Source organism: Anaerocolumna sp. AGMB13020 (assembly GCF_033100115.1).
Lineage (GTDB): Bacteria > Bacillota > Clostridia > Lachnospirales > Lachnospiraceae > Anaerocolumna.
The window spans coordinates 5,561,371-5,792,056 of sequence record NZ_CP136910.1; the positions used below are offsets into that span (position 1 = coordinate 5,561,371).

Annotated in this window: 194 protein-coding genes, 1 tRNA gene, 1 pseudogene, 1 riboswitch and 1 other annotated feature (2 of these 198 running past the window's edge); of the genes and pseudogenes, 157 read left to right on the forward strand and 39 right to left on the reverse strand. The window is 38.5% G+C overall.

Going from position 1 to position 230,686, the window contains the following annotated elements; translation table 11 throughout:
* Nucleotides 1-653, reverse strand: the 5' end (the start) of a protein-coding gene (locus R2R35_RS23415) for an ABC-F family ATP-binding cassette domain-containing protein (RefSeq protein ID WP_317732260.1). Its footprint begins 901 nt before the window's first position; the window shows 653 of its 1,554 coding nt (coding positions 1-653); its start codon is at nt 651-653; its stop codon lies off the left edge, out of view.
* 367 nt (nt 654-1,020) lie between these two features.
* On the opposite strand from R2R35_RS23415, the gene R2R35_RS23420 reads away from it, so the two are divergent.
* The gene (locus R2R35_RS23420; protein ID WP_317732261.1) at nt 1,021-1,680 is read left to right on the forward strand and encodes an HD domain-containing protein; all 660 of its coding nucleotides are present in this window, start codon (nt 1,021-1,023) and stop codon (nt 1,678-1,680) included.
* Nucleotides 1,681-1,695: 15 nt separating this feature from the next.
* Complete coding sequence (locus tag R2R35_RS23425; protein ID WP_317732262.1) at nt 1,696-2,202, forward strand: CYTH domain-containing protein; 507 nt, start codon at nt 1,696-1,698, stop codon at nt 2,200-2,202.
* 82 nt (nt 2,203-2,284) lie between these two features.
* Here R2R35_RS23425 and R2R35_RS23430 read toward each other — a convergent pair whose 3' ends face one another.
* Both R2R35_RS23430 and R2R35_RS23435 read right to left on the reverse strand, forming a co-directional pair.
* Nucleotides 2,285-4,510 carry a sensor histidine kinase gene (locus tag R2R35_RS23430; protein WP_317732263.1) on the reverse strand — a complete coding sequence of 742 codons (2,226 nt, stop codon included), beginning with the start codon at nt 4,508-4,510 and terminating at the stop codon, nt 2,285-2,287.
* 28 nt (nt 4,511-4,538) lie between these two features.
* Complete coding sequence (locus tag R2R35_RS23435) at nt 4,539-5,234, reverse strand: response regulator transcription factor (protein WP_317732264.1); 696 nt, start codon at nt 5,232-5,234, stop codon at nt 4,539-4,541.
* 736 nt (nt 5,235-5,970) lie between these two features.
* On the opposite strand from R2R35_RS23435, the gene R2R35_RS23440 reads away from it, so the two are divergent.
* The 3 genes from R2R35_RS23440 (at nt 5,971) to R2R35_RS23450 (ending at nt 10,168) form a co-directional block, all read left to right on the forward strand.
* Nucleotides 5,971-6,870: a sulfide/dihydroorotate dehydrogenase-like FAD/NAD-binding protein gene (locus tag R2R35_RS23440; RefSeq protein ID WP_317732265.1), complete on the forward strand. Its 900-nt coding sequence runs from the start codon at nt 5,971-5,973 to the stop codon at nt 6,868-6,870.
* A gap of 10 nt (nt 6,871-6,880) precedes the next feature.
* Complete coding sequence (gltA, locus tag R2R35_RS23445) at nt 6,881-8,266, forward strand: NADPH-dependent glutamate synthase (protein ID WP_317732266.1); 1,386 nt, start codon at nt 6,881-6,883, stop codon at nt 8,264-8,266.
* A gap of 321 nt (nt 8,267-8,587) precedes the next feature.
* Nucleotides 8,588-10,168: a putative bifunctional diguanylate cyclase/phosphodiesterase gene (locus tag R2R35_RS23450; RefSeq protein ID WP_317732267.1), complete on the forward strand. Its 1,581-nt coding sequence runs from the start codon at nt 8,588-8,590 to the stop codon at nt 10,166-10,168.
* A 133-nt stretch (nt 10,169-10,301) separates the two neighbouring features.
* Here R2R35_RS23450 and R2R35_RS23455 read toward each other — a convergent pair whose 3' ends face one another.
* The gene (locus tag R2R35_RS23455) at nt 10,302-11,876 is read right to left on the reverse strand and encodes a putative ABC exporter domain-containing protein (protein ID WP_317732268.1); all 1,575 of its coding nucleotides are present in this window, start codon (nt 11,874-11,876) and stop codon (nt 10,302-10,304) included.
* Between the two features lie 25 nt (nt 11,877-11,901).
* Entirely contained in the window at nt 11,902-12,597 is a 696-nt protein-coding gene (locus tag R2R35_RS23460) for an ABC transporter ATP-binding protein (RefSeq protein ID WP_317732269.1), read from the reverse strand.
* A gap of 725 nt (nt 12,598-13,322) precedes the next feature.
* Here R2R35_RS23460 and R2R35_RS23465 point away from each other — a divergent pair.
* The 7 genes from R2R35_RS23465 (at nt 13,323) to R2R35_RS23495 (ending at nt 19,089) form a co-directional block, all read left to right on the forward strand.
* Complete coding sequence (locus tag R2R35_RS23465) at nt 13,323-14,087, forward strand: lysoplasmalogenase family protein (protein ID WP_317732270.1); 765 nt, start codon at nt 13,323-13,325, stop codon at nt 14,085-14,087.
* A 422-nt stretch (nt 14,088-14,509) separates the two neighbouring features.
* Complete coding sequence (locus R2R35_RS23470) at nt 14,510-15,406, forward strand: DUF5688 family protein (RefSeq protein WP_317732271.1); 897 nt, start codon at nt 14,510-14,512, stop codon at nt 15,404-15,406.
* Between the two features lie 122 nt (nt 15,407-15,528).
* Nucleotides 15,529-16,239, forward strand: a complete 711-nt coding sequence (locus R2R35_RS23475; RefSeq protein WP_317732272.1) for a DUF421 domain-containing protein — start codon at nt 15,529-15,531, stop codon at nt 16,237-16,239.
* A 265-nt stretch (nt 16,240-16,504) separates the two neighbouring features.
* Nucleotides 16,505-17,086 carry a thymidine kinase gene (locus R2R35_RS23480; protein WP_317732273.1) on the forward strand — a complete coding sequence of 194 codons (582 nt, stop codon included), beginning with the start codon at nt 16,505-16,507 and terminating at the stop codon, nt 17,084-17,086.
* A gap of 249 nt (nt 17,087-17,335) precedes the next feature.
* Nucleotides 17,336-17,599, forward strand: coding sequence for a phage holin family protein (locus R2R35_RS23485; RefSeq protein WP_317732274.1), 264 nt, complete (start codon nt 17,336-17,338; stop codon nt 17,597-17,599).
* Nucleotides 17,599-18,225 (forward strand): peptidoglycan recognition protein family protein, encoded by a 627-nt coding sequence (locus tag R2R35_RS23490; RefSeq protein WP_317732275.1) that lies wholly within the window; start codon nt 17,599-17,601, stop codon nt 18,223-18,225. Before R2R35_RS23485 ends, R2R35_RS23490 begins: the two co-directional genes overlap by 1 nt.
* A gap of 396 nt (nt 18,226-18,621) precedes the next feature.
* On the forward strand, nt 18,622-19,089 hold the full coding sequence (locus R2R35_RS23495; RefSeq protein ID WP_317732276.1) for a hypothetical protein: 468 nt from the start codon (nt 18,622-18,624) through the stop codon (nt 19,087-19,089).
* Nucleotides 19,090-19,179: 90 nt separating this feature from the next.
* On the opposite strand, the gene R2R35_RS23500 is transcribed toward R2R35_RS23495, so the two are convergent.
* A tRNA-Arg gene (locus tag R2R35_RS23500) sits at nt 19,180-19,252 on the reverse strand.
* A 216-nt stretch (nt 19,253-19,468) separates the two neighbouring features.
* On the opposite strand from R2R35_RS23500, the gene R2R35_RS23505 reads away from it, so the two are divergent.
* The 3 genes and pseudogenes from R2R35_RS23505 (at nt 19,469) to ligA (ending at nt 24,254) form a co-directional block, all read left to right on the forward strand.
* Entirely contained in the window at nt 19,469-20,272 is an 804-nt protein-coding gene (locus R2R35_RS23505; RefSeq protein WP_317732277.1) for a hypothetical protein, read from the forward strand.
* A gap of 229 nt (nt 20,273-20,501) precedes the next feature.
* Nucleotides 20,502-21,260: pseudogene (locus R2R35_RS24790) on the forward strand (pseudouridine synthase); the annotation flags it as partial.
* Between the two features lie 1,035 nt (nt 21,261-22,295).
* A complete protein-coding gene (gene ligA, locus R2R35_RS23515) occupies nt 22,296-24,254 on the forward strand; it encodes an NAD-dependent DNA ligase LigA (protein ID WP_317734851.1) in 1,959 nt (652 codons plus the stop codon).
* Between the two features lie 68 nt (nt 24,255-24,322).
* Here the strand turns inward: ligA and R2R35_RS23520 are convergent, their stop codons facing one another.
* Together R2R35_RS23520 and R2R35_RS23525 are read right to left on the reverse strand one after the other, a co-directional pair.
* Nucleotides 24,323-25,228, reverse strand: a complete 906-nt coding sequence (locus tag R2R35_RS23520) for an IS3 family transposase (protein ID WP_317731047.1) — start codon at nt 25,226-25,228, stop codon at nt 24,323-24,325.
* Nucleotides 25,225-25,524 carry a transposase gene (locus R2R35_RS23525; RefSeq protein ID WP_317731048.1) on the reverse strand — a complete coding sequence of 100 codons (300 nt, stop codon included), beginning with the start codon at nt 25,522-25,524 and terminating at the stop codon, nt 25,225-25,227. Before R2R35_RS23525 ends, R2R35_RS23520 begins: the two co-directional genes overlap by 4 nt.
* Before the next feature lie 678 nt (nt 25,525-26,202).
* Here R2R35_RS23525 and R2R35_RS23530 point away from each other — a divergent pair.
* From R2R35_RS23530 to R2R35_RS23635, 22 genes are all read left to right on the forward strand, one after another.
* Nucleotides 26,203-27,471: an MFS transporter gene (locus R2R35_RS23530; protein WP_317732278.1), complete on the forward strand. Its 1,269-nt coding sequence runs from the start codon at nt 26,203-26,205 to the stop codon at nt 27,469-27,471.
* 726 nt (nt 27,472-28,197) lie between these two features.
* Nucleotides 28,198-29,130 (forward strand): homoserine O-acetyltransferase MetA, encoded by a 933-nt coding sequence (metA, locus tag R2R35_RS23535; protein WP_317732279.1) that lies wholly within the window; start codon nt 28,198-28,200, stop codon nt 29,128-29,130.
* A 116-nt stretch (nt 29,131-29,246) separates the two neighbouring features.
* Entirely contained in the window at nt 29,247-29,783 is a 537-nt protein-coding gene (locus R2R35_RS23540) for a nucleoside triphosphate pyrophosphohydrolase (RefSeq protein ID WP_317732280.1), read from the forward strand.
* A 252-nt stretch (nt 29,784-30,035) separates the two neighbouring features.
* Nucleotides 30,036-31,334, forward strand: a complete 1,299-nt coding sequence (locus tag R2R35_RS23545) for a methyl-accepting chemotaxis protein (protein ID WP_317732281.1) — start codon at nt 30,036-30,038, stop codon at nt 31,332-31,334.
* 50 nt (nt 31,335-31,384) lie between these two features.
* On the forward strand, nt 31,385-32,101 hold the full coding sequence (locus R2R35_RS23550) for a hypothetical protein (protein WP_317732282.1): 717 nt from the start codon (nt 31,385-31,387) through the stop codon (nt 32,099-32,101).
* Between the two features lie 13 nt (nt 32,102-32,114).
* Nucleotides 32,115-32,786, forward strand: coding sequence for a response regulator transcription factor (locus R2R35_RS23555; RefSeq protein ID WP_317732283.1), 672 nt, complete (start codon nt 32,115-32,117; stop codon nt 32,784-32,786).
* A 122-nt stretch (nt 32,787-32,908) separates the two neighbouring features.
* The gene (locus R2R35_RS23560) at nt 32,909-33,895 is read left to right on the forward strand and encodes a HAMP domain-containing sensor histidine kinase (protein WP_317732284.1); all 987 of its coding nucleotides are present in this window, start codon (nt 32,909-32,911) and stop codon (nt 33,893-33,895) included.
* Nucleotides 33,892-34,461 (forward strand): hypothetical protein, encoded by a 570-nt coding sequence (locus R2R35_RS23565; protein ID WP_317732285.1) that lies wholly within the window; start codon nt 33,892-33,894, stop codon nt 34,459-34,461. The genes R2R35_RS23560 and R2R35_RS23565 overlap by 4 nt, the downstream gene beginning before the upstream one ends.
* Nucleotides 34,462-34,766: 305 nt before the next feature.
* The gene (locus R2R35_RS23570; RefSeq protein ID WP_317732286.1) at nt 34,767-34,937 is read left to right on the forward strand and encodes a hypothetical protein; all 171 of its coding nucleotides are present in this window, start codon (nt 34,767-34,769) and stop codon (nt 34,935-34,937) included.
* A gap of 182 nt (nt 34,938-35,119) precedes the next feature.
* Complete coding sequence (locus R2R35_RS23575) at nt 35,120-35,920, forward strand: SDR family NAD(P)-dependent oxidoreductase (RefSeq protein ID WP_317732287.1); 801 nt, start codon at nt 35,120-35,122, stop codon at nt 35,918-35,920.
* Nucleotides 35,921-35,989: 69 nt separating this feature from the next.
* Nucleotides 35,990-36,814, forward strand: a complete 825-nt coding sequence (locus tag R2R35_RS23580) for an SDR family oxidoreductase (RefSeq protein WP_317732288.1) — start codon at nt 35,990-35,992, stop codon at nt 36,812-36,814.
* Between the two features lie 736 nt (nt 36,815-37,550).
* A complete protein-coding gene (locus tag R2R35_RS23585) occupies nt 37,551-38,765 on the forward strand; it encodes an SPFH domain-containing protein (protein ID WP_317732289.1) in 1,215 nt (404 codons plus the stop codon).
* Between the two features lie 99 nt (nt 38,766-38,864).
* A complete protein-coding gene (locus R2R35_RS23590) occupies nt 38,865-39,560 on the forward strand; it encodes a hypothetical protein (protein WP_317732290.1) in 696 nt (231 codons plus the stop codon).
* Nucleotides 39,561-39,575: 15 nt separating this feature from the next.
* On the forward strand, nt 39,576-41,648 hold the full coding sequence (locus R2R35_RS23595) for a hypothetical protein (protein ID WP_317732291.1): 2,073 nt from the start codon (nt 39,576-39,578) through the stop codon (nt 41,646-41,648).
* Between the two features lie 89 nt (nt 41,649-41,737).
* A complete protein-coding gene (locus R2R35_RS23600) occupies nt 41,738-43,486 on the forward strand; it encodes a hypothetical protein (protein ID WP_317732292.1) in 1,749 nt (582 codons plus the stop codon).
* Between the two features lie 16 nt (nt 43,487-43,502).
* Nucleotides 43,503-45,101 (forward strand): hypothetical protein, encoded by a 1,599-nt coding sequence (locus R2R35_RS23605; protein ID WP_317732293.1) that lies wholly within the window; start codon nt 43,503-43,505, stop codon nt 45,099-45,101.
* Nucleotides 45,102-45,120: 19 nt separating this feature from the next.
* Complete coding sequence (locus R2R35_RS23610) at nt 45,121-45,303, forward strand: hypothetical protein (RefSeq protein ID WP_317732294.1); 183 nt, start codon at nt 45,121-45,123, stop codon at nt 45,301-45,303.
* Nucleotides 45,303-45,824, forward strand: coding sequence for a hypothetical protein (locus tag R2R35_RS23615; protein ID WP_317732295.1), 522 nt, complete (start codon nt 45,303-45,305; stop codon nt 45,822-45,824). The genes R2R35_RS23610 and R2R35_RS23615 overlap by 1 nt, the downstream gene beginning before the upstream one ends.
* A gap of 92 nt (nt 45,825-45,916) precedes the next feature.
* The gene (locus R2R35_RS23620; protein ID WP_317732296.1) at nt 45,917-47,452 is read left to right on the forward strand and encodes an AAA family ATPase; all 1,536 of its coding nucleotides are present in this window, start codon (nt 45,917-45,919) and stop codon (nt 47,450-47,452) included.
* Nucleotides 47,449-49,158, forward strand: coding sequence for a hypothetical protein (locus R2R35_RS23625; protein ID WP_317732297.1), 1,710 nt, complete (start codon nt 47,449-47,451; stop codon nt 49,156-49,158). Before R2R35_RS23620 ends, R2R35_RS23625 begins: the two co-directional genes overlap by 4 nt.
* 233 nt (nt 49,159-49,391) lie before the next feature.
* A complete protein-coding gene (locus R2R35_RS23630; RefSeq protein WP_317734853.1) occupies nt 49,392-50,324 on the forward strand; it encodes a GGDEF domain-containing protein in 933 nt (310 codons plus the stop codon).
* Nucleotides 50,325-50,365: 41 nt separating this feature from the next.
* Nucleotides 50,366-50,627, forward strand: a binding site (T-box leader).
* Nucleotides 50,628-50,691: 64 nt separating this feature from the next.
* Nucleotides 50,692-52,461, forward strand: a complete 1,770-nt coding sequence (locus R2R35_RS23635; protein WP_317732298.1) for an alanine--tRNA ligase — start codon at nt 50,692-50,694, stop codon at nt 52,459-52,461.
* A 57-nt stretch (nt 52,462-52,518) separates the two neighbouring features.
* Here R2R35_RS23635 and R2R35_RS23640 read toward each other — a convergent pair whose 3' ends face one another.
* From R2R35_RS23640 to R2R35_RS23655, 4 genes are all read right to left on the reverse strand, one after another.
* Nucleotides 52,519-53,205: an ABC transporter ATP-binding protein gene (locus R2R35_RS23640; RefSeq protein ID WP_317732299.1), complete on the reverse strand. Its 687-nt coding sequence runs from the start codon at nt 53,203-53,205 to the stop codon at nt 52,519-52,521.
* Nucleotides 53,206-53,222: 17 nt separating this feature from the next.
* Nucleotides 53,223-55,706 (reverse strand): ABC transporter permease, encoded by a 2,484-nt coding sequence (locus tag R2R35_RS23645; protein WP_317732300.1) that lies wholly within the window; start codon nt 55,704-55,706, stop codon nt 53,223-53,225.
* Between the two features lie 326 nt (nt 55,707-56,032).
* The gene (locus R2R35_RS23650; protein ID WP_317732301.1) at nt 56,033-57,445 is read right to left on the reverse strand and encodes a sensor histidine kinase; all 1,413 of its coding nucleotides are present in this window, start codon (nt 57,443-57,445) and stop codon (nt 56,033-56,035) included.
* Entirely contained in the window at nt 57,446-58,150 is a 705-nt protein-coding gene (locus tag R2R35_RS23655) for a response regulator transcription factor (RefSeq protein ID WP_442872306.1), read from the reverse strand. It lies immediately after the preceding gene.
* A 291-nt stretch (nt 58,151-58,441) separates the two neighbouring features.
* Here R2R35_RS23655 and R2R35_RS23660 point away from each other — a divergent pair, with 291 nt between their 5' ends.
* From R2R35_RS23660 to R2R35_RS23670, 3 genes are all read left to right on the forward strand, one after another.
* Complete coding sequence (locus tag R2R35_RS23660) at nt 58,442-59,362, forward strand: phosphotransferase enzyme family protein (RefSeq protein WP_317732302.1); 921 nt, start codon at nt 58,442-58,444, stop codon at nt 59,360-59,362.
* Nucleotides 59,363-59,397: 35 nt separating this feature from the next.
* Nucleotides 59,398-60,033, forward strand: coding sequence for a GyrI-like domain-containing protein (locus R2R35_RS23665; RefSeq protein WP_317732303.1), 636 nt, complete (start codon nt 59,398-59,400; stop codon nt 60,031-60,033).
* Between the two features lie 269 nt (nt 60,034-60,302).
* Nucleotides 60,303-60,388, forward strand: a riboswitch (cyclic di-GMP riboswitch).
* A 217-nt stretch (nt 60,389-60,605) separates the two neighbouring features.
* Nucleotides 60,606-62,117, forward strand: coding sequence for a sensor domain-containing diguanylate cyclase (locus R2R35_RS23670; RefSeq protein WP_317732304.1), 1,512 nt, complete (start codon nt 60,606-60,608; stop codon nt 62,115-62,117).
* A 95-nt stretch (nt 62,118-62,212) separates the two neighbouring features.
* Here the strand turns inward: R2R35_RS23670 and R2R35_RS23675 are convergent, their stop codons facing one another.
* Nucleotides 62,213-63,775, reverse strand: a complete 1,563-nt coding sequence (locus R2R35_RS23675; RefSeq protein WP_317732305.1) for a putative polysaccharide biosynthesis protein — start codon at nt 63,773-63,775, stop codon at nt 62,213-62,215.
* 177 nt (nt 63,776-63,952) lie between these two features.
* On the opposite strand from R2R35_RS23675, the gene R2R35_RS23680 reads away from it, so the two are divergent.
* The 4 genes from R2R35_RS23680 (at nt 63,953) to mnmA (ending at nt 67,287) form a co-directional block, all read left to right on the forward strand.
* Nucleotides 63,953-64,432: an RrF2 family transcriptional regulator gene (locus R2R35_RS23680; RefSeq protein WP_317732306.1), complete on the forward strand. Its 480-nt coding sequence runs from the start codon at nt 63,953-63,955 to the stop codon at nt 64,430-64,432.
* A 24-nt stretch (nt 64,433-64,456) separates the two neighbouring features.
* Entirely contained in the window at nt 64,457-65,641 is a 1,185-nt protein-coding gene (nifS, locus tag R2R35_RS23685) for a cysteine desulfurase NifS (RefSeq protein WP_317732307.1), read from the forward strand.
* A 115-nt stretch (nt 65,642-65,756) separates the two neighbouring features.
* Complete coding sequence (nifU, locus tag R2R35_RS23690) at nt 65,757-66,194, forward strand: Fe-S cluster assembly scaffold protein NifU (RefSeq protein ID WP_317732308.1); 438 nt, start codon at nt 65,757-65,759, stop codon at nt 66,192-66,194.
* Between the two features lie 10 nt (nt 66,195-66,204).
* On the forward strand, nt 66,205-67,287 hold the full coding sequence (gene mnmA / locus R2R35_RS23695) for a tRNA 2-thiouridine(34) synthase MnmA (protein ID WP_317732309.1): 1,083 nt from the start codon (nt 66,205-66,207) through the stop codon (nt 67,285-67,287).
* Nucleotides 67,288-67,371: 84 nt separating this feature from the next.
* Here mnmA and R2R35_RS23700 read toward each other — a convergent pair whose 3' ends face one another.
* Nucleotides 67,372-68,184 (reverse strand): histidinol-phosphatase HisJ family protein, encoded by an 813-nt coding sequence (locus tag R2R35_RS23700; RefSeq protein WP_317732310.1) that lies wholly within the window; start codon nt 68,182-68,184, stop codon nt 67,372-67,374.
* A gap of 33 nt (nt 68,185-68,217) precedes the next feature.
* Nucleotides 68,218-69,987 (reverse strand): Rqc2 family fibronectin-binding protein, encoded by a 1,770-nt coding sequence (locus R2R35_RS23705; protein WP_317732311.1) that lies wholly within the window; start codon nt 69,985-69,987, stop codon nt 68,218-68,220.
* Nucleotides 69,988-70,259: 272 nt separating this feature from the next.
* Between R2R35_RS23705 and R2R35_RS23710 the strand changes: the two genes are divergently transcribed.
* Together R2R35_RS23710 and R2R35_RS23715 are read left to right on the forward strand one after the other, a co-directional pair.
* Entirely contained in the window at nt 70,260-70,736 is a 477-nt protein-coding gene (locus tag R2R35_RS23710) for an RNA polymerase sigma factor (protein ID WP_317732312.1), read from the forward strand.
* Nucleotides 70,733-71,062 carry a zf-HC2 domain-containing protein gene (locus tag R2R35_RS23715; protein ID WP_317732313.1) on the forward strand — a complete coding sequence of 110 codons (330 nt, stop codon included), beginning with the start codon at nt 70,733-70,735 and terminating at the stop codon, nt 71,060-71,062. The genes R2R35_RS23710 and R2R35_RS23715 overlap by 4 nt, the downstream gene beginning before the upstream one ends.
* A 73-nt stretch (nt 71,063-71,135) precedes the next feature.
* Here R2R35_RS23715 and R2R35_RS23720 read toward each other — a convergent pair whose 3' ends face one another.
* Complete coding sequence (locus R2R35_RS23720; RefSeq protein WP_317732314.1) at nt 71,136-72,047, reverse strand: helix-turn-helix transcriptional regulator; 912 nt, start codon at nt 72,045-72,047, stop codon at nt 71,136-71,138.
* A 153-nt stretch (nt 72,048-72,200) separates the two neighbouring features.
* Here R2R35_RS23720 and R2R35_RS23725 point away from each other — a divergent pair, with 153 nt between their 5' ends.
* The 16 genes from R2R35_RS23725 to R2R35_RS23800 all read left to right on the forward strand — a co-directional run bounded on the left by R2R35_RS23725 (nt 72,201) and on the right by R2R35_RS23800 (nt 88,679).
* Nucleotides 72,201-72,596, forward strand: a complete 396-nt coding sequence (locus tag R2R35_RS23725; protein WP_317732315.1) for a VOC family protein — start codon at nt 72,201-72,203, stop codon at nt 72,594-72,596.
* A gap of 48 nt (nt 72,597-72,644) precedes the next feature.
* Nucleotides 72,645-73,550, forward strand: a complete 906-nt coding sequence (locus R2R35_RS23730) for a helix-turn-helix transcriptional regulator (protein WP_317732316.1) — start codon at nt 72,645-72,647, stop codon at nt 73,548-73,550.
* Between the two features lie 100 nt (nt 73,551-73,650).
* Nucleotides 73,651-74,523: a Type 1 glutamine amidotransferase-like domain-containing protein gene (locus R2R35_RS23735; RefSeq protein ID WP_317732317.1), complete on the forward strand. Its 873-nt coding sequence runs from the start codon at nt 73,651-73,653 to the stop codon at nt 74,521-74,523.
* Nucleotides 74,524-74,642: 119 nt separating this feature from the next.
* Complete coding sequence (locus R2R35_RS23740) at nt 74,643-75,791, forward strand: exonuclease SbcCD subunit D (RefSeq protein ID WP_317734855.1); 1,149 nt, start codon at nt 74,643-74,645, stop codon at nt 75,789-75,791.
* 111 nt (nt 75,792-75,902) lie between these two features.
* A complete protein-coding gene (locus tag R2R35_RS23745) occupies nt 75,903-79,055 on the forward strand; it encodes an SMC family ATPase (RefSeq protein ID WP_317732318.1) in 3,153 nt (1,050 codons plus the stop codon).
* Nucleotides 79,056-79,113: 58 nt separating this feature from the next.
* Nucleotides 79,114-80,004, forward strand: a complete 891-nt coding sequence (locus R2R35_RS23750; RefSeq protein WP_317732319.1) for a metallophosphoesterase — start codon at nt 79,114-79,116, stop codon at nt 80,002-80,004.
* Nucleotides 80,005-80,018: 14 nt separating this feature from the next.
* The gene (locus R2R35_RS23755) at nt 80,019-80,786 is read left to right on the forward strand and encodes a GNAT family N-acetyltransferase (protein WP_317732320.1); all 768 of its coding nucleotides are present in this window, start codon (nt 80,019-80,021) and stop codon (nt 80,784-80,786) included.
* A 228-nt stretch (nt 80,787-81,014) separates the two neighbouring features.
* Nucleotides 81,015-81,626, forward strand: coding sequence for a hypothetical protein (locus R2R35_RS23760; RefSeq protein ID WP_317732321.1), 612 nt, complete (start codon nt 81,015-81,017; stop codon nt 81,624-81,626).
* A 38-nt stretch (nt 81,627-81,664) separates the two neighbouring features.
* A complete protein-coding gene (locus R2R35_RS23765; protein WP_317732322.1) occupies nt 81,665-83,362 on the forward strand; it encodes a GMC family oxidoreductase N-terminal domain-containing protein in 1,698 nt (565 codons plus the stop codon).
* Nucleotides 83,363-83,653: 291 nt separating this feature from the next.
* Nucleotides 83,654-84,022, forward strand: a complete 369-nt coding sequence (locus tag R2R35_RS23770; RefSeq protein WP_317732323.1) for an ACT domain-containing protein — start codon at nt 83,654-83,656, stop codon at nt 84,020-84,022.
* Between the two features lie 67 nt (nt 84,023-84,089).
* Complete coding sequence (locus R2R35_RS23775; protein WP_317732324.1) at nt 84,090-84,653, forward strand: DUF1697 domain-containing protein; 564 nt, start codon at nt 84,090-84,092, stop codon at nt 84,651-84,653.
* 65 nt (nt 84,654-84,718) lie between these two features.
* Nucleotides 84,719-85,450, forward strand: coding sequence for a CPBP family intramembrane glutamic endopeptidase (locus tag R2R35_RS23780; RefSeq protein ID WP_317732325.1), 732 nt, complete (start codon nt 84,719-84,721; stop codon nt 85,448-85,450).
* Nucleotides 85,451-85,568: 118 nt separating this feature from the next.
* Complete coding sequence (locus R2R35_RS23785) at nt 85,569-85,736, forward strand: hypothetical protein (RefSeq protein WP_317732326.1); 168 nt, start codon at nt 85,569-85,571, stop codon at nt 85,734-85,736.
* Between the two features lie 16 nt (nt 85,737-85,752).
* A complete protein-coding gene (locus R2R35_RS23790) occupies nt 85,753-86,859 on the forward strand; it encodes a hypothetical protein (RefSeq protein WP_317732327.1) in 1,107 nt (368 codons plus the stop codon).
* Nucleotides 86,860-87,014: 155 nt separating this feature from the next.
* On the forward strand, nt 87,015-87,812 hold the full coding sequence (locus R2R35_RS23795; RefSeq protein ID WP_317732328.1) for a helix-turn-helix domain-containing protein: 798 nt from the start codon (nt 87,015-87,017) through the stop codon (nt 87,810-87,812).
* Between the two features lie 342 nt (nt 87,813-88,154).
* Complete coding sequence (locus tag R2R35_RS23800) at nt 88,155-88,679, forward strand: cysteine hydrolase family protein (protein ID WP_317732329.1); 525 nt, start codon at nt 88,155-88,157, stop codon at nt 88,677-88,679.
* Nucleotides 88,680-88,682: 3 nt separating this feature from the next.
* Here R2R35_RS23800 and R2R35_RS23805 read toward each other — a convergent pair whose 3' ends face one another.
* On the reverse strand, nt 88,683-89,369 hold the full coding sequence (locus R2R35_RS23805) for a YjjG family noncanonical pyrimidine nucleotidase (protein WP_317732330.1): 687 nt from the start codon (nt 89,367-89,369) through the stop codon (nt 88,683-88,685).
* A 404-nt stretch (nt 89,370-89,773) separates the two neighbouring features.
* Here R2R35_RS23805 and R2R35_RS23810 point away from each other — a divergent pair, with 404 nt between their 5' ends.
* Together R2R35_RS23810 and R2R35_RS23815 are read left to right on the forward strand one after the other, a co-directional pair.
* Nucleotides 89,774-90,733 (forward strand): Gfo/Idh/MocA family protein, encoded by a 960-nt coding sequence (locus tag R2R35_RS23810; protein ID WP_317732331.1) that lies wholly within the window; start codon nt 89,774-89,776, stop codon nt 90,731-90,733.
* Nucleotides 90,734-90,745: 12 nt separating this feature from the next.
* Complete coding sequence (locus R2R35_RS23815; protein WP_317732332.1) at nt 90,746-91,555, forward strand: aminoglycoside phosphotransferase family protein; 810 nt, start codon at nt 90,746-90,748, stop codon at nt 91,553-91,555.
* A 204-nt stretch (nt 91,556-91,759) separates the two neighbouring features.
* Here R2R35_RS23815 and R2R35_RS23820 read toward each other — a convergent pair whose 3' ends face one another.
* Both R2R35_RS23820 and R2R35_RS23825 read right to left on the reverse strand, forming a co-directional pair.
* Complete coding sequence (locus tag R2R35_RS23820) at nt 91,760-92,506, reverse strand: EFR1 family ferrodoxin (protein ID WP_317732333.1); 747 nt, start codon at nt 92,504-92,506, stop codon at nt 91,760-91,762.
* A gap of 124 nt (nt 92,507-92,630) precedes the next feature.
* Nucleotides 92,631-93,263: a GNAT family N-acetyltransferase gene (locus tag R2R35_RS23825; RefSeq protein WP_317732334.1), complete on the reverse strand. Its 633-nt coding sequence runs from the start codon at nt 93,261-93,263 to the stop codon at nt 92,631-92,633.
* Between the two features lie 141 nt (nt 93,264-93,404).
* On the opposite strand from R2R35_RS23825, the gene R2R35_RS23830 reads away from it, so the two are divergent.
* Complete coding sequence (locus R2R35_RS23830; protein WP_317732335.1) at nt 93,405-93,947, forward strand: TetR/AcrR family transcriptional regulator; 543 nt, start codon at nt 93,405-93,407, stop codon at nt 93,945-93,947.
* A gap of 252 nt (nt 93,948-94,199) precedes the next feature.
* Here R2R35_RS23830 and R2R35_RS23835 read toward each other — a convergent pair whose 3' ends face one another.
* Together R2R35_RS23835 and R2R35_RS23840 are read right to left on the reverse strand one after the other, a co-directional pair.
* The gene (locus R2R35_RS23835; protein ID WP_317732336.1) at nt 94,200-94,433 is read right to left on the reverse strand and encodes a helix-turn-helix domain-containing protein; all 234 of its coding nucleotides are present in this window, start codon (nt 94,431-94,433) and stop codon (nt 94,200-94,202) included.
* A gap of 41 nt (nt 94,434-94,474) precedes the next feature.
* On the reverse strand, nt 94,475-94,954 hold the full coding sequence (locus R2R35_RS23840) for a DUF2975 domain-containing protein (RefSeq protein WP_317732337.1): 480 nt from the start codon (nt 94,952-94,954) through the stop codon (nt 94,475-94,477).
* Between the two features lie 453 nt (nt 94,955-95,407).
* Here R2R35_RS23840 and R2R35_RS23845 point away from each other — a divergent pair, with 453 nt between their 5' ends.
* The 15 genes from R2R35_RS23845 (at nt 95,408) to R2R35_RS23915 (ending at nt 111,589) form a co-directional block, all read left to right on the forward strand.
* Nucleotides 95,408-96,427: a class I SAM-dependent methyltransferase gene (locus R2R35_RS23845; RefSeq protein ID WP_317732338.1), complete on the forward strand. Its 1,020-nt coding sequence runs from the start codon at nt 95,408-95,410 to the stop codon at nt 96,425-96,427.
* The gene (locus R2R35_RS23850) at nt 96,428-96,880 is read left to right on the forward strand and encodes a MarR family transcriptional regulator (RefSeq protein ID WP_317732339.1); all 453 of its coding nucleotides are present in this window, start codon (nt 96,428-96,430) and stop codon (nt 96,878-96,880) included.
* Nucleotides 96,881-97,037: 157 nt separating this feature from the next.
* Nucleotides 97,038-98,114: a saccharopine dehydrogenase family protein gene (locus R2R35_RS23855; RefSeq protein ID WP_317732340.1), complete on the forward strand. Its 1,077-nt coding sequence runs from the start codon at nt 97,038-97,040 to the stop codon at nt 98,112-98,114.
* A 288-nt stretch (nt 98,115-98,402) separates the two neighbouring features.
* Complete coding sequence (locus R2R35_RS23860; RefSeq protein ID WP_317732341.1) at nt 98,403-98,624, forward strand: hypothetical protein; 222 nt, start codon at nt 98,403-98,405, stop codon at nt 98,622-98,624.
* Nucleotides 98,625-98,642: 18 nt separating this feature from the next.
* Complete coding sequence (locus R2R35_RS23865; protein ID WP_317732342.1) at nt 98,643-99,416, forward strand: InlB B-repeat-containing protein; 774 nt, start codon at nt 98,643-98,645, stop codon at nt 99,414-99,416.
* A 101-nt stretch (nt 99,417-99,517) separates the two neighbouring features.
* A complete protein-coding gene (locus tag R2R35_RS23870) occupies nt 99,518-99,997 on the forward strand; it encodes a GyrI-like domain-containing protein (RefSeq protein ID WP_317732343.1) in 480 nt (159 codons plus the stop codon).
* A gap of 9 nt (nt 99,998-100,006) precedes the next feature.
* Entirely contained in the window at nt 100,007-100,987 is a 981-nt protein-coding gene (locus tag R2R35_RS23875; RefSeq protein ID WP_317732344.1) for a helix-turn-helix transcriptional regulator, read from the forward strand.
* A gap of 125 nt (nt 100,988-101,112) precedes the next feature.
* Entirely contained in the window at nt 101,113-102,477 is a 1,365-nt protein-coding gene (locus tag R2R35_RS23880) for an MATE family efflux transporter (RefSeq protein ID WP_317732345.1), read from the forward strand.
* Between the two features lie 108 nt (nt 102,478-102,585).
* Nucleotides 102,586-103,263: a DUF5680 domain-containing protein gene (locus R2R35_RS23885; RefSeq protein WP_317732346.1), complete on the forward strand. Its 678-nt coding sequence runs from the start codon at nt 102,586-102,588 to the stop codon at nt 103,261-103,263.
* Nucleotides 103,264-103,519: 256 nt separating this feature from the next.
* On the forward strand, nt 103,520-104,509 hold the full coding sequence (locus R2R35_RS23890; protein WP_317732347.1) for a leucine-rich repeat domain-containing protein: 990 nt from the start codon (nt 103,520-103,522) through the stop codon (nt 104,507-104,509).
* Nucleotides 104,510-104,522: 13 nt separating this feature from the next.
* The gene (locus R2R35_RS23895; protein WP_317732348.1) at nt 104,523-105,833 is read left to right on the forward strand and encodes a vWA domain-containing protein; all 1,311 of its coding nucleotides are present in this window, start codon (nt 104,523-104,525) and stop codon (nt 105,831-105,833) included.
* Between the two features lie 29 nt (nt 105,834-105,862).
* Complete coding sequence (locus R2R35_RS23900; protein ID WP_317734857.1) at nt 105,863-107,362, forward strand: ATP-binding protein; 1,500 nt, start codon at nt 105,863-105,865, stop codon at nt 107,360-107,362.
* A gap of 130 nt (nt 107,363-107,492) precedes the next feature.
* Entirely contained in the window at nt 107,493-110,195 is a 2,703-nt protein-coding gene (locus R2R35_RS23905) for an EAL domain-containing protein (protein WP_317732349.1), read from the forward strand.
* 313 nt (nt 110,196-110,508) lie between these two features.
* A complete protein-coding gene (locus tag R2R35_RS23910) occupies nt 110,509-110,991 on the forward strand; it encodes an RNA polymerase sigma factor (RefSeq protein WP_317732350.1) in 483 nt (160 codons plus the stop codon).
* The gene (locus tag R2R35_RS23915) at nt 110,981-111,589 is read left to right on the forward strand and encodes a hypothetical protein (RefSeq protein WP_317732351.1); all 609 of its coding nucleotides are present in this window, start codon (nt 110,981-110,983) and stop codon (nt 111,587-111,589) included. Before R2R35_RS23910 ends, R2R35_RS23915 begins: the two co-directional genes overlap by 11 nt.
* Before the next feature lie 231 nt (nt 111,590-111,820).
* Here R2R35_RS23915 and R2R35_RS23920 read toward each other — a convergent pair whose 3' ends face one another.
* Complete coding sequence (locus R2R35_RS23920; RefSeq protein WP_317732352.1) at nt 111,821-112,801, reverse strand: DUF5692 family protein; 981 nt, start codon at nt 112,799-112,801, stop codon at nt 111,821-111,823.
* A 201-nt stretch (nt 112,802-113,002) separates the two neighbouring features.
* On the opposite strand from R2R35_RS23920, the gene R2R35_RS23925 reads away from it, so the two are divergent.
* Nucleotides 113,003-114,868 (forward strand): helix-turn-helix domain-containing protein, encoded by a 1,866-nt coding sequence (locus R2R35_RS23925; protein WP_317732353.1) that lies wholly within the window; start codon nt 113,003-113,005, stop codon nt 114,866-114,868.
* A gap of 456 nt (nt 114,869-115,324) precedes the next feature.
* On the opposite strand, the gene R2R35_RS23930 is transcribed toward R2R35_RS23925, so the two are convergent.
* On the reverse strand, nt 115,325-115,864 hold the full coding sequence (locus tag R2R35_RS23930; RefSeq protein ID WP_317732354.1) for a glutathione peroxidase: 540 nt from the start codon (nt 115,862-115,864) through the stop codon (nt 115,325-115,327).
* Between the two features lie 285 nt (nt 115,865-116,149).
* On the opposite strand from R2R35_RS23930, the gene R2R35_RS23935 reads away from it, so the two are divergent.
* From R2R35_RS23935 to rpsO, 3 genes are all read left to right on the forward strand, one after another.
* Nucleotides 116,150-116,827: a Crp/Fnr family transcriptional regulator gene (locus R2R35_RS23935; protein ID WP_317732355.1), complete on the forward strand. Its 678-nt coding sequence runs from the start codon at nt 116,150-116,152 to the stop codon at nt 116,825-116,827.
* Nucleotides 116,828-117,032: 205 nt separating this feature from the next.
* On the forward strand, nt 117,033-118,571 hold the full coding sequence (locus tag R2R35_RS23940) for a SulP family inorganic anion transporter (RefSeq protein ID WP_442872260.1): 1,539 nt from the start codon (nt 117,033-117,035) through the stop codon (nt 118,569-118,571).
* Nucleotides 118,572-118,812: 241 nt separating this feature from the next.
* The gene (rpsO, locus tag R2R35_RS23945; protein ID WP_033166492.1) at nt 118,813-119,079 is read left to right on the forward strand and encodes a 30S ribosomal protein S15; all 267 of its coding nucleotides are present in this window, start codon (nt 118,813-118,815) and stop codon (nt 119,077-119,079) included.
* A gap of 13 nt (nt 119,080-119,092) precedes the next feature.
* Here the strand turns inward: rpsO and R2R35_RS23950 are convergent, their stop codons facing one another.
* Both R2R35_RS23950 and R2R35_RS23955 read right to left on the reverse strand, forming a co-directional pair.
* On the reverse strand, nt 119,093-120,019 hold the full coding sequence (locus R2R35_RS23950) for a DMT family transporter (RefSeq protein ID WP_317732357.1): 927 nt from the start codon (nt 120,017-120,019) through the stop codon (nt 119,093-119,095).
* A 36-nt stretch (nt 120,020-120,055) separates the two neighbouring features.
* Nucleotides 120,056-120,943, reverse strand: a complete 888-nt coding sequence (locus tag R2R35_RS23955; protein ID WP_317732358.1) for a LysR family transcriptional regulator — start codon at nt 120,941-120,943, stop codon at nt 120,056-120,058.
* Between the two features lie 207 nt (nt 120,944-121,150).
* Here R2R35_RS23955 and R2R35_RS23960 point away from each other — a divergent pair, with 207 nt between their 5' ends.
* The 5 genes from R2R35_RS23960 to R2R35_RS23980 all read left to right on the forward strand — a co-directional run bounded on the left by R2R35_RS23960 (nt 121,151) and on the right by R2R35_RS23980 (nt 127,050).
* Nucleotides 121,151-122,134, forward strand: a complete 984-nt coding sequence (locus R2R35_RS23960) for an NAD(P)-dependent oxidoreductase (RefSeq protein WP_317732359.1) — start codon at nt 121,151-121,153, stop codon at nt 122,132-122,134.
* Between the two features lie 24 nt (nt 122,135-122,158).
* Nucleotides 122,159-123,358, forward strand: coding sequence for a pyridoxal phosphate-dependent aminotransferase (locus tag R2R35_RS23965; RefSeq protein ID WP_317732360.1), 1,200 nt, complete (start codon nt 122,159-122,161; stop codon nt 123,356-123,358).
* 360 nt (nt 123,359-123,718) lie between these two features.
* Nucleotides 123,719-125,080 carry an aldehyde dehydrogenase gene (locus tag R2R35_RS23970; protein ID WP_317732361.1) on the forward strand — a complete coding sequence of 454 codons (1,362 nt, stop codon included), beginning with the start codon at nt 123,719-123,721 and terminating at the stop codon, nt 125,078-125,080.
* 451 nt (nt 125,081-125,531) lie between these two features.
* Complete coding sequence (locus R2R35_RS23975; RefSeq protein WP_317732362.1) at nt 125,532-126,158, forward strand: DsbA family oxidoreductase; 627 nt, start codon at nt 125,532-125,534, stop codon at nt 126,156-126,158.
* A gap of 49 nt (nt 126,159-126,207) precedes the next feature.
* The gene (locus R2R35_RS23980; RefSeq protein WP_317732363.1) at nt 126,208-127,050 is read left to right on the forward strand and encodes a pirin family protein; all 843 of its coding nucleotides are present in this window, start codon (nt 126,208-126,210) and stop codon (nt 127,048-127,050) included.
* 136 nt (nt 127,051-127,186) lie between these two features.
* On the opposite strand, the gene R2R35_RS23985 is transcribed toward R2R35_RS23980, so the two are convergent.
* From R2R35_RS23985 to R2R35_RS23995, 3 genes are all read right to left on the reverse strand, one after another.
* Nucleotides 127,187-128,833: a putative polysaccharide biosynthesis protein gene (locus R2R35_RS23985; RefSeq protein ID WP_317732364.1), complete on the reverse strand. Its 1,647-nt coding sequence runs from the start codon at nt 128,831-128,833 to the stop codon at nt 127,187-127,189.
* An 88-nt stretch (nt 128,834-128,921) separates the two neighbouring features.
* On the reverse strand, nt 128,922-129,716 hold the full coding sequence (locus tag R2R35_RS23990) for a helix-turn-helix transcriptional regulator (RefSeq protein WP_317732365.1): 795 nt from the start codon (nt 129,714-129,716) through the stop codon (nt 128,922-128,924).
* A 164-nt stretch (nt 129,717-129,880) separates the two neighbouring features.
* Nucleotides 129,881-131,278: an NAD(P)/FAD-dependent oxidoreductase gene (locus tag R2R35_RS23995; RefSeq protein WP_033166480.1), complete on the reverse strand. Its 1,398-nt coding sequence runs from the start codon at nt 131,276-131,278 to the stop codon at nt 129,881-129,883.
* Nucleotides 131,279-131,619: 341 nt separating this feature from the next.
* Here R2R35_RS23995 and R2R35_RS24000 point away from each other — a divergent pair, with 341 nt between their 5' ends.
* The 34 genes from R2R35_RS24000 (at nt 131,620) to R2R35_RS24165 (ending at nt 172,406) form a co-directional block, all read left to right on the forward strand.
* A complete protein-coding gene (locus tag R2R35_RS24000) occupies nt 131,620-133,707 on the forward strand; it encodes a polyribonucleotide nucleotidyltransferase (protein ID WP_317732366.1) in 2,088 nt (695 codons plus the stop codon).
* Nucleotides 133,708-133,960: 253 nt separating this feature from the next.
* The gene (locus tag R2R35_RS24005; protein ID WP_317732367.1) at nt 133,961-134,974 is read left to right on the forward strand and encodes a helix-turn-helix transcriptional regulator; all 1,014 of its coding nucleotides are present in this window, start codon (nt 133,961-133,963) and stop codon (nt 134,972-134,974) included.
* A gap of 566 nt (nt 134,975-135,540) precedes the next feature.
* A complete protein-coding gene (modA, locus tag R2R35_RS24010; protein WP_317732368.1) occupies nt 135,541-136,419 on the forward strand; it encodes a molybdate ABC transporter substrate-binding protein in 879 nt (292 codons plus the stop codon).
* A 157-nt stretch (nt 136,420-136,576) separates the two neighbouring features.
* Entirely contained in the window at nt 136,577-137,266 is a 690-nt protein-coding gene (gene modB / locus R2R35_RS24015; RefSeq protein WP_317732369.1) for a molybdate ABC transporter permease subunit, read from the forward strand.
* Nucleotides 137,267-137,270: 4 nt separating this feature from the next.
* Complete coding sequence (locus tag R2R35_RS24020) at nt 137,271-138,308, forward strand: sulfate/molybdate ABC transporter ATP-binding protein (RefSeq protein WP_317732370.1); 1,038 nt, start codon at nt 137,271-137,273, stop codon at nt 138,306-138,308.
* Nucleotides 138,309-138,502: 194 nt separating this feature from the next.
* The gene (locus R2R35_RS24025; RefSeq protein WP_317732371.1) at nt 138,503-139,588 is read left to right on the forward strand and encodes a radical SAM protein; all 1,086 of its coding nucleotides are present in this window, start codon (nt 138,503-138,505) and stop codon (nt 139,586-139,588) included.
* Nucleotides 139,589-139,679: 91 nt separating this feature from the next.
* Nucleotides 139,680-140,873 carry a winged helix-turn-helix domain-containing protein gene (locus R2R35_RS24030; protein ID WP_317732372.1) on the forward strand — a complete coding sequence of 398 codons (1,194 nt, stop codon included), beginning with the start codon at nt 139,680-139,682 and terminating at the stop codon, nt 140,871-140,873.
* Nucleotides 140,874-140,999: 126 nt separating this feature from the next.
* Nucleotides 141,000-142,256, forward strand: coding sequence for a M16 family metallopeptidase (locus tag R2R35_RS24035; RefSeq protein WP_317732373.1), 1,257 nt, complete (start codon nt 141,000-141,002; stop codon nt 142,254-142,256).
* Nucleotides 142,257-142,438: 182 nt separating this feature from the next.
* The gene (locus tag R2R35_RS24040) at nt 142,439-143,809 is read left to right on the forward strand and encodes a sn-glycerol-1-phosphate dehydrogenase (protein WP_317732374.1); all 1,371 of its coding nucleotides are present in this window, start codon (nt 142,439-142,441) and stop codon (nt 143,807-143,809) included.
* Nucleotides 143,810-144,039: 230 nt separating this feature from the next.
* Nucleotides 144,040-144,756, forward strand: coding sequence for a ClpP family protease (locus R2R35_RS24045; protein WP_317732375.1), 717 nt, complete (start codon nt 144,040-144,042; stop codon nt 144,754-144,756).
* Entirely contained in the window at nt 144,753-145,016 is a 264-nt protein-coding gene (locus R2R35_RS24050) for a YlzJ-like family protein (RefSeq protein WP_317732376.1), read from the forward strand. Before R2R35_RS24045 ends, R2R35_RS24050 begins: the two co-directional genes overlap by 4 nt.
* A 160-nt stretch (nt 145,017-145,176) precedes the next feature.
* Nucleotides 145,177-147,969: a DNA translocase FtsK gene (locus R2R35_RS24055; protein WP_317732377.1), complete on the forward strand. Its 2,793-nt coding sequence runs from the start codon at nt 145,177-145,179 to the stop codon at nt 147,967-147,969.
* Nucleotides 147,950-148,870, forward strand: coding sequence for an ATP-grasp domain-containing protein (locus tag R2R35_RS24060; RefSeq protein WP_317732378.1), 921 nt, complete (start codon nt 147,950-147,952; stop codon nt 148,868-148,870). The genes R2R35_RS24055 and R2R35_RS24060 overlap by 20 nt, the downstream gene beginning before the upstream one ends.
* Before the next feature lie 42 nt (nt 148,871-148,912).
* Nucleotides 148,913-149,812, forward strand: a complete 900-nt coding sequence (locus R2R35_RS24065) for an ATP-grasp domain-containing protein (RefSeq protein ID WP_317732379.1) — start codon at nt 148,913-148,915, stop codon at nt 149,810-149,812.
* Between the two features lie 513 nt (nt 149,813-150,325).
* Complete coding sequence (locus R2R35_RS24070) at nt 150,326-150,631, forward strand: hypothetical protein (protein ID WP_317732380.1); 306 nt, start codon at nt 150,326-150,328, stop codon at nt 150,629-150,631.
* 79 nt (nt 150,632-150,710) lie between these two features.
* The gene (gene aspS / locus R2R35_RS24075) at nt 150,711-152,027 is read left to right on the forward strand and encodes an aspartate--tRNA(Asn) ligase (RefSeq protein ID WP_317732381.1); all 1,317 of its coding nucleotides are present in this window, start codon (nt 150,711-150,713) and stop codon (nt 152,025-152,027) included.
* A 490-nt stretch (nt 152,028-152,517) separates the two neighbouring features.
* Nucleotides 152,518-153,624, forward strand: coding sequence for a U32 family peptidase (locus R2R35_RS24080; protein ID WP_317732382.1), 1,107 nt, complete (start codon nt 152,518-152,520; stop codon nt 153,622-153,624).
* Nucleotides 153,625-153,641: 17 nt separating this feature from the next.
* Nucleotides 153,642-155,879 (forward strand): excinuclease ABC subunit UvrA, encoded by a 2,238-nt coding sequence (locus tag R2R35_RS24085; RefSeq protein ID WP_317732383.1) that lies wholly within the window; start codon nt 153,642-153,644, stop codon nt 155,877-155,879.
* Nucleotides 155,880-155,909: 30 nt separating this feature from the next.
* A complete protein-coding gene (locus R2R35_RS24090) occupies nt 155,910-157,367 on the forward strand; it encodes an ATP-grasp domain-containing protein (RefSeq protein WP_317732384.1) in 1,458 nt (485 codons plus the stop codon).
* A 151-nt stretch (nt 157,368-157,518) separates the two neighbouring features.
* The gene (locus R2R35_RS24095; protein WP_317732385.1) at nt 157,519-158,781 is read left to right on the forward strand and encodes an MFS transporter; all 1,263 of its coding nucleotides are present in this window, start codon (nt 157,519-157,521) and stop codon (nt 158,779-158,781) included.
* Between the two features lie 137 nt (nt 158,782-158,918).
* Nucleotides 158,919-160,049 carry a radical SAM protein gene (locus tag R2R35_RS24100; RefSeq protein WP_317732386.1) on the forward strand — a complete coding sequence of 377 codons (1,131 nt, stop codon included), beginning with the start codon at nt 158,919-158,921 and terminating at the stop codon, nt 160,047-160,049.
* Between the two features lie 26 nt (nt 160,050-160,075).
* A complete protein-coding gene (locus R2R35_RS24105; RefSeq protein WP_317732387.1) occupies nt 160,076-160,993 on the forward strand; it encodes a radical SAM protein in 918 nt (305 codons plus the stop codon).
* Between the two features lie 4 nt (nt 160,994-160,997).
* A complete protein-coding gene (locus R2R35_RS24110) occupies nt 160,998-161,894 on the forward strand; it encodes a pyridoxal-phosphate dependent enzyme (protein WP_317732388.1) in 897 nt (298 codons plus the stop codon).
* Between the two features lie 68 nt (nt 161,895-161,962).
* Nucleotides 161,963-163,096 (forward strand): radical SAM protein, encoded by a 1,134-nt coding sequence (locus R2R35_RS24115; RefSeq protein ID WP_317732389.1) that lies wholly within the window; start codon nt 161,963-161,965, stop codon nt 163,094-163,096.
* Nucleotides 163,090-163,818 carry a class I SAM-dependent methyltransferase gene (locus tag R2R35_RS24120; RefSeq protein WP_317732390.1) on the forward strand — a complete coding sequence of 243 codons (729 nt, stop codon included), beginning with the start codon at nt 163,090-163,092 and terminating at the stop codon, nt 163,816-163,818. The genes R2R35_RS24115 and R2R35_RS24120 overlap by 7 nt, the downstream gene beginning before the upstream one ends.
* Before the next feature lie 12 nt (nt 163,819-163,830).
* Nucleotides 163,831-164,691 carry a hypothetical protein gene (locus R2R35_RS24125; RefSeq protein WP_317732391.1) on the forward strand — a complete coding sequence of 287 codons (861 nt, stop codon included), beginning with the start codon at nt 163,831-163,833 and terminating at the stop codon, nt 164,689-164,691.
* A complete protein-coding gene (locus R2R35_RS24130; RefSeq protein ID WP_317732392.1) occupies nt 164,692-165,879 on the forward strand; it encodes an alanine racemase in 1,188 nt (395 codons plus the stop codon). It begins immediately after the preceding gene.
* Nucleotides 165,880-165,936: 57 nt separating this feature from the next.
* Entirely contained in the window at nt 165,937-166,215 is a 279-nt protein-coding gene (locus R2R35_RS24135; RefSeq protein WP_317732393.1) for an acyl carrier protein, read from the forward strand.
* A complete protein-coding gene (locus R2R35_RS24140) occupies nt 166,196-167,326 on the forward strand; it encodes a hypothetical protein (protein ID WP_317732394.1) in 1,131 nt (376 codons plus the stop codon). The genes R2R35_RS24135 and R2R35_RS24140 overlap by 20 nt, the downstream gene beginning before the upstream one ends.
* 84 nt (nt 167,327-167,410) lie before the next feature.
* Entirely contained in the window at nt 167,411-168,247 is an 837-nt protein-coding gene (locus R2R35_RS24145; protein ID WP_317732395.1) for a hypothetical protein, read from the forward strand.
* Nucleotides 168,248-168,251: 4 nt separating this feature from the next.
* Complete coding sequence (gene nadE / locus R2R35_RS24150; protein ID WP_317732396.1) at nt 168,252-169,109, forward strand: NAD(+) synthase; 858 nt, start codon at nt 168,252-168,254, stop codon at nt 169,107-169,109.
* A gap of 11 nt (nt 169,110-169,120) precedes the next feature.
* Nucleotides 169,121-170,605: a class I adenylate-forming enzyme family protein gene (locus R2R35_RS24155; protein WP_317732397.1), complete on the forward strand. Its 1,485-nt coding sequence runs from the start codon at nt 169,121-169,123 to the stop codon at nt 170,603-170,605.
* 74 nt (nt 170,606-170,679) lie between these two features.
* Entirely contained in the window at nt 170,680-171,528 is an 849-nt protein-coding gene (locus R2R35_RS24160; RefSeq protein ID WP_317732398.1) for a hypothetical protein, read from the forward strand.
* 11 nt (nt 171,529-171,539) lie between these two features.
* Nucleotides 171,540-172,406, forward strand: a complete 867-nt coding sequence (locus R2R35_RS24165; RefSeq protein WP_317732399.1) for a 3-oxoacyl-[acyl-carrier-protein] synthase III C-terminal domain-containing protein — start codon at nt 171,540-171,542, stop codon at nt 172,404-172,406.
* Between the two features lie 35 nt (nt 172,407-172,441).
* Here the strand turns inward: R2R35_RS24165 and R2R35_RS24170 are convergent, their stop codons facing one another.
* Complete coding sequence (locus R2R35_RS24170) at nt 172,442-173,107, reverse strand: HAD family hydrolase (protein WP_317732400.1); 666 nt, start codon at nt 173,105-173,107, stop codon at nt 172,442-172,444.
* A 312-nt stretch (nt 173,108-173,419) separates the two neighbouring features.
* On the opposite strand from R2R35_RS24170, the gene R2R35_RS24175 reads away from it, so the two are divergent.
* Nucleotides 173,420-175,090: a formate--tetrahydrofolate ligase gene (locus R2R35_RS24175; protein ID WP_317732401.1), complete on the forward strand. Its 1,671-nt coding sequence runs from the start codon at nt 173,420-173,422 to the stop codon at nt 175,088-175,090.
* 279 nt (nt 175,091-175,369) lie between these two features.
* Here R2R35_RS24175 and R2R35_RS24180 read toward each other — a convergent pair whose 3' ends face one another.
* Both R2R35_RS24180 and R2R35_RS24185 read right to left on the reverse strand, forming a co-directional pair.
* Nucleotides 175,370-176,035: an SdpI family protein gene (locus R2R35_RS24180; RefSeq protein ID WP_317732402.1), complete on the reverse strand. Its 666-nt coding sequence runs from the start codon at nt 176,033-176,035 to the stop codon at nt 175,370-175,372.
* Between the two features lie 90 nt (nt 176,036-176,125).
* Entirely contained in the window at nt 176,126-176,389 is a 264-nt protein-coding gene (locus tag R2R35_RS24185; protein ID WP_317732403.1) for an autorepressor SdpR family transcription factor, read from the reverse strand.
* 320 nt (nt 176,390-176,709) lie between these two features.
* On the opposite strand from R2R35_RS24185, the gene R2R35_RS24190 reads away from it, so the two are divergent.
* Both R2R35_RS24190 and R2R35_RS24195 read left to right on the forward strand, forming a co-directional pair.
* Entirely contained in the window at nt 176,710-177,297 is a 588-nt protein-coding gene (locus R2R35_RS24190) for a superoxide dismutase (protein WP_317732404.1), read from the forward strand.
* 83 nt (nt 177,298-177,380) lie between these two features.
* On the forward strand, nt 177,381-177,995 hold the full coding sequence (locus tag R2R35_RS24195) for a DUF3137 domain-containing protein (protein ID WP_317732405.1): 615 nt from the start codon (nt 177,381-177,383) through the stop codon (nt 177,993-177,995).
* 18 nt (nt 177,996-178,013) lie between these two features.
* On the opposite strand, the gene R2R35_RS24200 is transcribed toward R2R35_RS24195, so the two are convergent.
* Nucleotides 178,014-179,726, reverse strand: coding sequence for a GMC family oxidoreductase (locus R2R35_RS24200; RefSeq protein WP_317732406.1), 1,713 nt, complete (start codon nt 179,724-179,726; stop codon nt 178,014-178,016).
* Nucleotides 179,727-180,213: 487 nt separating this feature from the next.
* Here R2R35_RS24200 and R2R35_RS24205 point away from each other — a divergent pair, with 487 nt between their 5' ends.
* The 7 genes from R2R35_RS24205 (at nt 180,214) to R2R35_RS24235 (ending at nt 187,799) form a co-directional block, all read left to right on the forward strand.
* A complete protein-coding gene (locus R2R35_RS24205; protein WP_317732407.1) occupies nt 180,214-180,393 on the forward strand; it encodes a hypothetical protein in 180 nt (59 codons plus the stop codon).
* A 108-nt stretch (nt 180,394-180,501) separates the two neighbouring features.
* Nucleotides 180,502-181,410 carry an NrtR DNA-binding winged helix domain-containing protein gene (locus R2R35_RS24210; RefSeq protein ID WP_317732408.1) on the forward strand — a complete coding sequence of 303 codons (909 nt, stop codon included), beginning with the start codon at nt 180,502-180,504 and terminating at the stop codon, nt 181,408-181,410.
* A 42-nt stretch (nt 181,411-181,452) separates the two neighbouring features.
* Nucleotides 181,453-182,139, forward strand: coding sequence for a cysteine hydrolase family protein (locus R2R35_RS24215; protein ID WP_317732409.1), 687 nt, complete (start codon nt 181,453-181,455; stop codon nt 182,137-182,139).
* Between the two features lie 77 nt (nt 182,140-182,216).
* Nucleotides 182,217-184,301, forward strand: a complete 2,085-nt coding sequence (locus R2R35_RS24220) for a class I SAM-dependent methyltransferase (protein WP_317732410.1) — start codon at nt 182,217-182,219, stop codon at nt 184,299-184,301.
* Between the two features lie 146 nt (nt 184,302-184,447).
* Nucleotides 184,448-186,754, forward strand: a complete 2,307-nt coding sequence (recQ, locus tag R2R35_RS24225) for a DNA helicase RecQ (RefSeq protein WP_317732411.1) — start codon at nt 184,448-184,450, stop codon at nt 186,752-186,754.
* A gap of 4 nt (nt 186,755-186,758) precedes the next feature.
* Complete coding sequence (locus tag R2R35_RS24230) at nt 186,759-187,280, forward strand: GNAT family N-acetyltransferase (protein ID WP_317734858.1); 522 nt, start codon at nt 186,759-186,761, stop codon at nt 187,278-187,280.
* Between the two features lie 42 nt (nt 187,281-187,322).
* On the forward strand, nt 187,323-187,799 hold the full coding sequence (locus R2R35_RS24235; protein WP_317732412.1) for a GNAT family N-acetyltransferase: 477 nt from the start codon (nt 187,323-187,325) through the stop codon (nt 187,797-187,799).
* 138 nt (nt 187,800-187,937) lie between these two features.
* On the opposite strand, the gene R2R35_RS24240 is transcribed toward R2R35_RS24235, so the two are convergent.
* The 3 genes from R2R35_RS24240 to R2R35_RS24250 form a co-directional block, all read right to left on the reverse strand.
* Entirely contained in the window at nt 187,938-188,363 is a 426-nt protein-coding gene (locus tag R2R35_RS24240) for an aspartate carbamoyltransferase regulatory subunit (protein ID WP_317732413.1), read from the reverse strand.
* The gene (gene pyrB / locus R2R35_RS24245) at nt 188,363-189,277 is read right to left on the reverse strand and encodes an aspartate carbamoyltransferase (protein WP_317732414.1); all 915 of its coding nucleotides are present in this window, start codon (nt 189,275-189,277) and stop codon (nt 188,363-188,365) included. Before pyrB ends, R2R35_RS24240 begins: the two co-directional genes overlap by 1 nt.
* A gap of 295 nt (nt 189,278-189,572) precedes the next feature.
* The gene (locus tag R2R35_RS24250) at nt 189,573-190,379 is read right to left on the reverse strand and encodes an MBL fold metallo-hydrolase (protein WP_317732415.1); all 807 of its coding nucleotides are present in this window, start codon (nt 190,377-190,379) and stop codon (nt 189,573-189,575) included.
* 716 nt (nt 190,380-191,095) lie between these two features.
* Here R2R35_RS24250 and R2R35_RS24255 point away from each other — a divergent pair.
* From R2R35_RS24255 to R2R35_RS24330, 16 genes are all read left to right on the forward strand, one after another.
* Complete coding sequence (locus R2R35_RS24255) at nt 191,096-193,174, forward strand: immunoglobulin-like domain-containing protein (RefSeq protein ID WP_317732416.1); 2,079 nt, start codon at nt 191,096-191,098, stop codon at nt 193,172-193,174.
* 268 nt (nt 193,175-193,442) lie between these two features.
* Nucleotides 193,443-196,352: an extracellular solute-binding protein gene (locus R2R35_RS24260; RefSeq protein ID WP_317732417.1), complete on the forward strand. Its 2,910-nt coding sequence runs from the start codon at nt 193,443-193,445 to the stop codon at nt 196,350-196,352.
* 56 nt (nt 196,353-196,408) lie between these two features.
* Nucleotides 196,409-197,311, forward strand: a complete 903-nt coding sequence (locus tag R2R35_RS24265) for a carbohydrate ABC transporter permease (protein WP_317732418.1) — start codon at nt 196,409-196,411, stop codon at nt 197,309-197,311.
* A gap of 36 nt (nt 197,312-197,347) precedes the next feature.
* Complete coding sequence (locus R2R35_RS24270) at nt 197,348-198,238, forward strand: carbohydrate ABC transporter permease (protein ID WP_317732419.1); 891 nt, start codon at nt 197,348-197,350, stop codon at nt 198,236-198,238.
* Nucleotides 198,239-198,252: 14 nt separating this feature from the next.
* Nucleotides 198,253-199,722, forward strand: coding sequence for a hypothetical protein (locus R2R35_RS24275; RefSeq protein ID WP_317732420.1), 1,470 nt, complete (start codon nt 198,253-198,255; stop codon nt 199,720-199,722).
* Nucleotides 199,719-200,354 carry a Yip1 family protein gene (locus R2R35_RS24280; protein WP_317732421.1) on the forward strand — a complete coding sequence of 212 codons (636 nt, stop codon included), beginning with the start codon at nt 199,719-199,721 and terminating at the stop codon, nt 200,352-200,354. The genes R2R35_RS24275 and R2R35_RS24280 overlap by 4 nt, the downstream gene beginning before the upstream one ends.
* Nucleotides 200,355-200,586: 232 nt before the next feature.
* Nucleotides 200,587-203,235 (forward strand): DUF5696 domain-containing protein, encoded by a 2,649-nt coding sequence (locus tag R2R35_RS24285; RefSeq protein ID WP_317732422.1) that lies wholly within the window; start codon nt 200,587-200,589, stop codon nt 203,233-203,235.
* An 11-nt stretch (nt 203,236-203,246) separates the two neighbouring features.
* A complete protein-coding gene (locus tag R2R35_RS24290) occupies nt 203,247-204,152 on the forward strand; it encodes a carbohydrate ABC transporter permease (RefSeq protein WP_317732423.1) in 906 nt (301 codons plus the stop codon).
* Nucleotides 204,142-205,143, forward strand: coding sequence for a carbohydrate ABC transporter permease (locus R2R35_RS24295; RefSeq protein ID WP_033166443.1), 1,002 nt, complete (start codon nt 204,142-204,144; stop codon nt 205,141-205,143). The genes R2R35_RS24290 and R2R35_RS24295 overlap by 11 nt, the downstream gene beginning before the upstream one ends.
* Before the next feature lie 62 nt (nt 205,144-205,205).
* Complete coding sequence (locus tag R2R35_RS24300; RefSeq protein ID WP_317732424.1) at nt 205,206-206,756, forward strand: glycoside hydrolase family 30 protein; 1,551 nt, start codon at nt 205,206-205,208, stop codon at nt 206,754-206,756.
* A gap of 23 nt (nt 206,757-206,779) precedes the next feature.
* Complete coding sequence (locus tag R2R35_RS24305) at nt 206,780-207,811, forward strand: LacI family DNA-binding transcriptional regulator (RefSeq protein ID WP_317732425.1); 1,032 nt, start codon at nt 206,780-206,782, stop codon at nt 207,809-207,811.
* A gap of 180 nt (nt 207,812-207,991) precedes the next feature.
* Nucleotides 207,992-209,743, forward strand: a complete 1,752-nt coding sequence (locus R2R35_RS24310; RefSeq protein ID WP_317732426.1) for a glycoside hydrolase family 35 protein — start codon at nt 207,992-207,994, stop codon at nt 209,741-209,743.
* Nucleotides 209,744-210,097: 354 nt separating this feature from the next.
* Nucleotides 210,098-210,670, forward strand: a complete 573-nt coding sequence (locus R2R35_RS24315) for a hypothetical protein (RefSeq protein WP_317732427.1) — start codon at nt 210,098-210,100, stop codon at nt 210,668-210,670.
* A gap of 101 nt (nt 210,671-210,771) precedes the next feature.
* Entirely contained in the window at nt 210,772-211,938 is a 1,167-nt protein-coding gene (locus R2R35_RS24320) for a PQQ-dependent sugar dehydrogenase (RefSeq protein WP_317732428.1), read from the forward strand.
* A 169-nt stretch (nt 211,939-212,107) separates the two neighbouring features.
* Nucleotides 212,108-212,428: a DUF3892 domain-containing protein gene (locus tag R2R35_RS24325; RefSeq protein ID WP_317732429.1), complete on the forward strand. Its 321-nt coding sequence runs from the start codon at nt 212,108-212,110 to the stop codon at nt 212,426-212,428.
* A 139-nt stretch (nt 212,429-212,567) separates the two neighbouring features.
* Nucleotides 212,568-212,756, forward strand: a complete 189-nt coding sequence (locus R2R35_RS24330) for a ferredoxin (protein ID WP_317732430.1) — start codon at nt 212,568-212,570, stop codon at nt 212,754-212,756.
* A 115-nt stretch (nt 212,757-212,871) separates the two neighbouring features.
* Here the strand turns inward: R2R35_RS24330 and R2R35_RS24335 are convergent, their stop codons facing one another.
* From R2R35_RS24335 to R2R35_RS24345, 3 genes are all read right to left on the reverse strand, one after another.
* On the reverse strand, nt 212,872-214,059 hold the full coding sequence (locus R2R35_RS24335; RefSeq protein WP_317732431.1) for a YibE/F family protein: 1,188 nt from the start codon (nt 214,057-214,059) through the stop codon (nt 212,872-212,874).
* A gap of 468 nt (nt 214,060-214,527) precedes the next feature.
* Nucleotides 214,528-216,066 carry an alkaline phosphatase gene (locus tag R2R35_RS24340; protein ID WP_317732432.1) on the reverse strand — a complete coding sequence of 513 codons (1,539 nt, stop codon included), beginning with the start codon at nt 216,064-216,066 and terminating at the stop codon, nt 214,528-214,530.
* A 420-nt stretch (nt 216,067-216,486) separates the two neighbouring features.
* Nucleotides 216,487-217,491 (reverse strand): LacI family DNA-binding transcriptional regulator, encoded by a 1,005-nt coding sequence (locus R2R35_RS24345; RefSeq protein ID WP_317732433.1) that lies wholly within the window; start codon nt 217,489-217,491, stop codon nt 216,487-216,489.
* Nucleotides 217,492-217,791: 300 nt separating this feature from the next.
* On the opposite strand from R2R35_RS24345, the gene R2R35_RS24350 reads away from it, so the two are divergent.
* The gene (locus R2R35_RS24350; RefSeq protein ID WP_317732434.1) at nt 217,792-219,252 is read left to right on the forward strand and encodes a tagaturonate reductase; all 1,461 of its coding nucleotides are present in this window, start codon (nt 217,792-217,794) and stop codon (nt 219,250-219,252) included.
* Between the two features lie 214 nt (nt 219,253-219,466).
* Here R2R35_RS24350 and uxaC read toward each other — a convergent pair whose 3' ends face one another.
* On the reverse strand, nt 219,467-220,867 hold the full coding sequence (gene uxaC, locus R2R35_RS24355; RefSeq protein WP_317732435.1) for a glucuronate isomerase: 1,401 nt from the start codon (nt 220,865-220,867) through the stop codon (nt 219,467-219,469).
* Between the two features lie 383 nt (nt 220,868-221,250).
* Between uxaC and R2R35_RS24360 the strand changes: the two genes are divergently transcribed.
* The 7 genes from R2R35_RS24360 to R2R35_RS24390 form a co-directional block, all read left to right on the forward strand.
* Nucleotides 221,251-222,732, forward strand: coding sequence for a UxaA family hydrolase (locus R2R35_RS24360; RefSeq protein WP_317732436.1), 1,482 nt, complete (start codon nt 221,251-221,253; stop codon nt 222,730-222,732).
* Between the two features lie 199 nt (nt 222,733-222,931).
* Nucleotides 222,932-223,954 (forward strand): sugar kinase, encoded by a 1,023-nt coding sequence (locus R2R35_RS24365; RefSeq protein WP_317732437.1) that lies wholly within the window; start codon nt 222,932-222,934, stop codon nt 223,952-223,954.
* Between the two features lie 15 nt (nt 223,955-223,969).
* Nucleotides 223,970-224,863, forward strand: coding sequence for a sugar phosphate isomerase/epimerase family protein (locus tag R2R35_RS24370; RefSeq protein WP_317732438.1), 894 nt, complete (start codon nt 223,970-223,972; stop codon nt 224,861-224,863).
* Between the two features lie 1,256 nt (nt 224,864-226,119).
* Nucleotides 226,120-228,411 carry a hydratase gene (locus R2R35_RS24375; protein WP_317732439.1) on the forward strand — a complete coding sequence of 764 codons (2,292 nt, stop codon included), beginning with the start codon at nt 226,120-226,122 and terminating at the stop codon, nt 228,409-228,411.
* A 284-nt stretch (nt 228,412-228,695) separates the two neighbouring features.
* On the forward strand, nt 228,696-229,535 hold the full coding sequence (gene folD, locus R2R35_RS24380; protein WP_317732440.1) for a bifunctional methylenetetrahydrofolate dehydrogenase/methenyltetrahydrofolate cyclohydrolase FolD: 840 nt from the start codon (nt 228,696-228,698) through the stop codon (nt 229,533-229,535).
* A 46-nt stretch (nt 229,536-229,581) separates the two neighbouring features.
* Nucleotides 229,582-230,223 (forward strand): hypothetical protein, encoded by a 642-nt coding sequence (locus R2R35_RS24385; protein WP_317732441.1) that lies wholly within the window; start codon nt 229,582-229,584, stop codon nt 230,221-230,223.
* A gap of 161 nt (nt 230,224-230,384) precedes the next feature.
* On the forward strand, nt 230,385-230,686 hold the beginning of the coding sequence (locus R2R35_RS24390) for a tetratricopeptide repeat protein (RefSeq protein ID WP_317732442.1). Its footprint extends 400 nt past the window's final position; the window shows 302 of its 702 coding nt (coding positions 1-302); the start codon lies at nt 230,385-230,387; the stop codon falls past the right edge of the window.

The following is a 230,686-nucleotide window of genomic DNA, read 5'->3' on the forward strand; positions in this document are numbered from 1 at the left end:
TCATGAGAGATAAGGATAAAGGCATTATCATACTCATTTAAGTAACGCTTCAGCCATTCAATATGCACGGTATCCAGGTAGTTGGTAGGCTCGTCCAATAAGAGAATATCCGGTTTCTCTAATAACAGCTTACCCAATAACACCTTAGTTCTCTGACCACCGCTTAATTCGGTTACATCTTTATCAAGGCCGATTGCATCAAGACCAAGTGCACGGCCAATTTCTTCTACCTTGGAATCTATAATATAGAAATTATTATTGTCAAGGGTTTCCTGTATGGTACCAAATTCCTCCATAATATTCATAAGGCTGTCCGAATCCGCATCAGCCATTAAATTACATAGATCATTCATTTTCTTCTCTAATTCGAAGAGATAGGAAAATGCAGATTTTAAGACTCCTCGGATGGTCATGCCTTTGTCCAGAACGGAATGCTGATCAAGATACCCCACTCTGACATTTTTGGCCCACTGAATATTGCCTTCATCCGGCATAAGTTTTCCGGTAACAATGTTCATGAAGGTAGATTTTCCTTCCCCATTGGCACCAACCAACCCGATATGTTCCCCTTTTAACAGGCGGAAAGATACATTATTAAATATGGCCCTGTCACCAAATCCGTGAGTAAGATTCTCAACATTTAAAATACTCATAAGTACTCCTCGCGATAATAAATTATTTATCAATCATTCAGTTAAGATTTTGTGCAATCTCAACTAAAAGTCACTTAATAAATTATACATATTTTTTTTGCATTTTCAAGTAAAATAATAAATGCAGAACTGGTAAATTCTTTTCAAGATGGATATTATCTGATACAATATGGAAGTAGGGTGATCAGGTGATGTAAGGTGATAAAATTTACATTTGCTTTACCAAACTTAAGTATGACAGTGTTACAATGGAGTTATCCTTTTAAATTGATATTATCAGTGATTATATCGCTACAGTTGGGTGTATTGTATATTTTCATACTGGAAGGATATTATATAGTTGGATAACAGGAGGCAATAGAATAGAGTGATAACTTATCGTGAAATTAAGAAAATACCTCAAATCAGAACATATATTCAGAAAGCGGATGAAGCCTTAGGGGCTCTGGGATACACAGAGCATAGCTTTGCCCATGTGGGGATAGTAGCTGAAAAAGCGAAATATATTCTATCAACTTTAGGATATCCGGAGAGAACCATTGAACTGGCTCAGATAGCAGCTTATATGCATGATATCGGTAATGTGGTAAACCGGGTAGACCATGCTCAGAGCGGAGCAGTTATGGCCTTTCGTATTCTGGACAGACAGGGTGTGGAGGCAGAAGATATCGCAGTGATAATCTCAGCCATTGGCAACCACGATGAAAGTACTGCCTTTCCCGTTAATGAGGTGGCGGCGGCCCTGATACTTGCGGATAAGACAGATGTGCGTTACACCAGAGTCAGAAACCGTGATCTTGCAAGCTTTGATATTCATGACAGAGTTAATTATGCGGTTAAGGAAGCAGAAACGGTAATAAATGAGGATAAGACCAAGCTTACCCTGAACCTGACCATTGATACAGAGTTTTCTTCTGTAATGGATTATTTTGAAATATTCTTAGATCGTATGGTACTGTGTAAAAAAGCTGCACAAAAACTAAACCTAAGATTCCAGCTTATTATAAATGGACAAAAGATACTGTAACCTGGAAGGAGCTTAATGGAAACGGAGAGAAAATTTTTATTGAACAAATTACCGGAAGACTTATACTATTTTCCGGTTAAAAATATTGAACAGGGATATCTGTGTACCAATCCGGTAATCCGAATTCGCAGAAGCAACGAGGATTATTATATGACTTACAAATCACGGCTGAATGTAACGAAAGAAGATAGCGTTGCATTGGTATGTGAAGAAGTTGAGCTTCCTCTGACAAAAGAGGCATATTATCATTTGAGAGAGAAAACGGATTTAAGGCTTATAACCAAGAAACGGTACTTGATTCCACTGGAAGCAGGACTTACCTGTGAGCTTGACATATTCGAAGGGGAGTTAGAAGGCTTAATCTTTGCTGAAGTAGAATTTAAATCTGAAAAAGAAGCGGGAAAATTCAAACTGCCGGATTGGTTTGGCAAGGAAGTTACTTTTGATGACAGATATAAGAATAATGTATTAGCATTGACAAAAGATTTGTCAGAACTTAATCTTGAGGTATTAAATACTTGAGCTAAGTGATATTGTGAGATAAACAGGAAGTCATCCTGAGGACAAAGGGATAAGAAGTTTCGCAAATAAAAGAAAGTGACTCTTAAGGTAAGATGTCACTTTCTTTTGTTATTCTGGTCTCACTGGTATAGCGGTCCTGCTTTTTAAAACGAAGGACTGCATTAAACAGGTCCCCATCCAACTCTATGTCAAAGGTTCCTTCCTGAATGGCTGCAAGACTCTTGGAAATGGATAATCCAAGACCGCTGCCTTCTGTATTTCTGGAAGAATCTCCTCTGACAAAACGCTCCATTAGTTCTTCTGAGCTGATGTTTAATTTGGCGGCGGAAATATTCTTCACCGATACAACAGCCATGTCATCTTCGGTAAAGATGTTAATATAAGCTCTCGTTCCACTTAAAGCATATTTGACTACATTGGAAAAAATGTTTTCTATAATACGATAGGTACTTCTTCCATCCGCCATGATATAGATGGGTTCCTGGGTTACGGTGAGGACAGGCTCAATATTATGGTCGGAGAATTTATCTTCAAATTCACCCAATGACTGACGGACAAGTTCAACAAAATTTAAGCATTCCAGGTTCAATACCAGTACGCCGGAGGAGGCTTTGGAGGCTTCCACCAGATCTTCAATAAGAGTCTTTAAACGCCAGGTCTTACCGGATAATACTTCCAGGTATCCTGCTGCAGTTTCATTTTGCAGATTTTCTTTTTTTAAGAGATCTACATAATTTATAATGGAAGTAAGAGGTGTTTTAATATCATGGGAAACATTTGCAATAAGTTCTGTTTTAAGTCTTTCGCTCTTAACCTTTTCCTCTACGGCAGCTGAAAAGCCTTCGCTGATATTATTAATATCGATAGCAAGAGAGAGTGAAGGTTCATGCATCTTGTCCACAGGTATTTTGTGCTTTAGATTACCATCTGCCAGCTTCTTTGTCTCGCGGCTGATTATCTTAAAATCAATTACCTGCTTCATCAGGCCATAGAAGAGGAATAAATAACCGAAGATGCTGACTGTCAGGAAAAGCGGTACTGGCCAAGGGGTCAGCTTATATCTGTAAATAATAAAACCTGTTACTTCCAGCGTGATAAAAAATAGAATCAAAGCGGCAAACCGGAAGGTAATACTTCTGCCGGCTATAAATTCCCGAATAAAATAACGCAGCTTCATACCAAAGAGGTTAAGATAAGAATTGGTAAAAAATACATTCTTTTTGAATCTTCGAACCAGACTCAGGAAGCCAAATAAACTAAAAGGATAAAGAATCGTATAACCAATTCCAAGCAGTATGGAATAGTCAAGACCAAAATCGTGCAGCAGATAGCGGCATAATTTAATATCCAGGAAATAGAGCAGAGTTATACCACTGACAATAAGTAGCAGTCCGGTCTCGGTCCTAACACGGTCAAAGCCTATAAGTGTAACCTGATCGGATTTATTTGAATGTCCGGCAAAAAAGACAATTAAAATAAAAAAGACCAGAAGCAATGCAAAGGATATGGGAACGGGATGCAGCGAATTCGTATAATTTCGATAAAGGGTATTAAAATGATGGTACATCGTACCGAATTCATCCGCTTTGTTTGGAAAGTTATTAACAATGGTTGTACAAATAATATATTCGCCCCGATTGGTTTCTGTTTCGTCCTCGCTGTTTATGACAACCCCCCGGATGTAGTCCATTACCCAGGTTAAATTTTCATCATTTAAAGACTGATAATTACGGTTTACATTGGTGGCATATTTTTCTGTTTCTGTATTAATGATCAGGTAGGCATTGTTTGTCTTTTTTACATGCTCCAGATATTCCTTCTGGGTCATTTTATCCTTACCTTCTTCATTGGTCTTATAAACTTTGTTTTCCAGCGCTGCAGAAGTATAAACGGCTCCAGTCTTTACGTTTTTTACATAATACAGAAAATTACTGTTGGTTTGATTGAGTATGGCATTATAATAATCGAACTGTTCCTGTTCGCTTTTATTGTTCGTATTCTTCTTTTTCGATTTTGGATTGACCACTTCTTTTTCAAAAAGAGAGGAGATATCTGTTGAAGATGGATCAAACCCAATACTTCCGGAGTAGCCCTTTTCTCTGTAGTCAACATATACGGCAACCCGCTCTACATATTTCAGATATTTGTTCTGGAATTCAGAAGTCTCTTTAAAGTCAGAAGTATTTGTAGTATAGGAATCAAGATATTTAAAAATATGATAAGTCCCAATGGTCAGGGTAAGACCGGACAGAAACAGGACGATATGTATCAATATTTTTATATACATTGAACCTTTAATTCTATTCATAAAGTACCGCAGCCTTTCTAAAATAAGATTAGTATTTCTCTACCTTGTATCCGATACCCCAGGCTACCTTTAAGTATTTGGGTTCCTTTGGATTGATTTCAATCTTTTCCCTGATATGGCGTATATGCACAGCCACGATGTTATCCGCACCATAAGAAGGCTCATTCCATATGATTTCGTAGATTTCATTGATAGAGAAAACTCTCCCTTTATTCTTAACCAGGAGTTTTAACAGGTTATATTCTATCGGAGTAAGCTTGATCAGCTCTCCGTCGACATAGACTTCCTTTCTGTCATCATTTACTACCAGACCGCCGGAGGAATAGATATTCTGTTCCTCTGATACGATGCTGCCAAGCTTTGTGTATCTTCGCAGGGCAGATTTCACCCTGGCTATAAGCTCAAGTGGATTAAATGGTTTGGTGATATAGTCATCGGCACCGACATTTAGACCTAACACCTTATCACTGTCTTCGGATTTGGCAGTTAGTAATATAATAGGGAGAGTGCTGTTATTTTCCCGTAATTTCATCGTAACCCGGATACCGTCCATCTCAGGCATCATGATATCCAGAAGAACCAGGTGGATTTCTGAGGCTTCTATCGTTTCCAAGGCCTGAATTCCGTTATAAGCTTTTATAATATTATAGCCTTCAGCACTAAGATAGATCTGTATGGCATCAACAATTTCTTTATCATCATCACAAACTAAAATGTTATACATATAAGCTCCCATCTGTGCGCACGAACGCACTTAAATATCAAGATATTGAAAAAGCGTTATTTATAGAGTATCAAACAGTGCGCTTCACACACCTCCAAATGAAATACTGTAGTAACGCTTTTCTTTCATAATAACTTTTCGCAGCCTGCGACTGTTTTTAGAACAGCTGGCTGTTTTCCCCGATTTTTATTATACCTTATTTTGTGTAAAACATCTAGTATTTATAATTTGAGATAAAGAATAACCCTTATATTCACATTAAATTTAGAAATTAATAGAATGATTGTTAGGAGGATAAAACTTTGATTGATAAAAATATAACGATTAGTTTGTGACTAATAGGAAAATTGTATAATATAACGACAAAATAACTGAGAGATTTTCAAAATTATATAAAAATGACCATTTGACTGCAATTAAAGGAAAGGGGTGGATTTTTTTGAGCAGATAATCTATAATGTATTTTACTAGAGCAAACTGCTGTGTAGAGATTGATAATTATTTAACATAGGATGTTATGTTAAATGTATATGTTTAACGAAATATAAAGATTGCAACTATATCAATTAATCTAAATTTTCTTTGTGAGGTTTAGCTGTACATATTGTATTGACTATGGCAAAGAGATATTTTGTTTAATACTTTATAGCAAGTTAACGTATTACGTTCTCATAGCGGATGAAATAAAAATGCAGGAATTTTCTTGTACGGAGAAGCTCAGTAGGAGGAATAGGTAATGTACAAAATATTGAAAAAGGAAACCCTGGCACCGAATATTTACTTAATGGATATAGAGGCGAAAAGAGTTGCGAAATCTTGTTATCCAGGGCAGTTTGTAATTGTTAAGATGGATGAGAAGGGTGAACGTATTCCTTTGACCATATGCGACTATGATCGTGAAATTGGAAGCGTTACCATTGTATTTCAGGCTTTAGGTTCTTCAACCAAGCGTATGGCTGAGTATGAAGTAGGGGATGAGTTCAGGGATTTTGCAGGTCCTTTGGGAAGAAAATCCGAACTGATCGACGAACCCGAAGCTGAACTTCGTAAGAAAAGCATTCTTTTTGTTGCAGGTGGTGTTGGTACAGCCCCTGTTTATCCTCAGGTTAAATGGATGAAAGAACAGGGATATGATGTAGACTGCGTTATCGGAGCCAGAAACAAAGACCTTATAATTCTGGAAGATGAGATGAAGAAAGTTGCAAAGAATGTTTATGTGACAACCGATGACGGCTCCTACGGTTTTAAAGGAAATGTCAATGACTGTATAAAAGACCTTGTGAATAATCAGGGTAAACACTATGATCTGGTTATTGCTATCGGACCTGTAATCATGATGAAATTTGTCTGTATACTGACCAAAGAGATTGGTATTCCTACTATTGTAAGTATGAATCCCATAATGGTAGACGGAACCGGTATGTGTGGTGCCTGCAGACTGACTGTTGGTGGCAAGGTTAAATTTGCCTGTGTAGATGGACCTGAATTTGATGGACATCTAGTGGATTTTGATGAATCCATGAAGAGACAGCAGATGTATAAGACTGTGGAAGGCAGAGCTATCTTAAAGGAAAAAGAAGGAGCAACCCACAAAGGGGGCGGCTGTGGCTGCAGTGATGACCCCGCAGACAGATAGGAGCTAAAAGATGGACGTATTGAAGAAGACACCTGTAAGAGAGCAGGATGCCAAAGAAAGAGCACATAACTTCAAAGAAGTTTGTTTAGGATATAACGATGCTGAGGCGAAAGAAGAAGCCCTCAGATGTTTAAAATGCAAAAATGCCAAATGTATTGGTGGATGTCCTGTGAGTATTGATATTCCGGGCTTTATTAACCAGGTTGAGAAAGGCAATGTAGAGGAAGCTTACAAAGTTATAAGCAATTATTCTGCTCTGCCTGCTGTCTGTGGACGTGTATGTCCTCAGGAATCCCAATGTGAAGAAAGATGCATCAGAGGTATTAAAGGAGAACCCATCTCCATTGGTAAATTAGAGCGTTATGTAGCTGACTGGGCAAGAGAAAAGGGAATCAAACCTGAAATGCCTACAGAGCAGAAGAATAAAAAAGTGGCGGTAATCGGCTCCGGACCTGCCGGATTAACCTGTGCAGGGGATCTTGCCAAAGCAGGTTATGACGTAACTATCTTTGAAGCACTTCATGAAGCTGGTGGTGTATTGGTTTATGGTATTCCTGAATTCCGTTTGCCAAAAGAGACAGTTGTTAAGAGCGAAATTGAAAATGTCAAAGCACTTGGTGTTAAGATTGAAACCAATGTAGTTATCGGAAAATCTACCACTATCGACGAATTGATGGAAGAGGAAGGCTTTGAGGCTGTATTTATCGGATCAGGAGCAGGGCTTCCAAAATTCATGGGAATTCCTGGTGAGAATGCAAATGGCGTATTTTCTGCCAATGAATACCTCACCAGAAACAATCTTATGAAGGCTTTTGAGGCCGGATATGATACACCTATTGCTGCAGGTCAGAGAGTGGCAGTAGTGGGCGGCGGAAATGTAGCAATGGATGCTGCCAGAACAGCATTAAGACTTGGAGCAGAGGTTTATATTATCTATAGAAGAAGTGAAGAAGAACTCCCTGCCAGAGTAGAAGAAGTACATCATGCCAAGGAAGAAGGTATTATCTTTAAATTCCTTACGAATCCTACAGAAATCCTTGTGGATGAAAATGGCTGGGTCAAGGGAATGAAGTGTGAAGAAATGGAGCTTTTAGAGCCGGATGCATCTGGCAGAAGAAGACCTGTACCCAAAAAGGATTCTGAATTTGAGCTGCCGGTAGATACCGTAATCATGTCCCTGGGCACAAGTCCTAATCCTTTGATTTCATCAACAACAGAAGGCCTTGACCTGAATAAATATAATTGTATCGTAGCAGATGAAGAAACCGGAAAGACAACAAAAGAAGGTGTATTTGCTGGTGGAGATGCAGTTATTGGTGCGGCAACGGTTATTCTTGCCATGGGTGCCGGTAAGAAAGCGGCAAAAGCAATGGATGAATATTTAAGTAATAAATAGTAATAACAGTATAGAACCGAGGTTCTGAAAAATGTCAACATTTTTTAGAACCTTTTCTGTTTTAAACTTAGAGGAAAGAAGTGTTGCAATTTACTGTGTTGATTTATCTTTATATGTTCAGTCGTTATTATGCTGTAAGCTTTCAGAGTTTCTGATGCAAAAATGTCCGGACAGTCCGATAAGCTTAAAATTAGGCCTTGATTGATTGTGCAAACTGTGCAAAAAGTAAAAAAAGATTGCTATAAGAGCTGTTTGTTGGTATAATATGTTGTAAAACAGGCTCAATATAGAAGGAGAGCCCAAGAAAATTGGGGTACAAGAATGTTAATTGATATGATTAGTCTCGAGATACAGGGAGGGGAGAAAGTATATGTATTACCTTACATAACAGGTAATATGATATTTATTTCAACTGGTGTATGTGTACTTCTCCTAATCGTATTTGCAATCATCCATAATAGAAAGAGTAAAGCTTTCAAAACACTGGACGGACAGAAGAAGTATTTGGAAGAAGAATTTGGTACTCTCGAAATTTCCTTTGAAGAAGCCGTTAATAACAAGAACCAATTGCAGACCAAAAACGAAGAACTAAGAAAAAATAATGAAAAACTCAAGAAATTAGCCTATTCAGATTTACTGACCCAGCTGCCGAACCGTTATGCACTTACGGAACTTTTAGATAATGTTATGTTAACACTGAGAAATGAAGAAGTGGTAGCATTAATGTATATCGATGTGGATGATTTCAAGCAGATTACCGATAATCTCGGACATTCCTATGGGGATGAGCTCTTAATAGACATAACCCACAGGCTCAAACAGTCCATCGATGAGAACGATTTTCTGGCGAGACTTGGAAGTGATGAATTTATCATACTGTCACAAAATTTTACAGATATCGGTGAATACGAAGATAAACTAAAGAAGATTCTTAAAGTATTTGAATACCCCTTTGTATTATCCTTAAAAGAATATTTTGTTACTGTTAGTATCGGTATTGCAATGGCGCCAAAAGATGGAAAGACCACCCAGGTGCTGCTTAAAAATGCCGATTCTGCCATGTATTCAGCAAAAGTTACCGGTAAGAACACCTTTGCATATTTTAAGCCTGCTATGAATGAGAGGCTAATGGAGAAAATACAAAATCAATCGGAATTGAGACGCGCTATAGAAAAACGTGAATTTATCGTATACTATCAGCCTCAGATTGACCTTAACACAGACAAGGTAACTGGTTTTGAAGCATTGGTAAGATGGGATCATTCTGAAAAGGGAATATTAAAACCCTCTGAATTCATATCCCTATCAGAAGAAACAGGTCTGATTGTACCAATTGGTATTATTGTTATGGAAGAAGCTTTAAAACAGTTAAAGGAATGGCAGGATAAAGGTTATAACGATTTGACCATGAGTATTAATGTGTCTGTCAGACAGTTAAAGGATAATGATTTCTATTCCAAAGTAAAAGAAGTGATTGAGCAGACTGGAGTAAATCCTGCAAATGTTGAACTGGAAATTACCGAATCAGTTGCTCTGCAGGAAAGTGAACATGCAAAATCAGTTATTGAAGCCTTAAGTGAACTGGGTATTTCCTTTGCGCTGGATGACTTTGGTACCGGATATTCCTCCATGAATTATCTAAAGCTGTATCCCATCAGCAGCATAAAGATGGATAAGAGCTTTTTGGACACCCTCTTTACCGATGAATTTAATAAGAGTATTATAGAGTCAACCATAGCACTGGTACAAAGTATGAATCTTACAGTTACAGCTGAAGGTCTGGAGAGCAGTGAACAGGAGGAATTCCTAAAAAGTGCAAGATGTAACAGGGCTCAGGGATTCTTATACAGCGAAGCTTTGCCAGTGAATCAAGCTGAAGCGTTTCTTATTAGCAATAAATAAAGCAACAATAAACATGCTCCACTTCATGATATATATTTGAAAACCCAAATATATGCCATGAAGTGGAGCATGTATTGTTTTCATGTTGAAGTTTACTGATCTCTATTGATAAAATCCAGATCTCTTATTATTATCAATTCTTCTTTTGCATGGTAGGCATATCGGAAGCATGGAGTACCCCCCGGCTGAAAAAGAAAAATAGTGCTGCAAGAATAATTTCCCATAAACTTAACAGAATAAGTCCAATACCTAAGGCGTTTACCGTGTATGCAATTACGAAAGCAATAAATCCAGGTACCATTGTAAACATAATAAAGAAAAGATAGATAAACAATAAAAGTCCCTGGCTAATAATATTCTGAAAGATTCGCTGAGAAAACATATTGGCAGCAATCAGGTAAATTGAAAAACAGCTGCGTGCTATGGCACATAGCAAAGCAATTACAGGATTCCAGTTTGTAAAAATAAGTGCAGGCAGAAACATAAGGAAACTCTCTAGTATATGTTTTAATATGATTTCACCGTTACTCCAGATAATTTTACGAAAGGAGGATTCCGGTATTAAGTAGATGTAGTGAGTGTAGAGTTCCTTTAAACCCCGACCGGTACCGATGAGAAAACATTGCAGATAAAAGGAAACCGCCAAAATGATCAGCATGGTCATGCTTTCTTTGTTAAAATAGGCAGCTATATTTGCACCTGCGATCATAAATAATGAACTGCCATCCAATAAAGAAAGTCGATTATTTCTCGAGGACTCTAAAAGATGCTTATATAATATTGCCTGTGCACCAAAACCGGCAAGACGTTTATTTCCCTTATTAATTTTCTTTGGAGTCTTTCCAACAGCGTTGATGTTGCCTTCTGTAAGTGCTCTTTTCTTCTCAAAGGAGGTTTCGGTAGCCACTAATACATCCTCATAATAATCGGAATTATATAAGATAATTACAGCTATAAAAAAGATACCAAGAAGCAAAGTGAGTAAGAGATTAAAACCTGCACCTGCCATATTCCCTGCCAGATAGGTACGAAGGCTTTCTGTAATCCAGCCCACTATTGGAAGCAGCTTTAAACTACCTTTCTCAATAATATAAAAGAGAGTTTCTTTATAATCCCCTAATTCTAAATATTTTCTAATGTATTCAACAGCCAATACTGCTATCGGTAATATTGCTATAATTTTAACTATCTTTTTACGACGTTCTTGCTGATTCGTTATCATGTATATTGCCAGAGACATAAATTCACAGATTAAAAGTGCCAATACATATGCAACAAAGAAAAGGAACAAATGGATTGTATTCAGACCTAAGGAGGCAAAGGTAGTACCTTGCAGCAGTAAGAATAATCCTCCTATAAGACTTTTTCCAGCCTGTGATAATATACCGTAACCAAGGATTTGCTTTGGATTAACAGGTGCACCAAAGAGCAGATTTACATCACTCATTTCAAAGAAACTGCTGCCAGAGGATAATCCCTTTGAAATACCTCCAAAGTAGAAAAACATCAGATAAACGGTAAAAAATACAAGCAACCACTGGGGTTTGGCTTCTGTTGGAAGTGCAGGAGTGGTTAAAACGGTAAGCACTATGGAATACCCAAAGAACAGGAGAATAAAAAGGTATAAGATAACCATAGATGGTTTCCGTAGCATATTTTTAAATTTATTTTTTAAAGTTCTTGTTATTAAAAAAATTATACTGTTCACAATTACTCCTATCTGTGTTCTTAATTTATTTGCCTTCGGTTATGGAAAAGAACAAGGCTTCCAGACTGCTCTGACTGTCCAGATCTTTTCGTCTTTTGCTCTCCATGATCCTTCCATCTTTCATGATATGTGTTGTATCCCAAGTCTCTTCCATGCTGTCAATCATATGTGTGCTTATGATAATGGAATTCCCTTCGGCCTTCAATTCAGTAATAATTGATTTTAATTCTCTTATAGCATGTGGGTCTAACCCAACAAATGGTTCATCAAAAACAATTGCCTTGGGATTGGGTAGGAGAGCACAGCAGATACTGACCTTTTGCTGCATTCCTTTTGACAGTTCCTGTCCTAATTTGGTACGTTTATCTGCCAGCTCAAAACGAGTTAAGAGTTCTTCTGCATAGTCCTCCCAATTTTTTAGGCGATATGCCCTGGCTATGAATTGAAGATGTTCCTCAACGGTAAGCATCGGGTACATAGCCGGAAGTTCCGGTACATAACCTAATTCTCTTTTCGCTTCTATACTATGGTTGTCATAACCATTAATCATAATAGTACCATCGAAACGCAAGAGTCCACAGATACTCTTTATCAAGGTAGATTTACCGGCGCCGTTGGCACCGAGCAGCACAGTGATCTCTCTATCACCGGCTTCCAGGCTGATATCATTGCTGGCAATGGTTTTACCATATTTTTTTGTTACATTTTTAACCTGTATCATAATGCCTCCTAAATAGATAGAATTTATGTAGTTTGTTTGTCTCATGCAATAAGGAGAATGGCTGATAGTCATATGGGAATATTATACATGAAAAGGTACACAAAGTATAGAGTGAGTTAAGTTAAATCCATTCTTCCTTTAAGGATAAATTTATCCATTGCTGTTGGATAAACCTATTCTTTCCTCAAGAATAAATGTATTCATTGCTGTTAGATAAAATCATTCTGCCCTCGAGAATAAATGTATTCTTTGCTATTGGATCAGCGTATTCTTTCCTTTAGAGGGATAGATTTTTAGCTTAGTACCTCCTTTATTCCTCTATCCTAGAAGTACTTGTAAAAATGTCACATCCAATTTTGAGCTTCTTTTTTCAACACTCCATCCGCATTATAACAGTTCTTTTGTATTACCTGTCTATTGTTTATTTAAATAAATTTTATTCTATCTAGTAATAACTTAAATATGTGGTGTACAATACTTCCATATCAGTTATAATCAAGAATGAATGAGTGTAATATGAAAGGGAGTAAGACAGATCCTTGCAATAGGGGTATTATTGAGATTAATTCTATTGCATTCTGTAAATTAATGTAATTGTTCTTTGGGAATGAAGCATATACGATAAAATTGGAAGTGCAACAAATTACGTATTATTTAGAAAATGAATTATGAATTAAAATCAAGAGGATACTACGATAGACTTAATAGTTAAAAGAGGAAGAACAATGAGTAATAAGAAATCGATGCTATTATATTTGACATTTTTTTATGTACTAACAGAGTTAACTATCTATGTAAGTTTTATGACAGGAGATATAAACGGCTCTTTAAAGATTACTACGATTACTTGGCTAAAATACAGTTCAGTGCTGTTGTGTTTATTATATTCAGTAATTGTTTTTATACTGCTTCAAGAAAAAGATACACTAATCCTTGCTGCTGCTCTGTTTTTCACCGGCTTATCAGATTATTTTTTACTTTTTACTAACAGTTTTACGTTTGGCATGCTTTCATTTTCAATAGTGCAGCTTATCTATCTCCTAAGACTGTGGTATTTGGATAGAGGGGCAGTTTTAATCTATCGATCTTTATTAAATTTATTACTGTGGGCAGGGGCTTTAACTATATTAAAGCTATTAGGTATTATGAATGAGAATACAGAATTATCTGATAAGCTGCTGCTTTATGTGGCAAGTTTTTATTTTGTTACCATACTTCACAATGTTATAAGGTCCTTTATTCATATGAACAAATGCAAAAGTTCAAAATCAATTATCTTCTCACTGGGAATGTTTTTATTTATTTTTTGCGATATTAATGTAGGTATCTATAATCTGGAAGGTTTTATTGCCATAGATCAGGAAATTTTTCATAAACTATATCAATTCGCAGAAGTAGCTATGTGGATGTTTTATTTGCCGGCACAGGTCTGTATTGCTTTAAGCGGCAGTATTGAAAGCGTGAGTAAAGTAAATCTGACGAAAAAGTGAGAGGAATTTTGTGAAGAATTATTTCCATGATTTTCTTGAACAGTTTCTGGTTATCTGTTATCATACTTAATAAGTCAAGTTTAACTATCTGGGAGTAATCTTTTTATCTATAGTTATCATCCTGTAAGTATCATCCTATTAAATAACTCAATGAAATCATCAAATGTTAAATCATGAAACGTAATATAATTAATTAAAAGTAAACGAAATCATCAAACTTAAAATTATCAAAAGGAATAAACACAAAAGCAATGTAATTTCAGTAATTTGCTAAATCAGTCTAAAAACTTCTCATTACTTCTAATGCTATCACATTTCATTTCCGCAATACCCAGACAATACTGACCTATAATGCAAGAAACGGCTCAGGAAAGTTCAGCTTCCTTTGCTGTTTATTAATAAAACAAATAAAGGAGAGTTATATGCCGAGAAATCTGAAAAAGTTAGATTTCAGTTCATTTGCAGTACAACTGAAAGAACTTGTAAGCTCACAGCTAGGTGAAGAATTTGAATTATATCTTCACACTGTTACCAAAAATAATGGAGGTTCAAGAGAAGGTATTGTAGTCAGGAAAAAGGAGGAACGGGTAACGCATAGCATTTACCTGGAGAGGTATTACAAGAAATACATAAAAAACATGGAACTTGAGACGATTGCAGTGGAGTTTATACAGGCTTACAGGCAAGCTGCCCAGAATAATCTGCCGGAGGCGGAAATGCTGGAGGATTTTGATAAGATTAGAGATAATATATTCTTCCGGTTGGTCAACTATCAGAAAAATGAGATTATATTAAGTGATATACCCTTTCTGCCCTTTCTGGATCTGACTATTACTTTCCATTGCCTGGTTCAGAATAAAATGGATTATATCAGTTCGTTAAGGATAACAAATCATCATCTGGAACTTTGGGGGATTAATATTAAAAAACTGACAGAGGTTGCCAAAGATAATACTCCTCGGATTTTTCCTGCATCCATCAGAACAATGGAGGAAATTTTTCGTGGTTTTTCCTTGGCAACGGAGGAGGATGTAAATCCTATGTATGTCGTTTCGAATAACACTGGTATCAATGGGGCCAGCTGCTTGCTGTACAAAGATGTAATTTCTGTTTTGGCAGGAGAACTGAACAGCAATCTCTTTATCCTTCCAAGCAGTATTCATGAAATCATAGTTATGAAAGATGACGGATTTATTGGGAAAGAGGAACTTGCACAAATGGTTAAAGAGGTGAATCTAACACAGGTGGCGGAAGAAGATTTCTTGTCTGACAGCGTTTATTATTATTCGGCTGACGAGCAGAGGATCATAAAAGCATAAGTTTTATATTTGAAATAACTTCAATGTGAAAATTGTAGTGAAATTTTCATAATTCCCATATATTTGTGCATCCTAAGTTTATTGAGAATATAAGTGTTTTATTCCTAAGGAGGAGCAAATAGATGGACTTAATAAAAATAGCAGTATTATCTTTAAGTTCTGCTGCGGTACTTTTTATACTAACGAAACTTATGGGTGACAGGGAAATGTCCGAGTTGAGTATGTTTGATTATATAACCAGTATAACGATAGGTTCCATTGCAGCAGAAATGGCAACATCCCTGGAGGATGACTTTAGAAGACCGTTATTAGCAATGGTTATCTATGGAGCAGTATGTTTTGTTATATCCTTATTAACCTGTAAATCGATTACTCTGCGAAGGTTTTTTGAAGGGCATTCTCTGATAATGTATCAGAACGGGAAGCTCTATAATAAAAATATGCTGAAAGCAAAAATTGACGTGGATGAATTTCTGGCCATGTGCCGGGTTAACGGTTATTTCGACCTGAGTGAAATTCATACTGCAATACTGGAGTCAAATGGTAAGTTAAGTATACTTCCTATGGCAAAGAATAAACCTGTAACTGCCGAAGACCTAAATCTTAATCCGGAACAGAGTTTTCCTATGTCGAATGTAATAATAGACGGAAAAATACTAAAAAACAATCTGCAATGGGCAGGGAAAAACGAAATCTGGCTGGAGAAACAACTTAGCGCCCAGGGGATTAAGGACATCAAAGAGGTAATGCTTGCAACCTGTGACAGCTCGGACAGCCAGCTAAATATTTATGTCAAGCTGCCGGTTGTTTCTAAAAATGATATGTTCCAATAGCTGTATCGTATAGAATAAATCGTATCTCCAGCCATTATTAAGTGCTTGGAGATACTTTTTTTCGAAAACTAAATATGTATGGCGAAAGTAATTATAGTAATGAAGCTAAAAGACACTTGCTTTAATACCTTTAGGCTTGTTCAAAATTCAAAGAGAGTCTGACCAGTTTACTTGAAATATAAAAAAAGAACATATATAATGGGTGAAAGGTTTTATATTACATAGTGCTTAATTTATAAAAGAGCTGGAAAAAGCAGGAGGAATGATGTCAAAGTTATATTTTAAATACGGATGTATGAACAGTAGTAAATCTGCTAATTTATTAATGATCAAACATAATTATGAGGAACAGGGATTCCGTGTATTACTTCTAAAACCTCAAGTTGATGATAGAGATGGCCAGGATATTATTAAATCAAGAGTTGGCATTCAAAGCAAATGTATAACTCTTGGAAGCGAAAGTTCCGTATATTCCTGCTACGACCCGGACAAAATTGACGTGGTCATGGTTGATGAAGCACAGTTCTTAAGTGAAGAACAGGTTAATGAGCTCTATCAGATTTCTTTTCGAATCCCGGTTATGTGTTTTGGACTATTAATCGACTTTACCCAGCATTTATTTCCGGGCAGCAAACGTCTGGTAGAACTTTCAGAGAGCATACAAGAGATTAAGACGGTATGTAAATGCGGAAAAAAAGCCACCATCAATGCACGGTTTGATCAGAGCGGCAGAGTAATGACCAAAGGAGAACAGATAGATATCGGAGGTAATGAAAAATACAGAGCATTATGTAAAGAATGTTATGCGAGATTAGTAAAGGAAGCTGAAAAAGCTGGTAAATCATAAAATAAATTTTTGTTAAGTTCTAAAAAGTAATAATGATTCGATATCAGAATGCAGTAGTAAAAAGAGGAGGGAAACTCCTCTTTTTATTTTGCAATAAAAGTAAATATATGGTAATATGGAGTTAAGATACTACAAGCTGTCTATATAGTTTAATAGTATAGGGATTCGGCATATGAAACAGGAACGGACAATAGCACATCGTTATGAGGAACTTGAGGAATTGCCAACAAGAAAAGGAGAGGACGGATTATGGGAGATTTATTGCAGTATGTAGTAGTATTAGTAATGGCAATTTGCCTGGCAGTAGGTTATATCATTAAACATAGCCTGGATTTTATTCCAAACAAATACATACCTCTTATAATGGCTGTATTGGGTGTTACTTTGAATGTCTGGGTTAATGGCTGGGAGTTTACCCCTGAAATCCTTTTGGGAGGATTGGCCAGTGGCTTGGCAAGCACCGGCGCATTTGAAGCTGTCAGGAATCTTACCGAGAAAGAAGCTGATAAATAGTGGATATCATCCAAAAATACATGACCAGGAACCGATGTTATTCATCACCTGTAACCATTACTGTTAAAAAGCTGGTGCTGCATTCCCTGGGCGTAGCACAGCCTGATTCAAATGTTATCTTTAATAAAATGAACACTAACAGCGCTATGGTATCGGTTCATGGTTTTATTGAAGCTGACCGAATTGTTCAGACATTACCCTGGAACTATAAGGGATGGCATGTCGGGTCAGGATTAAAAGGCACTTACAATAATTGCACGATTGGTATAGAACTGTGTGAACCAAAGGGGCACACATATAATGGCGGAACAATGGTCAATTATGATGTGAACGCCAATAAAGCGTATTTTACCAAGGTATATAACAATGCGGTACAGTTATTTGCCATGTTAAGCAAGGAGCTGGAACTTGATCCTATAAAAGATATCCTTTGTCATTGTGAGGTATATTCTCTTGGTTATGGATCAAATCATGCCGATGTTATGCAATGGTTTCCCAGGCACAAGAAAAGCATGGATACCTTCAGAGCGGATGTCAGTAAAGAAATAAATTATATTGTTCCGGCAGTAAAGAAAAAGATATCATCTGTAAAAGAGACAGAAATAATAGAGAAGCAGCTTACATAAAGTAACTTAAAGGACACTCATTCTTCCAGACGGAATGGGTGTCTTTTTCCTTGATTTTAAACTAATTCATTGCAAATTTACTTTATGAAGGATAGGATAGCATTAAGGCTATTATTAATAAGAATAATTTAAATATAATGAAAATGGTCAGAGAGAAAAAGTTGAATATAAAGGTGTGTGTGCATGGATAAAATTAATTCGAGGTAACTAATTACCAGTGAAGACGAAAAGCTGTGGTCTGAGTCACCTCGAAACAGTCAAGCTGTAAAAAAATAGATACAAATCCATAGTGCTTAATAATTATAACGGAGTAATAGAATTACCCCAACAAAAGGTTGGGAGAAAGGAATAATCCAATAACCTCATAAAGAGGATAATTGGATTATACGTATTAGAATGAATATAAAAAATAAAGGAACTTATTATTCGAACGACCAATTAAGCAATATTATAAAAAGAATGGCTTTAAAAGCATTACCAAGGGAGTTAATAATTTGTGAAAATAGAAAAGACATATTACATTATATAAGAAGATTTCATGCTGCTGACAGGTGCAGTATACTCCTCGATATAACAATATGGTGTGGCAAGGTGGAAGGAATATATCTTGAAAGATCAGGAATTATAATGATTTTTGTATTTAGCCAAACGGATGATGGAATGGATTATCAGAGTAAACAGCTGTATTCATTACACTCATTGGCCCATGAAATGAGACATGTCTGGCAGCAAAGAAATAATTTCACAAAAGATGTTGAAAAAGATGCTGACCACTTTGCAACAAAATTTATTAATACGAATAGTGAGTATATATCAAAAATTATGAACTGGGAGGAGGAATGGGAAGTAGAGGAGGAAGAGTAGGAGCGGATTAATCAAGTAATAGGAGAATGAGAAATAAGAATAAACTTTAAGGCAATTAAGGATTTGAACTCAAAAAAAGGCAACAAAAAATGCACCTAAAGGGACTCGAACCCCCGACACGAAGCTTCGGAAGCTTCTGCTCTATCCACTGAGCTATAGATGCATAACCATATTTTACAATAAATATTGTATAAGAGCAAGCAATTTTTTAAATTTTTTGAAAAATTGAGAAAATGCTAAATTATACCATCAAATGTTACGTAATTATTAAATATGTTACAAAAGATGAAATTAAAGTATTGCAATTTTCTTAAATGTCTGCTATTATGGTACTTAGTTAATTAGTACTATTGATTGGTTCACTTTAAAGGAGATTATAATGAAACTTCGATATAAAAAGATTATAGCCATGGTAACTGTATGTACAATGGGCATTGGAATGATAACATTTTCAATCACAAGACAGGAACAGGATAAATCTACCGGCGTAGAAAATAAAATAGAAAGTCTTACAGCAGATAAATTGGAAGCTGCTAATGTTGCAGACAGCACTTCTGCTGATATATCAGCGAAAGCAGCAGTTTCCGCAGCTTCACTACTTCCCGGTGAAGATCTTTCACCTACTCCTGCTGTAACAGATAATTCTGAGGCAGAGTCTGACGTATTATTTGTGGCTAACAATCCTCTTGAGAAAAGTACGAACAAAGAGCTCAATACATTAATTAAAAAATATCTGAATGCAAAATTAGGCGGCAAAGTTGAAGATTTTAAAGATCTGGTAGATAATACTGACTTAATAGATATTAAGGATATTAACAGAAAAGCAAAGTATATTGATAAATATGAAAATATTGAATCTTATATCAAGACAGGACCTGAGGAAGGTTCCTATGCAGTGTATGTTTATTATGATTTGAAATTCTCTGGAATCGATACTGCAGCACCTGGAATGATTGAATACTATGTTAAGACCAATGACGATGGTAAATTGTATATAAACCTCAGCAAGAATAGTGCTGAAACAACGGAATATCTTAAGACTTTAAGAGAAGCACAGGATGTAGCAGAGATGATTGATACTGTTGATACTAAATTTGAGAAGGTTCGTAAAAAAGATGAATCTTTAGCAGCCTTTTATACGAAACTTGAAGATTCCGCTAAGAATGTATCCTCTAATGAATAAATAAAAGTATCAATAAAGACACTAAATATTTTTAAGAAAACAATATTAATTATAATGACTGATAACAGTGAAGATTGCGTAAATGCAAGACATTTATGGCTTCGCTGTTATTTTTATGTGCTTGTACTTTTTTCCATGTACTGATATAATAAATTAGCATATTTCCATCATAATAATGGAAGAAAAAGAGCATGTATAAATAATAATATAAGATTAGTTAGGAGCCACAATGGCAAAAAGAACAAAAAAATTACTACAGACGGAAGAGTATTCCGATAGCACAGATAGTATCAGATTAAATCGGTTCCTAAGTGACTCAGGAGCCTGTTCAAGACGAGAGGCGGACAGACTTATTGAAGAAGGCCATGTGACGGTGGATGGAGTTAAGGCCGAGTTAGGTATGAAAATAACGAAAGATCAAACAATATCTCTTCATGGGAAGCCTGTTAAAAGAGAAGAAAAATTAGTTCTGATTGCTTTGAATAAACCAAGAGGAATTGTATGCACGACTGACAGGCGTGAAAAAGATAATGTCATAGATTTTCTGAAATTTGATAAAAGAATATATCCCATCGGAAGACTGGATAAAGACTCAGAAGGACTGCTGTTGCTTACAAACGACGGTAGCATCGTTAACAAAATTCTACGAGGCGGTAATAATCATGAGAAGGAGTATGTAGTAACAGTTGATAAACCTTTGACAGCGGATTTTTTAAAGCAAATGGCAGAAGGAGTACCGATTCTGGATACGGTAACCAGGCCTTGTGTCATTAAAGCGCTGGATAAATATACCTTTCAGATTATTTTAACCCAGGGCTTAAACCGCCAGATAAGACGTATGTGTGAATATTTAGGCTTTAGAGTTCAGACACTGAAAAGAATTCGCGTTATGAATATACATTTAGGATACCTCCAAACAGGCGGATACCGTAATGTAACAGAAAAGGAAATTACTGGTCTTACAGAAGCTATCAGGGATTCTGTTAATACAGCAGAATCAAATTACGATAGTGCAAAAGAAGCCAGAAATGAACGGAATAACGTTGCTGGAACAGTAATGAAAAACGATACCAGAAAAGACACGAAAGATAATAAAGACTATAAATCGGGTAACAAAACGAGTACGAAAGAAAGCAATAAATCAGAATATAAGAGACGTGCAGATAAGGAACTGAAGAAAACTGATAAAAAGAAAGACAGTAAAGGACTTCGAAAAGAAGATAATAAAGCTTCAGAAAATAAAAATTTCAGAAAAGAAGAAAATAAAGATTACAGAAGAGTAGAAAACAAAAACTTTGGAAAAGAAGAAAATAAAGATCACAGAAGAAGAGTAGAAATCAAAAACTTTGGAAAAGAAGAAAATAAAGATTACAGAAGAGAAAGCAAAAACTTTAGAAAAGAAAAAAATAAAGATTACAGAAGAGAAAGCAAAAACTTTGGAAAAGAAGAAAATAAAGATTACAGAAGAGAAAGCAAAAACTTTGGAATAGAAGAAAGTAAAGATTACAGAAGAGTAGAAAGCAAAAACTTCGGAAAAGAAGAAAATAAAAATTCCAGAAAAAATGAAAACAAGGACTATAAAAAAGCAGATACGAAAGAATATAAAAAGGAATACAAAAAAGATTATAAGAAAGAATTTGGTAAGGAGCCTCATAAGGATTTCACTTCAGATGATAAGAAGGATTACAACGTAAACCACAAGGGTGAAAAGAAGGGTGAGGGCAAAAAAGTTTATCAGAAGGACAACTATAAAGAAAGGGTAAATACTAGTAACCCTACTAAAAACTCATTTTCCTCCGCTTCTAAAAACGGTAAATCAACAAAACAATCTGGTTCTAACAAGTCTATGGGACAGAAGAGCATCGCATCAGAATATTCCTATCCGAAGGCTGTAGCAAGGAATCACTACGAAAAAGCAACGGAACGAAAAAACGGCTCCTCAGGTAGAAGAGGAAGCTATAACAAAGGGCGATAATAATTAGTCTGTATAACGAAATGTAGTCGGAAGGGCATATATATGAGTATGAAAGAAAAACTGGACAGGCAAAAGGAATTGGTTGTCCTGCTTAACGAAGCCGGAAGGGTATATGAGCAGGAAGACCGCGAAATCATGAGTAATTACGAATATGATAAGCTCTATAATGAGTTGCTTGAACTGGAACAGGAAACACAGACAATACTATCAAACAGCCCGACAATCAAAGTTGGGTATGAGGTATTAAGCGAGCTGCCTAAGATAAGGCATGAATCCCAAATGCTATCCCTTGACAAGACCAAGGAAACGGATACCTTAAAAGCTTGGCTTGGGAATCAGAAGGGTTTATTATCATGGAAAATGGATGGACTGACCATTGTGCTTACCTACAGAGAAGGTAAGCTTTTTCAGGCAGTTACCAGGGGGAACGGTGAAATTGGAGAGGTTGTCACCAATAATGCCAAAGTCTTTAAGAATTTACCTCACTCTATTCCTTACACAGGTGAATTGGTATTAAGAGGTGAGGCAGTTATACGTTATTCCGATTTTGAGAAAGTAAACGCACAAATACCGGAAGCGGAAGCGAAGTATAAAAATCCAAGAAATCTTTGCAGTGGTAGTGTCAGACAATTAAATAATGAGATAACAGCCAAACGCAATGTCCGTTATTATGGCTTTTCTCTGGTAAAGGCAGAGGATACTAATTTGTACGAAAATTCCAGGGAAAAACAGATGCAATGGCTGCAAAGTCTGGGTTTTGATATTGTTGAGAGTAAGATGGTAACAGCAGAGAATCTGGAAGAAACGGTAGCTTGGTTTTCAGCACAGATTCCCACGATGGATGTTCCTTCGGATGGGCTGGTATTGACATTTGACGATATAGCTTATGGATATTCCTTAGGTGCTACCTCCAAATTTCCCAGGGACTCCATTGCGTTTAAATGGAGAGACGAGATCAGAGAGACTATTCTTCGGGAGATAGAATGGAGTGCATCAAGAACAGGTTTAATTAACCCAATTGCAGTATTTGACCCGGTAGAACTGGAAGGAACAACTGTAAGCCGAGCAAGTCTCCATAACATCAGTATTATGGAAGGACTTAAACTTGGACTTGGTGATACCATAAAAGTATATAAAGCCAATATGATAATTCCCCAGGTGGCAGAGAATGTAACCCAGAGCGGAAACGTGATAGTACCGGATAAATGTCCGGTATGCGGAGAAGAAACCAGAATCAGAGAAGAAAATGATGTAAAGGTACTTTTTTGCAGCAATGAGGATTGCCTGGCCAAAAAGATCAAATCGCTCACCCACTTCGTAAGCCGGGATGCCATGAATATTGAAGGACTTTCAGAAGCAACCATTGAAAAGTTCTTGAATACCGGTATCATTCATGAAGTTGTTGACCTTTTCCATTTGGAGCAGCACAAAGACATTATAACGGAGATGGAAGGTTTTGGAATAAAATCCTATCAGAACTTATTAAACTCCATAGATAAAGCACGGAATACAACAGTTCCTAGATTCCTGTATAGTCTTGGAATACCAGGAATCGGACTATCAACTGCCAAGCTTATTTGCCGTGAGTACCAGTTTGATTTTGCCGCTATACAGGCAGCAGATACGGAAAGACTGACAGAAATAAACGGAGTTGGCGGAGTAATTGCCACCGCTTTCGTAGAATTTATGAGAAAAGAAAGCAATGCTCATATGATTGAGGATATATTAAAAGAGATAACCTTTGAAATTCAGGAAACGGAAAACACGCATTCTGTCTTCACAGGTAAGACCTTTGTAATAACGGGTTCACTGGAACAGTTCGAAAATCGTAATGCCTTAAAAGATTTTCTGGAGGAACGAGGGGCTAAAGTTACAGGCTCCGTAACCGCTAAGACGGATTATCTTATAAATAATGATAATCTCTCTAATTCTTCTAAGAATAAAAAAGCGAAAGAGCTTGAAATTCCGGTTATAACGGAAGCGGATTTAATGAAGATGGTAGAGTAGGAGTATCTTTACCTAACTTTGGTCCTATGTCAAGATTTAGTACAAATTAAAATGAGAAGTTCTGCATGTTAAGCAGCAGGCAGAGACTTAGCCCTCTCATACAGTTTTTCATATTCGTCTGGAGACAAATAATCACAATAGCTGTGTATTCTGACGGTGTTATAAAAGGCTTCAATATATTCAAAAACAAGCTTATATGCATGGTTGTAGTTATGAATACTAAACCGGTTCAACCATTCTCGTTTGATGAGAGAATGGAAAGATTCAATACAGGCATTGTCGTAAGGATAGCCAGTATGAGAATAACTTCGTTGCATATTTACAGTGGCTTCTCGCCAGGCATTAGAAACATACTGGCTACCACGGTCTGAGTGTATAATCAAAGGAAAATCGGTGTCTCGACAAGCTTTTGCTTTATTGATTGTTTCGATAACGGAACACACTTCCATAGTATCAGAAAGAGTCCAGGCAATAATCTTTCTCGCAAATAAGTCCATAACGCAGTTGAGATAGACAAATCCGTCCTGTGTCCAAATGTAAGTGATATCGGTACACCAGACAGCATTAGGGCGTTCTGGATTAAACTGTTCATCAAGAATGTTGTGAAGTTCATCACTGAAATCAGAGTCTCTGGTTGTAGTGGTCCAAGGTCTAATCCACTGAGCTTTGATACCCATTTCACGCATGTATTTACCTACTGTGCGCTGGGCAATGGTTTCCCCAGATTTGCGAAGTTCCTTGGTGATTTTAGGAGCGCCGTAATTCTGTTTTGAACTATCATAAATCTTCTGGATTTCCTTTTTGACAGCCTCTTTACGTTGCTTGGTGGAAGAGACTTTTCGGTTCAGAAAAGCATGATATCCAGAGCGAGACACGCCTAAAAATTTCAGCATTCCGGAAGTAGAGACTCGGCGTTTTGTGACTTTAGATGCCTCTACCTTGGCAGAAACTTCGGTATAGATAGCTTCTGTCAATCTTTCCCCAGAATGCCGATGGCTTTTTTTAACACATCAAGTGCATCCTGAGCGTCACGGAGCTCACGTTTGAGACGAGCGATTTCCTTTTGTTCATCTGATTCGTAGTTACCGGAACCTCTAACGGGAATGTCACCATCATGGTCACGGAACTGAGCCTCCCATTTGGCTAAGGTACTTATACCAATTCCGAGATTCTTGGCACATTCAACCTGTGTAAGATCAGGATGTTCCTTGCGATAGTTGATAGCATCCAACTTGAACTGCTTAGTGTGTTGTTTTGATTTTCTTGGCATAATGAGTTCCTCCTCTTGTTATTATACATTATTTCAAGGGATTGTCTCATTTTGTTTTGTACTAATTAGATGCTAACATCACTTTAGTTTGATTAGAATACAAACTATTAGTTTGTAGCGAAATGTATTTGGAAGAGATATAAAAGTTTAATAAATACAAAACTGGTGACACTTCAAAGTGATTTGCTGGTTTTGTATTTTTTTATTGACAAACATACGTTCTTTGTGTATTCTGTTACTACATTAATATATTGTAGTTTTATTAGAACTTTCACTGTGTTAATGCTAAGACTAGAGATATATGAAGCTAAAGATTTATATTTAGAACGAGAGATATTTGGAATTAAAAATATTGGGAATTAAAATATTGGGAATTAAAGATATATGAATCTAAGGATATTTAGAGCTAGAGATATTTGGAACTAAAGATATAGAATCTAAAGTTATATAAACCTAAAGACATTTGGAACTAAGAATATCAAACCTAATGATTTCTTGATGTAAAGATATTTGAACTAGAGATAATTATAATTAAAGATGTCAAACCTAATGATATTTTAAAGTTGATGCGAATCTTGTTTAGTCTCATAATATTCAATTTATTTAAGCAAACTTACCCAAGAGACTAGACGCAATATGAATAAATAATAGAAAGGAATGCTTCTGCGAGGACAATTAATGGAAAATACCTGGAAAAGAAATGTTTCAATATTTTTGGCTAGCCAGACGTTATCCCTATTTGGTTCTTCCCTGGTACAATATGCGATAACCTGGTACATTACGCTAAATACCAAATCTGGAATAATGATGACCATATCTATTATTTGCGGTTTTCTCCCCACCTTTTTTCTATCGCCCTTTACCGGAGTATGGGCCGATCGTTATAACCGAAAAATACTGATTATGCTTTCTGACAGTCTTATTGCAGTATCCACTCTGATATTGGCTGTTGTGTTTTTGATGGGATATGATGCCTTTTGGATGATATTTTTAGTATCAGCAATCAGAGCGGTGGGGTCAGGCATTCAGGCACCGGCAATCAATGCTTATTTGCCCCAGTTAGTACCGGAGGATAAGTTACAGAAGGTAAATGCTACAAATGGAACCATTCAGTCAATGATAATGCTGATTTCTCCTATGTTGAGCGGAGCTTTGTTAAATGAGGCTGGAATTACACCTATCTTCTTTATTGATGTAATTACTGCTGCACTTGCTGTTACAATATTGCTGTTATTTTTAAAGGTACCTTATAAGAAGGGAGCAAGGGAACTACAAAAGGTCTCTTATAAAGAAGACATGCTTCTGGGACTCAAATATGTAAGAAAACATGAGTTTGTAAGGGAATTCTTTGTGTTCAGCGGATTTTTTATGTTCCTGGCAGCTCCGGTTGCTTTTTTAACGCCATTACAGGTTACCAGAAATTTCGGTGAGGAAGTATGGAGGCTTACAGGGATTGAAATGACCTTCTCTATTGGGATGATGGCAGGAGGAATATTAATGACTCAATGGGAGGGATTTAAGAATAAAATATATACAATGACCTTATCCAGTGTGGTAATGGGAATATGTACGTTTGCCTTTGGGTTTGTAAATGTTTTCTGGATATATCTGTTCCTGATGGGGGTGTTTGGTTTTGTGATGCCTTTTTTCAATACAGTTTCTACTGTAATGCTGCAGGTTAATGTGGAAGAAGAGTACCTGGGAAGAGTATTTGGAGTTTTCGGCATGATCAGTAGTGCTTTAATGCCGCTTAGTATGCTGATATTCGGCCCTTTGGCAGATGCAATTGCCCTGGAAGGAATATTAATAGCTACCGGATTACTCTTATGCCTGGAAGGGGTTATGTTATCCACCAGGAAAGCTTTACTAAAGGTGGGGGCACCGAAGGAAAGAAGGAAAGAAGCACCTGTTGAAGGAGCAAGGGAAGAGCTGAAAGAAGAGTTTTGAGGAGTGATCAAAGAGTTGTAGAGTAGAATTAAGGTCAATTTAATATATGGATAAGAAAAAATACGGTAATTGCCATGTGTATAATAAAAGATTGTATGAACAGAGGTTATACATCATAGGCTATATATGATATAATATAATACACTGTATGAAATCATATATAAAAATTTGATAATTTGATATTGATTAACTGAACTTATAGAAATCAGTGCCCTTAATATAAATTTAGTGTTACACTTGGTATAAATTTAGAATATTGACTTTATAGTAATAATATAGTATATTAAGTTAAAATAATAAAGGCTGTGAAAAGAAAAGTAAGCAATGGATAAAGATACAGAGAGCTTTATATGGTGAGAATAAGCACAGAATACATTGCCCAAAATGGTCTTGGAGCCGCGTACCGACTACAGTATTTGTATAGGCTACGATGGGAGTGCCCATTACAGCACCAGAGTATCGACAAGTTTCCGTACTCGCTAAGGTCTATATTGTGAGATATAGATAAATTAAGGTGGTAACACGAAGCATATGCTGTCGTCCTTGAAATTATAAGTAAGGGAGGGGAGCTTTTTTTGTGTCCTTAGGCAGGAGCAGCAAGGAATATAATTAGGAATTTAGTAAATATAGAAATATAAAATTGAATAATATCTAGCAGAACCAAACTGCTTACGTAACCCAATAGTGACCGTAACGAAGTTAAAAGAAAGAGGAGTAGGTGATAACATGCCAATTAAGGTTCAGAGTGAACTACCGGCTAAAAAAGTGCTGCAAGATGAAAATATATTTATTATGGATGAGGGAAGAGCTGTACATCAGGATATTCGTCCTTTACGTATAGCGATATTGAATCTCATGCCCTTAAAGGAAGATACAGAGGTTCAAATTTTAAGAAGTCTGTCCAACACACCTCTTCAGGTGGATATCACTTTTTTATCAACAGGAACTTATGTTGGTAAAAATACCGCATCCAGCCATCTGGATCAATTCTATCTTACTTTTGATGATATCAAGCATTTGAAATTTGATGGACTGATTATAACAGGAGCACCAGTTGAGCAGATGAAATTCGAGGAGGTTACTTATTGGGAGGAGCTTAAGACTATAATGGAATGGTCAAAGACAAATGTGACTTCTACCTTTCACATCTGTTGGGGAGCCCAGGCTGGTCTTTATTATCATTATGGGATACCTAAGATTTCATTGGAGGAAAAGCTTTTCGGTGTCTATAAGCATCATGTCTTAAATCGTAAAATACCTTTAATTAGAGGCTTTGATGACGTATTTTATGCACCACACTCCAGATATACAACTGTCTCTAAAGAAGAGATACTCAAGAAGCCGGAACTAACTGTATTGGCAGAATCCAAGGAAGCCGGAGTGTTTATTGTGATTGCAAAGGACGGAAGACAGGTGTTTGTAACCGGCCACCCTGAATATGACCGGACTACTCTTGATAAAGAGTACAAAAGAGATGTCGATAAAGGTCTGGATATTGATTTGCCGGAGAATTATTACACAGATGGGTTGACGTATGTAAGGCCAGAACTCACCTGGAGATCTCATGCCAATGCTTTGTATACGAATTGGTTGAATTATTATGTTTATCAGGTAACGCCTTATGATTTGGATGAGATGCCGTTTGTTTACGAGATTTAGTGAGGGCTGCAGAAAGATTATTAGTTTTGATTTTCAAAATATGTACTTTGGATGAATTCGAATCAAAAGGTTTAAAACGGGTGGAATGGGGACACCAGGAAGGGAGGTGCATACACTTGAAAAAATACAATAAACTAGTAAGAGATAGAATTCCTGAAATGATTGAAAAGGATGGACACAAAGCTAAATTTAAGACACTTTCTGATAAAGCTTATCTCACAGCTCTTGATAAAAAGCTCTTGGAAGAAGTGAAAGAGTATCAGGAAGATAAGAGTATTGAGGAAATGGCAGATGTGCTGGAAGTGTTATATACTATTTGTAATACCCGTGGATATACAATCGATGAGTTAGAAGTAAAACGTCAGGAGAAATATATAGCGCGAGGTGGCTTTGAAAAGAAATTGTTTTTGGAGTATGTGGAGGATGACAAAGCTAATCAGATAGAAACGGTATCAGATATGAAAGCTATTAAGAAGTGGAGGGAGATACCAGAAGATTGGAAGAAGATACTTTTGAACAATGTGTTTTGCAGTAATTGCAAGTTAACATCTATTGTGGATTATGCAGTTGTAAATGATACACATGGCATTGTACTTCAAGGGAAGTGTGCTAAGTGCGGCAACTCTGTTGCCAGATATGTGGAAGATTATTGATTTTTTAGATGAACATAAATCTAACAAATGTGAAGCGGGAAATATCACAATAGTAGGACTACAAGGTCACGGTAAAACCAACCGTGACCTTATTTTTATGTCTGAAATCTGTACAAAGCTATTGAAACTATAATCATTTGAAATAGACACATTAACAATTTAGAAACAATTTAGAAACACAATACAAATATCCAGGGATTAAACTTATCTAACAAATAATTACTGAACCAAAGAGAAAGGAGCTTTTCATTTATGAAAATAGAAAAGCAGCAGAATAAAAAGAAAATCAAAAGAGTAGAAAAAAGTATCAGAAGTCAAATAATCGCAACAGGACTCTGCCCATTAGTAATGATGTCTACATCCATTTCAATATTGTCCCTCAGGGGAGTTGACCCAATGCTCGTATCCAATACCATTGCCTTTGTGCTCCTGATTGGAATTGTTCAGCTGCTCTATGTTGCACACAGTATCGTGAAACCTATCCGTATTGCGGAGGAATGTATTATGCAGGTAGCTGAAGGCAGACTGGATTTTGATATTGATGATAAAATGAGAAAACGCCGGGATGAGATCGGCTCAATGGCTGAATCCCTGATGGGTTTAAGAGATAAATTAAAGGGTACTATGACTGATATTCAGGAAGTATCCCATAAACTGTTAAGCTCCGAGGAGGTTATGGAAAGAATGGTGGTAGAAGCCAATTCAGTAACTGGTCAAATTGAAACGGCAGTAGAAATGATTTCCAAGGATGCAAAAAATCAAAATATTGATATGAAGGAAGCCTCTGAGCATATCGAAAGAATTGGACTTATGATAAGTAATATCGTGAGCAGTGTGGAGCTTTTGGAGGAGACCTCAGCTAAAATGAAAGAGGATGGAAATAAATCCAGCGAAATCATGGAGGATCTTGATAAATCCAATCAAAGAACCAATAATGCAATTGAGAGGATAAACCAGCAAGTGCATTTAACCTATACCGCTTCTGTGCGAATCAATGATGTCATTCAGATGATAACTTCCATAGCCAAACAGACGGTTCTGCTTGCCCTAAACGCCAGCATAGAAGCAGCCAGAGCAGGAGAACATGGCAAAGGATTTTCTGTAGTTGCTGAAGAAATCAGCCTATTGGCTAATCAATCAAGTGCCTCTGCTAAGGAAATCGACGCTATCATAAGAGACCTCTCAACAGAATCCGGTAAAATGTTAGTTATTATGAAGGAGGTGTTGACAGATGTTGATAAACAGAAAGTAAAACTGCTTGAGACTCAGGGCCATTTTATGAAAGTGAATGCTGGAATTGGAGTCAACCTACAGGGAATTCTGGAAATCAAAACACAAACACAAATTTGTGATGCGGCAAAAGACAAGATAACAGAAGCCATTGAAGCCTTGCGAATGATATCCGAGGTAAGCGTTTATTCTACCAATGAGACCAAAGCATCGGTTACCGGTTTAAATCAGAATATAGGTGAAATTGCTGTTTCCGCTTCTCAACTTAAGGATTATGCGGAAACTTTGAATAACCAGATAAGATATTTTTCAGTTGAATAAAATAGAAGGCCTTTGCCTGTTTTTATGATATTATATATACGGAGCGTACCATGAAGGATAAAAAGAAATTAAATCTAATCCAATATGTCAAAGAGACAAATGTTTTCTTCAAAACCCAGTACGGAAGCAACATAAGCCGTTCCCTGCATTTAACTGGTGCAGCCATAACTGTCAGTTTTTTTATTGTGGCAGGCAAACTGTTTATGGGAATATTGTCCTTGTCTTTTTTTGCTTGTGCAAATGCATTTTATTCAATTGGAATGATTGTTGCAAAAAGTATAGCCTTAACCGGAATCAGAAAAGCCAGTGATATAAATAAACAATATCAGTACTTTATTTACTCCAGCACGGTACTTATATGTTCAAGCCTACTTTATATCCTGTATTCTGTTCGGTTGTTTTATAGCCCGATGACAGCCTCCTACCACATGATTGCTGCTTTGGGAATCGCTGCAGTTACTTTTACAGAAGTTGGACTGAACATTCGAGGAGTAATAGTAACCAGGTATAATAATACTCTACTTTTACATGCAATTAAAATGATAAATCTATCTGCTTCATTCATAGCATTGGTATTAACGCAGACTGCTTTATTATCTTTCACTGGTAATGAAGCAGATCCTGTAGAAATCTCAAATGCCAATGGCTTAATCGGAATTCTAATGGGTACAGTAGCAGCTTTCATTGGTTTTTCTATGTTATACAGGGTGAGAATGCTAAAAAATAAAGAAATAGAAAGTGCAAAGAATAACAGCTTGCATCTTTAAAAGGAGGAAAGTTATGATTAATATATTGGTGGTAGAAGATGATGCAGAATTAAACAGAATTGTATGTACGTATCTAAACGACAGTGGTTTTCAGGCAAAAGGCTGCTTGAATGCCAACACGGCTTATGAAGAAATGTATAATACTATATATGAACTAATCGTGTCTGATATTATGATGCCGGAAATAGACGGGTTTGAGTTTGCAAGAACTGTACGTCGGGTTAACCAAACAATACCCATATTATTTATGTCTGCCAAAGACGATCTTCCTTCTAAACAAAAGGGTTTTCAGCTTGGAATAGATGACTATATGGTCAAGCCTATTGTACTGGACGAGCTGGTGCTGCGATTAAGAGCACTTCTTCGCAGGGCAAATATTGAAATGGAGAGAAGATTAATCATTGGAAATCTGATCTTGGATGCAGATGCTGTAACGGCAACCATAGGAGAGGAAGAAGTTACAGTTACTACCAGAGAATTCAATATCTTATATAAGCTGCTGTCCTATCCCAAGAAGACCTTTTCAAGAGCACAGCTAATGGATGAATTCTGGGGAATCGATACAGATACAAGCCTTAGGGCAGTGGACGTTTATGTGACCAAACTAAGGGATAAGTTCTCCACTTGCGATGGGTTTAAAATTGTGACAGTCCGGGGGATTGGCTACAAGGCGGTGTTATCATGAACCAGGAAAGCAGGCCTGTTCGTAAAAGAAGGAATTTCTTAAATGTTTTATTTGTATTTTTTCCCACACTGTTATTTTTTTATTTAATAACAACGGCACAGTTTTTTATCTTGGGAGAGTATTTGGATTATCAGAATATCTCAGCGATTCATAGGGTGCTAATAATTGGTTTTTGGTTTCTTTGTGCATCGGTCTTTACCTATCTGACTCTGAGGCAGATCAACTATCGTTATGAGAAACCCATGAAGGCCTTTGCCAAAGCGACCAATCAGGTGGCAAACGGGGATTTTTCAGTATATGTACCGCCGCTGCATACAGCAGATAAGATGGATTATCTGGATTATATGTTTCTTGACTTTAATAAAATGGTAGAAGAGCTTGGAAGTATCGAGACCCTGAAAACTGATTTTATCTCAAATGTTTCCCACGAGATAAAGACGCCAATTGCTGTTATACAGAATTACGCGGAGCTCCTTCAAAAAGAATCGGCTTCAGAGGTACAGTGCTTAGAGTATGCCAAATCAATAGAAGAAGCGGCAAAACGATTGTCAAATCTGATAACAAACATCTTAAAACTTAATAAGCTTGAAAATCAAAAGATAAAACCAGAGGTCTTTGAATATGATATATGCAGACAATTGAGTGAGTCTGTAATACAATTTGTTGAGGTGTTGGAACAGAAGAACATTGAATTTGATGCGGACTTAGAAGACCGGGCGATTATCCTTGCCGATGAAACACTGCTGGAATTAGTATGGAATAATCTTTTGTCTAATGCTATTAAATTTACGGAACCGGGAGGTGCAATTTCCTTGAAGCAGAGCTCTTTAGAGGACAGTATTCTTGTAACAGTAACGGATACCGGATGTGGTATGAATGAAGACAGCATGAAACATATATTTGATAAATTCTATCAGGGGGATACATCACACTCCAAAGAAGGAAATGGTCTGGGGCTCGCATTAACCTTACGTGTGCTGCAATTACATGAAGGTACGATTAAGGTTAACAGTATCCCCGGTAGAGGAACCTCCTTTACGGTTACCTTGCCAGTGTTTCTTTCGGATAAGGTGGAAGAAGAAAGCTTACAGGAGGATATCTACCTATGACCGAGATTGTAAAAAGCAACCATGCCTTTATAGGCTATGAATATAAGGAAGTTATAACAAATGCAGATAAGGTATCCTTTCTCATTGATATTTATGAAAATTTTGGTTGGATAGTGGATAAGAATGTAACACATACGCTTACAATGAGAACCACAAATCACCATTCAAATATTGTTCTGCGGTTAAAGAGAGACCGTAAGATAATAAATAAGATGGAACTAACCAGGTTGCAGCGTAACTTTGAATTTTGCATGAAGGATATTGAGCAGCTGGAAAATTCCATAACCTCCAAAGCAACCATGTATGCATTGATTGTAGCTTTTATCGGTACAGCTTTTATGGCAGGTTCCGTATTTGCCGTTACAGCCGATCCACCAAGAATTGTGTTGTGCGTTTTTCTTGCGGTACCTGCATTTGCAGGCTGGATATTACCTTATTTCATATATAAAAAAGTGAAAAGAGAACGGGCAGAAAAAGTTAATCCCCTCATCGAAGAAACGAAAGATCAAATCTATGAGATATGTGAGAAAGGCAATAAACTGTTACATGACTGGAATAAAAAATAGTGAAAGTAACAATGAAAGCAACAATAAAAGCAACAATAAAGGCAATAATAAAAGCAACAATAAAAGCAAAAGGACATATAACCTGATAGCAACGGTTATATGTCCTTTTTAATACGAGTAAATGAATATCGGTAGTAGAGGGTGTATAGGGTAGGATGGCCTGTTTCATATAAAGTCTTGTAGGTGGAGCGCTGGAGTAATTAATATTATTCAAACAAAACAGAAGCAAAACAGAAACAATACTTTGATATACTTTAGCATCATCAGGAAGCATTACAAAATATGAGAAGTAAGGAGGTATTATTATGGCAAAAGCTAAGCTGATTCAAGTGAACAAGAGAATTGAAGAAAATGTAATTTACGGATACAAAAAGATAGAATGCGGTGTTGTCGAAGGTTATAAAAAAATTGAACAGGGTATAGTCGGCGGTTTTCATAAAATGTCTGATAACTTCGTGGATAACTATCTTACATAAGAGGATGAATCTGTTGAGGAGGCAATAAAGAGCGACTTAAGGAAGAACAGGCTCTCCGCGAGGACATGAAAAGGCATGAAAGGAATCAAAAAAGCAGTAGTAACAAAATGCTTGAGGAAATTAATAAAAATATAGTTATAAAAAAATATTAATCAGAAAAAAGTTTAAGGAGGAGAATGAGTATGAGAACACAAGGAAAAAGCATTGTAGTAACCGGTGGAGGCAATGGAGTAGGAAGGGAATTGGTATTGCAGCTTCTTAAGAAGGGGGCAGTTGTTTATGCCGTTGATATAAATGAGGTGGCTCTAAAGGAGACCGTTAAGCTCGCGGGGGGTGAGGGTAAAAGATTATTTACTTATGTGGTTGATATATCTGATAAAGCAGCAGTTTTTGCATTTGCTGAAAATGTAATAAAAGACCATGGTAAGGTAGATGGAATTATTAACAATGCAGGAATAATTCAACCCTTTGTCTACTTAAATGAATTGGAAATGGACCGTATTGAAAGGGTCCTGAATATAAATTTTTATGGAACCCTTTACATGGTAAAAGCTTTTTTACCCCACTTGCTAAAGCGCCCTGAAGCACATATAGTTAATGTATCCAGTATGGGAGGCTTCCTGCCGGTACCGGGTCAAAGCATATATGGTGCATCAAAAGCTGCTGTAAAGCTTCTGACAGAAGGGTTATCCTCCGAGCTGGTTGATACTGAGGTTAAAGTTTCCGTTGTCATACCCGGTGGTATTGCTACTGATATCAAAAAGAATTCTAATATATCCTATAAAGTGTCAGGCGAAAGCAGTAAATCTAAGATGGTTTTATCACCGGCAAAGGCAGCTGAACTTATCATTAGGGCTATGGAGAAGCAAAAGCTTCGTACCTATATCGGTAAAGACTGCAAAGTAATGAATGGGTTATATAAATTGAGTTCCTCTCTGGCTATGAAAATGATAAACAAAGTTATGAGTGCCAGTGAACATTAATCCTGGTGAATAAAAGGATTCGTTTCATTTATACATTTTATTGCTCATGGTAGCTGAAGGAGAGGAAGAATGAAGAATATTTGTGTTATAACTGGCGGTGGCAGCGGAATGGGGCTTGCTGCCGCCAAGTTAATGGGAAAAGATTATTATGTAATAATTAGCGGAAGAAATGGAAAGAAATTAGAAAGTGCAGTACATGAGCTTACGGAGGAAGGAATAGAAGCAGAAGCTTTTGTCTGTGATGTAGCAGACATTCATAGCGTTGAGAAGTTAGCCTGTCATGCAAAGGGAAAAGGAGAGGTTACAGCTGTTATCCATGCAGCAGGAATGTCTCCTCATATGGGGGAGGCGAAACAGATAATGGAGGTAAATGCACTGGGAACCATTAATATAAATAATGCTTTCCATAAAGTAATGAAACAAGGCGCCTGTCTTATTGATGTTTCCTCCATGTCAGCCTATCTGACACCCAAAATTATCATGCCTGTAGGCTTGTACAAATACAGTGTGAAGAATCCTGTTCTGTTTATGAAAAAGATTATGAAATGGGTAAATTTATTTCCAAAGAAGGTTAGAGCTGGTGTTTCCTATGGAATATCCAAACATTTTGTCATCTGGTTTGCAAAGCAAGACGCTGCAAGATTTGGAAAGAAAGGAGCAAGAGTCTTATCGGTATCTCCAGGGAATTTTGAGACTCCCATGGGGGAACTGGAAAAAGATGAGGCTGATACATATACAAAGTACTGTGCCATTAAACGAATCGGACAACCGGTTGAAATAGCCAGTCTCTTTCAATATTGTGTCAGCCCGGAGGCAGGTTATCTGACCGGTATTGATATTCTTTGTGATGGCGGACTGGTTGCCTCTGGAGTCAATCCGCTCAGGAAAAGCTGAAAGCATTTTTTTAAAAGAGTTTTATAATATTCTTATAAGGTTGTAATACAAAGAAGTGTTAATGAAAGAAATTTTCACCATACTCCATACAACCATGAAAGACAAGTTGCCGATTTGGTATGCAGAAGTTGTACAGATATTGTATGCTTTTGTACACAATAATGGAAACTTGTCTTTTGTGCAGTTTACGACTAGGATGTCATAAGGTTTCAATTGGTTTTTTATGATCCACAATAGCTGCCTGTTTAAATAACGAGATAAAAAAATGTCAATTACATTTGCAATTACTCGAAAAAATGGGTATAATTAACTAATAAAATGAATTTCCTAAAATTATGTAAATTTGCTATAAACAGGATTAGAAAAGAATTAAAGCTATTGGAATCCTGTCATTACTATAGTAACATTTGTGTCGTTATATCCAACATTTACATACAAAAAGAGCTATATCATTAGAAAGGAGAATCTTTAATGTACTTCTTTCCTTTCTTTTGTGACTTTTTATGAATGAGAACTGACCATATAAGTGATACGTAAATATGTGTTGAATGCTGAGAATTTGACTGCTACAGAGCACAGAAGTATATGGTTTAGGCGTATTTAAGAAGTCTCAGAAATTGTTAGTGGCTGGAGAAGCCGCAAAGGTTAAAAAAGTGTATAAAATTCACTCAGTAAAAAGGTGTCATCGCTGCACATACAAACTAGATATACGCACAGCGTAGAAAAGGGGAAGAATATGAATATTTCACAGGTTTTACAATTTGGCGGTAAAATAGATGATTTGGTCTGGAAGCATCCAATTGAGGATTTTAATACTTCTTCACAGCTGGTTGTAGAGGAGACACACGAAGCGCTGCTGGTCATGAACGGCAATGCCTGTGATCTCTTTGGACCGGGTAAACATACCCTTACTACACCAAATATTCCCTTGGTACAAAAGCTTATTAATATTCCTACCGGTGATGAGTCTTCTTTTCCCTGTAAGGTATTTTTTATAAACAAAATCCATCAGATGGATATGACCTGGGGAATACCTGGAGAGATTACCCTGAACGACCCCGTTTATGATATCTTTCTCCATGTTGGCTTATGTGGTAACTTAAATTTTGTTATAAAGGACAGTCGTAAATTTATGCTGAAAATAGTGGGATTTCGCAGTGTTTTTGAACCGCAGGAACTGGTAGCGAAGTTTCGTGGAATTATCAAACAATACGTAAAGTCTATTATTTCTAAGATAATGAATGTGGGTAAGATAAGTTTTTTTGATATGAATGAGAATCTCTTTGAGATTTCTGATGTTGTGAGGGAGCAGCTTGTACCTATTTTTGAGGATTATGGTGTTGAAATGCTTCTATTTAATATTGAGACTATTACTGTACCCGATGAGGATTACGAAGCGGTAAAGAAAGCAAAGGAACTGAGATCTTCCCGTATTATACAGGGCTATACCTGGCAGGAAGAAAGACAGATGAACATAGCCGAGAAATTTGCCGGCAATGAAGGAACTATGGGGGGGATAGGCGGAGCGCTTGGAGGATTTCTGGCTGGAGGAGCCTTTGGCGGAAATATTGCCGAGCTTGCAAGGACTGCACTCAATCCAGATGTTATATCAAAGGAGAGGCCTCCGATAGACTTGCGAAATATTGAATCACCCCTGCAGGATAAGGTCGGAAGAGCATTTGATGTAAAGGAATTCGCTGAAGGTCTGCATAAACAGAATGAGGATTCTGGGGTCAGTGCCCCTTCGCAGGGAGCCAATAAGGATATAGGCGAGCAGGTAACGAAAGTCGATACTACTGCTAAATTCTGTACAGGCTGTGGTAACCAGGTATCAGCAGATATGCTTTTTTGTCCGAAGTGTGGGACAAAGCAGTCAAAAGTCTGCGCTAATTGTCAGACACCACTTATGCCGGAAGCCATATTCTGTCATCAATGTGGAACAAAATGCTAAGGACTGTAGGAAGAAATGTTAATAAGCAGTAAAAGATTTTATATGCAAAATGGTGTCTGTGACTGAGGTTCTCAGGCAATAAGAAAGGTATGGTTTAATATGAGCAATAATAAAAAAAATGCAGTAATGCTTACCCTGGTGTATTTAGTTATTTTTATAGCTTATAATCTTTTGGTTTTTCTCGTATTTAATAAGTTTACAGCAGTTTTCTGGATTAGTTATGGTTTCATGTTAACAGCCTATTTGGTTCATATAGGTTGTGCTGTAGTTGCAACGCAGAATACCAGCATCAGACTTCTGTTCTTTGGAATTCCTTTATTGTCTTTGTCTATATTTTTTACAGGTGCTGAATTCTTCTGCAGTTTTGTGTTTATGCTGTTTCAGAGTGTAATAGCTGTTAAATTGGCAATCTTGCTCCAGGGACTGTTACTATGCCTTTTTATTGTAGTAGGTGTGATTGCTGTTGCTACGAAAGATGCAGTGGAGCAGATAGACAGTAACATCAAGCAAAATGTTAGCTTTATTAAAGGTCTTCTGGTAGATGTGGAATTATTACTGGAACAGGGTTCCGCTACGGATATCATGATGGAACTTAAGAAATTGTCGGAAACTATTAAATATTCGGATCCCATGACGGATAAGGCGGTTGCTGTTCAGGAACAGATGATCATGCAGGATATGATCCAGCTAAAAAGAGCCTTTGATGATAATGATACAGTGATGGTGAAGGATTTTTGTGGCAGAATCAATCTCTTATTTATAGAGAGAAATAAAAAACTAATGATATTGAAATAAAGAGGTAGTTAGAAAATGGCTGTTAATTTTGTTGCTAGAAAGTGTGCCTGCGGAGGAAAGCTTGAATTTGACCCCTCTAAGAAGATATGGATCTGTATGTATTGCGGTACTGTAATAGAAAGGGAAGCAACTTTTGATAAGGTATCGATAGATGGGATAGAGGGAATCAATGATGTCGTAAGGCAGACACTACTGGATGTTGCCTATAAGAGGATGGAAAGTGCTCAGGAGAATCTTGAGGATTGTGAACGAAAGAATCATCAGCATATCGGAACGCTTTTAGCAACTTTAAGCGTATCTATGGCAAAGATAACTCTGGCAAAGGATCAGAATGAAGCCAGAAATATAATGGAAATAATTAAATACAATGCCAAAAGACTGAAAGAAGAATTTCCGGTAATTAATGTAGAAGAAATTAATCTTTATGAATCTTTTGGAAATACCGCTTCTGATATTTATGCCAACCTTGCATTGGTATTTGATACCCTAAAGGATACAGGCAGACTGGATTACATAACTTCAAAAATGAAAGCAGGCGAGGTTTTCTCAGTAGATGCTAATCGTAATCTGCTTCGTTTAGCAATCAAACAGGGAAAACTGCAGGTGGCTGAGGAAATACTAAATAACATCAATAATATTGACAGAGAAACAGCATTAGAGGACATTCTTAACGGTTACCCGGATAATGAAAAGAAGAGAGGTATCCTTGTCAAACTTATCCGTCAAGGTTCTATCAAGATAAATGCGAAGGTAATGGAAGATTATTTCATAAACAGTGGTGATAGCGTCAATACAAAGAATACAGTGCTGGAAGAAATAGCAGAATATAAAAAGAATGTAATTCAGAAAAATACCACCAGTCAGAATAATCTTGCGGTACAGGAGGTTGCTGACATAATGGGACTCAGGATAAAGATACAGGCTGTAGTATCCGGTATCTGCCGTTATGCTGTGAATCATGACGAAGCAAAGAAAACCTTCGATCTCCTTTGTAAAGAGGAGCTTAGGGATATTGAACTGGAAGAATTAATGGACTATGCTTTAAAAGCCGGTCAAAAATATGAGATAGCACTTGCTTGTTTGGAGGCTTTGCAGGAGAATGACTGTTATATAAAAATAAATGCAAAAGTTATTGTTGATTTTTTAAGCCGAAAAGAGTATGGCAATAAAGAAACAGCAGCAATACTTAAGAAACTGCTTCTCTTTGAATTGGATAATAGAAATCTGGACAGTGTCATAAACTGCTATCTGTGCGAACTTCAGGATAATGGTGATAGACGAAAGGAGATACTTTCTGTGTTGCTTTCACAAAATGCACCTATATCAATCGGTACAATTGAGAATTATACACTTCGAACAGTTATCGATGGAAGGGATAAAACAGAGGTGTTGAAGCAGATCTTTCATACAGGTTTTAATAAAACTTATGTCAGTGACTTGCTTTCCCAATATATGTTGTCGTCAGCAGATCAACCCGGTGTAAGAGAGGCAGTTATAAATCTTCTGCTGTCTGAAGGTTTTGTGACAGATTCCAAGGTTTTGAACCAATACATATCTTCTGAAACGGATACCTTAACAGAGAAGGAAGATAGGATAAAGAAATTAATTGATAAAGGAACACAGGTGCGTAATGATAGCCTGGATACCTATTTGATATCCTTAAAAACAGAGTGTGATTATTCACCAGAGCTTTTTAAATTGTTGGCGAAGAGTAGTTATAAGATTAGTGAAAATGCTTTTGTAAACTATCTCCTTCTGGTAAAAGAGGTTGATAAAGTAAATAATTGCAAAGAACTGTTTGAGGATGCATCTTTTGACTTTCATACAGCCTTCACTGAAACCCTTCACCTGGGAAGCAGAGTAGAAGCTAATCTGTTTCAAATCTATCTTTTAACTTCTGTTGATTCATATGAAACAGCCAAAGCGATAGCAGGCATCTTCAATGAGAAGAAGGTCAAGCTGAATAATGAGATAAGAGTAAATGGTATGACTATGAAATTTAAGAAATATCTGGGGGAAAATAAAAACAGACTTTCATCCTTAACCTTGCAGCTGGCAGATGAATACCGAATGTTTTCATTCTTTTAACAGATAATGTTAAACCCACCTTTATCAATTCGCAAAATATTTGTGAAGACAGAGGAGCTATATAGAAAAGTGGCAAGGAGGCAGGCGTTATGACGGAAGAAGAAGCAAGAGCCCAGCTGGAAGAAGCAGAAAGACTAAGAGAACAGATAAACAGCCTGATAAATCGGATAAGCAGATTAACGAAAGAGAATAGCGAACTGCGGATAGAGCTTGATTCTCTGATGAGAAATATATCCATTCTGGCATCAAATGCCAAAACAATGGACAGTGAAGTATTTGCGTTAATGTCTTACGTTTCGGATAAAGTCAACCAGGCAGACACTGGTACTTATGAATTATCTGCGCTAATAGAAGAATTGTCTTCTTCGTATTTTACTTTTAAGAACCTGAGTACAGCGTCTAAAAATGTATCACATTATACAGATGAGTACTATACAAAATTTTCGTTCTTTCATGATCTCAGGCGAATAGCTTTGGGATATGTAGTCGGACTGGATGCCCATATCTGTTCCGATGAAAACATGAGAAAAAAAGTTGAAAAAATATATCTTCAGAATACAGACTATTGGCTGGCATATGGAATTATGGCGGTAATGCTTTGGGCTTCCGATGAGGAAGAAGCCGCCAGCAGAGCGGTTACCAAAGCGATGTCCATGGATTTTCTGAGTACATCACTTTTTTTCCTGCTGATAAATCTTCGTTTTACCAGAACGGAAGCAGCGAAGAAATGGTACTTATGCTATTTAAGCCGAGTGGACAAGAACAACCTTGGACCAGAATGGCAATACATATTGCAGGCTTACTTAAAGGGAGCTTTCGGAGGAGATACGGAGTTTAGTAATCATATACGGGAATATTTTATTGATATGATTCAAAGTCTGGAAAGCATGAACCCTGAATATAAAAACCAGGTAACAGCTAAAACCAGAGAGTATGCTGAAATTTATTTACATATCACAGATCAGGAATATGAACATCTTCGCCGCTATTGCAAAGATTACGACCAAATGAAGAAACTTTTATCAGACGCAGAGAAGAATGGTGTTCTTGCAACCAGATATAAAAATTTGCTGGAGGGGGAGAAGAAAGAGAACCAGGATCTTTTTCAGAGAATAGAAGATATACTCTATTCCTTAATTAATTCCTATGATCAGGAAGAATTTATCGTAATCAAAAATCTCAGATACAATGAGATGATTGTCCGTGCAAAAGGTGATATTGGATTAGCACAGCAGTTCTTTCATGCCTCCTTCGAGAAAGAACCGGATAGGACTTCCTTTGACAAGCTGCTTTTTGACTGGGCGTTTACGGAGGATGAACGAATCGATATCAGTGTACGTAAATTTGCGTTCAGCCATTTAAAGAAATGGATTTGTGCAGGATTTGAGGCTTTTGCCAAAGAATACCGGCAAAAAGAAAAAGAGAACTATATCTTTACAATTGATGGCTGGGAAGGCATATACGACGAAGACTCTTACGAGGAAGCTAAGGTCTCTCTTTCAAAGCATTATTACAAGAACAGGTTTAAGGATACTATTTCAGATAACTATATTAAAGTTTTTTCCGGTATGTGCCTGGCATCCCTACTGATTATACTGATAATGTTTTTCTTCTTTCAAAAGATAGCGTTGGTAATAGGGATACTTCTTGGTATTGTTGGTGGCTTTCTCTTATGGCGAAGAATCGTGGATATGATGGGTATCCTGAAGGCAAGAAGGGATAAGGGCTGTAAATTCCTAAACAGTGCCATGGAGGAATTGCGTCAATGGAGAAAAGATTATAAACAAGCCGATGAAAAGGCGGCTGACCTGATACAGGTATTTGAAGAATTCAACTAGAAGGGGAGGCGGTACCATGAGTTCCAATAATGCGGTTAATACTTTAAATGAAACGATTAACTCATTTAAGTCCAGAGTAGATGTTAAGATTGAGTCTGTAAATACATCAACCTCCAGTCTAAGAGCTACCACCAATAAAATTTACGACAGTATCAGTAAGTTCAAGATTGATATGATACAAAATGAAGAAAAACAGATAGCCCACGAGAACATGCTTCGAATCGATCAGGTACTCAAGGAACAATTCGGTGATTACGAGGCCATTCGAAAGACGGTAATGGGAGTTGTGAAGGACTTTGATATTAATCTGGTAAGAAACAGCACCATACAGGAGTTATCGGAAGAACTATGGATTACCAGCTCCCGTTATTGGCTGTCCTATGCATTAATTGCCATTACTGCCTGGGTTAACGATTATCCGGAGGTTGCAAGTAATGCTATTTCAGAAGGAGTTCGAAAGGATAGAATAAAGAGTACGCTCTTCTTCTGCCTAATGAATTTGAGATTTGCCCGAAGTGAGGTAGCAAGTAAATGGTTCTATGAATACATGAAAACAGTTGACCCTGCCTCTTTGCAGCAGGAGGCGGCAGTCGTTCTCCAGGCTTATTTAAATGGTATCTTCGGTACTGATAAAGAACTTGAAAATGAAGTGAATAAGGTAATACAGAACTGGGTAAATCAGTTGGATGCCAACGAAGAAATATCCGCAACTCTCACAGAGACCTATCTGACCTATATCAGAAATCTTCCGAGTAAGGAGTACTGTGATTATCCTTCACTTAAGCAGTTCTGCTATAATGTTTCAGAGGTGGAAGCTTCTTACATGAACGGAGGAAAATACAATGAGCTTATAGAGCTTGTCAAATCCCTGGATGTTGAGCTTTCAGAACAGACGAAAGATAATTATAATAACCGGATAGATAGTATTCTGGTGAATCTTATTACCAATTATGACAAAGAAGAATTGGAGTTAAAGAATCAGCAGATATATTTTAAGATGATTATCGATAATGACGGTAAGGTTGAGTCGGCAGAACAGCAATATGAAGTATTTCAAGGTATTCAGGCAGAAGGTTTCAATGTGGGAAATCAAATGGTCAAATGGGTTGTCTTTGATGATAATTCCCAGACCGATGTTCATGTCAGAAAATTTGGACTTCAAAATACCAGGAAATGGTTTAAGGAAGCAATTGAGAACTGGAGCTTATCAATAAATCAGGCAATACCTCTTGATTTTAGGCTGCACATTGATACCTGGTCAGGAATTACAAACGGAGAAGACCAGGCAGACCAGACAGAACAGATGAAGAGTTTTTATAACAACAATAAATTCCAGATAATGTATGTTAACACCTATAATATAGCTGCTGTGATTGCCGTAATCCTAACAATCGGACTTGCCTTTCTAACACCTTTTTCGTTAATCGGTACAGTGCTTGCACTCGGATTTCTAGTATTCAGAGTATTAATAGCAAGAAAAACGTATCCCAAGCGGGTAAATGCGGCTCTTAATAATCTAAATAATTGCATGAACGAATTAGCAGATTTCAAACAGTTTATAAAAGAAAGCAGAAACAATAAGGAAAAGCTTATCAGTGAACTGGAGTATTTATAAGAGGAAAGGATGAGATATTATGGAGAATGACAATAATATGGAAAATAATATGGAATTAGATGACTTATTGGAACAGAGAATAATGGAGAATTTCTCTCAGGGAAAATCAGAAACAGCGAAGGTTTCCAATGAAAAGTTAAAAGAGATGAATAAGAAACTCCCCGCCTGGAGTTTAGAGCCTACTTTTAGCTTTCTGAAATAATGCAGGCGGTAATAGGTAGTACATATTCAGATTGGCTGCAAATAGCCAGTGAAGTGAAGGCAAATGGCTTAAATGATAGAAGTTATAATAAATTAAAAGCTGCCGCTCCTTTGGAGCTGTCCATGGAATGGAGTGAGCAGCTTTTTATTCAGACAGGGAATTTGCTACGGCAAGTGTTGGAAAAAAGCTTTTGTGAACTGGAGAGGAAACTGAATCAGGTAATTCAATATGGTGATGCCGAATTTGCAGACAGAGAACTAAAGAACTTTCATAAGAAATTAAAGCAATGCTTTTTTTATAAGGATTATCCATGTCTACCAGGAAATATGAAGAAGAGATTAAGCAGGGATATATGTGAAAATGTCAGAGTATATGAAGTCGGAATAACAAAGTATCTGAAAAATGCTGCAATGGATTATCCGGGACATTTTACAGAGGACATTTTGTATCTTTTTCAGAAACGAAGTTTTTATGGTTATGTGAGAGAGTTGATGAAAAATTCGTTAGATGATATTACATAGTTTTGATATAAAAAGTAATTTAACTTTGTTTCACACACTGATTTGTAGCAGTGCAACATCTGCAAGCAGATGAGCATGCAATGGGAGTTAGTATGAGCAATTACAAGGAAGTAAAACAGGAATTATTACATTATATCATGGCCAGAACACCCTTAGTAATCATTAATACTACGGAAAGAGAACGTGCCGAGAAGATGTTAAGAGAACTTGCGGCTGAGAAACAGTTGGATTTACTTTATTACACTGATGCCAAGCAGTTAAAGAATTTAAATAGTGCAGGGGGAGCCTATGATACCCAGGAGGATCCTCTGGGCTATTTCCTGGGAACCTTTAAGAAGCAGCGTCACTGTACCATAGCGCTGGGTGATGTAAAGAGGATATCCGATGATAATGTATATTCCAGGGAATTATTGAACATACTATATATGGCGAAGGAAACTGCAGGGGTATTCATACTTATAACACCTGATACAGTATGGACCAGACTGTTGCAGTTTGGGATGATTACTACCCTTGATCTTCCGGATCTGCAGGAAAGAACCTACCAGCTGGAAGAATTTATACATACATACAGAGGAAGGTTTATGATTAACCTGGACAACCAGGATATTGCAAGAATGGCTGTACTGCTTCGTGGCTTTTCAGAAATACAGATTGATAATATTCTTTCTGCTGAGATAATCGGCAGCAATGGTTTGGACAAATCAAGAATTTATGGACTTACAGAACAGAAACAACGGTTGTATGCCAGAAGTGCCAGTGTTCAATATATCAATGACAGTCGTAAATATAGAGTTGCCGGTATGGGGAATCTAAAAGCCTGGCTGGCTGAAAAGAGAAAAGTATTTTTTATGCCGGAGGAAGTTCTTTATAAGTACGATCTGGTACCTCCCAAAGGAATCTTACTGGTAGGCGTACCTGGCTGCGGTAAATCTCTGTCTGCCAAATTGATTTCACAGGAGTGGGAACTTCCGTTATTCAGACTGGATGTTGGGGCAATTTTTGATAAATGGGTGGGCGAGAGTGAGAAAAAGATGAGAGAAGCTCTGCAATATATTGAAAATGTTTCTCCTTGTGTTTTATGGATCGATGAAATAGAAAAAGTACTTGCTACTTCGGACTCCGGAAACGAAACCGGTAAGAGGGTGTTGGGAGACTTTCTCTTTTGGCTTCAGGAAGCTAACAGCAAAGTGTTTATGGTAGCAACTGCAAATGATGTAAAAGCGCTTCCTTACGAATTGTATCGAAAGGGACGCTTTTCTGAAATCTTTTTTGTAGGACTGCCAAACGAAGAAGAACGTAAAGAAGTGATTCTTCATTATATGGAACGAACTATGAAGCTGGTACCAAAGGAACAGGAGCTTGACGAACTGGTGAGAAAAACGGACAGGTATTCCTATTCAGATATTGAAAATGCAATTAAGGATGTGGCACAGAAGTTGCTTATAAACGGGTACATCCCAGGTGTTACTCCGTTAAACAGTGAAATTATTAAGAAGGAACTTCTCTCCTCCGTTTCTAAGATAATACCAATATCCAGAACGAATGCAGAACTGGTAGAGGACATCTGCAAATGGGGTGAGGAAAAGGCTATCAACGTAACAAAACAGCAGGAGGCGGTAAGGTGAGCAATTGGGAATTAAAGAGCCGGGTCAGCAGTCTGAGGGCAGAGCTGGCAGGAATTGAACTTCAGAACCAGGCAATTCGCAATGAAATTGCAGGAGTGGTTAGTGATATTGTTCGTAATAACTCAGTATTACTCAATTACAATGACAAGATCCGAAATTCACTGGATACTGCTGCCACAACGTTAAATGAATCCATTAGCAAAGCACTGGATTCCTTTGAAGTGCAAGGAGAAATTGACCATATCTATTCACAATATAAGCGTATTGAATTGGCGAATAAAAAGATTCGGGCACTGAATAACAGGAAGTATTATGAGTTTAACAATTACCGGACGGTCAGGAAACTGGTACAGGGAATAATGGATAACTTAAATCTAAATATGGTAAGTGATGAGGTTATCTATAAATCCATTGAAAAACAGCATTTAAAAACACCGGATTACTGGTTGACCTGTGCTTTATTAAGTATTATGGCCTGGAACAATGATGATAAGCTGTTGGCAGATAAGGCAATTGAGAGAGCTGTAGGTCTGGATAAGAAGAACAGCAGTATCTTTTATATGATATTTAACATTAGAATGGGACGAGAAGAAGCTGCTGCAAAATGGTTTATGCTGTATCAGCAGTGTGATCTGACAGGAAGTGACGAAAGTACTTTTCTGATGCTATTTTCCCTGATCAGTAAAACCTTAACCTTAAATGTAGATGAAAAAACAGCCGGAGAGGTGAAGGACTTCATCAACCGTATGATGTTAAAGAATGCGGAAAGAGAAGGCTATAAAGAAGAGGAAATTATTGGACGGATACAACAGAATCTGCTGCGGTTAAAAACGTCTGAAAGTTATGACTTTCCTGGCCTTGGCAAATACTGCAAAGAATATGAGCAATTACTTGATATGCTCAACCTGGCACATAATAATTATCATATACTGGAAATGATATATAGAATCAAGAATGTGCCGATAGATGAAAAGAATAGATATCTTAGTGATTTCATGGATGAATTGCTTCGTAAACCAATTCCCAGTGAACAGGAAACCTATGATGAAATAGAGTATAATGAATTAATCATCCGTTACAATGGTGATGTGGATAAGGCCAAAGCAGACATTAATGAAAAAAAGAAAAAGTCAAGGCAGGAGTTCAATCTTATGCTCAGTCTGATTTCCTGGATCTATGACTTTTCTCTTGATAAGGTAAACGGTCAGATGCGTCTTAATATGTTTACGCTAATCAAAGGACTACAGGAGAAGGCAGTAAATAAGTATTTCAGTTATTACCGGTCTCTGCATAAGAAAGTTCTGCCAGTTGAATTAAATGATTATAAAGCAGATGTAGATTTTACAGAAAGCGCAGCGGAACTTGAAAAAATAAATACTTATTACGAGAATCAGATTGAAGTAAGATTAAAAGAAATAAAAAATATTTATGCTTATGTAGCCCTTGGAGTAGGTGCTGCTAATTTGGTTGCCGCATATTTTCTGCACCCGCTGATAGCAATAGCAGGTATTGGTTTTGGAATTTATGGTGTGGACATGATATTTATCAATAAACGCATAAAAAATAACATCATTCTGGAATTACAGGGTGCAAAACGTGTGACTCAGGAGTTGTTTCAGAAGCTGTTTGGGGAATATTCACAACTTGATGAAACCTATAAAGAAATGGATTTGGTATCAACAAAAATTCTGGAGGAACTTTATTAAAAGATATGCGATGTCCAATTCTGTAAAACCTGGAAAATAGCGTAAATTAAGAAGATTAGGCTTGTTTTATGCAATATAATGTAGTATAAATATTGTAATGGTAGTTGGACAAGTAAGAATGAGCTTAACTTGGCTTGACTGAAGAACCAATCTTAATGACAACTGTTATTAGGGTTGGTTTTTGCTATTCAGACAGCTCTATCATGAGGGAAAGAAAGAGACCGAGGTGTTTGATGAAGGAAATTCTTGATGAAATTATTGAAAGACTATCGATTTTTCATGATATGTATACGTTTATCAGGATAATAGACCCTATTAATAAGAAATCTTATGTGAAACAGAAAGAAGAAGCTGAATATCAGTTTGTGGAAGGGCACTGTTATGATTTCTGGAAGAAGGGAAGACAGTGTGCCAACTGTTTGTCCAGGAGAACGTTAAAGACGAATAAATACGCTTTTAAGCTAGAGATGAAGGAGGAAAGGCTGTTTCTTATACAGACTTATCCTGTTGAGCTTAATAACAATCATTATATTATAGAGATGCTAAAGGATGTTACGGATCAGGGAATGTTTATTAATGAGAAAGCTGATGAGTATCAGGAATTATCGGGGTATATTAAAAATCTGAATTCAAAAATCATTGAAGATCAGGTGACCGAAATTTATAACAGAAGATTTTTGGAGGAACAACTTCCTATTGATTTAGAAAGAGCAAAAGCTAATGCTGATTCGCTGGCGGTTATAATCGTAGATGTGGACAGATTTAAGCAGATAAATGACACCCAGGGACATCCTGCCGGTGACAGCATCTTAAAACAACTTTCCTCTATCTTTAAGGATTCCATAAGAGCCTCTTCGGACTGGATAGCAAGGTATGGAGGGGATGAATTTATTATACTTTTATATCATGTAACAGAAGACCAGGTGATTAAGATAACGGAGGAATTCAGAAGGCAGGTTGAAGAAGCGGAATTTTATTACGAGGATAAGGAACTGCATTTTACCTGTAGTTTCGGTGTCTGTCTTGTAAATGGCGGTGATTATGACTATAACAGAATTATAGGTATAGCAGATGAAAGCCTTTATGAAGCAAAACGAAATGGAAAAAATAAAGTTGTTATCAGAACAGACAATGGAGTTCCTAATGATACGGTAAATTTTATTTGACAGTTTATCTGAAGTATGGTAACATACTTTCAACTTAAAAACAAAAGGCTGAGAAGAGAAATAGTATATTTCATTTATGTTTCAGAGAGAGGATGGTTGGTGTGAATCCTTACAGACATGAGGTAGAAGCAGTCTCGGAGCTGTGAACCGAAGGGATTATGATTAATCCGCAGTAGACTTCAACGGAATTCCACCGTTATAAGGAAAAAGTATCGGATGACGATTATTCCATATCCCGTACTGATGAGTGCAGAATAACCCTGAATTTAGGTGGTAACACGGACTGAATAGTTCGCCCTAAGCTGATTTTTATCAGCTTGGGGCTTTTTTTGTTTTTAAGGATTAAATCAAAGAAAGGAGATACGCTATGACTGCAAGTGAATTACGAAGACTGTATGTCAGATTTTTTGAGGAAAGGGGGCATAAGGAGATCGCGTCAGCTTCACTTTTGCCGGATAACGATCCTACCGTGTTATTTACCACAGCGGGAATGCATCCTTTGGTACCTTACCTTTTAGGAGAAAAACACCCGGAGGGTAAAAGGCTTGTTAATGTACAGAAATGTGTGAGAACCGGAGATATTGACGAGGTGGGAGATGCTACTCATCTGACATTTTTTGAGATGCTTGGTAACTGGTCCCTTGGAGATTATAGGAAAGAGGAATCCATCTCTATGAGCTATGATTTTCTTACTGACATACTTCATATACCATCAGACAGACTGGCTGTTACCGTTTATGAAGGGGATGAACAGGTGCCAAAAGACCAGGAAGCTGCAAGTATTTGGGTCAGAAAAGGACTTAGGAAAGAGCAGATATTCTACTATGGCAGAGAAGAGAATTGGTGGGGACCGGTTGGTGAGACGGGACCTTGCGGACCGGATACGGAAATCTTTTATGATATGGGAGTGCCTGCCTGCTCCTCTTCCTGCGGACCCAGCTGTTCCTGCGGAAAATATGTGGAGATCTGGAATAATGTGTTTATGCAGTACAATAAGAAAGCAGATGGAACTTATGAGGAATTACAGCAGAAAAATGTAGATACAGGTATGGGTTTTGAAAGAGTGCTCACAGTGCTTAATGGCTGCAGTCAGGTCTATGAGACAGAGCTTTTTATACCGGTAATATCCAAATTAAATGAGATTCTGCAGCAGGAGAAAGGAGAGTTATCCGACCGAAATCTGAAAATTGTCTGTGAGCATATACGTGCCGTAACTTTTATATTAGGAGATCCAAGGAAAATAAAGCCCTCTAATACAGAACAAGGTTACATTGTAAGAAGGCTTATAAGAAGGATTATAAGATTGTTAAAACAGGCGAAGGTAGAAAGGAATATACTGAAGGACCTGGCACAGATAATCATAGACCAATACGGTGATGTTTATGGAGAACTGGAGCGAAACAAATTGTTTATCCTGGAACAGCTTGAGAGAGAGTACGATATCTTTCATAAGACCCTGGATTCTGGATTAAAGATGGCTGAAAAATATTTCGAGGAATTAGCAGATAAGAAAGTATTAAGCGGTGAGCTGGCATTTCGTTTATATGATACCTTTGGATTTCCCATAGAGTTTACAGCAGAACTTGCCAAGGAAAAAGGGGTTATGGTTGATATGGAATCTTTTCAAGAGAAATTCCAGAAACACCAGGAAAAATCAAGACAAGGAGCTGCAGGAAGATTCAAAGGAGGGTTGTCTGAACAAAGCGAAGTAACTGCCAGACTGCATACGGCAACTCATTTATTATACGGCGCGTTGCGTAGGGTTCTTGGAAGTGAGGTAACAAGCAGAGGCAGTAATATCACTGATAAAAGATTAAGGTTTGACTTTTCCTTCCATCGAAAACTCACAGGAGAGGAGCTGAGAGCAATAACAGAGGTTGTAAATGAAGCAATATTAAGGGATATTCCTGTAAATTGTGTGGAGATGCCTCTAAAGGAAGCTTTTCAGGAGGGAGCAATAGGATTATTCGAAAATAAATATGGTGAAACGGTAAAAGTATATACCATACCGGACTATTCAAAGGAAATATGTGGAGGACCCCATGCTGGCAGGACTTCTGAGCTTAAAGCATTTCGTATCATAAAGGAAGAATCTTCTTCGTCAGGTGTTCGAAGAATAAAAGCAGTTATCGGGTAATAACTTCAACTCCCCTCCAAAGGTGTAAGCTTAGAGGGGAGTTGTTCATGAAATAAATTACTCAATTACCCCATCCCGGACTGTGATGATGCGGCCGCTGCTTTGGGCAGCCTCCGGCGAATGTGTTACCATGAGGATGGTCTGTCCGCTTTCACGGTTGATACTGCGTAACAAATGCATAATTTCCGCCCCGGTTTTACTGTCCAGATTTCCTGTGGGTTCATCTGCGAATAGAATCTCAGGTTCTCCAATCAATGCACGGGCGATTGCCACACGCTGCTGCTGTCCCCCTGACAATTCCCGCGGAGTATGCTTGCGCCTGTCAGATAAACCTACTACTTCCAGGATGTAATTTAACTGTTTCTTATAATCTCTCATTTTCTTACCGTCGAGTAGCAAAGGAAGCATGATATTTTCTTCAACATTCAGATTGGGAATAAGATTATAGAATTGAAATACAAACCCTATTTTTTGACGGCGTAACCTGCTCATACTTTCATCTTTTAAGTTGGATATATCTGCTCCATTCAGATAAACACCGCCTCCGGTGGGGGTATCTAATCCACCGAGGATATAAAGCAAAGTACTTTTTCCGGAGCCGGAGGGTCCCATGATAGACACAAATTCTCCTTGCATGACCTGTAAGGATACATCCTCCAATACCTTTGTGGTGGTATTACCAATCCTGAAATTTTTAACAATATGTTTGCCTTCTACGGCAATAGTGCCAACATATGATTTCATCAGTTATTTCTCCTTCTCTATGCATCAAATTTAATTTCTTCTATCAGATTCATACGGCGGGTTTTAAAAATTGGAACAACAGAACCTAACAGGGTAATCAGTATTCCTGCTGCGCCGGACAGTAGAAATATTTTTATACTAAGTTTTGGCACCATTGAGATTTTGGGTCCGGCAACCAGAAAAATCGTTTTAATTTCCAGGTATGAGACAAATAAGGCTATTACTGCACCGATTAGTCCCGAAGAAAAACCCTCAATCAATGTCATTTTTACATTCTGGCGATTGCTTAATCCAACAGCTTTATACATGGCGATTGCTCGGCGTTTTTGCATATAATTAATCAGTAGATTATTGATAACACCTACTGTTGCCAATAGCAAAATAAAGTAGGTCATACTATGCATGGGCTGTAAAAAAGCGCCAACAGTGGAAAGGGCATCTGTGTTAAATTCCTCCACTGTGCGGCTCCAATTCCATCTGTCACCAAATAAATCACGGATCTGTACCATGATTGCATCCGGGTCAGCGGCAGTATAGCCTAAGAAACCATAGGTGGTCCTATTGAAATCAGACATTGCATATGCAGAAGGAATGATTGCTTCTACGTCTGTTGCCCTTGATTTGAAACTGCCGACAATAACATAAGGGGCAGTTTCAGCGCTTTTTGAAAGGGTAAGTGTATCTCCAACAGAAAAGCCTGTTCTTTCCAGACAGCTTTCGCTTAATATTAACGACCGCTTCTTCTGAAAGGCAGAAACAGACTGTTCCTGCATACTGCTTTTCGTATAGTTGAGTGCCAGCAATGAGTTATACCATTCCAGATTGTCTGTTGCTTCCAGCCGTGAAAATGTAACACCATTCCCTTTAACCTCATTTTTAAACACAAAAAGTGGCAGTACCTTTTGAATTCCATCCATGCTTTTAACCTGTTCTACAAAATTCATATCCATTTCTCCGTCAGCAAAGCCTTGTAATTCTGCACCATTGAATACGTCACTGATATAGGTGGTAACAAAACTACCTACGGTGCTGATTGCTATGACTGCTGAAATGCTGATAAAAAGTAATGTAATGTTCTGGGTAATATTTTTATTATCCTGTATATTCCGGGCGGCGAGTCTGCCTTCATTTTTAAATAGAAGGCCATATAAGAATTCCAGCCCTTTAGAAATTAGATTGGTTATGAGAGGGATGACTAGTATTGTGGAGAATAGCAGTCCCAACAAGGATAAACCACCTGCCAGATACAACATCTTGCCTGAAACCATCTTCGGAAGAATGATAGAAAACAGAAACAGGACAAGACCGGTTCCAAGGATAAAGTTGTGCGGAATATGTTTTTCCTCTACAGTTCCAAGCAAGACATCCTTAATTGGCAGACGGCTTGCCCGCCGTACCGGAAGCCACGCACTTAACAGAGAGGCCACAACAGCTACCGCTACAGAAATCAGGATACTTAAAGGTGAAATAACAACAGGAATTTTGATGCCTTGTGACATCGTCTGTCCCATACCCTGTAAAATCAACTTCAACACAAAAACACCTGCCGGAATACCAATTAAACCGCCTATGCTGCCATATAGCAGGCTTTCCAGAATAAGAATACGGGTAACTGTTGTTTTTGTCGCTCCAATGCTGCGAAAGGTACCGATTACTGGTAAACGGTCTAAGGTAATCACCTTGTAACTACTATAAATAATAAAGACGCTGATTGTCAGGGAAAAAAAGCTGATAAGGAAGAAGGGCATGGATTTTTGCCTTGCATCGGCTGTAATTTGTACTTCATTAACAATTTGGGTTACCTGATAATCGCCTTCAGGAAGTGACTTCTTCAGCTCATTTATCAAAAGGCTTGTTGAAACCTCTTTGGCAGGGCTTACTAAAATTTCACTGTACCTCTCCGTTTGCTTTAAAAGTTTGGACAAAGTAGGCAGGGGTATGAGGGCTGTTGCACCTCTTGTATGCCTTAAAAAGACAGTATCATAAGCTGCAATTTCTGCAACCTTAAGACTGACAGGGATTCCACCTATTTGCAAAGTAATGGTATCGCCTTGTTCAATTCCATATTTTGAAGTAAATCTTTCCGGCAGAATGACTTTATTACCAGTGAAGTCATGGATTTCACCGCCATTTAACAAACGAGGTTTGTTGATTTGATTAAGCTGGGAGAGGTCGGCAGCTATCAGATCAACCGTTTCATAATATCCGTTTTCATGATATAAGGAACGCTCTGAGAGTACACCGACACATTCTCCGATAGACGGTATATCGGGTATTATACTGATATCAAGGATGCTCTTATTACCCGCTGCAGTAATAGAAACCGTAGCTTTTCCGGCCATACCCTGTGCCATTTTACGTTGTGCATTTTCGTAGGAGGAACTAATGGAAAAAGATACAAACAGCAATGTGGTGGAAAGGACTATCGATAGCAGCATTACGACTGTCCTAGGTTTATGTTCTTTTAGATTTGTTAAAATATATTTTATTATTATTTTCAAAAAACACCTGCTTTCTGGTGGAGACTGTTTAGGCTAAGCCTTCTCCAATTTTTTGATATATGGTATTTGTTATGAAATGAATATGTTTTTTTATTCTCACCTCCAGACATAGAACCAAGAGCCTGCCTTGTCAGATTCCAGAGCTGTGTCATGCTGCTACGAAAGTGACAATCCTCCTGTGGTATGTCATGTGATTAACGCCTGGCAGGGACTTTTTATGAAATAGAACACACTTTCTTCGTAATACATAAAAAAGGTTGGCAGTTATCATAATTACATGATATACTGTCAACCTTAATCTTTTTTTCAGGCAACCTTAATTAACCTTAATTTAACGAGAAGTGTATTGAGAAGTTGGTCCCAACACCCGGTATGCTGGATACGGAAATTGTACCTCCGTGAAGCTCGACGATGCTTTTGGTAATGGCAAGTCCCAAACCTGTTCCTTCCGGCTTATGCTCTGTATTGGTTCCGCGATAATAACGCTGGAAGAGTAAAGCGGTTTCTTCCCCGGTCATACCCTTACCATTGTCAGACACATCAATCTGAATTGAGGTATCGGAAACCAAAACCAACAAGAGAATCTCGGTATTTTCATCACCATGAACAAATGCATTGATGATTAAATTATGAAATGCTCTTGACAAAAGCATATGGTCAAAAGAATATATAATCTTATCTGCGGCAGTCTGAAAATGAATAGTACGGTTTTCAAATTCTGGATTGTTTAAAATATCTATGACCAATTCTTTTAAAAAGCGAATTAAATTATCTTCCTGCCGATTCAGAGGAAGCATGTCATTTTCCAATTGATAGGTCAATTTCAAATCGTTAATCAGAGCTTCCATATAGGCAGCATTTTTTAATATAACCCGTGCATACCGTTCAAGCTGTTCCTTTGTTTTGGTATCATTGTCCTGTAGTATTTCAGCATAACCTTTAATAGGAGATAGTGGTGTTTTTAGATCATGGGTAATATTTGTAATCCATTCTTCGCGGATTTTTTCTGTCTGCTCCCGAAGTCGGTCACTTGCTTTAATTTCTTTATCCAAAGTGTCAAGGCTGTTATAGAGGTCTCTAAAAGCACCGCCTATCGGAAGTGGATGATAGCTTCGTGCTGCGATTTCTCTGATGGACCCTGTCAAGCGGGTCATGGTTTGCACTGTCCAGAATCCATAAGCAATTCCTGATAACAGAACAACGGTAAATAGTATTCCCACAATGAGCAGGACGATTGTTTTCCCGCCGGTAAATTTCTCTCCGTTTAAATGCATGGTTACTTTTGTGATTTTCATAGGGAAATGGAGAATGTAAAAATAGTCATTCATCAGATGGTTAATCGTACCGATAAAGGAAGTGGTTTCGCTGCCTTTTATTTGTCCTGTTTGGGAAAGATACAAGAGCTCGGCGTTGGAATAACTATCCTCAGCCTGTTCAGGCTTTTGATAATTAAAAATCTCAACACCCGAAGGTGCTAAAATCTGCAGGCCAATGTCGTTTTCATATAATAGTTCAATTCCGCTTTGCTTGACCTTAGCGGTATCATCCACAAAAATTATTTGTGACCGGAAATCTTCTGTAAAGGATATCGGCCAATCACTTTTTACAATGGAACCTTTTGATGTTTTTGTGGTAACCAATGAATAAAAAAGAACAATGGCTGTGATAAGCACCCCAAGCAGGGATAAGAAGAAAATAAGGTAAATATGATAAATTGTGCGGTATCCGGATTTTCTCATCTATTCGATCCTTTTCTTCAGCTTATAACCCAATCCTTTTATCGTAACAAGCTGTTGCGGGTTTGAAGGAGCATCTTCAATCTTTTCACGTATATGTCGGATATGAACCATTATGGTATTGTCACAAATGCTGCTGCATTCCCCCCAGACCTGTTCATACAAGCGTTCTTTACTGATGACTTTATCTGTATTTTCCATCAAATAAGCTAATAGCAAATATTCACGTCCAGTCAGACTAATTTCCAGTCCCTCCTTATATACCCTGCAGCTTTCCCTGTCAAGAGAAAGAGGGCCGACCGTCAGGATTTCACGGCCTATAATACTGGGTATAGTATGGTACTGTTGGCGGCGTAGCTGTGCTTTGATACGAAAAACAACTTCCCTGGGGCTGAAGGGTTTGGTTATGTAATCATCACCACCACAGGAAAGACCGAGAATTTTATCAATATCATCATTTTTAGAAGATAGAAACAGGATGGAGCAATAGGAAAATTCTCTGATTTTTTTGCATACCTCCAAGCCATCAAGGTCTGGGAGCATTATATCCAATACTACAGCGTCAGGTTGGAATTCCCGGCAAACCTGTAATGCCTCTAACCCCGTAGCTGCTGTCTGTATATTTGTAAAACCATCTCGCTGTAATACTTCCTGTATTAGCTCGACAATGTCCTTATCATCATCTACCAATAAAATTTTACTATTTATTCTTATCACCTGCCTTCTGTTTTTCTTTTCTTTATCGTTGCGGAATATTTCTTAGGGTAGCAGCTCATAAACAGTAAAGAAAAATATGGATATTTATGTGGTTAAAACAATTATATACGGTCATACCTATAATATCAATAAAGATGACCTCTGTACCTTAAGTATTTTTTGAATTATTGATTAGCAATTTATTTGTCTGTCTTGTGATAAAATATGATTATGGAGAGAAAGAGATCATAAATTGGCTCAACCTCTCTGTGATGTAAAGAAAAGAAAGGGCAGGTAAGTTAAATGACAAATCTAAAAATAAAAGAACTATTAAAAAATTGGAATATCGAAGGAAATCTCACTTGGATAAACAACAATTCCTGGGATGTTTCAGATAGCTACATCATCAAGTGCTATAATAAGCAGGAAGAATTAGAACGTAGTATTGTGTTGCTGGGAGCTTTAAAAGAGCATGGAATGCCTGTAGCGGAAATAGTTCCTCTAAAAGAAGGGGAGAACTATCTGGAGAGAGAGGGCGTATATTATCTGTTGACACGGAAGTTGCCGGGCAGCAGCATTGTAAACTTAAGGGAAGAGCCTGAGCAGATATATGGCCGGATGGGTAAAGTAATAGGAAAGCTTCATATTGCTCTGAGGGAATTGGAAGCGTTTCTGGATTTTTGGGATAACAGCCTTCTATTTGAGATGAAAGGTTGGATACCGGAAACCTTAAGGAAAGCTGACTGGAAATATATTGGAAGTGAAGCTTATGAGGAAACAGTCAATAACTTGGGGGCCATTTATGAGGAGTTGCCAAGGCAGCTCATCCACAGGGATGTACATTTTGGGAACTTCTTGTTTGAACAGGGTGAATTTACCGGTTATATAGATTTTGACCTGAGCCAGAAGAATATCCGTATATTTGATATCGCATATTTTCTTTTGGGACTTCTCTGTGATGAAAATCATTACGGAGCAGATAGAGAAAAGTGGTTTGATCTGGTTGCATGGGTAATAAGAGGGTATGAAGAGTCAATACCTTTAGAAGAAGTAGAAAAGACGTACCTTAATACCGTTATGGAAAGTATTGAGCTTTTATTTACAGCTTACTTTCTTTCTGTAAAGGAGGACAGACTGGCAGAGGATTCAGTTCAGCTTTTTTATTTTATAAAGAGAAACGCCAATAAAATAAGAGAGAAAGCTCTTGACTCTGACATTATGTAAGGATTTATAATGAAACAAAAACGAGGTGTTGCTGTATGGCATTTGATTACAAAAAAGAATATAAAGAATTTTATCTGCCCTCTAAGAAACCGGAAATCGTTGAAGTTCCACCTATGAACTTTCTTGCAGTCAGAGGAAGCGGTGATCCCAATGCTGAAGAAGGAGAGTATAAGAGAGCTATCAATCTTTTATATGGAATTGCTTATACCTTAAAAATGAGTTATAAGACAAGCTATAAAATTCAGGGTTTTTTTGAATATGTGGTACCGCCTCTGGAGGGATTTTGGTGGCTGGAAGGCATAAAGGGAATGGACTATACCCAAAAAGATAGATTTCACTGGATATCAATTGTTCGTCTTCCGGAGTTTATTGGAAAAGAGGATTTTGAATGGGCATTAAAGGAAGCGTCAAGAAAGAAGAAAGAGGATTTCTCTAAAGTCGAGTTCCTGCAGTATGACGAGGGTTTATGTGTACAATGTATGCATGTGGGGCCATTTGATGAGGAACCGGCAACGGTTGAAGTGATGGATGAATTCATTAAGGCTGAAGGCTATCTGAATGATATAACGGATACAAGGTATCATCATGAGATTTACTTAAGTGATTTTCGCAAATGTTCTCCTGAGAAACGAAAAACAGTCATTCGTCATCCGATCAAAAAGGACCGGTAAAAGACCGTTCTGGGATAAAAGACCCGTCGATTTTGTAGAAAAACTTTCTAAAAAGTCGAAAAAGTTCATAATTCAATTGCTCAATACGCTGGTCTTACGGAAAATATTGACTTTTTAAGAAAATACTGAGTCATTTAGAAGAAATTGTATCCTTCCGTTTGGCTAAACTTTTGTTTGCTATTAATTATATAATAACAGCAGAATTATGGTGTATTTTGGTATATAATTTGAATTGCAAAAATATGTGAAATATAGTACAATTAGCCTATATTTTATAAGGGCAAACTTATCGAAAGATAGGGACGCAAAGCTTAGGGTCTAAATCTGTTAGCAGATATGACAGCCAGTTGCACTAAATATGATATTTTGCGGTCTAAGCTCGTTATAAATACGGGCTTTTTTTGCGTTTAAAGTATTGCATAGGTGGTTTTTGTGATTTTACAAAGATAAAATATGCCTTGATCTGCAAGGAAATTCCGTTTTTAGATGCTGACTTAGGGGAAGCAATTTAAGAAATGGTGCTTGCTAAAAAGAAACGGGTTTCATTTCGCTCATAACGGAGGTATAGAAGTATGAAAAATCTGAATAGTGATAATGTACTCCAAAAAGGGATACCCAAATTAAGCAATACGGTAGGGATATCACTTGGGATAGCATTATTGTCTGGGCTTGTTATGGCATTAATTATTGCTGTAAAAGATATGGAGGAGCTGTATGCCTCTTTAAAGGCGTCAGGGCTTTTATTTCTTTACTTTCTGTTATTGTTCTCCCTTGTTGTAAGCTTTGCGGGCAGTCTTATCTGCTATGGCAGAATCAAGCAATCCACTGCGGAGATTGCACATATAACCAATAGTGTCCATGCAGGCTTTATTAATTTTGTTCTGGAGCCGGGTTATCAGATTACCTATGCCAATTCCAAGTTCTATCAAATAATCGGCTATCAGAAGACAGAAGTAGTAAAAAAATATAACAATTGTTTTATGAGTTTTGTACAGGAAGAAGATCAGCAAAAGATTACTGAACTAATAGACAAATTCTTTCATGGTTCCTATATTCAAACGGAAATAAGAATGTTCACAGCAAAAAGAAATATCATAAATGTTCTTCTAAATGGAAATTTCATATTGGATAAAGACGGGAATAAGACCCTTTCAGCTGTTTTTGTTGACGTAACCGGATTAAAGGAGATGCAGAACAAACTTCTGATGGAAGAGGAAAGATATCGTATTGCGGCAGAAATATCCAATGATATATTGTTCGAATACAAAGTGGACAAGGACCTTATGGTATTTGCGGATAAATATAAAGAGGTTTACGGAAGGAATCCTGTAATCGAGAACTTTACACAGGTTGATATTTATAAGTCAGAGATGGTTCATCCTGAGGATTACCAGGATCTAAAAATGTTTGCCCGTCTATTGCCCAGCGGTAAGGAGATGATGGAGGCAGAATTTCGGATCAAGAATGCCGGCAATGAATACATATGGTGCCATATCCGAGGCAAGACCATTTATGGTGACAAGAAAGAAGCAGTCAGTGTTATTGGTAAGGTGGTAAATATCGATCTGCATAAAAAAGAGCTTCAAAAGCTTGAATATAAAGCCAAACGAGATCTGCTTACCGGTGTGTACAATAAAATTACGACAAAAGAAATGATTGAGGATTTTCTGAAAAGAAAAAACAATCAAAACCACATACTCATGATGATAGACATTGATGACTTTAAGCATGTAAATGACAATTACGGTCATTTGGCTGGAGACAATATTCTGGTATTTCTGATTGATAAGATCAAGAGGATATTTGCCGGAGATATTATCGGGCGAATAGGTGGAGATGAATTCCTGGTCTTCATAGGAAATATATCGAATAAGGATAGTGTAATTGTTAAAGCAAAGAATCTGCTGCAAGCCCTCAGTTCGGTATATGTGGTAGATGGGCAGGAGGTCACGGTTTCCGGAAGCATCGGAATATCTATGTATCCGGAAGATGGCACCACTTATACAGAGTTGATCCATTGTGCTGATAAAGCTCTATATACCGTAAAGGATGAGGGCAAGGGCAGTTATAAGTTATTCAGATAACAGAGGTTATCTTATAACGGATGTCATTCAGTTTATGGATGTATCATCTGGCTAACAGATGTCATTTACAAATCCTATCGCTATTTATGTAATGGTTATTGAAAATCTTCTGATTTGATAACATTCGCAAGATACATAAGAAGCAGGCTGGCGCAGGTCATTAGGATACATAAGAGCAGTACGGACTTAAGACTTTGACTTGCGGTTGGTAAGCGCAGATAGAACTGATAGGTCAGATAGCTGCACAAAGCAATAATTATACCGGGTTTTGCAATAACATCCGTTGCCTGAAAAGGAGGACGGATGTATTTTATTACAAGAAAGGTTCCAATAAGAGTCATGACCAGCTGGCTTATAAGCAGACTGATAAGATATCCATTGATACCCTGAACAGGTACTGCGAATATTATTATGATTATCCGAACCACCAGTCCAATGACAGAGCCGGCAAAGGTAAGGCTTACCCGTCCGAGTCCGTTGATGATGCTGGTAAGCGTGGTCGCTATATATAGGAAGGGACACAGCCAGGCAAGAATTACAAGAAAATTACCCGCTGTTGTGTTGTGATAAACCAAAGTCCCTAACTCTTTGCCGAATGTAATGAATACGGCGGTACTCATAATGCCGATCAGCAGGCTGTATTTGATGGTGATGGAAGAGGTTCTTTTAATAAGGGAATCATTACCGGAGGACTGAGCTTCTGATATAGTCGGCAACAGCAATACCGATAAGGAGTTGGTAATGGCTGAGGGAAAAAGAATAAAGGGGACAGACATTCCGTTTAAAATTCCAAAGATACTTAAGGCTTCTTCGTTGCTTAATCCATATTTTTTCAACATGGAGGGAATCAAGATTGCTTCAATGCTATGGAGAATACTTAAAAGAAGCCGGTTGGCAGTCAGAGGGACGCTCATTTTAACAAGACTGGTGGTAAGTCCATCTCCTTTTGTCTTCATGTAATCATTTCCGCCTTTGGCCATCTCTTCAAAAGAGGAGGATAGATGCCTTAAATTTCTTGAAGTCTTGCCAAGGAACATAGAGCCTACATTATAGAGCTGTGAAGCAATTTCACCGAATACGATTCCAAGAACCGCAAGGTCACAGGTTACCTTAAGATCACCACCTCCGGCTGATGCAGCGATGAAGTATACAGCACATACTCTGACAAGCTGCTCTAGCAGTTGTGTGACGGCCGGTATTGCTGCTTTTTTCAGTCCGTAATAATACCCATTGATACAAGAGGTTATAGCGCAGAAAGGAAAGCTGATAGCCAGGATTCGAAGTGAAGAGGCAGTGCTTTCTTCTCTTAGAATATGTATTGCCAGAAAAGATGCATAGCGATATGTCAAAAAGGAAAGGATAAGTGCCAGACCAACGGATAACAATCCGCCTCTTCGCAGTATTTTCATAATTCCTGGGTATCTTTGCTTACCAAGTTCATTGGCAACCAGAGTAGATATGGCAGTCTGAATTCCGGAAGCAAATATTGTGAAGCATATACCATAAATAGGGAAAACCAGCTGGTATACTCCAAGTGCTTCGGCACCCATGGCGTTGGACAGAAAAATACGGTAGAAAAACCCCACAATTCGGGTTAGAAAGCTGGCAAAAGTAAGAACAAGGGTACCTTTAATCAGACTACTTTTGTTTTTTGTCATAAATGAATAACCTTTAACTTGTTTAATTCATATTAATATATTCAGTAATACAGGCAGAAAGAATAGAAAATAGAATATTGACTTTTGCTATCTCCAATGCTATGATATTTTTAATGTACACTATTTTACTCGGAAATAAAATAGTAGGGATTTGGCTGTTAATAGAGAGGTGGTTCAATGAAATTATCTACGAAAGGAAGATATGGGCTGAGAGCGGTGGTGGACCTGGCTCTGAATGGAGAAAAAGAAGCAGTTGCTTTAAGCTCCGTTGCGGAAAGACAGGGTATCTCCATCAGTTATCTGGAGCAGTTGATTGCCAAGCTGAAAAAGGCGGGTATCGTCAACAGTATCCGTGGTGCCCAGGGTGGCTATATTCTTGCTAAAAAACCGGAGGAAATCTCGGTAGGAGATATTCTGAGAGCTTTGGAAGGCGACTTAAATCCTGTGGATTGTGCAGAGCTGGAAGGCAGTAATAACTCCTGTGTCGGAGCAAATTTATGTGTAACAAAATACGTCTGGATGCGTATTAGTGATAGTATAAACAATACGGTGGATACTATGCTCCTCTCTGAATTAATCAATGAGGGCAGGCGTATAGCGGATGACACAGCTATAGAAGGCAAGGAACCACGTATAAAGCCTACATGCGGGCAATAATGATGTCAATAGGAGAAAAATCAGATGGAAAAAAAGATTTATTTGGATAATGCAGCGACAACGAAAACTCGTCCTGCTGTAGTAGAGGCTATGTTGCCCTATTTTACGGAGTATTTCGGTAATCCTTCCAGTGTTTATGAATTTGCTACACAGAACAAAAAAGCTGTGGATGAAGCAAGGACTATCATATCAAATGCTCTTAATGCGGAAAGCAATGAAATATACTTTACTGCCGGTGGAACGGAAGCCGACAACTGGGCTATTAAAGCGACTGCAGAAGCTTATGGTGATAAGGGAAATCATATCATAACTTCTAAAATAGAACATCATGCAATCCTTCACACCTGTGAAGCCCTTGAAAAGAAGGGATTTGAAGTGACTTATCTGGATGTTGATGAAGATGGTGTCATTAAGCTGGAGGAACTCAAAAAAGCAATCAGACCAACAACCATATTGATATCAATTATGGCTGCTAATAATGAAATTGGAACAATACAGCCCATAAAGGAAATCGGTGAAATTGCAAAAGCAAACAATGTCCTTTTCCATACAGATGCAGTGCAGGCTTTCGGACAATTGAAGCTGGATGTGAAAGACTTAAATATCGATATGCTCAGCGCCAGCGGACATAAATTGAACGGACCGAAGGGAATTGGCTTCTTATATATAAAGAAAGGTCTGAAACTAAGATCTTTTGTTCACGGTGGTGCTCAGGAAAGGCAAAGACGTGCAGGAACTGAAAATGTACCTGGTATCGTAGGTTTTGGTAAAGCAGTGGAAATTGCCATGAATACATTAGAAGAGCGTCAGAAGAAAGAAATTGAATTAAGGGATTATCTGATTGGAAGAGTATTAAAGGAGGTGCCTTATGTAAGACTTAACGGACATAAGACAAACAGACTTCCCAACAATGCAAATTTTGCCTTCCAGTTTATCGAGGGAGAATCTCTCCTGATCATGCTTGATATGCAGAATATTTGTGCTTCCAGCGGTTCTGCCTGTACCTCTGGTTCACTGGATCCTTCCCATGTTCTATTGGCTATCGGGCTGCCTCATGAAATTGCCCATGGTTCCTTACGTCTCACGCTTTGTGAAGAGAATACAACAGAAGAGATGGATTATGTAGTTGACACAATTAAGGAAATTGTAGCTAAGCTGCGTTCGATGTCACCGTTGTATGAGGATTTTCTTAAAAGTATGGCAAGATAAGTAATCAATAAGGAATGCTGATAAATAAGTATAACAATAGAAAATGATGATAAAAGAATTCCTGGATGACATATAATAACAACAATAGAGAAACAGGAAATAACGGAGGATTAAAATGTATAGTGAAAAAGTTATGGATCATTTCACCAATCCCAGAAATGTCGGAGAAATTGACAATGCAAGCGGAGTAGGTACCGTAGGAAATGCAAAGTGCGGAGATATTATGCGCATCTATCTGGATATTGACGAAAATAAAATTATTCAGGATGTTAAGTTCAAGACATTTGGATGCGGTGCTGCGGTTGCTACCAGCAGCATGGCAACAGAGCTGGTTAAAGGAAAAGATATTCAGGAAGCACTAAAGATAACAAATAAAGCGGTTATGGATGCGCTTGACGGGCTTCCGCCGGTTAAGGTTCACTGTTCACTGTTAGCAGAAGAGGCTATTCATGCAGCTCTTTGGGACTATGCAGAGAAGAACGGCATTGTGATAGAAGGTCTGGAAAAACCGAAATCCGATATCAGTGAAGAGGAACACACGGAAGAGTACTAGGAGGTTTATTTTGGACAAGAAAAAAGTAGTAGTCGGGATGTCCGGAGGAGTAGATTCCTCTGTAGCTGCTTATCTGCTTAAAGAAGCCGGCTATGATGTAATCGGTGTTACCATGCAGATATGGCAGGATGAAGATATCTCAGCTCAGGAAGAAAGCGGTGGCTGTTGTGGCTTAAGTGCCGTTGATGACGCAAGAAGAGTAGCCTTTGCTTTGGATATTCCCTACTATGTCATGAATTTTAAAAATGAGTTTAAATGCGCTGTCATGGATTATTTTGTAAAGGAGTACAAGGAAGGAAATACACCCAATCCTTGTATCGCCTGTAATCGCTATGTGAAGTGGGAGTCACTTTTAAAAAGATCCCTTGATATCGGTGCAGACTATATCGCAACGGGGCATTATGCCAAAGTAGTTCAGTTAGAAAACGGCAGATATACCTTGTGTAAATCCGTTACTGCGGAAAAAGACCAGACTTACGCTTTATATAATCTGACGCAGCATCAATTATCCCACACCCTGATGCCGGTGGGGAATTTCCATAAAGACGAGATTCGGGAGATGGCTAAGAAGATTAATTTACGGATAGCTTCAAAGCCTGACAGTCAGGAAATCTGCTTTATACCAGATAAGGACTATGCTAAATTTATCGAGGAATACACAGGAGAAGATTCAAAGCCCGGTAATTTTGTTACGACTGACGGTAAGGTTATCGGAGAACATAAAGGTATCATCCATTATACCATTGGACAGAGAAAAGGCTTAAACCTTGCCCTTGGCTACCCGGTATTTGTTGTGGATATACGTCCACAAAGCAACGAGGTGGTTATTGGAACAGGGGAGGAAGTATTTTCTGAAAAGCTCTACGCAAACAATCTGAACTTTATGTCCATAGAGGATCTGACTGATGAGATGGAAGTAGATGTAAAGATACGATACAATCATAAAGGTACCAGAGCAACCATACGAAAAACCGGTGAAGATCAGGTGGAATGTGTATTTGCTGAACCGCAAAGAGCAATAACACCCGGACAAGCTGTGGTGTTTTATGAGGGAGACTATGTTCTTGGCGGTGGAACCATTATCAGAGCATAAAATACGGGTATGATACTGTTTGTATCATACCCTGTTTTATTGTGTCCTTAATTTAATTGTAAGATAATGGTGATTTACCATAGTTTATTTTCCAAGTGGCAGCAGTATTGGCTTTTGTTCTTCAAATACAGAATAATAACGGAAGCCTAACTCCAACAGAAGTTCCTCCGCTTTGTTAAAGTCATATGCAAGATGCTCAGGTTTATGAGCATCGGAACCTATGGTAATTAATTCTCCCCCAAGTTCCTTATATCTCTTTATGATATCAGTATGTGGATGAGGGACAGTTAACTGGTATTTGAAACCGGAGGTATTTATCTCGATACCTTTACCGCTTTCGATTATAGTCCTTAGCATTGTATCTATCGTATCGGAATATTTCTTATAGGTGAAACCTTCGTTGGTACCGGGAGCATAGCGTATCATATAATCCAGATGACCGTTAATGAGAAAACCTTTATAATTTTTTAGATTTTCAGTTATCTCCTCGAAATACAATCTGATTCCTTCTTCTTTTTTGTGAGTCTCCCAATAAACAGGAAGGTAAGGATCAACTTTTTGGACCAGATGGGTAGAACCAATAATAAAATCAAAAGGGTGGCTGTCTATTAGTTTTTGATAATCTTCACCCACATGGGGTTGCAGCCCAAGTTCAATTCCTTTTAGAATCTTTATTTTCCCCTGGTATTGTTCCTGTAATTCACAGAGCTTTCGAAAGTAGCTGACAGGTTCAAAGACAAAGGTATAGGTTGAGGTCATGGGGAAATCATAGTCCATATGGTCTGTGAAACATATTCTCTCCAGGCCAAGTTCAATTGCTCTATCAATCATGGATTCCATAGGTGCTTCGGAATCACTGGAAAAATCCGAATGAACGTGGTAGTCTGCTCTAATCATAAGATGCCTCCTTAATTGCGATAGGTTGTTCCTTTAATCCAATTCTTTTAATCCGTCGATACCAGGAGTTACTACCATGGAATAATTCGTATAATAAACGACGAATCCCGGTTTGGCGCCTCCCGGTTTCTTGACATTTTTCTTCTCGGTGTAATCTATTTCCACTTTGTCATTGTCCCTGCCTTTGGAATAATAGGCGGCAAGTCTTGCAGCCTCTTCATAAGTACGGTCAGGAAGCTCAGCACCGCCGGTCTTTACAACCACATGGGAGCCGGGGATTTTCTTGGAATGGAACCACCAGTCGCCGCCAGTTGCAAACTTGAAAGTGAGTTCATCATTCTGGTAATTATTTTTTCCTACATACATATGAAATCCGTCAGAAGAAACATAATGAAAAGGTTTGCTGTTAACTTTTTTAGCGGCTTTCACTCTGCCTCCGTTTTTACTGCCGGGAGCTTTCACAAATTTACGCTTCATATACCCGAATTCTACGAGCTCTTCTTTCAGAGCGGCCAGATCATCTTCTGCAAGTGCTATATCAAGAGAAGTTTTTATAGAGTCCAAATGTTCTAAGTCAGATTTGGTTTCCTCCAGCAACGTTGTAAGAGCATCATAGGTTCTTTTCAGCTTGTTATATTTTTCAAAATATTTTTTTGCATTTTCTGTGGTTGTTAGCGTATCGTCCAGAGGAATAGTAATCTCTTCATTGGTATAGTAATTCAATGCCTGAAAGGATTTGGAGCCTGGTTCTACCTGATAACCATAGGTATTGATCAGCTCGCCGTAAATGCGGTATTTATCTCTTTTATCCGTATCCTTTAGCTGTTTTAACTGTAAATCATATTTTTTAGCGGTACGCTCCATGGCATTTGATATGATTTTTCGAAGATCCGTAGATTTCTGCCGGATGCGGGATACGGTATTCTTAGAGGAATAAAAATGCTCTAATACCTTTGAGATAGAAGTCTCCTCCAGGGTTTCAAGGTCTTTATAACAGCTAAGTAAAAAGCAGGAGAATTCTACTGGCTCTTTGTCTTTGTATACAATGTTTGGAGCAAAGTTTTCTTCCTTCAGGTCCTCTATCAGACGTTCAAAATTCTTATAAAGATGCAAGCCGGCTTCCTCTGATAAGGTGTTTGCCGGCGGTGCAGAATCTAATGAAGCACGATGAATCAGTTCAGCGGCCATTAAGGGGCTGAAACCTGTAAGTTCTGTATAGATAGCTTTCTCCAGGGGCAGGGGTTTGGATAAAACATTTGCTTTCCAGTCTTCATAATTAATTTCCTTTGGCTCAAGCTTATCACCAGTCCTGGGTACCACATAGGGTCTTCCGGGAAGAACCTCTCTTACAGAACTAACCATATGAGAAATACGTTTAATACTGTCTACTATGATATCTTCCGCATCGCAAAAGATGATATTGCTGTGCTTGCCCATAATCTCAATAATAAGGTGTTTAACACATAAATCACCCAGTTCGTTTAAATGCTCGATCTTAATACGAATGATACGTTCCAGTCCCGGCTGTGTAATATCCAGTATCCTAGCACTATTTAAGTGTTTTCTTAAAAGCATGCAAAAGCCAGGTGCTACCATGGGATTTTGCTTTGACTCCTCTGTCAGATATACCAAAGGGAGGCTTGCATTGGCAGATAGATACAGTTTGTAATTATCTTTTTGTTTTTTTATAGTTAATACCAGTTCGTCTTTTTCCGGTTGAGATATCTTGCTGATTCTGCCGTCAATCAGCTTCTCTTTTAATTCGGAAACAACGCTGGCAATGACGAATCCGTCCAGAGCCATTCTTTTTCTCCTTCAAATGTAACCTTATTTAGATAAATGCTGCTCTTAAATTCAGGGTTTCTTAAACGCTGATTTAATTTAATTAGCAGTTTGATACATAGAGTATACCATTTGATGGAACGTCATGCAACAGGATGAGGCCTGTTTTACGCTATTTTTCCCTTTGGGTTGACGTAAGAAAGGAAAAACCTTACAATGTTTATGCAATTATTTCTTTTCATATCATGAAACACTTTTGAATATACAGAGTCTTATATACAGGAGGTGAGAAAGTGACAGACTTCGGAGAAATATATAGAGTATACTTTTCTGATGTATACAAATATGTACTGGCGATAAGCAGAAATGAAGCAATTGCTGAAGAAGTTACGCAAGAGACATTTTTTAAGGCAATGAGGAATATTGATAAGTTCAACGGCAGCTGTAAATTATCTGTTTGGTTATGTCAGATAGCGAAAAATACTTATTTTACCCTGTCTCAGAAGCAGAAGCGCTTTACCCATGACTCAACGGAAGAAGCTTATGAGGCTGAATTTGATATAGAAGCAGCATATCTGGATAAAGAAGCAGCAAAGCAGCTCCACGTGTTACTACATAATCTTAACGAACCACAGAAAGAGGTCTTTACCTTGCGGGTATTGGGTGAATTGTCCTTTGCTCAGATCGGAGAGCTCTTCGGAAAGACGGACAGTTGGGCAAGGTTGATCTTCTACAGAGCGAAGAAGCAATTACAGGAGGCGATGAAATGAAAATAGCGTGTGAAATAATAAGAGACTTATTGCCGTTGTACCATGACGGCGTCTGCAGCATGGAAAGCAGAGAGTTAGTAGAAGAACATCTAACGGAGTGCGGAAGCTGCAGCGGTGAACTTTTAGCCATGGATACGGTACTGCCCGTTAGCAATGAAGAAAGTCAGTGGGATGATGCCAAGTCTGTAATTCAATTATCAAAGAAATGGAAAAAGGGAATGCTAAGATCAGTGCTTAAGGGAATGCTGAGTACTGCCATCGCTTTTGCAGTTCTTATCATAATTCTCTATCTATTTATAGATATAAAAATAGTCGTAAGGCCTTGAGAACTTTTGTACAATCCTTAAAATTTTTTTATGTTTTGAAAGATAACTTGAGAATAGCGGAAACGATATGTCGCTATTTATAAAGTTCTATAATTTCATAGGCCTTTTTTAGCAGCTCCATTTTTATTTCTTCCGGTTCCAGCACCTGTACCTTGTTGCCAAAACCCAACAGAAGAGAAAACCACATACGTTCAAAGGGCACATGAAGTTTTAATATGATATCACCATTATCCAGTTCAGTAATCTCACCGTTTTTAAAGTATTCCTGCACCTGCATTACGATTTCTTTCCTGCAGAGCAGACGAACAGTATGATAGACTCTTTTATCTGATTCCAGTGTAGCTTTTAAAAGCTTCGATACCTCCGTATGATTTATGGTGAAGGAATTGGGAACAGATTCCAGTTCTATTATTCTTGCTAATTTAAATAACCGGTAATCTGCTCTGGTCCTGCAATAAGCAAATAAATACCAGGAATACCACTGATAGGTTAGAGCCAGGGGTTCAACAATTCTCTCTGTTTCGGTCTGGGATGAATCAATATAGCGGATAGTCAACGGAACCCTATCGGTAATTGCTCTGTCAAAGGAGTATAAGTAATCATCTGTATGTAAGCCTTCCCTGGAGGAGGATAAATTAAGAAAGATATGCTGTTTTCTATCCGGCAGCAGAGTAAGAGATTTCTCCAGAGTTGTACGAACGCTGTTATCTTTAAAAGCAGTAGTATATCCTTCCAGTGCAGTGATTATATTTATGAAATCCTCCGGAGCCGCAAGCTGCTTAGCCAGCCTGAAACCGTCTGTTATTTCATAACCTCCGTTAATACCATAGGTGGAAATGATTGGTATCCCTGCCTGGTTAAGGATCTCTATGTCTCGCTGAATTGTTCGTTTTGACACTTCGAAGCGTTCAGCCAGTGCAGCTGCGCTTACAATTTCACGATTAAGCAGATAGGTGGTTAAGGCAATCAGTCTGTCAGTTTTCATTCGTTCCTCTTTCTTGTTCGGTTTATTTGTTTTCTTAGAAATATTATAGGTAAAATTTCTGATTCAGGCAAATAGTATTTGAATATGACAATATGGTGTCTGGTATCATATATTATAATAAACAAAGATTACATATTCAGAAGGAGGTCATGAATGGAAAAGAAAACAGATACACCAAAGCTTAAGCTGTCATCTATCGTATTGGATACCAAGGATATGGAAGGTCTGGAGAATTTCTACATACGGTTGCTGGGATGGGAAAAGGTATTTGTCCAGGAAGGGATATTTAGTGTTATACGTTCAAAAGAAGGTGGTGTGGAAATAGCATTCCAGTATAATGAAGAGTATGTCCCGCCTGTATGGCCGGAAGAACCGGGGAAACAACAGCAAATGGTACATATGGATTTTGCTGTAGGCGGAAAGGATAAACTGGAGACGGCAGTAAAGTACGCAGTCTCCTGTGGTGCTGTCTTAGCCAAAGATCAATGGTCTGATCAATGGGCAGTTCTGATGGATCCGGCAGGACATCCGTTTTGTTTTGTGGTATAATAAGGCGTAAATAGAAACTGTTCTTTTAAGGAGTGAGAAAAAGGGGTTATGAAGATTGACCGATTGCTTGGAATATTAACGATACTTCTGCAGAATGAACGTGTAAATGCACCATATCTGGCGGCAAGATTCGAGGTATCCCGCCGGACCATTGGAAGAGATGTAGATGCTCTATGCCAGGCAGGGATTCCCATTGTCACAAGGCAGGGGGAAGGGGGCGGCATATCCATCGCAGAGGGTTATAAGCTGGACAAGAGCATACTCACAACAGAGGAGCTATCTGGAATCATTGCTGCCTTAAAGGGAATTGGAACGGTAACCGATACTTCGCAGATAGAAAGGACCCTGGATAAGTTTTCTGCCTCTAAGGATGCGGTGGTTTCTCTGCAAGAACCTATAGTTATCGATCTTGCATCACATTACAGAGGTTCCTTAAGTCCGAAGATTAAAATGGTGAAGGAAGCGGTAATAAATCATCAGCTGATAGAATTTGATTATTATTATGAAAAGGGACTGAGCCATCGTCGTATTGAGCCTTACTTTGTCATATTTCACTGGTCTGCATGGTATGTATTTGGATATTGTACTATCAGAGAAGACTGGAGGCTTTTTAAGCTGGCAAGGTTATGGGAACTCCAGATACTGCCGGAGACTTATGTCCAGCGGGAAATACCGGAGAATAAAAGGAATCTCAATGCTGTCTTTATTGATGATAATATCCTGAAAGCTCTCTTTGACGCCTCTGTCAGGTATCAGTTAATCGACGATTATGGTCTGGATTGTTATACCGAGACGAAGGAGGGAAAGTTGCTCCTCGAAGTAGGATATACCAACAAAGAGTATATTCTAAAATGGCTCCTAGGGTTTGGAGATAAAGTAAAGGTATTAGAGCCGTTGGTATTGGCAGAAGAATTAAAAGCAATTGCACTTGAAATATATCATAATTATTCTTGAACAGGACATTAGGATGTCCTGTTCTTTTTGCTACAATGTTTTGGAACAAGAAAGAAATACATAATTTATGCATGATATAGCATGCAGACAGGAGAAGAATATGATTGATTCAAGATGCGGACTACATTGTAACAGTTGCCAATGGAAGGAATCCCACGGATGCGGAGGATGTATTGAAACCATGGGGAATCCTTTTCACGGAGAATGTCACATAGCCCAGTGCTGTCAGGGAAAAGGCCATACTCATTGCGGAGAGTGCGACATCATTCCCTGCAGTAGATTATACCAGTATTCATACGCGGATAAAGAACACGGAGACAATCCGGAGGGAGAAAGGGTGAAAATCTGCCGTAGTCGGGTTATGGAAGAAGGAAAGAAAATTTATCAGAAGATTTTACTGACCTCTGCCGGCTTTGAGGATATTCAAGGTAAACAAAAGCCTAATATAACTGAATATTTTCTCAGGCTGTTGGAGAAGGCTGTAGAAGAAGCAAAAGTACTCTTTATACCAGCAGCGGCGATTGATGAAGAAGAACTTATAATGGCTGACAGGTGTTACCAGGAATTGCTGCATATAGGGATATTACCGGAAAATATTCAGACCTATAATTTAGAATATAAGATTACAACCGAAGCAGCAATGTCCTATGATGTAGTCTTTTTTACAGGAGGTAATACCAGGCATCTGCTGGAACTATTAATAAGCAGCGGATTCTTTTCTACTGTTAAGAAACTGGCCTATGGTAATAAACTCTTTGTAGGTGTCAGCGCAGGGAGCCTGATTGCAACGCCCAATATTGCGCATTCGAAGGAAGAGGAAACGCAAGGGTTGTGTCTTATTCAGGCTTACATAAGTGTGCATTGCACAGATGACAGCAGGCAGAGGAAAGACCTGCCGCTGCCCCATATCTGTCTGAAGGATAATCAGGCAATCCTTGTCACTGGTAATGAATACCGGATAATTGAGGATTAGTCCCTTATTCTGTAAGAATCTGCTTCTTGTAATGAACAACTTATGCGTTTATAATATAATATACAAACTTTTCCGGCCATCGTATTGATGCTGGAATTAAACCATAAGAGCAAGGAGTGATGGATGTGAAACTGCTCCATATAGCCGATTTGCATATCGGCAAACGAGTAAACGAATTTAGTATGTTAGAAGATCAGAAATACATATTGGATCAGATAATAAAGATAACCCTGGAGGAAAATACGCAGGGGGTGCTGATAGCCGGTGATATATATGATAAGAGCATGCCCTCCGCTGAAGCTGTTGAACTCCTGGATAATTTCCTGACAGAACTTAATAAAGCCGGACAGGCAGTCTTTTTAATAAGCGGAAACCATGATTCTCCTGAACGAATAGGCTTTGGAAGCCGTATAATGGAAAAGAACAATCTTTACATAACAGGTGTCTATGATGGAAAACCGGGAAGAATTGCCTTAACCGATGAGCATGGGACTCTGAATATATATATGCTGCCCTTTATCAAACCGGCAATGCTCAGACCTTACCATGAAACAGCACCGGAATCATATGAAGAGGCGGTAAAGATGGCCTTATCAGATTATCCGCTGAATACAGAAGAGAGAAATATTCTGATTGCACATCAGTTCGTGATTAATGGATTGCAGGAACCGGAACGCAGTGATTCGGAAAACATCTCAGTAGGCGGTGTGGACCAGGTGGATATTTCCACATTTGAAAATTTTGATTATGTCGCACTGGGGCATCTGCACAGGGCACAGAAAGTGGGGAGGGATACCATACGTTATGCAGGATCGCCACTAAAATATTCCTTCTCGGAAGCAAGATATGTAAAAACACTATATATACTGGAATTTGGAGCGAAGGGTGATATTCGCATTCAATCGAAACCACTTTACCCTCTGCATGACCTTCGTGAAATTAAAGGTCCCTTGAAAGAACTTCTTCTCATTGGGAAAGAAGATACAGAAGGAGCGGAGGATTACCTGCATGTTACCCTGACCGATGAAGAAGAAATATACGATGCCATCGGTCAGCTGCGTCAGGTTTATCCCAACTTAATGCTTCTGGATTTTGAAAACAGCAGAAGCGGACAGACTGTACATGGTTTTACGGCAGCTTCTCTTGAAGGAACAAGGAAAAATCCGATAGAATTGTTTGATGAGTTTTATCAAATGCAGAATAGTACCGAGCTTTCCTCTGAGCAGAAGGAAATACTAGCAGCTATTATGGGTGAAGTTATAAATTAATATATTGTGTGGCTCCCTGTCTTTCGTAAAACGATGGCGGGAGCTCCATGCCAGCAAGTATCTAACTTTTTTAATATTAAGCGTGTGAAAACACGCAGATCGGGGTCAGACATGAAACCATTAAAGATAGAAATGAGTGCCTTTGGCCCTTATGCAGATAAAGTGGAACTTAACCTTACACAACTTGGAAGTCAGGGTATTTTTCTGATAACCGGAGATACAGGAGCAGGAAAAACGACCATTTTTGATGCCATTGCTTTTGCACTCTTTGGCGAAGCCAGTGGTTCTATACGAACAGTTGATACCATGCGAAGTGATTTTGCGCAGCCTGCTGTAAAAACTTATGTATCACTTAATTTTGTGCATAAAGGCAAAGAGTATTCTCTCCAGAGAAATCCAAGATATGAAAGACCGAAGAAAAACGGTGAAGGTATCACCACAGAGTTTGCTGATGCTGTATTGACATTGCCAGGTGGCGATGTGGTAACGGGGTATAAAGAAGTAACCGGTAAAGTCTCTGAGTTGTTGGGTATAAATTATAGACAGTATAAGCAGATCGCAATGATTGCCCAGGGAGAATTTCTGCAGTTACTTTTAGCAGACAGCAAGGAGCGGGGAGAAATCTTCCGACGGGTATTCAATACCGAGTTGTATCAATCTATACAGCGTTTACTAAAGGACAGGGAGAGAGAAGCTAGAAATAAATGCAGCAGTATAGAACAGAGTATCCTGCAGTATATAAGCGGAATCATTCTGTCTGAAAGTGAAGACGGAAAGACTCTTTCTGTTCTGAAAGAAAAGGCCTCCATACATAACGCTGCAGAAATCAGGAGTGAACTGGAAGCACTTATTACAATAGAACAAAAAGAACTTGCTTCCTTACAGCAAGATATCAAAGAACTGCAAAGCCATCAGGCGGAACAGATTAAACTAATCACAGAAGCGTCTCACAGCAATCAGCTATTTAGGGAACTGGAAGAAACAAGTGCCAAAAAAGCACAATTACAAAAAGAGCTACCACTACAAATAGAAAGAAAGTCAAACCTTCAACAGGCTGAAAAGGCTCTTTATACAATCTATCCCTTTGAAAGCAATTACCAAAAGGAAAAAGATGCTATTGGAAAGCTTACAGAGAATATAGCAAAGCTGGAGCGTGAATTGGCAGATAAAATGAAAGCGCTGACCTCGGCAGAAGAGGTGTATATTTTTGAGAGAGGGAAAGAAGCTGAAAAGGAAGAACTGGTATCCGCTATCGACCACTTGAAAAAAATGCTTCCTCAATATGATTTGGCAGAAAACCTTATCCAAGTGATACAAGCTTTAACCCTTGTAAATGATAAGATAATAAGTGAAAACAAATCCATAGAAGAGAAACAGCAAAAGCTTAAAGAGCAAATAAATTCATTGACAGAGGAATTATATTCTCTGGAAGATGTTGAGGTCAGATTAGCAGTCTGTAAGCAGAAACTAAAAAATACAGAAGCTGAAATGCATGGTCTTCTTACTGTTCAAAAGTCCCTAGAAAACATTGCGAACCAGAACCAGCTGCTCTTAAACCTTCAGGAGACCTTTCGGAAAGCGGATACGGAATATAGGGCAGCGTACGAGCTCTTTACGGAAAAAGAAAGAGCCTTCTTTCGTGAACAGGCAGGAATCCTTGCAAAAGACCTGGTGGAAGGAACCCCCTGCCCGGTGTGCGGTTCATTAAATCATCCAAGGCAGGCAGAAATGGCGGAAGACGCCCCTAGCGAGAAAGAATTGAAGGAACTTCGGGTGAAGTGTGAAGCGGCCAGGAAGAATATGGAGGCAATGAGTCAGTCAGCGGCAGCCAAACAGACAGAAGTAAGACTTGCAATAGAGCAGTTCCTTGGGGAAGCAAAGAAATACTTTGAAGATATATCAGAATTCTTTTATACCAGCGATATCAGTGCAGTCAATCATAGGATCGGTGAGACGCTTGATAAACAGCGACTGGAATTAAATGTTACAAATTTGGAATACCAGACGCTAGAAAATCAAATTCTAAGAAAAACAGCCTGTAAGGACATGCTTCGCCAGGCAGAAAAGACATTGGAAGAAAATGAGCAGACCCTAAAAGAAAATGTCCAGTCGTACAGTAATAATCTTTCAGTGCTTTCTTCAAAAAACGGAGAATATAATGCCTTAAAGTCAACCCTGGAATATTCTGATAAAGAGAAAGCAGAAACTGCGTTACTGCTATGGTTGGAAAAACTCCGACTGTTAAAAGAAGCCTATAAAAAAGCGGAAGAGTCTTACCATTTACTACAAAAGGAAACAGAAGGCCTTCATACACTCGAAAAAGAAATGAATGCAAGACTGAGTGAAGGAACAGAGGCTTTACGGATAGCCAAGAAGGCACTTAAGGAGAAACTGGCAGACTGTGAGTTTAGAGATTTGGAGGACTACAGGACTAATCTCATGACAGAAGTGCAGATAAAGGAGTTAAAGAACCATGTGGAAGAGTATCAGGATAGAATAAAGAACACGGAACAAGACATTGAAAGATTACTTCGGGAAACAGAAGGAAAGCAAATAACTGATATAACACATTTGGAAGAAGGAAAAGCTGATATCGAAAACAGAATAGCGGAGAAGGAAATGGCTATACAAGATATTATTTCAAGGCTTGGCAGTAATATAAATACAGAAAAAGCACTTCTGAAAGCCATAAATGAGTCTGAAGCTCTTCAAAAGGAATATCTGCAGCTATCCCTTCTGTCCAGGACTGCCAACGGTGAACTTGCAGGAAAGCAGAAGCTGGCATTTGAGCAGTATATTCAGGCTACTTACTTTCATCAGATATTACTGGAAGCAAATAAACGTCTTAAGATCATGACCAATGGACGGTATGAGCTGCTGCGCAGGGAGGAACCTCTTGATCTGCGTTCTCAGACTGGTCTTGAGATAAATGTGCTGGACTATTATACCGGCAGAACAAGGTCTGTTAAATCCCTTTCCGGAGGAGAAGCCTTTAAGGCTTCCCTGAGTCTGGCTTTAGGGCTGTCTGACGTGATACAAGGTCATGCGGGAGGAGTGGAAATAGATACATTGTTTATTGATGAAGGTTTTGGTGCGCTGGATGGAGAATCCCTTGATCATGCTTTGCAAACACTGACTGGATTAACAAAAGGCGACCGCCTGGTAGGAATTATATCCCATGTCAGCGAATTAAAGGAGCGGATAGACAGACAGATAATCATACAAAAGAGCAGTGTTGGCAGCAGTATTCGATTGGCTGTATAACCGCAGTTGTGCCTGAAAATAAAAGGTAACAGTAAACCAGAAGGAGAGGTGCAGAGGGATGGTAAACAGGAAAATATTCAGGAAGTATAGAGTATTACTGGTAGTAACACTTCTGCTCTTATGCTTCGGGCTGTATTGGGGAGATAATGCTATAAAGACCGACTATATAAGCATTTCTTCAAATAAATTACCAGAAGCTTTTGAGGGCTTTCGGATACTTCAAATATCTGATCTGCATAACAAAGAGTTCGGTGAAAGTCAGTCTGTGCTGTTAAGGAAAATAGAAAAAGCGCAACCGGACATTATTGTTGTTACTGGGGATTTAATTGACAGCCGCCGGACAAATGTTGGTAAAGCTATGGATTTTATCAGAGGAGCAGTAAAACTTGCACCTGTATATTATGTAACCGGTAACCACGAAGGATTGTCCGGGGAATATCCTGACCTTGAGCAGCAGCTGATCCAAGCAGGTGTCATACTGCTTAAGAATAAGTTGATCGAGCTTAACTATAAGGGAGCAACAATTAATCTGGCAGGTATCAATGATCCCGTATATGAAATGATGACCGGAGATTATCAAGGGCTATCAGAAAAGTTAATTCTTGAAGATTTACTGGAGGGTATCAAGGAAGACAGACTAGACAGATATACGGTTCTTCTTTCACATAGACCAGAGTTTATAAATACCTATACGCTATATGGGATAGACCTGGTATTTTCGGGTCATGCCCATGGGGGACAGTTCAGGCTGCCCTTTATAGGAGGACTTATTGCGCCTGGGCAGGGATTGTTCCCTAAGTATACAAGTGGAAAATACAATAGAAAGAACACAACTGAAATTGTAAGCAGAGGATTGGGCAATAGTATCATCCCTCTCAGGGTCTTTAACAGACCGCAGATCATTGTCTGTACTCTCTACAGTGGAAGTTCTGATACAATAGAAAGGTAAGGAAAAGAGTCCCAATGACAAATCAGGAAATACTTAGAATAGCTATGGAGCAGTCTGCAATAGATGCTAATTGCTCACCGGCGGATTTTACACTAAAAGAGAATATAATAGTCTACTCACAGAATAATTCAGCTGCCAGAAAATATTTAAAACTTCCGCTTTATTGTAATTTAATATCTTATGGCAATAACATTGTAGCCTCCATAAACAAAGAAATTGAGGCGGTTGTACAGGCATATATAGAAAAGTATCCCACGGAACACTGTTTCGAAACACCCAATATGCATGTTTTAAACGATGAACTCCAGAAAAGGGATATGAGAATCTGTCATATGGCAGAGTATTTTCTCCCAGATCTTAAGGTACTGAAAATCCTATCTTGTAAGTATCCTGTAAAGGTATTGACAGGAGAGGATTTTACAGACCTGTATAAAGAAGAATGGAGCAATGCTTTGTGTGAGGCCAGAAAAACGCTGGATGTATTAGGAGTTGCGGCTTATGATGGTGATAAAATTATTGGACTGGCAGGCTGCTCGGCAGATTGCGATAGGATGTGGCAGATTGGAATTGATGTATTGCCGGAATACAGAAGGCAGGGAATAGCAGCGGCTCTTACCAGTCGTCTGGCAGTGGAAGTATTAGAACGTGGTAAGGTACCTTTTTATTGTGCGGCCTGGAGTAACATAAGGTCAGTTCGAAATGCTATAAAGAGTGGTTTTCGACCTGCCTGGGTTGAGATGACAGCAAAGAGTACAGGACAGGTTGCCGAGATGAACAGATGATTCCAACCTAAATTTTGGTCTGAAGTTTACTGGCTTTAGAAAGGCACATATCTCGATACGAAATCAGGATTATGAAACTTAGCCGATAGAAGGAAGAAAATACTATACTATGATTGATAAAGTCCCCTGACCATACCTGTTCAGTGGACTTTATTATTTTATTTGTAATAATCATAATATTAAAAAATATAATAATAACAATATAGGTAAAGTTAGGAGCTTGATGCTTTGTACTGGACATTTTATGATCAGAATCAAATGATTGATGATAAAAACCTTGACACCGTTATTATGACGATGCAGGCCTTGGTTGATGTCATTATACCTCGTTCACCGGAACTTGCCAGAGAGTTTGGCATAATTCAATATTATGGTGGTTTGGATGAATATGTTGATGAATACATGGTTTTGACCCTTCAGAATCAGTATTTTCCACTGGCAGCTTTTGTGGTGGACATACTGGATACGGTAGCTTACCTTAGAGAAACGGAAGAAGACAGAGATTACCAGCAGTCGCATCGTTTCTTTGAAGCATCGGAGGAACTGCGCCTGGAAGCCCTTGGATTTATTCGGGAGTATGCCAAGGAATCTGAAAATATCCCACCTATTCTGGCAGATAGTGCGGATATGCTCATGAATATATATAGTATGCTGATACGATTTCCTATGATGGGGTTTTATTCAGAGTGGTCAGGATATGGGAGCACCAGGCTTTACCCGCCGTCGGAGAGGGTGCTTCAATACCGTCCCGTTAGCTGGGAGCAGATTGATTACCCAGGACCTTCCAATGGGTACCATGCATTAAGGTCCTCTGAAAGTATTTATTTCAATATAGAATAATAAGTGATTGAATAAAAAAACTTTAAGGAGATATATGGATGGATGCAGATGTTATAATAATTGGCTCCGGAGGAGGAGGAGGGGTTGTTGCCAAAGAACTGGGGGAAAAGGGATTAAAAGTCCTGGCGCTGGATGCAGGACCCTGGTATGGTAACACGAACTGGCCTGAACCAAATACCGAAAGAGGAGCCGTCAGCAGTTCTTCTTATGAGGATTTAAGCATTGAGCTGCTGCGAAAGGATTTTACTTTACTGGAAGATGATATGAATGATTATGTAACGGGAAAATTCAGGTGGGGTCCTGCTGACAGAGAGAAGCCGCCATGGTTTCGTAAAATCATACAGGGAGGTTATATCTGGCAGAATGCAGGAATTGGAGGCAGTACTCTGCATTACTACGCCAACTGCCCCAGGGCTTACCCTCAATCCGTAAATAATATCTGGCCTATTTCTTATGATGAATTAGTACCTTATTATGAGAAAGTAGAGGCTGCCTTGCCCGTAGGTATCGGCGCCATGACAGCGAAAGAAGAATTATTTCTTTACTGTTTTAAAAATGCAGGCTACAAGCCTATTACCACACAGAATATATCAGAACCGGGATATCGCCTCCAGCCCAATGCGATTTTATCCCCTAATCCCAGAATAAATGATCCAGAATTTGATTTCGTGAATAATCAAAGTGTAGGCTGTACTTTAAAAGGACATTGTGTAAATGGATGTGCCACTGGGCCTTCTGTAGACAGTGTTGCAAAGCGCTCTACGCTGGTTAGTTATGTACCTCGGGCATTACGTTCTGGAAATGTTGAAATCCGTCCGAATACCTTTGTTACGCGGATTCTTACAGAACAGGGGCCAGAGGGCTTACAGGCTATGGGCGTTAAGTTTCGAGACACCTGGACAGGTGAAACCGGAGAGCTTACTGCAAAAGTAGTTATAATGAGTGCTGGTGGCATTGAAACACCCCGTCTTTGGCTGAATTCTGAGCTTCCTGAGAATCCTTGGGTGGGGCGCGGTTTAATTAACCACTGGTTTGACAGTGTATCCGGCATATTTGAAGAAGAAACCTTAATGAATATTCTTGGTGTCTCAGATATTAAACCATTTGTTGGGCAGAACGCTGCTGCACGATTTGATTATCCCGGATACGGTGTAATAGAGGTCTATGGCACAAGTCCCGGGCTTTATGCCTCCATGGTCTATGGCAGCAGTAATCAAGGTTTTCAAGGGCAGAACCTTAGAAGCGAAGAGGTGCCGTGGGATTATGAAGGAAATATTATTGGGGAACAGTTAAAAACATTTATGAGAGAATATAATAGGACGATTAGTATGTTAATATTTACAGACGATGAAGTCAGACAGAGTAACAGTGTAACACTGGATCCTTTTCTAAAGGATGAGAATGGGTATATTCCTGTTGTCAATTACTCACCCAGTGCCACAGATGCCATGAAGCGTAATACACTAGCAAAAATCGCAGCGGACATCCTAAGAAAAGCCGGAGCTAGAACAGTAATTCGTTCTAACTGGTCTCCTGGAGTCTTTCTTCATATTATAAGTACCATGAGAATCGGATATGTAACAGATACCAATTGCGAAGCAAAACAGGTAAATCGATTATACATAGCAGACAACAGTGTACTATTTAACGGTCTTGGTGGTCCCAATCCAACCTTGACCAATCAGGCAATGGCAACCCGGACGGCAGAAAAGATTGCGGAAAAATACTTCAGCTGATATTTAATTATATTCCAGAAAGGTTAGAGGGCAATTACCAAGGCTTTCTAACCTTTTTGTACTTTGCTTTTGACAGGTAAAGGGAAAGAGGAACAAAGCATATCTATACAACCCATGGACTATAAATCCAACAGCCAAGTATTCTGGGACAAGTAATTTACGAATTATTCCTATAAGATGACCAGAGAGATAGATCTTAATATGTTAGGAGTCATAGTAAGGGTTTAGTAGTTGCTTTATAGGAACTTAGTTGTTAAAATATAGAAAAGTGCATTGGAAAGGATAAGCTTTATGGATATCAAAGTATTAAGCCATAAATTCACTGTTTGTAAGGTATCAGATATATCTATGATTCATTTCACTGATGAATTTTTATTTATTGGGAAGACAGATGAGGAATTATCACTGGTCTGTACAACGGAGCATGCACCGGAGAGCACCATGGAGCGGGAAGATGGTTGGAAGGGGTTCCGTATTGAGGGAGTATTAGACTTCTCGCTGGTAGGTATTCTCAGTCAGATATCTGGACTTTTAGCAGGAAATGATATTGGAATATTTGCTGTGTCAACCTATAATACGGATTATATTCTAACCAAAGAAGAGAATTTTGACAGTGCCTTAAAAGTACTGAAGGATGCTGGATACCACATGGTTTTTTAAGACGTATCCTAAGTTTTTGATATTGGGAAAGCTTGTTTATCAATAGTTAAGAGGAAGAGGACATGAGATGGAGAACAGGTACTGTGCTTTTTTAAGAGGAGTTAATGTGAGAGGGACGGCTATGAAGATGGACAAGCTGGCAGTTTCTTTTTCTGAAATGGGTTTTGATAATATCAAAACCATACAAGCTTCCGGAAACGTCTTATTTAACAATAATCATAATATAAACCAAGAAGAATTAAAGGATATGATTGAAGAGGAATTAAGCAGGTATTTTGACTATGAGGCCAATGTATTCATAAGAAATAAAGGAGAAATTGAAGAAATCCTGACAGCCTGCAGTAAAATACCCACACCGGAGGAATGTCATCACTATATACTGCTATGTGACTACAAGGAGTATATGGAAGAGATTCAGGATATTTTTAAGAGATTATCGCCAACCTTACCGGAGCAATTCCATACCCTTTCATCAGAGGGAAAAGCCTTGCCGGAAGCAATCTGGATAGTACCGAAAGGCTCAACCTTATCCTCTGAATTTGGAGCAAAGGTTCTTGGCAGTAAGAAATATAAAAGTATATTTACTTCACGAAATAAAAACACTCTGGAGAAAGTCTACAAATCGCTGTGATACCACTACTGAGAAATAAATGACAATACAATAAATTGACAAAAGTAGTTGAAGAGGGAGGAATAATGAAAAAATCAAAGATATTAAGTGCCAGTGAAGAATATGTACAGCACACTATGAAATATGGAAGAACAGATGCACTGCTTGCATGTAGTATTTTTGTTGTTATGCTATTATTATTTGGCTTAATGGGGAAGGTTTTTGTTTATGTGGATAATAATTTTAGACTTACAGAAACATATATTTTTTATATTACCGGGATTATTTCATTATTTTTGATAGCTCTTGTATTTTTGCTTTGTTTCATACGTAAGCAGAAATTTACCACAATAGGATTTGATAAGACCCATGCTATAAAGTCTTTGAGTATGGGCATTTTGTTATTTATAATAGTCATTGTATTAAGGGGTATTATCCCTGTTATTTCTGGTTCAAGAATCCAAACGGATATTGGACAAATTGCTATGAGAACGATTTACTATTTCGTTTTTGTGGCATTAATGGAAGAAATCATTGTCAGGGGTTATATCGGTACCAGATTGTATGGTTATTTAAGGAATAAGGGGTTATCTATTCTCATAGTTGGCCTGATGTTTTCTTTTGAACATATACCATTTCAATTAATGATTACACAGATGAATTTGTTAGAATACATAATTATGAATTGGTACGATTTGCTTCGAGTTACTATATTTCATTTTTGGTTTCAATGGTTATATTCAAAGTATAATAGTATTATTGCTCCAACAATTTTTCATTTTATCTGGGATTTTATTCAGTGGTTTGTTATTGCTTGAAAGCATGATATTATCATAGCAGAAAAGAATGTTTGAGTGAAAGGAGCAATACAGAAAGCCTGGAAGCTGCTGTCAGGAAAGCAATGGTTGTATAAAGAGCAACGGGAGGTATTTATATATGCATTTTATTGAGACAAAACCCCAGGACAGCCCGGAGGCTATGGAATTGTTGGAGGAACTGTCACTGGCTTTGAAGAACATTACCGGTGCCAGTGGTCAGAACTCCTTTTCTTTTGAGGATATGGAGGAAGCACTGCCTGTACCAATTAAATTAAAGACAGTCTGAGCAGAAAGGATGAGCTATGAAATACTGGATCAGCCATTGGGCAGCAATAAGACAGTTGGAACTAATCCGCTTTCCCGAGGATTTTATCGTACATTCTGACTTTCTTAAGTCAATGGAGAAAAAAGAGTTACAGGCAGCTTTTCGGGAGATATGGAACATGTTCAGTAGTATTTATGAGGATATTAAAAATTACCCTGAGGACTACAGCCTTCCATTATATGAGATAGAGAAGTATCGCTTTTATGACAGCCATGAAAGAAGAGCCAGGGAAGAAGTCTATATCCCCTTACAATTTCTCTGCCATCTTTTATCAGCCGGCAGACTGAGCAAAAACACACTGGAAGTACAAATGCAGGATTTACCTGCACTTAGTACAGGGAAAAGATATAAAGTAATTATTGAGAAGTTAAAAGACTTTGGTTTTGTAATGGATAGTAAATCCAACCTAACAGACCAACAGATGACGATAGCTTACCCGGATAATGTAAATTGCCTATTTTTACTTAAAATGATGGCAGATAAGGTTGTATCAGCAGATAAGGTTGCATCAGCAGATCAAACTGTAAAGGCAGATGAAAAACGAAGAATGCCATATAGCAAGGATTTTTATCAATGCCATTACAGACTTTTGGAAGAAGCGGAGGATACTATTTGCTTTGGCAGAGGAATTGAAGCGGTAGCCGATACTTTTCATTCGGAAACAGAAAGGCAGTTTGCTGTGGAATTTCATAAAGCATTAAAGCAATCCGGGTATGAAGAAAAACTATGCGGAGGCTGGGAAGGACCTGCCATGGATTATGGGAAGAAGAAAGGCAACAGCCTCTTTCGTATTTCTTCCCATGAAACCAGGCTGATCTTATATCTTCGTATACGAAATGCAAAATCCTGTATTACTTACCTGGAACATTGTACGGAAAAAGTGAGGGATATCTTCAGGTATAGTGATAAAGGCTGTTCGAATCGGACGAATGGAACTTGTAACAAAGCAGTTGTGTATGAATTCGAGGGAGAGAATTGTTGGCGTTGTGGTTGCTGTAATCCGGCATTTTATTTTGAAAAACCGGAGGTCAGGGATATTCCTCATTATTTGAAACTGGTGGAGCTTGGGGAATCCAAAATCTAAAAACAGCTTATAAAGGCAGCTATACTTTTTTCATTCGGTAAGACGGCTGTTAGGAGCCTTTCAGTGAATAAACGATTACTATCTTATGCAGAATTATACACAATCTGTACAGCAGAAAATATCCATTATTCTATAATATAATCAGGAGGTGCGAAATGGATTGGCAGAAAGGTATGAGTCAGGCGATTGATTATATTGAAAGAAATATAATGGAGGAGGTGGATTATAAAGAGGCGGCCAGATATACCGGATGTTCCGTTTGGGAATTTCAACGTATATTTTCCTTCCTCACACATCTATCACTGGGGGAATATATTCGGGGCAGGAGGTTATCATTAGCTGCAGCAGAACTTCAGACAGAGGAAACAAAGATTATCGACATTGCCTTGAAATATGGTTATGAATCCCATGCGGCTTTTTCCAGAGCATTTGCAAGATTTTATGGGATTACCCCTTCAGAAGCCAGAAATACAGACGTTATACTGAAAGCTTATCCTCAGCTTAACTTCCAAATAATTATGAATGAGAGGATTGAAGAGATGAAGAAGTATAGCAGCCGAGGTTATGTGGTAAGAGAAAATGGTCCCGTATATTTTACGGAAGATATGGACAAAACCATTAAATGGTTTGAGGAAGTTTTGGGATGGTACGGAGATGTTGCAGCAAGGAACAGTGAGGGAGCCGGCGAATACGGTTGCGTATTCGATTATCCAGGTGAAGTAGCCGTAACGCATATTGTTCCTTTTAGAGGCTTTCATCTTTTTAAGGGAGAGGCGATAAAAGGAGTAGCAGGTTTCCTAATGGTAGAAGGCTTGAATTCTTTGCATGCTCTCGTTAAGAAAAACGGCTGGGAGCAGATTTCTGATATTTCAGAACAGCCCTGGGGGAGCAAAGAATGCAGTATAACTACAATAGACGGAAGTGTCTTGCGTTTTTTTGAGACTTATAAGTAATAATGTAAGGTAAATTAAGTTTATTTAATTGGACATTACCTCCTGTTTATACTACAATAACTCACATATCGCAGGCTGCCCTGTGATATTGTTCTTATAAGAAGAGAAATTTTTTTATTCCAGCCTGCTAAAATAGGGATGAAAATATAATTCTATAAGGATGATCAAAAAGCGATGTTTTATAAAAGCAATGTTTCATAAAAACAGTGCAGTAAATAAGCAAGTATAGTAAAGACAGCATAGTTAAAAGCAGCGTAGTAAAAAAACAGTGTAGTAAAAAACCAGCATAAACATTATAACAGGGTAGTAAAAACAGGGCAGAAAAACAGGAGGAAAAATTATATGGACAAGGCAGTATTATTAGTAGTGGACATTCAAACAGTTATTATGGAGGAACATCCATATAATGAAGTGCATTTTCTTGAAGGTGTAAAGAAAATGATTTCTTATGCCAGAGCGAAAGAGATGGAAGTGATCTATGTCAGACACAACGACGGACCCGGAAGCAGCATGGAGTATGGCAGCAGAGGGTGGCAGATATATAGCGAGATTGCACCCTTAGAAACAGACAGAATCTTTGAGAAAAGGTATAACAGTGCTTTCCGGCAAACCGGCTTGAAGGAATATCTTGACAGTAAAGGTATTAAAAAGATCTACCTTGTGGGCCTTCAAACCGAGTATTGTATTGATGCAACCTGTAAATCTGCCTTTGAACAGGAATATGAAGTAATTATACCGGAGGGTACGAATTCAACCGTTGATAATCAGTTTATGACCGGAAAGCAAGTGTATGAATATATTAATTTTGCCTTATGGAATAACAGATTTGCTAAAGTAATACCTCTTGAGGAAGTATTAAACCAGTAAGAATCAGGCACCGACAATATCCAATAACTCATATAAATTTTTTATGCTATAGGTACTTATGATATCTGCTGAAGGTGCGGCAGAGTTTCTGTTGAGCCAGCAGGTATCTATACCGGCAAGATTGCCTCCTTTTATATCGCTGCTTAAGGAATCGCCAATTATTAAAGTACTTTCAGCATCAAAGTCTTTTACATGAGATTTTACATAATCAAAGAATTCTGCAGCCGGTTTCTGGTATCCTATGGCCTGAGAAGTAAATATATCCTCAAAATAAGAGTATAAACCGGATTGTTTTAAGCGCTTTATCTGAGTTTCTGTTACTCCGTTTGTCACGATAAACATACGGAAGGAACCTGATAAGCGCTTTATTAACTCTGCCGCTCCTTCCAACATTTCATGACCGTTTCCTAACCGTTCCCGGTAGTTTTGCTCCCAGAGCCTTCCATCAGCCTCTTTGCCAAGTGAGAGTAAGGCCTTTGAAAATCTGGTATTTAATACTTCCTCTAACGGAATCTCACCCTTTTCATAAGCAGCCCAAAGGTCTTTATTAACTCTTGAATAGGTATCAAAGACTTCCTTTGTAAAGGTGATACCGCTTTCTTCAAAGAGATGCTTTAAGGCATATTGTTCATTGGCAGCGAAGTCCAATAGAGTATCATCCAGATCAAAGAGTAAAATCTTATAGTTCATAGTAAGCTCCTTATACTATCAGTTGATTTAAAACACATATAACTATAATATCAATTAAAGTATTTGTCAACGAAAGGGGAATAAAGGCATGAGATTCGCATCCTGCCATGCTGAAGTCTAAAGTAATGGGAAGAGTGTAAAGTTAAAAGAGTGGAAGTGAGAGAACTGATAACAGAATAGGGAAAATAAGAGTGTGCATAAAAGATGCAATATTGGAACTCTGATGATGCAAAATTAAGAGTGATTGACAAATGTTCTCACATTCAATACAATGAAAGTGAGAACATTTTCTATTTTAATTAATTTAGGATAGGAATCTATCTTTAACGATATCTTTCTAATGATGTGGCTGGAAAAACGGTCTTTCGAAACCATGAAAGGACTAATAGAACGGAGAATACAATATGACAGTGAGATTTGGTATTATTGGGCTTGGCGGTATTGCAAGCAGATTTGCAGGTGTTTTAAAAAATGCAGAGGGTACAAGCCTTGCAGCAGTTGCTTCAAGAGATATGGAAAGGTCTGAAGCATTTGCGAAGGAATATAATGCTGGAAGAGCATATGATAATTATGATGCATTATTACAGGATGATGAAGTCGATATCGTTTATGTGGCATTAACCCATAACTTTCATTATGATATTATAAAAAAATGCATACTTCAGGGAAAGGCTGTGCTTTGTGAAAAACCTTTTGTTACCACTCAAAGGGATGCAGATGAATTGATTGAGCTGGCAAAAGAGAAAAATGTTCTTTTAATGGAAGCTATGTGGAGCAGATGTATCCCTGCTTTTAGAAAAGCAAGGGAATGGGTTGCAGGGGGGCTTATCGGTAAACCACAGCTTGTACAGGCAGCTTTCTGTTTTCATATTCCTTTTGATGCAGAACACAGGCTATTTAACCCCGAGCTAGCAGGTGGAAGTCTCTATGATGCTGGTGTATACCCCATTGAGTTTGCTACGGGTATCTTAGGAGAGAATCCGGTAGAAGTAAGTGGAATTGCTCATAAATGCACAACCGGAGTTGATGATTTTACAGTCATAAATCTTGGCTTTGCAAGCGGTGCATTAGCATCTTTGGCCTGCGGTCTGAATGCCAGGGTATCTCAGGATGCAATCGTCTATGGAACAGATGGAAAAGTGGTGGTATACAACTTCCTTGGGGCTCATAAAACAGAGAGATATAATGAAAATGGCGAATTGCTGGAGACCTTCGAAGAAGAATTTGAAGATGGTTTTATTTATGAAATCCAACATATCAGCGAACTGTACCGCAATAAGAAAATAGAGAGTGAATACATTCCTTTAAAAGATACCAGTGCATGTGCAGGTATATTTGACAAACTTATCGAGAAATGGCAATAGAGTGAGGTAGTAATGGGAAAGGAATCGACACTTATTGGAAAAGGAAATACGGCGGAGATATATCAGTGGGAGGAGGATAAAATTCTAAAACTCTACTACGATTATATGCCAAAAGAAGCCGCCGAATGGGAATATAATATAACGAAGCAATTATCAGACAGGTATACCTTCCTTCCAAAGGCCTATGAAAAAGTCCAGAGAGAAGACAGATTTGGTGCAGTCTATGAAAAGATATCGGGCAAAGCCATGCTGGGAGAGATGTTTGCTAACCTGAAGGAATACAAATATTATTGCAGAACACTGGCAGGAATCCATAAAGACATACAAAAAAATATTGATTTTGAGTTTATTTCTGTGAAGGATAAGCTGCGAGGTGATATTGCCAGAGCAGAATACCTGACGGAGGGAGAGAAGACCAGAATTAATAATTATATGAATGGACTGCCGGAAGGAAGCGCATTGTGTCATTTTGATTTTCATCCGGATAATGTAATCCTTACTGACAAAGGTCCAATAACCATTGACTGGATGACTGCCTGTAAAGGTGAGCCTGTTGCAGATGCTGCTAGAACTTATATAATGCTAAAATACAGTGATATTCCTGCACCTAATGCTTTTAAGAAGAAACTGGTCCGTTTCTTTCAGGGAAGAATGGCGTCCGCTTATATAAAAGAATATCTAAAGATAACCGGGCTTTGTATGGAGGATATAAAGAAATGGGAACTTCCTGTAGTAGCAGCCAGATTATCGGAAAGAAGACCAGAAAGTGAAGCAAAAATACTGGTCAGACTTATTCGCAGAAGGTTAAGCACCTGTACTTAAGAGGCTTATACAGAAAGAGTGAAAGAACATTATTTGCAGATGAAATAGTGAATCTTTCACTCTTTATTATTACTTTTATGACGTTTATCTTAATTCTTCTTAGCTATTATTACAGGTTCGTTATAAGGTATAATTCTAGTTTTTCATAAATGAAGGAACTATCTATAAGGTATAATTCTAGTTTTTCATAAATGAAGGAACTATCTATAAGGTATCCAGATAATATCTGGTCTTACCCTGGGTCTTATTTTTATATTCAATGGCAGCGACAGGACAGCCGCAGATACATGCCATACAATGGGTACAATGATTATTCCAGGCAGGTTTATTGCCCGACATTTCAATATTGTTTAAGGGACATAGCTTTACACATTTACGGCAGCTTATACATTGATCCGTTGCATGAAATCCTTTTGCTTTAACCACAAGCCCATAAAAGGCAGTATTTATAAAACCACTCTTTGCTTTAGCTTTTGCAGTAAAAGTGTCAAAGGCACTGCCCTCTTGAATGTTTTCTGCAAGTTTCAGGATGAAAGGAGTACTTTTTTCTATGATCTCCTTCGCAACGGCTTTCTCAGGAGCGGAATACATGGTGATGTAGTTCTCTGGCATAATAATCTCTGCAAACCCTTGTAATTCAAAGTGTTTAAACTTACATAATTCTTTGATATAACCTATGGCATTGGCTGTGTCATCACCGCAGGTCATAAGAAAATATACTTTTTGATTACCAGTAAATGTGGCAGTACGGATGAACTCTTCAACAACCCGGGGGATTCTCCAGGCATAAGTGGGACAAACAAAAACAAAAGGTCTGTCAGGAGAAATCAGTTCTTCTCTACTTCCAGTTTTTATCAGTTCATTCATAGAAATCAGTGCATCTTTTGTTTTCTCTGCAATAATCTTAGCCACATAACGGCTGTTCCCGGTACCGCTAAAATATAAAACCATATTTTCACCTCTTGATCTTAGACTTAATAAAGAGATTCGTAAATTTTATCTTTTCCTGGTATTCTGAATATTACTTTTATATTTGGAAGCGATAAAAGAATAAAAATCAATTTATATATATACTTTATTTCAGCTTATCTATTTTCATTCGATAACTCCAGTTACCGATCTTTTGACCATTTCGTTCCAGTGTCATCTCATGAAATTCATCAAAGCCATTTTTCTTATAGAAAAGCCGATTCTGTTCCGTATTGGTGATGAGCGTGAGTAAACCACCACCTCTTTTTTCAATATAAGGTTTAATCCCTTCCCCGAGAATCTTACTTCCTAATCCTTGCCCTTGACAAGAAGCTGATACTGCGAGGGTTTCAAGATACCATACTCGACCTGGCAGACTGTGGCATGCAGAACCAGCTTCCTGAGCCAGCTTAAGAAACCCAAAAGTATTAAAAATTCCACCAGTAAGTAATGCCTTGATTCCACCCGCGGTCACATAATCCATTAATCCAAGTTCCTGCTTATCAGGAGTCTTTAATAAGGCGGCAGCCAAAATTTTATTCTTATCAACTCCAACTAAAATGACATGCTTCTTATAATAAGCTTTGACAGCAGTGCTTAATATGCGGTGCAGGAAGTTGAATTGTCTCTCTCTGTTTTTAATATACATCTTGAAGAAACCATAATCTTGAAAAGATACCGTTAATAGAACTGCAATTTCTCCAAGTTCACTTTTTCTTGCTTTTCTGTATTCCATCATACCATGTCCTCCATATACAGCTATTGATAAATGTACATGTGTATATTATACTTATATCGAACAACAGTCACAATGTGCAATGTTAATTAAATTGTTCAAAGATAAACACTTCGTGAAAAACTGTACAGGAAAGGGAAGGTTATGGAAGACAGAAGAGCTGTGAAAACAAAACGTGCAATTCGAAATGCATTTTTGGAATTATTAAAGCATAAGAGCATCAATAGGATCAGCGTAGTGGAGATATCAAAGCTTGCTGATTTGGGACGCGGGACATTTTATCTGCATTATAAGGATGTTTACGACCTGATGGAGCAACTTGAAAATGAATTGATCTATCATATTGAACTCTTCTATGATCAATCCTATCCCTGTGATAACTCTATGAAAATACTTAATTTTACGGATAAGCTAACCGAATACATGGAAACAAACCGCGAAGTATTTCTGGTGCTCGCCCGAACTGAAAATGGAGGCAGAACCTTGGAAAAGATAAAGAATTTTTTCAACCATAAGTTACAGTCGGATAGCTCCTGTTCTGTCACAGAAGCTGATAAGGTAGAGGTGATTTTTATTATCGCAGGAGTATTCGGCGTACTGGAAACCTGGTTATGCGAGGAGATGAAAATGCCTGGAAAAGCAGTCTCTGAACTGCTTCATAAACTGCTGTTAAAATTCGAATCGTGATTTGTGGTAAGCTCTTGCTCTTCTTTATTAAAACCTGTAATCAAAGTCAGGCCGAATATAAACTGAAATAAGTAAACATAACCTCCGCCACTGCTTTGATACAGATAAACGAATGGAGCACCAATTGTACTATTAAGAAAATCTTTATAACTGAAGACAATCAGATTTGTAAACGAAATATAAAAAGCCGGTAACCCAATTAATAGAAGTTTTGGCATATTACAATGCCATTTACCGTGTTTTTTTATTTGCTTATAGAAGTGCTCCAGGCCCCTCCCCCCTCCACTCCAAGATATCACCTGGTTGGCAATCCAGGGCTTTACAGATTTTATCCAGAGTATCAATTTTAATGGCTTTTGCTTTTCCGTTCTTTAATATAGATATATTGGCCATAGTGATACCGACTCTTTCGGAGAGTTCTGTAACACTCATTTTTCTCTTGGCCAGCATAACGTCAATGTTTATTATAATCATAGAAACAACCATGCCTTTCTCACAGACTTAAAACTTTTGGGCTGCTGGCTCCTTTAGATGGTATACTCGTTTTCTTCCTGCAGTTTTGCTGCTTTGTAAACCAGATGGGAAAGAGCAGCGGAAGCCACAGTAATGGCGATACCTATAAAGACAACAATTAAGGCTAAAAAGATAATACCCGGATGACTCATATTCAGGAAAAAGAAAACCAGATTTCCCATAAAGAAATAAACGGTATCCGCAGCAGCAAGGAGAGATATAAATCGTAACTGCTCGGCATTTTTATTGCAGAAAGAGTTCTCGCTGCCAATTTCAGAGGCTATGTGATAACAGCAGATTAAAGTTAAATAACAGGGAACAGCAGATATCCATAAAAATATCATCCAGGGCCAATAAGCAAAAGAGTACGCAGGGTTACTCACAGAGATACTTCGTCCCCATTCCGGAAATAAGACCAGATATAAAAAGATACCGCAGATACCTGTACCGAAAACGATAATCTTTAACCATTTTGCAAATTTTTGACTATTCATTAAACGACCAACCCTTTCTTTTTGCCCGCAGACTTTACTCCACAGGCACAATTTTAAACGCGAATTGTAAACCTTCACACTATAAGCTATAAAACGAAGTTTTTTTATGGCCTTATAGTTCACTTTGAAGTACTTGTTATATAGAGGAAGATATTCTGTTATGTATAAAGCTGCTGATTATAAAAGCTAAAAAAGCTGCAAATACTGAATCTTATTAACAATACCCAATCATTTTAGAAACTTTGTTTTTAGATATAAAAGAAAACTCGTTTTATTGTTTAGTATAACAACGCATTGTAGCTATTATAAAACGCATCAATAAATAAGTCAATAATCCATCAATAAATATTTATTGTAATACGATAAGAATGTCTACGGAAAATTGTATGCTTGACATACAATTAAATTATTTGTATACTAGACATACAAACAAATGAACAGGAGGTGATTCAAATGTATAAGCCCAAAGAAAATCCCAGTCTGTATTTCAATATACTGCATCAGAAGAGAGTAGCAGAATTGCTGCTGGCAGCAATTCGTTCTGATTTGTTTTCGTATCTTGAAACTTATTCTGCTCCAAAGGAGGTTTCCCGGCATACCGGCCTTAACGAGCGCAATTTGAAGTTGGTACTCAATGCACTGTCAGCTGCAGGTTTCCTTGAAAAGTCTGGAGAGCAATACCGAAATACATCTCAGAGCAATGAATTTTTGAACAAATGCAGTGAGGTTTATATAGGTGAAACAATTCTTTACAGAGAGAATATGATGTCGCTATCAAATTTGGAGGAACGCTTAAGGAACGGTCCCGATCCGGTGGTTCAGTCAAATAATAAAGGAGTTGAAGTTTATGACTTTTATGAAGCGGCACGGGTTGGAATTCCGGAAATGTATACAGGACGGGTTCAGTCTTTTATTAGAAATGTTAAAGAAGTCTTCGGTCAATCCTCCCCGCAAAAAGTTCTTGATCTTGGAGGCGGTAATGGCGTTATGACCATGGAACTCTTAGCGGAGTATCCTGCTTGCAGAGGTGTAATATTTGAACATCCAAGTGTCGCAAAGCTTCCAGGACAGCTGGCAGCTGAGAGAAAACTGACAAATCGCATTGAAGTCAGAGAGGGAGATTTTAACCTGGACCATATAGGAAGCGGATATGATTTGCTTCTGGCTTCCGGAATACTGGATTTTGCAAAAGATCATCTGGAGGAGCTTATGGGAAAATTAACGAAAGCTCTCACCCCGGATGGTATCTTATATTTGGTGACCAATGAAATATCAGAGGATTTTCAGACACCTCCCCAAAGCATACTGGGATGGCTGTCAAGCCATCTGGATGGTCTGGATCTGCTGCTTAGTGCAAATACCATAAGAGCTCAGCTTATGAAGCATAATTTTGTTAAGATAAATGTAATTGGGATTGACGGTGCCTATAGCAGTCTGCAAGGCGAATTTTACAGAAAAGGAGATAAGTTATAAATGGAAATGCTGCAAACGGATATCATTAACGATTTTATTAAGATGACAGAACGTATTGCCAATGGCAAAATAAACACCTTGGAGCTTGGGCCGGAGGACATGACCTTCTACCGTGGTGAAATTCATATGATTAAGATGGTTGGAGATCAACCGGGAATCTTTATTTCAGAAATGGCACGTAATTTTAACATTACCCGAGCAGTGGTCGCAAAAACGGTACGTAAGTTAGAGGAGCGAGGATTCCTGAACAAGATAGAGGATGCAGAAGATAAAAAGAGAATATGCTTATTCTTAACAGAGAAAGGCGAGAGAGCTTACTTGCTGCATAAAGCTTATCATGAAAAATATGACAGCCCATTATTTAATTATCTGGGAGAGTTGAAGGAACATGACCTTAAAGTGATACAGGAATTTCTAAAACATGCGAACAGCCTGGTAGAAAATCATTTTTAAAGTTTTTTTCATATTAAAAGCAAGTTTATGAACGAGATTTTAAGGGAATTGATATTGCGTTCCTGCTATGCAATTGCAGATTTCTTAAAGTTTGGAGATTGAACTTAACAAAGCTTTCTGTAAGCACTAAGAGGTTATGAACGAGAGGAGGTAACTATTGAAGGAAGACATTTTAAAGGATAAAATCATTGTAGTTGGCGGATATGGACATGTGGGTCAGATACTAAGCAAAGAGTTGGGAGAACGGTATCCCGGGAAAGTATATGCAGCAGGTAGAAGTTATGAAAAAGCAGAGAAATTTGCAGAAAGCACAAACAATAAAGTGATTCCGATGCAGCTTGATACAGAGTCAGCAGCCGATGCCAGCCAGCTGAAAGAGGCAAAGGTAATCGTAATGTGTTTGGACCAAAAGAACACGGATTTCGTACGGCTGTGTCTTACTAGGGGAATTCATTATGTGGATATTACTGCGAATATGGACTTTCATAAAAAGATAGAGGAACTAAAAGATGCAGTCGTTATAAATAAAGCAACTGCCGTACTTAGTGTAGGACTGATCCCTGGAATCAGTAATCTCTTAGCAGCAAGAGCCTGCGAGGAAATGGAGGAAACGGATTCGGTGGATATTGCGGTAATGCTGGGTTTGGGAGACAAACATGGAAGGGCTGCCATTGAGTGGACAATAAATAATATGTATAATAACTTCTCAGTCATAGAAAATGGAAAACAAACGGAAGTTATAAGCTTTACGGAAGGTAAAGATTTTGATTTTGGCGAAGAACTTGGAAGAAAGAAAGCTTATCGATTTAATTTCTCCGATCAGCACAGTCTTATCAATACCTTGAAAGTTCCTTTTATTAAGACCAGATTATGTTTTGATTCTGCCTTGAGTACAAAGTTATTTTTTATCATCAAAAAAGCAGGTATATTCAAGTTCCTAAAATATAAAAAAATATATAAGGGCACAGCTGATCTTATATCGGGCTTTAAAATGGGCAGCGATAAATTTGCACTGAAAATTGAAGCAATTGGTAGAAAAGCAGGCGTTAAAGTAAAAACAGAAGTGTTTTTCAGTGGAAGGGTCGAAGCAGATATGACCGCAAAAGCCGCGGCAGCCGTGACAAAAGAATTGTATAATACGAATCGACCACATGGGGTATTTCATATTAATGAGCTTTTTACTATTGATATCTTACCAAAGCAGGTTAAGGAGAAAATAATACTTAAGTCCTGAGCCTGTTTAGGATAGAAGAAAATTTGCTACTGTACTCGTAAAGAGCGGATATAGTGAATAATGACCATAGGATTCCATCCTCTTATTAATTATACTATTTTTATTCGCTGCACCACTTCCTATTCCTTTATCTGCTGCAGCGCACAAATCAGTAACTGTAACGAAATATAGTATACTGAAACAGTACTTGTTAACAGAGTTTCTTTGACTAAATCTGGAAAATGCTTTATAATAAGTGGGACAGGTTAGTCGTTTGCACAGGAAAGAGAATATGAGAAGGAGCGTTTAATGGAAGCTGATAAGATGGAGTTTAATGAAATACTTAGGAAATTTGCAGAATCAGGTTGGGATGTCATTGATGAACCCTCCAGAGCATGGCTTGAAGGCAAAGGTGACAAAGAAGAACTAGTTGCTGCCATAATGCAGGCTGACAGTGAATGCGGCAGCTGTGGCTGTGAGTTCGACCCTCTATACAAGAGAGCTTTGGTACTGGCACAGGAAATCGACTGATATAATGGAGTTAAACAAATGAGAAAGAAGAAAATAGGAATCTTTATGTTATCAGCAATACTATTAGGTGTATTCCTGATAATAGGATGTGCTCGTAAAAATATAATCGTCTCTGCAGCGGAGACAGAAAAGACGTATACTGTCTCTTTAGATCCCCAGGGGGGGACTGTAAATGGGGAATCCCTGCCGGTAACCATTGGTAGTACCTATGGTACCTTACCTGTTCCGACAAAAACGAATTATGTATTTAAAGGCTGGTATACGTTCCCCTCTGCGGGTACCCTGATCTATGCTGATAAAAAGGTCACAATTGCAAAAGATCATACACTTTATGCCCATTGGAGCGGCAAGGAATTTGAAATCACACTGGACTTAAATGGTGGCGGTGACAGTAAAAAAGCGACAGTTCGGTACGGCTCCAAGTTCTTAAACCAGTTACCTGTACCCGTTAGAAAAGAATATGAATTCACCGGCTGGTATACCGATAAAAGCGGCGGGGATAAAATCACAGCCGGCACCGTATATCAGGACAATAAACTTAAGAAACTTTATGCTCAATGGAAATTAAAAGTTCTAAAGGTTACTTTTATAGGCTTTAATGGAGAGTCCTATGAGCTGGATGTTACCTGTACGAAAACCTTTGGAACCTTACCGGTACCAAAAAGAGAAGGCTATACCTTCAAAGGATGGTTTACCTGGGCTGATTATACTGATTCTACTGCAACTCCCATAAAGAGTACTACAATGGTCTCAGAAAAGACTCCGCAGAAGCTTTTTGCAAGGTGGTATTAAAACCTACCCAGGTATTACGGACTGAATAGATAAGAATAATTAATATGACATACAGATGTCAGGTATAATGTGTTAACCTGGTAGAAAAAGGAGAGTAGCACATGAACCTGCAACATATTGTAAAAGAAGCTTTTGAAGTAATTGGAATAGAAGGAACCGGAGATTCCTCAGAAGGATATCTCTGGGTACCACCTTTGTGGAAAGAAGCGAATGATAAGTTTAATGAAATCTCAGATGTGGTAAAATTAGAAGCAGACGGACGTTTAGCCGGTGTTTGGGGTGCTATGAGTGATATTGATTATAATTTTAAGCCCTGGGATATTAGAGGAAAGTATCTCGCAGGCTGTGAAGTCACAGAAGGAGCGGCAGTACCGGAAGGCTGGGTCAAATGGAAAGTACCTTCTTTTCGATATGTCACAGCAGAATGTAATAGTTTGGAGTATGGAAAAGTTTTTCAATATATACTCAAGGAGTATTTTATGGAAAAAGGATTGACTCTGGCAGGAGCAGTTCATGAATACTATCCGGAACCAGGAAACACTGAGAAATTATGTCTATATTTCCCTATAGAAAAACTTTAAGGATAACAGATGCAGATCAGCAGATTATTTGAAATTGTATATATACTTCTTGATAAAAAGTCCATAACAGCAGGTGAATTGGCAGAACGGTTTGAAGTATCGGTTCGTACGATATATCGTGATATTGAGAGCTTATCCGTTGCAGGTATACCAATCTACGCAGAACGGGGGAAAAACGGCGGAATCAGGCTGATGGATAATTATATCCTGAATAAATCCGTACTTTCAGAACAGGAGAAGAAAGAAATACTGGCAGCACTAAATGGACTGGTACAGACAAGGGTAGCAGACTATTCGGCATTAAATAAACTGACTTCCTTCTTTGGCACACAAAGTGCTGATGAAAGTAACTGGGTTTCCATTGATTTCTCTGATTGGAGTGGAAAGAAACAGGCATTTCTGGAACTTTTAAAGACAAGCATCCTTAATTGTCAGGTACTTACGTTTTCCTACTATAACTCTTCGGGAGTTCAGTCAGACCGAACCGTCTATCCGGTCCAGCTTTGGTTTAAGGCCAGAACCTGGTATCTGAAAGCCTTCTGTTTGGATAAAAAGGCTTATCGAACCTTTCGCTTAACACGCATCAGGAATGTTGGGACAACAGGAGAGACCTTCCATAGAGAAGAGCTTTCAATGAAAGCTGATTTAGCAGCTATCCAGGCTGACAAAAAAGAAATAGCTGATACAGGTATAGCCGGTTATTCCGAACAAATACAAGGTGCCTCGGTTGCGTTTGAACTCTGGGTTCAAAGGGAGATGGCTTACAGGGTCTATGATGAATTTGAGGAAGAAGAGATCCGCGAACTTGAGAACGGAGACTTTCTGATTAATGGATATTATCCAATGGACAACTGGGTATATGGTATGATATTGTCCTTTGGTGATAAGGCAAAGGTTATTCGTCCTGATTTTCTCCGGGAAGAGATATCAGCCATCGGAGAAAGAATCAGGGAGCGTAATCTTAAGAGTCATATGGAAGACAAAAGCTAAGAAACCAATGCAGTAATCTTAAGAAAGGTTTAAGGGAAAAGATTTGATTTCCACCTCTTGGAGTGTTACAATTTAGTCTGTATTTCTTGGAATACAGTAAAGATTGACGTATAGAGGATGAACAAATGAAAATCAGGAAAGACTCAAGGATGAGTATTACAGAGGGAGTTATATGGAAGCAGCTGCTGGCGTATTTCTTCCCTCTATTATTTGGAACTTTTTTTCAACAGCTTTATAATACCATTGATGCGGTAGTAGTCGGGCGATATGTTGGAAAAGAAGCTCTCTCTGCCGTCGGCGGAGCTACCGGTGCCTTAATTAATGTACTTATTGGATTTTTTATCGGTATATCCTCAGGGGCAACGGTTATTATATCCCAATATTACGGAGGAAAAAAGAAAGAAGAAGTAAGCAGGTCTGTCCATACAGCCATAGCATTGGCAGTAGTTGGTGGGCTTTTTATTATGGTTATTGGTCTGATCGGTTCTCCTTTGGCACTTAAGCTCATGGGAACACCGCCGGAGGTTTATGACGATGCTTTGATTTTCATCCGTGTTTATTTTCTGGGGACGGTATTTAATGTAGTATATAATATGGCAGCAGGAATTCTAAGAGCGATTGGCGATTCCAAAAGACCTCTGTATTTTCTGATTGCAAGCTGCGGAGTTAATATAATACTTGATTTGGTATTTGTTGTTCTTTTTCACTGGGGAGTTGCAGGAGCAGCAGCAGCCACTGTAGTTGCTCAATTAGTCAGTGCAATACTTGTTTGTAAGGTACTTAGGAAGACAGAGGAGTGCTACAAATTGTATCCTCTTCAAATACGTTTTCACAGAGATATCTTAAAAAGAATCATACATATAGGACTTCCAACGGGAGCACAATCCTTAATGTATACCACCTCCAATCTATTCATACAGTCCAGTATGAATGCATTTGGTCTGAATGTATTGGCAGCCTGGGCCGCGTATGGTAAGGTAGACGGTATATTCTGGATGATTATGAACTCCTTTGGCGTTTCTGTAACTACTTTTGTCGGACAGAATTACGGTGCAGGCAAACAGGCAAGGGTCTCAAAGGGAATCCGTGTATGCCTTAGTTTTGCTATGCTTTCTGCAGTATTCCTAAGTCTGATCTTAAGTATATTTGCAGCAGATATCATTGGGATCTTTAACAATGATGCAGAGGTCATTAAGGAAGGACTTGTGATATTGCATTTCCTGGTGCCAACTTATTGTACCTATGTACTCATAGAGATTTTATCGGGGGCGTTGAGAGGAATGGGTCAATCGGTAATGCCTTTTATACTTACTCTCTTTGGGGTATGTGTATTAAGGGTCGTCTGGCTTCTTACAGCAGCTCCGGCATTTCAGGATGTCAGGGCAGTAATTTTTTGCTATCCTCTGACCTGGTCTTTTACCTCGATTTTATATATTATCTATTTCCTGTACTTTAAGAAAAAATACGGTTTTATCAATAACAACATATAAGCAACTATTAATAGGCAGAAATGTTAACTGCAGGTGGTGGTGCTTAAAAAATTGTTATGATATCCTTTTATCGTAAGAATTAAAAGGATGGGAGAGTCAAAGAAAACAATGAATTTTCAGGAAAAACTTACATTATTAAGAAAGAAATTTAAAATGTCCCAGGAAAACCTGGCTGAAAAGGTGGGACTTTCAAGACAGGCAGTTGCAAAATGGGAAACAGGTAACTCTCTGCCGGATATTAACAACTTAATAGCTTTGAGCAGATTATTCGGTATATCAATAGATAGTATGGTCAAATCCGAAGAAGGTGACTGTGCGATTCTCTTCGGTAAAGAAGATATCCTCGAAAGCGATAAAATGCTTGATTTTCTGTTACGGGCGAAAAAAGCCACCTATGCCGGTTATGGACCCGAAGGTTCTGCTTCAAGGCCATCTTCTCATGATATCGTTTATGAAGAAGGTGAGTATTTTTATTATGATACTTATCTTGGCGGAGAAAAATTCGCAGGTGAAGAAGGAGTCTGGATTAGTCAGAATCCGGTGTGGGCAATGAACTATTCGGGCAGGGTTCTTAGTCAGGAGTTTTCTGGAGATTTTCTTAAGAGGGCTTTATCACATCCTTCAAAAGAGTTGCCTTACAGAGGTCCCCTGCTGTTTACCGAGGAGGAATATACTTATCATTCCACCAGTTTAGGTGATCTAAACTGGTTTCAGGGAGCAGAGGAAATCTTCTATCAGGGAAGCAAGGTGTATGAGTGTGTTTTTCATGGCGGGGCCATACGCTAGATAGTTGGCAGTGGTCTATTACAGCAAATGGAGTGTATGTAAAAAAGGTGGTACTGAAGCTGGAGCATTTGATGAAATCAGGGTCTCCTGGCCAGAATTGAATAGGAGAGTTGTTCTGACCCCAACGGTGAAAATCGGTGGGGTTTTCTTTGGTTTCAGGTTTTATATAAATTATTTTAGAGGAATTCACGGTTTTCTAAACGAATAATTTGGAGTATAATATCCTTCTGAATACCGATTATGAAGGGTGAGAGTGATGAATCAGGAAATAGAAGGTTCACTTAGCATAAAATATCAAATAGAAGATGAAAAAACAGTAATTCTTTCCTGTACTGGAACAGAAAGGTATGTAAGACTTCCAGAGGATATAAATGGTAATCCGGTTGTTAGTATTGCTCCGTACAGTTTTTCTTCACCTGAAGATAATATCAGGAAATTGAAGGACCAAAAAATACATGAGTATGAAATAGAGGGTATTGATACTCCTTTAAGTGTGAAAGACATCATAAAAGGAAAAAAACTTCAAGCAATCTATCTGCCCGGGTGTTTAGCACGGATAGGTGAATATGCTTTCTATAACTGCACAGAACTTGAACATATAAATCTCGGAGAAGGGGTTATTGATTTCGGAAACGGTGCTTTTATGAATTGCGACAGTCTAAAGGAATTGACCTTTCGAACAAAATATGACACCCCTACAGGGCTGGCAGGGTTTTTAAGAGAGCTGCAGAGTGAGCTGATCGTTACTTTTGAGGGAAAAGAGGAGAAAGCAGTATTTATCTTCCCGGAATATTATGAAGAATCTATAGAGAACACACCTGCAAGAGTCTTTCATTATCAGATTCATGGTGCAGGATATCGTTACCGGCAATGTCTGGAGAATGGAATTTTAAACGTATCTCATTATGACATGCTGTTTCAGGCACCGGAAATACGAAATGAAAGCAGAACCGCACTATCTATAGCGCTGTGCCGCTTAAATTATCCGGCAGGTTTGTCAGAACATCATAAACAGCAGTATATCAATTACTTGAGACTACATAAGGAAGATACTATCATCAGGTATTTAGAGGAAAATAATACAAAAGGCCTTTATTCTCTGAAACAGGTAGATATACTTACCGGGGATATGATGGATTTTGCTTTAAAAGCCTCCATCCGTCTGAAGCAGCCGGAATGTACAGCCGTTTTATTGAGTTTAGGGGAAGAAAGCAGAAAACCAGCTGAGGATAAATTTGATTTTTAAAGGAGAAAAAGGCATGGGAATAGAGGAAAAGAAAGAAACATCCGGTGTTCAGATATTATCTTCTGCCAGAACAGAATTAACAGTATATATGAGGTATTTGGATCTTGCCCTTAGTGCTCTTAGGTTTGAGGCAAAAGAGGAGATACGGCTGGTGGGTACGGATGGCATATCCCTGTATTATGAGCCCTCTCTCCTACAGGAGGTATACCAAAGAGGACGGATCTGGGTTAACCGCATTTATCTCCATCAGATCCTGCATTGTATCTACAAACATCCTTTTAGACCCTATGGCAGCAATAGGCGGCTGTGGGACATCAGCTGTGATATAGCGATGGAATATATGATTGACAGTTTTCGATATTACTGTGTAAGAATGGCGGGGAGCAGATATCGCAGACAATTCTATGAGAATTTAAAAGTTAAACTCAAGCTGCCGACAGCTCAGGCAATATATAATCTCCTGGAAAAGACGGAAATGTCAGATAGGGAGTACCAGCAGCTGGAGTATGAATTTCGTATAGACGACCATTCCTTCTGGCAGGAAAAGGAAGAAAACCAGGTAACGTTGCCCGGCTCACCGGAGAAGAAATGGGAAGATATCAAAGAGCAGTTACAAACGAATCTGGAAACGCAGGCTCAGGATATGGCAGAAGAGGTGGAAGGCTTTTTGGAGCAGCTTCAGGTGGAGAATCGTAAGAAATATGATTACAAGGATTTTCTGCGTAAATTTTCCGTCCTGAAAGAAGAATCGGTGATTGACACGGATTCCTTTGATTTAAGCTTTTATACTTATGGATTAAGCTTATATGGTAATCTGCCTTTAATTGAATATCAGGAAACCAGAGAAAGTAAGAAAATTGAAGAATTCGTTATAGCGGTGGATACCTCCATGTCCTGTTCTGGGGAATTGGTGCAGGAGTTCCTGATGCAGACCTATAAGGTGTTAAAGGAGACGGAGAGTTTTTTTCGAAAGACCAATATACATATATTACAATGTGATGAGGCCATACAATCAGATGTGCTAATCAGTAGTCAGGAGCAGTTAATCAGTTATATGGAGCAGCTTGAATTAAAAGGCGGCGGCGGAACGGATTTTAGGCCGGTATTTGCCTATGTGGAAAAACTGATTGCAGAAAAAGCCTTTAAGCGTCTGAAAGGATTGTTGTATTTTACGGATGGTAAAGGCATATATCCCAGAAAAAAGCCACCATATGATACAGCTTTTATATTCTTATCAGAGAACTATGAGGATACAGAAGTACCTGCCTGGGCAATGAAACTGATTTTGGAACCGGAAGACTTAAAAGGGAAGCAGGAAATGTAAGTGTGCCAAAGCACACAGATTGGAGTTATATGAATATCAAACGTGCAAAAGAAGAGATTGTAAATACTGTTAAAGCCTATTTAAGCTGTGATGAAAATGGAAATTATAAAATAGCAGCTATGAGACAACGTCCGCTTTTACTTATGGGACCTCCAGGTATCGGAAAAACACAGATTATGGAACAGGTGGCAAGAGAATGTAATATCGCACTGGTGGCTTATACCATTACCCATCATACCAGACAGAGTGCAGTCGGACTGCCTTTTATAGAAAAGAAGGAGTATGGTGGTAAGAACTATACGGTAACCGATTATTCCATGAGTGAGATCATAGCCTCCGTATATGAAAAACAGGAGAAAACCGGCTTGTCCCAGGGAATATTATTTATTGATGAAATCAATTGTGTTTCAGAAACACTGGCACCAACCATGCTACAATTCCTGCAATACAAAACCTTTGGTAATCAGAAGGTACCAGAGGGCTGGATAATCATAGCAGCAGGTAATCCTCCGGAGTATAACAAATCGGTAAGAGAATTTGACTCCGTAACCTTGGACAGAGTTCGAAAAATTGAGATTGATCCGGATTTCGAGGTGTGGAAAGAATACGCCTATAAACAGGCAATTCATCCTGCCGTCATTCATTATCTGGATATACGCAGAGAGAACTTCTATCGATTTGAGACCACCCCTGATGGTGTATTCTTTTCAACTGCCAGAGGCTGGGAGGATTTATCGGAAATGTTATTGGTGCTTGAAGAGCTTTCAATTCCCGTCGATGCAGAATTTATTTATGAGTATATACAGCACGATAGAATTGCAAAAGATTTCTCCAATTACTATGAACTATACAATAAATACCGTAAGGATTATAAGATTGAAGAGATTCTGCAAGGCAATTATTCCGATAATCTTCTTCATGGTTTGAAAGTTGCACCTTTTGATGAAAGATTGAATATGGTTGGGCTGCTCCTTGGCAGACTTGGGAGATCTTTCTTAGAGGCTGTAAGAACAGAGAGTTATATGGAGACATTATTTGAGTCTTTAAAGGATTATCTGGAGTTATTAGAATCAGAAGGCCAGAATCCTGTATTACAGCTTAAGACACTTATTGAAAGGGAAGAGGAGGACTTACGTCACCGGAAAGAAGAAGGTCTCCTTCATCGAAATGATGAAGTTGTAGCAAGAAAAAAACTTCATAGACTGAAGCAATATCTTGAAAATCTAAGAGACAGGGATGTCGATGTACAAACCGCGAAAGAGATGGTCAAGGAGCTTTTTGCAACAGATAAAGACAACAGAAATTCTGGTATCAGCAAGACCGGCAGTGAGCTTGAAAATACATTTATCTTTCTTGAAATGGTTTTTGGTGAAGGACAGGAGCTGGCTATTTTTGTAACAGAGCTTTCCGTTAATTATTATAGTGCCAGGTTTATAGCGGAACATGGTTCAGATAAATATTACACTTATAATAAAAGTTTATTGTTTGGAGAAAGACAGGAAGAAATTACAAGAAATATGGAAAAATAAGCTATTTTGACATTTCTTCTAGGATATATTTACTAATTTGTCGATGTATGGTATTATGAAAAAAATCAACACCAGATAAATACAGTATTAGAGGTCTGGTATCGGCATTAGGATAATAGGAGGAAAGCCTATGGACATATCAGAGAAATATAACCGAGCAATTATTGAAAATATGATAAGTGGTTATGCGCTTCACAGTATTGTTACCGATGAAGACGGAAATCCGGTTGATTACAAATTCATTGATGTTAACAAAGCCTTTGAGGATTATACGGGTCTTAGCAAAACACAGGTAATTGGACGTACAATTCGGGAAGTGGAACCCAATATAAAAGATGATACAATAAATTGGATCGAGTTTTATGGTAAGGTAGCACTTACAGGCAAGCCAGACAGTGTAGAGGATTATTCAAGGGCTTTTAAACGATGGTACCGAGTAAATGCCTATTGTCCGGAAATTGGTTATTTTGCTGTGATTTTTATAGATATAACGGAACTTAAGCTGCAAGCTGAAGCACTGAAAGAAAAAAATAAAGCCCTGACCCTGCTTGGGTCGGAAATTAAGACAAATGAGCAGCGGCTTAACAAAGCCCAGAAAATTGCCGGAGTCGGCAACTGGGAACTGGAGCTTAAAGATTATACCTTGTGGGCGTCAGAGGAAGCATTCAGTATGTATGGTCTTGATCGGACGACTCCCTATATTCCTTTTCAGGTGGCAAAGAAAATTCCGCTTCCGGAGTATCGGGCAAATCTCGACGATGCATTGCAAAAGCTGCTGGAGGCTGATACCCCCTATGATCTCATCTATGAAATAGAAACAAAAGAGAAGGAGAAGAAGTTCATCCATTCTCTTGCGGAAACAGAAAAAGATTTAGAGGGCAGGCCTACCAAAGTACTCGGAGTGATGGTGGATGTTACAAAGGATATTTTGCGTGAGAAAGAGCTTAACAAGAAAAATGAAGAATTATCTTCGCTTTATGAAGAGATACTGGCTTCCGAGGAGGAATTAAAACAACAAAATGAAGTCCTGTTTCAAAAAAACGAGGAGATTACTGCTCTCTATGAAGAAGTTACAGCTCAGGAAGAGGAATTAAAGCATAATTACAACCAGTTGATCGAGAGTATGGAGAAACTTAAGAAAAGTGAAGCAATCAACAGTCTGGTACTGGAGGCTTCTGCAGAAGGCATATGGCATCTTGATATAGCAAAGGACGAATATATGATATCCCACAGCTTTTTAGGCGTATTAGGATATTCCTCCAAGGAGATTAAGAGTATTACGGACCTTCTGGATTTGATTCATCCAGAAGATAAAGACCGGGTGATTAAATTTATAAATGAACATACCAATGGCTTAGCGGATAAATTTGAGTCAGACTACCGGATCAGATGTAAGGATGGTACTTATAAATGGGTAAAATCAACAGGTAAGATACTTTTTGACTGTAGCGGAGAACCTTATATAATGGCGGGTTCGTTTCAGGATCTGACAAAATTGAAAGAGCAGCAGCTGGAGCTGGAGCATTTAGCCTATCACGATATCTTAACGGATCTTCCCAACAGAAGCCTTTTTTTACAGGAACTTGAAAAAGCACTGGCTGAGGCTGTGAAGAAGGATAAGATGCTTGCCGTAATTTTTATTGACCTGGACAATTTTAAGGATGTAAACGATACCTTCGGGCATAGCACGGGAGACAATCTGCTGCAATCTCTTGCTTATCGATTAAAGGATTATATTAGGAAGCAGGATATGCTAACAAGGCTTGGCGGTGATGAATTTGCTCTGATGATTACCGATATTGAAAGTGAGACGGAGGTTTTTGATTTCTGCCAGGGTATCAAAGAAAAAATACTGGAGCCTTTTTTGTTTAATGGATATCGCTTTAATATCAGTCCCAGTATGGGTATTGCTATGTATCGCGGTAATGAGACCAATGGCGAAGAACTGCTTAAGAATGCGGATACTGCCATGTATCGGTCTAAGAACCTTGGTAAGAACACCATACAGATGTTTCAGGATTATATGAGAACGGACATGCTCCACAGGATAACAGTTGAGAGTCACCTGCGCTCAGCATTAAAAGATAATAAATTCACGCTCCATTATCAGCCCCAGGTGTGTTTGAAGACCGGTCGTATAAGAGCATTTGAAGCCTTGGTACGTTGGACGGATGAAGAGCTTGGAATTATCTCTCCGATGGAATTTATACCGGTTGCTGAAAGTGCAGGACTAATAGTTCCCTTAGGTCAGTGGATTCTGGCAGAAGCATGTAAAGAAGCGCAGAGAATAAACAGCGAGGGTGAAAATATCCTCATTTCCGTTAATATTTCTGCAGTACAATTAAAGCAGCTGGATTTTGTGGAGCTTGTTAAAAGAGTACTGCTTGAAACCGGGTTAAGAGCAGAACTTCTGGAATTGGAGGTTACAGAAACTACCTTAATCAGTTCTTTTGAAACGACTATTGAAATGTTTGAAGAACTTAGAAAAATGGGCGTTAAGATATCACTGGATGATTTCGGTACAGGATACTCCTCCTTAAGCTACCTGAAAAAGCTTCCCATTGATACCCTAAAGATCGACCAGAGCTTTATAAAAGATCTGGACAAGGAATGCATAGAAAAAGAAATAACGGAATCCATTGTATCTTTGGTGCATAAATTAAATATCGAGGTTATTGCAGAAGGCGTGGAAACCGGTAAGCAATTGGCTTATCTGATGCAATGTAAATGTGATAATATACAGGGTTATCTGATAAGTAAACCGGTTCCGGCCCAGCACGCCAAAGATATTGTCAGTAGGAATTATAAAGCATATATGGGAGTTTATGTATAGGGAATGTATAGCAGCAAAAGTAATAAGAATAGGTTTATTGAAACGAAATGTGTACGATAACAAAGGTATACTTTTAATTTAATATTGCTGGGCTGTGTGCCAAACAGATTTCATCAGAGAGGGTGGGCAGGTGTCCAAATCCAGCACATGAGAAAAGAGCCTTTTAATAAAAATCACTGAACTTATTTAGAGTATCAGTGATTTTTTTTACCGTGGTAGAAGTTTTTAAAAATTTGAGATGTATTGTAACCTTTTATGATTCTCATTTGTATTATTAGTGAAAGGCCTTTCAAACAGATCAAGGAGCATGCTTATGAAAACATCAGTAGAAATACTGGTTGAAAAATATCGAAGTAATCTTTATGCGGTGGCATTTAATATATGCAAAAACGCACAGGATGCTGAAGACGTTGTCCAGGATACCTTCATCCAGTATTTATCACACAAAAAAGCTTTTGAATCCGATGAGCATATCCGTGCTTGGCTTATCCGGGTGACAATTAACAAGGCAAAGAATAAGAACAATACTTTTTTCAGACGGAATTCGTTGCCATTGGAGAATTACATAGAAACATTGACTTTCGAGACGGAAGAATCTTCCGAATTATTTGAAACAGTGATGAAACTCCCGGAAAAGTATCGCATTGTCATTCATCTGTTTTACTACGAGGATTATTCTGTGAATGAAATCGCAGATATTTTGAAGGTGACGCCGAGCAATGTAAAAGTAAGGTTATCGCGTGGAAGAATGTCGCTTCGCAACACATTAAAGGAGGTATGGGAAGATGACGAATAAGGAAAAATACAAACAGGCGTTTTCTGCAATTCATGCCTCTGACAATTTTTCTTTGGAGGTAGAAAAAATGGAAAGAACAACTAAACAGCATAAATTTAAAACCATGATTGCTTCTGTTGCTGCGTGTGTGATGATTGCAGGTTGCGCCACAGTTGCTTATGCCGCAGATGTAGGAGGAATTCAACGCACCATCCAGCTTTGGATTCACGGCGATCAGACAAAGGCAACCATTCAGTTTGATGGAAACGGGAGTTACAGCATGGACTATACTGATAACGAAGGAAATGTGAAGCATCAAGGTGGAGGTGGAGTTGCAATTGCACCTGACGGAACCGAAACACCCGCATCGGAAGAAGAACTCCTGGAGCAGTTGACGGCCCCGGATGTGGAATATGAGGACGACGGCTCCGTTTGGGTCTACTGGTTGGATCAAAAAGTTGACATCACCGATATGTTTGAGAACGGCGTTTGCTATGTTAAACTCGAAAGTAACAAGGAAACCTTGTACATGACCATAAAGCATCAAAACGGTTTTGCTACCAGCCCGTATAGATACCTGAGCCCGTCTGAGTTTGATGATATATTAGGTACAGACTAAATCAGAGATTATGTAACAAGACCATTTCTAAAACAGCCGACAGGCGCTCTTCTTGAGCATCTGTCGGCTGTTTGTTTTGATAATACTGCCTGTGGCTTGCTTTGCTTTATTGATACCGTTCTTTATAAGAACATCTCATTTGCCTTTTTAGTATAGTATGTAATTTACCAAGTATTCGTCTTTTGACTTCATCAGCAACTAAAAACATTCTATAGAATAATACTCCGTGAATTACTCAGCAATAGCAGCTACTTCTTTGTATTTTTTATTATTCGTATATAATTCCTTTGTATAAGGATTCGTTTTTGTCTTAATTGTTCTGATAACCATATATGCAAGAACGGCAATATTGGACAGAAGTGAAATTACACCAAAGAACATAAGAGCCGTTTCGTTATAGGTGGATTGAATTGCATAAGCACCTTTGTCGATGAAAGCAGGTACTGTCTGGGCAAACATACACCAGATTGCAAGGGTATGAGCACGATGCTGAAGCCAGGCGCCTTTTCCCACTGTGAAAGCACAAAGCGTAGGAGCGAGAAGTAAAGCAAAACCGCAATACCAGGAATGTCCGGGCAGGCAGTTATAGGTATAAGTAAAGTTCCATAAATCATAAGCAATAATCCAGAACCAGAGCATGTCCGGCCATACCATATCCTGACTTTTGTCCGCAGCTGTTTTTTTACGGAGTTTAATACCTAACCAACCGGTAATGGTAATAATATTTAAGATTCCTGCTGTGGCATTTAAGAAATTCCAGGGACCACCAAGAACAAACATAGAACCGTCGGAAAGAATACCACCGCCGTTATATTGAATACCAACTTCTATATCACGGGCAACTGCTTCCATGATATTGATTGCAAGAATAAGAGGGGGGAAGCATAAAGCCCATTTCTTATCTGCAAGACGCCATTCCTTTCCGGTTTTTTTATTGGTTCCCTTTAAATATCTGATAAGCCAGAAACCAAGACAGCCTGCTGTAGCAGAATATACTTTGGCAAGATGGAACCAGTCGGTGTAGGTCGTATCCTTTAATACTGTGAACCACAGGACGGAAAGTACGACAGGTAAAACGGTAAAAGTGAATAAACCAACATACTTAAATCTTCTGGTAACCTCATTTAAGGCAAACAGAAGTACGAATACCAGCAGCCATACTCCCCAGGTACTTAAGAAAGTGGCACCGCTGCCATAATTAAATTGAAACATGATAAATCCTCCCACATTTTAGATAATGTTATACCGCAATTATACCTGCCGTTTTCGGAGAATAGCAATAGACAGATACCCTGTTTTGTACAAATATCTGTATAAAGTTACAGATAATAAGAAAATACGTATTATTTCGTTGACTAATTCTGCTATTATTAGTATTGTAGTTTTATGTCAATGGAAAAAGGAAGTGTGAGTTTGAAGCAGAACAGCATAGGTCGGTTTATACATATATTACGTACGAGAAACAACATATCGCAAGGCAGGCTAAGCAAAGGTTTATGCTCCATTGCGACATTATCCAGAATAGAACTAGGTGAGAGGATACCTGACAAATTCCTGATGGATGCACTGTTTCAAAGATTGGGAAAGTCTCCGGATAAATTTGAAGTGTTATTGGCCGAAAAAGATTATTCTCTTTATGAAAAGAGAAAAGATATAGAAAAAGCGTTATTTTTAAACGATTATGCTCTTGCAAATGAATTGCTTTTGGAGTACCAGCATAAGAAGGAATGTAAAGGAAGCCTGCATGAGCAGTTTGTGTTAAAGGTAAGCGGAATATTAGACTATGAAGATAGAAATGACATTGATCAGGCCCTGGAGAAATTCCTGGCAGCGCTAAAATGTACCTTGCCACATTGGAAGTATGGGGAGTTGAGAGGGCAGCTGTTAAGTCTTGAAGAAATTGATTTGTTTCTGCTCATTTCCATGTCATATGCAAAAAAGAATAAGACCTACGATGTGATTGTCAGGTTAAAAGAGCTTATTGAATATATAGAAAATGGGTATACCGATGAAGAGGAAAAGGTTAAAGTGTATCCCAAAGCGGCATATCTTCTGGTAAAGTTTTATTGCAAGAAGGGAAACTATCTGTCAGCAGAGGATTTATGCGAGAAAGCCATAGATATTTTAACATCAAACGGTGTAATAGTCGGTTTGGCGGATTTACTTCTATTGTTTGTGGAAATTCTCAACAAAAACGGCAAGGATGTAAAAGAAAAGAAAGTACGCTTACAGCTGGCTTCTTTATTAAAAGTTTATGAGGAATATGATATAAAATTACTATTCCCTTCTGATACTGCCATTATTGTCAAGAACATTCAAAATGATATTTATCTTATGGGAGAATTAATAAAAGCAAACCGGGTTACGGTCAAAATCAGCCAGGAGAATTTAAGCAGTGACATATGTGCAGCAGAATCCTTATCCAGAATAGAATCCGGTAAAAGAGCCCCCAGAAATAAGAATTATGAAGCGATTGCAGGACGGCTTGGGATTGCAAAAGATATTTATAACACTACCATTGAAGCGGAAACCTACGATATCTTAGAGACGAAAAGAGATATTGACCGAATGTTGTTTGGCCATCAGATCGAAAATGCGTGGGCATCTTATATGAGGCTTAAGAAGCTTCTTACGGCAAAAACCAATGAAAATAAGCAGTATCTTTCTTATATGGAAGCAATTCTTCATTATCAGGCAAAGAAGATAGGTACTAAGACAGCACTTAAGAAAATGGAGAAAGCTCTTGAATATACTCTGAAAAATTATAAAGACATAGCTCTTTGCAGCTGCATACTTTCCAGGCAGGAAGCCTTTATTTTAAATCAGATTGCAATCCTCACCTTTGATACCGGTCAGAAGAAGCAGGCAATCGATATTTTACGGTCAGTTTCAAAAAGTTATGAAAATAGTAAGATTGATTTGAAATATCATTCTGTCCAATATCTTTTAGTCCTGCAGAATTTGTCTATGTATCTGGAAGAAGACGATCAGTTGGAGGCAGCAATCGAAATTTGTGACAAAGCAATAAAACTGGCGTTAAAATGTGCAAAAGGAAATTTCCTGTCCAGATTTATTACAAACAAAGCTTTTACTTTGGAAAGAATAGACATGGAGAACCAGACAGAGTTATATGAAAAAACCTGCCGATTGTATTATCAGCAGGCTTATTCATTGAGTGAGCTAATGAAAGACCCCTCGACCCATAGCATTGTAGGAGAATACTATAAGCTAAAGTATAATGAATCGGCAGATTCTCATTTAGAAACTACCGATTACTAGCGTGGTTTACTAATTAATGTTATTGATTGTCTCTGGAATTAATTGATTTTATAAGCTAATGTTACAGGAATAAGGGATAAGATAACATGACGTTATTGGAGAATTATCTGTAAATTTCTGTTTCATTTCGAAATATTACAGTATTTTCAACATTATTTAGTGAAATATAATCTAGTTAGAAAAAATATACAGGTTGATTTATTGCTGTATGATTTCGTGTATATTCCCAAATGCCTTATATTAAAGCCTTTTTACAACAGGAAAAAGAAAAAAATTATAACCAACTTATTAAATCAGAATTGTATGTATTTCTTGTTTTATTTCATTCCTTTTGTATGGCATATCGCATCTTTAAGCGGATGCGGTATGCCAGTGTAACGGAGAGGGACTGTAATGTATAATAAACCGTGTTGCATTTCTTCTTAAACAGCTTCATGTGTTAGCATACTCACTATATTATTCACGAAGCAGCTGTCTTATATCAGCTTCGATTTCTTCAGGAGAAACCGCAGGTGAATAGCGATTGAATACCATACCGTCTTTATCAATGAGAAATTTCCCAAAATTCCATTTAATATCTGCGGCTTTTCTGTCAGGAGTATATTTGCTTACTCTTTCTTCAAAAGCTTTGGAAATGTCGTTACCTTTATCTGTTGGTGCTTCACTCTTTAACCAGGCATACAGGGGGTGAGTATTTTCACCATTTACATCGATTTTAGCAAAGCGGGGAAAGGTTGTTCCATAATTTAACTGACAAAAGGAGTCTATTTCTTCATCAGTGCCGGGGGCTTGCTCTTTGAATTGATTACTGGGGAAATCAAGAATTTCAAAACCCTCGTTATGATATTTTTCATAAACTGCTTCCAGTGCTGTATATTGAGGTGTTAATCCGCACTGGGTAGCAGTGTTTACCACCAACAAAACCTTTCCTTTATATTGTTTTAAATCAATCACATTACCTTTCTTATCTTTCACATTAAAATCATAGAATTCCATAGTTAATCATCCTTTCATATTGATTATAATCAATTGTATTGTATACAATACATTATAGCTTCAAGGTATACTTGCTGTCAATAGATTACTGTAATATAATATTATATGTTGAATTACCAAAGATAACTTTGAAAACAAAGTATTAGCAATAATATCAAAGAAAAAGTATAATAAAGTAAGTTAAGTATAATAAATAAATTAGAATAAATAAGAAGAGATAATATAAAGCATAATAGAAAGGTCGGCTGGATATGGAATAAATGGCAGCGGCCGGTTAGGAGAAGGATGCACGAAGCGGTTAAGTACTGCAGATTATTTGCAGGAATAGAAGAGAATGAATTAAATGAGCTTTTAATATGCTGTAAGGCAAAAATTTGCAGTTACCAGAAAAATGATTATATTTTTTATCAGAAAGACAAACCGGAATACATTCATCTGTTGCTGGAGGGAGAGGTGTCTGTATGCCAGGATTCACCTTCCGGCAGACGAAGTCTGGTAGCTGCCTTTCGTGATCCGGGAGATTTATTTGGAGAGGTTTATGCATTTTTGGACAAACAGGAATATGATTATTATTCGCTGGCTGCAACGCCTGCAAAAGTATTATGGATGCCAAAAACCTTTCTTTATAAGAACTGTAGCAGCAATTGCGGCTTTCATACGATACTTACCCATAATATGCTGACGATCCTTGCGCAGAAGGCATATTTTCTTAATCAGAAACTTCAGTTTCTCTCAGGGGAAACCTTACGTCATAAGATAGCTGCATTTCTCATGAAACAAAATAAAGGGGATAATAATATAAAATTGTCCATGAACCGAGAAGAGATGGCGGACTTTTTAGGTGTTACCAGACCTTCCTTATCAAGAGAATTTATGAAGATGAAACAGGAGGGACTTATTGATATAAAAGGAGATATGGTTACAATACTACAAGAAGAAGAACTTGAAAACCTATTTGGTTAGCTTATAAAAATTAAATAAACATAAATTTCATAAAAAACCTCTAAAAATTTTATGTTTTGCATCTGGAAATTTATTATGGTTGTGATATACTATTCTACATTTGAAACTTACATAAAGGAAGAATAAACATATGCGGTTACCATTATTTACAGATTTAGAACACGAGTTTAAAGAGTACAATTTTACAAAGTTCAGTAAGGATCTTATGGCTGGGCTAACAGTTACAGCAGTGGCGTTGCCTCTTGCACTTGCTTTTGGTGTCTCCAGTGGAGCTGATGCAGCATCAGGTCTCATAACGGCTATAGTGGCAGGATTGATTATCAGTTTTTTATCTGGTGCCTTTTATCAGATATCCGGGCCTACCGGAGCTATGGCAGCTATCTTAATGTCCATAATAGCTGAATATAAGATGCAGGGAGTATTTGTAGCAACGTTAATTGCGGGTATACTCATACTGATTGCAGGTATATTACATTTAGGAAGAATTACTTCCTTTATTCCAGCACCGGTTATAACTGGATTTACCTCTGGTATTGCTATTATAATTGCTTTGGGTCAGGTTGATAATTTCTTTGGTGTTCATTCTCAGGGAACAACAGCCCTGGGTAAAGTCTTCAGCTATGTGAAACTTGGGTTTGCACCTGATACGGCAACCTTATGTACCGGTCTTTTTGTAATCCTTTTAATGGCTTTTTACCCAAAGAAGTGGAATAATATAGTTCCTGGGTCACTTTTAGGTATCATTCTTGCCACCGCCGGAAGTCTTTTTCTGAACCTGGATATTAAAACAGTAGGAGAGATTCCCCAGACACTGTTGCCCGCTGAAAGATTACATTTTGAGGGGATAACCTGGGAGCATGTTGAAGGAGTATTTTCACCGGCTGTCAGCATTGCTATGTTATGTATGATAGAAAGTCTGCTATGCGGAGCATCTGCCGGCAGAATGGCTGGAAAGTCCATGAACAGTGACCAGGAACTTATTGCACAGGGAATCGGGAATATAATTCTTCCTTTCTTCGGTGGAATACCAGCAACAGCAGCGATTGCCAGGACAAGCGTTGCCATTAAATCCGGAGCACAGACAAGACTTACAGGGATAATCCATGCCCTAGGTTTGCTCATAGCAATGTTTGTATTAAGTCCTGTTATGTCTAAAATTCCTCTGGCAGCGCTAGCAGGAGTTTTGATTGTTACAGCTTTTAAAATGAATGAATGGTCTGCAATCAAATATATGTTTAAGCATAAAATGAAAGGGCCAATATTAAAATACCTTATTACCATGATAGCAACTGTTGCGCTGGATCTTACTACAGCAATCCTCATTGGTGTCTTGCTAGGTCTCTTCCTGTTTGTTATAAGAAGTGCGGCGATTCAGATAGCAGTAGAGGAGGTCGACCCTCTTAGAATCGGCAGAGAGGGAACCGATGTTAGAAGTTGGTGTGTGGTTTATGTAACCGGTCCTATGTTTTTTATGACAGCTGATTCCATTAAGAAAAAGCTGGAGGGTTTAGGGGATAGAGAGGTTGTTATACTTTCATTAAGAGGTGTGCCAATGGCTGATATAACCTCCGTGGGTATTATTATGGATTTTTGTAAAGAAGCAAAAGAAAATGGAAAATCGGTCTTGTTTTCATCAGTTCAGCCTTCTGTCATGAAGATTTTTGAACAATCTGGACTTGTTGAGGCAGCCGGTGAAGAAGCATTCTACTTTAGCGTTGACAAGGTGTTGTTAGAATTGCTCTAAAACCAGAAACTGTAGGCAGTATCTGAAAGAATTGTGTGCTCCCATAAGCGGCGGAATGGAAAAGAATACAGCAGAGTTAGGCTTAGATTATAAATGAGTATAACGATTATATAAATTGATTTACAAATAGTACAGACTGTGTTATAATAATACGCGTACGTTTATAACCGGTACCAGGATTTGGGACACTCCGACCTATATCTTAGTGCCAGGCGTTAAAAATATGAAGGAGGATTTATCCATGATTAGCAAAGAGAAAAAACAGGAAATTATTACAGCTTACGGAAGAACACCTGAGGATACAGGTTCACCTGAAGTTCAGATTGCACTTTTAACAGCAAGAATTACTGAGTTAACTGAGCATTTAAAAGTGAACCAGAAAGATCATCATTCAAGAAGAGGTCTTCTGAAAATGGTTGGTCAGAGAAGGGGTCTTCTTGCATACTTAAAGAAGACAGATATCGAAGGCTATCGTAAATTAATTGAACGTTTAGGTTTAAGAAAATAATAAAAAGAGCGGCTTAGCCGCTCTTTTTATTTGCTGAAATTTTCTGGGAAGATAACAGACTGTTTAAGAGCATACCAATAATTATGAATAGAATTCCTGTGAAGCCCGTAAAGTTAGGAAGAGGATCCCCTAACAGGAGTATTCCTCCAAGAAGGGTAAAAAGAACTTCTCCTGCTTGGGTAGATTCCACTACAGCGAGTTGTTTCTGATTATGCTTTACGTTATCCGTGGCTTTAAAAAATAACAGAGTTGCAAGGATACCGGAGAAAAGAGCCACTAGAAAGCTCTGCAGCAATTGAGCATTTGTCGGAAGTCCCACATTGATAAAACCAATGGCAGATAAGAAACACCAGAATGGAAGACTGCATAGAACCATACCATATACCCGTTCTATGGTAGTAATTCTATCTTTGCTTTGTTCCATCATTTTGCGATTCCCCAGAGGATAAGCAGTGGCAGCCACAAGAATAGGCAGAAGAATCACTGCAGGATTGTTCTTTGAGGCTCCCCCCGCATTCTGAAGCTGTAATAAAAAAACACCAATCAGTATGATTCCAGCAGCAAACAAATTTCGGTAAGGAATTTTTTGGCCGAAAAGAGGAGCGGTTAGGATTCCCATTACAATTGTTATCTGCCAGGAAGCGGCGATGAGCCAGGACTCCCCGTTATCACCCGCATAGGTAAGAGGAGCATAAAACAGTCCGAAGCCTATAGTGCTCCACAGTATCCATTGTTTCCAGTTTTTCCGTATTTCTGTATGTATATTCTGAAAGCCATATTTTTGATGAATTACCAGAGCCATAATTGGGAAAGCGAAAAAATAGCGTAAGCAGGCACTCCAAACCCAATTGCCGCCGGACAGGTTCATGCTTCTGTTAAGGATAAAGGTAAAAGCAAAGAAGAAAGACCCTGCAATACCAAGTATAAATGACTTTTTCATATATTCCTCCTTAGATTTCAATAAGCTGGCGTATTATTATTGGTAATAAACCGGTGTCAAATGAGGGTGGTTTTTGATAAATTTAATTAATTTCTGAATGTGAGGCTGCTCCTGGCTGTTTTTATTGGTGGCAATACCAATTTGCCGGTAAGAAGGAGGAGAAAGGGGAATTACTGAGACATCTTCCCGGTTACCTGCAATTACCAGACCGGATAGGATGCTTACCCCAATACCATAGGAAACCATGGATAATACCACTGGATCATCTACGGCAATAGCTTTTATCTCAGGCCGTACATGATATTTCTCCAAAAGATTACGTACATCTTCGTCCTGGTTATAGGAAGGCATGATAAAAGGCACTTTATCCAGCGTTTTGATGGGATATGCTTCCGGGTTATTCTGAGTCTCATTCTTTGGGACAACTGCATAGAGATAATCCCTGGCAATTGGATAAAAATTGCATTTATATTTTGAAAAGTAGGATAATAAGCATAGATCCAGGGCTTGCTCCTCTAAAGCTTTATATAATTCCGGCATAGAATCTACTTTTATATGAAAGGAGATATCCGTATTTCCTTTATTGAATTCTTTGATGATTCCGGGAAGCCAGTGCTTGGCTATACTGGTATACGCTCCTAAACGAATCTGTTTTCTGTCAGCTAACTTGCTGTTCTCTACTTCTTCGTGAAGTTTTTTATCCAATTGAACTATTTCCTGAAAGTAAGGTTTTAATCTGTTGAATTCTGCAGTTGGGCGAATACCATAATGTCCCCTTTCCAGGAGCTTCACATCCATTTCTTTTTCAATGGCATTCATCATGTGAACCAAACCGGAGGGCGTATACCCGTATTGCTCGCTGGTCTTTAATAAACTGCCGGTTTCCAGGGCGTTCAGCAGAATCTCGATTTTTTTTGTATCCATAACGTTCCTCTTTCGTTATAGTTTTTTGGCTGTTCCAAATCGTCTCATTCTTATCGTGAAAATATTATATGAATGAATATCATAAGATAATGTGAAAAAAATTAATATATCTATTATAAAGTGTCGCTTTACCTGTGTCAAATGTATAAATATAATAAATTTAAACGGAGATAAAATAAAAAGAAGTAAGAAGTAAGGAGATCTGGTATGAAACTATTACATATTGGCAAGAAAGGAAATCTGGAGCGTTATTCTGGGATGGAACATCCACTTACTGCGTTTGAGCTGGTGGATTTGCCGGTGGGGCTACCGGAGGAAGAGTATCTAATGGCAGCAGGGGATGCGGATATCATCATTGCCGATGCCATGGCAAAGATAAGCGGCAAGCTCCTTTGCAAAATGCCGAAGCTTAAAATGCTTCATTCAGAAGGTGTTGGTTTTCAATATTTTGATCTGGAGGCTGCCCGTAAGCAGCAGATTTATGTGTGTAACTGTAAGGGTATGAATGCAATGGCAGTTGCTGAGCAAACTCTGCTATTAATGTTGGGAGCGCTTCGGGATGTGAAGAAAAATGACGAGGCAGTACGAAAGGGAAAACAGCTTGAGAAAAAAGAAGGTTATATGAAAGCCGGGAATCTTTTGGAACTGTCAGACTGCAAAGTTGGGCTGATCGGTTTTGGAGATATCGGTAAATGCGTGGCTGAAATACTGAAGGTATTTCAGACGGAAGTATTTTATACTTCGAGATCCGGCAGAGATCTGGAGGCAGAGAAGCATTATCATGTAAAATATCTGGAGCTTTCAGAACTTTTAAGGACCTGTAATATGATCAGTATTCATCTGCCCTTGAAGAAAGATACCTTTGAGCTGGTAAATGAAGAATTTATCAATAACATGAGAGACGGCTCCTTTCTTGTCAACACTTCAAGAGGGGAATTGATAAAGGGAAAAGCGTTGATAGAAGGGTTAAAGTCCGGCAAACTACTAATGGCAGCCCTTGATACCATAGCTGGAGAGCCTGTACAACCGGATAATGAACTGCTGTGTCAGGAAGAAATTCAGGATAAGTTATTATTCAGCCCCCATATCGGCGGTGTTACTGCTTCCAGTTTCAAAAGAGGATATGAATTGATATGGGAGAATATCAGAAGAATCGAAGCAGGTGAAACGCCGGAGAGAATCGTAAGATAAAGTATACTGACAGGAGAGAAATATATGATTAATGAAAAGTACAGGGAATTGTTAAAGGGTAAATCCATTATTCGTGAGCAAAGTGAATATGCAGCAGCATTGGGAAAGGAAATTGGTTATGAAAATGTCTTCGACTATAGCCTGGGAAATCCCAGTGTGCCGGTGCCTCCTGAATATACAAGGGTTTTAAGTAAGCTTTTGACAGAAGAAAACCCGGTTTCGATACATGGATATTCTCCCTCTCTTGGAATTACAGAAGTCAGAAGTAAGGTTGCTGACAGTCTGAATAGTAGATTTGGGATGAAGTATGATACGAGACATATTTTTATGACCTCGGGAGCAGCAGGAGCATTGGCACACGCACTCAGGTGTGTTACAAAACCGGGGGATGAGGTTCTAACTTTTGCACCTTTCTTTCCTGAATATCACCAATATGTAGGACAGACCGGTGCAGCCCTAAAGGTAATACCAGCAGATACGGATACTTTTCAGATTAATTTTGAGGCTTTGTTGGATAATCTAAATCCGAATGTGCAGGCTGTTCTTATTAATACACCCAACAATCCGTCAGGTATTGTATATTCTAAGGATACTATCCTTAAGCTTTGCAGCATATTAAGGGATAAGCAGGAGGAATATGGACATGATATTTTTCTGATTAGTGATGAACCTTACAGAGAGATAGTGTTTGGAGGGGAGGAAAGTGTATATATAAGTAAATTTTATGACAATTGTCTGTCCTGTTACTCCTTTTCCAAGAGTTTAAGCCTTCCGGGAGAGCGAATCGGTTATATAGCCGTTAATCCGAAAGCAACAGAGGCGGATATTATTGCAGTAATCTGCGGACAGATCAGCAGAGGAATCGGACATAACTGCCCAGCCTCCAGTGTGCAGCTGGCAGTTGCTGAAATTTTGGAAAAGACCAGTGATTTAACCGTGTATGAAACCAACGGAGAATTGTTATATAAAGCTCTTGTCAGGCTGGGATTTCAGGTTGTAAAGCCAGGAGGTACCTTCTATATCTTCCCGAAGGCCCTGGAGGAAGATGCTGCTGCCTTTTGCTTAAAGGCCAGAAAATATAATCTGATTCTGGTGCCAAGTGATAATTTTGGTGTGTCTGGATATTTTAGAATGGCTTATTGCATTGATACAGAGAAAGTTCTCAGAAGCATAGAGGCTCTTGAAAGGTTTGTAAAAGCAGAGTATGGACCACCTCTTTTATAGCCTTATAAGGTACCTGCTCAGCTTTTTTAAGTATAAGTGAAGTTTCCTGTGCAACTAAAAGGTATCAGCTTCTGACTATAAATAAAAGCAGAATTCCTATCGTATAAAAGGTTCATATCGCAGAATACAGATCGGATTCAAAAAGAATCTATCTTATTTCTGCGATTTTTTTATTATTAAGTGAAGATACTAAGCTGGAAATCTATCCTGTCAGTATTATAGGTTACAACATGTAAGGGTTGATATTTTCTATGGATAACATTATAATGCAGATAAATATAGAACCAGGTCATTCAGCAGTTTGTGCAGAGGCTGTAATTTAGAAACAATAGTGCTGAGAAACACAGAAACGAGGTAAATATGGAGATTAGTAAAATCGTTGAGGAACAGAAAGAGTTCTTTCACACGAATAAGACAAAGAATATACCATTCCGAAAAGCCATGTTAAAAACGCTGTTATTGGCTATTCATCAAAAAGAAGAGGAGATACTGGAAGCGATATACCAAGATCTGGGTAAATCCAGAGCTGAATCCTATATGGCTGAAATTAGCATAGTATACACAGAAATCAAGGAAGCTCTGAAAAATCTGGATAAATGGAGCCGCCCGCAAAGAGTAAGAGGTACTCTGGCTACTTTTCCGGCAAAGAACTATATTTACGCAGAACCATATGGAGCAACTCTTATTCTTGCCCCCTGGAATTATCCATTTAATTTGTCCCTGGCACCGTTAGTCGGTGCAATGGCAGCGGGAAACTGTGCTGTGATTAAATGCTCAAAAAGCAGTATCCATACAGCAAAAATAATCAGACAGATAATTAACGAAACCTATCCATCAAAATACGTTTATTGTGCGGACCCGGAAATAGACTATGATGAGGTGGTGTATCAGAAATATGACTATATTTTCTTTACCGGAAGTCCAGCTATCGGCAAAGTTATCATGAAAGCTGCCAGTGAGAACCTTACACCCGTGTCTCTGGAGCTTGGAGGTAAAAGTCCCTGTATCATTGATGAAACAGCTAATTTAAGATTAGCGGCTAAACGTATAGTATGGGGAAAGTTCTTAAATGCTGGGCAGACCTGTATAACCATAGACTATATCGTTGTGGATGAGCGGGTAAAAGAGACCTTTGTCCTATATTTACAGGAAGAAATCGAAAAACGCTATAAAGATGCTGAAAACAAGGAGGGTTATCCCAATATAATAAATAAGCACCATTACGAACGGTTATGTAAACTTATTGATGAGGAAAAGGTAGTGATTGGAGGGAGAAGAAATGCCGAGAGCAGGAAAATAGCACCAACAATATTACCGGAAGCAGATTTTGACCATGAGGTTATGGAAGAAGAAATCTTTGGTCCTATACTGCCAGTCATAGGTTATACTAAACTGGAACATATGATTAAGATAATAAAAGAGAGACCTAAACCATTAGCCTGCTATATTTTTACAGAGAATAAAAAGACGGCTGACAGGCTCATATCTGAAATATCATATGGTGGAGGCTGTGTTAACGATGTACTTTTGCATATTGCCAATCATCATATGCCCTTTGGTGGTATTGGTTACAGTGGTATGGGAGGATATCATGGGAAATATAGCTTTGAGACCTTCTCTCATAAGAAAAGTGTCATTGAGAATAAAACAACGCTGGATATACCTATACGGTATGCTCCTTTTGATGAAAGAAAGTTTAAGCTGTTAAAGCGTTTTTTGTAGAGATAAGGTATTGATAATAAGCATATCTTCTCTTGTATTTATACTCAGATATGCAAGGCTGCTTTGCTAACGAGATGTCGATTCTATTTGTATTCGTCGAACGATTTGTGTCCGATTTCTGCAAATGGAACCGGCATTTTTCTATATGTACATCAGAAACAGCAGTTTGTATTTCGTCTTCTCATAATTGCATATTAATAGTAAGCTGTTTCGTACAGTTGACAGATAAGAAAAATAAGTATAAAATTAAACCAATGAATTGTATACTATCTAAATGAGAGCAATATATTTACAAAAGATTAAATTCATAAATAGGTAACTATCATTTGGTATCTTTTCATAAAGACGAGACTATTTACAAAGACTAAATGAAAAATAGTTCTAATAATAGGTAAACAAATAGAAGTGGTATTAATTTAATGTGCTATATTAAGCACTGAAAGGAGTTATAATGAAAATTGAAATATGGTCGGATTTTGCCTGCCCTTTTTGTTATTTGGGAAAGAGACGCCTTGAACTGGCATTAGAAGATTATGATAAAAAAGAGGATGTGGAGATAAGTTTTCGAAGTTTTGAGCTAGACCCCTCTGCCAAAAAGAAATATGATGAGAGCCTGCATGAACTGATCGCTGGTAAATATGGGATTAGTGTGGAGGAAGCCAAAGCCTCCAACAGTCAGATCATCAGTCAGGCAAATGAGATAGGTCTTAACTATAATTTTGAAGATATCATACCAACCAATACCTTTGACGCACATCGCCTGACCCAGTATGCAAAAACGAAAGGAAAGGGTATGGAACTGACAGAACGTATCTTCAGGGCATATTTTGAAGAATCCCTAAACATTTCTGAACATGAGATATTATCAGCGCTGGCAGAAGAGGTTGGACTATCAAAGGAAGCAGCAATGGAAGTACTGACAAGTGATAAATATGCAGAAGAAGTTAGACAGGATGAGAAATCTGCATCTCGTTACGCTGTACGAGGAGTGCCTTATTTTCTGATAGATGAAAAATACGCAGTATCAGGTGCTCAACCAACGGAAACCTTTTTACAGGTATTAAGAAAATTTGGCTGAGTATAACTTGAAAAATAGAATTATTTCGGAACGAAAGGAGATTAATAAAATGGATGACATCAGAAAAATAAAAAGAATTACAAAAGGTGAACCTGGGGTTGACGGAGCAGGAGTTAAACTGGTGCGTGTCATTGGTTACCATGATACGAAAGATTATGACCCTTTCCTGATGATGGATGCATTTGATTCCCACAACCCGGAGGATTATGTAAAAGGCTTTCCCTGGCACCCTCACAGAGGTATTGAAACCATAACCTATTTGATTGAAGGAGAAATTGAACACCAGGACTCTTTGGGTAATATCGGAACTATAAAGAATGGAGACTGCCAATGGATGACCGCAGGTTCCGGAATCATTCATCAGGAAATGCCGAAGCCTTCGAATAGAATGCTGGGGGCACAGATATGGCTTAATCTGCCTGCCAGGTATAAGATGGTAGCACCTAAGTATGGGGATATCAAGCATGAGAATATACCGTTAATCAAAGAAGAGAAGAGTACTGTCCGTATCATTGCCGGTGATTACAAGACTACCTCCGGAGCTTTTAAAGCAGAGTATGTGAAAGCAACATATCTGGATGTGGAGGTAGAGGCAAACAGCGAATGGTATTATGAAACAGAAGAAGATTCCACTGTGTTTTTATATATCCTTAATGGTGAAGGAAGTTTTGAACCCGTCAGCAATGAAGTAATAAGCGAAAAGCAGGCAGTCTTATTTGAGAAAGGGAAAAGGGTATATGTAAAGAGCAAAGAAAATGGAATCAGATTTCTGCTGCTTTCAGCGAAACCCTTAAAGGAACCAATTGCCTGGGGGGGACCTGTTGTAATGAATACAAAAGAGGAATTGAATCAAGCTTTCAGAGAACTGGATGAGGATAGCTTTATAAAATAAGGCAAGAGGAAAGATGCTATTAATTATATATTACCGGATAGAAGTTGAATGTCAGCCTCTATCCGGTTTATTTTACATAGAAGTTTGAAGAAAACAATCACAGGATAAGTGACAGGAGGTAAGAAGATACCGAAAACTAAGCTGCCTTTTGATTTGATCGTTTTTTCTTAAGTATGATCAATTGAAATATAGGAAACCGTTTAAGCTCCGCTTCATAATTCCCCAAATTCAATACCGTAAAAAAATAAACAAAAGCACCAACTGCAACAGAAAGTATAACCCCAATTCCACAGGATATCCTGGGAGATAATAGAGTAGATGAAAACAACTTATCAGTTAGTCTGTAACTTATCATTGCGGCCAGGCTCATAATAATGGCACTTAAAATAGGAATACAGAAAGTCTGCTTTATTTCCTGTATATAGCCAAGAACTCTATAGACTGCAATCAGGTTCAGGATGCAGATAATCAGAGAGTAGAGGATTATAGTGGCTATAATGGCATATATTTTTAATTCGGTAAACAATAGCAGAGGGACTAAGACTGCCATATGAATAAGTAATGCCGCACCAGAATTCATAAGTGGTACATTTACTTTGCCGATGCCCTGTAAGACACCGTTCAGAATAGTTGACATTCCGTAAAGGATAATAGAAATACTGCCTATTTGAAGTAGGTGAACTGCTAGAATATCAGAATTTGGAAATAACAGATTAAGTATTGGTTCTGCTAATGCACCGAGGCCAAAGGCAGCGGGAATAACAAACAGCATGGAGTATTTCATGCCGCTGTAAATTCTGCTCTTTACGATCTGAAATTCTTTTTTGGCAAAGGCGGTGGAAATTACCGGAACCAGAGTGGCAGACATAGAAGCAGCAATTGCAATGGGAACATTGGCTAAGGGCGAATATTTGCGGCTGAAGATGCCGTAGAGGCTGGCATCCGCTGTAATATCAATGGATTTTATCTGTACTGTTTTAAAATAAAGTTTCATATCAAATATACCAACAAAATTATAGAGACAGGTGCTGAGGATTACAGGTGTAAGCAGGGCAAAGATCAATTTGAAGGTTTCTTTGTAGGATAAGGCAGCAGTATCTGATACAACGTAAGACTTCAATTTATGCTTCCTGCGATTTACATAGAATAAAATCAGAATAAAAATTAACGCAACAGCAACACCTGCACCGGTTCCAGCAGCACCGCCAGCAGCACCGTACTCAGCTATGCCGGTTTTGCTGCCTTTTAAGAGAGATAATCTTGTCCAGGTTATGGCAAACCAAATGCTGGCTGCAGCATTTACAAGCTGTTCAAGAAGTTGGGAAATGGCTGTGGGTAGCATGGTTCCCTTAGCCTGATAATATCCACGAAAAACGCTTAAGATACCGGAGAGAAAAATAGTAGGAGCCAGGATTTTCATTGTAATAATGGATTGCTTAAAATCCACAATCCTGTCGGCAAAGAAAAAGGTAAGTAAAGAAGCTCCTCCGCCCACTAAACACACATATAACAAGGCGCATAGAAAAACTCTGCTTGCGGTGCGATGCTGGCCTATGGCAATTCTCTCTGACATGATTTTGGATAATCCCATTGGTATGCTGTAGGAACAGATAAGCAGAATAATACTGTAAACATAATAAGCGGAGGAATAATAAGTATTTCCAAGGTCGCCGATGATATTTGTTAAGGGCACACCATAGGCAACGCCAATTATCTTTACTAATATGCCTGTTATTGACAGGAACATTGCCTGTTTTACAAATCTGTTATTTCCATGTCTCATTTTGCACCCCATACTTTAGTATTTACTTTCTTGGCTGATAAAATATATTACAAACAAGCTAAAGTGATAGTTAGCCACTATTATATGCTTAATCCTGTACAGGTTTATAAAGTTGCCGGTACTCAGTCGGTGTCAGACCTTCCTTCTTCTTAAACTGTCTTATGAAATGAAGATCGCTTTCATAACCACAGAAATCGGAAAGCGCCTTTATTGACATGTCAGTAGTAGTCAAATAAAACTTTGCTCTCTCTATTCTTGCCATAATGACTTCCTGCATACAGGAAATGTGATAGATATCTTTATACAGGTGTTGAAAATAGGAGGTGCTCATGTGGACGGAAGCCGCCATTTCTTCCACAGTCCATTTTCTATGGGGAGTGTTATGGATATCCAGACGCAGACGGTTCATAAGAGGATAATATTTATTGTTATCGATACTGGCAGGAAGAGTAGCAATCTGAGTATCCAGGCTGTACAAAAGAATTCTCATAAGAGAATCCTGTAAGGCTTCGCGGTGGGGAGAACCCGCATGATTCTCCTGTACCAGCATACGAACAAAATTAGACAGGTAATTAATTTGTGGTAAATACACAGGCTGGTTCAGGGGTAACTTTAAAGTCTCCACCAGGGATGCTTCATCCGTAAAATCAAAATGAATCCAGTCATCATTATAATAGTCTTTATGGGAGCCATAATGCATATAGGTATTGCGGTCAAAGAGTATGGCCATATTTGGGCTGGTTATCTCTATTCTGCCATTTAACTCAAAAAAAGCCTCTGTCTTTACCAGAAGAAGTATATAGTTCCCTACACCGGTTTTACGAATAATATGAAATTTTGTTTTATGCTTGGAATCGTGTCCGCAATTGGTAACTTTAATCATAAAAACTCCTTGCCTATTGTAATAAACTGAAAAAATAAGCTTGTTTCATTATAATGCATTGCCTGGAGAAGTAAAAGATATTTAGAAGATTTTATCTGCAATAACAAAAAAAGGAACCTGCAAATGAAAAATTATAGAATTTCATTCGCAGATTCCTTTTAAGCTTACGCCATTTTAGCAAGAATACTCTTGGCCACGCTGATACCGTTGGCAGAAGCCTGCTGAAGACCTCTGGTTACAGAAGCACCGTCACCGATAGCACGAAGACCGGAAATGCTGGTTTCAAAATCTTTATCAACAACGACTTTATTGGAGTAAAACTTAACCTCTACACCATAGAGCAGCGTCTCATCACTTGCAATACCAGGAGTAACCTTATCAAGAGCAAGAATCATTTCCTTAATATCTACCATGATTCGATGAGGGAATACCAGTGACAGATCGCCGGGAACCGCATCCTTTAAGGTTGGAATAAGATTGTTCCTGCAAAGCCTCTCTTCTGTGGTCCTTCTTCCTCTCTGGAAATCACCAAAGGTCTGAACAAGGATTCTGCCGTCGCAGAGCATATTGCTCAACTGAGCGATGTATTTACCATACTCAATTGGTGTTTTAAAAGGCTTTGTAAAGTTCTTAGACACCAGAATAGCAAAGTTGGTATTGTTTGTCTTCATTTCTTTCGACTTATATGCATGTCCGTTAACAACAGCAAGACCATTTTCATAATATTCTGTTGCAACCTCTCCGGAGGGATTGGAGCAGAAGGTTCTTACCTTATCATCAAAGGTTGGAGTGTAGTACACGAGCTTTGCTTCATATAGATTCTTATTGAGGAATTCCATTACCTCATCACGAACCTCCACTCTGACACCGATATCTACAGTACCAACCCTGGTCTCGATACCATGGGACTGACAGATATGGCTGAACCAGTCAGAGCCTTCACGTCCGATAGCAGAAACGATTTCATCTGCATAATAAGTATTACCGTCAGCACAAACAACAGCCTGTACTTTCTTATCTTCTATAAGGATATCCTGTACCATGGTGTTAAATTTCATCTCTACGCCACTGGCTAAAAGGTGTTCCTGAAGTCTTGTATAGATTTTATAACCTTCTTCCGTACCTAAATGACGGATGGGACATTCTATCAATTTGAGATTGGCGTTTATAGCCCTTCTTCTGATTTCTCTGATTTCTTCGTCTTTATCAATGCCGTATACGCTTGTATCAGCACCGAAACTAAGGTAAATGTCATCGGATTCTTTTAGTAACTCAATGGTTTTCTCATATCCTAATATATCAGGAAGATTTCCGCCGACATCCGGGGATAAGGAAAGCTTACCGTCGGAGAAAGCTCCGGCACCGGCAAATCCTGTAGTAATGGAGCAGGGTTTACAGCCAACGCAATGTTTGGTTGTTCTCTTGGGGCACATTCTTTTTTCGATTGGGCGGCCTTTTTCTACCATAAGTATTTTCAGGTCTTTTTTCTCTTTGATGAGTTCATAGGCACAAAAAATACCGGAAGGACCGGCACCGATAATTATTACGTCGTATTTCTGCATTAAAACACTCCTTTTGTGAGGTAAAAGTTTCAAATTGCCAGAAAAATTCTATCACATTAGGGATGAGAGTGCAAGAAGATTCTGAAAGAAATATGGTATATCTTGTATACGGCTTATTTCCTATAACAATATCAGGTTATTTTAGGTACCAAATGAAAAATTTAGTAGTAATTTTAACTAATTAGTGCTATAATATAAAGAAGCAGGTTTTTTACTGTTCTATATGCCAGAGAGAGTATCCGAGACTTCTGAAAAGGTCATCCGCGCAGAAGTATAAACAGGGTGTTCTTTTCAGTAGTTTCGGAGCTTTGGCAAATCCACTATAATAAAGGAGATATTTCATGTACAAAAGTTTTTCCATGGAGCTTGCAGGAAGAACCCTTTCTGTAGACGTAGGCAGAGTAGCAGCTCAGGCAAACGGTGCAGCATTTATGCACTATGGCGATACTGTTGTTTTATCAACAGCAACAGCCTCTGATAAACCCAGAGAAGGAATCGATTTCTTCCCTTTGAGTGTTGAATATGAAGAGAAATTGTATGCAGTTGGTAAAATTCCCGGAGGATTTATTAAGAGAGAAGGAAAAGCCTCTGATAATGCAATTCTTACCTCACGTGTTATCGACAGACCTATGAGACCTCTGTTCCCTAAGGATTACAGAAATGATGTAACCCTAAATAATCTTGTAATGTGCGTAGATCAGGATTGCAGTCCTGAGCTTACCGCTATGCTTGGTTCTGCTATCGCAACAGCGATATCTGACATTCCTTTTGACGGTCCTACAGCCTCTACCATGGTTGGTATGGTTGATGGAGAACTGGTATTTAATCCCACCAGTGCCCAGAGAGAGAAATCTACCTTAAGCTTAACAGTAGCTTCCACCAAAGAAAAAGTTATCATGATTGAAGCAGGTGCTGCAGAATTACCGGAAGATAAGATGATTGAAGCAATTTTTGCTGCTCATGAATTGAATCAGAAAGTAATTGCTTTTATTGAGACCATTGTAGCAGAGTGCGGAAAACCCAAACATGATTACATCAAATGTGATACTCCCGCAGACCTCTATGAAGATATGGTTGCTTTTATTACACCTGAAGGAATGGAAGAAGCAGTATTTACTGATGTAAAGCAAGTTAGAGAAGAAAATATCCGTGCTATTACGGATAAGCTTGTAGAACGTTATCAGGAAACACATCCGGAATGGCTTCCATTACTGGGTGAAGCTATTTATAAATTCCAGAAGAAGACAGTTCGTAAGATGATTTTAAAGGATAAGAAGCGTCCTGACGGCCGTGACATTAATCAGATCAGACATCTTGCGGCAGAAGTTGATATACTTCCAAGAACTCACGGTTCTGCTATGTTTACAAGAGGTCAGACGCAGGTTCTTACCATAACAACTTTAGGAGCGCTTGCAGAAATCCAGAAGTTAGATGGTATCGATGAGAATGAAAAGACGAAGCGTTATATGCACCACTATAATTTCCCTTCTTACTCCGTAGGTGAGACCAGACCCTCCAGAGGACCTGGAAGACGTGAAATCGGTCATGGTGCCTTAGCTGAGAAGGCTTTAGTGCCTGTACTTCCTTCTGAGGAAGAATTCCCATATGCAATCCGTACCGTATCAGAAGTATTGGAGTCAAATGGTTCCACTTCTCAAGGAAGTATCTGTGCCTCCACGCTTTCTTTAATGGCAGCAGGTGTTCCTATTAAAAGCATGGTAGCAGGTATTTCTGTAGGTCTTGTAACCGGTGATACAGATGACGATTATATTATCCTTACAGATATTCAGGGACTTGAAGATTTCTTTGGAGACATGGACTTTAAGGTTGCAGGTACTCATAAGGGTATCACAGCTATTCAGATGGATATCAAGATTCACGGTCTTACCAGAGAAATTATTGAAAAAGCAATTTATCGTACAAAAGAAGCCAGAACTTATATTTTAAATGATATTATGGCTCCCTGCATTAGTGAACCTCGTACAGAAGTTGGTCCTTACTCACCTAAGATTGTTCAGATTAAGATTGATCCTACTAAGATCGGCGATGTAGTTGGACAGAGAGGCAAGACCATCAACGCGATTATCGAGCTGACTGGAGTTAAGATTGATATTACCGATGACGGATCTGTATCTGTATGCGGTGTAGATTCTGAAAGTATTCAGAAGGCTATCAAATTAATTCAGACAATTACTACAGACTTCGTAGAAGGACAGATTTTTGAAGGTAAGGTAGTAAGTATTAAAGAATTTGGTGCTTTCCTTGAATTTGCTCCCGGCAAAGAGGGAATGGTTCATATCTCAAAGATCTCCAAGGAGAGAATTGACAAAGTAGAAGATGTTCTTTCACTTGGTGATATTGTTAAGGTAGTATGCCTTGGCAAAGATAAGATGGGAAGAATCAGCTTCAGTATCAAAGACGTTAAATAAAACTTTATAAGATTGTTACGTTAGGAAAGGGCAGCAGAATAGACCGCCAGCCTTTTCCGGAGACGTAACAATCTTTTTTTATTTAAATCGACTTCGTAACAGGAGTTACTGGTTATTGACAAATCACAGGACAGCTTTTATAATTTTACTCATTATTATTGTAGCTGTATATGAAAGTATAAGAAATCATACAGGTTTTGTAAGTGTATGCATTAAAAATTATTGTACCTAGAGTGGGTTAAAGGAGCGAACATTGAACGAAGAACTCTATACACCGCAGGAAGTAGCAGATATCTTAAGAATAAAAAAGAGCACCGTATACGAAATGATTAAACGGGGTGAGTTTCAATGCAAGAAAATTGGCAGGCAGTTCCGTATCGGCAAAGCAGACCTTGATACTTATCTTAATAAGAAACAGGATAATAATTCCAGCAAGGAGGAAGGGAAAACTACAGAAGAAGGATCAGCGAATACCCAGTCAGCTTTTGGGCAGGTGTCTTCGTCTGTAAAACGGCGGACGGTTCCGGCAGACTACGATGGGCTGGAGGAACTGGATGTGATGAAAGGGAAAAACATCATAATCTGCGGACAGGATATTTTACTGGAAGCTTTATGTAATCATCTGGCTGCCAGACTTACTGAGACTTCCATTTTCCGTTCCTATAAAGGAAGCTATAACGGGTTATACGATTTGTATCAGGATAAAGTGGATGTGGCAACCGTTCATTTATGGGATGGTGATACCGGTGAATATAATAAAGAGTATGTACGAAGAATGCTGCCAGGAACCCTTTATCGCCGTATCCATCTCGTATGCCGTACACAGGGTTTTTATGTCAGAAAAGACAATCCCAAAGAGATAAAAGGTTTTGCAGATCTTACAAGAGAAGATGTAAGTATGGTAAATCGTGAAAAAGGGAGCGGTACAAGGATATTATTGGATGAACACTTAAGAAGCCTTGCAATCAACAAAGCGCAGATAAACGGGTATAACAGGGAAGTGACCTCACATTTGGCTTGTGCAGGAGCAGTAGCAAGAGGAAGCGCAGATGTATCACTGGGGATAGAAAGAGTAAGTAAGGAGATGGCTGGCCTTGCGTTCATTCCTATTCAATCAGAAAGCTATGATCTTGTTGTGAAAGAAGAAGCATACCGGACTTTCTGGTTTCAAAGTATAATGGAAATATTAAATTCCAGGGAATTTCAAACAGAAGTAGAGCATATGTCCGGGTATGATAGAACAGATATGGGAAAAATACTCGAATAAAAGCTAAGATTGCTGAATTCATCAAAAGCCATTTGCTGGCTGCCATTAATTAACACGTTGCTTCACCTTCCTGTAATTGTATGGAATGAACATTACCGGAGGAGAAAATAGTGACGTGTTTTTTTAAAACCTGAACATGAAGCAGTTATCATTTCTACCACAAGCCTGGCTTGGTGCTGGTCAGCTTTGCCTGCTGGATACAATTTGTATAATATTTACCTTAATAAATCCTACACGGAATATGGAAGTCAATATTGTAATATGATACTATTCCATTGGATATCCAAACGAAAAACCATAATAATTAACAAACTTAACAAAAAGATACTAAAAAGAACTTGACATACAAATTCACCCTGTGTACAATACAAGCAACACCAAACTAAACAGAATTAAACAATACAAGAATGAATCAAACTTAATTTGAAAATAAAAGACAATGGAGTCTAAGACCTGTATGGTCTTGGACTTTTTCTATTTTAAGGCAGATATGCAGTTATAGAAATGTACTGCATTTGCATATACAGTTTTTCTGATCAGATAATGTAAATTGGAAGGAGAATATTATGAAAAAATTTAAACACTTATTATTACTTGCAGTATTTTTACTGGCCTTTTTAACAACAGGCTGCAGCCCTAGGAATGATTCCACCAGTACAAATAACACGGTAACACCGGACGTTACACAGACGGCTGCAGTTACGAAAGCACCAGAAGCTACAGAAGCACCTGCAGAACCTGCTAAAGAGACGGAAAACGTGGAGCTTCTGATTGCAGCAGCAGCGAGCCTTCAAAATGCAATGGAAGAAATGAAACCACTTTATGAAGCTGCCAATAAAGGTGTTACCTTAACTTTTACCTTTGGTAGTTCGGGGTCATTACAGGAGCAGATTGAGCAAGGTGCTCCGGTTGATGTCTTTATGTCAGCTGCCTTAAAGCAGATGAAAGCATTAGAAGAAGGCGGGTTGATTTTAGAGGGCTCCAAGAAAGAGCTTTTAGAGAATAAGGTGGTTTTGATTGTCCCCAGCGACAGTACTCAAGATATAACAAGCTTTGAGGATATTACCAAAGCAGAAACCATAGCACTTGGCGATCCTGCCAGTGTTCCTGTGGGGCAGTATTCTGAAGAAATCTTTACCTCACTGGGCATGCTGGATCAGGTAAAAGAGAAGGCGACCTATGGAAAAGATGTTACGGAAGTACTTACCTGGATTGCTACAGGAAATGCAGATGCCGGTGTAGTTTATGCCACAGATGCGAAATCGTCAACAGATGTAAAGGTAGTAGCGGAAGCTCCAGAGGGAAGCGTATCAAAAGCAATTTATCCGGTAGCTGTTGTTAAGGATTCCAAAGTTCAGGATGCCGCAAAGTCATTTGTTGATTATCTCGCCTCCGAGGAGGCAATAGGAATCTTTGAAAAATATGGTTTTATTGCGAACAAGTAATACAATACATAAGAACTATTATTTTCTATAGCTTTTACAAAGATATCTGGTATAACGTATTTTAATACAAGCTATAAAAGATTTGATATTGTCTGTTGCAAATAATCAGATATTCTATATAATTACAATTATGATTAACCTTGGAAGGAGTAGATAGATGGATTGGTCACCGCTTCTTATTTCCATGAAGACCTCTATATTAGCCACAGCAATAACCTTTTTTATCGGTATATATGCGGCACATTCGGTGCTTAAGCTTAAAGGAAAGCTGCAATGGGTAGTGGATGGATTATTTACCCTTCCTTTAGTATTACCTCCTACAGTAGCAGGATTCTTCCTGCTGCTGTTGTTCGGGAAAAGAGGACCAGTTGGAAAACTACTGGCTCTGTTTGAAATCAGAATCGTATTTTCCTGGTCAGCAACTGTAATTGCAGCAGTAGTGATTGCTTTTCCGTTAATGTACAGATCTGCTAAGGCGGCATTTGAACAGATTGACAAAAATGTTGTTTATGCCGGCAGAACCCTTGGGCTGTCAGAGAGAAAGATATTCTGGGCTATCATAATGCCCTTGGCACTTCCGGGTATCATATCTGGTGGAATTCTTTCCTTTGCAAGAGCATTAGGAGAATTTGGGGCGACCTTAATGATAGCTGGTAACATAAAAGGTGTAACCCAAACTGTTCCGGTAGCCATTTATTCCGCAACACAAGGAAATAAGATGGAACAAGCCATGTTGTGGGTAGCAATTATCGTAGGGATTTCCTTTGTTGTGGTATTCTTCATGAATTATCTGCCAAACAGGAAAAGATATGTAGCAAAAGCAGTAAAACAAAAGACTCGAGGGTAACGAAATGAGTTTATCAGTTGATATCACAAAAAAGTTTAAAGATTTCTCCTTAAATGTCACGCTGGAAACCTCTGGTAACAGACTTGGACTACTGGGAGCTTCCGGCTGCGGAAAGAGCATGACGCTGAAATGCATTGCCGGAATTGAGAAACCGGACAAAGGAAAGATTGTGTTAAATAATAAAGTTCTATTCGATTCTGATAAGAAGATAAACCTTATTCCTCAGAAACGTAAAGTCGGCTATCTTTTTCAAAATTATGCACTTTTTCCCAATATGACTGTAGCCCAGAATATTGGTATAGGAATGAAAGAGAAATGGAAACGAAAGCAGCCTAAGGTCATGGAAATGCTTGAATTGTTTCATTTATCGGGACTTGAGAACCGGTATCCCGCTCAGCTGTCGGGAGGACAGCAGCAGCGAGTGGCACTGGCAAGGATTTTTGCATATGAACCGGATGTATTAATGCTTGATGAACCGTTTTCTGCCCTCGACGCTTTCTTAAAGGAGAGTCTTCTGGAAGAACTTTTAGAAACCTTAAAAATATACAAAGGTGATATTATCATTGTATCCCATAACAGAGATGAAATATACAGTCTGTGTGAAAGACTTGCTGTAATAGACAGTGGTGAATTAATAATGACAGGAGACACGGAGAAGATATTCAGTCATCCTAAAAAGCTTGCAGCAGCCAGGCTTACCGGCTGTAAGAATATATCACCAATTAGAAAAATCAATGAGTATACAGTGGAAGCCATTGATTGGGGAATTATTCTTCATACTTCCAGAAAGGTTACATCGGATATGGGCTATATCGGAATCCGTGCTCATGACCTACAACCGGCAGTTGAAAACTGTGAGAATTCATTTGCTGTTGGGGATTACAGAATAGTAGACAGCCCTTTTGAAAGAAATTTATTATGCAAAAGCGGTCATGGAGAAATCTGGTGGAAAGTAAATGTGGATAAAATCAATCACCAGTTACAAATGCAGGTGCCAAAGTTTCTGGCACTCCCCAAAGAAGCTTTGTTAATGTTACAATAATCAGGTTATCCTTAATGCCTCAGGGTATTAAGGATAACCTTTTTTTATAGGAATGTAAGTTCTTGAAGCTGAGTATGATACCTTTCATAAAGATTATTGCTTAATAGACATATTCAGGTCATACTATTGTCATATAATAAATTAAATATGTTATAATGTTGAAATAATAAATTAAGATGACAGGTGAGGCGGAGATGAATCAGAACTTTAATTTGGAGGAATATTTAAGCGGTGGAGTCGAACGGTTAGTAAAGGATGCAATAAAAGGGACCTTGAAAAATCCCAGAGAAAGTATGTTTCTGACCGGATATTCTGTAAATGCTGCCAAAGCGGCAAAATTACGACACTTATATGAGCAAAAAGGAGAACATATCCCTGCTTTTCTTATTGCCAGTATAACCAATGTCTGCAATCTGCAATGTACCGGTTGCTATGCCAGAGCAAACAGCGGTTGTTCGGACAGAGAAGAGAGAGGCGTACTAACAAAAGAGGAATGGGGAAGGGTTTTTAAGGAGGCCAGAGAGCTTGGAATCTCTTTTATACTTCTGGCAGGGGGAGAGCCGTTAGTGAGAAGAGATATCATAGAGCAAGCAGCCAGGTACAAAGAGATTATATTTCCGGTTTTTACGAATGGTACAATTATCGAAGAGGAATACCTTACATTGTTGGACCACCACAGAAACCTGCTTCCGGTTTTAAGTATGGAGGGGGAAGAAAATACTACAGACAGCAGAAGAGGCAAAGGAATCTATCAAAAAGTAAGTAATATAATGCTGGCTATGAAAAAGAAAGGAATATTGTTTGGTACTTCCATTACTGTTACGAAGGAGAATAAAGAGGAAGTGACATCGGCAGATTTTCTTGCTAAGCTAAAGGAGAAAGGATGCAGACTTGTATTCTATGTGGAGTATGTGCCTGTATCTGAAAATACTGAAATTTTGGCCTTAGAGCAATCCGACCGAGTATTTCTTGATGGCAGGCTGAACAGTTTAAGAGAGAGCTTTCAGGATATGATATTCATTTCCTTTCCGGGGGACGAAGAAGCAGCTGGCGGATGTCTGGCTGCAGGAAGAGGCTTCTTTCATATTAACGCCAGAGGCGGTGCAGAACCTTGCCCATTTTCACCATATTCAGACTGTAATGTAAAAGAGACTGGATTAAGAGAGGCCTTGAAATCACCGTTGTTTGGAAAGATTAAAGAGAAGCACGGGTTACTGACGGAGCATATCGGTGGCTGTACATTATTTGATCAAAAGGATTTCGTTGAGTCGCTTCTATAAAAAGTATAAATATGTCCTTGCTTTGTTTTAAAGATAATGGTACTATAATGGGAAAAAGAACAGTTGTTCGGAAGATGGCTGGAGGAGTACCATGAAAGAATATTACTTATCGAAAAAACAGGCAAGGACTTTGCTTTTGCGTAAGCAAGGATTAACCGGTGATTACCGGTTTGCAGGAGAACAGGGAATATATGATTATATTAAACAAGCAGGTTGTATACAGTTTGACCCTGTTGATGTATGTGGTAAGAATCCGGAACTGGTCCTCCAGTCCAGAGTTGCAGGTTTTAAGAAAGACATGCTCTATAAACTTTTATATGAAGACCGGACTTTAATTGATTATTTTGACAAAAATCTCTCCATCTTTCCGACGGAGGATTTTCGCTATTTTGAACGTACCAGAAACCGATTAAAAGAGAATGCCTGGTTTCAGAGCCAGGTAGAGGAAGTGATTCCTGCAATCTTTGAAAAAATCAAAGAAAAAGGAATGGTGAGTTCCAAAGATATCAAAACCGGAGGCAAAGTTGACTGGTATTGGGGAATTGATACCAGCCTGACACGGGTGGCACTGGAAAACCTGTATTTTGCTGGTGAGCTGATTATTCATCATAAGAATGGCACCAATAAATATTATGCTTTGGCGAAAGATTATCTTGGAAAAGAGTATAAAAGAAAAGACCCCTTAAAAGACGACTATGAGCATTTAAAATGGAGAGTTCTCAGAAGGATAGCAGGGGTTGGCCTCTTGTGGAACCGTCCTTCCGATGCCTTTCTGGGAATCAGATATTTGAAGGCTGACGACCGGAATCGCATTTTTAGCGAATTATTGGAAAAAGGCAAGATTATAAAAATCCACGTTGAGGAAATGGAAGCACCACTTTATAGCCTGAAAGAAGATGCAAAGCTCATAAAAGAAGCAGATTGTGATAATCGAAGCAGAACTGAGTTTCTGGCGCCTCTCGATAATATGTTATGGGATAGAAAATTGATCTCAGAATTGTTTCATTTTGATTACAAATGGGAAATATATACTCCGGAGAATAAGAGGAAATATGGCTATTATGTACTTCCCATTCTGTCAGGTAATGAAATAATTGGAAGGGGCGAGCTTGCTGTTAACAGAAAAAATAGAATTTTGGAAGTGAAGAATATCTGGCTGGAATCGGGAAAAGAATGGGATGAATTTCAGAAACCCTTACAGGAAGCGGTTCGTCGCTTCGCTGATTTTAATTCCGCTGATGAAATTAATTACAGGAAGGATTTTATGAAAAGGACAGAAGGTTAACTGCAATGGATAGTTATGGTATTACAAATAATGTAAATAACCTGAAGCTTCCTATTATTCGCTGTTGTATAATAGCGGTAATGATGATACAATTAAATTTATTGATTATCAGAAAGGTTGAAGTGAATGGTAAATACCAGGAAATTATCCAATGGAATAACAGTTGTAATGGAGACGATGCCTTATCTTAGAAGTGCTGCTCTTGGAATTTGGGTTAAGGTGGGTTCTTCCAATGAAAATGAAAAAAATAACGGAATTTCACATATAATTGAACATATGCTCTTTAAAGGAACAACAACAAGAAACGCCAAACAGATTGCTGATGAAATGGCCAGGATTGGCGGAGATATTAATGCTTATACAAGTAAGGAGTGCACCTCCTTTTATGCGGTTACGCTGGATGAGCATCTCTCTGTTGCTATTGATATTTTAGGGGATATGCTGAAAAATTCTCTGATTGATGAAAAAGCCTTAAAGAAAGAAAAAGGTGTTATAATAGAAGAAATTGATATGTATGATGATTCTCCAGAGGACCTTGTCCATGAGATGCTTCAATTGAAGGTCTGGGACAACCATCCCCTGGGTTATCAGATTTCCGGATCAAAAGAAACTGTGAAAAATATTACCAGGGATGAAGTGCTGGCGTTTATGGCAAAACATTATGTAAGCCAGAATATTGTTATTTCTGTATCGGGAAATTTTAAGGAAGAAGAAATTGCAGAACTTCTAGAAAAGAATTTTGGCAGCATTCCCGAAGGTGAGAGAACAGAAGCAACTTCAGCACCCACCTATATGCCAACAGTCTATCTGAAAGAAAAAGATGTAGAGCAGTTGCATTTAAATATAGCTTATGAATCCATCGTATCCGATGGTGAAGAGAAATATATACTGACCGTTCTCAATTCTGTTTTTGGAGGAAGCATCAATTCCAGATTATTTCAGGAGATAAGAGAGAATCTGGGGCTTACCTATACCATTTATTCCTATGGAAGTTCTTATTCCAAAGGGGGGTTATTCCAGGTATACGGAGCTATGAATCCATCTCAGTTAAAGCCTGTCATTGATAATGTCTTTCAGATTGTGGAAGATATTAAAGAAAAAGGCATTACAGAAGAGGAACTTGCCATGTGCAAGGAACAAATCAAAACCGAGTTAATTATGGGGGATGAAACCGCCAAAAACAGAATGAACAGCAATGGTAAGGCCATGCTGTTTCGAGGATACATTATACCGCTGGAAGAAATAATCGAAAAAGTGAATAGTGTAACGATTGACCAGGTAAGAGAATTTGCGGTAAAGTATCTTAAGAAAGAAAGTGTCAGCATTTCACTTGTAGGGAATCTGGAGGGCGTCGACCTCAAGGAATTAACTGCAAAGCAATAAAAAAACTGTACTTACATTTATATTGGTTATAAGCGGCAACCCCTATTGGATAAGATATTCTTACGGATAGTTATTTGATAGGGGTGAAAGCCTGAGATACCCCAATTTTAAGTTTTAACAGATATAGATAGGATTTAAATGTAAATAACGCTGTAATATTGTATTTTATAGGAACAGGTTTTATGATTCCTAATATAATAAAAACAGAAATGCTGTTATACCAGCTTGGATTTAAAGGAGGATTTGTTGTGCAAATAGATGTCAGTAATTTTCATGGAGCCTGCAGTTGTGGCAGAAGCCATGAAATATTTGTGAAAGAGATTCTGGTAGAAGAAAATGCGTTAAAGAAACTTCCCGAGAAATTAAGTAGGATTTATACAGGAGCATATGCTGACATATCCGTAATCTGTGACACGAATACATATCAGGCAGCAGGAGAAGCCGTCGAGAAGCTGTTGCCCGGCTGTAATATGATTATATTACCGGCGAAAGATCTTCATGCTGACAATCATGGAGTGGCACTGGCAGAGAAAGGACTAAAGATATCACCAAATACAAAGCTGATAATTGCAGTAGGTTCTGGTACCGTACATGATATCAGCAGATATCTTTCAAAGAATTACGGCTTAAATTTTGTATCTGTGCCTACTGCGGCCAGCGTGGACGGCTTTGTATCCACCGTGTCTGCCATGACCTGGAATGGGTTGAAGAAAACCATGCCCGGCGTATCACCGGAGTTAGTTATTGCAGATACCAATATATTTTCAAAAGCACCTTATCGTCTGACTGCCTCTGGTATATCTGATTTATTGGGTAAATACACTGCACTTACTGATTGGGAAATATCCCATATGGTTACCGGAGAGTATATCTGTCATCGTGTATGTGAACTTGAAATGACTGCTCTGAAAGAGGTATGCAGTTGCATTGAAGACCTAAGAGGAAGCCTCGAAGAAGAAAAGACCTTAAAAGCTTATGAACGGCTTATGTATGCTCTTTTATTATCCGGTATAGCCATGCAGATGATTGGTAATTCAAGACCGGCCTCAGGTGCGGAACACCATATATCTCACCTTTGGGAGATGGAAGTAATTAATGGTCCATTGGATGCCTATCATGGAGAAAAAGTTTCCATTGGTCTGATGATCGTAGTACATACTTATCATAAGATTAAGAATGCTATCAAAAACGGAATTTGTAAAGTGATACCTTACAAAGGAATGGAGTTTGAAGTACTTCAGGAGACCTTTGGGAAAAAAGAGCTTTATGAAGGAATACTGGAAGAAAATACACCTGACCCTCTTGCGCTGGTAGATAGTGATAAATTAAACAGCCAGTTACCTTCAATTGCAGGTGTCTTAGATAAGCTGCCTTCGGAGTCAGAACTATTAAAACTTTTATCTGCCGCAGGCTGTAAAAAAGAAATGAAAGAAATTTCACTTGAAGAGAAATTATTGCCCATTACGATCCGTTTAGCACCCTATGTCAGAAATCGGCTGACATTCTTAAGGTTATCAAAGCTATTTAAGATAAAAAATGAAACCGGAGATTAACCAGTCAATCAGCAACAGGATGAATAATTTATGAGCCGTCTTGGAGAAGGATTGTATCATTGATAATCCAAAGTATATAAAAGATTAATCGTTAATTATAGCGGTTAATCTTTTTTTGTTGTGTCAGAGCATTATATTTCTTTATAGATTAGGGAATATTAGAGATATCGTGAATTTAATACTTTATATTTTCACTCAGTATTAATAATAACAAATGCAAGGAGATGCCAATGGAAAAGAACGAATCTAAAATAGAGAAAGAAAAAGAACAAAAAGAGAAAGAAGAATTAGATGATGGTAAAATCAGAGAGTTCGGGCAGACAACTCTTGTTAACGAAAAGAGAAAATCAAAAATTCATCTGTTGTCTGTAATTGGAGAGATAGAAGGACATGAATGCCTGCCTCAGCATAATAAAACAACAAAATATGAACATGTATTACCCCAGCTGGCCGCTATAGAAGACAGTGCGGATATAGATGGTCTGTTGATTCTGATTAATACAGTAGGTGGCGATGTGGAAGCAGGACTGGCTATTGCAGAAATGATAGCTTCCTTAAGTAAACCAACAGTGTCCCTGGTGCTTGGGGGAAGTCATTCCATAGGAGTACCTCTTGCAGTTTCGGCGCAGTATAGTTTTATCGTACCGACAGCGACCATGATCATACATCCGGTCCGTATGAATGGCACAGTAATCGGAGTGTCTCAGACCTATGATTATTTTGAAAAGATACAGGACAGAATACTGAATTTTGTATCAACCCATTCTAAAATTGAGAAAGAAGACTTAAAACAACTGATGCATAATACCAGCCAGTTAGCGAAAGATGTTGGTTCAATCTTAATAGGGCCAGAGACAGTGGATAAGGGGATTATAGATGAAGTAGGAGGAATTAAGGAGGCATTGAAGAAATTATATGAAATGGCAGGAAGAGGTGAAGAAAATTGATTTATTCAGCAACTCCTCTGGAAAGAATCTACACGGATAGAACACAGTCTGTATTAAATACGGGTAAACGCGATGGTAATAGTGAGAATAAGTCGACTGCTGTAGAAAGGTCAGATTTTGCCGTGGGACATGGTAAGGTTTATACCAGGCGTGAAGGGGACAGCTACATCATAGAAGGAATTCAGTCTACCGATATGCAGGATTATCTAAAGACGGAGTATGCTCCGGGTAATAATTTTCCTTGCAACAAAGGTTGTTAAAGGGTATAATAATTTTATGAATTTTCCTGAAAGGGCATTTATTGGATAATCTGTGGATTGTCTGAGCATGTCCCTTCAGGCAGGCTGTCAAAGGCTCAGGAAGAGCAGTTTAACACTTAAATCTTCCGGGTCTATTTTTTGAGTTTAGGGAGGGGTAATTTTGGCTGCCGAAAAAAATACTAGAAAAAGTTCTTCCAGTCAAAGATCCGGGAATAGGTCAAAAGGCACCGGAACCAGGAAGAAGGCTGCAAACAGCAGAAATGTACATAAAAGTAAAAGAAAAGATCCTGTTAAGGATATGTATAAAGATGAAATAGCACTGGTATCAAGCCTTGTATTATCACTGCTTCTGATATTAAGCAATTTTGATCTGAGTGGGATAGTGGGTAAATGGATTAATAGTTTTACCTTTGGAATGTTTGGCTTTTTGGCATATTTACTGCCGTTCTTTTTATTTTTCTCCGTTGCTTTCGGAATTGCCAACAGAGGAAACCGGACCGCCAGTGTAAAACTCGTCACAAGCATTTCCATTACTATAGTGCTGGCTGCAATTCTTCAACTGTTAAAGCTAACCACTGGTAATGGTGGAAAAATGACTTTAACCGAAATATATCGGATATCCTATCATGAGAAAAATGGTGGCGGTCTGATTGGCGGATTACTGTTAAACTTATTTTATCCGCTGTTTGGGGCTGTTGGATCTTATGTGGTGCTTTTTGGGATAATGGCGGTTCTGATTGTAATATTTACAGGGAAGTCTATCTTTAAACCTTTAGGTGCAAAAAGCGAAGCAGCACTTATGCAGATGAAGGAAATGAAACGTTTAAGGCAGGAGGCAGCTTCTGAAGCAGATTACGAAGAAGAAGAGGAAGTGGCATCTGAACCGAAAAGAAAAGCAAGGATTATTTCCTTTGCCAAAGATAAGACTCAGAATGAGGGGAAGGAAGAGGCAATCCAAGGAATGAAAGAGGAGGAAGCTTCTGTTTCCAAACAAAAGCAGGGCCGGAAGAAAAAGAATGCCGATCCAAACAAGGAAGTTGTTGAAATGCAGGAAATTACGCCAGTTAGTATCAATGATTTTCCTATTCAACAGGCAGATATGGGCTTTATCCTGAAAGAAGAAAAAAATGATTTTACCATAAATGGTATGACTTCTCCGGAAATGAATAAAGAACAGGAAGAGACTGGGCGTGCACAAGAACCGGATTATCTGGATACCTTTGATATAAGTGCTTATATGGATGATAGTACTACAGATTTAAAAGAAGAAACTGAAACAGTGGATGAACCGGTCATTATGGGACAGGTTGCTAATGAGGATTTCCATACGGAAATTTATGCGGCTGATACAAAGGAAGTATTCGCTGATGCTATAACAGATGTTGAACCGACAAAACCTGCTGCAGAAAAGCAGACAATACAGAAAGAAGAGGATTTATCTGGTCTGTCTGAAGAAATGAGCCGGAATCAACAGGTAACAGAGAAAGAATATGTGTTTCCGCCATTGGATCTGCTTGCTAGACCGAAAGGCAATGCCAAAGGGATGTCAGAAAAAGATTTAAAGGAAACCGCTGCAAAATTGCAAAGTACCCTGGAGAGTTTTGGTGTTGGAGTTAAGGTTACAAATGTAAGCTGTGGTCCATCAGTTACCAGATATGAACTTCTTCCTGAGCAAGGTGTTAAGGTAAGTCGAATAACCGGACTTGCAGATGATATTAAGCTAAATCTTGCGGCAGCAGATATTCGTATTGAAGCCCCAATTCCCGGTAAGGCAGCGGTTGGCATTGAAGTGCCTAATAAAGATAATTCTACCGTTTTGTTCAGGGAATTACTGGATACAAAAGACTTTAAGGAACATCCTTCAGATATCGCTTTTGCAGTTGGTAAAGATATTGGCGGACAGACGATCGTAACGGATATAGGCAAGATGCCTCACTTACTAATAGCAGGTGCCACCGGCTCCGGTAAATCGGTGTGTATAAATACTTTGATTATGAGTATTTTATATAAAGCCAAACCCTCGGATGTAAAGATGATTATGGTTGATCCTAAGGTTGTAGAATTAAGTGTCTACAATGGTATACCACATCTGCTTATACCGGTTGTTACTGATCCGAAGAAAGCTTCAGCTGCACTTAATTGGGCAGTAATGGAGATGACAGAGCGTTATAAGAAATTTGCCGATCTGGGTGTAAGAGATGTTAAGGGATATAATGAAAAGGTCGCTCAGGTAGAAGAGTATCAGGATGAAAGATATCAAAAGCTTCCCCAGATTGTCATAATCGTGGACGAGCTTGCAGACCTTATGATGGTTGCGCCAGGTGAAGTTGAAGATGCAATCTGCCGTTTAGCACAAATGGCACGTGCGGCGGGACTCCATTTGATTATTGCAACTCAGAGACCTTCAGTAAATGTCATTACCGGTCTCATTAAGGCTAATATCCCATCAAGAATAGCATTTTCCGTATCCTCAGCTATCGATTCCAGAACTATTATAGATGGTGCCGGTGCTGAGAAGCTTCTTGGTAAAGGTGATATGTTATTCTTTCCTTCCGGTTATCCAAAGCCGGTCCGGGTACAGGGGGCCTTTATCTCTGATAAAGAGGTAAGTGAAGTTGTCCGTTTTCTCGCAGAGGAAAACAGCGGAGCCACATACAACGAAGATGTAGCTGATAAGATTGCAAATGCACAAGTAACAGAAGCAGCCGGCGGAGCTGGCGGCGGCAGTGAACGTGATGACTATTTCATTGAAGCTGGTAAATTTATAATAGATAAAGATAAAGCATCTATCGGAATGCTTCAGAGAGTATATAAGATAGGCTTTAACAGGGCGGCAAGAATCATGGATCAACTGGCAGAAGCCGGCGTGGTGGGACCTGAAGAAGGTACCAAACCCAGAAAGATTCTAATGTCCCTGGAGGAATTTGAACAATATGTGGACGAATACTATTAAAAGTTCTTTAAAGGGCTGTCTGATAACCAATGAGTATCTTAATAATTCCAAATTTTCCGTCATTCATGAATGGTTTACCGAGAGTGCCAGAAAATATTCAATGGATCTTAAGCTCAAGACAAATGCGGAAATTCCTATACTCCTTGGCGATGATTCTGTACTTGGAGATCTGAAGGAAATGGATTTTATATTATTCTGGGACAAAGATATCAGGCTTGGAAAATATCTTGAAGGGAAGGGGTATTCTCTATTTAACTCAGCAGACGCCATAGCTTTAAGTGATGATAAGAGCCTGACACATATGGCATTGGAACGAGTAGGTATTCCTATGCCTAAAACTCTGATAGCACCAATGACTTATGAAAATATTGGTTATACCAATCTTGAGTTTCTCAAACAGGCAGAAGCTGTTATTGGATATCCCTGCGTGGTAAAAGAATGTTTCGGCTCCTTTGGACAGCAGGTTTATCTGGCTGGTAACCGAGAGGAATTGATTGAAATAACAAAGACAATTGGTGGTAAGCCTATGTTATTTCAGAAATTCATAGAGAACAGCAGAGGAAGAGATTTAAGGCTGCAGGTAGTAGGAGATAAAGTCATCGCGTCTATGTACCGGTATTCTGATCAGGGGGATTTTCGTGCAAATATAACGGCAGGTGGTAAAATGAAACCCTATACCCCTACAAAAGAACAGGAGGAGCTTGCGCTTTTATGCTGTAAGACACTGGGACTTGACTTTGCTGGTGTGGACCTCTTATTTGGTAATAATGGTGAGACACTTGTTTGTGAGGTGAATTCCAATGCACATTTTAAGAATATATATGAATGTACCGGAGTAAATGCTGCCGATGCCATTTTGGAACATATAATAAAAGGTTCGGAAGCTGTATTTGGTAAGTGAAAGATAGGAAAGCATAGGAACAATGGATAGAAAGAGGTTATTATGACTGGATGGCTAATCTATGGGCAAAATGATGCAAAAAAGAATAAGGGATACATAGATTTTTATATGGCAGAAGGAAAGAGCTTAGGAATTAACATTGAACTTCTGTTTCGTGAGAACATAGAAGTAGGCATTAGAGATAATTCCTGGTTTATCCGATATAACGGTAAAGATTGTATCAAACCTGACTTTGCTATTGTAAGAACGATTTATCCCCTATTGAGCAAACAACTTGAATACCTTTCAATTCCAGTTTTTAATTCATCCGAAATTGCTCGTATCTGCAATGATAAAGCAAAAACGTATCAATGTGTTGCAGAGCTTTCCATACCAATTATTAATACTACATTTGTAGAAAACAATGCAATTCGCAAGAGATTAGAGAATATTATAGAACCAACGGTTATAAAAACTGTCAGTGGACACGGAGGCAGCCAGGTTTACCTCTCCCTGCCAAAATGTTCACCGGCTATTCCAGATCCATATAAGAAGATAAGACACTCAGAAACGGCACGAGAAGAGATTATTGCTGGAATCAGATATGAGGATTGTGTAATGCAGCCATTTATTCCTGGAAAACAGCAGGATCTGCGGGTTTATGTTATTGGAAAAGAGATAATAACAGCTATTCTACGCACGTCGAATGAAGGGTTTCGGGCAAATTTTTCTCTTGGCGGCAATGTCAGAGAATATGAACTATCAAGGAATGAGATAATTACCATACGTAAGATAATTGATCATTTCGAATTTGGCATGGTTGGAATTGATTTTCTTATTGGTGATGAAGGGGAGCTGATCTTTAATGAAATCGAAGATGTTGTGGGAGCAAGAATGCTATATCAGTGTACGGATATAAACCTGGTAAAAAGATATCTTATGTTTGTTATGGATTGTTTATAAGCAAAGCAGGTTTTACTATAAAAGAATTACTTGACATTGTAAATATCCTGTGTTAACATTTCAACAATTTATAACACTTATGACAGGGGAAAATTGTACGGGTATTATCCGATACAACCGTGAATGAAGATGAATCCTTTAATGCTTACCTTACTGAATAGGGACGATGATATGCAGCGCTTATAGCTATGGTTAAGAGACCGTGGGTATAAGCGCTTGTTTCGCTTGTACCCACGGTAGCAGGATTCATTTATGATATCTTAATAAATGCCACCCGGGTATTTTTATATGAAAATACCCGGGTGGTATTTTTTTTAGGGGGGGTGATAACATGCAGCATATAGATTATGCTGTAGGAGATAACACAGGAATTAAGGAAGTAGAGCAGTTAACCTGTGAAGTATGTCCTTAAAAGAACAACGACAAAGTATATCCACAGAAATGTACATTGAGAAAAATCATTGAAAAAGCATAAATTATATATTCACTTATAGTTAAATCAAATTGTGATAGGTGACCATTCCTTTCAACAAAAAGAAGTATAAAAAAAGTGTAAAAAGAAAGAGCAAAAAGAGAGTACAAAAAGAAAGTAAAAAAAGAAAGTACAAAAAGAAAGTACAAAAAGAAAGAGCAAAAAGAAAGAGCAAAAAGAAAGTACAAAAAGAAAGAGCAAAAAGAAAGAGCAAAAAGAAAGTACAAAAAGAAAGTGCAAAAAGAAAGCACAAAAAAAAGAAAGCACGAATAAATGTACAAAAAGAAAGCATTAAACGAATGTACAAAAGTGTGCAAAAACTCTTACTAAAAGCATCTAAGCTGTGATGAGAAATATATAACTTCTTTTAGCATGAGTTGTGTAATATATAACTAAATTTAACTAATATTCTCGAAAGGGGTACTTATGAATAATATAAACGGTAATATTAACGAATTGATAGAGGAAAAGGAGTTACAGAAAAGAATAGGAGAGACTGTAAGTTTTACCGGCTCTGTCTATAAGATACGGAAAATGAGCGGTTTTTCTTTTGTTATAATCCGTACAGCTAGAAATCTGATTCAGGGTATAATGGAGACAAAGGAAGGGCTTTACATGGATCTATGTGAGAATGCCTGCATAAAGGTTATAGGTCTGGTGCGAAAGGAGGAAAGATCTCATGCAGGTTTTGAGATTGATATTAAGAAAATTGAAATATTGTCACTACCTGCGGCTGAACCTCCGGTTGTTATCAATAACAAAGAGCTGAAGGCATCACTGGAAACCAGACTGGATTATCGACCTTTTACTTTGAGGAATCAGAAAGAAAGAGCTGTGTTTAAGCTACAGGAGGGATTTCTGGCAGGTGCAAGAGAATTCTTAATGGCACATAAGTTTACGGAGATTCACAGTCCAAAGATTGTCTATTCCGGGGTTGAAGGTGGAGCCAATATGTTTAAACTGGACTACTTCGGCAGAGATGCATATCTGGCACAGAGTCCCCAAGCGTATAAACAGATGATGGTAGGTGTTTATGACAGAGTGTTTGAGATCGGTGCAGTTTACAGAGCGGAGAAACATGATACGGCAAGGCATTTGAACGAGTATATGGGACTTGACCTGGAAATGGGATATATCAATAACTTTGAGGAAATCATGGAAACAGAAACTGCAATGCTGCAAAGCGTTATGCGTTATCTTACAGACAACTACAAGGAGGAACTGGAACTTCTTAAGGTGGAACTCCCTGTTATAGAGAGCATACCCTCAATAACCTTCCATGAAGCGAAGGATTGGATTAAGAAAGTGTATGGAAGAGAAATTAAGGATTATTATGATTTTGAACCGGAAGAAGAAAAACTTTTATGTCAGCTTGTAAAAGAAAATAATGGAAGTGAATTTGTATTTGTTACTCATTATCCTACTGCAAAAAGACCTTTTTATGCTATGGAAGAGGAAGATGCACCAGAAGTAACCAGGAGTTTTGACTTACTATTTCGGGGGATAGAGATAACAACTGGTGGGCAGCGTATACATGATTACAATACCCAGGTAGGGAAGCTTAAGAAAAGAGAGATGGACACAGAGGCTTTTGAAGGGTATCTGATGCTTCACAAATATGGGATTCCTCCTCACGGTGGTTTGGGTATGGGAGTGGAACGATTTACGATGAGCCTCTTGAATAGGACAAATGTCAGAGAAACTGCCCTGTTCCCAAGAGATATGAATCGCCTGAATCCTTGAATTTAGTATCTCGGGCTGTTGCAATAGGAATATAAGGCATGGATTCTTCTGAAAACGTAATTTATTATGCAGCAGCCCCTCTCGTAAGCATTGTAATAAGGAGTGTCAAAGCTATGGATAATACCTGGTTCGCTAATGAAAACGGAATAATGTGATAGAAAATCTACAATAACTTTACGGTGATATGTATGATTAAGTTAATTGGTTAAAGTGTTAATGTGTAAAATAATATTGACACAATGGGATAATTATGATAATATAACCATAAAATTACAAAGGATAAATATGTAAAATAGTGGCAGGTACTGTCGTACTAAGCAGATATTTAATTTCATATGACATATAAGTTTTATGTGATAAAGGAGGATTATTTTCAATATATTCTTAGTTATATTCTATTGGTAAATAAAGGGGAGAATAAATTCATTTCAGATTACAATAAGTGAAGCAATTTAAGCCATAAAATAAAATGAACAAATGGGGAGAAGTTATGTATTTAAATGTACCAACCAACTGGGATGATAGAATTATTGATAAAATTCAAGAGATTAATGAAGAAGAGAAGTATAAGTATAAAATTCAACAAGTATATGGGGCAACCTTAACAAATATTGGTTCTGGACGTCTAGAAACTCCGGTATTGTCGGATGAAGTTTTAATTGAACATATAAGTAAGATACAAAAACTTGGTATTAAATTTAATTTTCTTATTAACTCACCTTCTCTGGGCGGAATTGAGCATGATAGAAGTAAAAGATCGTTAGTATTAGATACAATTTCATGGATTAACAGTCTTGGAGTAGATATTGTTACAGTTTCAATCCCTTTTATTGGAGAATTGGTTAATTACCATTATCCAAATCTTAAAGTCAAACTTTCTACTATGTTAGATGTCAGATCAGTACAGAATATCAGATTGTTAGAAAAGCTTGGACCGAGTATATATAGTATTACTCTAAGCAGGTTTATTAATCGCGATTTCAAACTTCTTAAGGAAATAGCAAATACTGCTACATATGAGGTAGAGTTATTAGCTAATTCTTTATGTCTACATAATTGCCCATATCAGATGTATCACTCGGATTTAGTATGCTGGCATGCCAGGACGGAGAAGGGGTGGAGAGAACCTTTTACAGACTACCGTGCCATTGCATGTGATGAAGTGAGATTAGGAGATAAATCAGAAATTCTAAAAGCACCATGGATACGCCCTGAAGATTTACCTGCATATCAAAGTGTAGGAATTCATTCAATTAAGATTGCAGGAAGGACGTTCCCCACAAACTGGATAATTAAGATAATGGAAGCATATGCCCTAGGGTCATTTGAAGGAAATTTATGGGATTTAATAATTCCTTTTCTGCCAATTCATGTTGATAATAAGTCTCTTGATGGCTTCTTGGATTATTTTCTTCAGAAAGATTTCAGTTGTGATATTTTCTGTGGTAAATGCAGGTATTGCTACGATATGGCAGATAAACATGTAAAGTTTAAAGATAGTCGTGAAGAATATCTGCAGGACCTAAAGAAAAGGTTGGCTGCACGAATAGATGATACTATAGAACTTGAGCCATATTTTACAGAATCAAGGGTATAGGTTTGAAGGAGTGTAAGATGGGAAAAATCAGAATCAAAAATGCAAAGGAACATAATCTGAAGAATGTTTCGATAGATATTCCTAAAAATAAGCTAGTAGTTTTTACCGGAGTTTCAGGATCAGGTAAATCGACAATTGTGTATGATATTGTTTTTTCAGAAGCTCAGCGCCAATACATGGATTCTCTCAGTACATATGCACGCATGAGTATGCCAAAGTTTTCAAAACCAGATGTTGAGGATATTGAAGGGTTATCACCTGCCATTGTCATAAATCAAGATCCTTTGGCTAAAAACCCCCGTTCTACGGTTGGAACAGTTACGGAAGTGTACACTTATTTACGGTTGCTGTATTCACGCATGGGACAACCTGTATTGAGCGCCGGAGATTTCTCTTTTAATACGCCTTCGGGTGCATGTCAGAATTGCAAGGGTACTGGTGAAGAGCTTGTTATTAATGCAAACCGGTTACTAGACAGAACAAAATCTCTGAATGAAGGTGCTATCAGACACAGGACTTGGAAAGTTGGAGGAAGACTTTGGAATATTATTAATGCAGCTCAGCTCTTTGATATGAATAAGCCTTTAAAAGACTTTACAGAAGAAGAGTTGGACACGCTGCTGTACTCTGAAGCAAAGCAATATTATAACAACACCTTGGGATTTGTCCAGAACTTTTCCTATGAGGGCATTATAACCAGAATAATGAAAAGACATAATGACAGCCGCGGGTTGGAGGCAGTCTCTTATGACGGAGCCTTTTTCTTACCAGGGGTTTGCCATGAATGTAAGGGGGCCAGAGTAAATGAAAGGGCCAGAGAAGTAAGGTATAATGGGAAGTCCATCGTTGACTTAGTTACTATGGAGATTCAGGAACTGCTCCCATATATGAAAACCATAAGTGATCCTGTAGCCCAGGAGATAACAGGATATATTATACGGATATTGGAACTGTTAGTTGATATAGGTGTTGGTTATCTGTCACTTAGCCGGTCTGTAGCTACGCTTTCCAATGGGGAATCCCAGCGTGTAAAGCTGGGTCGCCAGCTTGGAAACTCTTTGACGGACCTTATATATATATTGGACGAACCTACAGCTGGCTTACATGCTAAAGATAAGGAACATATATCAAAGGCCCTTAAAGAATTAGCTAAAAAGCCCAATTCCGTTCTGGTTGTTGAGCATGATAAAAGTGTAATTTCGTGTGCAGACCATATCATTGACATCGGACCCAAAGCAGGGGTACAAGGCGGTTCAATTGTTTTTGAAGGCAGTTATGAAGAGCTTTTATGCAGCGATTCCCTGACAGGACAATATGCTTCGGGAAGAAAGCGTATAGCAGAGAATACGAAACAGCGAAAATCCGATAGATATTTAGAAGTACTTGCAAATCATAATAACCTAAAAAATGTAACAGTTAAAATACCAAAAGATATATTGACTTGCATAACAGGAGTTTCAGGGTCTGGAAAAAGTTCTTTGATTGAGGTGATTCTTGATCAATTTGAAGATATTATCGTGATTGATCAATCCCCTATCGGGTCTTCGCCAAGATCGAATCCGGCTACCTATACAAAAGCTTTTGATGATATACGCAAGGTTTTTGCGGATGCAACAGGTGAAAGTACTTCAAAATTTGCTTTTAACAGCACAGGAGCTTGTGAAAAATGTAAGGGGCTTGGATATGAAGTAATTAACATGCATTTTCTGGGAGATGTGCGCAAGGTATGTGATGAATGCGGCGGAAAACGTTATTCGGAAGAAATTCTGGCATATAAGTATAAGGGGAAAAATATATCCGATGTATTGAATATGACAATACAGGAAGCGGAAGAATTTTTTGTGCATCCGCCTATAAAGATGAAGCTTAATCTACTCTCTTCGGTAGGCCTGGGTTATTTATTGTTAGGGCAATCACTTGATACGCTTTCCGGAGGTGAGGCACAGAGAGTTAAGCTTGCAAGCGGACTTAGCAGGAAAAGTCAGATATATGTACTAGATGAACCAACCAGAGGGTTGCATATGTCAGATATTGACCAGTTATTATCGTTATTGAACAAGCTTGTAGATAACGGAAATACCATAATAGTAGTAGAGCATAATCTTGATATCATAAAAAATGCAGATTGGATTATTGATCTCGGGCCGGAAGGCGGTAAAAGCGGCGGAGAAATTGTCGCGGAAGGACCCCTTGATAAGATAATAAACAGCCATCGTTCTTATACGGGGAAGTATTTGAAAGAGTATTTATACTAGTTCATTCATGAGGAATTTTGGAGGTAAATAATGGATAAGAAAGAGGAATATATTGCAGTTGTTGCAAATTTGCTGTCAGGAAGCGAATTAAAACTTGTGAAAGCCTTTGGATATAAGAGTTTATTAATCAATTCCAATACTTGGATTAGTATGGAGAAAGCACTGGAAGCAGATGTACCGGTTGAAGTTAATCTGAATAATGAAGAAGAATTAATGGAAAAAGTACAGGAATTAAGAAAAAAATATGATATCAAAGCGGTCTTTTCATTAAATGAATACAGAGTACCGATTGCAGCTAAAATAAGAGAATTTTTAGGGTTACCATATGGTATCCCATATAAAGCAGCGATAAATTGTCGAAACAAAAAAATGACACGAAAAATATTGGAGGAGCTTGGGGAGGAAGCAGTAAAATATGCGATAATACAAAACGTGGAAGAAGCCCTTAACTTTGTAAAGGACAACGGATTACCAGTGGTGATAAAACCTTCCAATGATGCAGGCAGCCAATTAGTGTTCTGCTGTAAGACGAGTGCAGAGGTGGAAGAGGCGGTTGCCAGTGTCATGTCAACTGAAAATAATCTTGTAGATCAGAAGTTGGATGCCGAATTTCTTATTGAAGAATTTCTTGATGGACCTGAATTTAGTGTAGAGTCAATTGCTTACAATGGAAAAGTATCTGTTGTCGCGATTACTGCCAAGAAGCTTTTATCGCCATTTAAACCAATAGAGGTGGGGCATACAGTTCCTGCATTATTAAGCCCACAGGAAGAACAGGCAATTAAAAATCTTGTGGAAAAAGCCAACGAACTACTTGGAATTGATTATACAGTTACCCATACGGAAGTTAAACTTACCCAAAAAGGACCAAGGATTGTAGAAGTAAATGCAAGACCCGGAGGAGATAATATACCGCTTTTGGTCGAAGCGGTAAAAGGGATTGATCTATATGAGACAATGGTGGCATTTTCTTTGGGGAGAGAAGCGCACTATAAGGCTTCCTGTACCTCAAAGGCTGATATCAGATATTTTATAGCAGAACATGACGGTTATGCGCACTTTAAGGATATGACGCCTTTATATAAGAATGAAAAAGTCAAGACTGTTAACTTATCGGTTTCCGACGGAAAGGAAGTAACAAGGTCAACCAGTAATTATGACAGAATGGGTTACTTTCTATGCTACGATGAAGAGGATACATATATTGAAGAGATGGCGGGATTAATTGAAGTTACAGATAAGAGTGGAGACAGTCTTTCAGAAAAAGCAGAGGAAGAACAAAATGATAACTTAGATGAGTTATTTAAAAAGTTTTGTGACAATGAAGTTCTTGAAAAGAATATCAGTGACCGTGAATATGCCATTGCACTTTTGGTTCGGGCATTCTCAGCGTGTGACCACTACAAAAAAATCAGGGCGGTAATCTATGCTAAAAGTGTTGGAATAACTACAGAAGAGATCATTTACATTTATTCCATAATTAAATAAAAAGTACTGGCATCAGCAGATAAAAGGAAAGGAGAGCTCTTTTTATCAGGATACAGTTGGTGGACAGGAGAGGAAATGAAGGGGAGAAACATAAATAAAATAGGGGGAGGAGGGATTTCACCTTTAAAAGGTGAAATCCAAGACATCTATCATGAAAAAAATTAGTAAGATTATCCCGGTTCTATCTGGTTTTCCGGCTAATGTAAATATATTACTTGGAGCTATATTGGTTTCAAATATTGGTAATGGTATTCAAACCATTGCCATGAGTAAATGGCTTTATGATAAAACAGGCAGTGCCTTTGCTTATGGTGGAGTTATTCTTTTAGACTATCTGGTATCATTCTTGATACAATTTCTGTCAGGCGCTGTTATTGACAGAACTAATCCCAAAAAAACTTACATAATCTGTGATTTGATACGCGGTACGGTCTTAATTTTAATGGGGATTAGCTTGCATTATCCTTCTTTTGCTATTGTTGCTGTGAGTCTTTCTGTTGCAGTAATAAGTATGGTGAATTCTATTTACCGTTCCTGTTATTTTAAATTATTGCCTATGTTAATCGATGATCCTTCCCAACTATTAAAAATAAATGGAATATACTCTACGGTTATTCAGACAGGATTATTGATTGGAGTAGGTATCGTTGCCCCTGTTTTAACTTTTTGGAATGCCAGTACGGCTATCATTATTAATGGTATAACTTTCATTATTTCATCGATTATCGTTATGTTCATTCGCTTTGAATATGCGGCTTTGCAGAATGAACCAACAAAAAAGATAACTCGATTTTTTCGCGATTGGGGTACTATCTTTACCTATCTAAGAAAGGATAAATCACTAATCTGGCATATTCTGATTAGCTCAGGAGATATAATGGTCGTAAACTTTTTTAATATCCTGTTAGTACCTATGGTAACGATATGGTATTTTAACAACGCTTATGACATTTCCTTATTTGATGGAAGTTTTACTGTCGGTGCTATCTTAATAGGTATTTTTATTAGTAAGTTCAGTAATAAGCTGGGGTTACGGCTTTCCAGCTGGTTGGGGCTTACAATTCAAGGATTATTGTTTTTACTGCTATGTATAAACCGGATAACTATAGTCAGTGTGGCAATTATACTCTTTATGGGCGTGGCAAACGGTTACTCAGGTCTTATTTTCCAGACTTCTCTACAAAACAGGATTGGCCATGAATTGAAAGGGAGAATCGCAAGCTTTAAAAATCTTGTTATTTCCATATTATCATTGATATTGATTCCGATTGTTTCGAAGTTCCTTGATATATCAATAACATCTGGCCTTATATGCAGTGCAGTGATTATACTGATCTTTGGACTTTCGTCCTTTATAATCAATAAGTTAAGAATCTATGGAGATAATTATATAACAAACAGAGATAATACGTAAAAAATGGGCTATTTGAAAAAGAAAATAGATTTTTTAATTTGTGGAGTCTGGGTGAGATTTGCTTTAAATAAACATGTTAAAAAATAGAAATAATAAACATAAAATGTTATATCTTGTTTTGTTAGAGGGGGGTTATTATGAACGAGCATGAGTTTAAAATAAAGTATAGCATAGGTGGTAATCATAACGGATTATTGAATCAGATAACAAAAGAGCTACGGCAAAAGCGCCCGAGAGTTCCGGTTGATTTGACCTATACCTTATTTGAAGTAAATGATTTTGCACAATTATGGCTTCAGACAAAAGGATGCTCTTTTTCGAAAACGGGAAGCTGTACATGCTGCGATTATTGGGAAGGAGAAAATCTTCCCAACATCGCAGAGGTATTTAAGGAGGCACTTGATAAATTAAGTCCTAATGTATCAAGTGTATTAATCGAAACCTCCGGAAGTGTATTTGATGATAATGAAATTCCATTGAAGGAACTCAAGAAGATATTTGAGCTTTTAGACAAAAAAAAGTACAAAAAGATAGTAATAGAAACTCATATGAATACTATAACGCGCCAAAAACTTGATATATTGAAAGAGATAATTACCGGTTCAGAAGTTTGTATTGAAGTAGGTATTGAATCTTTGAGCAGAGAGGTACTCCTCTACTCCCTGAACAAGATGACGGTTGCAAAAGACATCACGCAATTATGTGAAATGGTACATGAAAAAGGGTTTAAACTAATTGGAAATATCATGGTAGGTGTTCCTTTTCTTCCTTTATCCTCACAGATTGAGGATGCAGTATATGGCATACATAAGTTGTTTGAACAAGGCATTGACTATATAATACTGTTTCCTGTCAATATAAAACAATATACTCTGGTGCATTGGCTTTACCAAAATGAATTATATGAAAGAGTCTATGGACAGGCAGTTATTAAAGTATTGAATCAAATAGACAGGAGTCTGCTTGATAGAATTGATGTAGTGTGGTATGGCAATAGAAAGCAGGAAAATCCTGCTTACGGCTCAGATATTTTAGGACCATACTATTGCGAAGAGTGTTCAGAGGATATCATGGACTTTCTGCAAAAGTTTAATAGCCAGAATGATCTGGAAGGAAGGCTTAATTTACTTGACGGGATAAATGACTATAGCTGTGAATGTAAGAAAAGTATGGAGAATACTTTGGAGAATGAAGCAATGCAAAAACCGGATATATATGATTTACTGGACAGATATTATGAAAAAATGGAGTCCTATATTTCCAAATAAAAAAGATAGCTGAAAGGAAAAATAATATGAATAAGAAGATGTTAAATCTGCATTTATACACAAATACCAACTGCAATCTTCACTGCAGACACTGTTATAATAATAGTTTTTATGAGGAGAATTCAGCGGAAATCGAGGTGGAGCAGCTTGTAAATATCATAAGGGAATCTCACAGCGCTTACAAGGTCGATATACATCTGGAAGGCGGGGAAATTTTCTTGCGGCCGGAAGTGTTTGAGGCATTGGCATCTCTTGAGGTGGAGATTTTAAATAATATTACAATAACAAGCAATGGCAGCATTTATCTGGAAACTCCGGAGGTAGAATATGTATTAAAGAATATAGAGGCATTTCGTATTTCAGTTGAAGGACATACCAATGAATTGAATAGGATGATTAGAGATATTGATGTTGATATTATACTGGGAAATGCAGAAAGATACCGGGACATGGGGGCTAATGTAATATTAAGAATTACATTGCATAGAGACAATATTCACACGTTATTCAGGGAAACCATACCTGCAATTGCAGACAGAGGATTTCATAATTTTCAGGTATATGAATTACAGCCCGTTGGAAGGGGCGAAAAGCTTGAAAATTTCATATTAAGTGAAAATGAATTCGACAGCTTTTTGAATTTGCTGGTAGTGGAAAAACCGAAGGACGTCAAAATAAAAATGATGTTCAGTCCAAGCAGGGTAGAAGGCGTGATGAAGAGAAAGGCGGATTTTTCACAGGCAGGATATAGTACGACACTGATGGAGCCTGCAATGAGCTTAAGTATTGCCACAAATGGAAATGTCAATATCTGTCCTTGGGGAACCGATGATAAAGTTCTGTTTAATATAAACCAGGAAAAAGATTTATGCAGCGCTTTAGACAAATTTGATCTGATGCATGAGTGTAGTTACTGTTCTAAAATTAAGATAGAAACGGAGTAAAGCCATGTTAAAGGAAATAAGTGAATATAGAATTGGAAATACGCCTTTATTTGAAATAGGCATGAATGATGGAAATAAAATACATATAAAGCTGGAGAAATATAACTTTTTGCGTAGTATTAAGGCGCGCACAGCTTATTACATAGTCAAAAATCTACCTGAGCTGGACAAGCGGTGTATTGTAGAATCAACATCGGGAAACCTGGGGTTAGCCCTGAATTATTTTCTGAAAGAAGAGAATATAGAGTTTTTATGCCTGGTAGACGAATCAATCAGTAAAGAGAAGCTGCTAAAGCTGGAGGAGCATGGTGTCCATTACAAAATAGTCAGTCAATATGAGGACATGGATTTAAGAAGTTCCAGAATCAAAATGGCAAAGGATCTTGAGGAAACAGGCCAATATTATTGGACGAATCAATATGCAAATATGAATAATATGCTGGCTAATTATTCATCAACTGCTCCGGAAATTTGGAATCAACGGGATGGAAATGTTGATGCCTGCATATGTCCGGTAGGTTCAGGCGGTACAGTTTCCGGCATTGCAAAGTATATGAAAGAGAAGAATTCCAATATACATATCCTCGGCGTGGAACCCGTTGGTTCTACGATTTTTGGAGGAGAAGACGGAGAATATATTAATGCCGGAACTGGTTTAAAAGGGCCCTCACAGTTAATTGAAAAGCATATGTCTTATATTGATGGATATTATCAGATACCTGACAAGGAATCTATCTTCTATTGTAAAGAATTAAAAGATAAATATGATTTGAAATTAGGTATTTCATCAGGAATGGCATATGCGGCGGCGGTTAAATATGCAAAAAAAGTAAAAAATCAAAATATAATTGTAATCTCACCGGATGGAATGGAAAGCTATCAGCATATTTTTGCGGACTAAAATAAAGATCATATGGAAAAGATGAAGTCAAAGCGGGAAAGTTCAAATGATTAAATATGGGGGGAAAGATGAATAGTATTAATCAATTTTTAAAGGATTGTGATGTAAAGAGCAAACAGGACCGTACTGTTTACTGGGATGATAATACATTATACAGCATTAGGGAGAATCCTGACGATTCCTTTGCAGGACTATGGTTTCGAACTATGGGGTGCACCCATGACAGAAGCGGAGGATGTACGATGTGTGATTACAGTGCCGGTCCTAAGACAGATGAAAGCACGATGGTAGAGGCTGTCAGACAGGGATTGAGAAAAATCACAGGCCGGTATGATACCTTTTTAATATCTCCGTCAGGAAGCATGCTGGATTCAAGTGAGGTTCCGAAGAAGGCAAGAGAGGAAATATTTCACTTGCTTAAAGAAACAAAGCATAGGACCTTTACCTTAGAAACCCGTGCAGATACCATAAACCAGCCTATAATGGATGAGATTTTAAGTATTCTTGATAAAAGGCTAAAGAAAATTTATATAGGAATTGAATCTTCATCTGATTTTATTAACAAATACTGTATCAATAAGGGGATTGGTATGGAGCAGATAGAGCGCTCTGTCAAACTGCTAAATGACTACAATATAACTCCCGTTGGAAATGTCTTAGCCGGTGTACCAATCCTGACGCAAAAGGAAAGCTACATAGTATGTAAAAAATCTATTAATTGGTGCTTTGAAAACCATGTTGTACCGGCTGTGTTTGTGACCCATATAAAAGAAAACACGCTTTATAACCGTATATATCAGATGGGATTGTGTGAGCCCCCCAGTCTATGGTTGCTTATTGATTCCATATTAGAAGCTCCGGATGAGCTGCATATGGAAATCTGCTGGTACCGTACTTACGAGGCCTTTAATTTAATAAAAGCAGCCGATACATGTCCTGGCTGTTATGATAATGTCTTAAATGCATTAGATAAGTATTGCAAATACAGGGACAAAGACATACTGCGGAAACTGGACTGCGATTGTAAGAAAAAATGGCGGGAAGGATTGGAAAGAAAAGAAGCAGCACTTCCGGAGAGGATAACACGGGTTTATAAGGCTTTAGCCGATAATTTACTGGGTAAGGAGTATTGGGATAAGAATGGCAAGGACTTGGAATCCATGATTTACAGAGATTATAAGGAGGAGGCTTTCAAGTGGTAACTTATTCTAGTATTTCACGCTATTATGATTTATGGTCATCAGGAGATAAGTACTGGAATATTACGCGGGATTTCTACGTTGGGGAAAGCAGAAAGCATAAAGGACCGATTGTTGAATTGGGAATAGGGACGGCAAGAATTGCCGCTGAGATATTAAAAGACCATCATACACAGATAATCGGAGTTGATATTTGTGAAGAAATGCTGGAAGAAGGAGAGAAAAGATTAGCAGAATTGGGCCTTCTTCAAAATGTTTTGCTGTTACGGCAGGATTTCACAAGACTGAAATTGCCCCAGAAAAGTAACTATATATTCATGCCTTTTAGAACCTTTGGGCATTTGCCGGATGATGAGAGCAGGAGAGCTGCACTCCAAGCCATTTATAACAATCTTAATGAGAAAGGTTCCTTTGTATTCGATCATTACATTTTGGACCAGCAATGGGCGGAGAAAGTAGCAGGGAAAAAAATAACCATGTATGAAGGAGAAGGTGTGGTTATTACAGACACCTACGATTTTGATCTGGAAAATCAAAAGATGCATTGCCAGGTATGCTGTAATGATGAAGTCATGGAAAGTTTTGATTTTTATTGGTTTGAACCGGAGCATATAAAAAAATTAATAGAGGAGGTTGGCTTTCATATAAAAGCTGTATATGGGAATTTTGATAAGACGCAATTAAGAATAGACTCACCGAATCAAATCTGGATATTGGAGAAATGAAAGGAGAAAGTTTTGTATTTTTATACGGGCAAAAGTCTGGATGGATTTGAAAATGCCATAAATAATCTGTTATTAAATAGCGGGTATGAAAAAGTAAAACATTTGGATTGCATTTGCATGCGGAATTGTTCAATGTCAAATGAAGATGATATGTCGAAATGGTTCAGTCCTTCTGTAAATACATGGGAAAGTATGAGATATTTGGGTGAGGCATTAGGACTTAAGGAGCAGATTGAGATAAAAGAAATTCATGAAAAAAAAAGCATGGATTTGCTTCCATATGAGAATGCCCCCTTTGTTTTAGGGCCAGTGACGAAAAAAAAGTTATTTAATAAAATTGATGCAAACTTTTATGATGGAAACCGTAACTATATATATTGCCACCCCCAGAAGGGACAGCTGATAATCCATGAGTCCGATGGTGTTCCATATATATTAGTTGATGAAGGGGATATTGTGAACTTCATAAAAGGAAGAAGTGTTACTTATCAGATATTTATAAAGCCGAAAGGGAACTTGAAAATACCGGACCGAAAGGAAACATTACAAAGATGGCTTACTTGTAAAGGAATTTATTCAAAGGCTGTTAATGGAATTGTAAATTATGATTATTCATCGGTAAAAGGGCTGAATGCTTCCAATGAGCTGGAGCTGCAATTTGGAGTACAAAATTACATGATACAGAATTATAAAATAATAAACCTGCTTCTGGAAGGAATGGCAGATGGAAAGAAATATTCTGATTTATTCCAAGAACAAGCTGAAAAGGCAGCCGAGGCAGTTATGCAGAGGGATCTCCATAAACTGGCGGAGGTCATTAAAGGAATGGAAGAGCTGTTAGTACAGGCAATTTCAAAGGAGGTGACATTATAGGTGAATCATAAACTACTCTTTTTAAAGGAAAATATGGAAGCATTACTTGGTCAGACGGACACCCCTTTTTATGTCTACTCTTTAAAGGTGCTGAAAGAAAATATACAGAATATCAAGAGAATTTTATCGCCGGAAGTAGAGTTATGCTATTCTATAAAAGCAAACCCTATGCTCGTTCCCTATGTTCAGGAACTGGTAGATTATTTTGAAGTTTGTTCTATGGGAGAGTATAAAATTTGTAAGGAAGTAGTTACGGCTGATAAAAAAATCATATATGGCGGGATCTGTAAGAAGAAAGAGGAGATAAGGGGAGCGGTTCTAAATGGCCAGGTTATCTTAACCGTTGAATCTATGACACAGCTCAGGCACATAAACCAGATATCAAAAGAGGAACAGAGGATATCAAAGGTACTTCTTAGGATTAGTCCGGGTAACCAGTTTGGCCTTTCTCAGGAAGATATGCAGGAAGTGCTAAGAGAGAGGGACAGCATTCAAAACCTGCAAATATTAGGAGCACAGCTGTATGCATCTACTCAGTGTTTTAAGGTTGAAGAAGAAAAGAAACAAATAGAAAGCCTATTCCGGTACATCTATGAATTGGAAGAAATATTTGATTTTACATTCAAAATAGTTGATTACGGTGGTGGTGTTGGTGTCCCTTATTATGAAGGAGATACAGGAAAAGGAAACCCGGAAGAATTATTGAGTGAAATATCAGGGCTGCTTCTATCTCATGGAAAAGGGCGTAAAATCATATTTGAGGCAGGGCGGATCATACCTGCTTCCTGCGGTATCTATGTCAGCCGTGTGTTAGACCAAAAAACGAGAAGCGGAAGGACTTACTCCATTTTAGACGGCGGAACAAACCATATAAAATATTTCGGACAGGCTTTTGGAGGACGGAATGCCATAAACGAAGTGCTGAGTGAGAAGGAAGAAAAGGCAGTTTATACGGTATGCGGCCCCCTATGTACAGCGAATGACATATTACTAAAAGATGTGGAGGTTTCAAGGCATACTATTGATGATTTTTTTGTTTTCTTAAATGCAGGAGCATATTGCCAGACGGAAGCCAGCGCGCTATTTTTAAGCAGAGACTTACCGGCTGTGTTTATTGTGAAGGAAACCAATGAAATAAAGCTTGTCAGAAAGAATATCGACACTTTTCATATAAACGGAGGCTTATGAAAAGAGTTACGGCTGCCGGTAGTGGGAGTTTTAAAAAAGAGAAAGGTATGCGGAAATATGGATGAAAAAGAAATATTTAGCAGGATTGTCAGGATTATAAATCATGTTTTGGAAGAGGAAAGCGCAGTTACAAAAGAAAACATTTTGATTGAAGATTTACTGTTTGATTCTGTGTCGCTGTTGTATTTGCAGGTATCAATAGAAGATGAATTCGATATCAGATTTGACCCGTTAACAGATGATTTTGGCAGCATATTCTACAATGTAGATAACCTGTGCAAAGATATCAGTAAGAAAATAAACGGAGATGAGAATAGTGGAGAATGTGTTTCTTAAGAACATTACAAGGGAGATTTATAACAGAAGGATTGGTTTAGATAAGACGCAGAAGGTTTTTTGCAGATATGAGAGAGTGGACGGCGGTGTATTTGCTGAAGTATGGTTTATGACCAGAGGATGTAAACACGACAGGGACGGTGGCTGTACAATGTGCAATTACGGAAAGGGCTATCAGGTTTCCGATGACGAAATTCTTGGGTTGATTGAAAGTAAGCTGGCGGAAATAAATATGCCATTAAAGCAGCTTGTTATTTCGCCATCAGGCAGTATGTTCGATGAAGAGGAAGTATCCCATTATCTGCGAAGGGAAATTTTTAAGCTGGCATCAAAATTTGAATGTGAAAAATTTATAACAGAAACAAGGGCGGATACCATTAACTTTGAGAAACTAACGGAGATGAAACAACTGATTCCCCATAAAAATATTGCAATTGAGCTTGGACTGGAGTCGGCAAACCCTTGGGTCTTAAAATATTGCGTAAACAAAAACCTAAATTTGGAGGATTTTGAGTCCGCGGTAAGACTCATTAAGCAGGCTGGACTACAAGTGACGGCAAATGTTTCGTTGGGAGCGCCGTTTATGTCGGAAAGGGAGCAGATAGAAGACGCTGTAGATTCTGTCAAGTGGGCGCTGGAGATGGAGGTAGATACCGTAGTGGTATTTCCTATTCATGTAAAACCTGGTACGTTAGTTAGCTATTTATATGAAAGTGGCGGGTATAATTGTGTTTCGTTGTGGTCATTGGTTCAGGTACTAAAGGAAGTTGAGGAAAAATTTAAATATAGAGTTCAGATTTCCTGGTATAAAAACTACTATGACAATCCTAAAAAAATACTGCTGTCACCAAATACCTGTGATGATTGTAAAGAAGAGGTCATACATATTTTAGACGATTATAAAAACTCATGCAATACGGAAATAATTGATAAGTTGCATCATTATAACTGTCATTGCAAAGGGGACTGGGGGGAAAAGCTGAAGGATAGTAATGAAAAGCATGGAAATCTTATTATGATGGGTTATCAAATGCTGGGAGAAACCTTTGGGATAGACAGGGACATGGTAAAACAGGCCTATGAAGAAGCTCTCACAGAGCTTATAAAGTAGAGCGGCTATAGTTAATTCTGTTAAAATAAGCTCTTTAGTGGTGTCGGAAAAGAGGGTAAATATCAGGATTATAAATAGGAGGTGATGACTATAATTTTTATAAGTAATATAAAGAGGTATATTCCGCCGGTACAGTCCGCACAGAACCAGAAAAGTGAATTGTTATCTTTTTATAAAGAAATGTATCGGAGGACGGGGGAGCTTATACCACAAACAGGGCCTAATACAGGTGTTGCTCCGGCTGCAGGCGGACTTTCCGGCAGTGAGCTGGCACTTAAAGTGCTAAGGCAGGTTATTGATAGCCGTACAGGTGAGCTTGCAGGTGAGCCTATTTATTATCTGGACGTAAGGTCATCGGAAGATTTCTCTGCACCGGCACCGGATTATTATATACTCTCGAATTTTAGATTCAAGCATACAAAACCGCTAAATATACGCGGTAATGCCGGCATAAGCCTGATTCATGCATTTATGATAATGGAATATAAGTTAGGCAACAGAAAGGGGGAATATGCGGTTGGTTCAGTTTCACAAAGATTTGAACCGAGTGATTACCGGGGGACAGGCCCCATTTTGGCTGATGGTGCTATAGGGTTTCTCTTAAAGGCGGAAGCCGGTAGTAACGAAGAAGGATTTTATATTGAAGATTATCATATTACAAGAGAGAAAGAAAAGTTTAAGCAGTTAATCGGTAAAGAGGATTATATAGTTTGCCATAATAATGTTGAAACACGTAGTATGGCATGGGAAAGCGATTTTAGAACGGAGTTCCTGTCATATGATTTCGGATGTATGGATACCTTTTGTACCTTGGAGAATCTATGTGCAAGACGTATGCTTAAAAATGGACAAACAGTTACATTAGTATCGGTAAAGAATAGTAACTATACAGGAATAAAACTAAAATATAAGGAGAAATGAGTATATGGAAACAGAAATTAAAAAAATTGTATCTTTTATTTGTGACTATATGAAAGAAAATGAGAAAGTTGTTGTGGCAGTTTCCGGCGGATTGGATTCTGATGTAGTGGCAAGATTATGTGTAAAAGCATTGGGAAAAGAAAAGGTAAAGCTTTTTATGGTCTTGCAGGATGATATGGATGAGCGCCATATAAACAATGGCAGAAATCTGGCGAAAGATCTGGAATTAGAATTGTCTGAAATTGACATGAGAGGATTGAATGTAGAAATTATAAAAAGGTTAATGGAAGGTGATCCGGAAACAGGATTTAGTACAAATAACCTTCTGGATCCTTCAAGAGCAAAATGTTCTCTCAGGACAGTATTGTTATCAAGTTACCAGGACAAAGGTTATTTTGTAGCCGGCACCTCCAACAAGACCGAAGCAGAACTTGGCTTTTTCCTGCCTTTTGGTGATAATTTAGCACATTTCAAACCTATCGTACACTTATATAAATCAGAAGTCAGGAATCTGGCACAGGCAATTGGTACTGCGCCGGAGGTTATTTTTCAGCCGGCATCCGCAGGGTTTTGGAAGGGACAGGAGGATTTGGAGGACATTGCATATTGGATATATAATAACGGACCAATTCCGGCAGGTACCAGATTTACGGGTGAGGATGATAAAAAGGTTCTGGAGATTAAAAAGCATCTTACTACAGAGGTGGTAGATAATTGTATAAAAGATATTTTGTTTCAAAAAGATAAGAACCAGATTGCAGCCGAATTACAAATCCCTGTTGCGATAGTAGAAGGTATTGCCACCATTATGAAGCAAGCCGGGAATACGAAAAATAGAGAACTATTAAAAAGATTGGCATAGGAAATGCGTGTATGTTATATAAAAGACTAATAGAAGATCATTTAACAAATAAAAGAGATAAGATTGTGTTAAGATATGAGGAAACAGCCTATACTTATGGCTCAATAAATGTTTTAGCAGAAATATTGCGGAATAATCTGAAAGAAAAAGGGGTAAAAAAGGGTGACAGAGTCGTTGTTGCAGGAAAAAATTCTCCGGCAGAGGTCATTGCAATACTAGCCCTGATTTCTATGGGTGCGGTATTCGTACCTTTACCTTATGATATATCAGAAAAACGGTTGAAATATGTTATAGAAGATAGCGGACCAGCGGCATTATTAATAGAAGAAAACCGTTGCTATGAGGCATATATAACGACCCTGGGTATACCGGTGATACCATTAACATTAAAGGAAGAGGAGAAGGTGAAGGTACGCCAGGGAGAAGTACGTCCTTGTGTCAGTGAGGAAGATATGGCTTACATAATCTATACTTCAGGTTCCACAAGTAACCCCAAAGGAGTTATTGCCTGCCAAAGGCAGGTATTGTTTGCGGCAGATGCAATCAATTCTGTATTAAAGAACAGTAAAAATGATGTTATATTATGTAGAATTCCTTTATCCTTTGACTATGGATTGTACCAATTGCTTATGACTTTTCTGGTTGGGGCCGTGATGGTATTGGTGGATGAAAAGGAGATTGTGCAGCAGATTCCGCAGATACTTAAGAAATATAATGTAACAGGATTTCCGGTGGTTCCTGCCTTATTAAATGTGTTGATAAAGAGCCGGTTGTTTGAAAGAATGGAATTACCGGCTCTTAGATACATCACTTCCACCGGAGATGTATTACCCGTATATGCCATAGAAAAAATAGAAGAAATAATGCCACATGTTGAGGTAGTTCCAATGTATGGCCTTACAGAATGTAAGAGAGTAAGTATTATGCCCCTTGGGAATCAAGAAAAAAAGAAGAAGGGGTCTTGTGGACTTCCCTTGCCCGGAACAAAGGTAAAGCTGTTAAATGAAAAGGAGGGAATTGGAGAGTTAGCTGTTATTGGACCAAATGTAATGTGTGGCTACTGGGGTGATAAAGAGGAAACATCGCGGTATTTCAGTTTCTTGGATGGAGAAAATATGCTTCGCACAGGTGACTTGTTCCGTATTGATGAGGAAGGCTATCTATATTTTGTCGGACGTACAAAAAGCTTTATAAAAAATAATGGATACCGGATTAATATTCTGGAGTTGGAAACCTTGTTAAACTGTCAGGAGAATGTTAAGGAGGTTGCTGTCATAGGGGTTGCGAACCAGGACGTCGGGGAAGAAATTATCTGTGTAATTTATACGGATGAGAAAGCTGATACGAAGACAGTCACAGATGAATGTAATCGCCTGGTAGGTGGAATTAAAATAAAAAAATACATATATACCCAGGAGCCTTTGCCCAAAAACAGCAATGGAAAAGTGGATAGGAAGTACATCAAAGAGAAAGTAGTAAAAAGCTTATGGACATAAATAGATATTGCGGAAACTTTACTTATTGTGCAACGTATGCACTTTTTGATTTAGGACATACGGATGATATATCAATGAATAAATTTGAAATACTGACGTCAGTTCCTTTTGGCGTCGTGCATAGTAATGAGTATGCCCATAGAATATTGTCCCCCTATTGTGATCCTGGCAAAGGGGTGGCAAAGGCAGCTCAAATCATGGGGATTCAATTAATATCCTGGGAAACGGAAGATCCGGTGGAGGCATATTGTCTACTGACCGAACGTTTGTTAACAGGGCCTGTTGTTTTAGGCCCTGTTAATATGGGAAAACTGAATTATTTGGCAAAGCCGGGTATTTATGAGAATGTACCGCATTATATAACCGTCTATAAGCATGAAAACGCCAGATTTTATATAAATGATTCAGAAGGGTTAATCGGATATTATATTCCGGAAGATGTAATTATGAAATTCTGGGATGCCAGTGAATTATATGAAACTAATTACAGCTATAATTTAAAGTATATATTGAAGAAGGAAGAAATGCCGAGAGAGGAGGATATGATATACAGAGCCCTTTTAAATGCGAAGGAGAATTTCCACCAGGCCATAGCAAAGGGTGAAGGGCCGGAAGCATTTAAAAGGTTATGGGCTACACTGAGTATGAGCGGAAGGCGTTATTATAATAATTTATTTTTTGACATGGAAATTTTTATACAACGTAAATATCTTCTGCTGGAAACATTGGAATGGGCATATAAAAAGAGCATTATAAAAAGAAATAAAGAAGTCATAAATATTGTATCGCAGCAAATCCATACGGCTGCTGAAATAAATAGTTGCATTAGACATAAGCAGGTCTTAGATCAGAAGGAATTATACGAGCTGTACAGGAAAGAGGACGAATTAACAATTGTGTTTCAGGAAGGTGGATTAATATAGAAGTTGGAATAATGGAATATGGATTATCCATAGGTAAAAGCGTCAGAGCGGTAGAGGATATCGCATTTCAAAAAGATTTGGAAACTATACAAAAAATGAGAACAAACGGATTGGGTATTATACCGACAGATAATGAAAGAATGCTTTCAGATATGATAGTAGAGGCATATAATCAAATTAAGACATCACCAGAATTGATAATAATTGCCCATTCTCTTCCATTTATTTTCTGTAATGGCTATGATATATCTGAGAAATTAGGTAACATTAAAACGTTCCTCTTAAGCGGAATGCCTTGTGCCATTATGCACGAAGCCGTTGATATGGCAAAAAGTTATATAGAAAACGGATGGTATAAAAGAGTTCTGGTCATAGGCGCTGACAAAGCATACTCGGATGGCGAAAGAACTTTTTTTAACACTATTATGGGAGACTGTGTCGTTGCTTTATTGATAGGACCTGGTGGGAAGAGAAATACTTTGATTTCTAGCCATATACAAACTAATATAATAGCACCCCAAGGGGAACTGACAGAGGAAAATAAAATCAATGAATTTCGTGCCGTGAATGCATCCTTGGTGCGGGATAGTATGGAACAGTGTATTGCGAAAGCAGGTCTGACTTGGAAGGATATAGGATATATTGTACCTCATACTTCTAATAAAATGTTCTGGGATGGTTTATCAGGTTTACTGCACATAGAACGTAGCCGATTTAAAGATATACATATTAATGTCACGGGGCATTTTAATTCCCATGATAGCTTTTATCACTATCTGACCCTAATAGAGGAACAGGTTATTAATAAGAATCAATATGCACTATTAATAAACCCTGGATTTGGTGGGACACAAGGTTCTACGCTATTGAGATGTTGATATAAGAAGAAATTGAATATAATGAAGTGCCTAAATTAAAGTAATGGTAGGCCAAGGCTTTTAAGGGCAGGAAAAAACTCCTTCGGATGATCAATAACCGTATCTGCCCCTTCCTTTTCAAGGAATTCCCGTCCTCTGAACCCCCAGGATACACCAATGCATTTAAGACCTGCATTATGACCGGTTAAAACATCGACATCAGAGTCGCCTACAAAAACCGCCTGTGCCTGTGTTGAACCTAATTCCTCAAGTGCTGTAAACACAGCATCAGGCGCAGGTTTTGTAGGTATGCCTGCACGGTTACCGACAGCAACGGTGACATAATCAGAGAAATAAAGTTTGCATAAGTCTTTTACAGCGCTGTCATATTTATTTGAAATAACAGCTACTTTATAGCCTTTTACTTTGAGCTCCTTTAATAAAGGCATGATACCCTCATATGGTTGTGTCTTGGAATTAACATGTGCGGAATAATACTCCTTATTCAGAGCCAGACAAGCTGCTTTAGCTTCTTCTGTAGTGCCGGAAGGAACTGCTCTGTCAATGAGTTTTACAACTCCGTTTCCTATAAAATATTTTATTTCATCCAGTGTTCTTTCCTGAAAATTTAATTTTGTTAAAGCATAATTAACACCGTCAGCAATATCTTCTAAGGTATTTAACAGGGTTCCGTCCAGATCAAATAATATAGTATCTGTCATTACCTTTTCCTCCTTGGTAAATAATTAAATATTATAACCTTTTTTTAGAGTATGGTCAAAACAAAAATATTAATAAAAGGACTTTGGAATTATAATGAATTAACCTCTTTTATTTCATTATGAATTTGATATAATAGAAGCATTGAGAGTAGTTTATAAAACATGCTTCATACCTCGCTTTGTGGCAGGTAGCATCTCCAGGCAGATGTGACATGGAATGAAAGCCGGTGTGGAAATAAAATGTAATTCCACTGATAATTGGTGCCAGTTTATTGTGAATGGCGGTTAGGGTGTATAAGAAAGGGAGGATTTATGTTAACAGATATTGAAATTGCACAACAGGCAGAGTTAAAGCATATAAGAGAAGTGGCTGGCTTATTGGATATAACAGATGACGAATTGGATTACTATGGTAGATACAAAGCAAAATTTTCCGACGAACTTTGGAATAAGATCAAAAGTAACAAGGATGGTAAACTAGTACTTGTTACTGCCATTAATCCCACACCGGCGGGTGAAGGAAAGACTACAACTTCCGTAGGTTTAGGACAAGCCCTGGTTAAAAGAAATCAGAAGGCTGTTATTGCCTTAAGAGAGCCTTCTCTTGGACCCTGCTTTGGGGTTAAAGGTGGAGCTGCTGGCGGTGGTTATGCGCAGGTAGTACCTATGGAAGACTTAAACCTGCATTTTACAGGAGATTTTCATGCTATAACCTCTGCTAATAATCTGCTGGCAGCTATGATGGATAATCATATTCATCAGGGAAATGTATTAAATCTAGATCCAAACCAGATAGTATGGAAGAGATGCCTTGATATCAATGATCGTGTACTTCGTAACATTGTAGTTGGACTTGGAAAGAAGACCGATGGTGTCGTAAGAGAGGATCACTTTGTTATTACTGTCGCATCAGAAATCATGGCGATTTTATGTCTGGCTGATGATATGGATGATTTAAAAGCAAGGCTTTCCAGAATTATTGTGGGTTATACTTATGATGGACAGCCTGTTACGGCGGGAGAATTAAAAGCAGTTGGAGCAATGGCAGCCCTATTAAAAGATGCCATAAAACCTAATTTGATTCAAACCCTTGAGAATACCCCTGCAATTGTTCATGGAGGACCCTTTGCCAACATCGCACATGGCTGTAACAGCGTAAGGGCTACAAAAACTGCTTTAAAACTTGCAGATATAGTTGTAACGGAGGCAGGTTTTGGTGCAGATCTTGGAGCAGAGAAATTCTTTGATATCAAATGTGTCAGCGCAGGGCTTAAGCCGGATGCGGCGGTTTTGGTAGCAACCATTCGTGCTTTAAAATATAACGGCGGTGTTGATAAGAAAAACCTCAGTACTCCTGATTTAAGTGCCCTTAAAAACGGTATTGTAAATCTTGAAAAACATATGGAAAATCTCACGAAATTTGGTGTTCCTGTTGTAGTAACCCTAAACCGTTTCTCTTCTGATTCGGAGGAAGAACTTCAGTATGTTGAGGATTTCTGTTTGGAAAGAGGCTGCGATTTCGCACTTTCAGAAGTATGGGAAAAGGGCGGCGAAGGTGGACTTGCTCTTGCAGATAAGGTGATAGAAATTCTGAATGACAAGAAAAGTGAGTTTAAACCTCTTTATACTCTTAATCAGTCATTAAAGAGTAAAATTGAAGCAATTGCCAAGGGCATCTATGGTGCTGGTACAGTTACTTATGATCCTCAGGCAGAGAAGATGCTTAAGAAAATAGAAGAAATGGGGTATGGAGAGGTGCCTGTCTGTATGGCTAAGAATCAGTACTCCTTATCCGATGATACTACAAAACTTGGAAGACCGGAAGGCTTTAATATCAATATCCGTGAAGTATATTTATCAGCGGGTGCAGGTTTTGTAGTTGCTATAACCGGCACGGTTATGACCATGCCTGGATTGCCTTTTGTACCTGCTGCAGAAGGCATCGATGTAAATGAGGATGGGGTTATTACTGGTTTGTTTTAGTTACAGAATATGGGTATACCATAATTTTTGAAATTTTAGCTTATCGCAAAGGGTGAATTATGAGTTAAAGGCTGGAATATATTCTTTACTTCACCAGGTAGCTGGATTCATGTCTTGCTGACTGAGTTCATATACCTGGTGATTAAGTATAAGCCAAAGCCTTGGCGTAACTACTATTAAGCCTGCGTTTTTGACACAGCACTCACTAAGAATTATCCAAAGCCTTATTGAGAATGTAATATGATATACGGTAGAATTTAAAAGAAACAGCAGGAATGTTTAAGCATATTTTTTTGCAGCATAGTAGGATATAATGATGCTAAAAATCAGATCGATACCCATCAGAATCATGGAAAAGATGAGACATGAAACGTCTGAAAAAAATAATAGATTTCCTGCAGTCATTACAATACCTGTGATAATAAATGAAATACCCCCAAGTCTCTGAGACTCTTTCCAGGTCTTTTCATTCTTCATACTCCAAACGGTTCTTAATCCTACGATACTGTTCATTTTACATTTTGGCAAATAATTGCCGATAACCACAAAGATCAACCCGAAAGCTGTAAACAATAACTTAAAAAGATCAACCGGCAGTTCCTTTAAATTTTTAATAGAGTGGAAGGCACTGTAAAGCATAAATATGTTTATAATATGAAAAATCGCAAGAGAACACATACCAGTGATTATAGTTACTTTTTCGTTGTTGTTATTAGCTTCTTTTTCTTTTTTGCTGGAAGACTTTCCAAGTATCAGCATAAAATAACCAAAAAAGATAATAATAAATGGAATTATCAAAATTTCATATTTACTGCCCATACGGTCGACTTCATTGGCACCATTATAATGCATCGGTATGATGTCAGGAAGAAAGAACAGGCAGATTATTGTATAGAAAAGGGGTAAAAACATTAACAGATAATATAGTTTTTTCAGTTTATTCATTTTAACCTCTATTCTTGCACACGCTCTTTGCGAATACCAAGTTTGTGGTGCGCAAGCACAAACTTGCGGTTGAAAAATTTGTTTTTCAACCTACTCCTCCTTTAAGTCGGTAAACCACAGAATGATTTCTTCTAATATGGTGGCATCCAGTTCATAGTAAATAAAATTTTTATATTTCGTCTCATAAATTAAGTCGGCTGCCTTTAATTTTTTCAAATGATAAGAGAGTGCAGCAGGTGTCAGATTCAGCTTATCAGCTAAATCACCAGCTGATAATTTTTCATTCTTAAGCAGCTTTAGTATATCTCTTCTGACGGGTTCTGATAAAGCACTGAAAATTTCGTGCAGACCCAAGATATCACCTCAATCCTTTGCTTGTCTTCTATGTATCTATTTAAAATTAATTTTAAATAGATTATATTCCTCTTTTCCTTTTTTGTCACGTGGTTTGTTACAAAAAAAGCCCAGGTCTTAGCGGATTTCAGATATTTACACATATTAGCAGAAAGATGACGGCTCTTCTAAACCGAGTAAAATCATGCCACTCCGAAAGGCATCATGAGGATAGTTAAAGTTAAGTACAAAAATTTGAATTTAATACTATTTCCGTAATCACTGCGTATATTTAATTATAAAGCGATAAATGAGTGAATAAATGAGACAGGAGGTTCAAAATGGAAATTGTAAAAGTTAATTTTGAGTATTCCGATGATGTAACGGTAATTAACAGGGAACAGTTTGACGTACATATGAGGCTGTATGAAGGTTATATCAAGAAAATCAATGAGATAGACGCTCTGTTACAGGCGGATACCGGTATTGATGAAGCAAATTCTACTTACAGTGAATTCAGGGGAATTAAGAGGGGGGAAGTTTTTGCATTAAATGGTGTAATCCTGCATGAACTTTATTTTGAGAATATCGGTTCTTTAAATAATACACCCAATGAACAGGTGCGCCGTATGCTATCCAGAGATTATGGCAGCTTTGATAACTGGATGGCACAATTTGTTGCTACAGCGAAATCCAGCAGAGGCTGGGCTATTCTTTGTTATGATCCAAGATCTGATTCATTTCGTAATGACAGCTTGGATGCACATGATTACGGAAATATGTCAATGTCAATTCCTTTGCTGGTATTAGATATGTATGAGCATGCCTATTTTCTGCAGTATGCTGACGATAAGGTAGAATATATCAATCGATTTATGGAGAATATCGACTGGCAGGTCGTAGGTGAGCGAATGGAACTGCTGCAATAAATGGTAGAAATGATGAGGAAATACTGATATACTATATAAAAATTGAGGTATAAAACACGAAAAGAGAAGGTGGAGGAAAGAAGATGGGATTTGCAAGAGAATTTTTCGGACCTGGCAGAAAGGAAGTCTGGAGTGAGTTAAGCCGTTTGATCGGTGCGGATTATGTAGAAGAAGGTTTTTTTGGAAAGAACAAAGTGATGGCTCGTGTTAAGGAATGGACCATCACTTTGGATACTTATACTGTTTCTACCGGAAAAGCTACTATTACCTATACCCGAATGAGAGCACCTTATGTGAACAAAGATGGTATATGGTTCAAGATTTATAAATCAGGTTTTTTCAGTGAATTGGGTAAACGGTTGGGAATGCAGGATATAGAAACCGGATTTCCTGAATTTGATACAGGATACATTATCAAAGGAAATCATGAAGCTAAAGTAAGAGAACTATTTTCTAAGACCAGCATTCAGAAACTCATTGAATTACAGCCAAGATTCTGTTTGGAAGTAAAGGATGATGAAGGCTGGTTTGGTGAAGATTTTCCGGAAGGGGTTGATGAATTATATTTCAGTGTTGCTGGTATAATTAAGGATATTGAACTTCTGAAAGCTTTATTTGACTTGTTTACTGATGTTCTGGAATATATGTGTGAGATTGGATCTGCATACGAGAGCAATCCTAATTTTGAGCTTGAATGAGATCGGATTAGTACCACATTAAACGGATTCGAATTCATTATCTGAAAATACATAAGTTGATTCCGATTGAAGAAAGCGTGCTGCATTTAAAGCTATCATCTGTGAAGGCACAGCGGTATTACCATCCGGCAGAATAGGTGAAACCGAAAGATCTGCTACTTTTAAATTGGCAGTCCCAAAGACATTAAGGTAACCATCTGTTACACCTTCTTTGCTGTCCAATGCCATTCTGCACTGTCCGCCGTAATGATATGCAGCAGAATAACTGGCTTTTATATAGTAAGACAGGATACGGCGCTTTTCTTCCAAATCGGGTATGGTAAAAATATTTTCAGGGGGATAAACAAAACGATATATACCCTCCGGATCTGCTTCTCTGGCAAGGTCAAAGCTTTGACTTACCTTTATAAACTGATCCACCATGAATTCCAGATCTTCTGCAGCTGTCAAGGGATTTAAGCTGACCGTGGGATAAGCTGTGGGATCACTGGTATTTATTGCAATAAACCCTCTGCTGGAGGCATTTAAGTCGATTAATAGCAGACTCATAATATTAGAAGATTTCTCGTTGTCAAACTGCCAGTTATTAATCAGAACCTCTTGTACAGGCAAAAAAGAGGAGGCTGCAATACCGATAAGCTGTAAACGGCGTGAGCCTTCTGCATCTTCTGCGAATGCCCCTAAAGATATCGGCATATCCGGATCCGCATCCATAATGGATAAAAGCCGTTCTGTTTTGACTTCAATTCCCATACTCGCATCAAAATGTGACATAAAGTTACGTCCTACGTTCAGGTTATCAACAATCGTTGTAACTCCTGCAGCTTCCAACACTTCTCTGGATCCAATACCGGAACGCTGCAGTATAACGGAAGAAAAGATACCAGCACTTAGTATAACACCCTTTCTTGCATAAGCTCTTTGGGTTATACCATTTCTTATATATTCTACACCACAAGCAGTTGGTATCTTGAACCTATTCTGAAACAGTATCCGATTAACAGTAGTTCTGGTAAAAATCACAAGACGTCTTGCGTGCATTCCATATTCATCTGGTAACACAAGATCTCCCTGCGTTACTATGGTATCATTTAGATAGCCGGTAGCCGTTGATGAACGAAGATATTCATGGTTCATCCTGCTTTGGGTAAATTGTGTCTTTGAAAAAGCACAGCCTCCGATTCCGGTATTATAATCTTCAACTACCGGTACCTCATATACGGTAGAAATCGCTTGTGCCAATATCTGATTGATGCCTTTCTCAGGAATATTCTGCTGCCTGATCTTTATAGGACCGTCATATCCTCTGAGTGCAGGTGTCTGACTTAATCCGGTATAAGTTTCATTCTCCCTAAAAAGCTGATACACCTCTTGGTACCCCCAAGGAGCGCCTGTTAATGCTTCCCATCTGTCAAAAAGCCCCTGACTGCCCCGAACAGCAAACATGGAGTTAGTTTCTGAACTGCCGCCAATAACTCTGCCTCCGGAAATAAGCAGAGAACGGTCTAATTGTTCTTCCAAATTGGTAAAGAGCTGAAAGGAATACCGGTTATTAACTGAATGGAGGGAGGCATCGGTGATAGAAGCACTGCTTAACTCATCGCTGCGGTTCTGTCCTGCTTCAAGAACCAGTACGGAATCGGTATAACTATCAGTTAATTTCTTTGCAAGGACGCCTCCAGCTGTTCCGCCTCCTATAATTATATAATCAAAAATCAGCTTTTTTGCCATCTTAGCCTCTATTCTTGCGCACGCTCTTTGCTTATACCAAGTTTGTGGTGCGCAAGCACAAACTTGCAGTTGAAAAATTTATTTTTCAAACTAATCCTTCTCCGAAAACTGCAGGCTACTATATTTAGTCGTAAAAGAAGATAAAGTAGGAATTGGATAACAGATAATAAAATTATTAATATTTTATGCACTTATCAGATTTTGGTTATAAAGGAGGTGAGCGGTATTTCAAAGTGCTGCAAATCAAATTTAAAATAATGCAGATAAAAAATAAAACCATAAATTTATAAAATCACACGAAAAGTTCAGATATAATTGACAAAACATTAATATAGCAGCATAATGATAATATCAAAAAGATAATATCAATATAAAATGTATTTTGTATATACAAAAAGATTTTTATTACAATAACTATATCTTTGGGAAGAAAAAAATTTGAGGATAATACAAGGTTTCAAGAAATCACAAGTTTGCAAAGATTTAAATGTATTCAAAAGAATTAAATTTTATCAAAGAAATAAAAGGCTTCAAAGAAATAGAAAGCTTCAAAGAAATAAAAGGCTTCAAAGAAATAGAAAGCTTCAAAGAAATAAAAGGCTTCAAAGAAATAAAAGGCTTCAGAGAAATAAAAGGCTTCAGAGAAAAAAAGGCTTCAAAGAAATGAAAAAGAGTCAAAGAAATGAAAAAGAGTCAAAGAAAATAATTGGATCCAGAGAAATAAATGCCCTAAAGAATAAATCGATATATAGAAAATACAAGGAGGGTAGTCGCTATGAATAGTAAAGAATTAAGCCACGAATCGCCCAGAGATAAAAGAGGATTAACGGAAGAAGAATTTCTATCAGCATATAATCCGGCAAAATATGAAAGACCTTCTGTTACAGTAGATATGCTTATTTTCACAGTAAGGGAGCGGGAAAAAGACAATTACAGGAAGCTTCCGGAGAAGGCCCTTAGCTTGTTACTTATACAACGGGGGGAACACCCATATCTTGGTAAATGGGCATTACCAGGAGGTTTCGTTGGTATGGAGGAGAACCTTGAAGATGCTGCATTACGAGAACTGGAGGAAGAAACGGGACTAAAAGATATTTATCTTGAACAGCTCTATACCTGGGGAGATGTTGGCAGAGATGCAAGGACCAGAGTAATAAGTACTTCGTATATGGCCTTAACAGATAGTAAATCATTGGTACCCAAAGCTTCGGATGACGCTGCAAAAGCAGCCTGGTTTACTGCAGAGCTTAAACTTAAGGAAGAAAAGAAAGAGAAATATGAAAACGGATATATACGAAAGCAAACTTACAAACTTATACTAACAGGTGAGCAGGAAATACTGTCCGCTGATTATGAGATAACGAAAACAATAGGAAAAGGTACGATCCATACCGAAAGAAAGCTTACGGAATCCGATGGTCTTGCATTTGACCATGGCAAAATAATTGCTTATGCCATAGATAGGCTGCGCAGTAAGGTCTTATATACGGACATTGCTTTTCATTTAATGCCGGATTATTTTACTCTTACGGAATTGCAGCAGGTTTATGAAGTCCTATTGGATAAAGAATTATTAAAAGCTAATTTTCGAAGAAAGATAGCGGATATGGTACTGGAAACTGACGAATACCGGACAGATGCAGGTCATAGGCCCTCAAAGCTTTATCAGTTTAAAAGATATTGATTATTCACGAGTGCAGAACATAGCACAGAAAGGCAGGATATTATGAAATTTGCAGCGAAGGAAAAGATACTCGCAGACAGTCAAAGAACGCTGGAGGAAATTTATGATATGCTTCATTCTGCTAAGAGTATATCTTTACAGGAATTACAGTCAGAAAAAACAGCACTGATTATGGTAGATCTTATTAATGGCTTTACCAGGGAGGGAGCCCTGCAAAGTGCCAGAGTGGAAAGTATTTTAAAAGAAGTGGTGAAGCTTCAGCAGGCAAGTATAGATAAAGGATTTGAAATTTTGGCTTTTGCTGATAGTCATAATGCGGTTTCACCGGAATTTGAATCCTATCCACCTCATTGCCTGATGGGAACCAGTGAAGCAGAAGTTGTAACCGAATTGCAGCAGACAGGCGGATATCAATTGATTCGTAAGAACTCTACCAATGGTTTTCTGGAAGAGGAATTCCAGAAATGGTTGTCAGAAAAACAGATAATTGATACCTTTGTTATAGTCGGGGACTGTACTGATATCTGTATTCAGCAATTCGCTGTAACCTTAAAGTGCTGGTTTAACAAAGAAAATCAGAAAGTACGAGTGCTGGTTCCAATAGACCTTGTAGAAACCTATGACCTTGGAAGTCATAATGGAGATCTGGTTCAATTGATGGCACTATACAATATGACGATTAATGGGGTAGAAGTAATACGAAATATAAGTCTGGATAATCAGGAATAGCAAAGGATAAAAGAAAGGCTGTTTATCGACTACAGCCTATGTATATAAAAATAGTGTTACTCACGAAAGGGTATATTATGAAAGACGAAGGAAAAAAACTGCAATCCCTGGAATTAATTGAGCGGTTAAGAAGCGGTGAAAAGCAAGTATTGCGGGAAGCCAGATGGCTGATGTATCTGGCAGTAACTGCACAGGAGAATATTAATTTGGAAAGACTGCATTCCATGGAAGAAAAAAGCAGCAGTTATATTTGTGATTATGTGGAACGTACGCTTCATATATTGAATAACCTTAAGGCACCGAAGCATATCTCTGCACTGGTAGAAGAGGTGCTTATCTGGTCTGAAGTTTCAAAAGGGGGGACGGATTACTTTCGAAGACGCTGGTTGAAACAGGGGATAAACCTCTTTGTTCACAACAAAGGTTCGGCAGAAATATATCTAAAAGACAGTAAAGCAGAAGAAAGGGAAAAACACATAATATATACTCTTATCAGCACCCATGGGTTGATTGGACAGTATATCAGGGGAGAAGTTTCTCTTAGCGAAAACAGACCTTTGACAGAGTTAATTGAAAGTAAGTTTGTAACAAAAGAGGAATTGGTGCTTATTTTAACAACCCTAAATCATTGTATCATTGCAGCCGTTGATACTGGCTTATGGGAGCAGATTGAAGCAGAGGCAGTTGCTGCGATACACCGTATTGCGGCAGGTGATCTTAAGACTGATTATAATATAAAAGAACGGCTTAAACGTCTTAGAAAGACATCTGTGCAAAATGGTGAGGATTTTACAGCGGCCTATGACAACCTGACGAAGGAAAAAACGGTATTAAAGGCTCTTGAGAATCTGTTAAAAAACAGGGACTTATGGTTCGTAGAAAGTGCATTGTACGACTTTACGCTGGAGGAATTCATAAAAATCTTTCTCCTAACCAGTAAAGAGTTAAAGGATTCCGTTAAACATATCAGCTTTGAACCCCTTATGAAAGATATCTATTATCAGCATGAAGGAAAGAAGCGAATAAATATATACAAAAAACGTATACTGGAGCATTACCTTTCCGGTATGACTTTTGAGGAAATTCTTCTTGAAAAATACCGGGACAGCCCTCATGTTTCTCACAGCGTAAACCTTTATCAGCAACTGGACGATACGCTTTTCTTTACCTTTTTATATTCTCCGGCAGGAGAAAAACTGATTGAATTCTGTGTGGAGGCCGAGAAAGCAGATGTCCTTTATGAGAGTGCCATAATACTTCTTTTTGATCTCTTTGGATTGAGAAAAGATAAATATGACAGATTTTATGAGGAAGAAACCTATTTAAACACCATGAACCAGAGTATTGATTATAAAAAAATCATCTTAGAATATCTGACAGGTGATAAAATCATTGATATTGGTCCCGGTGGTGGCGCCTTAATGGACCTGATTGAGGACAATGCACCTGATAAGCAGGTGATAGGCATTGAGATTGCCCAAAATGTATTGGACAATCTCAAACGTAAGAAGCAATTGGAAGATAAGAAATGGGAGGTTATGTATGGAGATGCCTTGAATCTAAGCCAGTATATGGATAAGAACAGTGTGGATACCATAATCTTTTGTTCCATTCTCCATGAACTCTTCTCATACATTGAATACGAGGGAAAGAAGTTTAACTACGATACTCTTGCCGCGGCTTTTATAAGTGCTTTTGATATATTAAGACCCGGCGGCAGAATCATAATACGTGACGGAATAATGACAGAAGACAAAGAGGAGCAGCGGATTATACGCTTTTTATCAAAGGACGGAATGGAATTCTTAAAGCGTTATGCAGAGGATTTTAAAGGGAGGGAAATCAATTATAAAGTCATCGGACATAATGAAGTTATCCTTCCCATAAATGATGCAATGGAATTTCTTTATACTTATACGTGGGGAGAAAAATCCTATATCCATGAAGTGAATGAGCAGTTTGGATATTTTACACCTCTGGGTTTTGAAAATTTTATTACAGAGGTTCTTGGTAACAAAGCGAAGATAATTATTCTGAAACACTTTTTGCAAGAGGGGTATACCATAGCTCTTTCTCAGAAAATAGAATTTTATGATATAAACAGAAATGCAGTTAGGCTTCCGGACAGTACCTGTCTTGTGGTTATTGAAAAAATATCATAGGATGCATGACAAAAATACAGCATACAGTTGTTTTGTGTCTAAAAGGTTGGACTATAAATATGTATAAACGAACTTAGGTACTATCACAAAGCGTGCGTAATGGAAGCATTATGCAAAAAGCTTTTATAGTAATTACAGGAGGATAAATGAAGCAAGCAACAGTCAGGCTTGAACAGGCAAAAGAGATTTTGAAAAAATATTTTGGATACAATAGTTTCAGAAATGGACAAGAAAGGCTGGTAGGCAGCCTTCTTGAAGGAAAAGATGTACTTGGGGTAATGCCTACAGGGGCTGGTAAATCAATATGCTATCAGGTTCCTGGAATCCTGTTTCAAGGGGTGTCCCTGGTAATTTCACCTTTAATCTCTCTTATGAAAGATCAGGTAGCAGCATTGAATGAAGCAGGTATTCATGCAGCTTATATTAACAGTTCCCTGTCAGCCAGACAGGTAAGCCTTGCCCTTCAATATGCCAGAGAAGGTAAATATCAGATGATCTATGTGGCGCCGGAGAGACTTGAAACACAGGAATTTCTTAATTTTGCATTCAATACAGATATTTCCATGGTAGCCGTTGATGAAGCGCACTGTATCTCACAGTGGGGACAGGATTTCAGACCGAGTTATCTTAAGATTATTCAATTCATTGAAATATTGCCCAAACGACCAATTCTTTGTGCTTTTACGGCAACTGCCACAAAAGAGGTTATGGAGGATATCAGCTGTATCTTAAAACTTCAAACGCCGGAAGTGGTTGTAACGGGTTTTGACAGAGAGAATCTCTTCTATGAAGTGAGAGCCCCGAAAGATAAAACAGCAGTTATAATGGAATATCTGGAAAATCACAGAAATCAGTGTGGAATAATTTACTGCAATACCAGAAATAATGTTGAGGAATTGTGGGAACTGATTAACAGAGAAGGTATTCTGACCGCTAAATACCATGCCGGTTTGCCGGATGGGGAAAGAAATCAGAACCAGGAGGACTTTATCTATGACCGGAAGCCCTTAATGATTGCAACCAATGCTTTTGGGATGGGAATAGATAAGTCCAATGTTCGATTTGTCATTCATTACAATATGCCAAAGAATATGGAGAGTTATTATCAGGAGGCAGGAAGAGCTGGGCGTGATGGTGAACCTTCTGAATGCCTGCTATTATACAGCGGTAAGGATGTAGAAATCAATAAGTTCCTGATCGAGAAGGGGAACTCCAATGAAGACATAGATCCCTTTGCGAAAGATCTTATCAAAGAGCGTGATATGGACCGGCTTAAGAAAATGACTTATTATTGCTTTACGAAAGACTGCTTACGAGAGTATATTCTGAATTATTTTGGTCAATACGGAGACAATGCCTGTGGTAATTGCTCAAACTGTCTTACCGAATATGAAGAAACTGATGTAACGGAACTTAGCAGGGATATTGCAGGCTGTATAAAAGAGAGCGGACAAAGATACGGAGTTAATGTTATTATTGCGACTTTACTTGGGAGCCGTGCAGCCAAATTATCAGCGAACAACATGGTCAATTCCAGTTATTATGGTAAACAGTCCCATCATCAGGAAAGCTTCCTAAAGCAAGTGTTCAATAAATTGATATTAGATGAATACCTGTTTGCAACAAGTGATAAGTACTCAGTGGTAAAATTAAACCGTAAAGCTTTGAGTCTTATAGAAGGAGAAACATCGGTTAATATAAAGACCTCAAAAACCAATACCGGGGATAGAGAAACCTCTGATAAGAGCTACAGTAAAATCAGAGGCCTGAAACGTTCGGAGGTATTAAACTCCAAAGGTCTGGATTTATTTGATCATTTAAGACAGGTACGAACAGCCATAGCAAGGGAAGAAGGTATGCCGCCTTACATTATCTTCTCAGATAAGACTCTGACAGATATGTGTGTTAAATTGCCTTTCAGCAAAGAAGAAATGCTTCATGTAACAGGAGTTGGTGAGAACAAATATGAACGATTCGGGGAAAAATTTATACAGGTGATTCTTGAACATACTCACGGCAGAAAAGAAGCCTATGCTTACGAACAACTGCCAGAACCAACAACTGTAACAGAAGGTACTGTACGTACCAGAAAAACAAAGGAGGAGTTCTATCTGACGGATGAGATGAAAAGCCTCTTTATACCGGAAGAAAATCTTTCAATCAGCCAATTTACAGATAAGTTAAATGAAATGCGGGATGAAACTGTAATGAAGAGACTTACTTCCGTCAGTATGACGACTTTATTAAAAGAAGAGGGGTATTTGGAAGAACGCTTTAATAAGCTTCTCGGAAGAAATGAAACCATTCCCACGGAAAAAGGCCGGAAAGCAGGGATTGTAACAGAAAGTCGACTAAGCCAGAAGGGAAACGAATATGAGGCTGTTGTATACAATGCCCATGGTCAGCAACTTCTTTTAGCATTATTAGATGAACGTAATGGCAGGAGGTTATGATTTGATGTTTATACAGAATAAAAATCTGCTAATCAGAGAGGCAGAAGTAAAGGATGCAGAAATCCTGTGTATGTGGTGGAATGACGGAAAAGTAATGGCACATGCAGGATTTCCTAATGGACTAGGTATCTCCTTAGAGAAATTACAGAAACAACTTACTGTTCCTGATAGCATAGTTAATCGCTTGATTATAGAAGCAGATAACAGGGCAATTGGTGAAATGAGTTATAGTAACACAGGAGATGGCGGCGCAGAAATAGGAATAAAAATATGTGATGAGTCTCAACAGGAAAAGGGGTATGGTCGTATATTTTTATCGATGCTGATCAAAGAACTGTTCCGTACAGGGTATAAAAAGATCTTACTGGATACGAACCTTAATAATACGAGAGCCCAGCATATATATGAAAAATTGGGCTTTTCAAAGGTTAGAGTTAATAAGGATGCTTGGAGAGATCAGCTTGGAAGTTTGCAAACCTCTGTTGATTATGAACTGACCCAGACCACATTTATAGATTTTACCTAAGCTGTGGCTGAAAACGGTATGTATTTATTACGGGAGGTTACTATGCCAAAAGAAAGAATTGAAATTCGTCCTTTTGTTTATGAGGATATATACGGATTTAATGAAATGTTCTCCGCTTACTTTAGAGAGGATTTTAAGATTGTAATTTCTGATACGAAAATAAATGTTATATGCAGTGAAATAGCAGAGAGTGTGACCTCAAAGATTACATGGATGGATATGCTTTTAGTTGACAGTAAGTTGACAGGTTTTATCTACTATCAAATCGATAATCCTGAAAGTGATTGGTGTGAACGAGAAGGATGGGGATTTATACGAGAAATCTATATTAAAAGCGATATGAGAGGAGAAAGCCTGGGTTCAAAATTAGTTACTCGTGTTGAAAAAGAACTTTATAATAAAGGAGCACGAAATATTTATCTGACCTCAGATGAAATGGGACAATTTTGGACTTTTTGTGGTTATAAGAAAACTGAGAAACTCAGTGAGATAAATCATGACCCAATATATGAAAAATAAATACATGTAACTATAACAATAACAAAAATATCATAATATCAATAGTTTTCAATAGAACCATTGCATTATATAAGAAAAACACTATGAGTATCCAATTATTCATAGTGTTTTCCTGTTTGAAGCCTTGCGACTATATGTTTAGGATCTCTTAAAAGCCTGTTCGCAATAAACGCAGCGATATACACCTTTTTCTTTGTCCGTAAGTTTGAAGATATGGGGGAGGTCCTGTTCTATAGAGGTGATGCATCTTGGATTCTTGCATTTGATAATATTGGTTACCTTATCCGGCAGGTTCAGATTTCGCTTTCTCTTAATCTCTCCATTTTCAATAATATTTACAGTAATATTTCTGTCCAGAACTCCCAATATATCCAGGTCCATATCCAGATTGCCATCTATTTTAATAATATCTTTCTTACCCATTTTATTACTTTTGGCATTTTTGATAATAGCAACGCTACAGTCCAGCTTCTCGAGATTAAGATAAGAATATATCTTCATCGCTCCACCAGCCTCAATATGGTCAATTACGATTCCTTCATTTAGACCGCCGATATTAAGCATTAAGCCACCTCCAATAATTTCATGATTAAAGCCATTCTGACATATACGCCGAATTCAGCCTGCTTGAAATAAACTGCACGTTTGTCGTTATCCACTTCCGTTGCGATTTCGTTGACTCTTGGCAGCGGATGGAGTACCAGCATATCTTCCTTTGCCAGGGTCATTTTCTTGCTATCCAGAATAAAAGAGTCCTTTAAGCGAATATAATCCTCTTCATTAAAAAAGCGTTCCTTCTGCACCCTTGTCATATATAAAAGATCAAGGCTTGGTAGGACAGCTTCCAGGTTCCTTACCTCTTCATAAGAATTCTCCGAAGTATCTAATACTTCTTCTCTTAAATAGGCAGGTATTTTCAGTTCTTCAGGGGAAATTAAAACAAAGTGGATATTCTCATATCGAACAAGAGCATTAATGAGAGAGTGAACTGTTCTTCCGAATTTTAAATCACCACAGAAACCAACAGTTAAATTATTAAGTCTGCCTTTTAATTTGGAAATCGTAAATAAATCTGTTAAAGTCTGGGTAGGATGATTGTGACCGCCGTCACCGGCATTAATTACTGGAATAGAAGAATAAGTAGAAGCAACGAGGGGAGCGCCTTCTTTGGGATGACGCATAGCACAGATATCAGCATAACTGGAGATAACACGGATGGTATCGGCAACGCTTTCACCTTTTGCTGCAGAGGAAGAATCTGCAGATGAAAAACCTAAAACATTGCCGCCTAAGTTAAGCATTGCGGCTTCAAAACTTAATCTTGTTCTCGTACTTGGTTCATAGAAGAGAGTTGCCAGTTTCTTGCCATGGCAGATATCGGAATAATTCTTTGGAGCATTGATAATGTTGTCGGCTAATTCCAGGATATCCTCTAATTCTGTTACAGATAAGTCGAGGGGACTAATAAGATGTTTCATGACTACCTCCATTGACTGTTATATTTTCATTCAACTGATTATTATACTATATAGCCTTATAGATTACAACTTTAAAATTTCTTTCTTATATTATCCAAAAATGCAATGGTGAAAGAATATTAGTGCGCTCCCTATTGCGAACGATGGTTCTTGAACTTGTTCATGAATATACCCTATATACAACCATCTTCTTGATTTTCAGTCAAAAAGCATCCCTCACCTTCAGTTCGGTCCATTGCGATTTATCTCTGTCCCCGTCTGAATAAACTCAATCAATTTAGAAGTTTCTCTTTTCTTAACGAATCTTGTATTCCTGGCCTGGTGCCAGCACAATAATGCGCTCTGGATTGACTACATGGTCGAAGATATTTTGCGGATTGCCATTAAATGCTTTCTCATTTGGTGCATCAATTGTTCCCCAATGAATCAGTAAAAGCTTCGTATCAGGATAAGTATTGGCTAGTTTGTATGCATTCTCCAAACCAATATGTACATAATTATCTGAGAAATCAAAGAGTATTACATCTGGTGGATCCATGCGCAGCTGGCATTCCATTAATCTGGAATCTCCAACATACCAGATTTTTGCATCTCTTGTACGCAAATAAAATCCACAACATTCTCTGTCTTCCCATACTCGGTAATTATAGCTTTCAAACAATCTCTGCCAGGCGTGATCAGCAGGTGTCAGTTCTATGTCTATCTCACCCACTTGAATATGGTCTGCTATATCATGGCCATTTCCATCAATATCACACTCTTCCTTCATTAATGAAGCGACATAGAGCGTTGTGTGATATGCATTGCATACAGATTTCAAGTTCTTACAGGTAGCTCTGGAATAATGATCACTATCTGAATGGGAAACCAGAATCGCATCCACCTCAGGTACTTCTTGTGGCAAAATCGGTATATCTATTAATAGCGGCATATCAAACCCTTCCAATACGGGATCAATCATGATAATTGTGCCCTGACAGTTTATCATGGCCCCTCCACCGCCTAACCAATATACACTTGTTCCACCTTTATTTTCAAAATCTTCGGCTGTCATCCTACAGGTAGCAGGTGCTACCATTTGGCCTTTTTCGTTCATTTTCATTTCGATTGACTTCCTTTCTTGTCTCTTTTTTCAAACAAGTATATCACTTGTTTTATGATTATGGTAAAAGACTCCCTAATGCTATCGTTTCATTATGTTTTTTTAGCAACAGCTTTTGGCTCGGTCAATTCCGTTTTGATGTTTTCTTTATTTTATCTAAAATACTTAAATAATACAATTGTATATTGACAATGAACATTATTGAATATAGTCAAAGAGCAGATGGCGCTCACAAAAGTCTCCATCTGCTTTAATAATTATCATAGAATTCTCTATTTACAGAAAAAATTTCACAGGCTCGTTATGTTTTACAACTTCTTAAATTTAAAATTTTTCCGTTCAATTTATGAAATACATCGAAAGGGAAGGGTAATTCTGTTAACTGAAAAGTTTGAGAAGCCAGTTTGGAGTAAAGGATATGTAATAATAGTAGTTGTCATTTATTTTTGTGTGTTTCTATTTGGACATTTCATTAAAAATGTACAAATTACCAAAAATAGTAATGAGTAAATTGTATGATTGTATGGTAGAAATACGAAATGTTTCATTAATTATATATAAAAAAATTGAAATATCCAATTGACAAATAGGAAAGGGTGCTATATTATAGTTATATGAAATCGGTTACACATAATGTTGCATTGTACAAAATGATGAAGGCGAATTTTATCAGAATGTGCAATCGATTGCATATTTATCAATAAGGAGGAAGGTTTATGATTAAAAAAGTAATGAAAAGATCAGTAGCGGTAATAGCCATCTTTTCAATGCTGGCAGCAGCAATGACTGGCTGCTCCAAAAAAGGTACGGAAGAAACAGTTAAGCCAACAGGAGAAGCTGTTACTGCCGAGCCGACAGAAACAACTACACCTGCAGGAGAAGCAAAAGTCCTGCGTTGGGGAACACACTGGCAAGCAGGTCTGGATCCCAATTATCAGGATCCTACTACAGGGGAATACACAATGGATGAAGCCTCCAGACAGGCATCCTTAGCCGCATTACAGGCAGCCAAAGAACAGCTTAATGTAGACGTGGAATTTGTACAATACGCAACAGATACAAGAAGCGAATTGATAACAAGTGTACTTGCTAATAATCCAGTTTGTGACATTGCAGTCCTTTGGGGTGGTTCAGAAAATACAATTTTATCACAGAACATTTTACAGCCTCTTGATGATTATGCGGATATGTTCTCTGATTCCGAGTATTCCTGGATGTTTTATGATAAGTTATATGGTCACAATTATTTCCTGACTTCCAAGCAGGCTTTTATTCCCAGATGGCCATTAGTATATAATGCAACCATGATAGAAAAAGTAGATTCCTTAAAAGACAGCGATGGAAAAACCATCTATCCTACCGATCTTTTCCAAGATGGTAAATGGACCTGGAGTGCCTTTAAAGATTATCTGTCAAAAATCCAGAGCTTTTATGCAAATACAAAAGCTCCAGACGGTACTGAATTTGATACTGTTAAAGCTTATGAGACAGATCACCGTTTTGCCGGACTTTCTGCAACCTTTGCAGCTGGCGGAGAGATATACGGTGCCAATGGTTTAGCTGCTGATTCCAAAGAATCCTTAAAAGCAGTTGCATATGTAAAAGAACTTATGGATGCAGGTGTATTAACAGAGTGCGGACTTTATGACGATGGTTTCACACCTAAATGGTTACAGGGTTCCAATGATTTTGGTGCAGGTGCAACTGTATTTACAGACAGTGCTGACTGGATCATTGCCGGTGCAGCTTCAGCTGCAGCAGACAGAGGTGAGTCCATTGGTATCGTTCCCTGGCCTAGACCCGATGATATGGCTGCTGATGACCCTAACTACAAACAAGTATTAACCGTTGGTGACAGTATGGGTATCTTAAAGGGTGTTGATGCTGAAACAACGAAACTGGCACTTGAATTCTTAAAGGTATATTACAGTACATATTATAAGACCCTTGGAGGTGTTGACAGTGTTTCTGCTTACAAAGACAGTGCAGCGACAGCCCAGGCTACTAATTTAGGTTTTGATATCTTTAATGAAACTTATGGCGATGACCTGTTAAAGACTTTCCAGTATATTGCGAATCAGACAGTGCCAAATGATTACTCCGACCTTCTTGGTTTCCGTGTGGTTTGGGATGACATTTTAGGCAAATCTTTTTACGGTGTTGATGGTTATGCATCCTATGATGTATCGATCGCAGCCAATAAGAACCTGTTTACAGAAAAAGCAGCCAATATGGAGGCAATTCTTTCCAGCGATGAAATCAGAGATAATATTGCTCCTTCAATCTCAGCGTCAGCAGCGCTAGTGTTCCCTGTTGGAACAGATCCTAAGAGTGTTGCCTTTTCTGACTATGTATCCATTGAAGACGCGGTAGATGGTGTGCTTGATGCTACAACTGCAACTTATGACTATTCTGCAACTGATTTTACTAAGGTTGGAAGTTATGGCGACGGACTTAAGGTTAAGATGGCTGACAAATCCGGCAATGAAGGAAGTATGAATACAACAGTTATCGTATTTAATCCTGATAACAAAACTGCTCCTGTCGTTACACCTGTTGAAGGTTACCGTCAGATTAAACTGGATGAAGATGCTTCCAAAATCTCCTGGAAAGGTGATTTTATAGCAAGTGCACTGGATGCAGACGGATTGGATGTTTCTGCCAATATCGCAGCAGATATCTCGAACCTTGATACTTCTACACCAGGAGATTATGATGTTGTAGTTACAGTAACAGACTTTGCAGGAAACAGCAGTGAAGTAACATTGACTGTCACAGTTGGAGAAGCAGAGTAATCACAGAAGTTTAACAAACTTTTAGTTACTGTTCAGACTTTAAGAAATCATATACGAAATAAAAATTTAACACGGTTTTTCTTTGATTGGATTAGAAAAACAGATTCAGATTTAATATACAGTAATTTCAAATTAAAATCTGGTTGCTGTAAGCCAGCCCTTATGATACTGCTGCAGTATCAGGCCGGTTTACAGCAACCGATTTATAGTGGAAGAGAGTGATTTATATTTATTTGCTAAATTTATCTGGAAAGGCACAGGTATCAGTATGAAATCGAAGAAGTCCTTGATAGTTCTCATAGTAGCCGTTCTTGTAGTAGCTGCAGCGGTTATTGCCGTGATATTGAATAAGGATCATTCTAAGGGAATGAATGCAGTTCCAGCTTCAAATACCGTTGTTTATGACACCTCTTATAAGAATTATCTTGACCAGAATGGCTATGGCGGAACTACCCTGGAAGCCAGTCTGCAAATAGATCTTAAAGATTATCAGACAACTGATGGAATGACGGCAGAAATTCAGGACAGCGGCCTTGTAACAGGCGACAGCGGTTCAATTACCTGGACTTTTACAGCCCAGGAAGAGGGTTTTTATAATCTTGAAATCGGATATATCCCACAGCAAGGTACTACTTCAGATATTCAGAGAAGGCTGCTGCTCAATGGGGAGGTCTGCTATGACGGACTGGAACAGGTGGTTTTTAAGCGTTTTTGGGCTGATGAAGCTATCAAGAGCAAAAATGGTAATGAAATAAGACCAAATACCAATGAAGTATATAAAGAAAGTAAAATTTTCGTGGAGGATGCCAAAAGAAGAATAGGCGAACCCTATGTATTCTATTTGAAGAAAGGTATCAACACTTTAACCTTAGAAGCCATCAAGGAGCCTGTAGAATATACCTCCATAGAATTTAAAAAAGCGGAGAAAGCACCGGATTATGCAACGGTGATTGATTCCTTAAAGAACCAGTATCAGGTGTATGCAGGAGAGAATATCGTAGGTCAGGCGGAACGCTCTGAAGGTGGTACTTCTTATATTGAAAAAAATTCGTCTTCTATTAATATTCAGAAAAATTACTCGGATCCTTTATTGTATCCATATCATCCTTATAAGATTAAATATAATACCATAGGAGCCAATAACTGGAAACAGCCCGGTGATTCTATTTCCTGGGATGTTGTTGCTCCCAAAGAAGGTTTATATGAAATAACCTTTAAAGGAAGACAGAGTCTGAAACGAGGAGTAACCTCCGTTAGAAGATTGTACATAAATGGAACTGTTCCTTATGCGGAAATGAATGCCGTTAACTTTGACTACAGCAGTGATATGGATAATTATACAGTATCACAGACCGATGGGACACCTTACCTCTTCTATCTGAAAGAAGGAACAAATACCCTTACCCTGGAATGTGTTATGGGTGATTTCGGAAGTGTTATCAATGATGTGGAAGAGAGTATGTATGCTTTAAACCAGTTATACCTTAAAGTTACACAGATTACCGGACAGACTCCGGACAAATTCATAGATTATCAGATTGCGAAGAAAATACCTGAGTTTCAGGAAATTATGAGCACCGAAGAAGTAAGACTGAATCAGATAATTGAAAAGCTGGTTGCTATCACCGGCGAGAAAGGTGAAAATACCAGTCTCCTTGAAAAGATGGCAGTTGAAGCCAAAGGTCTTGCTAAAAATCCGGAAAGTGTAATCGTGGAAGTTGCACAGCTTAAGGAAAATATCTCTGCTTTGGCAACCTGGCTGGTTAATATATCGGAAATGCCTCTTGAGCTTGACAGCTTAATCCTGTCAGCACCGGAAGCTAAGTTGCCAAAAGCAAAGAGCAACTTTATAGAAGGAGCTTATTACGGTACAATCCGTTTTTTCTCCACCTTTTTTGCAAAGAGCAGTCAGATAAGCCAGTCGGAGAGCAGTTCCGATTCCAATACCATTAAGGTATGGATGGTAAATGGAGGATCAGCAACCAACGTACAATCTATTGGCCGTGAACAGGCACAGATTATTCAAAATCTGATCGATGAGAAATTTACACCGGAAACCAATATTAATATCGACCTTCAGTTAATTCCTGTTGACGTTGTATTAAGAGCTGCACTTGCAGGTAATAGCCCTGACGCGGTAATTGGTCTTAACCAGGCAACATTACAGGATTTCGCAATGCGTGGAGCAGTAGTGGATCTGTCAAAGCTAGAGGGCTTTCAGGAAGCTACGGATAAGTATTATCAGAGTGAATTGGATGCTGCCAGGTATCTGGATGGAATCTATGGTATTCCTGAGCAGGCAGATTTTATGATGCTCTTTACCAGGGATGATATCTTAAAAGCCGTTGGCGCCAAGGTACCAAAGACCTGGCAGGAGGTGAAAGATATCCTTCCGGCTTTAAAGAAAAATAATTATGAGTTTTTCCTGCCCAATGCTTCGGGAGCACCAAATTTCTATCCTTCTTTGGTATATCAGTTTGGTGGAGATTTATTTAAGGGTACTGGCAATGATTATGGTATCGCAAGTGATCTTGGAACAGATGCTGCCATGGAAGCTTTTAAGACCTATACGGATTTCTTTACCAATTATGGTTTTAACCCTAATGTGGACTTCCCTACCAGATTCCGTACGGGAGAAATGCCCATTGGTGTGGTTAAATATACTACTTATTGCCAGCTGGAGGTATTTGCACCGGAAATCAAAGGTCTTTGGTCTTTTACGACGTTACCGGGTATAACGGATGAAAACGGCCAGATAAATAATTCTTATGTGTTAGAGACCATTAACAGTGCGATTCTCAATACTTCTGATAGAAAAGAGGATACCTGGAAATTTATTAAATGGTGGACAGATACAGAAACACAGCTTCAGTATGCCAATACGGTAGAATCTGTTATGGGAACCTCTGCCCGTTATCCGGCTGCGGACCCGGAGGTTATTAAGAGATTACCCTGGAGTAACGCAGAACTTACGCAGATACTGGCACAGTTTGAAGCTACAGAAGGAATACCCGCAGTTCCCGGTAACTATATGCTTACCAGAATGGTACTGTATTCCTTCAATAATGTTGTAGCAGAAGGTGCTAACCCCAGAGAGACCCTGTATCTTAACCTTAAGACCATTGATAAGGAGATTACCAATAAAAGGCGGGAATTCCATCTGTCTGTTGAAGAGTAACAGACAACTTATCATTAAGGTTTTTCAGCTATAAAAATTATGAAGGAGGAATTTCCTTGAAAAAGAATAAAGAGCCGTTTTCATTGGTATGGAAGCATCATAAATACAAGTATTTACTGATCGCACCTTTTGCTATTGTTTTCTTGGTATTTACTTTGATTCCTGTTGTCGTGTCTATCGTATTGAGTTTTACATCCTTTAATATGGTAGAAGCGCCTAGTTTTAACGGTCTGTCCAATTACATAAATCTGCTGGTCAGGGACGATGTATTCCTTATAGCCATAAAGAATACTTTGTTGTTTGCATTGATAACCGGACCAATCAGCTATATCATGTGCTTTCTCTTTGCCTGGATGATCAATGAGCTGCCTCCGGTACCAAGATCTATTATAACACTGGTATTTTACGCACCTTCTATCTCCGGTAATGCCTATATGATCTGGAAACTGATATTTTCCTCTGATACCTATGGATGGGCAAATGCCTGGCTGTTAAAACTGGGATTTATACAAAGCCGTGTTATGTGGTTTGAAACAGCTAAATATGTCATGCCGATTCTGATCGTAGTACAGCTTTGGTTAAGCCTTGGTGTCAGCTTCCTGGCCTTTATCGCAGGTCTTCAGAATGTGGATAAATCCTGGTATGAAGCCGCTGCTGTAGAGGGTGTCAAAAACCGCTGGCAGGAGCTGTGGTATATCACCCTTCCGTCCATGAAACCTCAGCTGATGTTCGGTGCCGTTATGCAGATTACAGGATCCCTATCGGTTTCCCAGATATCCATCGATCTGGCAGGCTTCCCTTCTGTCAGCTATGCAGGCCATACCATACTGACGCATTTACATGACTACGGTAATGTCAGATATGAGCTTGGTTATGCATGTACGATTGCAGTCGTTCTGTTTTTTATCATGCTTCTGTGCAATATTATTGTCCAGAAACTGCTTCGTAAATTAGGCTAATACGTGCGCTGTGGCGCGCAGATGGGAGTTAATAGAATGAAAAAATTATATAAATTTCTTGTATCAAAACTGCGTGCAAGAAAATTAAGAAGAAGAAACCGAAGCCTTATGGGAGATATGGGTCTTACGCTGGTGCTTGCTTTCTTTGGTTTATTCAGCCTTTTCCCGCTTATATTCACTGTGGTAAATGCCTTTAAACCATTAAGCGAAATCTTCATTATACCTCCTAAGATGACGGTAGAGAATCCTACCCTGAATAACTTCTTTGATCTGGCAACGATCGTTGAAAGTTTTAATGTGCCTTTATCCAGATATATTTTTAATACCGGAATGATAACCTTTCTGGGTACCTTTGGAACTGTGCTGCTAGGTTCTATGGCCGCTTTCCCGCTGGCAAAATATAATTTTCCCGGTTCCAAGGCAATGAGTAACATCATCGTTTATGCACTTATGTTCAATGCTTCCGTAACGGCAATTCCCAATTACCTGATTATGAGCAGGCTTGGTATGATTGATACCTACTGGGCAGTTATCCTTCCGGCGGTCGGTTCTACTTTAGGACTTTACCTGATGAAGAACTTTATGGTGCAGATACCTGATGAAATGCTGGAAGCTGCGAAAATTGACGGTGCGGGAGAATTTAAGACCTACTGGAGTGTTGTTATGCCTTTGTGTAAACCTGCCTGGATTACACTGGTTATCCTATCCTTCCAGCAAATGTGGGGTACTACGGGTGGCGTATTTATCTATACGGAAGAATTAAAGCCGGTAACATACGTGCTACAGCAGCTGGTAAGCGGCGGTATATCCCGAACAGGCGTATCCTCAGCCATATCCTTTATCATGCTGTTGGTTCCTGTTTCGGTATTCGTGCTGTCCCAAAGCAATGTAATTGAAACTATGGCAACTTCCGGTGTGAAGGGTTAGGAGGAAATGTTACGATGAAGAAAAAAAGTTTACTAATCCTGCTGGTATTCCTGCTGGTGTTTCTTCCAACCAGAGTTTATGCTGCCGATGGTAAAAGTTATGATTATGATGGGTATACCTATAATTACTGGTGGAATGCCGTAGAAAGTCCGGCGGCCTTCCAGCTTGATACTGTAATTGATGAAGCTGATATGGGTGGAATCAAAGTACAGGGATTTAATGATGTGGCTACCAGCGAAGATGGTCACATATTCCTTGTGGATACCCTTGAGAGCAGAGTGAATATAACCGATCAGAATGGCAGTTTTATCAAGTCCTTAAAGGTCATCCGGGATGCGGATAATAAAATTGTTATTGATGAGAGTGGAGCACAGCTGGTATTCAATGCACCGGAAGGTGTATTTTATCAGGAGAAAAACAAAGAGCTTTATATAGCGGATACAGGAGCGGAGAGAATTGTAGTCCTGGATGGTTCTGATTATACCTTGAAGAGGGTAATTAAGAAGCCGGAAAATATGGCAGGCGTTTCAGAATTCAGACCTTCAAAAATAGTAGTAGACAGTGCGGACAGAATCTACGTGGTTGTACAGTCGAGCTATGAGGGAATCATTGAATTAAACCCGGATGGTACTTTTTCCAGATATTTTGGTGTGAACTCTCCTTCTGTAAATTTTCTGGATTATTTCTGGAAATCTATCTCCTCTGACAGACAGAAGGAGCAGATGAAGAAAACCTTTGCACCTGCCTTTAATAATGTGGCTCTGGATTCAGACGGTTTTGTTTATGCGGTAACCTTTGATGCAGCTGCAGAACATATGGTATTTCGTTTAAATTCCGGTGGCAAGAATGTCTTAAGAGAAGAAGGAAATACCTTTGTGATAGGTGATATTCACAAAATGAATAGGAATGAGCAGAGTCAGTTTGTTGATGTAGCAGTAAAAGATTACGGTACTTATGCGGTTTTGGATAAATACAAGGGAAGAATCTTTCTCTATGATTTTGACGGACAGCTTCTGAATGCCTTTGGCTCTCTCGGAAAAACAAAAGGCTCCTTTTCTATGCCAACTGGTATTACCTGGTCAGGAGATAATCTGGTGGTTACAGACAGTGCACTAAAATGTGCTTACATACTGAAACCTACGGATTTTGGCAAAGCGGCTTTACAGGCAAGTAAGAGCTACTATTATGGTGATTGGGATGAAGCGTTGGTTCAGTTTGACAATATCCTAAAGTTAAATGCCAATTATGAGGTGGCATATGTGGGAATCGGTAAAAACTATCTGATGAAGGATGATTACAAAAAAGCCATGTATTATTTCAAACTTGGTAACAACCGTGAATTTTATTCCAAGGCCTATAATGGGCACAGAGGTGAAGTGTTACAGGATAACTTTGGAATCATCGCTGTTATCTTCTTAGCTTTCATATCCCTTATTCTATATACGGAAGTAAGATATCATAAGAAGGAGAGTGGACATAAATGAAAAATAAGATCTTAAAAGAACAACTGCATTATTTAAAATATGCCATGTTCCACCCTTTTGACGGCTTCTATGAGATAAAATACAGGGGAAAAGGCAGTGCCCTTATAGCCTCTGTCATTCTGATACTTTATGGAATCATGCAATGTGTTTCCTATCAGTATACCGGTTTCGTTATGAATATGAATGCCATATTTCAAATGAACAGCGTATCAATTTTTATTTCTGCTCTGTCTGTCTTCCTGCTCTTTACAGTAAGTAACTGGACGATTACAACATTGTTTAACGGGAAAGGCAATATGAGAGATATCTATATTGTCTTAGGCTATTCTGTTGTTCCCATGCTGCTGCTTAACGGTTTGACCGTTTTTATCAGTAATTTTGTAATAACAGAAGAAATTATTATTTTAAGGTCCCTGCAGGGAATCGGAGTGGTATGGTTTGTTTTTATCCTGTTGGCAGGCTTGTGCATTATTCATGAATATTCCTTTGCTGTTAATATCAAGACACTGCTGGCAACAGCCGTAGCTGCCTTTATTATCGTATTTCTAGGTATACTGTTCTTCTCATTGATGGAGCGTATGTATTACTTTGTAATGTCAGTTGCGCAGGAGATGGTAAGAAGAATTAATTGACAGTGCATAGTCTGCGATGCCTTATATAAGGCATCATGTCGCTGGGGTGTGTTCTGAAACCGTTTGTGCCATGCCGGGGTTCGCTTTGTAAAAAAGGATTGGCGTGGTTTTCGAACACGACCAAAGAGTGAAAGAAAATTTTAAGGAAAGGCTGCCACAATGAGCTTCTTTCACTCTTTCATAGTTGTGGCAGTATCGCAGGTCAGTCTGCGATATGCAATGGGTGTAAAACATGAAAGGATTAAGTGATATTGCGAACTTTTTAAAGCCTGTAACAGATAAGGTCCGTAAGATATATGCCAGACATTTTGCCCGCAAGATGATTGCAACGGTTCTTATACTGTGTATTATCATCGGGTTATTGCGCTATATACCAGTACTTGGCGTCAAGGCTAATATTCTGCCTCCGGCAGATAATGCAGAACTAGCCGTGGCAGGAGAGGAGATACCTCATACGGCTGGAGAGGTTCTGGTAGCGGAGAGCGATTCTAAACAGCTCTATATCAATGCTGAAACAATGAATCTGAAGGTAAAAGATAAGAATACTGGAAAGTCCTGGTATTCAGCTGTCAACGGCAGCAGCCAGGCAGCAGAACTTGCCCTCTTGACCATTTCCTATCTGGGTGAGGATAATAATCTTTATGAATGGGATTCTTATACCTACTGTACGCAGCTGGGAAGTTATGTAATGAATAAAATTGAAAATGGTGTTCAGATTACCATGGACATTAATGAAGGTGAGTCAGAACGTTTTACAGAATATTATCCCCAGAAAATGTCCATTGACAGATTCGAGAATTTCTTTTTGGGCGGAATAAAAACACTTGTTGATTCTGGTAAGACAGACCAGGCTACTGCTGATAAGTATAAAATGACTTTGGAACTGTTATACAAAAAGAGTATTACAGAAGAAGCTTATGCTGTCTCCTATAATGGAACACCTCCAAGGAGTGCGGTAAAACAGCTGATTAAGCTGGCCGAATTATTGGGTTATACCAGAGATATGCTCATTGAAGACAGTACGGAGATGGGTCTTAGTGTAACCTTTGCAGAACCCGCACAGTTTAAAGTAGTTGCGGAAGCGGTTCTTGAGGGCGATGATTTTGTATTCAGAGTTCCTACGCAGGAAATGGTCAGCGGAAATTCCTTCTATACCATCCAGAACTTAAAAGTGCTTCCCAATTTCGGGGCGGCAGCATCCAAGGATTATGAAGAAGGATATATTCTGGTACCGGATGGAGCGGGGGCATTGTTTCAGTTTAATACCTTCAATGCAGCAGTACCGGATTATATCAGACCGGTGTATGACAATGATTATTTAACGGACTATTACTTTGCACCTGAATTTGGTGAAGAGCTTATGATGCCGGTATTTGGAATGACCTATGGTCCTATGGACAATGCGTCCCATGGTTTACTTGGAATTATCGAAAAAGGTGCAGAAAGCTCTTACATAAATGTTAAGCTTGCATCCACTTCAAAAGACAGCGCCTCCTCCTATAATAAAGCCTTTGCATCTTTTGATGCCGCACAGTACAGCAGCGTTAAGGTATATGGGCCCTATAGTGATAACAAAGCCTCCTACCTGGTGGATACTGGTGTTCTGGACGTGGATTACACCATTCGTTACAAGTTATTTCCTGGTAAAGTCACCTATTATGACATGGCAAAAGCCTATCAGGAATATCTGATGCAGCAATGGGATGTGAAGGAGACAGCTTATCCTGAAAAAGCAAAATTATATTTGGACTTCCTTGGAGGGATTTCCTTAACAGAACGTTTTCTCGGCATACCTTATCAGTCCAGTTATTCCATGACTACTTACGAGGAAATGACAGACATACTGAATGATCTGCCGGGGGTTGATCTGGCCCTTAAGTACACCGGTTTCTTTAACGGAGGTTTTGAGAATAAGTTAAACAATAAAGCAGAGCAGGTAGCTGCAAACGGTTCTGAAAAAGAATTTGATAAACTGAAGGCCCTGACCCAGGAACGTAAGGCTGATTTATTCCTAGAGGTTAATCTGGCAAAGGTATATGACAAAGGGAACGGTTTCAGAGCAAAGAAGCATGCGGTATATGATTACTCAAACACACCTGCTACCATGTATCGATATCTGCTGTCCTTGGGAATACTAGACGGTTATACCGGTTTTGATGTGAATTATTTTTATCTGCTTTCACCCAGATATTTAAACAGTGTTGTGGATAAATTCTTGAAAAGTGCATCGGAATACGATAAACTCTCTATCTCTGACCTCGCACATTATAATCTTGCAGACTATCGCTTCAAGAAGAATGTATCCGTTTATGAAGCCGGTCGAATCGTTGACAGAAATTTGGAGAAAATTTCTGAAAGCCATGAGCTGTCTTTGGAAAACCCCATGATGAAGAATCTGGTATATGGTTCTTATGCCGAGGATATTTCAAGAGAGAGCAGTGACTACGCAACTTTCTATATGACCATACCTTTCAGGCAGCTGGTGATGAACGGCCTGATACAGGTAACCACAGAAAATGTAAATATGTCCACCAATAATCCGGCTTATTATGTATTGCAGGCAGTGGAACTAGGAGTATATCCAAAGTTTACCTTAACGGCTAAGAGTGATGATATCCTGCAGGAAAGCGCTTATTCCTATTACTATGCAACAGAGTATGAGAAGCAGAAGGATACGATTAATCAGGTATATGAAGCATGCAAGGCAGCCTGGGAGGAAATTGGAAATATGGAGATTACAGGTCATAAAATCCTTGGAGAAAACGTATTTCTTACGGAATATGCTTCCGGTGTAACGGTTATAACCAACTATAACCTACATACTGTGAACGTAAACGGCAGTGAGATACCAGCCCTTGGATATATTATTTCAGGAAATTAGGAGGAAAGAGGATGCGAAATATTTTTCCGTTAAAATACAAAACCAAAAGAAAGCTCAACGGCTTCCTCTATGTCCTGCCCTTTCTCATCGGTTTTTTATTATGTTTTGCCATACCGTTATTTAATACCGTAAGGTATTCCTTTAATACTGTAAGTGTAAATGATACCGGTGGTATGAAATTTGCCTACAGCGGTTTCAAAAATTATATCGATTTATTTCAGAATGAAGTAACTACTACCGCGCAGCCAATGATAAGGCTTTTTGCGGATCAGAATCTTTCCATACTTACCAATGTGCCCCTGATTGTAATCTTCAGTTTATTTATGGCACTTTTGGCAAATCTGAAATTTAAGGGAAGAGGGATTGTAAGGGTTATTTACTTTCTGCCCATTATCTTTGGTCTTGAGGTTGTAACAGATATGCTTGCAATAACCACCGGCGGTGAATGGGTCAAAGAAAGCTCCGGATTATTCAGTGAAAGTTATATCAGTTCCTTGTTGATGCATTACACGAATATACCTAACAGCATTTTACTGCCGGTAATATCATACGTTGACAAAATCTTTGACGTACTTTCCCAATCCGGTGTACAGACCTTGATTTATCTGGCAGGACTGCAATCCATCAGTCCCAGCCTGTATGAGGTTGCTAAAATTGAAGGTGCTACCGGTTATGAGACCTTCTGGAAGGTTACCATACCCTCAATTATGCATATAACGTTATTTGTTACCGTGTATACGGTTGTGGATATGTTCTTAAAATCCCCTATTTCAGAAGAAGCCTACAGCTTTGCTTTTGAACAGAGTAAGATTGGAACCGGTTCCGCGTTATCTGTAATTTACATATTAAATGTGCTCCTGGTTCTTGGAATTGTATTGTTGGTGTTAAGAAAGGTGGTAAAGAAATATGAAAAATAAGACTGAGAATGCCTCCTTTGGGCTTAAGGTATATCTGTTTCGCAAGAAATCAAAGAATATACTGCAGTCCGCCTTCCTTTTCTGTATTATTGTAGGTTTATGCTTTACGATTCTCTATCCTATTATACAGTTGATTCCATCCATATTTTCTAACATCGAAGATTTGGGTAATCCGAATGTAATCTGGCTGCCTATGGAGTTCTCCATGACCAGCTTTAAGGCTGCCATTCGTTTTAGTATGCCGGAAGGCTTTATGACAATTGTAAAATCTGTTTTATACGCAGGTTTAATAATGGGTATACAGGTGTTTGTTTCAGCAATGGCAGGTTATTCCCTGGCCAGAGTGAAGTTCTTCGGACACAAATTCGTATTCTTTCTGGTAATACTTGTATTTTTGGTTCCCAGACAGTCACTGTTGCTGGCACAGTATATCTACTATTCACATTTTAATGCCTTTGGTTTGCTGAAGTTCTTTACAGAGTCAGGGGAAATTAACTTGATCAACCAACCTGCAACGTTGTTTATGATTGCAATATTGGGTTTTGGTGTTCAGCAGAGCTTATTTGTTTTCATTTTCAGTCAGTTTTTTAAGAATATACCAAAAGAACTGGAAGAAGCTTCTCTTATTGACGGCTGCGGCTTTCATAAGACATATTTTAAGATTATGATTCCGAATGCATTGCCTGCCATATCAACGGTAGCGGTATTATCTTTTGTTTGGAATTATGGTGATACCTATTTTACCAGCTACTTTAATAAGGACGGCCCTTACCTGAGTTCAAGCCTTGCAAGGGTATTTTCACCGGCAAACAAACAGTTTGTATTGGGAGCAGTAAAAGTATGGTTCGATGTACCGCTGGCAACAGACTTTGCTTTTGATGCTATTAAGCAGGCAGCCGTTCTTATCTTCCTTATACCTTTGCTGCTGGTGTACTTCGGCGCTCAGAAGTGGCTGGTGGAAAATCTCGAGAATTCCGGACTTGTAGGATAAAGGTTTCTCATGGATTCAGGAATATCTAATCGCAGATTACATATTTACGAAAGGGGTTATTTATGAGAAAAAGATGGGGTGTGGCAGTAGTCTGCCTGCTTGTTCTGTTAACTGGCTGCGGGGGAGGAGGAAGTTCCAGGAAAACCGAAGCTCCTGCTGATGATAAGGTATCACAAGAGGGTACAGCAGAATCAGAAAGCAAAGAAAACAATGATGTAACAGGGGGAGCAATAGAAGTGAAAATTAACTTATCAGAGAAACATCAGATAATCGAAAGCTTCGGAACCAGCGGTTGTTGGTGGTCGCAATATGTCGGAGGCTGGGATAATGAGTATAAGGATACCGGGCGCTCCGTAAGAGATGAGATTGCCATGCTTTTATTTGACAGAGAGTATGGTATTGGACTTAGCAGTTATCGTTACAATCTCGGAGCAGGATCTGCTGACAGCGGTAAGGGTAAATACAATGATCCTCATAGAAGAGCACAGAGTTTTGAAACGGCACCTTTTACCTACAACTGGAACAAGGATGCTAATGCTGTCTGGTTTATGAGAAAGGCTGTGGAACTGGGAGTAGAGGAAATTATCATGTTCAGCAACAGTCCATTGGAACGTTTGACCATTAACGGAACTGCCCAGGTGACAAAGGGCAGTAACGAGAACATTCTCCCTGAAAATTATGAGGATTTTGCCCGATATGTAATGGATGTGGCAGAGCATTTTGTAGAAGAAGGGATACCCGTAAAATACATTTCACCTGTCAATGAACCACAATGGGAGTGGACGGAAGGACAGGAGGGGTGCCATTACGAACCCGCTAAAATACCAAAGCTGTATCGTACATTTCTAACAGAATTAAATAGCAGGCCAGCGTTAAAAGATGTTGCACTTTCCGGTCCGGAAAGCGGTGAATGGAAGGGAGCTGCTACTCTATATACCAGTGCGCTCTTAAATGACTCTGTTCTTGGCAGTTATTTCGATGCCATCGATAATCATTCCTACTGGTCTGATACTGCTTCCAAAGTAGCCTTTAAGAGATGGATGGATGCCAACTATCCTGAGGTTAAGCTGCGTATGAGTGAGTGGTGTGAAATGGTAAACGGCTCGGATGTTACAATGGATTCTGCATTTGAACTTGCAAGGGTACTGCAGGAGGATCTAACGGTACTCGATGTGGTATCCTGGCAGAACTGGGTGGGTGTAGCCCCCGGTGGTTATCGCGATGGGCTTATCTATGTTAATGAAGGAAAGAAGACGCTGAACCCGTTAAAACGGTTATGGGGCTATGGTAATTACTCCAAATTTATACGGCCCGGTTATCAGAGGGTTGAGGTATCTGACAGTACGCTGAAAGAATTAAACCCCGTCGCCTTTACCGGTACGAATGATAAGGGAAAAAAGGAATTGGTGCTGGTAGTCATTAATGAGTCCGATGCAAATAAAAAACTTTTGCTTGATATTCAAGGGGCAGTAGAATATACTGATATAAGTGTATACGAAACCTCAGAAAGCAGTAATTTAGACAGAATAACCAATGAAAAATACGGCGTGGGAGATGCAGTTGAGGTCGGAAAGCAATCTATAACTACAATTATTTTGTCAGAGGGCTGGTGATTTCTATTTTAGATGGCAACGACATGCCGAAGCAATTAACCATTTATGATATTGCAAAGGAAGTTGGGGTCTCCGCAGCAACAGTTTCGAGAGCAATATCAGGAAGAGGTTACGTATCAGAAGCAAATAAAGTAAAAATTATGGAACTGGTTCAGAAATATAATTTCAGACCAAATACCTTTGCCCAGAATCTGCAGGCAGGGTTTACGAAAACCATCGGATATATAGTCCCTCACATCGGTAATATGTATTTTGCAAATGTATATTATGAGTTTGAAAAATGGGCTTCCAGCCATGGGTATATGACCATTTTGCTAAATGCCAAAGGTGATTACAATCTGGAGTCTAAATTCTTAAACTCTCTGAAGGAAAAACATGTAGACGGTATCGTCATGATGGGAGGGCGAATGGATGAGAGGAATCTTCCGGAGAGTCATGTCAGGGAAATACAGGAGATGAGAAATATCGTCCCGGTTGTTTCCTGTGGTCCGGAAGCAGAACGCTTTGGCTGTAATGGTATTTATACCGATGATGTCAAAGGTGTGGAGGAACTACTTCTGTTCTTAAAATCCAGAGGTTATAAAAGGATTTGTTTTATCGGCGGAGGAGATCAGTACTATCCTTCCTATATCAAAAAGAAGACTGCTTACGCGGTTGGAGAGAAGCTGGGACTTGATGTTTCAGTAAGATGGCTTACAGGAAATGACGTGTTCAGCTTTAGTGCTGGTTATGACAGTCTGAAGATACTGATAGAGGAAGGCGGGCCTTTACCGGAAGTTATCTGCGGTATTAACGATTATGTTGCACTTGGAGCTGTTAACTGCGCTCTGGAGAGAGGACTGAAAATACCGGAGGATTTAGCAGTCACCGGGTTTGATGATGTCAGTATAACAACCATGACACCAGTGCATATAACATCCATCAGTCCGAGGTATGAGTACTTTGGTAAGAAGGTATTCAACAGCCTTCACAAGCTGATGCAAGCCAAGGCCTTAACAACAGGTAAGACTTCCTTAATAAAACCTGAAATTATTATCAGAGGCAGTACGCGATAAGAGATTAGCCCTGTTTACAATTTGAGACAATGTTACCCCTTATGAATGCCTTTGCATTTGATTACAAACAGTGCAAAAGTGAGGTTAGGTAACGATAGTCAGCTTACAAGAACAGGGCTATTTTTTTATAAACTATATGTAATCGGTTACATAGTATTTTGACAAAAAAGGAGACAAAAAATGGTATCTAACACAATAGAAATCAAGGATAAGTTTTATGTAAATGGTAAACCTGTGCAGATTATATCAGGTGCCATACACTATTTCAGAATAGTTCCTGAGTACTGGAGGGATCGCCTGGAAAAATTAAAGGCTATGGGCTGCAATACGGTAGAAACCTATGTGCCCTGGAATCTTCATGAACCCCAAAAAGGAACTTATTGCTTTGAGGGTATTCTGGATATTAGGAAATTCATAGAGATTGCAGCTGAACTTGAATTATGGGTAATCTTCAGACCCTCCCCCTACATTTGTGCAGAATGGGAATTTGGTGGACTTCCTGCCTGGCTCCTGGCGGAAGACGGAATGCGTTTTCGAAGCAGTCATCCAAGTTTTATGCAGCATACGGCTGATTATTATAAGAAACTCTTTGAGATTACAGCACCTTTACAGTTGCCCTTAGGCGGACCGATCATATTGATTCAAATTGAAAACGAATATGGTTATTATGCAGATGATACAGGTTACCTGGAACAGATGAAACAGCTGATGGTTGATAATGGAGCCTGTGTCCCTTTTGTTACTTCTGACGGTCCATGGGGAGATGCCTTGGAGTGCGGTAAGTTGGAAGGCGTATTGCCTACAGGAAACTTTGGTTCCAAGATGAAGGAGCAGTTTGCAGTATTAAAAGAGCATACCAATGGCGGACCTCTTATGTGTATGGAATTCTGGGTAGGCTGGTTCGATCATTGGGGTAACGGAGGACATAAAACCTCTAATATGGAAGAGAATTGCAAGGATTTAGACGAAGCCTTACAGTATGGTAATATTAATATCTACATGTTTATCGGCGGAACAAACTTTGGCTTTATGAACGGCTCTAATTATTATGATGAGCTTACGCCGGATGTAACCTCCTATGACTATGATGCAGTATTGTCAGAGTGCGGTGATATTACACCTAAATACGAAGCGTTCAGGGAAATCATCGGTAAATATGCAAAACTTCCGGAGATAGAATTTACCACAAAGATTGTGAAAAAAGCTTATGGAAAGCTTAGCTGTAAGGAAAAGGTAGGCTTATTTGAAAGCCTGGAGGATCTGTCAGCTCCTGTTACTGATTTATTTCCCAAGTCCATGGAAAAACTCGGACAAAGCTATGGGTACACCTTATACCGTTCTTCTCTTGTAAAAGAGAAAAAGATGGAAAAAATTCGTTTATACAATGCGAACGACAGGGCAAAAATATATATCTCACAGAAACCTGTTGCAACACTTTATGATAGAGAGCTGCTTATCGAACACGATATAGCCTATGACTTTGAAAAAGGAAGTTCCATAGATATTCTTATGGAGAATATGGGAAGAGTGAATTTCGGACCTTACCTGGATAAACAGCGTAAAGGAATAGATGGAAGTGTTGTAATCAACGGTCATCAGCATATGAACTGGGAACACTATACCCTGCCCTTGGATAATCTTCATAAATTGGATTTTACCAAAGGCTTTCAAGAGCAGAAACCTACCTTTTACCGCTTTGAGTTCCAGGTAGAAGAAAAAGGAGACACCTTCATAGATATGGAAGGCTGGGGAAAAGGCTGCGTCTTTGTAAACGGCTTTAATCTGGGACGTTTCTGGGAGATTGGACCGCAGAAAAGATTATACCTGCCTGCACCATTGCTGCGAGACGGAATCAACGAAATTATCGTATTCGAGACAGAAGGAAAAGCATCGGAGGAACTAGTCCTTTGTGATAAACCGGATCTCGGTTAATTAAATAAAAGCAAGCACTTCCTTAAAAATCGGTATGATATTTTTGGAAGTGCCTGCTTTTATTTTGTTTTCCTTGGAAGTATTCTCAGTTCCTTTGAAGACAAACTGGTTGGCGGAAAACAAGACGATTAAGAAGTCTGCTATCCTCTGTGAATTAACAGTCAATTTTCAACCGATGGAGAAAATACTGAAAGTTTCCATGAAAGAAGGAGAATAGTTTAATGTGGTTGGATTATTTTGCCGATAATATTCCTGTAAGCATCCTTGTAATTTTATTTTTTATCATGTTCATACATAAGAAGTAGCATTGTAGCTCGATTAATTTGGAAGGCTTGTAAGGGAGTGAGGGAAGATATGAATATTAACTTAAAAAGCAATCATGGATTTATAAATACACATACAAGTACAAAAAGTACAAAAGGTAAAACGGCCGGAGGCAGTCTGAAAGCTGTCTTAGATCAGCACAGAGAAGCTCTGCGGGTATCGCGGGCTGATGATGAAGAGTCCGAGAAAAGAAAGGCAGAAAAGATCGGTCAAAAGCTTAATGCCGGTAAAAAACTCTCGACCAGTGAGATGGATTTTCTCAGGAGAACCAATCCTGAGCTGTATATGAAAGCTTTGCGTATTCAAATGAAACGTGAGATGGTAGAAAGCAGTCTTAAGAATTGTAAATCAAAACAAGAAGTTGAAGAAGCAGCGGGTCTTCAGTTAGGCATGATCAATGATATGGACCCTGACCGGGAAGCAATGATAAATGCTGTCAATGATGTAGTGAAAGAATTTAAGAAGACGGATAAGTATAAGAGCCTGCCACAGGAAAGCGAAGAGAAGAGAGGCGAAGGATATGGCAGTCTTACCTCAGAGGAATATAACAATAGAGGTGCATTGAGAAAAGAGGATGCAGCTGATTTTGATGTAAAACTATAAGCCTTTCAAGACATTTTTCTCTTTTCATTCCATACAATAGTAAATATAGGTTTGTATGGATAAACTTCGGTCAGCACGGTTAACTGAAGGGAGAGGTGAAGATGGAATATAATAATTCTTATAAGATCAAGGGCATGGCAGACTGGTTTAAAAAGAAAAAAGGAATGTACTCCTTTATTTCTCAAAGCTTTGATAATTTACAGGCGGTGTGTCCGAAACTCTTGAAAACAGAGGTGGCATACCAAAATGATTTCCCTTATACAGCTGAGATAATTAGTGAAGGGTTGACTGTACCCTGGGCAATGGATATTACAAAGGACGGAAGAATCTTTGTAACAGAGCGAATCGGTAACATCCGTCTGATACATAAGGATAACAGGGGAGCCGAAACGATATATACCTTTACAGCGCCGTTTACCGCTCAGGGTGAGGGTGGTTTACTTGGGCTGGTATTGGACCCTGAATTTGATAAAAATGGATACTTTTATGTTATGTATACCTTTCAGGCAGAAGATAAATTCTATAACCGGGTAGTGCGTATGCATTATGAGGACGGAAATACAAGAGAAGACAGGATATTACTGGATAATATACCAGGTGGAAGAGGGCATAACGGCGGCAGAATAAAGATTGGACCCGATAATTTACTTTATATAACAACTGGAGATGGTGATGTACCGGAATCATCACAGAATCTTGAGCTTCTGTCTGGAAAAATTCTTCGTATCAATCTGGATGGCAGCATACCCTCTGATAATCCTTTCTCAGGTTCACCTGTATATGCTCTGGGTCTTCGTAATCCCCAAGGGCTTGCCTGGAGTAAGGAGGGTGACTTATATGCTTCCGTACATGGAAACTATGGAAGAGATAAAATAAACATAATTATACCCGGGGGAAATTACGGGTGGCCTTTGGCGGAAGCGGAGGAAGATCTGGCAGAACAGGGCTTTCAGGCTTCTGTCATCAGCAGTGAAACAGAGACCTGGGCACCATCAGGAATCACCTTTATTGAAGAAGGACCTTTAAAAGGCAGATTGCTGGTTGCAGCATTAAGAGGAATGGAAGTATTAGAAATGATGCTGTCGGCTGATGGTAGACAGGTAGTACAGGTAATACCACGGCTTCAGGACCAATATGGAAGATTGAGAGAAGCCTATAGTGCAGCTGACGGCTCGGTGTATATAACTACCAGTAACTTAGATGGCAGAGGGCAGCCTCGAGAAGGGGATGACAAGATTATACGGTTGGTACCCATAAGTGAAGAATAGCAATGTTGCGGCAGGAAAGCCAGAAGGTTTCTTGCCGTTTTGCATTCAATTGAAAAAGGCCTTTTTGTGTTAATTCTAAAAATGAGTAAAAATGAGATAATTACAAAGAATATTAATGTGGTTACGAAATGCAACTGTAAAAAGAAATTTAGAATGTGAGGTTCCACATATGGAGAATATGAATACAAATCAATCAGATTTATCTTCTGTACTGCCTATGATGGCATTAAGCGACATCCCTGAGAGTAAACCGGATGCAAAGGAAATTGTCGCCTTGGTAAAGGACAGCGGGAAAGTTACCGGATATCAGCTTTCTGATGGTAAAGTACTGAACAAAGAAGAAGGAGTGGAAGCGGCCAGACAGGGTGACATCAAAGGAGTAGGAATTGCCACCCGAAAAGGGAATGAATATTTGAAATCTTTACCCGACGGCAGAGAGGAAAATAATCTGTCAAATCTTCCTTCAATCACAGATGAAAAACTATCCTAAAAGCGGTAATCACAAAAAGATTAGGATTCTTAACAAAATATGTATAAAAATCCTTAATCTAACAATAATAAATATGTCAGAGTATTATTATTGAATGAAAGGAACCATTGCTTTTGTAATGGTAATAAGGTAATTTAAAATGAAAGCTAGTGTTAATCCAGATCTTTGCATAAGCTGTGAATTATGCACAAACCTATGTCCCGACGTTTTTAGTATGGGTGATGACGGTTTTGCTCATGGAATAGACGATGCAATTCCGGCAGATAAAGAATCCGAAGCGGAAGACGCCAGAGACAGCTGTCCTACCAGTGCAATTGATATTGATTAATAAAGGAAATAAAAGCAGCTGTTCGGTTCAAAAACCATAACTGTCAGCTGCTTATTTTTCTGTCAGTAAAAAGCCTTATTCCTGTACTACGGATTCCATTGCCCCATCATCAGTTTCAATTTCCTATAGAAGTTTTTAGAGAGGCTTTTTGTCCGGTTAAGAGAACACTGCTGGTAAATGCAGTAAAGGGTGCTACCAGTACCAGACCAATGCTTCCGATAAAGGTATCAAGAATTTCTGCAGATACATATTTGTAATTCAATATATTATATATTGGTGTTCCCTGAGCCATAAATACCATCAACAGTGCAATATAACCTCCGGAATATGCAAGAAGGAGAGTGGTGGTCATCGTTCCCATGGCAGCACGTCCCACATTCATACCGGAGAGAAAAGCATCCTTCCATTTCATTTCGGGTTTCTTGGAAATTACTTCAGTAATAGCCGAAGTAATATCCACCGCGAGATCCATAACAGCACCGGAAGAGCCGATAAAGATACTTGCCATAAATATTTTGGTAAGGTTCAGACCTTCATATCCACTGTAAAGCAGACTTTCTGAATTTGGCATAATAGCGCCATGTATCTTATAACTGGTGGTAAACAGCATTCCAAGGATACAGGTTACAAGGATTCCAAGAGAGGCACCAGAGATGGCAGCAAGGGCCTTACGGTTGAATCCGAATACCAGTGAAAGAATCAGAATTGTAAGAAAGACAGTGATAAGTAGTCCAAAGTAAATGGGGTTATGACCGTTTAAATAAAACGGCACTAAGACCTTCCAGATCATCAGGATACTTGTTGCAAAGGAAATCAAGGCTCTAAAACCTGTTCCTCCCGCTACAACAATTAGTAAAATTGCAAATATTGCTGCGAGGAGGACTTCTTTGTTGATTCGGTAGTGATCGATAAGATTTACGGAAAGAATTTCAGAAGTATTATAATTTATTACCACCAGAGCTTTATCTCCGGGAGTGAAAATCTTATCTGTTTCCAGGGAGCCATTCAAGAGATTAAAGCCTGCAACCTGCTGCCCTTTAAATTTTCCGCCTAATAATTCTACCACACAGGTCTGTTCACCGGAACGGATAAGTCCGGTATCGATGATATTTTTATTATCAACTGATATTACTCTGGCAGAGCAGCGGTCAGTGCCCTGGTAGATAATTGCGCCTTCGTAACCGGTAGGCAGGAGAAGCAGGAATAATAAAACAATAATAGATAGGAGGACTGGCAGATGGTAAGATAAGTTGCTGCGGAAGCTGCTTATGTATAATTTAAGTTTATTATGAAAAGGCTTCATACGAATTCCTTTCTCAATTCTAATTTAGTTTTTATTTGCTTGGAATTAAAATGTGGTCGTCTAATCTTTCATGGAACCTGATATCTGTTAGGATATCTGTAACTGATATTGAAACTGATATTGAAACTGATATCTAAATATGATAACTGAATTTGATATCTGGATAAGATATCTACATATTATCCCGCTGGCCGACAAAAGTGTAAGCTTAAAAGTGCCACATTCCGAAAAATAAATTATAGGAAGATATGGTGAAATCAACTTATGGGATAGTGTTGGGATTAACTTTTTTTCTTTGCCACAATTGATTTTAGAGGAATATCCGAAATATCCTTTGAAAAAGAAATGGAGTACTGCTGCATATATAATTCCGCTGATTGCATATAGATGCTTAACATAAGTAAAACAGTAATCAGCAGTAATCCATTTCTTGGATTATAAGGCAGAAGAAATCGTATAAAGTAGGTATTATTTTACTTTCAGGAGACTTTCAAGATTATAATAAATCTGTGTGTTATCATAATACCCAGAGAAAAGATCAGCACCCTGTCCTTGTGCAAATACACCTACCGGAAGTCCTGTATGGGCATAGGAGGAAAAATTAATACCGGATTTGTTGTTGAGTATATGAGTAATTGTTACCGTCAAGGGTTCATAGGAACCATAAAGGAGATACTCCTCGCTGTTTTCTGCACGTTTACCACTTATGGTTTTTATGTAAGCATCTTTTAGCTTCTCATATTCATAAGAGGTGAGCACCAGGTCAGGATTGGTTTTGGCACTGGAATCATTGTCTGCTATAAGACCAAAATTCTTTTTGATATCTTGAAGAACTGTATCAAAAGCAGTTCCGTTTTCTCTGTATTTCTTCACGTAATCGGAATCAAATTTGGCATAGGAGAGCTTCTGATTGGACAGGTTGTCAAGGAATGTATTATAATCTGTTCCTGCATAACCAATTGTCAGTCCTCCGGTCTCATGATCTCCGGTTACTAGGATTAAGGTATCATCAGGGTATTTTTTATAGAAAGCGATTGCTTCTGATACGGCATCATCAAGTGCAACCGTATCTGCGATAGTAGAACCGGCATCATTTGCATGACAGGCCCAGTCAATCTTACCACCTTCCACCATCATAAAAAATCCTTTTTCATTGTAAAGCACATCTATGCCTTTTTTTACGTAATCCTTTAGTTTCCATTCGCTGGATTTGGCATCGTTTGCATAGGAAAGTGAATTGCTGTCTGCCAGTGTCTCACCGATAATGATAGTCTTTCCGTCGGAGGCTTTTACATTTACTGCATCCTTTTGAGTTGTTATTACCTTGTAACCTTTCTCTTTAGCAACCTGGTATAGGTTCGTCTGAGGCGTATTCTTATTGTCTCCGTCAGGATTGATTAAAGCACCGCCTGCAAAATATTCAAAACCACTGTTAACCATTTCAAGACCGATGGAATAATAGTTGTTTCTGGAAGGCTGATGTGCATAGTAAGCAGCAGGGGTTGCATGATTAAGGTTAACAGAGGAGATGATACCAACCTTATAGTCTAACTGTTCTTTCACTTTTTCGGAGATCGTTTCATAAGATATTTTTTTGTTCTCGTCCATATTAATGGTTCCGCTGTATGTCTTATGACCTGTTGAAAGTGAGGTGGCAGTAGAAGCGGAGTCGGGACAAAAAGAAGTGGAATCATAAGTAACAGCTGAACCTGCTACAGGAAATTTCATGAAATTCAGATATTTGTTACCGGTAAGGACTTTGGTATCCTTTTGCTGATTAATAGCACCGAGGTAATCACTGGCTGCCTGGATCTGTGGATAGCTCATACCATCACCGATAAACATAAATACATATTTGGGAGCTTTCAAATTGGTTGCTTGTGTTTCTTTCTTGCTTCCGGCAGCAGCACTTTTTGCACTGTTAAAATCATTGGTGAATGCAAGGGATAAGAGAAGGACACCTGCCAGAGTACAGGCAGATATTCTCTTAAAGGTTTTATTCATCATACTTTCTTTCTCCTTCTGGGATTGATAAGACCCATTTCCTATTATTAAAGTAGCAGAACAAATCCTGTCCTAACATTAGCCTGCATGCATTTCCGGAGCCAATTTAAGAAGAACTGTTAATTCATAAATAACATAAGCAGATGAAAAAGACAATAGACTATGGTAATATTTAACATTATGTTTACAGAGGGATTAAAAATTAACAATATTCTGCATATACTCGCAGTGTGGTATACAAACAATCAGATTGTGGAGGGGTTTCTTGAGATTTGCAATAATACTCGATATCTATAAAAAATACTCCCTGGAAAATCTGTTGTCAGAATACAACAGATTTTTCAAGAAGTATAATTAACGATAAATCAGATTTATCATATTGAAAGAATATAATGTAATATTTCAAACGGAAAGGTTATGTTATCAGGCTTTTAGGTTCGTAGTTTCCCGAAGTACTAAATCTGCTGAAAAAACTGTTCTTCCGGCCACATTCTCATTATTAAAAATACGCATTAAGGTCAGAACGGTTTGGATACATATAGTCTCTAACTTATTGTCAATGGAGGTCAGTTCCGGTTCACAGCATTTTGCCAGTTTGGAGTTGTTGTGTCCGACGATGGAAATATTTTTAGGAATAGCTAATTTCACGGTTTTTGCAAATTTGACCGCACCGATAGCAATTTCATCATCAGCAGCGATAATTCCATTAAAGCGGCGTCCACTCTTATAAAGTGAAATAAGATAATTCTTAATATCAGTCACATCTCCGGAGCATTCATATACCCGGTTCTGGGATTCTATTTTGTTCTCTTGGGTTGCCTGAAGAAATCCCTCTTTTTTTTGGATACCGCTAAAGGACAGTAGCCGGTATAAAAAAATGGGGTCTGTATAACCACTTTTAATTAATTTATCTGTAATATCATAAACCGCCTGATGCTCATCGCATAGGATACAGAATATATTGGGGGCCTTCAGATAACCGTTAATCAACATTACAGGTACCTGATTGGCTGCTTCTAATATATAATTATTGTCAGAAGAATTTTTTTCTACAAAATTCGAACCCACTAAAATAAGTGCATCCACTTTCTTTGATAAGAGCAGTTTCAGGCAATTTTCCTTGTCCTTTGGCTCATAACCGGTACAGCATAATATGGAATTATAGCCATTGTTTTTTAATTCCCGTTCCAGATAAAATACTGCATTGGCAAGATAGATATCAGAAGAATCAGCACACAGGATACCGATGGTATTCATAGAGTTAAGCCCCAGCCCACGGGCATAAGCATTAGGCATGTAACCGCTTTCTTCTATTATGGATAATACTTTATTTCTGGTTTTTGCACTGACGCTGGGACTGTTATTTAAAACCCGGGATACAGTTGCGATGGAAACACCTGCTTTTTTTGAGATATCATATATATTCATGCCATACCCCTTTCTTTTTCTATCATTTGTTCTTAACTGATTGTAAGAACTTACATAAGTTTGATTATACAGATATTCTTAAAGTATGGCAAGTAACAATTTTTCTGTTGCCTGGTTTTCAATTATTACTTGACAAACAGGTGCGTGAACGATAAAGTAATAATGTAAGCGCTTACATAAGCGATAGACTATTTGAAGCAAGGTGCTAATATCCACACCTGACAGCTTGTTGTTATATCCATTTGGAGGTTTACTTAAGCACAGGCTGGAAGAAAAGAAAAAGATAAACGAGGTAGAGAGATGGTATTATTGGATGACAGTATTTCTAAGGCCAAAGACAGACCAGTTAAGGTCATTCAGTTTGGCGAAGGTAACTTTTTGCGTGCGTTTGCAGATTATATGATTGACATTGCAAATGAAAAGGAATTGTTTGACGGAAGTATAGTGATACTCAAGGCTATTGAATACGGTAGTCTTGACATGTTTCATGAGCAGAAATACCAGTATACACTTACCCTGCGGGGAAAGCAGGACGGTAAGGAGGTTAATGAAAGCCGAATTATCACCTCTGTAAAAGATGCAGTCAGTGTGTATGATGAGTATGAGAAATTTATGGGTCTTGCCGGAATAGACACACTTAGATTTGTAGTATCGAATACCACTGAGGCTGGAATTGCTTTTGATGAGAAGGATTCTTTAGATGCATTGCCGCCTAGAACCTATCCGGCCAAATTAACAAAATTCTTATTTGAGAGATACAAAGCTTTCGCAGGTGACAGGGAGAAAGGTTTAATTATTCTGCCTGTTGAATTAATTGATGACAATGGTATCTTATTAAAAGAATATGTATTGAAGTATGCAAAGCTCTGGAGTTTGGAAGAAGATTTTATAACATGGCTTTTAGAAGCTTGCGTATTTTGCAGTACTTTGGTTGATCGTATTGTTACCGGTTATCCAAAGGATGAGGCAGAAGCAATCTGGGAGAAGCTTGGTTATCAGGATAATCTTCTTGTTACAGCAGAGCCTTTTGGATTATGGGTAATTGAAAGTGAAAAAGATATCAGTAAAGAACTACCCCTTGATAAAGCAGGACTCCCGGTTGTTTTTACAGATAATCAGAAACCCTATAAGCAAAGAAAGGTACGTATCTTAAATGGTGCCCACACCTCTTTTGTCCTGGCTTCTTATCTGGCAGGCAACGATTATGTATTGGAATCCATGAAGGATGAAACGATACGTAACTTTATGCAGAAGGTAATCTATGAGGAGGTTATTCCTACGCTAACATTACCGGAAGAGGAATTGAAAACCTTTGCAGATTCGGTAATCGAGAGATTTGAGAATCCACATATTAAGCATGCACTGCTGTCAATTTCCCTTAATTCTGTATCCAAATGGAGAGCCCGCTGTCTGCCCAGTTTACTGGGATATATTGAAAAAAATAAAACACTGCCTGAGCATCTGGTATTTTCCATAGCTGCGTTACTTTCATTCTATAGCAGCAGTGAAAGAAAAGACGGCAGTTTGGTAGGAAGAAGAAACGGAAAGGAATATATTATTCAGGATGATAAGGAAGTTCTGGATTTTTTTGCAGAGAATTCAGCTAAGACTTCAAAGGAATTCGTAGGCTTGTACTTAAGCAACGCAAATTTCCATGGTCAGGATTTATCCCTTATTCCTTCCCTTAATGAAAAAGTAACGGAATATCTGGAAAGTATTAAACAGAATGGTATGAGAAAGAGCCTGGAAATTTTGGGATAATTTCTGAAGGAATCAGCAGATATCTTAGCCGTGCAAAGGAATTATGAAATATAATCTAATTAATCCGATAATTAATCCGATAAGACCGCACAGAACATAAGAATCATGAATATAGAGCCAGAGCAAGGATAAAACAGCTGTCATCAAAGAAACACTTATGATAACAGCTGTTTTGATTTGTAATTTTAAATAAGCCAAAGAGTTGCAATGAATGTTAGAATTGAAAGTAATTCTTTGCATTATAATAGGAGATATCTTCAACAATTCCAGCTAACTGGGGAAGATCATTGGGATATTCTCCTTTTTCCACCCACTGGCCGATAAGATCGCTGAGAATCCTGCGGAAGTACTCATGCCTGGGGTAGGAGAGAAAACTTCTGGAATCTGTAAGCATTCCAACAAAAGCAGAGAGCATACCGTTATTTGCCAGAGTAACCATCTGATCAGTCATACCGGTTTTATGATCATTAAACCACCAGGCAGAACCATGCTGGAGCTTGCCTCGTACACTGCCATCCTGGAAGCATCCAAGAACCGTCACGATAGCAGCATTATCATTGGGGTTTAAGGAATAGACAATGGTTTTTGGCAGTTCCTCTGTCTCATGAAGTGCATTAAGATAATCAGCTAACTGAGAAGAAAAGCTTACATTGTTGATACAGTCATAACCGGTATCAGGACCCAGAGAACGGAAGCTTCTTTTGTTGTTGTCTCTCTTGGTGCCGTAATGCAGCTGCATAACCCAACCTGCTTCTTTATAAGCCCTTCCTGCAAATAACATGAAAGCGGTTTTATACTGTAGGATTTCCTGCTCTGTTAAGGAATTACCACTTAACTTTTTCTGAAAAATCTCTTCTATTTTCTCAGTATCTGCAGGTATGTACATAACATATTCCAGAGCATGGTCGGATATGCAGCATCCCAGGGAGGTAAAGAAAGCAATTCGGTTCTTTAAGGCTTCCTTCAGGGTTGCAAAGCTGTTAATGGCTATCTTGCTAACCTCAGCCAGCTTTTGCAGATAATCTGTAAAGTCAGGCTTTTCAATGTTTAAAGCTTTGTCCGGACGAAAAGCAGGTAGCACTTTAATGGAGAAGGAAGAGTCGTCTTTCAGCTGTTTATGCCATTCCAGAGAATCTATGGGGTCATCCGTCGTGCATATCGTTTCTACATTGGATAACATCATCAGATTCCTGGCGCTAAATTCAGGGGATGCCAGTTTTTCGTTGCATAAATTCCATACTTCCTCTGCCGTGGACTCATTTAAAGCGCCATAATAACCAAAGAATCTTTGGAGTTCCAGATGGCTCCAATGATATAAAGGATTTCCAATAGCTCTTTGTAATGTCTTCGCCCAGCTTAAGAACTTGTCATAATCCGGTGCATCTCCGGTAATATACGCTTCGTCTATTCCGTTTGCACGCATTAAACGCCATTTATAATGGTCTCCACCTAACCATACCTGTGTAATGTTACCGAATTGTTTGTCCTCTGCAATCTCTTTTGGACTAATATGGCAGTGGTAATCGATAATAGGCAGCTTGGCTGCGAATTGGTGATATAAGGTTTTAGCGGTTTCTGTGGTTAAAAGAAAATCCTGATCCATAAATTTTTGCATGTTTCTCCTCCTGCTTTGCTGTTTTCATTTTGATTTGTAAGTGCTTACATTTGAAATAAAACTTAAGAATTATTATAGCATAGATAAAAGTCAGGTGCAAGGGAGGAATCCCTAAAATACATAATTGACTTTGTCTCAATCCTGTATTAAACTAAATGTAAGAGCTTACATATTTTTATAAAGCGCATATTGTAATATTGCAGATTATTCTATTGCAGAGGCTGGGTATCTAAGTGAAGGCTGAAGCGATTACCTGAAAGGGCTGGATGAATTGAAACAAAGTGATACCACCAGTCCGTTATAAGCAGCTTTCAGACCCCCCAGGAAATGTAAAGGAATATAAGAACAGGAGCAGGAAACAGATTCCAGAAAAGAGGAGCTTTATGAAGGAATATATCAAAATTAATGAACAGGATAATGTAGTGGTTGCATTAAGAGAGTTTAAAGAAGGAGACAGGATACAGGATGGTACCATTGATCTCGTAGTGAAAGAGTCCGTTCCCTCCGGTCATAAAATTGCCCTTCATTTTATGAAAGAAGGAGAAAAGGTAATAAAATACGGTAATCCAATTGGCCTTGCCAAAGCAGATATAGAAGCAGGAACCTGGGTTCACACCCACAATATCAAGACCGGACTTGGTGATATCTGCTCCTATATATATGAAAAAGACTATAAAGAGTTAGAAAGCACAGAAGATGCATATTTCAGAGGGTATCGAAGGAAAGATGGCAAGGTGGGTATCAGAAATGAAATATGGATTATTCCTACGGTTGGTTGTGTTAATAAGATAGCGGCACTCCTTGAGCGAAAGGGCAATTCGATGCTGACCGACAATGTGGAAAAGGTTTGTGCCTTCGAACATCCCTATGGATGTTCTCAGATGGGTGAAGACCAGGAAAATACGAAGAAAATATTGGCTGGACTTGTAAATCATCCCAATGCAGGAGGCGTTCTGGTGATTGGGCTTGGTTGTGAGAACAGCGGTGTAGAGCAGTTAAAGGAACACATTGGTAAATACGACGGGAACAGAGTGAAATTTCTTATCTGTCAGGAGGAAGAGGACGAAGTAGAAGCAGCTCTTAAACTGTTGAGTGGACTGATAGAATATGCTTCTACTTTTGCAAGAGAAGAAATTCCTGTAAAGGAGCTTATTATTGGATTGAAGTGCGGAGGCAGTGACGGCTTTTCCGGTATTACTGCAAATCCGTTAGTAGGAGCCTTTTCGGATATACTGATTTCAAAAGGCGGTACGACAATCTTAACAGAGGTACCTGAGATGTTCGGAGCAGAGACTCTTCTGATGAGCCGTTGCAGAGAAGAAGGAACCTTTGACAAAACAGTTGCAATGATTAATGGTTTTAAGGATTATTATACCTCACATAATCAGACAATTTATGAAAATCCTTCTCCCGGAAATAAGCAAGGGGGTATTTCAACCCTGGAAGACAAATCCTTAGGGTGCACTCAAAAGTCAGGCAATGCACCTGTTTCCGATGTACTTCCTTATGGCTCACCTGTTAAAAGTAAAGGCCTGAACCTGTTGACGGCACCCGGAAATGACCTGGTTGCCGCAACTGCACTTGCAGCTTCTGGAGCACATATTGTACTGTTTACTACCGGCAGGGGTACGCCCTTTGCGTGCCCTGTACCAACAGTGAAAATATCCAGCAACTCAAAGCTGTATGAGAGAAAGAGCAATTGGATCGATTTTAATGCAGGGGTGTTGTTGGAGGAGGGGAAAATGGACAATATAGCCCAGAATTTATTCAGCTTTGTCCTTGACACTGCCTCCGGAAAAACGGTAAAATCTGAAATTGAAGGTTTCCACGATATGGCTGTGTGGAAGGATGGGGTTACACTCTAACTGAGGGGGAATACTTTATATTTTTCCAGAGTGGGTTTTCCAATATCCCCTTTAGAACAGACCTTACTGTGACAGTAAAAAAGGCTAGATTACACTGGTACCAGAATGAAATAAAAGTCATTTATGACAAGTATGGATTCATTATCATAATGCACCTTGTACCAGGTAAGTATAAACCAATATAAAAAGGAGAATTAAAATGGCAAAAGTTATTACTATGGGTGAAATCATGCTTCGTTTATCTACTCCAGGATTCCAGAAGTTTATCCAATCAGACAGTTTTGATGTTAACTATGGCGGAGGAGAAGCAAATGTAGCGGTTTCTCTTGCTAATTATGGACATAAGGCTTATTTCGTATCGAAGGTACCTAACAATCCCATCGGTGAGTGTGCGGTGGCAGCTCTAAGAAAATATAATGTTAACTGTGACCATGTTGCCAAAGGAGGCGAAAGACTCGGAATCTACTACCTTGAGACCGGTGCTTCCATGCGAGCTTCCAATGTAGTATATGACAGAGCACATTCCTCTATAGCAGAAGCACAAGAGAAAGATTTTGACTTCGATGCTATTTTCGATGGTGCCGACTGGTTCCACTTTACAGGCATCACACCTGCTGTCAGCGATAAAGCTGCTGAACTTACAGAACTTGCCTTAAAAGCTGCAAAAGCTAAGGGTATTACTGTATCCGTAGACTTAAATTTCAGAAAGAAACTCTGGTCTTCTGAAAAAGCGCAGAAAGTCATGTCAAATTTAATGCAGTATGTTGATGTATGCATCGGCAACGAAGAGGATGCAGAGAAAGTTCTGGGCTTTAAGCCAAGCGGTACCAATGTAACAAGTGGTGAACTCGAGCTGGCTGGTTATGAAGATATCTTTAAACAGATGATAGATAAATTTGGATTTAAATATGTTATCAGTTCTTTAAGAGAGAGTTATTCTGCTTCTGATAACGGATGGTCTGCCTGTATCTATGATGGAAAAGAGTTTTATCACAGCAAAAAGTACGAGGTGCGTATAGTAGACCGTGTAGGCGGAGGTGATTCCTTTGCAGCCGGACTTATCTGCGGACTGGTAGAAGGAAAAGATATGAAAGCATCTCTTGAATTCGCTGTTGCTGCTTCTGCTTTAAAGCATACTATTCCCGGAGACTTTAACCTGGTATCAAGAAGTGATGTAGAGGCATTAGTGGGCGGAGATGCTTCCGGCAGAGTGCAAAGATAAGAGTGAGAATCAAACGTGAATGTATGCCTGTGGACCAAGTCCGCAGGCCATGAGAAAGGCATGGTTATTGATATGAAATTAGGTATTCGTGCCCATGATATGGAAAGAGCACCCTTAGAGACTCTTGTAGCAAATATTAAGAATAAGGGGCTGACCTGTACCCAGTTGGCATTAAGTAAAGTTATTGACAGCTTTAATGTGGAAGCGGCTGCGCTGACACCGGGAATGGCATTTTATATCAGGGATATATTTGCTAAAAATCAGGTAGACATAGCAGTTCTGGGCTGTTATCTGAACTTGACAGACCCGGATGCAGCTTCAAGAGAGAAGATACATGATATCTATAAAGCGCATATTCGTTTTGCCAGACATTTAGGCTGTGGAATGGTAGGAACCGAAACCGGTGCAGTGAATTCTGCTTATGCATTCGAAGAAGCCAATCACTCAAAAGAGGCACTTGACTGGCTGATAGAAAATGTCAAGAGGCTTGTTGATTATGCGGAGAGTATGGGTGTAATTTTTAGTATTGAACCTGTATATACGCACATCATGAGCGACCTTGACAGAACGTATCAGGTACTTCAGGCGGTAAATTCACCAAATCTGCAGGTGATATTTGACCCGGTGAATATTTTGCATGCAGGTAACTATAAAGAACAGGATGATATTATCAAAGGAGCTTTTGAGTTGTTTGGAAAGGATATTGCTGCCATTCATGTTAAGGATTTTAAGATGGTGGGAGATACCTTTAAACCACTTTCAAGCGGTCAGGGAGATTTCAACTACGAGTTGTTATTTAAGCTGCTTAAAGAGAAAAAACCTTATATACATATCCTGATGGAGGATACGACTCCGGAAAATGTATTTCAGGCTATTGGCTATTTGAAGAACATTTATTATGCAAACTAAGGATTGTATAAGATAAATTAGTACTATTCAAGCGTTACTGCAAATTGTCCATAAATAAAATTAGCAGGTCTGTCAGATGATTGATTAGGTAGATATAACTTAAGGAGGGATGAATTCCCTCCTTAAGTTATAGATATACTGTAATTAAGATAATACTTTTTTTGTTAATATTTTAACTGTTTACAGGTGATATAAAAAGTCCGTCTGTTTTTCAATTCTAAAACAAAAAAGCTACTAACTAACTTTCCTACAGTCAAGTAATTCTGGTTTTCTATAAACAAGTAATTCTGTTTGTCTATAAACAAGATTCTGGTTTTCTATAAACAAGTGATCCTGGTTTTCTATAAACAAGTGATTCTGGTTTTCCTATAAACAAATGTTCCTGGTTTTCTATAAACAAGTGATTCTGGTTTTCTATAAACAAGTGATCCTGGTTTTCTATAAACAAGTGATTCTGGTTTTCCTATAAACAAGTGTTCCTGGTTTTCTATAAACAAGTGATTCTGGTTTTCCTATAAGCAAGTGATCCTGGTTTTCCTATACACAAATGATTCGAGATAAATTGCAAATCTCCAAAACGTCTGATTACATGGTATGATATATTATTATTCATGTCAAAGAAATTAAATATATGGTACGATTTGTTGTTGTATCATTTGCAATTTGATACTGTAATGTGTTAACATGGTAAGGCGTTTATTAATTAAGGTAAGGAGAATATTGTGATTTATCTTTCAGATATAAATGGAGATAATTATAAATCTATCATAAGATTAAGTGTCAATGATGATTAAAAGCCAGGGGATAAGGCAGCTGAAGCCTTGTATAAAAGCTATGGTTTTGTTATTATCGATCGGAATGAAGCAGAGGATGAACCTGCTGAAATAATAATGGAACGAGTTTCATAAAGCAAAAACAGTTAATATTGTATATATATACATTTTGTCAAAAAATATGGATTATATTTCCTGAAAAATCAGAGCTCTTGATTTCTTGGAGCAGATACCTGTTCCGTGAGGGAAAAACACAATAAAACATGATAAAATAAGAAATGTTAAAAAGAAAGCTTGATTATTGGTACATTAAATATTATGATATTGGGGTAGCAGTTTATTGGAATTTCGAATTTCTATTATTTATAAATCAAAATGTATAAACTCAACATCAGAAGAAGCAGGGAGTCTAAAAATCTTTCTGTAAATAAGCAGTTTCATAAGATCTGAAGCCTGAAACTGCAGCATAAAGGAGACGATAGAATGATAAAGCTTTACGAGAAAGGTGCCTACGTCCTGAATGGCACAGAAGTATTTGATGAAAGAGAAGTAACAAGTGATTTACTGGCAGCCAGGACCGGAGAAGTCTGTACGAAAGAAGAAGCCGCTAAACATACTCTGGCATATTCTATCTTAAAGGAACATAATACTTCCGGCAATATGGAGAAGTTAAAAATAAAATTTGATAAACTGACCTCACATGATATTACTTTTGTAGGAATCATACAGACTGCCAGAGCCAGCGGTTTGGAAAAGTTCCCGGTTCCTTATGTACTTACCAATTGTCATAACAGTTTATGTGCGGTAGGCGGTACCATTAACGAAGATGACCATATGTTTGGACTTTCCTGTGCCAAGAAATACGGCGGAATTTATGTACCTCCTCATCAGGCAGTGATCCATCAGTTTGCAAGAGAAATGCTTGCGGGCGGCGGTAAGATGATTTTAGGTTCTGACAGCCATACACGTTACGGTGCCTTGGGAACTATGGCAGTAGGAGAAGGCGGACCTGAATTAGTAAAGCAGCTTTTAAACAGAACTTATGATATTACTATGCCCGGGGTTGTAGGTGTATATCTGACCGGAGAGCCCAGGAAAGGTGTTGGTCCTCAGGATGTTGCCCTTGCAATTATTGGAGCAGTTTTTGAAAAAGGTTATGTTAACAATAAGATAATGGAATTTTTCGGAGATGGTGTAGGTAAGCTATCTGTGGATTTCCGAATCGGAATTGATGTAATGACAACAGAAACTACCTGCCTATCCTCTGTCTGGACAACCGATTCTCAGGTAAAAGAATTCTATGAAATACATAACAGACCGGAAGATTACAAAGAACTTACGCTTGACAAAACCGTATACTATGATGGTCTGATTTATGTGGATTTATCTGAGATTAAACCTATGATCGCAATGCCTTTTCATCCAAGCAATGTTTATACCATCGATGAACTGAATGAAAATCTTTATGATGTATTATCAGAAGTAGAGAAGAAAGCAGCTATCAGCCTTGACAACAGCAATATTACATATAGTCTAAAGGAGAAAATACGAAATAACAGACTTTATGTGGATCAGGGAGTTATTGCCGGATGTGCCGGCGGCGGCTTTGAGAATATTTGCGATGCAACGGATATCTTAAAAGGAAAATATATCGGTGCAGATGAGTTCTCCTTAAGCGTTTATCCTGCCAGTCAGCCTGTGTATATGGAACTTGTGAAGAATGGTTCTGTGGCCAGCCTGATGGAAACCGGTGCAACCATCAGAACTGCTTTCTGCGGTCCTTGTTTTGGTGCAGGAGATGTTCCCTCCAACAACAGTTTCAGTATCAGACATACAACCAGAAACTTTCCTAACAGAGAAGGCTCAAAGATCACCAGCGGACAGATTGCCTCTGTAGCATTGATGGATGCCAGATCAATTGCAGCTACCGCAGCGAATAAAGGTTACTTGACTTCAGCAGAAAATATTGATACAGAATTCCTTAAGCCCAAATATTACTTTGACAGTAAGATTTATGATAACCGTGTATATGATGGTACAAACAACCCTATTCCTGAAACGGAGATCAAGTTTGGTCCCGGAATTGTGGATTGGCCTGCTATGTCAGGACTTACGGAGCATATGGTTTTAAAGGTCGTATCTGTAATTAAAGACCCTGTAACTACAACGGATGAACTTATTCCTTCCGGGGAGACGTCATCCTATCGTTCCAATCCGTTAGGACTTGCGGAATTTACCCTCTCAAGAAAAGATCCGGCTTATGTGGGACGTGCCAAGGAGATACAGTTGGCTGAAAAAGCCAGAATCAAAGGCGATAATATCTTTGAAGCTTGTGAGGAGTTAAAACCTGTTTATGAAGATATCCAAAAAGTATTTAACATAGACCCTCAACAGACGGAAATCGGCAGTGTGATCTATGCGGTGAAACCGGGAGACGGATCTGCCAGAGAACAGGCGGCAAGCTGTCAGAAAGTTCTTGGCGGCTTTGCAAACATTGCGAAAGAATACGCTACAAAGAGATATCGTTCCAATTTGATTAACTGGGGTATGCTTCCGTTCCTGTTACAGGAGTGTGAACTGCCTTTTGAAAATGGAGATTATCTGTTTGTAAAAGATATTAAAAAAGCTGTAATGGATAAGGCTGCTGAAATAAAAGCTTATGTAGTAGGAAAAGGCATGAAAGAGTTCTCGTTAAGACTCGGGGATCTGACCGATGACGAGAGAGAAATTATAGAAAAAGGCTGCCTGATTAATTATTACAGAAGTGAAAAGTAAATAAATTATTATATGATAACCCCTGTAAGTTGTGTTTTTCAACTTAAATGGGGTTATTATATTTATTGGGTATTTGAAAGCTCATCACTTCGCTGGAATTTTCGGCCTGATAATTTGTTTTGATACAGCTAATTGAGGCTGTTTGGAACACAGTAAACATATTATTTAACATTATTCATCTTCGGCTGGAAACATAGGAAGAACACGTTGCTTCTACAGACAGGCTGTGGTAAAATATGAGATTGAATACCTATACTATGAAATGTATAATCAGGAGTGAGTTTATGAATAAAATAATTGATGGTAAGATGATAGCTGAACAGATCAAAAATGAAGTGAAAGAAGAAACAGCAAGGTTAAAAGAGCAGGGAGTAAGAGTCACCCTGGCGGTTGTTCAGGTGGGCAGTGATCCAGCCTCCGGTGTTTATGTGAAAAATAAAAAGAAGGCCTGCGAGTATGTAGGCTTTGAATCACTTTCTTATGAATTAAAGGAAGATACCTCCCAGGAAGAACTCCTTGCTTTAATTCGGGAATTGAATGAGAAGAAGGAAGTAAACGGAATTCTTGTTCAGCTTCCGTTACCTGCGCATATAAATGAGGATGTTATTATTAAGGCTATCTTACCGGCGAAAGATGTAGACGGCTTTCACCCTGAAAATGTAGGATATTTAAGTACCGGTCAGAAGGGCTTCGTATCCTGTACACCGGCTGGTGTGATTGAACTGCTGAAACGCTCCGGAATTTCTATAAGCGGAAAAGAATGTGTGGTAATAGGCAGAAGCAACATTGTCGGTAAACCCATGGCGGCTCTTTTATTAAGAGAGGATGCAACCGTTACTATATGCCATTCAAGAACTTTGGATTTGAAGGCGGTTACAAAACGTGCGGATATTCTGGTAGCCGCCCTTGGAAAACCTAAGTTTATAACAAAAGATTATGTGAAAGAAGGCGCCTTTGTTATAGATGTGGGAATTCACAGAGGTGCAGATAATAAGCTTTGCGGAGACGTTGACTTTGAAGATGTAATAGACCATGTCAGTGCTATAACACCTGTTCCGGGTGGCGTTGGTCCCATGACCATTGCCATGCTGATGAGAAACTGTTTGGAAAGTGCGAAAAAATAAGGTTCCACTGATATCATAAAAAGTGAAGAAGAAAGGTTGAACAATTATGACAGGCAGTAACCATATTATAAAGGACGGAACCAGCTATATGGTTCTGAAATATGAAGACAGTCCCTATGTGCCAGCGGATTTCTGTATTTACCCGGTATGGGAAAAGGATAAGAACTTTCAATACAGCGGAAATCTTGAGATAAAGGAATACCAGTTGTATCTAAGAGATCTATCCGTCTTTTGTGACCGTAATTTCCCCGAAATTGGTGATATTAAACCCACGATCAGTGAGATAAGTTATGGTATTACCCATGCGAGTTACGAGGGAATCCATATACCACTTAAATTCACCGGAGGGTTAATTGCTGGAAACGGACTTATAAAAGAATATGATACCGGTATGATCTGCTCAGGACGTTATTATGAACCGCTGCACTGTTATCAGGCAGTGGTAGAGCTGATCTTTCAGGATGGAAGGCTGGTAACGGAAATAGATCATAGCAAAGCTATGGCGAGAATCAGAAAGAACCTGGATCTGGGGCTGCGATCTCTTGAAAAAGAAAGAGATGTAAAATGTATCAGGCATTTCATAAAGACTTCTTTTATAGGAGATTATGAACATCCGGGAAAACATAAGAAAATAAAACTCATAAATATCAATAACTATATTAAGAAGCTCAAAAAAGTAACAGAATAATAAGGCATAAAAAAGGTGTGTTCAAAAGCGGTGTTTGCTTTTTGGACACACCTGTTTCGAAAGGATGATATATCACGTTAACGAAAAAATTAAAATCTCATTATCTTACAATACTTGAGAAAGAAGATAAGGTTACGGCCAAAGAACTGAAAGAATTTTTAGTGCTTTATGAAAAAGAATCACAAGGAAGAATTATCTTTAGCCCAAATCACTTACTTGAGCTCTATTTATATCAATATTATATTGAAAGTGAAGGCTTTGAAATAATCGATTTGAAAATTCATGCTTTATATCGGCTTATGGCGGATAAATACAGCAAAAAGGACAGGGTTCAGGAAGCAATTGAACTTTTTGGAAAATCACTTGCTGTTAATCCTTTGGATATAGAGACCCGATACGGGTTAGCGAAAATGTACCGCAGAACCGGTAAGTGGGATTTGCTGTATAAAACAGCAGAGGAGCT

Coding starts and splice junctions, on each gene's coding strand:
- R2R35_RS23425 (WP_317732262.1), top strand. CDS start 1,696: ATGGAAACGGAGAGAAAATTTTTATTGAACAAATTACCGGAAGACTTA.
- R2R35_RS23430 (WP_317732263.1), bottom strand. CDS start 4,510: ATGAATAGAATTAAAGGTTCAATGTATATAAAAATATTGATACATATC.
- R2R35_RS23435 (WP_317732264.1), bottom strand. CDS start 5,234: ATGTATAACATTTTAGTTTGTGATGATGATAAAGAAATTGTTGATGCC.
- R2R35_RS23440 (WP_317732265.1), top strand. CDS start 5,971: ATGTACAAAATATTGAAAAAGGAAACCCTGGCACCGAATATTTACTTA.
- gltA (WP_317732266.1), top strand. CDS start 6,881: ATGGACGTATTGAAGAAGACACCTGTAAGAGAGCAGGATGCCAAAGAA.
- R2R35_RS23450 (WP_317732267.1), top strand. CDS start 8,588: ATGTTAATTGATATGATTAGTCTCGAGATACAGGGAGGGGAGAAAGTA.
- R2R35_RS23460 (WP_317732269.1), bottom strand. CDS start 12,597: ATGATACAGGTTAAAAATGTAACAAAAAAATATGGTAAAACCATTGCC.
- R2R35_RS23465 (WP_317732270.1), top strand. CDS start 13,323: ATGAGTAATAAGAAATCGATGCTATTATATTTGACATTTTTTTATGTA.
- R2R35_RS23470 (WP_317732271.1), top strand. CDS start 14,510: ATGCCGAGAAATCTGAAAAAGTTAGATTTCAGTTCATTTGCAGTACAA.
- R2R35_RS23475 (WP_317732272.1), top strand. CDS start 15,529: ATGGACTTAATAAAAATAGCAGTATTATCTTTAAGTTCTGCTGCGGTA.
- R2R35_RS23480 (WP_317732273.1), top strand. CDS start 16,505: ATGTCAAAGTTATATTTTAAATACGGATGTATGAACAGTAGTAAATCT.
- R2R35_RS23485 (WP_317732274.1), top strand. CDS start 17,336: ATGGGAGATTTATTGCAGTATGTAGTAGTATTAGTAATGGCAATTTGC.
- R2R35_RS23495 (WP_317732276.1), top strand. CDS start 18,622: ATGAATATAAAAAATAAAGGAACTTATTATTCGAACGACCAATTAAGC.
- R2R35_RS23505 (WP_317732277.1), top strand. CDS start 19,469: ATGAAACTTCGATATAAAAAGATTATAGCCATGGTAACTGTATGTACA.
- ligA (WP_317734851.1), top strand. CDS start 22,296: ATGAAAGAAAAACTGGACAGGCAAAAGGAATTGGTTGTCCTGCTTAAC.
- R2R35_RS23525 (WP_317731048.1), bottom strand. CDS start 25,524: ATGCCAAGAAAATCAAAACAACACACTAAGCAGTTCAAGTTGGATGCT.
- R2R35_RS23530 (WP_317732278.1), top strand. CDS start 26,203: ATGGAAAATACCTGGAAAAGAAATGTTTCAATATTTTTGGCTAGCCAG.
- metA (WP_317732279.1), top strand. CDS start 28,198: ATGCCAATTAAGGTTCAGAGTGAACTACCGGCTAAAAAAGTGCTGCAA.
- R2R35_RS23545 (WP_317732281.1), top strand. CDS start 30,036: ATGAAAATAGAAAAGCAGCAGAATAAAAAGAAAATCAAAAGAGTAGAA.
- R2R35_RS23550 (WP_317732282.1), top strand. CDS start 31,385: ATGAAGGATAAAAAGAAATTAAATCTAATCCAATATGTCAAAGAGACA.
- R2R35_RS23555 (WP_317732283.1), top strand. CDS start 32,115: ATGATTAATATATTGGTGGTAGAAGATGATGCAGAATTAAACAGAATT.
- R2R35_RS23565 (WP_317732285.1), top strand. CDS start 33,892: ATGACCGAGATTGTAAAAAGCAACCATGCCTTTATAGGCTATGAATAT.
- R2R35_RS23570 (WP_317732286.1), top strand. CDS start 34,767: ATGGCAAAAGCTAAGCTGATTCAAGTGAACAAGAGAATTGAAGAAAAT.
- R2R35_RS23575 (WP_317732287.1), top strand. CDS start 35,120: ATGAGAACACAAGGAAAAAGCATTGTAGTAACCGGTGGAGGCAATGGA.
- R2R35_RS23580 (WP_317732288.1), top strand. CDS start 35,990: ATGAAGAATATTTGTGTTATAACTGGCGGTGGCAGCGGAATGGGGCTT.
- R2R35_RS23585 (WP_317732289.1), top strand. CDS start 37,551: ATGAATATTTCACAGGTTTTACAATTTGGCGGTAAAATAGATGATTTG.
- R2R35_RS23590 (WP_317732290.1), top strand. CDS start 38,865: ATGAGCAATAATAAAAAAAATGCAGTAATGCTTACCCTGGTGTATTTA.
- R2R35_RS23595 (WP_317732291.1), top strand. CDS start 39,576: ATGGCTGTTAATTTTGTTGCTAGAAAGTGTGCCTGCGGAGGAAAGCTT.
- R2R35_RS23600 (WP_317732292.1), top strand. CDS start 41,738: ATGACGGAAGAAGAAGCAAGAGCCCAGCTGGAAGAAGCAGAAAGACTA.
- R2R35_RS23605 (WP_317732293.1), top strand. CDS start 43,503: ATGAGTTCCAATAATGCGGTTAATACTTTAAATGAAACGATTAACTCA.
- R2R35_RS23610 (WP_317732294.1), top strand. CDS start 45,121: ATGGAGAATGACAATAATATGGAAAATAATATGGAATTAGATGACTTA.
- R2R35_RS23615 (WP_317732295.1), top strand. CDS start 45,303: ATGCAGGCGGTAATAGGTAGTACATATTCAGATTGGCTGCAAATAGCC.
- R2R35_RS23620 (WP_317732296.1), top strand. CDS start 45,917: ATGAGCAATTACAAGGAAGTAAAACAGGAATTATTACATTATATCATG.
- R2R35_RS23630 (WP_317734853.1), top strand. CDS start 49,392: ATGAAGGAAATTCTTGATGAAATTATTGAAAGACTATCGATTTTTCAT.
- R2R35_RS23635 (WP_317732298.1), top strand. CDS start 50,692: ATGACTGCAAGTGAATTACGAAGACTGTATGTCAGATTTTTTGAGGAA.
- R2R35_RS23640 (WP_317732299.1), bottom strand. CDS start 53,205: ATGAAATCATATGTTGGCACTATTGCCGTAGAAGGCAAACATATTGTT.
- R2R35_RS23650 (WP_317732301.1), bottom strand. CDS start 57,445: ATGAGAAAATCCGGATACCGCACAATTTATCATATTTACCTTATTTTC.
- R2R35_RS23660 (WP_317732302.1), top strand. CDS start 58,442: ATGACAAATCTAAAAATAAAAGAACTATTAAAAAATTGGAATATCGAA.
- R2R35_RS23665 (WP_317732303.1), top strand. CDS start 59,398: ATGGCATTTGATTACAAAAAAGAATATAAAGAATTTTATCTGCCCTCT.
- R2R35_RS23670 (WP_317732304.1), top strand. CDS start 60,606: ATGAAAAATCTGAATAGTGATAATGTACTCCAAAAAGGGATACCCAAA.
- R2R35_RS23675 (WP_317732305.1), bottom strand. CDS start 63,775: ATGACAAAAAACAAAAGTAGTCTGATTAAAGGTACCCTTGTTCTTACT.
- R2R35_RS23680 (WP_317732306.1), top strand. CDS start 63,953: ATGAAATTATCTACGAAAGGAAGATATGGGCTGAGAGCGGTGGTGGAC.
- nifS (WP_317732307.1), top strand. CDS start 64,457: ATGGAAAAAAAGATTTATTTGGATAATGCAGCGACAACGAAAACTCGT.
- nifU (WP_317732308.1), top strand. CDS start 65,757: ATGTATAGTGAAAAAGTTATGGATCATTTCACCAATCCCAGAAATGTC.
- R2R35_RS23700 (WP_317732310.1), bottom strand. CDS start 68,184: ATGATTAGAGCAGACTACCACGTTCATTCGGATTTTTCCAGTGATTCC.
- R2R35_RS23705 (WP_317732311.1), bottom strand. CDS start 69,987: ATGGCTCTGGACGGATTCGTCATTGCCAGCGTTGTTTCCGAATTAAAA.
- R2R35_RS23715 (WP_317732313.1), top strand. CDS start 70,733: ATGAAAATAGCGTGTGAAATAATAAGAGACTTATTGCCGTTGTACCAT.
- R2R35_RS23720 (WP_317732314.1), bottom strand. CDS start 72,047: ATGAAAACTGACAGACTGATTGCCTTAACCACCTATCTGCTTAATCGT.
- R2R35_RS23725 (WP_317732315.1), top strand. CDS start 72,201: ATGGAAAAGAAAACAGATACACCAAAGCTTAAGCTGTCATCTATCGTA.
- R2R35_RS23730 (WP_317732316.1), top strand. CDS start 72,645: ATGAAGATTGACCGATTGCTTGGAATATTAACGATACTTCTGCAGAAT.
- R2R35_RS23735 (WP_317732317.1), top strand. CDS start 73,651: ATGATTGATTCAAGATGCGGACTACATTGTAACAGTTGCCAATGGAAG.
- R2R35_RS23740 (WP_317734855.1), top strand. CDS start 74,643: ATGGATGTGAAACTGCTCCATATAGCCGATTTGCATATCGGCAAACGA.
- R2R35_RS23745 (WP_317732318.1), top strand. CDS start 75,903: ATGAAACCATTAAAGATAGAAATGAGTGCCTTTGGCCCTTATGCAGAT.
- R2R35_RS23750 (WP_317732319.1), top strand. CDS start 79,114: ATGGTAAACAGGAAAATATTCAGGAAGTATAGAGTATTACTGGTAGTA.
- R2R35_RS23755 (WP_317732320.1), top strand. CDS start 80,019: ATGACAAATCAGGAAATACTTAGAATAGCTATGGAGCAGTCTGCAATA.
- R2R35_RS23765 (WP_317732322.1), top strand. CDS start 81,665: ATGGATGCAGATGTTATAATAATTGGCTCCGGAGGAGGAGGAGGGGTT.
- R2R35_RS23770 (WP_317732323.1), top strand. CDS start 83,654: ATGGATATCAAAGTATTAAGCCATAAATTCACTGTTTGTAAGGTATCA.
- R2R35_RS23775 (WP_317732324.1), top strand. CDS start 84,090: ATGGAGAACAGGTACTGTGCTTTTTTAAGAGGAGTTAATGTGAGAGGG.
- R2R35_RS23780 (WP_317732325.1), top strand. CDS start 84,719: ATGAAAAAATCAAAGATATTAAGTGCCAGTGAAGAATATGTACAGCAC.
- R2R35_RS23785 (WP_317732326.1), top strand. CDS start 85,569: ATGCATTTTATTGAGACAAAACCCCAGGACAGCCCGGAGGCTATGGAA.
- R2R35_RS23790 (WP_317732327.1), top strand. CDS start 85,753: ATGAAATACTGGATCAGCCATTGGGCAGCAATAAGACAGTTGGAACTA.
- R2R35_RS23795 (WP_317732328.1), top strand. CDS start 87,015: ATGGATTGGCAGAAAGGTATGAGTCAGGCGATTGATTATATTGAAAGA.
- R2R35_RS23800 (WP_317732329.1), top strand. CDS start 88,155: ATGGACAAGGCAGTATTATTAGTAGTGGACATTCAAACAGTTATTATG.
- R2R35_RS23805 (WP_317732330.1), bottom strand. CDS start 89,369: ATGAACTATAAGATTTTACTCTTTGATCTGGATGATACTCTATTGGAC.
- R2R35_RS23810 (WP_317732331.1), top strand. CDS start 89,774: ATGACAGTGAGATTTGGTATTATTGGGCTTGGCGGTATTGCAAGCAGA.
- R2R35_RS23815 (WP_317732332.1), top strand. CDS start 90,746: ATGGGAAAGGAATCGACACTTATTGGAAAAGGAAATACGGCGGAGATA.
- R2R35_RS23820 (WP_317732333.1), bottom strand. CDS start 92,506: ATGGTTTTATATTTTAGCGGTACCGGGAACAGCCGTTATGTGGCTAAG.
- R2R35_RS23825 (WP_317732334.1), bottom strand. CDS start 93,263: ATGATGGAATACAGAAAAGCAAGAAAAAGTGAACTTGGAGAAATTGCA.
- R2R35_RS23830 (WP_317732335.1), top strand. CDS start 93,405: ATGGAAGACAGAAGAGCTGTGAAAACAAAACGTGCAATTCGAAATGCA.
- R2R35_RS23835 (WP_317732336.1), bottom strand. CDS start 94,433: ATGGTTGTTTCTATGATTATAATAAACATTGACGTTATGCTGGCCAAG.
- R2R35_RS23840 (WP_317732337.1), bottom strand. CDS start 94,954: ATGAATAGTCAAAAATTTGCAAAATGGTTAAAGATTATCGTTTTCGGT.
- R2R35_RS23845 (WP_317732338.1), top strand. CDS start 95,408: ATGTATAAGCCCAAAGAAAATCCCAGTCTGTATTTCAATATACTGCAT.
- R2R35_RS23850 (WP_317732339.1), top strand. CDS start 96,428: ATGGAAATGCTGCAAACGGATATCATTAACGATTTTATTAAGATGACA.
- R2R35_RS23860 (WP_317732341.1), top strand. CDS start 98,403: ATGGAAGCTGATAAGATGGAGTTTAATGAAATACTTAGGAAATTTGCA.
- R2R35_RS23865 (WP_317732342.1), top strand. CDS start 98,643: ATGAGAAAGAAGAAAATAGGAATCTTTATGTTATCAGCAATACTATTA.
- R2R35_RS23870 (WP_317732343.1), top strand. CDS start 99,518: ATGAACCTGCAACATATTGTAAAAGAAGCTTTTGAAGTAATTGGAATA.
- R2R35_RS23875 (WP_317732344.1), top strand. CDS start 100,007: ATGCAGATCAGCAGATTATTTGAAATTGTATATATACTTCTTGATAAA.
- R2R35_RS23880 (WP_317732345.1), top strand. CDS start 101,113: ATGAAAATCAGGAAAGACTCAAGGATGAGTATTACAGAGGGAGTTATA.
- R2R35_RS23885 (WP_317732346.1), top strand. CDS start 102,586: ATGAATTTTCAGGAAAAACTTACATTATTAAGAAAGAAATTTAAAATG.
- R2R35_RS23890 (WP_317732347.1), top strand. CDS start 103,520: ATGAATCAGGAAATAGAAGGTTCACTTAGCATAAAATATCAAATAGAA.
- R2R35_RS23895 (WP_317732348.1), top strand. CDS start 104,523: ATGGGAATAGAGGAAAAGAAAGAAACATCCGGTGTTCAGATATTATCT.
- R2R35_RS23900 (WP_317734857.1), top strand. CDS start 105,863: ATGAATATCAAACGTGCAAAAGAAGAGATTGTAAATACTGTTAAAGCC.
- R2R35_RS23905 (WP_317732349.1), top strand. CDS start 107,493: ATGGACATATCAGAGAAATATAACCGAGCAATTATTGAAAATATGATA.
- R2R35_RS23910 (WP_317732350.1), top strand. CDS start 110,509: ATGAAAACATCAGTAGAAATACTGGTTGAAAAATATCGAAGTAATCTT.
- R2R35_RS23915 (WP_317732351.1), top strand. CDS start 110,981: ATGACGAATAAGGAAAAATACAAACAGGCGTTTTCTGCAATTCATGCC.
- R2R35_RS23920 (WP_317732352.1), bottom strand. CDS start 112,801: ATGTTTCAATTTAATTATGGCAGCGGTGCCACTTTCTTAAGTACCTGG.
- R2R35_RS23930 (WP_317732354.1), bottom strand. CDS start 115,864: ATGGAATTCTATGATTTTAATGTGAAAGATAAGAAAGGTAATGTGATT.
- R2R35_RS23935 (WP_317732355.1), top strand. CDS start 116,150: ATGCACGAAGCGGTTAAGTACTGCAGATTATTTGCAGGAATAGAAGAG.
- R2R35_RS23940 (WP_442872260.1), top strand. CDS start 117,033: ATGGCTGGGCTAACAGTTACAGCAGTGGCGTTGCCTCTTGCACTTGCT.
- rpsO (WP_033166492.1), top strand. CDS start 118,813: ATGATTAGCAAAGAGAAAAAACAGGAAATTATTACAGCTTACGGAAGA.
- R2R35_RS23950 (WP_317732357.1), bottom strand. CDS start 120,019: ATGAAAAAGTCATTTATACTTGGTATTGCAGGGTCTTTCTTCTTTGCT.
- R2R35_RS23955 (WP_317732358.1), bottom strand. CDS start 120,943: ATGGATACAAAAAAAATCGAGATTCTGCTGAACGCCCTGGAAACCGGC.
- R2R35_RS23960 (WP_317732359.1), top strand. CDS start 121,151: ATGAAACTATTACATATTGGCAAGAAAGGAAATCTGGAGCGTTATTCT.
- R2R35_RS23965 (WP_317732360.1), top strand. CDS start 122,159: ATGATTAATGAAAAGTACAGGGAATTGTTAAAGGGTAAATCCATTATT.
- R2R35_RS23970 (WP_317732361.1), top strand. CDS start 123,719: ATGGAGATTAGTAAAATCGTTGAGGAACAGAAAGAGTTCTTTCACACG.
- R2R35_RS23975 (WP_317732362.1), top strand. CDS start 125,532: ATGAAAATTGAAATATGGTCGGATTTTGCCTGCCCTTTTTGTTATTTG.
- R2R35_RS23980 (WP_317732363.1), top strand. CDS start 126,208: ATGGATGACATCAGAAAAATAAAAAGAATTACAAAAGGTGAACCTGGG.
- R2R35_RS23985 (WP_317732364.1), bottom strand. CDS start 128,833: ATGAGACATGGAAATAACAGATTTGTAAAACAGGCAATGTTCCTGTCA.
- R2R35_RS23990 (WP_317732365.1), bottom strand. CDS start 129,716: ATGATTAAAGTTACCAATTGCGGACACGATTCCAAGCATAAAACAAAA.
- R2R35_RS23995 (WP_033166480.1), bottom strand. CDS start 131,278: ATGCAGAAATACGACGTAATAATTATCGGTGCCGGTCCTTCCGGTATT.
- R2R35_RS24000 (WP_317732366.1), top strand. CDS start 131,620: ATGTACAAAAGTTTTTCCATGGAGCTTGCAGGAAGAACCCTTTCTGTA.
- modA (WP_317732368.1), top strand. CDS start 135,541: ATGAAAAAATTTAAACACTTATTATTACTTGCAGTATTTTTACTGGCC.
- modB (WP_317732369.1), top strand. CDS start 136,577: ATGGATTGGTCACCGCTTCTTATTTCCATGAAGACCTCTATATTAGCC.
- R2R35_RS24020 (WP_317732370.1), top strand. CDS start 137,271: ATGAGTTTATCAGTTGATATCACAAAAAAGTTTAAAGATTTCTCCTTA.
- R2R35_RS24025 (WP_317732371.1), top strand. CDS start 138,503: ATGAATCAGAACTTTAATTTGGAGGAATATTTAAGCGGTGGAGTCGAA.
- R2R35_RS24030 (WP_317732372.1), top strand. CDS start 139,680: ATGAAAGAATATTACTTATCGAAAAAACAGGCAAGGACTTTGCTTTTG.
- R2R35_RS24035 (WP_317732373.1), top strand. CDS start 141,000: ATGGTAAATACCAGGAAATTATCCAATGGAATAACAGTTGTAATGGAG.
- R2R35_RS24040 (WP_317732374.1), top strand. CDS start 142,439: ATGATTCCTAATATAATAAAAACAGAAATGCTGTTATACCAGCTTGGA.
- R2R35_RS24045 (WP_317732375.1), top strand. CDS start 144,040: ATGGAAAAGAACGAATCTAAAATAGAGAAAGAAAAAGAACAAAAAGAG.
- R2R35_RS24060 (WP_317732378.1), top strand. CDS start 147,950: ATGTGGACGAATACTATTAAAAGTTCTTTAAAGGGCTGTCTGATAACC.
- R2R35_RS24065 (WP_317732379.1), top strand. CDS start 148,913: ATGACTGGATGGCTAATCTATGGGCAAAATGATGCAAAAAAGAATAAG.
- aspS (WP_317732381.1), top strand. CDS start 150,711: ATGAATAATATAAACGGTAATATTAACGAATTGATAGAGGAAAAGGAG.
- R2R35_RS24080 (WP_317732382.1), top strand. CDS start 152,518: ATGTATTTAAATGTACCAACCAACTGGGATGATAGAATTATTGATAAA.
- R2R35_RS24085 (WP_317732383.1), top strand. CDS start 153,642: ATGGGAAAAATCAGAATCAAAAATGCAAAGGAACATAATCTGAAGAAT.
- R2R35_RS24090 (WP_317732384.1), top strand. CDS start 155,910: ATGGATAAGAAAGAGGAATATATTGCAGTTGTTGCAAATTTGCTGTCA.
- R2R35_RS24095 (WP_317732385.1), top strand. CDS start 157,519: ATGAAAAAAATTAGTAAGATTATCCCGGTTCTATCTGGTTTTCCGGCT.
- R2R35_RS24100 (WP_317732386.1), top strand. CDS start 158,919: ATGAACGAGCATGAGTTTAAAATAAAGTATAGCATAGGTGGTAATCAT.
- R2R35_RS24105 (WP_317732387.1), top strand. CDS start 160,076: ATGAATAAGAAGATGTTAAATCTGCATTTATACACAAATACCAACTGC.
- R2R35_RS24110 (WP_317732388.1), top strand. CDS start 160,998: ATGTTAAAGGAAATAAGTGAATATAGAATTGGAAATACGCCTTTATTT.
- R2R35_RS24115 (WP_317732389.1), top strand. CDS start 161,963: ATGAATAGTATTAATCAATTTTTAAAGGATTGTGATGTAAAGAGCAAA.
- R2R35_RS24135 (WP_317732393.1), top strand. CDS start 165,937: ATGGATGAAAAAGAAATATTTAGCAGGATTGTCAGGATTATAAATCAT.
- R2R35_RS24145 (WP_317732395.1), top strand. CDS start 167,411: ATGACTATAATTTTTATAAGTAATATAAAGAGGTATATTCCGCCGGTA.
- nadE (WP_317732396.1), top strand. CDS start 168,252: ATGGAAACAGAAATTAAAAAAATTGTATCTTTTATTTGTGACTATATG.
- R2R35_RS24155 (WP_317732397.1), top strand. CDS start 169,121: ATGTTATATAAAAGACTAATAGAAGATCATTTAACAAATAAAAGAGAT.
- R2R35_RS24160 (WP_317732398.1), top strand. CDS start 170,680: ATGAATAAATTTGAAATACTGACGTCAGTTCCTTTTGGCGTCGTGCAT.
- R2R35_RS24165 (WP_317732399.1), top strand. CDS start 171,540: ATGGAATATGGATTATCCATAGGTAAAAGCGTCAGAGCGGTAGAGGAT.
- R2R35_RS24170 (WP_317732400.1), bottom strand. CDS start 173,107: ATGACAGATACTATATTATTTGATCTGGACGGAACCCTGTTAAATACC.
- R2R35_RS24175 (WP_317732401.1), top strand. CDS start 173,420: ATGTTAACAGATATTGAAATTGCACAACAGGCAGAGTTAAAGCATATA.
- R2R35_RS24180 (WP_317732402.1), bottom strand. CDS start 176,035: ATGAATAAACTGAAAAAACTATATTATCTGTTAATGTTTTTACCCCTT.
- R2R35_RS24190 (WP_317732404.1), top strand. CDS start 176,710: ATGGAAATTGTAAAAGTTAATTTTGAGTATTCCGATGATGTAACGGTA.
- R2R35_RS24195 (WP_317732405.1), top strand. CDS start 177,381: ATGGGATTTGCAAGAGAATTTTTCGGACCTGGCAGAAAGGAAGTCTGG.
- R2R35_RS24200 (WP_317732406.1), bottom strand. CDS start 179,726: ATGGCAAAAAAGCTGATTTTTGATTATATAATTATAGGAGGCGGAACA.
- R2R35_RS24205 (WP_317732407.1), top strand. CDS start 180,214: ATGTATTCAAAAGAATTAAATTTTATCAAAGAAATAAAAGGCTTCAAA.
- R2R35_RS24210 (WP_317732408.1), top strand. CDS start 180,502: ATGAATAGTAAAGAATTAAGCCACGAATCGCCCAGAGATAAAAGAGGA.
- R2R35_RS24215 (WP_317732409.1), top strand. CDS start 181,453: ATGAAATTTGCAGCGAAGGAAAAGATACTCGCAGACAGTCAAAGAACG.
- R2R35_RS24220 (WP_317732410.1), top strand. CDS start 182,217: ATGAAAGACGAAGGAAAAAAACTGCAATCCCTGGAATTAATTGAGCGG.
- recQ (WP_317732411.1), top strand. CDS start 184,448: ATGAAGCAAGCAACAGTCAGGCTTGAACAGGCAAAAGAGATTTTGAAA.
- R2R35_RS24230 (WP_317734858.1), top strand. CDS start 186,759: ATGTTTATACAGAATAAAAATCTGCTAATCAGAGAGGCAGAAGTAAAG.
- R2R35_RS24235 (WP_317732412.1), top strand. CDS start 187,323: ATGCCAAAAGAAAGAATTGAAATTCGTCCTTTTGTTTATGAGGATATA.
- R2R35_RS24240 (WP_317732413.1), bottom strand. CDS start 188,363: ATGCTTAATATCGGCGGTCTAAATGAAGGAATCGTAATTGACCATATT.
- pyrB (WP_317732414.1), bottom strand. CDS start 189,277: ATGAAACATCTTATTAGTCCCCTCGACTTATCTGTAACAGAATTAGAG.
- R2R35_RS24250 (WP_317732415.1), bottom strand. CDS start 190,379: ATGAAAATGAACGAAAAAGGCCAAATGGTAGCACCTGCTACCTGTAGG.
- R2R35_RS24255 (WP_317732416.1), top strand. CDS start 191,096: ATGATTAAAAAAGTAATGAAAAGATCAGTAGCGGTAATAGCCATCTTT.
- R2R35_RS24260 (WP_317732417.1), top strand. CDS start 193,443: ATGAAATCGAAGAAGTCCTTGATAGTTCTCATAGTAGCCGTTCTTGTA.
- R2R35_RS24270 (WP_317732419.1), top strand. CDS start 197,348: ATGAAAAAATTATATAAATTTCTTGTATCAAAACTGCGTGCAAGAAAA.
- R2R35_RS24275 (WP_317732420.1), top strand. CDS start 198,253: ATGAAGAAAAAAAGTTTACTAATCCTGCTGGTATTCCTGCTGGTGTTT.
- R2R35_RS24280 (WP_317732421.1), top strand. CDS start 199,719: ATGAAAAATAAGATCTTAAAAGAACAACTGCATTATTTAAAATATGCC.
- R2R35_RS24285 (WP_317732422.1), top strand. CDS start 200,587: ATGAAAGGATTAAGTGATATTGCGAACTTTTTAAAGCCTGTAACAGAT.
- R2R35_RS24290 (WP_317732423.1), top strand. CDS start 203,247: ATGCGAAATATTTTTCCGTTAAAATACAAAACCAAAAGAAAGCTCAAC.
- R2R35_RS24295 (WP_033166443.1), top strand. CDS start 204,142: ATGAAAAATAAGACTGAGAATGCCTCCTTTGGGCTTAAGGTATATCTG.
- R2R35_RS24300 (WP_317732424.1), top strand. CDS start 205,206: ATGAGAAAAAGATGGGGTGTGGCAGTAGTCTGCCTGCTTGTTCTGTTA.
- R2R35_RS24305 (WP_317732425.1), top strand. CDS start 206,780: ATGCCGAAGCAATTAACCATTTATGATATTGCAAAGGAAGTTGGGGTC.
- R2R35_RS24310 (WP_317732426.1), top strand. CDS start 207,992: ATGGTATCTAACACAATAGAAATCAAGGATAAGTTTTATGTAAATGGT.
- R2R35_RS24315 (WP_317732427.1), top strand. CDS start 210,098: ATGAATATTAACTTAAAAAGCAATCATGGATTTATAAATACACATACA.
- R2R35_RS24320 (WP_317732428.1), top strand. CDS start 210,772: ATGGAATATAATAATTCTTATAAGATCAAGGGCATGGCAGACTGGTTT.
- R2R35_RS24325 (WP_317732429.1), top strand. CDS start 212,108: ATGGAGAATATGAATACAAATCAATCAGATTTATCTTCTGTACTGCCT.
- R2R35_RS24330 (WP_317732430.1), top strand. CDS start 212,568: ATGAAAGCTAGTGTTAATCCAGATCTTTGCATAAGCTGTGAATTATGC.
- R2R35_RS24335 (WP_317732431.1), bottom strand. CDS start 214,059: ATGAAGCCTTTTCATAATAAACTTAAATTATACATAAGCAGCTTCCGC.
- R2R35_RS24340 (WP_317732432.1), bottom strand. CDS start 216,066: ATGATGAATAAAACCTTTAAGAGAATATCTGCCTGTACTCTGGCAGGT.
- R2R35_RS24345 (WP_317732433.1), bottom strand. CDS start 217,491: ATGAATATATATGATATCTCAAAAAAAGCAGGTGTTTCCATCGCAACT.
- R2R35_RS24350 (WP_317732434.1), top strand. CDS start 217,792: ATGGTATTATTGGATGACAGTATTTCTAAGGCCAAAGACAGACCAGTT.
- uxaC (WP_317732435.1), bottom strand. CDS start 220,867: ATGCAAAAATTTATGGATCAGGATTTTCTTTTAACCACAGAAACCGCT.
- R2R35_RS24360 (WP_317732436.1), top strand. CDS start 221,251: ATGAAGGAATATATCAAAATTAATGAACAGGATAATGTAGTGGTTGCA.
- R2R35_RS24365 (WP_317732437.1), top strand. CDS start 222,932: ATGGCAAAAGTTATTACTATGGGTGAAATCATGCTTCGTTTATCTACT.
- R2R35_RS24375 (WP_317732439.1), top strand. CDS start 226,120: ATGATAAAGCTTTACGAGAAAGGTGCCTACGTCCTGAATGGCACAGAA.
- folD (WP_317732440.1), top strand. CDS start 228,696: ATGAATAAAATAATTGATGGTAAGATGATAGCTGAACAGATCAAAAAT.
- R2R35_RS24385 (WP_317732441.1), top strand. CDS start 229,582: ATGACAGGCAGTAACCATATTATAAAGGACGGAACCAGCTATATGGTT.